Source organism: Micromonospora sp. WMMD987 (genome assembly GCF_029581435.1).
Lineage (GTDB): Bacteria > Actinomycetota > Actinomycetes > Mycobacteriales > Micromonosporaceae > Micromonospora > Micromonospora rifamycinica.
Genome location: NZ_CP120861.1, coordinates 2,990,092 through 3,220,777 on the forward strand (window position 1 = coordinate 2,990,092; position 230,686 = coordinate 3,220,777).

A 230,686-nucleotide genomic window follows, 5' to 3' on the forward strand; every position below is an offset into this window, starting at 1 on the left:
CGCACCGGACGGGCGGCCGGAGCTGCCGTTCGGGCAGGCCGGACTGGCGCAGGTCCTGCTGGCCGTGCCGGACGAGCGGCTGCGCTGGTTCGTGCACCGGCACCTGGGGCCGATCGCGCACCGGGACGACCTGCTGCGCACCCTGGACTGCTGGTTGGCGACCGGGGGCAGCCGGCAGGCGGTCAGCGAACGGCTGCACCTGCACCGCAACTCGGTGGGTTACCGGGTGGGCCTGATCAAGCGGTTGCTGGGGGTCGACCCGCTCGATCCGCAGACGGTCGCGGTGCTGCGTACGGCGCTGGCTGCCCGGGAGCTGCTGGCCGCGTCCGAGGCCGGTTGATCCCCTGCTGGGCGGCCTGTGAACGGCCTGGACGACCGGCTTCGTTAACCGTTCCGCCTCTTTTGCGGCAAGCCGTTGACACGCCGCCGCCCCGCAGGCAGAGTACGTCGCTAAGCAGCGAGAATCACAATGCAAGACGCCATATTGACTGGTAGAGCATGGGGGAGGTTGCGATGCGCGCGATGGTCCAGACCGGTTTCGGGGGCCCCGAGGTGCTGCGCCTGCGCCACCTGCCCGACCCCGAGCCCGGCGCGACCGACGTGGTCGTCCGGGTGCACACCGCCGCCCTCAACCGCCTCGACCTGCTCCAGCGGCGGACCGCCCTGCTCCCCGGCTTCGCCCTGCCCCACGTCGGCGGCATGGACGTCGCCGGGCAGGTCACCGCCGTCGGGCCGCAGGTCACCACGGTACGCCCCGGCGACCGGGTGCTGATCGACCCGACGATCGGCTGCGGAGCCTGTGCCACCTGCAAGAACGGTCAACCGGGCTACTGCCCGACACTGGCCGTGGTCGGCGGCAACCGGCCCGGCGGGTTCGCCGAGTACGTCACCGTCCCGGCCACCGTGGCGCACCGGGTGCCCGCCCACGTCGACCTCGCCGACGCCGCCGCGCTGCCCACCGCCTGGAGCCTCGGCTGGCACGCCGTGCACCGCGTCGGCGCGGTCCGCCCCGGCGAGTGGGTGCTGGTGCAGGCCGCCACGAGCGCGGTCAGCATCGCCGCCATCCAGCTCGCCCACCGGGCCGGTGCCCGGGTGCTCGCGGTGGCGCGTACCGAAGCCAAGCGGGCGGTCGCCGCGGACCTCGGCGCGGACGTGCTCGACCTCGACGACCGGACCGTCGAGCAGGTGCGCGAGCGCACCGACGGGCACGGCGTCGACCTGGTCGTCGACCACGTCGGCAGCGCCACCTGGGCCACCTCGCTGGCCAGCCTGCGTACCGGCGGCCGGATCGTGCTGCTCGGCAACACCACCGGCGACCAGGTCAGCTTCTCGCTCTCCGACGTCTACCGGCGCGGGCTGCGGCTGCTCGGGGCGGGGGCGTACTCCCCGGCCGACTTCGCCGACATGCTCGACGCCTTCTTCGCCGGTGGCCTGCGGGTGGTCCGGGGAGCGGAGTACCCGCTGGCCGAGCTGGCGCAGGCGTACGCCCGGCAGGAGTCCGGCGACCTCATCGGCAAGATCCTCGTCCGGCCATGACCACCGTCCCGACGGCGGGCACCGCCGACCCCCGCCCGGCCGACCTGCTGGTCGTCGACGCCGACATCGTCACCATGGCGGCCGACCGGGCGGTCGTGGCCGGCGGCACGATCGCCGTGGTCGACGGCCGGATCGCCGCCATCGGCCCGGCAGCGGCCCTGCGCGCGGCGTACCCGGGCAGCCCGGAACTCGACGCCACCGGCTGCCTCGTCGTCCCCGGCCTGGTCAACGCCCACCAGCACACCACCGCCGACCCGCTGGTCCGCAGCAGCATCGCCGACGACGTGCCGGCCCAGCAGGCGATCTTCGACTGGATCGTGCCGCTGCACGGCGCGGTCACCGGCGACGACGACGAGCTGTCGGCCACCCTCACCGCCGTCGAGTCGCTCAGCTACGGGGTCACCACCCTGCTGGAACCCGGCACGGTGGCGCACCCGCTGCGGGTCGCCCGGGGGCTGCGCGCCGCCGGCATCCGGGGCCGGGTCGGCGGCTGGGGCTGGGACGCCCCCGGCGTGCCGTACGCCATGCCGGCCGCCGACACCCTCGCCGCGCAGGAAGAGACCGTCGCCGCCCTGGCCGGCGACCCGCTGGTCACCGGCTGGGTCACCCTGGTCGGGCACGACCTGGTCAGCGACGAGCTGTTCACCGGCGCGGCGGAGCTGGCCGACCGGCTCGACGTGGGAATGACCTGGCACCTGTCGCCCGGCCCGGAGGACGCCGCCGCCTACGCCGCCGCCGGCCGGTCCCGGCCGGTGCGGCACCTGCGTGACCTCGGGGTGCTCGGCCCCCGGCTGCTGCTCGGCCACGCGGTGTGGCTCGACGACGCCGAGGTCGACGCGCTCGTCGAGACCGGCACCGCCGTCGCCTCCTGCCCGGGGGCCTACCTGCGGCTCGGGCAGGGCTTCAGCCGGGCCGGCCGGCACACCGCGCTGCGCCGGACCGGTGGCCGGCTCGCGCTGGGCTGCGACTCGCACAACGCCGGGGACACCCCGGACCTGTGGCGGGCCGCCCGACTCTTCGCCGGCCTGGAGCGGGACCGGGGCGTACCCGACCCGCTGCGCGCCGACGAGGTCTTCGCCCTGGCCACCGTCGACGGCGCGGCCGCCGTCGGGCTCGGGGCGCTGACCGGCTCGATCGAGGTCGGCAAGGCCGCCGACCTGGTGCTCCTGGACACCCGGACCATCCCCTGGATCCCCCGCGGTGACCTGCCCACCCAGCTCGTCTGGGGCGCGGCCGGGCACACCGTCAGAGACGTCCTGGTCGACGGCCGGCTGGTGGTCCGCGACGGGCGGATCACCACCGTGGACGTCGACGCCCTGCGCGAGGAGGCCGCCCAGCGTCGGGCCGCCCTGCTGCGCCGGGCCGGCATCGACATCCCCCCTCGCTGGCCCACCGTGCCAGCGACCGAGTACTCCGCGCGCCGGTCCGTGCCGGGCCGCGCGCCGACCCCACGTGAAGGGACAGCACCATGACAATGAGGATTGGGCGGGGTCCGGCGGCGTTGCTCGCCGGGGCGCTGGGATTCGCCCTGGTCGGTTGCGCCAGCAACGACGCGACCGCACCGTCGGCGGGCGGATCGGCCAGCAACGGTACGGCCCCCGCCGGGCAGCCCGACGCCAACGGTGACGGCAAGGTCGTCATCGGGGTGCTCAGCCCCGGCGACATCAACGACAACGGCTACTACGAGAGCTTCGTCGTCGGTGCCGAGAAGTTCGCCACCGAGAAGGGCTGGCAGGTCATCAAGCGCGGCAACGTGCCGCCGACCGAGGCGCTCAGCGCCGCCCGCGCACTGTGCCAGCAGGGCGTGGACATGGTCGCGCTCGGAGCCTCCGAGCTGAAGGACGCCATCCCGGCCTCCGAGGAGCCGGTCTGCGCCAAGACCTCCTGGTACGTGCCGTCGTCGGAGAACATCCCGCAGACGCCCCGGGTCACCCTGTCCAGCGACGACCCCAACCAGAGCATGCTCGCCGCCGGGTACGCCACCGGCCTGGTCATGCAGCAGAAGAACGCCACCAAGGCCGGCTTCGTCACCGGCATGGAGGCCGACTTCTCGGTCAACGCCGCCAAGGCGTACAAGGCGGGCATCCGGATGGTGGTGCCGGACGCGACCCTGGTGACCACCTACACCGGTGACTTCAACGACTCGGCGAAGGCCCGGGAGGCCGTCCAGGCGCAGATCAGCCAGGGCGTCAAGGTCGTCTACCCGTACCTGGGCGGGGCCACCGACGCCGCCGCCAAGCTGGCCAACACCGGCGGCGCGCTCACCCTGACCCCGGGCACCGACCGGTGCGACTCGACCGACCCGCGCTTCGACATCTCGGTCATCTTCGATCCGGGCGCGTACTTCGCCGCCGCGCTGGAGCTGTTCGCCAAGGGCGAGATGACCCTCGGCACCACCAAGAAGTGGGAGCTGGGCAAGGACCCGTACCCGGCCGTCAAGATCTGCAAGGCGACCCCGGAGCAGACCCAGAAGATGGACGCCTTCGTGGCTGACGTGGCCAGCGGCAAGACCGACACCGCCGCGACGGTCGCCAAGCTCGGCTCCTGACCCCCGCTGCCCGACGACCAACGAGGTGAAACGGACTGTGGACGTTGACGACCAGCTGACGCCGGCTCTCACCCTGCGCGGAGTCAGCAAGCGTTACGGTCCGGTCGTCGCCTGCGACGCCGTGGATCTCGCCGTACGACCCGGCGAGATCCACGGCCTGCTCGGCGAGAACGGGGCCGGAAAGTCGACCCTGATGAAGATCCTGCTCGGGTTGGTGCACCGCGACGCCGGCACCATCACGCGCGGCACCGAACCGGTCGAGATCGACAGTCCGCAGGTCGCCGCCGACCTCGGCCTGGGCATGGTGCACCAGCACTTCAGCCTGATCGAACCGCTCACCGTCTGGGAGAACGTCATCCTCGGCGACACCGGGCGGATCGACCGGGCGGCGGCCTGCGCCCAGGTCGAGGAGGTGTCCCGCCGGTACGGGCTGCCCATCGACCCGAACGTGCGGGTGGACCGGCTCTCGGCCGGGGAACGGCAGCGGGTCGAGCTGATCAAGTGCCTGCGCCGGGATCCGTCCATCCTGATCCTGGACGAGCCGACCTCGGTGCTCACCCAGGCCGAGTCGGCGGAGCTGTTCACCGTGCTGCGCCGGGTGGTGCAGGCGGAACGGCGGGCGGTCATCCTGATCAGCCACAAGCTCGCCGAGATCATGGCGGCCACCGACCGGGTGACCGTGCTGCGGCGCGGCGCGGTGGCGTTCCACGGCGCGACCCGGGACACCACCGCCCAGGAACTCGCCCGGCAGATGGTCGGCCGGGAGGTGTCGTTGCAGACCGAGAGCGCGGCGCTGGGCCTGCTGCCCGTCGAGCGTCCCGAACCGGTCGAGGAGGTCACCGCCACCGGTGCCACCCCGGCGGCCGGCGACCCGGCACCGTCGGAGCAGCCGGCGGCGTTGCGGCTGCGCGAGGTGACCCTGCTCATCGGCGGCCTGCCGGTGCTGGACAAGCTCAGCCTCGACGTCGCCCCCGGCGAGATCGTCGGCCTGTACGGGGTCGAGGGCAACGGCCAGGCCACCGTCGGTGAGCTGCTGTCCGGGCTCCTCGTCCCCGACTCCGGCACCGTCGAACTCGACGGCCGGCCGGTCGACCTGGTCCGCCCCGGCGCGCTGCACACCGCCGGCCTCGGCATCGTGCCCGAGGACCGGCACCACTCCGGCGTGGTGCTGGACATGAGCGTCGCCGAGAACCTGGTGATGAAGTCCCTGGCCGGGGTCACCACCCGGGGGGTGCTCAGCCGGCGACGGATGCACCGGATCGCCCAGCGGCAGATGACCGAGTTCAACATCGTCGCCCCCTCGCCGGACACCCCGCTGCGCAGCCTCTCCGGCGGCAACCAGCAGCGGGTGGTGCTCGCCCGCGAGCTGTCCGCCGGGCCGAAGGCGCTGGTCGCCGCCCAGCCCACCCACGGGCTGGACGTCGGCGCGATCGAAGACATGTACGTGCGGCTGCGGCAGGCCGCCGCGGAAGGGGTGGCGGTGTTGCTGATCTCCACGGAACTGGAGGAGGTGATGGCCCTGGCCAACCGGATCGCGGTGATCTCCTCCGGCCGGATCGTCGGGGTGCTCCCCACCGCCGAGGCCACCGCCGAACGGCTCGGCATGCTGGTCGGCGGGGTGAGTCACTGATGGCCACCCTCGGTATCGACGGCACCGGCCAGCGGCTGCTGCGCCGGCTCAACCCCGGACCCGGCGGCTGGCAGGTCGGCCTCGCCACGGTCGCCACGGTGGGCGTCGCGCTCGGCCTGTCCGCCCTGCTGATCGCGGTCACCGGCGGCTCGCCGACAGCCTCCACCAAGGCGCTCTACCAGGGCAGCATGGCCTCCCCGGCGGCCTGGTCCACCTCCCTGCTGTACGTCGCGCCGCTGCTGCTGGTCGCCGTCGGGGCCTGCGTCAGCGCCCGCTCCGGCTTCTTCAACATCGGCCAGGAGGGGCAGGTGCTGATCGGCGCGCTCGCCGGCGCGTGGGTCGGCCTGCGGCTGGCCGTACCCGGACCGCTGCTGCTGGTCCTGGTGCTGCTCGCCTCGGTGGTCGGTGCCGGCGTCTGGGCCGGGCTCAGCGCGTTGATGTACCGGTTCCGGGGCGTCAACATCGTGGTGAGCACGATGCTGATGACCTTCCTGGCCCAGCAGCTCATCTCGTTCGCGGTGAACACGCCGTGGCTGCTCCAGGAGTCCCGGCTGGGCCGGGGCACGCTGTCCCCGCAGTCCAACCCGGTGCCGGAGAACGCCCGGCTCACCTCCCTCGGCGACTACCCGAACCTCCAGCTCAACGGCGGTCTGGTGCTGGCCGTCGTGGTGGCGGTGGTGCTGGCGCTGGTGATGGCCCGTACCCGCTGGGGTTTCCGGTTGAAGATGGTCGGTCTCAACCCGGCGGCGGCCCGGCACGCCGGCGTGCGGGTCGGCGCCCTCGGCGGCATCGCCCTGGCGATCTCCGGGGCGCTGGCCGGTCTGGCCGGGGCGCTGCTGCTGACCAGCCCGGTCGGCACCAACCGGTTGCAGCCGGGGATGTCGCTCAACATCGGCTGGGACGGCCTGCTGGTCGCCCTGGTCGCCCGGAACAATCCGCTGCTCGCCATCCCGGTGGCGGTGCTGTTCGGCGTGCTGCGGGCCGGCGGCAGCTTCCTGGCCGCCACCGGTGTGCCGTCGTTCCTGGTCGACGTGGTCAAGGCGCTGCTGGTGCTGGCGTTCGTCGCACCCCCGGTGGTGATCGGCATGCTGCGCCGACGTCGCCTGGCCGACCAGCCGGCGGCCCCCACCGCCACCCCGCCGACGCCGACCGCTCCGACGGCTGTTCCGGCGCCGACGGCCCCGGCCGACGGCTCGGCCCCGGCCGGATCGACGGCCCCGGTGCCCGGCCCCCGGAGCACCGCGCCGCCACCGGCGGACCCCGGCGACGCCGGGACCGCCAGCGACAAGGACGCCATGGAAGGCAGGTTGGCATGAGCGCCGCCGACAACATCGCCACCATCCTCTCCAGCGGGGCCCGGCTCACCGTGCCGCTGGCCTTCGCCGCCTGCGGGGAGTACGTCGCCCAGCGCGCCGGCACCCTGAACATCTCCGTCGAGGCGATGATGCTCGGCGCGGCGTTCGGGTCGATCGCGGTCGCCAGCGCCACCGGCAGCGCCACCGTCGGCCTGGTGGCCGGGGCGCTGGTCGGCGTGGCGGTGGCGTTCGTGCACGGCATCCTGTCGCACCGGGTGCAGATCAACACGTTCGTCGTCGGCCTGGTGCTCAACGCCCTGGTGCTCGGCCTGACCAGCTACCTGATCACGGTGAGCACCTTCACCGGCCACCAGGTCTGGCAGGTCGACATCCCGGTGCTGCGGGACATCCCGATCGTCGGCCCGATGCTGTTCGTCCAACGCTGGCCGGTGTACCTGCTGCTGGCGGTGGTCCCGCTGACTTGGTGGCTGGTGGAACGCAGCCGGTGGGGGCTGGAACTGCGGGCGGTGGGGGAGAACCCGCAGGCCGCCGACGTCAGCGGGATCGAGGTCAACAAGCGACGGCGGCAGGCACTGCTCTGGTGCGGGCTGCTCGCCGGGCTCGGCGGGGCGTACCTGGCCGTGGGCGAGGTCGGATCGTTCAACCAGAACATGACCGCCGGCCGGGGCTACCTGGTCATCGCTGCGGTCATCTTCGGGGCCTGGCGGCTCGGCCGGACCCTGATCGGCTGCGTCGTGTTCGGCCTGGCCGACGCGATGCGGCTGGCGCTGCCGGCGTTGGGGGTCACCATGAACTCGCAGCTGCTGATCGCCGCGCCCTACCTGCTGGCGCTGCTGGCGATGCTGGTGTTCGCCACCTCGCACCGCGAGCCCCGGGCACTGGCCCAACCCTTCCAACGCGGCACCACCTGACCGGAAGCTCCGGTCCGCCACGACGGCGCGGCGGCCACCCCCGGCCCGGGGGGTGGCCGCCGCGCCGTCGGTGGTCGTGGGTCGCAACCGCCCCCGGCGGTCGGGCCGACCGGTCCCGGCGGTCGGGAGAGCCGGCGAGCTCGGACAGGGCGGCGGGTCGGGGTCGGCACCTGCGCGCGGCACACCATGACTTTTTGTCACGACCGGTCGTGACAGCCGGACACTTACCCCGCCCCTCGCGCGGTTGATTGGCTGGTTACGCACCACCGGAGCGATCCGGACGCACCGCCGATCCGAAATGAGAACCCCATGCGTAGACCCGTGCGAGTCGTGCTCACCACCGTCGGTGTCCTGGTCGCCCTGCCAGTGCTCCTGCTCGCGACCACCGCCGTGGTGAACGTCGTGGCGACGAAGTCGGAAGCCTCCTCGATCAGCCGGTACGGGCAACTCGTGCCGGTGGACGGCAGGCGGATGAACGTGGTGGTCGCGGGTAGCGGTGCCGAGACGATCGTGCTCCTGCCCGGCCTCGGCACCGCCGCCCCCGCGCTCGACTTCCAGCCGCTGATCGCGCAGTTGGAGAGCACCTACCGGGTCGTCGCGGTCGAACCGTTCGGCACCGGCCTGAGCGACCCCGCCGACACCGACCGCACCGCCGCGAACATCACCCGGGAGGTGCACGGGGCGCTCCGCCACCTCGGCATCGACCGGTACGTGCTGATGGGCCACTCGATCGCCGGGATCTACGCGCTGACCTACGCCGCCAGCTACGCCGACGAACTCGTCGCCTTCGTCGGCATCGACAGCAGCGTCCCCGACCAACCCGGCTGGGACGACCCGATCCCGACCGGGGTGATCGTCGGCCTCAGCCGGCTGGGCGTCACCCGCGCGCTCGCCGCGATCGCCGACGACCCCTACGCGGGCCTGCCCTACGACGAGCGGACCCGGGAACAGCTGAGGCTGCTCACCGCGCGGAACGCGGCGGCCCCGACGATGGTGAACGAGATGGAGTACGCCTCGGCGAACTTCGCCGCTGTCAGCGGGAAGACCTTCCCCAGGGAGCTGCCGGTGCTGCTGTTCGTCCGCTCAGACGATCATGACGTGCCGGGTTGGGTCGCCCTGCACGAGCGGCAGGCGGCGAGCGTCGAGAACGGCCGGGTCGTCCTCCTGGCGGGCGACCACTACCTGCACCACACCCGGTCGGCGGAGATCGCGCAGCAGACCAGGGCCTTCCTGACGCCGCTGTGGCTACGCTGAGCCGGTGACGGACGCCGGCCAGGGTGCCCCACGGGTGACCGCCGACCTCCGGGCGATGCGCCTGTTCACGGTGTTCTCCCTGGGGCTGGGGATGCTCATCGGCGGCCTGGTGCAGGTGCTGCTCGGCGTGGGCACGGTCACCGGGGCGCGGGCGGTCACCCTCCTGGTCACGACGGTCGCCGCCGTCCTGGTCGGCCTGGCCACGATCCCCCTGCTGCTGCACGGCCCCGACGAGGTGTCGCCCCGCCATCCGCTCGTCCCGGTGCTGCTGGCGTTGTCCGGCGCGGTCTGGGTGCTGGCCGTCGTGCCCCCGTTCGCCGGCTGGGGGTGGGCGTTCACCCTGGCGATGGCGGGCGGGGTGCTCAGTTGCCTGGTCCGGGGCCGGTGGCGGGCGGCGGTGATCCTCGGCTGCTGGGCGGTGATCGGCCTCGGCGGGCTGACCGGCGGGCTGACCCCGTCGCGCGTCGGGCCGCCGCCCGACACGGCCGCCGACGCCATCGTGCTCAGCACCCTCGCGGTGTTCACGCTGCTGCCGCTGAGCGCGGTCTGGGTGCTCCAGGTGGTGCTGCGCCTGGAACACGCCCGCCGGCTCGCGTCCGACCTGGCGGTGGCGCGGGAACGGCTCCGGTTCGCCACCGACCTGCACGACATCCAGGGCCACAACCTCCAGGTGATCGCGTTGAAGAGTGAACTGGCGGAACGCCTGCTGCCCGGCCAGCCCGAGCGGGCCGGCCGGGAGATCGCCGAGATCCGCCGGATCGCACGGGTGGCCCTCGACGACACCCGCGCCGTGGTGAACGACTACCGCACCGTCACCGTCGCGGCGGAGGCGCGCAACGCGGCGGCGGTGCTGCGCTCCGCCGGCATCCGATGCACGGCGCGCATCGGGACACCGGACCTGCCGGTGGCCCTCGGCGCGGTGTTCGCCGTCGCGATCAGGGAGGCGGTGACGAACGTGCTGCGGCACAGCCAAGCGACCGAGGCCACCATCGACCTCGTCCACGTCGCGGCGGAGTACCGGCTGACCGTCACCAACAACGCCGCAGCCGCGCCGCGCCGGGGCGGAACGGGCCTGGCCGGTCTCGTCGGGCGGGTCGCGGCCCAGCGCGGGACGGTCGAGACCACCCGCGAGGGGGACACCTTCACGCTGGTCGTCCGCATTCCCGCGCCGGACACCGACCCGCCCGGAGCACAGGAGCCTGCCTCCCCGAGGAGACGACGGAGGACCCGACGGTGATCCGGATCGTGATCGCCGACGACGAGGAACTCATCCGGGGCGCGCTCGTGGCGCTGCTCTCCCTGGAGGCCGACATCGAGGTCGTCGCGGACGTCGCCGACGGCGAGGCCGCGGTCGCGGCGGCCGTCGCCCACCGCCCCGACCTGACCCTGCTCGACCTTGAGATGCCCGGACTCGACGGGGTCGACGCGGCCCGCCGCCTGCTGCGGCTCGTCCCGACGCGGGTCGTCATCGTCACCCGACACGCCCGACCGGGGACGTTGAAGCGGGCGCTGAGCGCCGGGGTACACGGCTTCGTGCCGAAGTCCACCCCGGCGTCGGAGCTGGCCAGGATCATCCGGTCGGTCGCCGCCGGGGAGCGCTACATCGACGCCCGCCTCGCCGCGTCGGCGCTCACCGAGCAGGAGAGCCCGCTGACGGCCCGGGAGACCGACGTGCTGCGACTGACCCGGGACGGCCTGCCCACCAAGGAGATCGCACGGCAGCTCGGCCTGGCCCACGGCACCGCCCGCAACCACATCTCGTCCGCGATGACCAAACTGGACGTCGATTCGCGTACGGCCGCCGCCACGATCGCCTGGGAACAGGGCTGGATCTGAGCACCCGTCGCCCGATCCCTGCCGGTCCATCGAGACAGGGCGGTGCGATGGCGCTCGGGAAGGGCCGCCATACAATCACGGTAAGGCGGAGCGCCAGGCCGAGACTCCGACACCGGTGTGAGGGAGGGGTCAGGATGTTCGGCAGGATGTTTGGCGCGATGATCGGCAGGATCATCGGTTAGACGAACAACCTCAGCGGTCAGGTGGACCAGCTCAGGCCCGACCTGAGTCGGGAATCGCTGGGGGTCGGGCCTGACTTCCCCGGGATCGCCCCGAACCCGCTGATGAGCAGCGAGGCGCGGAAGCGCAACGCGGAACTGCGTACGGGGGTGCTCGCGCTCGGCGTTCTCGTCGACTGGCGGGAGGTGAACAGCAACCCTCGCGTGGTCCTCATGTTCGACGTGGAGACCGCCGACGGCATCTCGTTCCGCGGTGTCGCAGACGAAGGCCTCACGATCACCGAGCTCACCCGACTCGCCCCGGGGCAGACGTTGCCCGTGCGCTACCGGCCGGCCGTCATGGACCACTACGTCGCCCTTGCCCGGGACGTGGACCCCGCCCGGGTGCGGCAGCTCGCTGACGAGATCGCGCGCCGCAAGCGGACCTGATCCGAAGCCACTGGGCGTTCTTCAGCTGGCTTTGTGCTGGTGGGGGCGGGTTCAGGTGCCCCGACAGATCTTCTCCGCAGCGGACACCTTGTCACGGAGAACGTGGCCAGAACCGAGTTACCGGAGCTGCCAGCGTCTTCCGGAATCGCTGCACCCGGACATGCTGAAGTCGTTGTCGAGGCTGTCCGGCTCTGGGCCAGACTCATGTCCATCCGGGGCCACTTGACGTGGTGAAGTTGCCGCTGGTATGCCCCCGCTGGGCAGCACCAACCCGAGATTTCGTCGCTTCCCTGTTCCTGTTGACCTCACCCCGGTCTACACAGTCACCAGAAGAGGGGTTATGCGGTGGCGGAACGGTCGGTAGCGTTCACGTGACGGCGGCCGGTGGGCCGGTGGGCCGGTGGTGCATCCCGTACTGACGAGGAGGTCGGGGTGGATTCCTTGCCGGAGTTGACGTTCGGGCAGCGGCTAAAGGTCTACCGGGAGCGTTCCGGGAAGACCCGCGCGGTGCTGGGTGGACTGGTCGGCCGCAGCGCCGAGTGGGTCAAGGCGGTGGAGACCGATCGCATCCTGCCGCCACGCATCCACATGTTGGACCGGATCGCGCGTGCCCTCAAGGTCGACGTCTCCGTCCTCGCTGGCGAGCTGGGCAACCGGTCGGCGGTGGTCAACGGTCCCGAGCACCCGGCGCTGGCGTCGGTGCGGGACGCGGTCAACCGCTTCGCGATCCCCCGGGATGCTCCGCCCGAATCGTTGTCCAGCCTCTGTGAGCGGCTTGCGGCGGCGTGGCGGGCGCGTCACCAGGCATCGGACCACCGGACGGTGCTGGGGACGTTGCTGCCCGGGCTGCTGCGGGATGTGCAGCACGCCGCGTTGGCGTACGAGGGCACGGAGCGGCGACAGGCCCAGGCGTTGTTGGCCGAGACACTCGGGGCGGTGCAGATGTTCCTGGCCTACCAGCCCGCCGCCGAGCTGATCTGGCGGGTTGCGGATCGGGCGATGGTGGCGGCACAGGAGTCGGGCGACCCCGAGGCCATCGCCCGCGCGGGGTGGTTCCTGGGGCAGGTGCACCGCGACACCGGCGACTGGGACACCGCGATGGCGGTGACGTTGGACGTGCTGTCGGCTCTGGAGTCCCGGGCGACCGAGGGAGGAGCGGGTCTGCTGGCGTTGTGGGGGGCACTGAACTTCGAGGCCGCGTACACCGCCGCCCGGGCGGGAGAGGAGGGCCGGGCGTGGCGGTACTGGGACCGTGCGGACCGGGCCGCGCAAAGACTGCCGTCGGGCTTCTACCAGCCACAGACGTCGTTCTCCCGGGTCATCATGGGCGCTCATGCGGTGACCGTGGCGGTGGAGTTGCAGAAGTCCGGCGAAGCGGTGCGACAGGCGCGTCGCCACGAGGCGGCGGCGATTCCGTCGAGGCCACGCCGGGCGCGGCATCTGATCGAGGTGGCGCGGGCGCACTACGGAAAGGGCGACAAGGAGGCTGTCGTAGCGAGGCTCCGGCAGGCGTACGAGTCGGCCCCGGAGACGATCCGTTTCAACGGGTACGCCCGACAGATCACCCTGGATCTGCTCGACGGTCCACGGTCCACCCGCGACGAGGCCCGCGACCTCGCGGTGAAGGTCGGCCTCGTCCCGTGAACCGGGGGTAGAAACCCTACCCATTCCTCGTGGTCACCGTACGTAACGTCTTCCGCACGGGATGCGGCGGGCGGTGCGACGTCGCCTGGTCGCCGCGTCCCCCTCAGCACGGGGTCGAACGATGCCCCGTGATCCGGCGCGGCGGGACCTTCCGAGCACACCGTCGCGCCCTTTTCCGAAGGGGACGCAGGTGGATAGCACGGACAGGGGTCGGGGTGGAAGCCGGGGTGAGGAGATCCAGGCGGCGGAGCGGGAGGCGGCGCGGCAGCGGCTTCTCGCGCAGGCCGAGGCGGAGCGGATACCGGTGGAGGAGACGACCCGGGCGCTGCCGGATCGGCGGTGGCGTGGTGGACGGTAGCGAGATGCTGCCGGTGGGGCGGCGGGTGGCGTACTGGCGGGGGCGGCGCAGGTTGTCGCAGCAGGTGTTCGCCGACCGGTTGGGCAAGTCGAAGAGCTGGGTGGACAAGGTGGAGCGGGGTGTCCGCACCCTGGACAAGGTGTCCACCCTCCAGGACATCGCCGGAGTGTTGCGGATCGACACGAGCGTGCTGCTCGGTCGGGACGTCCCGCCGGCCGAGGTTACCGGGCAGGTCGAGGGGGTGGGGCGGGTCCGGGAGGCGCTCTCGACGTACGACGTCGTGGTGGGTCGGCCGACAGCGCCGGGTAAGGCATTGTCGGCGGACCGGCTGGCGCGGGAGGTCAGCCTCGCCTGGTCCACGTTCCAGCACGCCCGGTATCCGCCGCTGACCGGGATGCTCCCGGGCCTGGTGGTCGCCGCGCAGCGGGTCCACGCGGACGATCCCGTGGCGGGGCGGTCGGTGCTGGTGCAGGCGTACCGGCTCACCGCGTCGTTGCTGGTCAAGCTCGGTGAGCTGGATCTGGCGTGGTTGGCCGCCGACCGGGCGATGTCGACCGCTACCGGTGACGCGGTGTTGGTGGCCACCGTCACCGTGCAACTCGGCCAGGTGCTGCGTGCCTCGGGGCGGGCTCGGATGGCCAGGTCGACGGCGCTTGCTGCCGCGTACCGGATAGCCCCGCCCGACCTCGACGACGCGCCGGCTGCGGAGCTGTCGCTGTGCGGGACGCTGGTGGTGCAGGCGGCATTGGCCGCCGCCCGGGACGGCGACGACCACACCACGGCCGAGTTGCTCGACGAGGCCGCCGGCATGGCCGCCCGGGTCGGTGACGGCCATGACCACCACCGGACCGCGTTCGGGCCGGTCGCGGTGGACCTGGCGCGGGTCGCCGCCGCCCTCGACCTGGGCGACGCCGGTACGGCGGTGGTGTGGCACGAGAAGACAGTCGCCCGTGACGGCTGGCGGTGGCTACCCGCCGAACATCGCGCCGCGCACCTGCTCGACGCCGCCCGCGCCTACCTGCACGTCGGCGACCCGGGCAACGCCGCCCGCGCCCTGCTCGCCGCCGAGCGCACCGCCCCCGACGAGGTACGCTACCGGCCCGCCGCCCGTGCGGTCCTCACCCAGGTGGCCCACGACCCACACGCCCCCGCCACGATCGTCCAACTCGCCGCCGCCCTCACGGTGAGTTGAGCATGACCGCGCCGTTCCTGTCCCTGGCCCAGATCCGCAACCGCCTCACCCTCCAGGCCCGCCACGCCCTCCGCGACCACCGCGACAGCCCACATCCCGCTACTCGCGATCCGCTCCCCGCCTCCGCTCCCCGCACCCCGCGCGCTGCCTCCGCAACCCGCACCCCGCGCGCTGCCTCCGCTCCCCGCACCCCACTCCGCGCCGCCACTCCCGGCGACCCACTCACCGCCTCCGACACCCGCTGCCCGCTCTGCGGTGCCGTCGCCGGCCGGCAAGATCGTGCTACTTCCTGGTTGTAGTGGCCTCCGGGCGCAGCGAGGCCACTACAACCATGTTCGAGTGTGATCTTGCGAGGTGGACCGCGCCGGACGTCCGCCGGAAGCCGCCGGTACCGGCACGGGCGACGGCACCGGCGACGCGACCGGGATCGGCGGCGTCAGGGGGCGGCGGTGTCAGGGGCGGCGGCGCGCAGGGTGGGGGCGGTGGCGTCAGGGGCGGCGGCGCAGGGTGGGGTCGGTCAGGGCGGGCACCCGGTAGCCGGCGTCGGCCGGGTTGACGTCGTGGCCCGGCTGGACCAACGCGTCGATCCGGTCCAGCACGTCGGCCGGCAGCCCGGCCGGCTCCCCGGCGGGTAGCTGGCTGCGGAGCTGGGCGAGGGTGCGCGGCCCGATGATGGCGCTGGTCACCGCCGGGTGGCTCAGCACGAAACCGAGCGCCAGCTCGATCAGCGTCAGGCCGCTCTCGTCGGCGAGCGTGGCCAGCTCGTCGACCAGGGCGAGCTTGCGGTCCCGGGCGGCGGCGTCGCGGAAGTCGAAGTGGTCGCCGTTGCGCCCGGCGCGGGAGTCGGCGGGTACGGCCGTCGACCGGTACTTGCCGGTCAGCCAGCCGCCGTTGAGCGGGCTGAACACCAGCACGCCGAGCCGGTACCGCTCGCTGGTGGGCAGGACGGCGGCCTCGACGCCCCGGGTCAGGATCGAGTAGCCGAGCTGTTCGGTGGTGAAGCGTTCCCGGTGCCGGCGTTCGGCCGTCCACTGCGCCTCGACGATCTGCTCGGCGGGAAACGCCGAGGTGCCGATCATCCGGACCTTGCCCTCCCGGACCAGGTCGGTCAGCGCGCCGAGGGTCTCGTCGACGTCGGTCAGCGGGTCGGGGCGGTGCACCTGGTAGAGGTCGATCCAGTCGGTGCCCAGCCGGCGCAGGCTGCCCTCCACCGCCTGCCGGATCCAGCGACGGGAGTTGCCCCGCCGGTTGCGGTCGTCCCCCATCGGCTCGTGGAACTTGGTGGCCAGCACCACGTCGTCGCGCCGGCCACGCAGCGCCCGGCCGAGGATCTCCTCGGATTCGCCGTGGGCGTACACGTCGGCGGTGTCGACCAGGTTGATCCCGGCGTCGAGCGCCTCGCCGACGATCCGGTGGCACTCCTGCTCGTCGGTGTTGCCCCAGGCGCCGAACATCATCGTGCCCAGGCAGAGGGTGCTGACCTCGACCCCGGTCCCGCCCAGTCTGCGGTACTGCATGATCCGATCGTCCTCCCGTACGCGGTGTGTCCCCACGCTGACACGGCGACCGGCCGCCGACACCGTCCCGGCGCGTCGAACCCGGCGTGCCGGCTTTGTGTCCCCGGCACATCGACCCGGCCGCCGAACAGTGAATAGGCTGGTGGACGCGATAGCGATGGACATTTCGGTACGGTGGAGGTAACAGTGGCGACCGGTCTGACCCAAGCCCGATGGACGCACGTGGCGTTGCCCACCGGCGACCTCGACAAGGCGATCTCCTTCTACACCACGCTCACCCCGCTGGTGGTCGTGGAGCGGTTCGCCGACGCCGACGGGGAGAGTGTGTGGCTCTCCAACGACAAGCAGGTCGAGACCCCGTTCGTGCTGGTGCTCGTCTCCTTCAACAAGGACAAGGGCGGCCAGCTCGGTCTGCTGCACCCGTTCGCGCACATCGGCATCGAGGTGCCGCAGCGGTCGGACGTCGACGAGATCGCCGGGCGGGCCCGCGAGCTGGGCTGCCTGCACTGGGAGCCGCGGCAGATGCCGCCGCCGGTCGGCTACATCTGCGCGCTGAAGGACCCCGACGGCAACGTCATCGAGATCTCCCACGACCAGCAGGTCTTCGACACCGTGCGGCGTCGGTGGGGGAGCTGACCGCAGCGTCCACCCGCGCCGCCGTCCAGCGGTACCTGGCGGCGTTGAACGCCCACGACGCCGTCGCCGTCGCCGGCTGCGTCAGCGCCGACTTCGTCAACGAGCACACCGCCGCCCTCGGCCGGACGGTGGTCGGCCGGTCCCGGTACCGGGCCCGGCTCGACGGTTTCCTGGCCGAGTTCGTCGACCTGCGGTACGAGGTGGAGGAGCTGCTCGCCGACGGTGACCGGGCGGCGGTGGCGTACCGGATGTCGTTCCGGTTGGCCTCCGCCGGTCGGGCACCGGTACGTATCCGCGGCGTGTTCCGGTTCCGGGTCGACGCCGACGGCCTGATCGCCCACCGGGTCGACTACTGGGACAGCGGCGAGGTCCACCGTCAGCTCGCCGACGCCACCGGTCCGCCGCCCGTCCCCGGTTCGGGGGCGGGCGGCCCGGCGTGACCCGGCCCGCGCCGCCGGGCTCCCGGGATCCCGGCGGTGAACGGCCCCGCTGAGGCCCGTTTCCCACCGGGATCCCCCGGGGTGTCCGACGTCGGTGGTGTCCGTGTCGCCGGATGCGCTCCGTGCTCGGTAGAGTTCGCCTTCCGGTGGACGGCGGCGAGTGCGAGGTGACGTGGTGACGGGCGGAGTCGATGAGCCGGCCGGTGACGCGCCGGCGATCCAGACCGTGCAGCGGGCCGCCACCATCCTCCAGGCGTTCTCCGTCGAGCGGCCCCGGCTCACCCTGGCCGAGCTGACCGCCGACCTGGCCATCAGCCGGGCCACCGCGCACCGGTACGCCCGCGCGCTGCGCGCGGCCAACCTGCTGCGCTTCGACGTGGCCACCGCCACCTACACGCTGGGTCCGCAGATCCTGGCCATGGAGGCCGCCGCCCGCGCGGCGCTGCCCATCGTCACCGCCGCCGAGCCGCACCTCGACCGGCTCACCCGGTTGACCAACCAGACCTCGGTGCTCAGCGTGTGGAACGGCGAGGCCCCGACGGTGGTCCGCTGCATGGACAACACCAGCGGTGACGTGCGGTTGAGTGTGCGCACCGGGTCGCCGTTGGATCTGCTGCGCTCGGCGCAGGGCCGGGTGTTCTGCGCCTACCTGTCGCCCGCCGAGGCGCCCGCGGTGGCCCGCCAGTTGCGGCTGTCGGCGGGGTTGCGGGCGGTCGTCGAGCAGGTCCGCCGGGACGGTTTCGCGGTCAACTCCCCGGAGGACTTCGGGGTACGGGTGCTCGCCGCGCCGGTGTTCGAGCGTACCCAGGTGGTGGCCGCGCTGGCGGTGCTGGGGACCAGCACGGCGCTGTCCGGCGCGGTGGAGGCCGCTGCGGCGGACAGCCTGCGGCTGGTGGCCCGGGAGCTGTCCGAGGCGCTCGGCGCGAGCTGACGCGGGCGGGGCACACCGGGCCGGCTACCCGGCCGGCGCGGGGTAGGGCCGCTGCGGCAGGTCAGCGGCTGCCGTTGCCGCCGGCCGGCGGGTGCTGGCCGTTGCCGTGCGGGTGGTGGCCGTTGCTGCTGCCCAGCTCGGCGGTCACCACGGCGGCGGCGCGTTGCAGGGCGATGGCGAGCGTGCTGTCGGTGCCCTCGGGGACCGAGGTGGTGGTGCCGACGATGGCCATGGCGGCGATCAGGGTGCTGCCCCGGAAGATCGGCGCGGCGATGCTGCGGACCCCGTTGGCCGAGGGCGTGTTGGCCGAGATGCCGGTACGTCGGATCTTGTCGACCTCCCGGCGCAGCTCGGCGGAGGCCGCGATCTCGTCGGCCAGCCCCGGCACGTCGGCTTCGGGGAGGAAGGCGCAGAACACCCGGCCCTGGGCGGACTCGGTGCGCGACAGCCGGGAGCCGGTGCGAACACTGACCCGGATGACCCGGTCGGTGTTGTCGTCGGCGCGGACCACCACGGCGGTGTCGCCGTCCCAGACGCTGAGCACGACGGTCTCGTCGATCTCGCGGACGAGCTGCTGCATGCGCGGGCCGGCGATGCTGATCACCGGCATCGCCGCGCGGGCGGCGGCGGAGAGGGTGAGGATCTGCGGACCGAGGGAGTAGAGTCCCTCCCGCTCGTCGTAGCGCAGCAGGTTGCTCTCCCGCAGCGCCTTGGTGTAGCGGTGCGCGGTGGCCTTGCTGGTGCCGAGGCTGGCGGTGAGTTCGTTGAGGCTCAGGCGCGGACGGGCCGCGGTGAACGCGTTCAGGATGACCGCCGCGCGCTGCACGGTCTGGATCGCCGGTGAGCTGGGGTCAGCGCTCTTGACCGGCGAAGGGGCATCGTCCGCCATCTGGATTCCTTTGTGCGCAGAGTGAGACAGTATCATGGCATATGACACCTCAGCCTGTCGATGCCTGCTGGTGCCGCAGGGCGATGTCCGCGTACAGTCGGGCGAAACGCACCAGTTCCGCCATCGCGTACCGCTCCCGGCGGGGGTCGGCCGGGTCGGGTGGCAACGCCGGGGGGCCGAGCCGGACGGTGGGCACCCCCCGGCCGCGGAGCACCACCCCGTCGGTCGACCCGGTCCAGCCGCGTAGCGGGGTAGGCGGTCGCCCGTGGGCGGTGCGCCACGCGGCGTCGGCGTGCCGGCAGATCGCGGCGTCGGGCGCGGTGGCGGCCGACGGGTGGACCGGGTGACCGGCGACGGCCAGCCCGCAGCCGGCCAGCGGCGTGTCCCGCAGCCGCCGGGCCAGTGTCGCCCGTAGCGCGTCGGTGATCTCCGCCGGGTCGTCGCCGGGTACGGTGGTCAGGTAGAGGTGGAGGTCCACCGCCCCGGGCAGCAGGTCGGGTTTGCCCGGCTGGCCGGCGCGGACCGCCCCGAGGCCCAGCTCGGGGCCGACCAGGGCGTCCGGGTCGGTGCGGCGGGCCAGGTGGGCGCGGCGGAAGTCCTCCAGCGCCTCGACGACCACCCCGAGGTGGGCGAGCAGCCCGCCGGGGGGCGTGGCGGTGTCCCGGAACAGCGCCGGATGGAAGCCGCTGGACAGCCGTACCCGCAGGAACATCGCCCCGGGCTCGGCGGTGAGGATGCCCGGCGGGCTGGTCTTGGCCACGATCGCGGCGGCCGGCGGCGGCCGGTCGCGCAGGTGGTGGAGTACGCCGCCGGTGGTGGGGGCCGGCGCGACGCCGTCGTCCGGCCCGGCGTCGGGGTCGTGCCGGTGGGTGCCGGTGGCGGCGAGCAGCAGGGTCAGCCGGTGCGGGCGGCCGGCGGCCCGGCAGGCCTCGGCCGCGGCGGCGTAGCCAACCAGGGCGGCGGCCGCCGCCGCCCGCGCCACCCCGAGGCCGGAGCCGCTGACCACCTCCCCGTCGGGTCCGGGCAGGTCCAGCGCCGGGGCGGGGGTACGCCGGCCGGTGATCGGGGCGTCGAAGTCCGCCGCGTCGGTCAGCGAGGTGTCCAGGTGTGAGTAGATCAGCAGCTCGGGGTGCTCGCCCCGGCTGGATCCGCCGACGAGGTTGGCGCTGTCCGGCGTGGCCGCCGTGCGCGGGAGTGGGTCGACCCGCCAGGACAGCGCCGGCCACCGGGCGGCGGCCCAGTCGGCGACCCGGTGCGCGGTGGCCCGCTCGCGGCCGTACGGGCTCGGCTGCGCGGCGAGCGCCGCCAGGGCGTCGAGCAGGGTCGCCGGGTCGATCGCCTGGTCGGCGGCGTGGCGCAGCGTCGCCGGTACCTCGTCGGCCATCCCCGCTCCTCGGTCGGCATGACTTCATTCAAGATGACGTCTCGTATGTTGACATACTCTGCGCCAAGTCTCTAGCGTGGCCTCACACCAACGACACCGCCCCGTATCCGGCGACGTCGCGGAACGGGCCCGGCACACCGCACCGGCCACGCCCGCCCGTACCTGCCGCGTCGCACCGGAGACGGCTGGCCGACCGAACCGCAGGAGGACCGATGACCTACGTGGTCACCGACGAATGTGTGGACGTACAGGATCGGTCCTGCGTCGAGGAATGCCCGGTGGACTGCATCTACGAGGGCGACCGGATGATGTACATCAACCCGGACGAGTGCGTCGACTGCGGGCGCTGCGAGCCGGTCTGCCCGGTCACCTCGATCTTCCACCTCGACGACCTGCCCGCCGACCGGGCGCGCTTCGGGCCGATCAACGCGGAGTTCTTCACCGAGATCGGCACCCCGGGCGGCGCCCGCAAGATCGGCCGGGTCGGCCACGACCACCCGGCCATCGCGGAAAGCGCCGGCTGATGGCCGAACGGCACGAGGTCGACCTCGCGATCATCGGCGCCGGCCCGGCCGGGCTCTACGCCACCTACTATGCCGGCTTCCGCGGGATGAGCGTGGCGGTGATCGACTCGCTGCCCGAGGCGGGCGGGCAGATCGCCGCCCTCTACCCCGAGAAGGCGATCTACGACATCGCCGGGCTGCCCGCCGTCCGGGGCCAGGAACTCGTCGACGCCCTGCTCACCCAGGCGGCCACCGCCAAGCCGACGTTCCTGCTCGGGCAGAGCGCCGTCGAGCTGACCTGCGCCGAGGACCACGTGCTGATCGGCACCGACACCGGCACCCAGGTCCGGGCGGCGGCGGTACTGCTGACCGCCGGCATCGGCACCTTCACCCCCCGGGAACTCCCCGTCGGCAACGACCACCTCGGCCGGGGGCTGCGCTACTTCGTGCCCCGGCTGGAGGAGCTCGCCGGCCAGGAGGTCGTCGTGGTCGGCGGCGGCGACTCGGCCGTCGACTGGGCGCTGGCCCTGGAGCCGTACGCCCGCAGCGTCACCCTGGTGCACCGCCGGCCGCAGTTCCGCGCCCACGAGCACAGCGTCAGCCAACTGCACGACTCCACCGTGCGGGTGCTCACCCCGTACGAGGTCTGCGGGATCGACGGGGAGCAGACCGTCGAGGCGGTGCACCTGGCCGAGGTGCGCGGCGAGGGCCGGGAGACACTGCCCGCCCAGGCGGTGGTGGCCGCGCTCGGGTTCATCGCCGACCTCAGCGCGATGGAACGGTGGGGACTGGAGATGCGCCGCCGGCACGTCGCCGTGGACCGGTCGATGCGGACCAACCTGCCCCGGGTCTTCGCCGCCGGCGACATCACCGACTACGACGGCAAGGTCCGGCTGATCTCGGTCGGCTTCGGCGAGGCCGCCGCCGCCGTCAACAACCTGGCCCCGCTGGTCAACCCGGCGCTCGGCACCGTCCCCGGTCACTCCTCGGACGCGGCATGACCGCCCCCGCGCCCGCCGACGTGCACCTGGTCGCCACCCGGTACGGGCTGGGCCGGATCACCGGCGACGACGTCGAGCTGCTCGACCTGCCCTACCCGGACGTGGCGGCCCTGCTGCGCGCCGGCCTCGGGCTCGCCCCGGCCGCCGAGGCCCGGGTCCGCCGCCGGCTGCCGCTGGCGACCCTGGTCGACGACCTGCGTCCACCGCTGGCCGGCACCCGCGCCGTGTGGGGGGTCGGGCTGAACTACCACTGCAAGGCCCGGACCACCGGCCGCGCCCTGCCCACCCAGCCGGTGCTCTATCTCAAGTCGCCCAGCGCCGGTTCCGGCCCGGGACAGACCGTGCCGCTGCCCGGCTCGGTCAGCAGCCAGCCCGACTACGAGGGCGAGGTCGCCCTCGTCGTCGGTGCGCGGATGCACCACACCCCGGCCGGGCAGGTCTGGGCGCACCTCGCCGCCGTCACCGCGGCCAACGACCTGACCGCCCGGGACGTGATGGTCGCCACCGGCAATCCCACCCTGGCCAAGAGCTTCCCCGGCTTCGGCGCGCTGGGGGCCTCGGTGCTCGGCCTGGGCGCGGTTGCCGACCGCGAGGCCATCGGGGTGCGCACCACCGTCAACGGCGAGCTGCGCCAGCAGGCCAGCACCGCCGATCTGATCTTCCCGGTGCCCGACCTGCTCGCCTGGATCTCCCGGTACGTGGTGCTGGAGCCCGGTGACGTGGTGCTCACCGGCACCCCGACCGGCACCGGCCAGGACCGGGGCTGCTTCCTGAGCCCCGGCGACCTGGTGGAGGTCACCGTCGCGGGGGTGCTGCCCCTGCGTACCCGGTTCCGTGCCGAGGGCCCGGACCACGCCGCGCCGGCCGCCCCCGGGGCGACCACGGTCAGCGCGTCGACCCACCCGCTTCGCACAGAGAGCCCGATGTCATGAGTGAGAATTCCGACCGGTACGACCTGGTGCTCGCCGGTGGTCAGGTGTTCGACGGCGAGACCGGCGCGAGCCGGGTCGCCGACGTCGCGGTCAGCGGCGACCGGGTGGCCCGGATCGCGCCCGGCCTCGCCGCCGCCGCCGACCGGGTGGTCGACTGCACCGGCCAGTACGTGCTGCCCGGCCTGGTCGAGGCGCACACCCACATCTTCGCCGAGGTCTCCAAGGTGGGTGCCCCGCCGGACGAGGCGCACCTGCACCGGGGCGTGGTGGCGGCCTGTGACGCCGGCACCGTCGGCGCGTCCACCTTCGCCGCGTTCGAGAAGTACGTCGCCGAGCCGGCCCGGATGCGGCTGGTGAACTTCCTCAACGTCTCGGTGCTCGGCCTGATCGACTTCCGGTTCGGTGAGCTGATCAACCCGGGGACGCTGGTTCCCGAGGACGCGCTGGCGGTGGCCGAGGCGAACCCGCACCGGGTACGCGGCTTCAAGATCCGGCTCTCCGAGGACGTCGTCGGCCTGGACTGGCGTCCGCTGCTCAAGCGGTCCCTGGCGTTGGCCGCCGAGGCGGGCCTGCCGCTCATGATCCACATCGGCGAGACGCCGGAGCCGCTGCCGGTGATCCTGCCCCTGCTGCGCCCCGGCGACGTCGTGGCGCACTGCTACACCGGCAAGCCGTACGGCATCCTCGACGACGGCACCGTGCTGCCCGAGGTCTACGCCGCCCGGGAGCGCGGGGTGCTGTTCGAGTCCGCCCACGGCAAGAGCAACCTCAGCTTCGCCGTCGCCCGGCCGGCGATCGAGCAGGGCTTCCTGCCCGACGTGGTCACCTCCGACACCAGCGCCCGCAACTGGCGCGGCCCGGTCTTCGACCTGGTCACCAGCATGGCCAAGCTGCGGGCGATGGGGATGACCCTGGAGCAGCTGGTGCCCCGGGTGACCTCCGCGTCGGCCCGGCTGACCGGCCTGGACGCCGAGGGTTACGGCACCCTGGTCGAGGGCGGCCCGGCCCACGTCACCGTGCTGGCCGAGGCCGAGGAGGCGGTGCTGCCCGACGCCGCCGGCAACCGGATCACCGCGCCCCGGCTGGAGCCGAGCGTGGTGCTGCTCGCCGGCGAGCAGGTGCCGACCGTGCCGTGGCGCGGCCTGCCCGCCACCGGGGCGTGACCCGCTGATGTCCGCCGTGGAGCCGCCCCCGCCGGGGCGTGCGCCGCAGCTGTCCGCCGGGTCGACACCACCGGTGTCCGCCGGGCCGCCGGCAGCGGGGGCGGCGTGCGCCGACCCGACGCCGAGCACCGGCGTGCACGCCGACCCGACGCCGTCCACCGGCGTGCACGCCGCCCGGGCCCGGCTGCGGGGCACGTTGCGCGACGGCGGGCAGCTCGTCGGCACCTTCGTCAAGCTGCCCGGGGCCGACGTGATCGCGTTGGCCGCCCGCTCCGGCCTCGACTTCGTGGTGATCGACCTGGAGCACTCCGGGCTGGACGAGCGGACCGCCACCGACCAGCTCCGGTTCGCCGCACTGGCCGGGCTGCCGGCGCTGGTCCGGGTGCCGGCGGTGGACCCCGGCCAGGTCAACCGACTGTTGGAGGCCGGAGCCGTCGGGGTGCAGCTGTCGACCGTCCGCCGCCGGGCCGACGTCGAGGAGCTGCGCGCGGCCAGCCGGTACGCCCCGCACGGGCGGCGCAGCATCAGCCTGGCCCACCCGTCCGCCGGCTACGGCGCCGACGGGCTCGACCGGTACCTGGCGGCGGAGGCCGGGCACCCGCCCGTCCTGGTGGCGCAGATCGAGACGGCGACCACCGACGACCCGCTGCCCGCCCTGCTGACCGGGGTGGACGTGGGCTTCGTCGGCACCACCGACCTGGCGGTGAGCCTGGGCCTGTCGACCACCGACGACCCGGGGCCGCTGCTGCGACGCACCGGGGACGTGGCCGACGCGGCCCGCACCACCGGTGCCGTCCTCGGCGGCTGGGTCGCCGAGCGCTCCGCCGGGGCGCTGGGTCGGTACGGCCTGACCGACGCGCGGTACCTGGTCGTCGGCTCGGACCTGCACCTGCTCGGCACCGGCCTGCGTCGGCTCGCCGCACCCGCCTGATCCGCCTGAGAAGGGACGCGTTCACATGCTCAATCCGCAGCTGTACGGCATCTCGGTCAACTGGGACGACATTCCGGCCACCGACGTCCGGCCCGGGGTGCGCCGCAAGGTCTACGCCACCGACGAGGTCCTCTTCGCCTGGCACGAACTCAGCGTCGGGATGGACCTCAACCCGCACCACCACGACGACTTCGACCAGCTCGTGCTGATCCTCGGCGGCCGGTGCAACTACTACGTCGACGGGGTGCCGCACCCGATGGGACCGGGGTCGTTGCTGCTGGTGCCGCGCGGCGCGGAGCACTACATCGAACCGACCGAGGGTCCGTGCATCAACGTGGACGTCTTCGCCCCGCCCCGGGCGGACTTCCTGCCGCACGCCTGGCGTCCCGGGCAGGGCTGACCCGATGACCGACATCGTCGTGGTGGGCAGCCTCAACGTGGACGTGGTGGTGCCGCTGCACGAGCTGCCCGCCGCCGGTCAGACGGTGCTCGGTTCGGCCGACCACCGGCGGACCGGCGGCGGCAAGGGCGCCAACCAGGCGGTCGCCGCAGCCCGGCTGGGCCGCCGGGTGGCGATGGTCGGCGCGGTCGGCATCGACGCCGACGGGGACTGGCTGCTCGGGCTGCTCGCCGCCGAGGGGGTGGTCACCGACGCGGTGCTGCGCGCCCCGCGCCCCACCGGGCAGGCGATCGTGCTGGTCACCGACGACGGCGACAGCACCATCGCGGTGAGTTCGGGGGCGAACATGTGGCTCGCCGCCGAACACCTGACCCCGCTGCGGCAGCTGATCGGGTCGGCGCGGGCGGTGCTGCTGCAACAGGAGGTCGACGCCGCGGTGGTGGCCGAGGCGGTCCGGGCCGCGGAGGGCCTGGTGGTGCTCAACCCCGCCCCGGCCCGTCCGGTCGACCCGGCGACCCTGGCCCGGGTCGACGTGCTGGTGCCCAACCGGGGTGAGCTGGCGGCCCTGGCCGGCGTCCGGCTCCCGGTCGGCGCTGCCGGCACCGACGACCTGGTCGCGATGGCCCGCACCCTGGGTACCCGGGGGCCGGTGGTGGTGACCCTCGGCGGCGACGGCGCGCTGGTGGTGACCACCGACCGGCAGTGGTTGGTGCCGGCCGAGCAGGTCGACGCGGTGGACGCCACCGGGGCCGGGGACACCTTCTGCGCCGCCCTGGCCGACGCGCTGCTCGACGGCGCGGCGATCGACGAGGCGGCCCGCTGGGCGAGCCGGGCGGCGGCGGTCACCGTCACCCGGCCGGGGGCGATGGCCGCCGCGCCGCGTCGCGCCGAGGTGCCCACCGCAGCCTGACCTGTCCGCCTCTTCTCCCGATCCTGCCGCCCGTCGTGCCGTCTGCGACGACGGGGCGGCCCGGCTCCGGCCGGCCGCGCGTCGCCCCCGGTCTGTCCCGGCCGGGGGCGGCGGCGTGGCCCCGGTGCCGGGCGGACCGGGGCTGAGTTCGCCGCGCGTCCGGGGCGGAGGCCGCCGGGTGTCCGGGGCGGTAGCGGGTCCGCCGGTGACCTTCCGGCCCGGCCGGTGGCGCGGTGCCACCGGCCGGGTGAGTGCCGTCGGTCAGAAGTGGGCCGGGAAGTCGGCCTTGCGGATCAGGCAGTGGATGCCCTTCACCCCGTCGACGACCTGGCTGACCTCGAAGTCGGCGGCGGCGCTCAGGTAGGCCAGGGCGGTCTGCGGGGGCATGCCCTGGGTGCGGACGAGGAAGTCGACGGCGGCCCGGACGGCCCGCCGCATCGCCTCGTCGAGGTCGGCGTGCAGGCCGACCGGCAGCCAGTGGGTGGCGGTCTCGCCGAACGGCCCGTCGACGGCCCCGAGCAGGCCACCGGCCTGTGCCTGGGGGATCACCGACAGCCGCAGGGTGGCCCGCAACGGTGCCTCCAGGGCGGTCAGCGCCACCTCGCCGTCGCCCTGGGCGTAGTGCGGGTCACCGGCGTAGAAGCCGGCCCCGGGCAGTTGCACCGGCAGGTAGAGGGTCGAGCCGACCTGCAACTCGTTGATGTCGAGGTTGCCGCCGAACGCGCCGGGCGGCACCGAGTGGACCGGCTCGTCGGTGTCCACGGCGACCCCCATCAGGCCCAGGAAGGGGGCCAGCGGGAAGCGGGCCGCCCGGCCGTCGCCGTACGGCAGGGTGCCGAACAGCCGGCCGCCGTGGTGGATCACCTCGGTGAAGTGGCTGACGGTGCCGTACTCCCGGGGGCCGTCGCCGTCCGGGCCGGTGTCGGTGGGGGTGAGCGGGTACTCCCCGGGCAGTGCGCCGTAGCCGTGCCGGCTGCTGATGAAGCCGTAGGGGGCGCGGACGAGCAGGTCGACGACCTCGACCCGGAGCAGGTCGCCGGGCTCGGCCCCGGCCACGGTGATCGGTCCGGTGACCACGTGCGGGCCGTCGGCGTCGTAGTCGTGCGCGACGTCGGAGGCGGCCAGGTCGCGGGCGTCGGTGAGCACCCGGTCGCTGGGGACGTCGAACTGCTTGAGGTAGCCGACGGGGTCGCGCCCCTGGTCCTCCAGGATCCCCTCGTGGCTGAGCGTGTCGATGGTCACGGTCTCGCCGGAGCCGACCCGCAGCACGGGCTCGTGCCGCCGGTTGGGCAGCCGGCCCCACAGGCAGGTGTCCGGGGTGCTCGGCAGGTAGTGGGTTCCACCGATCGGGCCATCGTGCGGCTGGAGCATGACATCCTCCGGGAGGGGTGACACCGGCTGGCGGTGCGACGGGACGGCGCTGCCCGGTGCGGGTGGCCGGCGGCCGGTGACGGGGTGCGCGGGCCGCGTCCGAGGGCCGGTGATCGCCGTCGGGCGGATCGGCCGGGCCGCGTCGGATGTGGGGCATCGTGGCCGGCGAATCAGCAGGTACGTGTTGCGTTCGTATTAACAGCGAGTAACCCGGTGCCGGAGTCTGCCCTGCTCTTGACAGTTGCCATGGCGGAGTAGCAGCATCGGGTGGCGAGATGCTGTCTCGCATGACGTAGAAGGCGGTGAGGTGATGGCGCAGCAGACGCCGGTACGTCCGCTCGGTGCAGCCGGCGCGATGATCGACGAGGACTGGGAGGCGCTGCGGTTCCGCGTGCACCGCTCGGCCTACCGCGATCCGGAGGTCTTCCGGACCGAGGTCGACCGGATCTGGAACCACACCTGGCTCTATCTCGGCCACGAGACCGAGATCCCGAAGCCGGGCGACTTCAAGACCCGGACCCTCGGCGGTCGACCGCTGATCTTCTGCCGGGACGCCGGGGGCCAGGTGCGGGCCTTCTTCAACGCCTGCACCCACCGGGGCACCGTGCTGTGCCGGCACAGCGAGGGCAACACGAAGTTCTTCCAGTGCTTCTACCACGCCTGGGCGTTCAGCAACTCCGGGGACCTGGCCGCGCTGCCGGGCGACGACGCGTACCCCGACGACCCCGCCTTCCGGGCCTCGATGGCCCTGCGGCAGGTGCCCCGGCTCCAGATCCACGAGGGCTTCGTCTTCGTCGCCTTCGACCCGGACGTGCCGGACCTGCTGACCCACCTCGGCCCGGCGGCGCACTACATGTCGCTGACCGCCAAGATCGGCGAGCACGGCATGACCACCCTGCCGGGCGTGCAGCTCTACAGCGTGAAGGGCAACTGGAAGCTGGCCGTCGAGAACGCGATGGACGGCTACCACTTCGCCCCCACCCACAACACCTTCGTCGGCTACCTGCGGGAGACCGGCTTCGCCGTCACCGACGACGACCAGTACGCCTACGACCTCGGCGGCGGCCACGGGCTGCTGGTGCTCACCGGGCACAACGGCCGGATCGGCATGGTCTGGGAACCCCGCTTCGGCGACGAGGAGAAGACCCGTACCGTCGCCAAGCGCCGCGAGCTGGAGGCCCGGCTCGGCCCCGAACTCGCCGCCGAGGTCGCCGACGCCAGCCGGATCCTCTTCGTCTTCCCCAACCTGCTGCTGTTCGACCTGGAGGCGCTGACCATCCGGCAGCTCGAACCGGTCGCCGCCGACCGCACCGACGTGCGGGCCTGGCAGTTCGTCGAGGTCGGCGAGCCGGAGTCGGTCCGCGCGCTGCGGATCAAGACGATGGTCAGCTTCGTCGGGCCGGGCGGCCTGGCCACCCCCGACGACATCGAGGCGTACGAGGCGGTGCAGCGCGGCATCACCGCGACCGCCGACGCGGTCGACCCCGCGCACGACTGGAGCGACATGTCCCGGGGCATGGCCAACGAGAAGCAGGGCAACCAGGGCCGTTCGATCGACGAGGGCGCGATGCGCAGCTTCTGGCGGCGCTGGGCCGAGGTGGTCGGGGCGAGCACCAGCGTGGCCGGCGACCCGCCGGCCGGTACGCCCGCCGCCGGACCCGCCGCGGGGGGTGCGGGCAAGTGAGCGTGATGTCAACGACGGCCGGTAGCCGCAGGGGAGTGGTCAAGGTGGAGTCGCGCGAGGTGACCCGGGCCGAGGTGGAGGACTTCCTCTACCGGGAGGCCCAACTGCTCGACGAGTGGCGACTCGACGAGTGGCTCACCCTCATCGAGCCGGGCGGCCGGCTGGAGGTGCCGACCACCGACTGGGCCGGCTGGGACGCCACCACCGCCGGGTACTTCGTCGCCGACGACTACGAGCTGATCCAGGCCCGGGTCAAGCGGCTCAAGAGCCGCAAGGCGCACGCCGAGAACCCGCACTCGCGCACCCACCGGATGATCTCCAACGTGCTGCTGCTGGAGGCCGGCGCGGAGACCGTCTGGATCAGCGCCAACTTCCTCATCCACCGGTACCGCGACAACGGCGCCTACACCTACGTGGGCCGGTACGAGCACGTGCTCAAGGTCGACCCGGACGGGCTGCGGTTCCGGCTGCGCCGGGCCGTGCCGGTGATGGAGTCGATGGACCCCGGCGCCCGACTCAGCTTCATCCTCTGAGCCGGTCATGATCACCCACATCCTGGTCTTCCGGTTCCGCGACGACCTGCCGCCCGGCGCGGCCGAGTCCGTCCTGGCCGAGCTGGAGACCTTCCCGAGCCGCTATCCCGCGATGCGCAACTGGCGCAGCGGGGTCAACGTCAGCACCCGGGACACCACCATGACCCACGGCTTCGTCGTGGAGTTCCCCACCGAGCAGGACCTGCTCGACTACCTGCACAGCGACTCGCACGAGCGGTTCGTCCGGGAACGCTGGCGGCCGGTCATCGAGCGTCAGGCCATCGTCAGTCTCCCCACCGCCGGGGACGCCCAGCCCATCGAGAGGGGTCACAGATGACCACCGAGGCCACCGCCCGCCGCCGTGGGCCCTACGGCATGGAGTACGCCCGGATCGAGGTGCCCGACCTGGCCGCCTCCATCGAGTTCCTCCAGTACCACGTCGGGCTGCAACTGGAGCAGCACGACGACGAGTACGCGTTCCTGCGCGCCGACCTCGAGCACCACAGCATCGAGCTGGTCGCCGCGCCGCAGCGCACCGAGTCGTGGACCACGGCGGTCGGGTTCAGCGTCGAGAACGACGCCGTCCTCGACGACCTGCGCGAGCGGGTGACCGCCGCCGGGCACGAGGTGTTCGAGCTGGCCGACCGGGTCAAGGGCCTGGTCCAGCGGGGCTTCGCCGTTCGCGACCCCAACGGGCTGATCGTCGAGCTGTTCACCGAGTTCCAGGAGTATGCCGAGCCGCCGCTGATCGAGCTGCGCCCGCTGGACCTGGTGCACCCCTTCCTCGCCACCGACAAGTATGACGAGACGCTGGCGTTCTACACCAAGGTGCTCGGCTTCCTGGAGTCCGACCACGTCGGCGACGTCACGGTCTTCCTGCGCAGCGAGGACCGCTACCACCACAGCCTGGCGATCCAGCGCAACAACGAGTTCTACGTCGCGCACCTGTGCTTCATGATGAAGAGCTTCGACCACGTGATGCGTGGCCGGGCGCGGGCCCAGTACAAGCAGGTGCCGATCGCGTCCGACCTGGTCAACCACTCGGCGTCGACGTCGATCGCCTTCTACATGCACGACACCCGGCACGGGCCGCGTTACGAGCTGTGCGACCGGCACCGGGTGTTCACCCCCGAGGAGCACGAGACCCACCGGGCCCGCCGGATGGCGGTGGACCCGCGCAACATCGACGTGTGGCGGCCGGCCGCCGACGACTGGGCGCGCTTCTGAGCCGTACCCCGCCAGGACCGGCCGGCGGACTGTCGTACCCGCCCGCTGGTGAGGGGTGCGAACGCGGGGTGGCCCGGTCAGGGGGCCACCCCGCGTTCGTCTGCCCGCGACGTCCGGTCCCGCCGCGCACGCGATGACCTGACCCTGGCCCCGGTGTCAGGGTTCCGGCATCGCCGGGTGTGGAAGGGGACCAGCGACATGCGGATCGCGATTCCGCCCCGAGCGGGTCAGGCCCGCCCCTGCGGCCGCTCGGTGGAGCGGCCCCGCCCGGCGTTGCCGGGTCGTGCGGGGCGGTGCCCGTCGCCTCACGGCAGCGGGACGACGTAGGAGTCCACCCGGGCGACCAGCCCGTCGCGGAAGGTGAACAGGTCGCTGAAGGCGAAGCGGAACGGTCCGTGGTCGACGCTGACGCCCCGGCCCTCACCCGTGACGACGACGACCGGGCCGTCCTCGTGGACGCGGTGGACGTCGAGCGCCGGGCTGCCGGTGAACGCCGGGTTCTCGATCTCGCCGTCGAACTCCGCCCTGCCGTGGGTGGTCCGGTGCCCGTGGATGACCCACTCGACATCCTCGGTGAGGGTCGCGAGGATGCGCGGGTGGTCGCTCGTCCGGAACCCGGCGAAGTACTCCGCGACGAGGTCGCGCTGGGTCTGCGGCGTCATGGTCGCTCCGTCACGTGGTCGGGTGCGGGCTTCGGGCAGGTCTGGCCCAGGTGTGCGGCCAGGGCGTCGAGGATCGCGGCGAGCCCGTCGGCCGCCCGGGTGGTGCGGAGTTCGGGGGGAAGCCGTCGCTGGTGGACGGTGAGGTCCGTACCGTCGGCGGTGGGGCGCAGGGTGACGGTCGTGCGTAGGCCGGTGACCGGTTCGTCGAAGACGAGCTCGTGTGGTGCGGTGAGGTGCACGTAGACGAACCGGAGCCGACGGGTGCGGCCGTCCGGCGCGCGGGTGTCGAGCGCGAACTCTCCGCCGGGGCGCAGGTCGACGGTCACCGACCCGGGTGGCACGGTGGCGTGCGAGCCGCCCCAGAAGGCGGTGATGCCGGTCGGCGAGGTGAACGCGGCCCAGACCCGCTCGGGTGACGCGGCGAGATGCCGTCGGGCGATCAGGTCGTCGCCACGCAGGTGCGCCCCGGTCACCGGGCCGCCCCGTCGTCGGTGAGGTGTCGCTCCAGGGCGTCGAGCCGGTCGTTCCAGGTGCGCCGTTGCTCGTCGATCCAGGCGCCGAGCAGCGCGAGCTGATCCGTCCTGAGCCGGCAGGGGCGTCGGGTGCCCTCGCGCCGCTGCTCGACCAGGCCGCACCGGCGCAGCACCCCGACGTGGTGCGAGATCGCCTGCGGGGTCAGGTCGAACGGCGCGGCGAGCTGCCCCACCGTGGCGTCCCCGCGGGCGAGGCGGGCCACCAGGGCACGCCGGACCGGGTCGCCGAGCGCGAGGAAGGCCGCGTCGAGATCCGGGCCGGGGGCGAGGGGTGCGGGGGCGGTGGACATGGCTCCACAATAACGCAAATGACGGCTTGCACAAACGATCACTTGCGTATGGTCACCCGGGAGCAGCAGCGGGCACCCGGCGTCGTACCGGCCGGGCGAGCAGCAGCACCACCGTGAGGACGGCCGCCGCCACGGGCAGCCCCCAGGGCCGCCGGGCCGCCGCCACGGTGAACGCGAGCGGCCGACCGTCCACCGCGATCCGGCCGTCCACCTCGTACCGGCCGAACGGGGCCGCGTCGGTGGGCACCGGTACGTGGTACTCCCGGGTCTGCCCGGCGGCGATGGTGCCCAGCGCCGGGGCGGCCACGATGGTCCGGGCCCGGCCGGGCGGCCCGACGGTCAGCTGGAACGCGGGGTCGGTGATCTCCTGCGGGCCGGGGTTGTGCAGGGTGATCCGGACCGCGAGTTCGCCCGGCAGGCCGAACCAGCCGCGCGGCCCGGACCGGTCGACGGCCCGCACCGCCACCAGGGTCAGCTCGGGCGGGGTGGTCGGCGCGACGGCCGGGGCGGTCACCCCGGCCAGCGTCAGGTCGGCCACGGCGGTGGCCGTGCCGGTCGGCGTCCGGACCCGTAGTACGCACGGGCAGGCCACCGGCGGGGCACCCAACAGCACCGGCAGGGTGGCCCGACCGGCCGGCGGCACCTGACCGTGGGTGGCGGCCCCGGTCGCGCAGTCGAGCGCTCCGCGCCGGGCGGCATTGCCGCAGACCTCGATCTGGACGGTGCCGGCGGGCCAGCCGTCGAGACCGACCAGCACCCGCTGCCCGACCCGCAGCGCTCCGGCGGGCAGGGTGACGCCGGGTCCGGCGACTGACGCGCCACCGGACCCGCCCGCCGGGGCGGCCACCCCGGGAGCCGGCACCGCGGCGACGGCTGCGGTCAGCAGGGCGACCGCACACCACTGTCGGGTCATGAGGCGTCGGTGCGTCGGCCGACACCCGGAGCCGGTCGGTCGGCCGTGTCGCCCGGTCTGTCGGCCGCGTCGCCCGGCGCGGGAGCGGTCGTGGCCGGTCGGGGTGCGGCCGACCCGGTGGCGGAGCCCTGGCCGGGTCGCTGACCGGCGGCGGGGGCGTCGGCGGAGGGCGGGGCGAGTGGCCCGTCGGCGGCCGTTCCCCGTCGTCGCCACCACCGCCACCCGGCCCAGCCGACGGCGACGGCGAGCAGGGCCAGCAGCAGCCAGGGCGGAGCCCACACCCCAGCGGTACGGACCACCGGCGGCAGCGCGGTGTCCGTGGTGGTCGCCGCGATGTCGACCTCGGCGGTCAGCCGCAGCAGCGGGGGTACGCCGGTGATCCGTTCGGTGACGGTGAACGTGGCCCCGGGCAGCAGTTCCGGCAGGTCGGTGGGGGCGGTGCGGGCCTGTTCCCGGCCGAAGGGGGCGGTGACGGTCACCGTGCCGCTGCCGCCGACCCGGACGTTGCCGTCGTTGCGCAGCCGGTAGCGGACCACCAGATCGCCGCCGCCGAACGGGTTGACCGGGTTGTCGTAGGAGACGTCGACCGCCTCCACGGTGACGGCCGGCCGGACCGGGCCGGTGACCCGCAGGTATACCCGGGCGGCCAACCGCTGGTCGACCAGGACCCGCTGGCCGTCGGCGGTGGTCCTGACCCGGGCCACCGCGCCGATCACCCCGCCGGTGTGGTCGCCCGGGGTGGCGTTGGCCGGCACGGAGAGCCGGAACGGGATGTCGACCCGCTTGCCCGCCGGGATCGTCCACTCGCGCCGGTCGACCCGGATCCAGGCGCCCACGTCGGTGGCCGGCCGGTCCGCCGGCAGCAGGGCGAATGCGCCGTCGGCGGCGCTGTACGCGTCGGTGCCGTACACGTCGAAGGTGACCGGGCGGTCGCCGAGGTTGGTGATGCCGACGTGGTCGGTCAGGGTGCTGCCCGGGGCCAGGTCGTAGATGAAGTAGTTGCGCCCGGTCGGGCCCTTGGCGCTGGATGGTTGGACCGCCCAGCGGGCCGCCCCGGTCTCCCCGGCGGCGGCCGTCGGGCCGGGCGACGGGGCGGGCGCGGCGCGGGCCGGTGCGGGCTGGACCGTGGCCACGAGCAGCGCGGCGGCGAGCGCGGCGCCGCTGCGGGACAGGGCGGTAGACAGGGACATGCCGGGCTCCGGGGAGTGGTCGGGCCGGTGGGACGGGCACGGGGCCCGTCCCACCGGTGTGGTGCCTGATCAGGAGAGGGTGAGGGTGAGCACCGCGCTGTACTCGCCCGCCGGGGCGGACGCCGGAACCCCCAGGTTGAGCTGGGCGCCGCAGGTGAAGGTGCCGTTGCTCGCGCCGGTGGCCGAGGTGCACAGCGCACGCGCCGTGCCCAGGCCGGCCCCGGGCGCGGCGGCCGCGCCCGGGGTGACCACGCCGGGGGTGCCGGCGAGCGGGTCGGTGCCGACGGTGGCGCTCGGCACCCAGCCCAGGTTGTCCGCCGCGATGGTGCCGCCGCTGGCCGAGGCGAAGTCGGAGGCCTGCCCGACCAGGCTCCAGCCGGCGTTGGTGCCGCGCAGGTCGGCGACCGTGGCGGCGTTCAGCGCCCCGGTGGTGACCTGCCCGTTGCTGACCGCAGGCAGGGCGACCGTGGAGCCGGCCACGCCGAGGGTCAGCGCACCACCGGTGACCGTGGTGGTGATCTGCTGGTCGGCGTCGCCGCCGCCCACCGGGGTGCGGGCGAACGTCACCGGGGTGAAGGTGTCCTGGCTACGGTCGGCCGCGCCGCGGGCGGCGAAGGTGACGACGTAACACTGCACCTTCGTGCAGTCGACCTGCGCGCCGGTGCGGTCGGTGTAGACCGCGCTGATCGGCAGGGTGGTGCGGAACGTGCCGTCGGCGTTGAGGCGGTCGCGGGCCTCGGTCGGCTCGTTCGTCTTGTTGACCCACTTGGTGACCTGGAGGACACCGGCGTTCGTCCAGTGCTGGTCGACCTTGGGACCGAAGGAGACGTAGATCCCCGCCGCCCCGTTGGCCTCCGGGTCGAAACCGCTGCCGGTGACCGTGATCGTCGCCCCGGACGGGTCGAGCCCGGTGGCCGGGGTGACCCCGACCGCCGGTCCGGCCGGTCCGCTGCCGCCACCGGTGGAGGCGGTGAACGACAGGGGGTCGAGCGCGGAGCCGGCGCTGTAGAAGCCGTTGAACGCCGAGGCGCCCTCGGCGGTCAGGGTCGCCGCCAGGTCGGTCGCGGTCACCGTGCCGCCGCTGCCACCGGGGTTGCCGTCGGTGACGGCGATGGTGGCGATGGTGGCCTGGCGGACCGAGACCGGCTCGGCCGCGGTGGTCAGCAGGTCGACGTCCGCCGTGACGGCGGCGGTCCCACCGCTGACGACGATCGTCGGGTTGGCCAACGAGATGGTGAAGAAGTGCGCCGGGTACGAGAAGACGATCTTCCCGCCGTACCGGGCGTCGAGGGCGCCGGTGTCCGCGTCGTACGTGCCGCCCTTCACGGGGAAGGTGAACGTGCCGTCGCCGTTGATGCTGGCGCCCTCGCTGGCCGCGATCGGCGGGTTGCCGTTCCCGGTGTTCAGGTAGGCGCGGAACGACGCCTTGAAGCCCCAGGTGAGGCTGCCGGAGCGGAGGTCCGCCCCGGCGGCCTGGGCGGGGGCGACACCGACGAGCGCAGCCGACGCGCCGAGCAGGGCGACCGCCGCCCAGCGCGCCGCCCGCCACCGCCCGGTGCCGGTTCTGGATCTGACCATGCTGTTTCCTCTCTCCTGCCCAACACGGACAGTGGTTGAGGTTAGGCATGCCTAACTCCGGAGCACAGTAGGCGACGGGGCGAAGATCTTGATCCGAAGAACCCCTTGTGAACAGTGGATTAGTCGCTTAGGTTAGGCAAACCTAAACTACGGTCGGTGTGTCAACCGGCCCGATCCGTCATGGGGAGAGCCTGATGCGAGCACGGCGTCGCGCCGTCCTGACCGCCATCCTGATCACTGTCGGTGTCGGCGTGCTGCCGACGCCGGCCCACGCCGGCACCGGGCGGGGCGCGGCCGGACAGACCCTCACCGTCACCCCCAGCACCGGGGTCGGCCGCAACGGTGCGAAGGTGTCGGTCACCGGCAGCGGGTACGACGTCACCAAGGGCATCTACGTCGCCTTCTGCGTGGACAACGGGGCCGGCGCCGCGCCCAGTCCGTGCGGCGGTGGAGCCGACACCACCGGCAGCACCGGCGCCTCGCACTGGATCTCGTCCGACCCACCCTCCTACGGGGAGGGACTGGCCGTCCCCTACGGCGCCGGCGGCACGTTCCGGGTCAGCCTCACCGTGACCACCCGTATCGGCGACGTGGACTGCACGGTCCGCCGGTGCGTGGTCGCGTCCCGCGCCGACCACACCCGCACCGCCGACCGCTCCCAGGACGTCCGGGTGCCGATCACCTTCGCCGCGGCAGCTCCGACCCGTACCGGTGCCGCCGCCCCGGCCACCACCGGTGCCGCCGGCAGCGGCGGTGCGGGCCGGACCACCCCACCGGTGGTGGCCCCGACCGGCGGGGCCGCCGCCCCCACCGGCAGCGGCGCGGCACCGGCCACCGTCGGCCCCGCCGCGACCCCACCGGCCGGCACCGACGGCGGGGCCGGTCAGCCGGACCGGGTCGACCAGGCGCAGGTGACCCGGGTCAGCGCCGCCTCCGACACCGGTCGCTGGTGGCTCGTCGTGCTGGTCGTACCCGTGCTCGGCGCGGTGCTGCTCGCCGGTCTGCGCCGCCGTCGCCACCGCCGGAGCACCTCGTGACCCGGCGTGCGCTGCCGCTCGTCCTGATGCTGCTCGCCGGCACCCTGGTCGGCTGCACCGATCCGGCGGCCGAGGCACGGTCGGCCCCGACCTCCTGCGGCCCGGTCACCGCCACCCTGCCCGACACCGACGTGACCCCGCTGGAGCCGGCCCCCACCCCGACCCTGCCGGCCGCCGTCACCTCCACCGACGGCGTCGTCACCACCGTCACCGACACCACGCGGATCCTGCCGGTGAACCTCTACGGCTCGATCGCCGAGATCGTGTTCAGCCTCGGCCTCGGCGGCAACGTCGTCGGCCGGGACACCTCCACCACCTTCCCGGCCGCCGCCCACCTGCCCGTGGTCACCCCGGCCGGGCACGACCTGTCCGCCGAGGCGGTGCTCGCCCTCGCCCCCACGGTGATCCTCGCCGACGACAGCATCGGTCCACCCGGGACACTGCGCCAACTACGCGCGGCCGGCATCCCGGTGGTCCTGGTCGCCGCCGAGCAGAGCCTCGCCGCCGTCCCCGGGCACGTCCGGGCCGTCGCGGCGGCGCTCGGCGTCGGTCCGGCCGGCGAGCGGCTGGTCACCCGGATCGAGGGGGAGACCGCCGCGGCCCGCGCCGGGGTGCCCGACGGCCCGCCCCCCCGCGTCGCCTTCCTCTACCTGCGCGGCACCGCCGGGGTCTACCTGATCGGCGGGCGGGGAGCCGGTTCCGACGCGATGATCGAGGCGGCCGGCGGGGTGGACGCCGGCAGCGCGATCGGCCTGGCGAAGTTCCGCCCGCTGACCAGCGAGGGCCTGATCAACGCGGCCCCGGACGTGCTGCTGGTGATGAGCGGTGGGCTGGAGTCCGTCGGCGGCGTCGACGGCCTGCTCAGGCTCCCCGGAGTGGGGCAGACCCCGGCCGGTGCCGCCCGCCGGGTCGTCGACATGGACGACGGCGTCCTGCTCACCTTCGGCACCCGTTCCGGGCGGGTGGTGCGGGCGCTGGCCGACGCGCTGCACTGCCGGAGCCCGCGATGACCGCCACCGACATCCGACCGGCCACCGGGGACACCGGAGCGGGCCGCGCCGGTCGTCGTCGGGTCCGGCGTGGACCGGTCCTGCTCGCCGGGCTCTCCGCCGGTCTGCTGCTGGTCGCCCTGGTCGCCGCCGGGCGGGGGCAGGTGGCCGTCACGCCGGCCGAGGTGCTCGGCTCGGTGCTGCACCGCCTCGGCCTGGACCTCGGTCCCCGGCCCGCCGCCCCGCACGGCGAGAGCGCGCTGTGGCTGGTCCGCTTCCCCCGGGTCGCGCTCGCCGCGGTGGTCGGCGCCGCGCTCGGCTGCGCCGGTGCGGTGATGCAGGGGGTGTTCGGCAATCCGTTGGCCGAGCCGGGCGTCATCGGCGTCTCGGCGGGCGCGGCGGTGGGCGCGGCACTGGCCATCGTCACCGGCGTCACCGTCCTCGGTGGCTGGACGGTGCCCGCCGCCGCGTTCGCCGGTGGCCTCGCCACCACCTGGCTGGTCTACCTGCTGGCCCGCTCCGGCGGCCGGACCGAGGTGGTCACCCTGGTCCTGACCGGGGTCGCGGTCAACGCCGTCGCCGGGGCCGCCATCGGGCTGCTGATGTTCGTCGCCGACGAATCGGGTGTGCAGGCCATCGCCTTCTGGAACCTCGGCAGCCTGGCCCAGGCGAACTGGTCGGCGGTGGCGCTGGCCGCGCCCTGCCTCGCGGTGGGGTTGCTCGCCACCCTCGCCGACGCCCGCCGGCTCGACCTGCTCGCCCTGGGCGAACGCTCCGCGCGCCACCTCGGGGTGGACGTGGAACGGCTGCGGGTCCGGATGATCGTGGTCACCGCGCTGCTCGGCGCGGCGGCGGTCGCCTTCACCGGCATCATCAGCTTCGTCGGCCTGGTCGTGCCCCACCTGGTCCGGATGGTCGCCGGCCCGGGACACCGGCTGCTGCTGCCGGCCAGCGCCCTCGGTGGCGCGATCGTCGTCGTCGCCGCCGACCTCGCGGCCCGGACCCTGGTGGACTACCAGGAGCTGCCGCTGGGGGTGCTCTCCGCACTCGTCGGCGGTCCCGCCTTCTTCTGGCTGCTGCGCCGCACGCGGGACCGTGCCGGCGGTTGGGCGTGAGCGGATTCGGCGACCTGACCCGCAGACCCGGAGGTGGATCGTGATGAACGTACGGCAACGTCGGCGACGGGGACCGCTGCGGCTGCTCGGCCGCCGGTCGGCACCCCGGGTGCCGACCGCCACGGTGCCCGGCGGCACCCGGGTCCGGGTCACCGGCATCCGGGTCGAGCGTGCCGGCCGACCGGTGCTCGACCGCGTCGACCTCGCGGTCCGTGCCGGTGAACTGCACGCCCTGGTGGGGCCGAACGGTGCCGGCAAGTCCACTCTGCTGGCCGCCGTCAGCGGTGACCTGCCGCTCGCCGCCGGGACGGTCGAGGTCGACGGTCGTCCGTTGGCCGAGTGGTCGGCCGTGGAGCTGGCGATGCGTCGGGCGGTGCTGACCCAGCGCAGTGTCCTGAGCTTCCCCTTCGCGGTGGTCGAGGTGGTCCGGATGGGTCGTTCCCCCTGGGCCGGTCGCCCGGAGGAGGCCCGCGACGATGCGGTGGTCGCCGAGACCATGCGACGCTGTGACGTGATCCGGTTCGCCGCCCGGTCCTTCCCGTCGCTCTCCGGCGGCGAGCAGGCCCGGGTGGCACTGGCCCGGGTGCTGGCCCAGCAGACCGGGGTACTGCTGCTCGACGAACCGACCGCCGCCCTCGACCTGCACCACCAGGAGTTGGTTATGCGTATCGCCCGGGAGCGGGCCGAGGCCGGCGACGCCGTCGTGGTGGTGCTGCACGACCTCGCCCTGGCCGGGGCGTACGCGGACCGGATCACCCTGCTCGCCGAGGGGCGGGTACGGGCCGCCGGACCCCCCGGCACGGTGCTGACCGCGCCCCTGCTCAGCGAGGTCTACCGGCACGACATCGAGGTCGTGCCGCACCCGGACACCCACCTGCCGCTGGTCGCCCCCCGCCGCCGGGGTCCGGCCCGGAACACCCCCGTCACGGAGGAATAGATGGACACCCCACCCATGCCGTTCTCGGCCCGGCTCCGGGCCGCCAGCCAGGAGGTCCACGCCGCCGCCGAGAGCCAGCGCTACGTGACCGCGCTGGTGGCCGGCGAGCTGGACCTGGCCGGCTACCTCGACCTGGTGGTGCAGCACCACGCCCTGTACCAGGCGTTGGAGTCGGCCGCCGAGGCGATGCGCGACGATCCCGTCGCCGGTGGGTTCGTCGACGACGCGTTGACCCGGCTGCCCGCCCTGGAGGCGGACCTGACCCACCTGGCCGGACCGGACTGGGCGCTGCGCACCACGCCGCACCCGACGACGGTGGCCTACGCCGACCGGATCCGGGCCGTGGGCGGCACCTCCCCGGTGCGTTTCATCGCCCACCACTACACCCGCTACCTGGGCGACCTCTCCGGAGGGCTGCACATCGGGCGGGCGGTGGCCCGGCGGTACGGGCTGACCGGGCAGACGGGGGTGGCCTTCTACACCTTCGACCGGATCCCCCGACCCACGGCGTACAAGGACGCGTACCGGGCGCGGTTGGACGCCCTGCCGCTGAGCCCGGCCGACGAGGCGGCGCTGCTGGACGAGGTGCTGGTGGCGTACCGGCACAACATGGCGGTCTTCACCGCCCTGGCCGGGCACGTGCCGGACGGCCCGGGGATGCCGGAGGCGGTGGCGTGACCGGGCAGCCGTTCGACGCCGACGTCGTCCACGCGGTCAGCCGGCACATGAACGACGACCACGCCGGGGACTCGCTGCTGATCTGCCGTGCCCTCGGCGGCTGCCCGGCGGCGACCCGGGCGCGGGTGACCGGCCTGGACGCCGACGGGATGGACTTCGCCGTCACCCTCGACGACATCGAGGTGCCGGTGCGGATCCCGTTCGCCCACCGGCTCACCGAGCGGGCCGAGATCCGCCGCGAGGTGGTCCGGATGTACGAGCAGGCGTGCGCCGCGCTCGGCGTGCCGCCGCGCCCCGCCGACTGAGCGGCCCGGCCCGGCCGCTGGCACCGTCGGGTTCGGATAGCCGGCAGGACGGTCAGCGGCTGGCCGGGCGACCCTACGCTCGGTATCGGGCGACCGGGTGACGTTCCCGGGTGGAGCGCCCGTGCGGCGGGGAGGCCGGTGTTGAGATCGTCCCGACGGGTGGTGCCGCTGGCCGCGGTGCTGGCGAACCTGAGCGGCCACCTGTGGCGGCTGAACCGACGCGCCGAGGCGCTCCGGACGCATGCCGAGGCCGAGCGGATCTTCACCCGTTGGGGCGGTGCCGACCCGGAGGTCTTCTCGCCGCACCTGCGGGAGGTCCGACAGAACCTCGCCCGGATGGTGGCCGAGCAGACCCCGGTGTACCTGTACCGCTGGGAACCGGGGGCCGGGTCCTTCGGATCCTGACCCCGGTGGGCCGCCGACCGTCCGGCGTCAGCGGGTCTTCCTGGTGGCCCGTTTGCGGGGCGGGGTCAACAGGTCGGCGATCGCGCTGATCGCGGCGGGCACCGTCCGGTAGTACGCCCAGACGCCGCGCTTCTCGCGTTCGATCAGCCCGGCCTCGGTGAGGATCCGCAGGTGATGGCTTACCGTCGGCTGGGACAGGCCGAGCGGCGCGGTGAGGTCGGTGACGGACGCCTCGCCCTCCGGGGCCGACTGGATGAGGCTGAGCAGCCGCAGCCGGGCCGGGTCGGCGAAGGCCTTCAGCACCCCCGCGAGCCGTTCCGCGTCGGCGCGTTTGATCGGCTCGCCGGCCAGCGGCGAGATGACAGGCGTATTGGTTTTCGCAGCTCCCACGTCCGCCATCATGGCAGCAAGAGTCATGTCTGGCCGCTGGATCGCCGATCGGCCACGACGAATTCGCGGATCGGGTGACCGGCGGGGGCGGATCGGCCGACCCGGGGGCGGCGGTGCCGGGGGCCGGTGGACGGGAGTCGACTCCCCTCCACCGGCCCCCGGGGCGTTGCCGGTGCTCTCGCGGTGGACTGTCGGTCAGCGTGCGGTGCAGGTGGGCGTCAGCCCGGACCCGCTGCCGTTGCCCTGGAAGCCGAATTCCGCGACCTGGCCGGGGGCGAGCCGGCCGTTGTAGTCGACGTTGGTGAAGCGCACCGTTCCGGTGCTGCCGCTGGCGGTGGCGCTCCAGGTGTTGGTGACGCTGGCCCCGCCGGGCAGGGTGGCGCTGACCGTCCAGCCGGTGGTGCCGGCGGAGCCGGCGGTGACCCGTACCGAGGCGGTGAAGCCACCGGTCCACTGGTTCACCGTCACCGTGGCGGTGCAGCCGCTACCGCCGGGCGGTGGGGTGGTCGGGGTCGCCGGTGGAGTGGTCGGGGTGGCCGGTGGGGTGGTCGGGGTCGCCGGTGGAGTGGTGGGCGGCGTGGTGCCGTCGAACTGGCTGAAGAAGTTCCACACCACCGGCCGGGTCCAGGACTTCTCGCCGGGTGCGTAGGGGTCGGCGGTGCCGTCCACGGCGTTGGGGGCGTGCCCGCCGTCGAACGGCGCCCAGGCGACCGGGTACCCGGCCCGGCAGCCCGCGTAGTAGGTCACGGTGTGCGTCAGGCTGCCCTGTGCCGGCTCCGGCGGGTTCTGTGGGGTGCAGCCGTTGTTGCGGACGAACCGGTCGCGCAGCGACCGGCCGGTCGCGATGGGGAGCACGTTGTCCCGCAGCCCGTGGATGCCGATGTACGCGATCGGCTGGGTGCCGCCGTTGCAGCCGCTGAGCTGGCCGCCGGCGTAGACGGCGACGGCGCGGAAGACCGTGGCGCGGGCGCAGGCGATGGCGTAGCTCATGCCGCCGCCGTAGCTGAAGCCCATGGCGAACCGCTGCGTCGTCTCGACGCACAGGGCCGACTCGATCTGGCGCATCATGTCGTCGACGAAGGTCAGGTCGCGGTCACCGCTGTTGGCCCAGCCGTTGCCGATGCCCTGCGGCGCGACGAAGATCGCGCTGTTGTTCGACAGCGCCCGGATGCCGTAGTAGGACCACGGGTAGCCGCTCGTCCCGCCCGAGTCGACGTCGTTGGCGGTGCCACCGTTCCAGTGGAAGCCGAAGATCAGCTTGTACGGGTGGTTGCGGTCGTAGTTCTCCGGGATCCGCAGGATGTACGAGCGGTTCTGACCGCCGCTGGAGATGGTGCGGTTGCCGCTGGTCAGGGTGGGTGCCTTGCCGCAGCCGGCGGTGGCCGCGAGCGGCGCGGCGTCGTTCGCGTAGGCCGGCGGGCTGGCTCCGGCGGTGACCGCGGCGCCGCCCATGGCGAGGGCGAGCGCCGCGATCCCCGCGACAGCGCCGGCTACCAGGCGGTGTCTCGACATCAGGAGGGCTCCTTCGGGGGCAGGGGACAGGCGATCGACCGCCCGGGGGAGGAGGTGCGGTGGCCGGGGAACCGGCGGCGACGGCCCTCGACCACCGACAGCAGATGATCAAATTAATCGATGATTACGAACGTAATCCGTATGACGTATGATGTCAACAGGGGGCAGCGAATCGTCCGGAGCAGGAGAAACGGGTTCGGCCGGATGGCCGGACCGCCCGGTGAGCGCCCGCGCGACGACCGGTGCGGGGGTCGGCGGCGTCCCGGACGCCGCCGACCCCCGCACCGTCGTTCCTCCCCTCGGCGGGGAGCGGGCCGGCCCCCGCCGTCAGCCGGCGGGACGGTTCACCAGTTCAACGGCAGGGTGTTGACGAACCGGGTGAGCGCACCGGCGAGGAGCTGGTCGTCGCGGCGGGACGGGTGCCAGTCGCAACCGAGCTTGTCCAGCCCCAGCGCGTTGTCGTCGTAGTACAGCGAGCGGATCCGGGTGTCGCCCCGGCTGGTGCGGGTCTGGACGACCTGCTGGACGGAGCTGGCCAGCGCGGTCGTGGGGGACAGGTCGGGGTAGGTGAGCACGATGAACGTGTCGGGGCCGTACCGGCTGCGCAGCTTGTCGATGAAGGCCAGGTAGGCGCTCCGGTAGTCGGCGGCGAGCTGGTCGACGGTGGTCCACCGCTCACCGGGGTTGAGGGCGGTGGAGAAGTCGTTGATGCCCAGCCCGACCACCACCAGCTGCGGCTTCCAGGTGCCCGGGTTCTGCCACACCGTGCTGTTCCACAGGGCCTGGAGGTCGGTCTCGTAGTAGGTGCGGAAGTTGTCCGTGCCCCCACCGTTGTAGTTGCGCACCATGCCGAGGCCGGACCAGGCGATGAGCTGGTAGTCGGCGTTCAGGCTCTGCGCGGTGAGCGCGCCGAAGGTGACGTCGGCGTTGGAGTTGCGGGTGACCCCGCCGTTGCCGGAGCAGTCGCGGGTGGTCGACATGTTGCCGTAGCCGGCCGTCCAGGAGTCACCGATGAACTCGATCTGCCGACTGCGGGCGGCGGGTCTGGCCAGGATGGCACCTCCGGCGGCGGGGACCAGGCCGCCGAACTCGCCCGCGCTCCACGGGCTCTCGGTGCGCTTGACCAGACGTACGGTGTGCTCGCCGTTGGCCAGGTTGCGGACCCAGTAGGTGGTCCTGCCCGGCGTCACCAGGGTGGCGACCGTCGTCCCGTCGACCTGCACGACGTAGTCGTTCTGGGCGTCGTTGAGGACGATCCCGACCCCGGTCCCGCGGAACCGGCCCTCGAAGTAGATGCCGGGCCAGGTGAACTGGGCGCTGTCGCCCACCGCCTTGACCCGACCCATGGTCGAGGTCTGGTCCAGCGCGCCGGATGCCGGTGGCGGTGTGGTCGGTGGCGGTGTGGTGGTCGGCGGTGGCGTGGTGGGTGGCGGTGTGGTCGGCGGTGGCGTGGGGGAGTTGGTACGGCCGGTGCACGGCACCCCGTTGAGCGCGAAGTCGACCGGGACCGGGTTCGACGAGTTGTTCCACGAGGCGCCGAAGCCGAGCTGGGTGCCGGCCCCGGTGCCGAGACTGCCGTTCCAGCTGGCGTTGGTGACCGTGACCCGGGCCGCGGACTGGGTCACCGTGCCGTTCCACCCCTGGCTGATCACCTGTCCTCCGGTGAACGACCAGGTCAACCGCCAACTGGTGAGCGGGTCGCCGAGGTTGGTGAGGTCGATGTTCGCGCTGAAGCCGCTCGGCCACTGGCTGGCCACCGTGTAGGTGACCCGGCAGCCGGCGGCGGCCTGCGCGGGAACGGTGGCGGAGAGCGCGGCGGTGCCGGCGACGACGACGGTGCCGAGCACCGACACCGCCAGCCGGGCACGGGAACGCATGGGGGGCATGGGGATCCTTCCGGGAATGGAGGTGGCGACGGATGCCGGCCGTCGACGGGCGGCCACCGGTGGGTCGGCCCGGTCGACGGCGCTGAGGTCGCGGACGTGCTGAGGCGGTGCACCGGGTGCTGGCGTCGACGTGCGACCGTCGGCCGTGGTGAACCCCTCGGTCCGCTCCGTCGGTCCGTGTCGTGCCCTGTCCCTCGGCCCGCAGTCAGCCCGGCTCCGCAGGGATTATCCCGCCCGGCTTCGACGTCCGTCAATCGATCTGGTCGGTCGGCCGGGGTGCCGGTCCGATGCGGTCGGACCACATCCCGAACCGCACTTTAGTGAGGACTTAAATATTGACGTCGGCAGATGGCGACGGCAGGATCGCGGCCACCACCCCCGCGATCCCTTCTGGGAGGCGTCATGCCCCGTCCCCGCCTGCCGCTGCTGAGGGCAGTCACCCGGACGGCCGCGCTCGTCGCGGCCACCGCCGGCGTGCTGTCCACCGTCGCCGTGCCCGCCCACGCCGCCGTCCCCACCGGACGGTACGTGGCGCTCGGCGACTCGTACACCTCCGGTCCGCTGATCCCCACCCAGGTCGACCGGAACTGCCTGCGCTCCAACCGCAACTACCCCTCCCTGGTCGCCGCGTCCGCCGGCTCGTCGTCGTTCGTCGACGTGAGCTGTTCCGGAGCCACCACCGACGACATCCTGTCCGCCGGCAGCCGCTCCTCGGGTGCCGCGCTCCCGCCGCAGCTCAGCGCCGTCACCGCCGACACGGCGCTGGTGACGGTGCAGATCGGCGGCAACGACATCGGCTTCTCCAGCATCATCGGTGACTGCGCGCAGGAGAGCTTCAGCAGTCCGCTCGGTTCGCCCTGCAAGAACCTGTACACCGCCGGTGGCACCGACCAGTTGCGGGCCAGGATCACCGCCACCGCGCCGAAGGTGGCCGCCGTGCTCCAGGCGGTCCGGCAGGCCGCGCCCACGGCGCGGATCGTGGTGCTCGGCTACCCGGCGATCGTGCCGGACAGCGGGTACGGCTGCTGGCCGGTGGTCCCGATCGCCTACCAGGACGTGCCGTACCTGCGGGGGGTCGCCACCTCGCTCAACGCGATGCTGGCCGGTGCCGCGGCCGCGAACGGGGCGGGCTACGCCGACGTCTACACCCCGTCGATCGGACGGGACACCTGCAAGAGCAGCGGCACCCGCTGGGTCGAGGGCCTGCTGCCGGAGAACCCGGCCGCGCCCTTCCACCCGAACGCCCGGGGTGAGCAGGGCATGGCCACCGCCCTGCTGGACACGCTGCGCGGCTGAACCCGGGCGGACCCCCTGCCACGGGCCGCCCGGACACCGGGCGACGTCGTGACAGGGGGTTCCGCACGTCGGGTGCGGCGCACGTGGGGTCAGGCCACGCTGCACTCCTGGCCGTTGAGGGTGAAGGCGGTCGGTGCGGTGTTACCTCCGGACCAGGTGGAGATGAATCCGAAGTTCACGCTGGCACCGGCGGCGATGGTGCCGTTCCAGCCCGCGTTGGTGACGGTGACCTGCGCGCCGCTCTGGGTGTACGTGCCGCCCCATGCCTGGTTCACCTTCTGGCCGTTGGCGAACGACCACTGCAGGTTCCAGCCGCTGATCGCCGAGGTGCCGGTGTTGCGGATCGTCACCTCGGCCTGGAACCCGTCCGGCCACTGGCTGCTGACCGCGTACGTGACCTGACACGGGCCGGCCGAAGGCGGCGGGGTGGTCGGCGCGGGGGTGGTCGGCGCGGGCGTGGTCGGGGTGGGCGTCGGCGTGGTCGGGGTCGGGGTCGGGGTGCTGGTCGTGCCGCTGACCCGGTAGACGACCGTGCCGTGGCCCGGGACGCTGGCGGAGATGGCCCCGGTGCTGGTGCTGGTGGTGTTGGTCCACGCGTCGCGCAGGGTGAACGAGTTGCCCGACAGCCCGAGGGCGGACGCGCTGGTGCTGATGGTGGTGGCGGCGGTGCCCTGGTTGAACAGGGCGACGGCGACGTCGCCGTTGGCCAGTCGTTTGGCCAGGACCCGACGGGTGCCGTCGAAGGAGACCTGGCTGGCCTGGAGCGCGAGCGGGTCCTGGCTGATGCCGATGAGGTTGGCGTTCTTCAGGATCGTCTGGGTCGCCGCGTTCATGTTGCGCAGGTCGTTGCCGGCGATGAGGGGCGAGGCCAGGATGGCCCAGAGGGCGAAGTGGCTGCGCATCTCGGTGTCGGTCATGCCGCCCCGGCCGACCTCCATCATGTCCATGTCGTTGAACGCCCCGGGCTTGGCCCGCGCCGCGAGCGGGACGGTGACGTCGACGATGTTCTGGATGCCCATCGGGTAGCCGTTGGTCTGGCCGCTGTTCCAGGTGTTGGTGATGTCCTCGGTGGTGCGCCACATGTTCGACACGTCGCCCCAGTCACGCTGCGGGCCGGTCTTGGAGTGGATGCTGTTGGAGTTGATGCTCAGGACGATGGGTCGGCCGGCGGCGGCGAGGCCGTCACGCATCTTGGCGAAGGCGCGCACCTGGTCGTCGATGCTGCCGCTGGGGGAGCACCAGTCGTACTTGAGGTAGTCGACGCCCCAGGCGGCGAACTGCCGGGCGTCCTGCGCTTCGCGTCCCTGGGAGCCGGTGGCACCGGGGTAGCTGTTGAAGTACTGGGCGCAGGTCTTGTCGAGGGGCGCCTGGTAGATGCCGAACTTCAGCCCCCGGGCGTGGATGTAGTCGCCGAGCGCCTTCATGCCCGAGGGGAAGCGGGTCGGGTCACCCTGGAGGTTGCCGGCGGAGTCACGGTTGGGGTTCATCCAGCAGTCGTCGACGACGACGTACTGGTAACCGGCGTCCTTCATGCCGGAGCTGACCATCGCGTCGGTCATCTGCCGGATCAGCGTCTCGTTGATGTTGCACCCGAAGGTGTTCCAGCTGTTCCACCCCATCGGGGGCGTCCGGGCCACCCCGTTGTTCAGGGCCAGTGCCGGGGAGGTCCGCAGCACCACGGCCGGGCCTGCCACCAGCAGGAGCCCGGTCGCCAGGGCGGTCAGCAGGCGACGCCTGCGTGTGGGTCGTCTCATGTTCTTCCGTCCGTTCCACAGTGATGGGTTCGTGCGTTCCGGGAGGGGCCGGACGCGCGTCGTCGCCCCGACCGGCCCGTGGGCGGGTCCGACGACGGCGCGCGTCCCCCGTCCGCTCAGGTCGTCGTGCAGGTGAGGTTCGTCGGTGCGTTGTTGGTGCCGTTCACGGTGCCGATGAAGCCGAAGGTGGTGGACGCGCCGGCCGCCAACGTGCCGTTGTAGTCGACGTTGCGCACCGTCACGTTGGCTCCGCTCTGGGTGTGCGAGCCGCCCCAGATCTGGCTGATCGACTGCCCGTTGGGGAACGACCAGGAGACCGTCCACCCCCGGATCGCGGTGGCGCCGGCGGTGACGGTGACCTCGGCCTGGAAGCCGCCCGACCACGAGCCGGTCACCGCGTACGTCGCCCGGGCGCCCGAGGGGGCGGGCGGGCTGGTGGTCGGGGCCGGGGTGGTCGGCGTGGGCGTCGGCGTGGTGGGGACCGGGGTGGGGGTGTCGGTGGGCGTCGGGGTGGCGGTGGGCGTGGCGGTCGGGGTCGGGGTCACGCCGGGCCGGGCCGCCCGGTAGGTACGACCGGCGCGGACGGCGAACTGGACGACGTCGGTCTCCGGGCGGGTGGTGGTCGGCGTGCTGCCGTCGGCGACGTCGACCAGGGTGAAGCTGCCGGTGAACAGCCGGGACCGCAGCCGGAGCGTGCCGTCCCGGTCGGCCCGTACGCCGATCTCGTCGACCTGACCGCTGGTCCAGCGCAGGCCGACGGTGTATCCGCCGCGACCCCGCAGGCCGGCGACCTGACCGGTGGCCCACGCGCTCGGCAGCGCGGGCAGCACGTTCAGCTCGCCGGTGTGGCTGTGCAACAGCATCTCGGCTATGCCGGAGGTGGCGCCGAAGTTGCCGTCGATCTGGAAGGGCGGGTGCAGGTCGAACATGTTCGGTGCGAGCCGGTCGGTGCGGACCAGGTCCTTCAGCAGCTTGTGGGCGCGGGCGCCGTCCTCCAGCCGGGCCCAGAAATTGATCTTCCAGGCGAGGGACCAGCCGGTCCCGTCGTCGCCCCGCAGTTCCAGGGTCCTGCGGGCGGCCTCGTACAGCGACGGGGTGCCCCGCTTGGTGATCTGGTTGCTGGGGTGCAGGCCGTACAGGTGGGAGACGTGCCGGTGGTTCCGCTCGGTCTCCACCCAGTCGGCCAGCCACTCCTGGACGTTGCCCCGGGAGCCGACCCGGGTCGGGGGGAGCCGGTCCTTGGCCGTGCGCACCTGTGACCGGAAGGTGGTGTCCACCCCGAGCGTCTCGCTGGCGCGGGCCGCGGCGTCGAACAGGTCCCGCAGGATCTGGTTGTCCATCGTCGGGCCGGCGCAGACGCTGGCGTTCGAGTGGTGCGGCAGCTCCGGCGAGTTCGACGGGTTGGTCACCAGGTAGCCCAGCGTCGGGTGGGCGACCAGGGTGTCGAGGAAGAACTGGGCGGCACCCTTGAGCGCCGGGTAGTTCGCCTGGAGGAAGCCCAGGTCGCCGGTGAACAGGTAGTGGTCCCAGATCAGCGTGCCCAGCCAGGCCCCACCGGTCTGCCACATGCCCCACAGCGCCCCGTCGACCACCGACGCGCCCCGCCAGGCGTCGGTGTTGTGGTGGGTGACCCAGCCGCCCGCGCCGTACTGTGCCTGGGCGACCCGCGCCCCGGTCACCGTCAGGTCCTTCACCATGTCGAAGACCGGCAGGAAACATTCGGACAGGTTGGTGGTGTCGGCCGGCCAGTAGTTCATCGGCAGGTTGGCGTTGATGGTGTACTTCGAGTCCCAGGACGGTGTCAGCGAGTCGTTCCAGATGCCCTGGAGGTTCGCCGGCTGGGTGCCCGGCCGCGAGGAGGAGATCAGCAGGTACCGGCCGAACTGGAACAGCAGCGCGGCGAACTGCGGGTCGTTGCTGCTCGCGTGCTGCGCGATCCGCACGTCCGTGGTCTGGTCGGCCGCGGCGGTACGCCCCAGGTTGATGCTCACCCGGTTGAACAGCGCCTGGTAGTCGGCCAGGTGCCGGCTGCGCAACTGCTCGATCGCCACGCCCTTGGCGGCGTTGAGCCGGGTGCGGGCGATGCCCTGGTAGTCGCCGTTGACGGTGCGGTAGTTGACGTAGCTGGACCCGATCGAGATCAGGATGGTCACGCTGGTGGCCCCGGAGACCCGCAGGGTGCCACCGGAGCTGCTGACCGTGCCCCCGGTGGCGGCGGCGTTGGCCAGGGCCAGGAACCGTACCGAGCCGGTGACCCCCTCCTGGCTGCCGGAGATGCCGTCCAGTCCGATGGTGGCGGAGTCCGGGCTCGACACGCTGGTGCGCTGCGGGCTGTCGAAGGTGGCGGAGAAGGTGATCGCGTTGGCCCGGTCGGCGGTCAACCGCACCACGATCACCTGGTCGGGTGCGCTGGCGAACACCTCCCGCTGGTGCCGTACGCCGTTGAGTACGTAGGTCGTGGTGACCGTGGCGGTGGTGAGGTCGAGGGTGCGGACGTACTGGCTGGCCCCGCTGGCCGACCCGAACGCCAGCCGCAGGTTGCCCACGGTCTGGTACGCGAGCTGACCACCCGGGTTGCCCATCATCGTCTGGTTGATCAGGTCCTGCGCCGAGGTCCACTGGTCGGCGAAGACCCGTCGCCGGATCTCGGCCAGGTTGGCCGCGCCCCGGGTGTTGGCCGAGTCGTACGGTCCACCGGCCCAGACGGTGTCCTCGTTGAGCTGGAGCCGTTCGGTGTCGACGTTGCCGAACACCATCGCGCCGAGCCGTCCGTTGCCGATCGGCAACGCGCGGAGCCAGTCGGTGCCGGCTCCCTCGTCGTACCACAGGGCCAGGTCGTTCGCGGCCAGCACCCGCGGTGGCGCTGCCGAGTCGGCGCGGGCCGTGGCGGTCCAGGCGACCGGGACCAGCGCGGCACCGGCCCCCGCCGCCCCGGCCTTGAGGACGTTCCTTCGGGTCACTTCAGACATGGTCTCTCCCAGCGGTACGGATCGGTGGCGGGTGCGGGTGGGCCGAACGTCGTGGGCGTGCCGGCGGCCAGGGTGCCGTGCCATGCCTCCTGTCGGTGGTACGGGCTGGCGGGGTGGGCCGACATCGGGGCGGGACGGGGTGACCGGCGTCGTGGGCCGGCCCGCGATCGGGGACACCACCGGTCGCCGCCCGGCCCGGTCGGGTGGGTCGTCGCCCGGCCGGCGACCGGAACGTCGCTGTTAGCGTTAACAGACGCGGCCCCGCGCACCCTGACGCCGGCACCCGGGGACGCCGCGACGGCGCGTCGGGCTCCCGGCGGCGCACCATCTCGCCTTATATGGACTCTCGTGGATTCCTGGGGTTCCCGTCAAGATATGACGCTCATGTTGCGCGAATGTTCCTCGCCGGATCCGGGCGGTCCCGCCGGCCTCCCAAGCCCGCTCCGGGGTGCGGGCCTTGAACCCGTCCGGCGACTTCCGTAGCATCCGGCGGACAGGCCGTGAACGTGAACATTTCCGGTCGAGGGCGTCGTCCCCGACCGACGTGGCGCCGTCCGGTGTGGTCGACGACCGCCGAAGGGGAGGTGACGCCCGGTGCCCGCCGGACCGTCCTACCGCAATCCGGTCGTCCCCGGCTTCTACCCCGACCCGAGTGTCTGCCGGGTGGGCGCGGACTACTACCTCGTCTGCTCCAGCTTCGAGTACGTTCCCGGCGTACCGCTGCTGCACAGCCGTGACCTGGTCAACTGGCGGCAGATCGGCAACATCCTCGACCGGCCCGGCCAGCTGGAGCTGCCCCCGGACACCACGGCTTCCGGGGGTGTCTTCGCGCCGACCCTGCGTCACCACGACGGTCGGTTCTGGCTGGTCACCACCAATGTCAGCCGGGGCCGGCACCTCATCGTCACCGCGTCCGAGGTCACCGGCCCGTGGTCGGAACCGGTCTACCTCGACCTGCCACACGTCGACCCGTCGCTGGCCTGGGACGACGACGGCAACTGCTGGCTGACCACCTCCGGGGTGGACGCCTACCGGATCGACCCGGAGCGGGGCGAGGTGCTGGAGGGGCCGATCCGGCTGTGGTCGGGCACCGGCGGCCAGTACCCCGAGGCGCCGCACCTCTACCGGATCGACGGCTGGTGGTACCTGCTGCTCTCCGAGGGCGGCACGCACACCGGCCACGCGGTCTCCGTGGCCCGCTCGCGCAGCCCGCGCGGCCCGTTCACCCCCGCCCCGGCCAACCCGATCCTCACCCACCGGAGCACCGACCTGCCCGTGCAGGCCACCGGGCACGCCGACCTGGTCGAGGCGGTCGACGGCAGCTGGTGGCTGGTGCTGCTCGGCATCCGGGCCAGGGGCCAGTGGCCGCCTTACCACGTCCTCGGCCGCGAGACCTTCCTCGCCCCGGTGCGCTGGGTCGACGGCTGGCCGGTCGTCGACCCGGTCCGGGAACTCACCGCCGCCCCGCCGGGCAGCGCCCCGGCCGGTGCCGCCCCGGCCGACCCGGGGGCCTACCGCGACGACTTCGACGCGACCGTCCTGGCACCCGAGTGGATCTCGCCGCGCCACCGGCCCGACGGTTCCTGGTCGCTGACCGCCCGGCCGGGCTGGCTCACCCTGTACGCCACGGGCGCGACCCTCGACCGTGCCGGGGCGACGATCGTGGCGGTGCGGCAGCGGCACCACGACTGCCGGGTCAGCGTCCGGGTCGACCCGGGTGACGGCACCGCCGGGCTGACCGTCCGGATCGACGAGGCGCACCACTACGACCTGGAGGTGGCGGCCGGCACCGTCCGGGTGGTCGGCCGGGTCGGCCCGTTCCGGCAGGTCTTCGCCTCCCGCGCCGTGCCGGACGGCCCGCTGGTCCTGACGGTGGCCACCCGTACCCACGACGTCTACCCGCCGACCGTGACCTCCGCCGCCGAGCTGACGGCCGGGACGGCCCCCTGGGGGGTACGCGCCGCCGGCTGCGACATGATCACGTTCGAGGTGGCGGAACCGGACGGCGACGCCGTGCTGGCCGAACTCGACGGGCGGTACCTGTCGACCGAGGTCGCCGCCGGCTTCACCGGCCGGGTCGTCGGCATGTACGTCACCGCGGGCAGCGCCGCGTTCGACTGGTTCGCCTACCACCCGGCGGGCTGACCCGCTCCCGCCGCCGGTCCACCGGGGCGGCGACGCGCCGGTGGCTAAACTTGATTTGCTCCAGAACAGCGGGCTAGGGTCGTGCCATGGCGACCGACCTCGAGGCACAGTTGCGGGCGGCCTCGCTGCGCGTCACGCGGCCCCGACTGGCCGTGCTCGCCGCGCTGCGTGACCACCCGCACGTCGACACCGACACGGTGATCGCGCTGGTCCGGTCGGACCTGCCCACGGTCTCCCACCAGGCGGTCTACGACGTGCTGCGGGCGCTCACCGAGGCCGGTCTGGTGCGGCGCATCCAGCCGGACCGGTCGCCCGCCCGCTACGAGGCGCGGGTGGGGGACAACCACCACCACGTCATGTGCCGTTCCTGCGGTGCGATCGCCGACGTCGACTGCGCCGTCGGTCACGTGCCCTGCCTCACCCCCTCGGACGACCACGGTTTCGTGATCGACGAGGCGGAGGTCGTCTACTGGGGCACCTGCCCCGACTGCGCGACCGACCGCACCTCCCAGTGATCCACCAGTTCGGAAGGAAGTTCATGAGCGACACCCAGGACAACGTCCCCGCCAGCGCGCAGGGCGTGGACCAGAAGGCGGCGGCCGGCTGCCCGGTCGCGCACGACTCGGTGACCGCGCAGGGTAGCGAGAGCGAGAACCCGGCGATCGATTCCCCGAAGCCGAAGACCGGAGGGCGTCCGCGTACCAACCGGGACTGGTGGCCCAACCAGCTCGACCTGTCGGTCCTACACGCCCACTCGGCCAAGGGCAACCCGCTGGGCGAGGACTTCAGCTACGCAGCGGAGTTCGCCAAGCTCGACGTCGAGGCGCTCAAGCGGGACATCACCGAGGTGCTCACCACCTCGCAGGACTGGTGGCCGGCCGACTTCGGCCACTACGGCGGCCTGATGATCCGGATGAGCTGGCACGCCGCCGGCACCTACCGGATCGAGGACGGCCGCGGTGGCGCCGGTGACGGCGGGCAGCGGTTCGCGCCGCTGAACAGCTGGCCGGACAACGCCAACCTGGACAAGGCCCGCCGGCTGCTCTGGCCGGTCAAGCAGAAGTACGGCCAGCAGATCTCCTGGGCCGACCTGCTGGTGCTCGCCGGCAACGTGGCCCTGGAGTCGATGGGCTTCACGACCTTCGGCTTCGGCTTCGGCCGGCCGGACGTGTGGGAGCCCGAGGAGATCTTCTGGGGTCCGGAGGACACCTGGCTCGGCGACGAGCGTTACGCCTCGGAGACCGAGATGGCGGCCGGCGTCGGGGCGACCGAGATGGGCCTCATCTACGTCAACCCGGAGGGTCCGCGCGGCAACGCCGACCCGCTCGCGGCGGCGCACTTCATCCGGGAGACCTTCCGCCGGATGGCGATGAACGACGAGGAGACCGTCGCGCTGATCGCCGGCGGGCACACCTTCGGCAAGACCCACGGCGCGGGCGTCGCCGACGACCACGTCGGGGCCGAGCCCGAGGGCGCCCCGCTGGAGGCCCAGGGCCTGGGCTGGCTGAGCACCCACGGCAGCGGCAAGGGCGGCGACACCATCACCAGCGGTCTGGAGGTCACCTGGACCGACCGGCCGACGCAGTGGAGCAACCGCTTCTTCGAGATCCTCTTCGGCTACGAGTGGGAGCTGACCACCAGCCCCGGCGGGGCCAAGCAGTGGGTCGCCAAGGACGCCGAGGCGATCATCCCGGACGCCCACGACCCGGCCAGGAAGCACCGGCCGACGATGCTCACCACCGACCTGTCGCTGCGCGTCGACCCGGCGTACGAGAAGATCTCGCGGCGCTTCCTGGAGCACCCCGACGAGTTCGCGCTGGCGTTCGCCAAGGCCTGGTACAAGCTGCTGCACCGCGACATGGGTCCGGTCAGCCGCTTCCTCGGCCCCTGGGTCGCCGAGCCGCAGCTCTGGCAGGACCCGGTGCCGGCCGTCGACCACGAGCTGGTCTCCGACGCCGACGTCGCGGCCCTCAAGGCGAAGGTGCTCGACTCCGGCCTGACCACCGCGCAGCTGGTCAGCACCGCCTGGGCCTCCGCGGCGAGCTTCCGGCACACCGACAAGCGCGGTGGCGCCAACGGCGCGCGGATCCGGCTCGAGCCGCAGCGCAGCTGGGAGGTCAACCAGCCCGAGCAGCTCGCGACGGTGCTGGCGACCCTGGAGGGGATCCAGCGGGAGTTCAACGCCGCCGGTGGCGCGAAGATCTCCCTCGCTGACCTGATCGTGCTGGCCGGCTCGGCCGCCGTCGAGCAGGCCGCGCGTGCCGCGGGTGTCGAGGTGACCGTGCCGTTCCGGCCGGGCCGCACCGACGCCAGCCAGGAGCAGACCGACGTCGAGTCGTTCGCCGTGCTGGAGCCGCGTGCCGACGGGTTCCGCAACTACCTGCGTCCGGGTGAGAAGACCCAGCCGGAGGTGCTGCTCGTCGACCGGGCGTACATGCTCAACCTGACCGCGCCGGAGATGACCGTCCTCGTCGGCGGCCTGCGGGCGCTCGGCAACAACGTGGGCGGCACGGCGCACGGCGTGCTCACCGACCGGCCGGGGGTGCTCAGCAACGACTTCTTCGCCAACCTGCTCTCCCCGGGCACCCGGTGGAAGGCGTCGGAGTCCGACGAGCACGTCTACGAGATCCGGGACCTGGCCACCGACGAGGTGAAGTGGACCGCCACCGCGGTCGACCTCATCTTCGGGTCCAACTCCCAGCTGCGCGCCCTCGCCGAGGTCTACGCCAGCCAGGACGCGGGCACCAAGTTCGTGACCGACTTCGTGGCGGCCTGGACGAAGGTCATGGAGCTGGACCGGTTCGACCTGTCCTGACCCGACCTTGCTGTGCGTGCCCCGGCCGATCGGCCGGGGCACGCCCTGTTCCGGGGGCGGATAGTGGGGTGAGCGGCACTTCATATTGGACAAAAGACCAAAAAACACCCTATAGTGCTGTCTGTGCATCTCCTGGCAGCCCTGGTCAGCCCGTTGTTGCTCGTGGGTGGTGTCGCACCGCCCGGCGCGGCACCCGTTCCCCGCGTGTGGGCGATGGCGCTGGTGGTCGGTCTGGACATCACCGTGCCCCCCGCGGCCAGCCTCGGTGCCGGCGTGCCCGGGACCACCCTCAGCCGCTCGCTGGGGACCGTCACCGTGAACGACACCCGGACGACCAACCCGAACACCTGGCTGGCCACCGTGTCCACCACGGTGTTCATCACCGCCGGCGGTGGCGCGGGCAAGACCATCGCCGCCACCCAGGTCTCCTACTGGTCGGGTCCGGTGACCAAGCAGTCGGGTGGCGGCACCAAGGTGCCCGGTCAGGCCACCGCCGCGCAGGCGGTGACGTTGTCCGTGCCGCGGGTCGCGTTCACCAAGACCTCGGGCAACCAGCGCAACAGCGTGAGCTGGGCGCCCACCCTCCGGGTGGCGATCCCCGCCGCGGCGGTGGGGGGCGTGTACACCGGCACCATCACCCACTCTGTCGCCTAATGAGTGATTCGCGATGAATGCGCCTTATGGGGGCGTTCAGTCATTAGCGTGGTGGTCATGAAGAAGCCATTGCTCGCCCTGGCCGCCGGGGCAGCGGTGCTCGCCGTAGCATCGCCCGCCGCCGCCGCCCCGTCGGGCGACACCATCGTCACCTTCACCGTGTCGACCGCCAACCTGGACATCACCGTGCCGGCCTCGGTGAACCTGGGCGCGGCCTTCGCCGGCTCCACCATCACCGGCTCGCTCGGCAACGTCACGGTCACCGACAGCCGGGCGGCGCTCTCGGCGACCTGGACCGCGTCGGTGACCAGCACCGCGTTCACCACCGGCGGCGGCTCGGGTGAGGAGACCATCCTGCCCAACCTGGTGGAGTACTGGTCCGGCCCGGCGCTCTCCACCACCGGCACCGGCACCTTCGTGCCCGGCCAGCCCACCTCGGCCGACGCGGTGACACTGAACCTGCCCCGGACGGCCTTCTCCAAGACCTCCGGCAGCGGCAACAACTCGGCCACCTGGAACCCCAGCCTCCGGATCACCCTCCCGCCGTCGGCCGTCGGCGGCCTCTACACGGGGGTGATCACCCATTCGGTGGCCTGACCGACTCCGTGCCGTCGTCCTGGCCGTCACCGTCCTGGTGACCGCCGGGACGCCGGCCTCTGCCGCGTCGCCGTCACCCCCGCCGAGCCCGAGTTTCAGCGGCCCGGCCGCGGCGGTCGGCATCCGGCTGCTCGACGCCCCGGTCAACCGGCGCGACGACAGCCGCGCGCACAAGTACATCGTCGACCATGTGCACCCCGGGACGACCATCAAGCGGCGGATCGTGGTGGAGAACGTCTCGGAGATCGAGCGGAAGATCGCCGTCTACCCGGCCGCCGCCGAGGTCGACCGGACCGGCTTCGTCTTCGCGCCCGACCGGACGCCGAACGAGCTGAGCAGCTGGATCACGATCGACAGCGACGAGGTGGAGCTGGAGCCCGACGACGAGTCGGTGCTCACCGTCACCATCACGGTGCCGGAGAAGGCCTCCGCCGGGGAACGGTACGCGGTCATCTGGGCCGAGGTGTCCACCGTCGACGGGCAGAACGTGCGCAACATCGGCCGGGCCGGCATCCGGGTGTACCTGTCGGTCGGGCCGGGTGGCGAACCGCCGTCGGGCTTCGAGGTGACGGGGCTCGCCGGTGACCGCGACGGCGACGGTGCGCCGGTGGTCACCGCCGAGGTGCGCAACACCGGCCGACGGGCGCTGGACCTCGCCGGCCAGCTACGCCTCACCGACGGCCCGGGCGGGCTGTCGGTCGGACCGGTGCGCGCCGAGGCCGACACGCTCGCCCTCGGGGCCACCACCACCGTCCGGGTGCTGCTGGATCCCCGGCTGCCGGACGGCCCGTGGAACGCCCGCCTCGACCTCGCCAGCGGCTGGACCCGGCGTACCGCGACGGGCACGGTCTCCTTCAGCGGGCACCCGGCCACCGCCGCGACCGGTGCGGACCACTCCGGCCTGGTGCTCACCGGTGGTCTCGTCACGTCGGCGGTGGTGCTGCTCCTCTTCACCGGTTACGCCTTCCGCCGCCGGGGCCGGGCGAGTCCGGCGGTGACTGCCTGAGCGGAAAAAGTGCGCGGCACGTAATATTGCGTGCCGCGCACCTTTCTGTATGCTGATGTCGTGAGCGGACTACGCGAGCGCAAGAAGAACGCGACCAGGGCGGCGCTGAGCTGGGCCGCCATCCGTCTGACCGTGGCCCGTGGCTTCGACAACGTCCTGGTGGAGGACATTGCCCAGGCCGCAGGCGTATCCCCGCGCACGTTCAACAACTACTTCTCCAGCAAGGCCGAGGCGATCGCCGCACGGCACCTCGACCGCAGCCGACGCACGGCACAGGCGCTGCGCCGACGGCCGACCGGGGAACCTCTCTGGACGGCATTGATCGCGGCGGCGATGGCCCAGTTCACCCCCGGGCCGGAGGTCGGGCAGTGGCCACCGGACTCGCCCACCGAGTGGGCGGACGGTCTGCGGGTGATGCTGGCCGAGCCGGCGCTCCAGGGCGAGATGCTGCGGGCGGGCGCGCTCGCCGAGGCCGAACTGGCCGCGGCCGTCGCCGAGCGCACCGGCACCGACCTGGGGCGTGACCTCTATCCACACCTGGTCGCGGCCAGCGTGAGCGCCGCCGTCAACGCGGCGACACGACACTTCGTCCGCGCCGACCCACCGGTCCCGGTGCAACGGCTGCTCTCCGACGCACTGACCCAGCTCGCGGCCGGCCTCCCGCCGCCCGCGCCGCGCTGACGCGCCGGCACCTTCCGGACGTCCCACCGAAGCGCTCCACCCTGCCCTGCCCACGGCCCCGCCGACGGGTGGGTCGACCGTGCCCGTGGAAAGGGAACCTGTCATGCATGACGTCGTGATCGTCGGGGCCGGCCCGAACGGCCTCCTGCTCGCCACCGAACTGGCCCTGGCCGGGATCCGGCCGGTGGTGTGTGAACGGTTGGCGACGCCCACCACCGAACAACGGGCCAACGGCCTGGTCGGTCAGGTGGTCCGGATGCTCGACCGACGTGGCCTGTACCAGCGCCTCGGCGACGACCCGGGTCCACCCCGACCGCAGCCGGAGTTCGTCTTCGGGGCGCTGCCGCTGGACCTCAGGGCGGTGACGGACAACCCGCTGCACCTGCTCCCGGTGCCGCAGCGCGACCTGGAACGGGTGCTCGCCACCCGGGCGGCCGAACTCGACGTGCCGGTCCGGCGCGGGTGCGAGGTGACCGGGCTGGCCCAGGAGGCCGACGCCGTGCGGGTCACCCTCTCCGACGGCACCGTCCTGCGCTGCCGGTACCTCGTCGGCGCCGACGGCGGGCACAGCGTCGTGCGCCGGCTGGCCGGGATCGCCTTCCCCGGGGTGTCCACCGACCGCACGGTCTCCCGGACCGCCCAGGTCGGCCCGCCCCCGGAGCTGGTCGACCCGTCGACCGGTGGGCTGGTGGTCCCCGGGTACGGCACCGTCGCGCCGTTCCGGCACACCCGCACCGAACACGGCCTGATCGTGTGGGCACCCTTCCCCGGCCGCCCACCGAGCCTGACCACGATCGAATGGCCCGCCTCGACCGCGTTCGACGGCCCGCTGACCCTCGCCGAGATGCGGGCCAGTGTGGCCCGGGTGCTGGGCGTGGAGGTCCCGGTCGACCCGCCGCCCGGTGCCGGCCCGCACCTGCTGCGACGCCTGGTGGGCGGCAACACCCGGATCGCGCAACGGTACCGTGCCGGCCGGGTGCTGCTGCTCGGCGACGCCGCCCACGTGCATTCCTCGATCGGTGGTCCCGGGCTGAACCTCGGGTTGCAGGACGCGGTGAACCTCGGCTGGAAGCTGGCGGCAGAGCTGCACGGCTGGGCCCCGGACGGGCTGCTGGACTCGTACGAGGAGGAACGCCGCCCGGTCGCCCTGCGGGTCACCATGTCGACCCAGGCCCAGTCGGCGCTGATCGCCCCGGGCAGTGAGGTCACCGCGCTGCGGGTGCTCCTCGGTGAACTGCTCGCCGAACCGGCGAACGCCGCCCACGTCGCCGCCCTGCTGGCCGGGGCGGACGTCCGCTACGCGATGGGGGGAGCGGACGGGCCGCTGGTCGGCCGCTGGGCACCCGACCTGGTGCTGCGTACCGACGCCGGACCGGTCCGGCTGGCCGAGCTGACCCGCTCCGCCCGGGCACTGCTGCTCGACCCCACCGGCGTCCTCGCCCCGTCGGCCGAGCCGTGGCGGGACCGGGTCGAGGTGCTCACCGGCCGGTTCGAGCCCGACCCGGGGCGGACCGCCCTGCCCGCCGGGGTGGCCGACGGCGGGGCGTCGACCGCCCTGCTGCTGCGTCCCGACTGCTACGTGGCCTGGCAGTCGACCGGGACCGGGACGGACGGGGACGGGCTGCCCGCCGCCCTCACCCGCTGGTTCGGGCCACCGCGCCCCGACCGGCCCTGACGGTCGACGCCGGTCGGCCCGGCGGGTCGGCCCTGACCGTCGGGGCCGGTCTGCCTGACGGCCGGTCCTGGTCGGCCCTGACGGTCGGCCCGGCGGTGGGAGCCGCCGGGCCGACCCGCAGGTGGCGGGGGTCAGTCCCGCTGGATGACCATGCCGGCGCCGACGGTGCGGTTGGTGGCCTCGTCGATGATGATGAAGCCGCCGGTGGTGCGGTTGCGGTGGTAGTCGTCCACCAGCAGCGGCACGGTGGTGCGCAGCCGGATCCGGCCGATCTCGTTGAGTTTCAGCTCACCGGCCGCCTCGTCGCGGTGCAGGGTGTTGATGTCGAGGCGGTAGTGCAGGTCGCGGACGATGGCGCGGGCGGAACGGGTGGTGTGCTTGATGGTGTACCTGCCGCCGACCTGGAGCGGTCGGGTCTCGTCCATCCAGCAGACCATCGCCTCGATGTCCTGGGTCGGGGTGGGGGCGTTGTGGGGTCGGCAGATCATGTCGCCGCGGGAGATGTCGATCTCGTCGGTGAGGCGGACGGTGACCGACATCGGGGGGAACGCCTCGTCGACCGGTCCGTCGGCGGTCTCCACGGCGCTGATCCGGCTGGTGAACCCGGACGGCAGGACCATCACCTCGTCGCCGGGCTTGAGGACGCCGGAGGCGACCTGACCGGCGTAGCCGCGGTAGTCGGTGACCGTGGTCGACTGCGGGCGGATCACGTACTGCACGGGGAACCGGACGTCGACCAGGTTACGGTCCGAGGCGATGTGCACCCGTTCCAGGTGGTGCAGCAGCGACGGGCCTTCGTACCAGGGCATGTTCTCCGAGCGGGTGGCGATGTTGTCGCCCTGCAACGCCGACACCGGCACCACGGTCAGGTCCGGCACGTCGAGTTTCGCCGCGAACGCGGTGAACTCGTCGGCGATCTGCTCGAAGACCTCCTGCGAGAAGTCGACCAGGTCCATCTTGTTGACACACAGCACCAGGTGCGGAACCCGCAGCAGCGAGCACAGGAACGCGTGCCGCCGCGACTGCTCCACCAGCCCCTTCCGCGCGTCCACCAGCACCAGGGTGAGGTCGGCGGTGGAGGCACCGGTGACCATGTTGCGGGTGTACTGGGTGTGCCCCGGGGTGTCGGCGATGATGAACTTGCGGCGGGGCGTGGCGAAGTAGCGGTACGCCACGTCGATCGTGATGCCCTGCTCCCGCTCGGCCCGCAGACCGTCGGTCAGCAACGCCAGGTTGGTGTACTCGTCACCCCGGGCCGCGCTGACCGCCTCCACCGCCGCCAACTGATCGGTGAACAACGACTTCGTGTCGTAGAGCAGCCGCCCGATCAGGGTCGACTTGCCGTCGTCGACACTGCCCGCGGTGGCGAACCGCAGCAGGTCCATCGGCCGGGCCTCGGTCGGGGAGCCGGCCGGTGCCAGCATGTCGGTGCTCATCAGAAGTAGCCCTCCCGCTTGCGGTCCTCCATGGCGGCCTCGCTGACCCGGTCGTCGCCCCGGGTCGCGCCCCGCTCGGTGATCCGGGTCGACGCGACCTCCTCGATCACCTTCTCCACCGTGTCCGCGTCCGAGCGGACGGCGGCGGTGCAGGAGGCGTCCCCGACGGTGCGGTACCGGACCCGGGCCGTGAACGGCTCCTCACCGGCCCGGGGGGTGAAGAACTCGTTGACGGCGTAGAACATGCCGTCGCGCTCGACGACCTCCCGGTCGTGCGCGTAGTAGATCGACGGCAACGGCACCCGCTCCCGCGCGATGTAGTGCCAGATGTCCAACTCGGTCCAGTTCGACAACGGGAACACCCGGATCGACTCACCCGGATGGTGCCGACCGTTGTACAACGACCACAACTCCGGCCGCTGGTTCTTCGGATCCCACTGCCCGAACTCGTCCCGGAACGAGAACACCCGCTCCTTCGCCCGCGCCTTCTCCTCGTCCCGCCGCGCCCCACCGAACAACGCGTCGAACCGGTGCTTCTCCACCGCGTCCAACAACACCGGCGTCTGGATCCGGTTCCGCATCCCGTCACCGGACTCCCTGACCAGGCCCCGGGTCAGCGCCTCCGGCACGCTCGCCACGATCAGGTGCAGGTCCAACTCGGTGACCCGCTGGTCGCGGTAGTCGAGCACCTCGGGGAAGTTATGCCCGGTGTCGACGTGCATCACCGGGAACGGGATGTTCGCCGGCGCGAACGCCTTCTGCGCCAACCGGAGCATCACGATCGAGTCCTTGCCACCCGAGAAGAGCAGCACCGGCCGCTCCATCTCGGCGACCACCTCACGCATCACGAAGATGCTCTCCGCCTCCAGCTCGTCGAGCTGGGAGACCTGGTACGCAGCCGGTTCGCTGCTCATCGCGGGTCCTTTCCGGGATGGGGGACGGGGGAGCCGGACGGGACCGCCGTGCCGGCCAGTTGCCGCCGCAGCGCGGCGAGCAGCGGGGTGGCCAGCTCGCCGCGACAGACCAGCAGGTCCGGCAGGCGCGGATCCGCCTCGTTGTACGTCAGGGCCGAGCCGTCGATGCGGGACGCGTGCAGCCCGGCCGCCGTGGCCACCGCCACCGGGGCGGCGGAGTCCCACTCGTACTGGCCGCCCGCGTGGATGTAGGCGTCCACCTCACCGGTCACCACCGCCGCGATCTTCGCCCCCGCCGAACCCATCGGCACCAGCTCGGCACCCACCTCCCCGGCCAGCTCGGCCAGGAAGGCGGGGGGACGGCTGCGGCTGGCCGCCAGGCGGATCACCGGGCCGGGCTCGCCCGGTGGTGGTGCCGGCACGTCGGTGGCCAGCACCCGGCCCTGCGCCGGCAACCCGACCGCCCCGGCCACCAGCCCGTGCGGCGTCCGCGCGTCCCGTGCCCAGAGCGCCACGTGCACCGCCCAGTCGGACCGCCCCGACTCGGAGAACTCCCGGGTGCCGTCCAACGGGTCGATGATCCACACCCGGTCGGCGGTGCGCCGGGAGACCCCGTCGCCGGTGTCGACCAGCCGGGAGTCCTCGTCCTCCTCGGACAGCACCGCGTCGGCCGGCCGCCACCGGGCCAGCTCGGCCCGGAGGAAGTCGTGCGACGCCCGGTCGCCGGCCGCCTTCAACGCGGCGGGATCGGCGTGACCGTGGCTGGCGCGTACCCGCAGCAGCAGCTCTCCGGCGAGCAGGGCGAGCCGGCGGGCGAGCGCCGCGTCGGATTCGGCGGGGGTCGGGTCTGCCATGGCAACTCCTGGGCCGGTCGGGTACGGGGGTGGAACCGGGACGGGCGTGGTCACTGGATCGCCCGGCGGTTGAAGCAGCGGACACTGACCCAGGTCAGCACGACGGCCACCCCGGTCAGCACGGTCAGGCACACCCACGCCGGCAGGTGCGGCACGCCGGGCAGCAGCGCCCCGCGCACCCCTTCCGAGACGTACGTCATCGGGTTGAGGGCGGTGACCACCTGGTACCAGGGCACCGACGACAGCCGGGGCCACGGGTAGTGGATGCAGCCGGTCCAGATGATCGGGGTGAGGATCAGCGAGAAGGTCACGTTGATCCGCTGCACCGGCAGGGTGGTGGCCAGGCTCATCCCGATGGCCCCGCCGATCCAGGCCCCGAGCAGCGCCACCACGAAGGCCAGCGGCAGTCCCGCCGGCCGCCACGGCGCGGAGCCGACCATCAGCGCGCCGAGCGGGTAGATCAGCACGGCCGCGAGCAGCCCTCGGATGGTCGCGATCACCAGCTTGCCGATCGCGACGTACCCGGTGGGCAGCGGCGCCATCAGCCGGTCCTCGATCTCCATGGTGAAGCCGAACTCCTTCACCAGCGGCAGGGCCACGCTCTGCAACGCGGTGGTGAGGGCGGCCAGCGCGATGATGCCCGGCAGGAACACGTCGGCGAAGCCGCGTCCGACGAGGCCCTGGCTGCCGAGGACGGTGTTGAAGACGAAGAGCATGAACAGCGGGGTCAGCCCGACCTGCACCAGGATGATCCAGAGTTCCCGGCCGGTGACCATCAGATCGCGGCGCAGCACCGCGGCGAACACCCGGCCGGTCCCCGGGCGGGAGGATGGTTGGTGCGTCGGGCGCAGCGGGGTGGGGGTGTCGAGAGCGGTCACCGCGGTTGCCTTCCGGTGAGTTCGATGAAGACGTCCTCCAGGCTGGGTTCGCCGATGTCGACCGCGTTGATCGCCGCCGACCGGGCGGCCAGCGCGGTCACCACCGGGCCGAGCAGCGCGGCGGGATCGCCCGCCAGGTGCAGCCGGATGCGCAGCCGGCCGCGACCGCCGTTGCCCGCCGCGGCACCGCCCCGCCCGAGCAGGCCCGCGCCGGCCAGCGCGGCCAGCCGGCCGGCACCGGGACGGCCACCGCCGCCCCCGGCGGCGAGCGCGGCCAGCATGCCGGCGCCACCCGCCCCGACCCCGGCCAGCCCGGCCCCGCCGGCACCCGGCCGCCACCCGGCCGGCACGGTCGGCGTCGCCACCCGTTCCGCCTTGCGGACGCCGGTCAGCTCGCCGAGCGCGGCGCAGAGCGTGTCCGGGTCGTCCCCGCCGGCCGGGGTGACCGTGAGATCGAGCAGCGCGTCCCCGGCCAGGCCCCGGACCAGGTTGGTCGGGGTGTCGAGGGTGAGCAACCGGCCGTGGTCGACGATGCCGACCCGGTCGACCACCCGGGCCGCCTCGTTCATCGCGTGGGTGGTCAGCACGATCGCCACCCCCCGCTGGCGCAGCTCGCGGAGCTGACCCCAGATCAACAGGCGGGTCTGCGGGTCGAGGGCGTTGGTCGGCTCGTCGAGGAAGAGCACCACCGGTTCGTGGGCCAGCGCGCGGGCGATCATCAACCGTTGCGCCATCCCGCCCGAGTACGCCTCGATCTTCCGGTCGGCCCGGTCGGTGAGGCCGAACCGTTCCAGCAGCTCCGCGGCGCGCTCCTGCGCGTCCCGCCGTTTCACCCCGTGGTAGGTGGCGTGGTAGACGAGGTTCTGCCGGGGGGTCAGCGCCCGGTCCAGGTTGTTGTGCTGGGGGACCACGGCCAGTTGGGCGCGGGCGGCGGCCGGATCCCGGCCGACGTCGACCCCGCCGACCACCGCCCGGCCGCCGGTGGCCCGCAGCCGGGTGGTCAGGATGCCGACGGTGGTGGACTTGCCGGCCCCGTTCGGCCCGAACAGCCCGAAGATCTCGCCCGGCGCGACGGTGAACGACAGCCCGTCGACCGCGTTGGTGTCGGCCCGGGGGTATCGCTTGACGAGATCGTCGACCTCGACCACTGCCGGCCCGTCTCTGCTGGGCATCTCAACTCCTGTCCTGGGGTGCGGGTGCGGCGGTGCTGGCGGCGGGCGACGGTGCCGGTCAGCCGCCGGTGGGCTGGGGGTGGGCGGCGAAGAACCGCCAGATCGTGTCGGTGGCGTTCAGCGCGGTGGAGGGGGGATCGAGGTTGAGCAGCTTCTCCGCCCGGGGCGGGTTGGGCCGTCCGCCGGGCCACTGGTGTCCCGCGTCGGCGACGGTGATCAGCTCGACGGCGCGACCCTGGGCACAGCTCGCCGTGGCCCGGGTGACCGGCCCGTCGGTGGTCACCGTCGGGGCGCCACAGGAGTCGACGGACCGCCAGCGGGCCGCCAGCTCGGGGGTGGGTGGGCCGTCGATCTTCACCGGGTTGCGGCCGGTGCCGCCGTTGTCGCGTCGGCCGGGGCCGCCGCCGTAGGGCATGGTCTGGTCCTGGCGGCCGTGGATGTGCAGCACCGAGACCGGTTTCGGGGCGGGGCACTGCCCGGTCAGGGTGCTGGCCACCGCGCCGATCGCGGCGAACGTCGTGGTGTCGCAGACCAGCTTGTACGCCAGCAGCCCGCCGTTGGAGATCCCGGTGACGTACCGGCGGGCCGGGTCGACCGGTAGTTCCCGGCCGACGGTGGCGACCAGTTCGGTGATGAAGGCGACGTCGTCGACGCCGTCCCGGGCGGGTGCGCCGCAGCACTGCGGGCCGACCGCCCAGGCCCGGTTCAGCCCGTCCGGGAACAGCACCAGGAAACCACCCCGGTCGGCCTGCCCCGTCCAGCCGTACGCCTGCTCGGCCTGCTCGCCGGTGCCGGCCGCGCCGTGCAGCATCACCACCAGGGGGACCGGCCTGGTGAGGTCGGCCGAGGCGGGCCGGTACAGCCGGTAGGTACGCTTCCGACCGTCCACCGTGAGGTCGTGGGTGGAGCTGCCGACGGGCATGTCCGGTGCCGGCCGGGCGTCGCCGGTGGCCGGGGCGCTGGCCGTCGGGTCGGATCCCGTGCCGACGGGCGCGGCGTCCCGGCGGTCGGGACTGCACCCGGCGGGTGCGGTCAGGGCGACGAGCAGGGCGAGCGTCCCCACGAGCCGGACCGCCGGCTGGCGACGACTCCGCCCGGCTTCATCACGAAATGCGGTAAAAGGCATCATAAATGTACTTTCGCCCGGGAATGTTCGAGGAACGTCAGGGACGCGCCAGGATTCGGCAAACGGGCACGGAGCACCCCGCCGGCAGGCCACGCGTCACGCCGGTCCCACGGGGAGGAGGTCGCCGGCCCGGCGACGGCGCTGTCACCGGGCCGACGACCCGAATCTCAGTAGCCGCCCCGGAGCCGGATCAGCTCCCAGCCGCCCTCGGGAACGTCGTCGTTCGGGTTGGCCCGCAGGTTCATCGGGTTGGCCATGCCCAGGTAGAGGGTGGCCCCCTCGGCGACCATGTTCCGGATGCCGTAGTTCAGGTAGTTGCCCAACCCGGTGTTGTCCACCGTCGTCGCCGGCTTCGTCGGCGACGGGAACGCGTACAGGTCACCGCCGTAGACCGCCTCGGGCAGGGCACTGGACCGCGACCCGGCCGCGTCCATCGGCGCCCGGGCCAGGTCGTCGGCCAGCGCCGGTGACAGGCCCAGCTCGGCGGCGGTCTCCTTGCCCAGCTGCTTGGCCAGGTAGCTCCAGTCCATCGTGCCGACGTAGAGCTTCCCGCCGGCCACCACCATCTTCCAGGTGTAGTTGTTGTACGGGTTGCCGAAACCGGGCGGCCCGAACTTCGGCGTCTGGTGCGTCGACTGCAACGCCCACGCCCCGGCCCCGCCGTTGGCCGCCGGGTCGAACGCGGGCAGCTCGGACGCGCCGTACAGCAGCTCGACCTTCTCGAAGTGGGAGCCGAAGTTACGTCCCCGGTAGATGCTGATCGACCGCTGGGTGTTCTGGATGGTGGCCTGGGCCGCCGTGTCGTCCGCCGGCGGGTACGTCGTCATGTGCAGGGTGGTCGCCTTCATCGGCACGTGCATGGTGCCCCAGTAGAGGAACCCGCCGTAGGAGGCCAGACCGCCCAGGGCGTAGGCGCGGGCGATCACCGGGTCCGGCTCGTAGGACGACGCGCTCCACACCTGCTGCCAGCCGTCGGCGTCCTCCGGGTTGAGCCCCGGCGCACCCGACGCCAGCGGCGGGCTCATCCAGACCGCGGCGATGCTCGTGGTCGGCGCGGCGGCACCGGCGGTCGGCCCGGCCAGTTCGGCGTCCGAACCCGGCCAGGTGGTGACGAAGAGCCGTCCCTGGTGGACGGTGAGGTCGGCGGCCTGCGCCGGCAGGTTCGCCACCACCGTGAAGGCGAACGGGTCGGACTTGCTCCCCGTCCACCGCAGCACGTTGCCGCGCTCACCGCCGTTGGCCCCGACGCCCACCCCGGCGTACAGCGCGTCACCGGCCACCGTGAAGTGCCGGATGTTGCCGTACATGGGGAAGTTGCGCGACCCGAGGAAGGCCCCGGTGTCGGTGTCGAAGGCGAACAGGTTGACGCTGGTGCCCAGCGCCGGGCCGCCCAGCAGCGCCACCCCGCCGAAGTTGCCGGCCGCCCGGATGCCGGCCGTGGTCTGCAACCGGTTGGCGTCGTCGGTGGAGGCCGCCTTCACCAGGTCGGTCTTCTCGGTCAGCTTGTTGGCGCGGGTGTCGTAGGTGTAGAGGCGCGGCTGGCGGTGGTCACCGAGGATCGCCGGCAGCTGCGGGTTGCGCTTGGCGACCTGGCTCTCGCCGTACTCGCAGACCCAGTCGTCGTTGACCGTCGGCGTGGTGTTACGCAACGCCCGGCCGCTGGTCAGACAGTTGACGTTCGCTCCGGTGCCGAACCACAGCGTCTTGCCGACCCGGGTCATCCCCCACAGGTACGCCTGGTTGACCTTGGCCTGGCCGGTGGCGCACGGCGGGCCGGCCGGATACGGCAGGCCGATCCCGGCGAAACACTCGTCCGGCTGGGCCTTGGCGAGCAGTTGCGGGCTGCCCTGGTGCGTGCCGGCCACGCTGGCCGCGTCGGCGGCGTCGAGCGGCACGCCGAGCGCCGCCGAGGGAACCGCCAACACCGACCCGAGTCCGAGTACGGCGACGACGGTCGACAACCGTCGCGCGGAGATCCGGAGTGGATTCACCAACTATCTCTCTTTCCGAAGGAAGGCGGACACCCGTCCCGGGCCCCGCCGATGGCCGGACCCGGGACGGGTAGGGACACACAGGGACCGTTCAGACGGCGGCGGGCAGCTTCCGGGGCGCCGGGGCGACCACCCGCGGCGCCATCCGCTCGGCCCATCCGGACGGATCGGGAAAGTCCAGGAACGTGCCGAGACCGGTCAACTCGGCCACCGGGTCGGCGACCAGGTCCTCGTACGACATCCGCAGCAGGTGCGTCGGGGGCACGTCCCGCAGTGCCTGGTCGGCCTGGCTGCTCATGAACGCGCACAGCCCGAGGTAGCGGCGCAGGTCCTGGCCGCGCTCGCGCAGCGCGTCGGGGGTCAGCCGGTCCGGCAGGTACGGCTGGAGGGCCTCCGGCACCGCCTGGTCGTCCTCGATCCGGAACGGGTCCAGGCCGCACTTGCCGAGGAACTCCACCCGCAACTGCAGGAGCTGGAACGACGAGTGCCGGCTCATCGACCGGGCGGTGTCCTCCCAGCTGCGGGTCAGGTAGACGATCTTGCAGTCCGGAAAGCCCCGCAGCAGGTAGGGCGCCACGTGGCTGGAGCCGCCCGACCGTTCCACCCACCGGGTCTTGCCGGTCAGCACGGCGAGCAGGTCGAGGAAGTCGCGGTGGTGCCGGGACACGGACTGGTCGGGGAACTGCGGAACCCGCTCGGCGAGCTGGTCGAACAGCGCGTCCGGATCGGCGGTGAGCTTCGACAGGGTGATCGCCAGGATCCGGGGCAGCTCGGTCAGCCGGTCGGCCCAGCGGCCCGTCGCCGGGTAGCGGACCTCCTTCGGCGGCAACCCGATCCGGAACAGGGTGGCCAGTTCCGCCTTGGGGCTGGCCAGCACCCCCCAGTACTCGGCGCCGCTGATCACCTCGGCGCTGCGGGCCCACGGCGCCACCGACATGAAGAACTCCTGGGCACTCAGGGTGCCCGGCTCCTCGTGGATCAGGTCGGACAACAGCGTGGATCCGCACCGGCCGTTGCTGATGATGATCGACCGGCCGGTGATCGGGGTGTCCATCGGAAGACCTCCTGCGTGTCGCGTCGTCATGCGGTGGTGGGTTGGGAGACGTCGAGCGAGCAGTCCTCGGCGAGCCAGGTGAAGACCAACCGGCGGATCTCCTCCGGACGGTCGATCAGCACCGAGTGTTTCTGGTCGGGCAGGACCGCGACCCGGGTCTGCGGCAGCAGCCCGCGTACCGCCGGGGCCAGCTCCACCACCGCCGAGTCGCCGCCGTAGAGGCAGAGCACCGGGCAGCCGATCGCGGCCAACGCCTCGGTGGTCGGCAGCGGACTCGCCGGCAGCTCCTGCGCCAGGCTGGTGTCGGTCAGCATACGACCGGTGTCGGCGGCCCGTTGGGCTGCGACGCGCCCTCGGCGGGCACCGATCTCGGTGACCGTCTCCGCCCGGGGCAGCCGGGCGGCGACCCGGGCGAGGCGCTGACGCACCCGGCCCATCCACTCCGGCGTCGGCGGGGCGGACTCCACGGTCACGATGCCGGCCACCCGGTCCGGGTGCCGGGCGGCGAAACCGAACGCGATGGTCCCGCCGAACGAGTTGCCCAGCAGCAGCAGCGGGCCGCTGACGTCCAGCGCCGCCAGCAGCGCCGCCAGGTCGTCGACGAAGTCGTCCAGGGCGTACCCGGTGGCCGGGCGCTCGCTGCGCCCGTGACCGCGCAGGTCGTACAGGACGGTCGGGAAACCGGCCCGGGACAGCGGCTCGGCCAGGGTGAAGTACCAGCTCGCCATGGTGTCCGAGGCCATCCCGTGGATCAGCACGGCGGTCGGCGTCGGCCCGGTCCGGCCGTCGACGGCCGGACCGGGGGGATCGAGCCGCTGCGTGTGCAGGGTGATCCCGTTCGCCCGGACCATGGTCACCGGCTGCCCGCCCCGACCTCGTCGGCCTGCTCCAGCGACTCGGCGATGTGCGCCACGAGCTGCCCGACCTTGAGCTCGCGGACGGTCTCCAGGTCCAGCTTGGCGACGAAGTGGGCGAAGTTGACCGTGTCGCCGTAGCGGGACTGGAGCCGCCCGGCGAGCGCGATCACGTCGATGCTCTCCATCCCCAGGTCGGCGGAGAACGAGGTGTCCATCGTGACCACCTGGTCGTCCGCGAAGTCACCCAGCACGGCGTGGATCATCTCGGTGAGTTCGGCGAGGATGGTGTCCTGGGCCGCAGGCATGGTCGTTGCTCCTTCTGTTGCTGCTGATCGGATGGGCGGGAGTGCGGTGTGCGCCGGGTGCCGGTTCACGGCCGGGAGACCCCGGGCGGAGTGCTGGGCGTCGGCTCCGGCCCCCAGGTCCAGGCGACCACGTACCGGCGCGGCGGCAGGTCCTCGGGGTTGGCCACGTCCCGGCAGCCGACCCGGTACGTCCGTCCACCGACCTCGACGGTCAACCCGGCCTCGGTGGCCGAGGAGACCCGGAACCGGCGGGGCGAGCCGTCGAGCCCGGTGCCCTCGGCCTTGGCGACCGCCTCCTTCGCGGCCCAGAACCGGGTGAACCACAGCCGCCGGGCGTCGGCGTCCTGACCGGCCAGGGAGGACAGCAGGGTCAGCTCGGTGGGGGTGAGCGCGAACGTGAAGGTGCTCTCCGGGTGGTCGGTGACCTCCGCGACGTCGATGCCGACGCCGGGGCTGCCGGCCGTCACACCGGCCGGCCGCCGCCGGGCGATCGCCACGCCGATCTCCGCGCAGTGCGCCAGCGAGACGTCGCAGTCACCGAGTCCACGGCCGGGCCGCCCGCGTACCCACGGCCGCCCGTCCGGGTCGTTGCCGACGGTCAGCTCGATCGGGTAGATGTCGGTGTGGCCGTCCTCCCACAGCCGGGCGCGTACCGCGTCCTTCGCCGCGATCCGGCCCAGCATCCACTGCTTGCGGGTCTTCGCCGGCTGCCGTTCGAACTCCGCGTAGCCGGCGCCGCCGAGGATGCCCCGGGCCGCCATGCCCCGGGTGACCAGGTCGGTCCAGCAGTCGAAGGCCATCGTCCAGCCCTCGGGCTGCAACAGCGACATCGGGTGCCGTTCCGGGAACCGCTCCGCCACCCGGGCCTGGGGGTGACTGTCGAACCGGCGGTCCACCGCCCCCTCGATCTCCGACCACACCCGACCCTGGTAGCTGAGCTGGGTGTCGGCGACGAGCTTGCCGTCGTCGATGAGGCGGACCCGGGCGACGCACTCGAACGCCCGGCCGGCCGGGGGCGGCGGCCCGTAGAACCGCACCTGACCGAGCCCCACCGGCAACGCCACCGTCCGGAACGGCTGGGTGGTGATCAACCAGTTGCCGATGAGCTGGAGCGCGTTGTCCAGCAGCGCCCCGGGCGGCACCGGCGCGGTGACCACGCCACGGACGTGCATGTCGCCCAGGGCGTGCACCTCGGTGACGCCCTGGAACTGCGGGCCGTGGAACATCAGCCGCTCCGCGTACATCTCGGCGGCGCCGAGGGTGGGCGGTCGCTCGGTGGCCGGGTCGTGGGTCCAGACCGGCGGCGGCGTCGGGTACCCGGTGCCGACCTCGATGGTCGCCCGCGCGTACCCGGCGAAGACGACCGCGTACCTGTTCGGGCCGGCGGTCCGGACCACGATCTCCACGTCGGTGGCCGGTTCGGCGATCAGCCACTTGTTGAACTTGGCGTCGTGCACGGCCACCACCGGGACGCCGGGCACCAGCTGCTCCACCGCCTCCATCATGTGCGCGACCAGTGCCGTCGCCGGCACCACCGGCCACCGGTCCTCCGGGTCCGGCCAGTCGTCGGGCTGGACGAAGAAGCAGTGGTCCAGCAGGTACGGCATGGTCTCCAGGGAGATCCGCCGGGTGATCCGCCCGACCTCCGTACCGGCCCCGGCGGCCACCGGGCGGGTCGCGGCCGGCGTCACGGGCCGCTGCGTCACCGGCGCGGCGGTCGCGACGGCGGGCGGCCGTGCGGCCGGCGTGACGGGCGGTCCCGCGACGGTGGGGGGTGCGGTCCGGGTCGGCGTCGCGGTGCCGTTGCCACCGGTCGCCAGCGGCGCGGCCGGCGGACGGTTGCGGGTGTTCTCCCGCAGCAGGGCGGCGAACTCCGCCGCCGCGCTGGACTCGCCCGCGAGGCCCTGCAACGCGTCCAGCGCGGTGCCGGGCCGGGCCGGGTCGCCCTGCCCACCAGGCCGTCCGGCCGCCTGCACGACCGGCACCGGCCGGGCGGCAGGTGGCGGCGCGGCGGGTGGCGGCGGCGCGGCGGGTGGCGGCGGCGCGGCGGCCGGTCGGGTGGCGGCCGGTCGGGTGGCGGCCGGTGGCGCGGCGGCCGGCGGCGGCGGCGGGGCCGCTCCGTTCGTCGTCGTCCCGTTCGTCGGTGCCGTCCCGGTCGACCGGGCCGCTCCGTTCGTCGGGGCCGTCCCGTTCGTCGGCGCTCCGTTCGGCGGCGGCGTTCCGTCCGTCGTCGTGGTCACGCCGAGCAGTCCGGCCGCGTCCGCACCGAGGCGGACCAGCGGCCCGCCGAGGTCGAGCTTGATGCGGGGGCCACGCCGGCCGGTGCCGGGCTTCGCCGGGCCGGTGGCGGTGGGCGTTGCCGGGGCCGGGGCGCCGGTCGTGGCCGTCACCGGGGGACGAGCCGTGGTGTCCAGCGCCGACAGGTCCGGCGTGCCGCCCTCCACCCACAGCGCGGTGGCGACCCGGCGGAGCTGGTTCAGCCCGCTGCGGTGCGCGGTGTTCACCGGCATCGCGAGGTGGTCACGCCCGCGCAGGTTGTCGCCGATCAGCGAGGCGAGCTGCCCGGCACCGACCTGGAGGAACACCCGGAACCCGGCGTCGTACATCGCCTCGACGGTCTGCCGGAACCAGACCGGCTCCATCATGTGCCGGACGAAGATCCGGTTGACCGACTCCTCGTCGGCGGGGAACGGCGCGTGCAGGGTCGCCGACCAGACCGGCATCCGGGTCGGGTGCACCTCCCAGCGACCCAGGGCGGCACCGATCGAGGTGAGCCCGTCGGCGAAGGCGGGGGTGTGGAACGCCGACCGGAACGGCAGCTTCTGGCACAGGATGTTGCGGGTGCGCAACGCCTCCACCAGCAGGTCCACCTGCGACTCCGGGCCGTTGACCACCGACTGCGCCGGGGCGTTGTCGTGCGAGAGGACCACCCCGGGGTAGTCGCCGAGCAGCGGCGTCACCCGGTCCGCGCCGGCCCCGACGGCGGCGAAGACGTAGCCGGAGACCTCCACCGAGTCGGCGTTGAACAGGTCGAGGAACTCGTCCATCGCGGCGGTGCTGACCTGGCCGCTGACCGCGGCGGCGGTCCACTCGCCGATGCTGTGCCCGGCGACCGCGTCGGGGCGTACCCGGATCCGGGCCAGTGCCTCGTCGAGCAGCTTGCCCACCTCGATCAGACCGGCGCCGTGCCGGCCCAGGTCGGTGGCGGACCACTCCCGGTCGGGCAGTCCGAAGTGGGCGGCCAGGTCGGCGGTACGCGGGGAGAACTCCGCCTCCAGGCCGGGGAAGACGAAGGCGAGCTTGCCCGCCCCCGGGCCGAGCAGCGGCCGGGGGCTGAACCAGATGTCCCGCCCACCCCGCCACGCCTGCCCCCGCTCGACCGACTTGCGGGCCACCGCGAGCAGCTTGTCCGTGGGGTTGACGATGCCCAGCCGGGCCGACCCGGGGGAGTCCCCGCCGGAACGGGCGGCCAGCTCGACGCCGAGCCGGCGTACCTCGTGGTCGTCGCGGGCCAGCAGGCCGGCGAGCCCGGTCGGGTCCGCCGCGGCCAGCCAGAGCACCTGGTCCGGCTCGTCGACCACGACGCGGCCGGCGGCCGGGGCGGTCGGCGCGACCACCGGCTCGCCCACCGACACGGGGGCCTGCTCGATGATCAGGTGGGCGTTGATCCCGCCGAAGCCGAACGCGTTGACCCCGGCCCGGCGCGGACCGTCGCTCTCCCACGGCTGAGCGGTGGCGATCGGGGCGAACCGGGTCGCCGCCATCTCCTTGCGCGGCGTCTCGCAGTGCAGGGTGGGCGGGAGCACCCCCCGGTGCACCGCGAGCGCGGCCTTGATCAGGCCGGCCACCCCGGCCGCCGGCATGGTGTGCCCGATCATCGACTTCACCGAGCCGATCACCGGGCGGGGGCCACCGGCGTACGGGCCGAACACCTCGGCCACCGTGGTCAGCTCGGCGGCGTCCCCGGTCGGGGTGCCGGTGCCGTGCGCCTCCAGCAGCCCCAGCGCGTCGGGTGCGGTCGGGTCGAGCCCGGCGGACTCCCAGGCCCGCCGGATCGCCAGCACCTGGCCGGAGACCGCCGGGTTGAACATGCTGGCCGACTTGCCGTCGCTGGACACCCCGCTGCCCCGGATCACCGCGTAGACCCGGTCGCCGTCGCGCACCGCGTCGGCGTACCGCTTGAGCACCACCACGCCGGTGCCCTCGCCGATCAGCAGCCCGTCGGCGGCGGCGTCGAACGGTCGGATCTCGCCCTGCCGGGACAGCGCCCGGAGCTGGTTGAACACCGACCAGAAGCTGATGTCGTGCACGTGGTGCACGCCACCGGCGAGCACCGCGTCCAAGCGTCCGCTGACCAGCTCGGTGATGCCCTGGTCCACGGCGATCAACGAGGAGGCGCAGGCGGCGTCGATGGTGTACGCCGGACCGCGCAGGTCGAGCCGGTTGGCCACCCGGGAGGCGGCCAGGTTGGGCACCAGGCCGATCGTCCCCTCCGGCTGGTACGGCCCGAGCCGCTCGTCGAACTTCTTGCGTAGCAGCTCCAGCCGGGCCGGGTCGACGTCGGGGATCAGCTCCCGCAGGATGCTGACGACCTGGCTGGACATCCGTACCCGCTGGGCGTAACGGGCCTGGGCGGGGCTGAGGATGCCGCCCCGGCCGAGGATCACGCCGATCCGGTCGCGGGCCGGCAGCCGGTCGCCGCCGCCCGCGTCCTCGATGGCCGCGGCGGCCACCTCCAGCGTGATCAGCTGGTCCGGTTCGATGTCCCCGACGGAGGCGGGCATCACCCCGAAGCGCAGCGGCTCGAAGGTGGCGTACTCGTCGACGAACCCGCCGCGCCGGCAGTACATCCGGTCCGCCCGGTGGGACTGCTCCGGGTCGTAGAACTCCTCGTCCCAGCGGTGCGCGGGGACGTCGGTGATCGCGTCGACCCCGCCGATCAGGTTGCGCCAGTAGCTTTCCAGGTCACCGGCGGAGGGCATCAGGGCGGCCATCCCGACGATCGCGATCTGGCCGGGCGCAGCGGCGCCGTTGTTCATCGGTTCCTCCGACGGACGGGGCGGGTGGGAGCGGGGCGGCACATCGACGCGCTCACCAGCCCGAGGCGGTGTAGACGACCGAGGTGACCGAGGCGTCGGCCCAGGCCAGCTCGCGCAGCAGGGCCAGCGCGCCCTCCTCCGGGTCGATCAGGCCGATGCCGCGCCGGGCGTACTCCCGGCTCAACTCGGCGGTGACCATGCCGCCGTGGCCGACACCCGGAGCCCACGGCCCCCAGTGCACGGTCACGCAGCGCACCCCGGTCCGGGCCGCGTAGCGGGTGCCGATGGCGTCCAGGGCGTCGTTGGCCGCCGCGTAGTCGGCCTGGCCCCGGTTGCCGTAGGCGGCGGCGATGCTGCCGAAGAAGACCAGGAAGCGCGGCGTGGTGGGCAGCGCGTCGAGACCGGCCAGCAGCCCCCGCGCGCCGTCGACCTTGGTGTCGAAGACCCGGGTGAACGAGGCCGGGTCCTTCTCGGCGATCAGCTTGTCCTCGATGATCCCGGCCGCGTAGACCACCCCGTCGAGGCGGCCGTACTCGGCGTGGATGTCGGCCAGCAACCGCCGGGTCGCCTCCGCGTCCCGGACGTCCAGGGTGTGGTAGCGGACCTCGCCGCCCAGCTCGGTCAGCTCGGCGATGGTCGCGGTCACCTCCCGGGCCGCCAGGATGCGCTGCGCGGTCCGGGAGATCTCGGCCGGCGAGGACGCGCCGCGGCGGGCCAGCACACCGACCAGCGCGGCGCGGTCACCGGCGGCCGCCAGCTCCGGGTCCTCCGGGGCGGTCGGCAACGGGGTACGGCCGACCAGCTCGATGCGGCATCCGGTGGCCGAGGCGAGCGCCCGGGCGAACCACGGGGTGATGCCCCGCGCCCCGCCGACGAGCACCACCACGGAGTCGCGTTCCAGGCCGATCGCGGCCGCCTCGGACACCCCGTCGCCGGCCGGGCCGGCACCTCCGGCGGCCAGCGCGCCCAGCTCGACCGGGATCAGGTCGGCGACGTACCGGTCGGTGCCGCGCCGGGTGACCACCGGGGCGTCGGAGGCGGTGAGCAGTTCGTCGAGGAGCTGCCGGGCGAGCACCTCGGGCGTCGCCGTCGGGTCCACCGCCACGAAGCGCGCGGTCAGCTCCGGGTACTCGCGGGCGATGGTGCGGAACAGGCCGGGCATGCCGTCGGCCGCCCCGGTGACGTCCCGCGCCCCGGCGGCGAACAGCCAGCGCGGCCCGGTGGCCAGCGCCCGCTGCAACAGCGGGAACACGTCGGGCAGCAGCGGCTCGTCGAGGTTGGTCAGCCCGTCGAGCACCAGCACCCCGTCGAAGCCCTGGTCGGCCTGCTCGCTGTCGAGCACGCCGAGCTGGCCGCCGGCGCCGTGCGCGCCGAGCAGCTCGGCCAGGTACGCCCCGACCGGGCCACCTCCGGTGATCAGGAAACGCATGCCGGCGAGCGCGGTCGGCGGGGTGCTCTGCCCGGCGTCGACGCTCTCCTGGGCGACCAGCCGCTTCGGTGCGATCCCCACCCCGACCCCGGCGGGCGCCGGGGCCGGAGCGGGGGCCGGGGCGGGGGTGGTGGGGACGGCGGCCGGCGCGGCGACGGCCGCCGTCGTGGTGAGGGTGGCGGTGACCGTGCCGCTCATCTTCTGGTCGAGCCAGGTGACCATGGCGCGGACGGTGCGGGCCTTGACGAGGTCTTCGAGTTCGCTCTCGTCGCCTTCGACGCTGAGGGAGAGGCGTTGGGCGACCTCGCCGGCGACCTCGGCGCGTTTGATGGAGTCGATGGAGAGGTCGGCTTCGAGGTCGAGGTCGAGTTCGATGAGGTCGACCGGGTAGCCGGTGCGCTCGCTGAGCACGGTGAGGATCGACTGCTGGAACTCCGCCAGGCTGGTGCCGGCGGGCGCGGTCGCCACCGCGGAGACGGCTGCGGCCGGCGCTGCGGCGGGGGCGGCGGGCGCTGCGGCGGGCGCGGCGGGCGCTGCGGCGGGCGCGGCCGGGAGCGCCGGGGCGGCCGTGGCGGCCGACACGTGGACGCTGCCGCTCATCTTCTGGTCGAGCCAGGTGACCATGGCGCGGACGGTGCGGGCCTTGACGAGGTCTTCGAGTTCGCTCTCGTCGCCTTCGACGCTGAGGGAGAGGCGTTGGGCGACCTCGCCGGCGACCTCGGCGCGTTTGATGGAGTCGATGGAGAGGTCGGCTTCGAGGTCGAGGTCGGGCTCGATGAGGTCGACGGGGTAGCCGGTGCGCTCGCTGAGGACGGCGAGGATCGCCTGCTGGAAGTCGGCGGCGGTCACGTCGACCTGGTCGCCGGAGGGGAGCGCGGCGGTGAGGGTGGCGGTCGCGGTGACCGTGCCGCTCATCTTCTGGTCGAGCCAGGTGACCATGGCGCGGACGGTGCGGGCCTTGACGAGGTCTTCGAGTTCGCTCTCGTCGCCTTCGACGCTGAGGGAGAGGCGTTGGGCGACCTCGCCGGCGACCTCGGCGCGTTTGATGGAGTCGATGGAGAGGTCGGCTTCGAGGTCGAGGTCGAGTTCGATGAGGTCGACCGGGTAGCCGGTGCGCTCGCTGAGCACTGCGAGGATCGCCTGCTGGAAGTCGGCGAGCCCCGGCCCGGCCGGAGCGGGCGCGGCCACCGGGGAGGCGACGGCGATCGGGGCGGGGGCCGCGACGACGGTGGCGACCGCAGAGGAGACCGGCCGGACCTCCGGGGCGACCGGCGTCGGCCGGGTGACCGGCGGCGCCGGTGCGGTGGCCACCGCCGTGCCGCCGTTCGTCGCCGCCATGGTGGGCATCGACGTCGGGGCCGGCGGCGGGGCGACGGCGGGCCGCGCGGGCGGGGCGACGGCGGGCCGGGGGGCGGGCGCGGCGACCGGGGTGGGGGTCGGCGCCGGACCGGTGGGCAGTGCCGCGTAGCCCTCGACCCGGTGGGACTCGGTCGGCTGCGGGGGTGGCGGGTTCCCGGGGCCGCCCGGGTCGCCGAGGAAGGCGAGCATCACGTCCCGCTGGGTGGCGATCATCTCCCGGGTCGTGCGCAGGTACTCGCTGAGCAGCTCGCTCCGGATGTCCCGGACGGCCGCCGGCTCGCTGACGGTGACGGTCCGGACCTCCCGGACGGTCACCGTTTCGGGGACGCTGACGGTGCCGGTGGCGGTGCCGGGGGTGGTGGCGGTGCCGTTGGCGGGGGTCATCGACAACTCCTTGATCCGTCGGGGTGGGGTCATGCCACCGGGAAGACAGTTGCCGTGCTGGTCCCGGACGAGTTGGCCGTCGACCGTCCAGAGCGGACGACGGGTCGGTGCGGTGGTGTCGGCGTCGTCAGTCGTGCGGCCGTGGAACAGCCAGTCGGGGCGGACCGGGACGCCGGCGCAGGCGAGTTCGGCGACCGAGATCAGGAAGCCGCGCAGCCCGTCGGCGGGGCCGCGTTCGCAGGTGACCGTCTGGTGCGGCCGGTCACCGAGGACCGCCTGCACCAGTCGGCTCAACACCTGACCGGGGCCGACCTCGACGAAGAGGCGGGCACCGGCGGCGTACATCGCCTCGACCTGCTCGACGAAGCGCACCGGTGCGCCGATCTGCTCGGCGAGGTGGTGGCGGACCTGGTCGGCGTCACCGGAGTACGGTGCGGCGGTCAGGTTCGACCAGACCGGGATGCGCGGTTCGGCGATTGACCGGGCGGCGAGCACCTCGGCGAAGGTCTCCACCGCGCCGGCCACCACCGGGCTGTGGAAGGCGCAGGCCACCGGGATGGCCCGGGCGGACAGGCCGGCCTCCTTGAGCGCGACCACCGCCGCCCGCACCTTGCCGGTCGGGCCGGAGACCACCACCTGCTGCGGCGCGTTGCGGTTGGCCAGCACCACCTCGCTGGTCAGGCCGGCGGCGGCGAGCACCTGGGCGACCTGTTCGGCGGTGGCGTTGACCGCCGCCATGGTGCCCGGGTCCTCGCCGCAGGCGCCGAGGATGGCCGCCGCCCGTTCCCGGCTCAGGTCGAGCAGGGTGGCCGCGTCGAACGCCCCGGCCACGCAGAGACCGACGAGTTCGCCGTAGCTGTGGCCGGCGGTCATGTCGGGTCGGACCCCGAGCCGGCGCAGCAGGTGGTCCATGGCGAGGCCGCCGATGCCGAGCACCGGCTGGGCGATCCGGGTGTCGCGTACCCGGTCCTCCTGGGCGCGTCGGGAGTCCTGGTCGAAGGCGGTCGGCGGGAAGAGCAACTCCGCCGCCGACCGGTCGAGTTCGAGATAGTGCCGCAGCTCGGGGAAGGCGACGAAGAGCTCGCCCAGGGCACCGGGACGCTGACTGCCCTGCCCGGGGAAGAGGAAGGCCACCTGACCGGGGCCGACCGGCTCCCCCTCGGCCGGCTGGACCAGCCCGCGCGCCGGGTCGTGTTCGCCGGCCAGGGCACGGCGCAGCAGGATCTCCAGTTCGGCCAGGTCCCGGGCGACCACCGCGACCTGGGTCGGGCCGGGCCGGCTGGCGGCCTTGGCGGCGACCGACGCGGCGAGCGCGGCGAGCCGCCCCGGCCGGTCCCGACCCGGGTCGCCGGCCAGGCTCTCCAGCAGCTGCCGGATCGGCTGGTGGGCGGCGGCCCGGTCGGTTCCCCGGAAGCAGAACAGCTCCGCCGGCCAGATCCGTTGCGCGTGCCGGGGTTCCGGCGCGTTCGGGTAGGCGCTGAGCACGACGTGGAAGTTGGTGCCGCCGAAGCCGAAGGCGCTGACCCCGGCGATCCGCTCACCGGCCGGCGCCGGCCAGGGGCGGGCCTCGGTGAAGAACGCGAACGGGCTCTGCTGCGGGTGCCAGGCCGGGTTGGGCCGCTCCAGGTGGATGGTGGGCGGCCGGACGCCGTGGTAGAGGGCGAGCGTCGCCTTGATCAGCCCGGCCAGCCCGGCGGCGCACTTGGTGTGCCCGATCTGGGACTTCACCGAGCCCAGTGCGCAGCCGCCCGGTTCGGCGCCGGCCTCGACGAACATCCGGGTCAGCGTCTCCAGTTCGGTGCGGTCACCGACGACGGTGCCGGTGCCGTGCGCCTCCACCAGGCCCACCTCACGCGGCGAGATGCCGCTGCGGTGGTAGGCCCGGTCCAGCGCCCGCCGCTGGCCGTCGGGGCGCGGCGCGGTCAGGCCGAGGGCCCGCCCGTCGCTGGCCCCGCCGAGCCCCTTGATCACGCCGTAGATCCGGTCGCCGTCGCGTTCGGCGTCGGCCAACCGCTTGAGGACGACGCACGCGACGCCCTCGCCGAGGGCGATCCCGTCACCGGTGCTGTCGAAGGGGCGGGACCGGCCGGTGGGGGAGAGCGCGTGCGCCGAGGTGAACATCAGGTAGTCGTTGACCCCGTTGTGCAGGTCGGCACCGCCGCAGATCATCAGGTCGCTGTCGCCGCTGACCAGTTCCTTGCAGGCGGCGTCCATCGCGGCCAGGGAGGAGGCGCAGGCCGCGTCGATGGTGTAGTTGGGTCCGCCCAGGTCGAGCCGGTTGGCGACCCGGCCGGCGATCACGTTGGCCAGCACGCCGGGGAAGCTGTCCTCGGTGACCGTGGGCAGCAGCTCCTGCATCTGGTCGGGCACTTCGCCGAGGTAGGCCGGCAGCATGGTGCGCAGGGTCTGGGCGTGCCCCATGTCGCTGCCCGCCTCCGCGCCGAACACCACCCCGGTGCGGGCGTGGTCGGCACCCGGGGCGTCGTAGGCGTAGCCGGCGTCGACCAACGCCCGGTGGGAGACCTCCAGGGCGAGCAGCTGGGTGGGGTCGATGCTGCTCAGCGCGGCCGGCGGGATGCCGTAGCCGATGGCGTCGAAGGGCACCGGCTCGATGAACCCGCCCCACTTGGAGACGCTGATCCGGCCGGTCTGCCCCGGCCCGACCTCGGGGGCGTAGTAGTGGTCGGTGTCCCACCGGTCGGCGGGGACCTCGGTGACGGTGTCCGTGCCGCTGAGCACGGTACGCCAGAAGCTGTCCAGATCGGGGGAGCCGGGCAGCATGCAGGCCATCCCGACGATGGCGATGTCCAGTGGCGCGACCGGTTGTTCGACCTCGCCGGCCGACGGCGCGAGCCGCTCCCGCAGCGCGTCGAGCCGGCCGGCGTGGAACCCCCGTACCTCGGTGGTGACCGTGTCGTGCAGCTCGGCGACGGTGGTGGCGGCGTTGCGCAGCACCGCGACCTGGCCGGCCATGAACAGCCCCTCGCTGGCCTGGACGCTCTCGTCCACGGCCTCGACGACGTCGCCGGAGCGGCGCAGCCCCTTGCTGGCGATCCGGAGCCGGCCGACGTTGAGCAGTTCCAGCTGCTCCCACACCTCGCGGTTCTCCGCCCCGGCGTTCTCCAGCTGGGTGCGCAGCCGGTGGAAGTCGTCGACGAAGGGGGTGTGCAGGCAGCGGGTGGCGTGGCCGGGGGCGGTCTCCAGCAGCGCGGTGTGCTCGGCGGTGAGGGCCTCACGCTGGAACAGCGGCTGGACCGCGCCGTGCGCCACCGCCTCGGCGGTGAACAGGTAGGCGGTGCCCATCAGCACGCCGATCCGGGCGCCCCGACGGGCCAGTGGCGCGGCCATCGTGGCGACCATCGCCGCCGACCGGGCGTCGTGCACCCCGCCGGCGAAGAAGACCTGGAGCTGCGCTCCGGCGGCGGGATCGGTGTCCAGGTACTCGTCGAGCACCGCCAGTTGGGCCTCCCACAGCGGGAAGCTCGCCCGGGGGCCGACGTGTCCGCCGCACTCGGCGCCCTCGAAGATGAACTTGCGGGCACCGGAGCGGAGGAACTGCCGCAGCAGGCCGGGGGAGGGCACGTGCAGGAACGTGCTGATCCCCTGCTCCTCCAGGGCACGGGCCTGCGGTGGCCGGCCTCCGGCGATGATGGCGCAGGCGGGGCGGATCTCCCGGATCACGTCGAGCTGTGCGGCCCGCAGCTCCTCGGGGGCGAAGCCGAGCACCCCGACCCCCCAGGGGCGGTCACCGAGCCGGGTGGCGGTCTCGGTCATGATCCGGCGGCACTGGTCGGCCGAGTTGAGCGCGAGCGCGATGAACGGCAGCGCGCCGCCGTCGGCGACGGCGGCGGCGAAGGACGCCTCGTCACTGACCCGGGTCATCGGACCCTGGGCCACCGGCACCCGCACCCCGAGGGCCGCCGCGAGGGCGGCGCCGGGCTGGAGCAGTTCGGCGGCGTCCGCGTCGTCGACGACGTCGAGCATCGCCGCGCGCATGCCCCGGACGGCGGTGGCGGTGTCCGGCCAACGGTCGGCGAAGGCGGCCGCCAGCCAGCCGTCCTGGCCGACGGGCAGCAGCTCGACGTCGGCCTGGTGCGGGCCGCCCCGACGGATGCCCCGCGTCCCGTCGCGCAGCACGGTCTCCGAGCCGTCCATCCGTCGGATCACCGCCTGCACGTCCGCCGGCAGCTCCGACTCGGGCATCAGGGCGAGCTGGGTGTCCAGGACGACGCCGGCCGCGCCGCCGACCAGGCAGGCGCCGGCGGTACGCGGGCCGATCCCGCCGGCCACCCAGACCGGCAGGTCGAGGGTCTCGTCGGCGACGAGCTGCTGGAGCAGGACGAACGAGCTGAGTTCGCCGACCCGGCCGCCGGCCTCCATGCCGCGGGCGATCAGCCCGTGTGCCCCGGCTGCCGCGGCGGCCCGCGCCTCGTCCCGGCTGGTCACCTCGACCAGCACCCGGTGGTGCGCGGTGATCTCGGCCAGTGGCCAGGGGCTGGTCGGTTCGACCACGACCAGCTCCAGGGGGCCGGCCGCCGCGTGCCGCACCTCGGCGAGGGTGGCCCGGCAGCCCGCCGGCACCCGTACCCCGACCGGGGTCGGGGACCACTGCGCGGCTCGGGTGAGCGCCCGCAACGCCCAGTCGTCGCCGGTGGCCAGGTCGATGACGCCGACCCCGCCGCCGGTGGCGGCGGCCGCGGTGATCCGTGGGCCGGGTTCCAGGATGCCGACGGGATTGACGACAAGGATCAGGTCACGCGTGTACGGTGCGCTACTCATCGGGCTCCCACTTCGGTCGCGAAGGATCGCGTGGTGACGGGGGGGATTTGCCGGTGGGGCACCGGCGATGCGGTGGTGATTTGCGGCAGTCAATGTCGCGGTGAGTCACAATCTAGCGTCGCCCAGTTACGCCCCGGTTAAATCCAACGATCTTCGCGGTTCGGCTGAAGATTTCCTACCAAGGCTAGCGGATATGCCGCCGGGGTTACCAGGCGAAATGGTCGTCGATGCGCCCACGGTGTCACCGAATCGTGCCACCGTGGGTTGTCGGTCCATTTGCAGATTTATTTCCAAACTGTTTTCTGGCGACCGGAGAGTCCCTGGTGGCAGAGATCAACTCGTCTCGCGTCCCAGTATGTGGAACAGGTCTTGCCATAGATTGCGGTGAACATCAAAGATCCGTATCGGCATTGATGCCGGCATTCCCTATCGATTAGATATGGCATTCGTGAGGCGAGGTGGATTGACTTCGATCATCAAGTTGCCTGGTAGGTCGGGGGTCGGTCGCTCGCTCCGTCCTTGCCTCACCCACCGTCACTGACCACGACGGCCGGTCTCGGGCGGGGCGAACCTTCCCTTGGTGCTGTGCTGAGCTGCGTGCTGGGCTGGTCGGACGCCGCTGTCGTCGACGGCCGACACCCGCACTTAACGAACGTTTCATGCACTGTCTGTCGCGCTGTCGAACGAGTCGGCCCGAGCGATCTGCGTGCTGATTTCCCCGGCAGTGCCCACCCCTGCACCGCCCCGACCAGCCGGAATGTCCATCACTGCCACGGTGGTGCGACCCGGCGCGGGGCCACCTTCCCCATTCACCTTCCGGATCGGCGGTTATTGTGCGTAGCCTGCTTCTTCTCGCCCTCGTCGGCCTCGGTGCACAACTGGTCGATGGCAGTCTCGGGATGGCGTACGGTGTGACATCCACAACACTTTTGTTGGCCCTGAACACGGGGGCCGCGAGCGCTTCGGCAACAGTTCACCTGGCTGAGATCGGCACCACCCTGGTGTCGGGCGCCGCGCACTGGCGGTTCGGCAACGTCGACTGGACGGTGGTCCGCCGGGTCGGTGTACCGGGGGCCGTGGGCGCGTTCGCCGGGGCGACCTTCCTGTCCCGCCTCTCCACCGAGACCGCAGCCCCGATCATGTCGCTGATCCTGCTCACCCTCGGGCTGTACGTGCTCATCCGGTTCACCGTCGCGGGGCTGCCCCGCGAGCGCGTCGGGCTGCCCCTGCGCAAGCGCTTCCTCGGCCCGCTGGGCCTGGTCGCCGGCTTCGTCGACGCCACCGGCGGAGGCGGTTGGGGGCCGGTCGGCACCCCCGCGATCCTGGCCAGCGGCCGGTTGGAACCCCGCCGGGTGATCGGTTCCATCGACACCAGCGAGTTCCTGGTGGCGGTCGCGGCCAGCCTGGGGTTCCTGGTCGGCATCGGCTCGGCGAACATCAACTTCGGTTGGGTGGGCGCGTTGCTGCTCGGCGGCATGATCGCCGCGCCGATCGCCGCCTGGCTGGTGAGGCTGCTCCCGCCCCGGGTGCTCGGCTCCGCCGTCGGTGGGGTCATCGTGCTGACCAACGTCCGGACCCTGCTGCGCAGCGACTGGATCGACGCCCCGGACGCCGTCCGCTATGCCTGCTACCTGATCCTCGCGGTGCTCTGGGTGGCGGCGGTGACCTGGTCGGTGCGTCAGCACCTGGCCGATCGGCAGGCCGCGCCGGTCGCCGTCGGACCGGAGACCGGCGCCGGGGAACCCGCCACCACGTCGAGCTGACCGGGCTGCCGGCGGCTCCCGGACCCCCGGGCACCCGACCCCGGGCAGGTCGCGGAGCCGCCGGTCGCCGTCCCACCCCCGCCGGGTACGGACTGCCGGGTGCCGGGTGCCGGGTGCTCTACGATCCTTCCCGGCGGCGACGCGGCGCCGCAGCGGGGAGGGGCCGACGGATGAAGCTGATGCGGGTGGGTCCGCCCGGCGCGGAACGGCCGGTGCTGCACGCGGACGGCAGGCACTACGACCTGTCCGCGCTCACCCCGGACATCGACGGCGACTTCTTCGCCTCCGGCGGCCCGGACCGGGTCCGGGCCGCGCGGAACCTGCCGGAGGTGGACATCACCGGCCTGCGGATCGGCCCGCCGGTGGCCCGGCCCGGCGTGGTCCTCTGCGTGGGGCAGAACTACGCCGCGCACGCCGCCGAGTCCGGGGTCGCCCCGCCCGAAACCCCGATCGTCTTCTACAAGGCCCCCAACACCGTCGTCGGCCCGTACGACGAGGTGCTGGTGCCGCGGGGCGCGACCGCCACCGACTGGGAGGTCGAGCTGGCCGTGGTCATCGGCCGGCGGGCCCGCTACCTGGAGTCGCCGGCACAGAGCCCGGCCCACGTCGCCGGCTACCTGACCGCCAACGACGTGTCCGAGCGCGACTTCCAGTTGCGTGACTCCGGCGGTCAGTGGTCCAAGGGGAAGTCCTGCGAGACCTTCCAGCCGCTCGGCCCGTGGCTGGTCACCCCGGACGAGATCGCCGACGTGCAGGACCTCGGGCTGCGCTCCTGGGTCAACGGCGAGCCGCGGCAGGACTCGCGGACCGGGGACATGGTCTTCGACGTGGCGTACCTGATCTGGCACCTGTCGCAGTACATGGTGCTCGACCCCGGCGACGTGATCAACACCGGTACGCCGCAGGGGGTCGCCCTCTCCGGCCGGTTCCCCTACCTGCGGCCCGGTGACGTGGTGGAGGTCGAGGTGGACGGTCTGGGCCGGCAGCGGGTCACCATGGCGGCGGCCTGACCGGCGGCGGGAGGACCGCCGTCGGTGTCGCGGGCGGCCCGGTACCGTCCGGCCGGACGGCGATCGCGGCCCGCCGGCCGGGCGGCACCGCCGTCGGGGCGGATCAGCGCACCAGCCGGAGGCCGGACATGCCGCCGTCGACAGCCAGCGCGGTGCCGGTGGTCGCCCCGGACGACGGGGAGGCGAGGAACGCGACCGCTTGGGCGACCTCGTCGGCGGTGACCAGCCGGCCGGTGGGCTGGCGGGCGGCGAGCCGACGCTTCTCCGCGGCCGGATCCGCGGCCCCGGCGAGCAGCCGGGTCACCCACGGGGTGTCCACCGTGCCCGGTGCCACCGTGCACACCCGGATGCCGTCGGCCACCAGGTCGGCGGCCATGGCCAGGCTGAGCGCGTGCACTGCGCCCTTGGTGGCGGAGTAGACCGCCCGGTCGACCAGGCCCGCCGTCGCCGCGATCGAGGTGATGCTGACGATGGCCGCGCTGGCCGAGCGGCGCAGGTGGGGCAGGGCGGCCCGGCAGGCCCGCGCCACCCCGACGACGTTGACGTCCAGGCAGCGGTGCCACTCGGCGTCGTCGGCGGTCTGCACCGTCCCGACGGCGCTGACCGCCGCGCAGTTCACCAGCACGTCGAGACCGCCCAGGGTCGCGGCGACCCGGTCCATGGTCTCCTCCAGGGGACCGGTGACGTCGGCGGTCAGCCGCAGGTGCGGCCCGCCGGCACCCGGGTCGCGGTCGAGCACGGCGACCCGCGCCCCGCGCCCGGCCAGCAGGTCGGCGACCGCCGCGCCGATGCCCGAGCCACCACCGGTGACCGCGGCCACCAGACCGTGGAAGTCCGTCATCTCGACACCTCGTACCCGCGGGCGGCGGGGAGCGGAGGACGTCGCACCCGCGTCGAGCGCCCACCGGTGCCGGTACGCCGCGCCGATCGGCGGGCCGGCGACCCGACCGGTCGGCCGGACCGCGGGACGTCGTGCCCCGCACCGAACTCCATAGATCCTATACGATTCGTCAATCACGGCCGGCGACCGACGAGGAGGCCCGGTGCGCATCGCCCTGTTCGTCACCTGCCTCAACGACGCGTTCTTCCCGCGGGTCGGCATCGCCACCGTGACGGTGCTGGAGCGGCTGGGCCACACCGTGACCTTCCCCGCCGGGCAGAGCTGCTGCGGCCAGTTGCACGCCAACACCGGGTACCCGGCCCCGGCCCGTGCCCTGGAGCGGGACACCGAGGCGGTGTTCGCCGGCCACGACGTCGTGGTCTCCCCGTCCGGCTCCTGCGTGGCCCACCTGCGGGCGCACACCGGGCTGCCGGTGTACGAGCTGTCCGAGCTGCTGGTGGACGTGCTCGCGGTGACCGACGTGGGGGCGCGCTTCCCGTACCGGGTCACCTACCATCCGACCTGCCACGGGCTGCGGATGCTGCGGCTGGGCGACCGGCCGCTGCGGCTGCTCGGCGCGGTGCGCGACCTGGAGCTGCGGGACCTGCCCGAGCCGGAGCAGTGCTGCGGCTTCGGCGGCACCTTCGCCCTGAAGAACCCCGCCGTCTCCGGCGCGATGCTCGCCGACAAGTGCGCCCACGCGCTGGCCACCGGCGCCGACTACCTGGCCGCCGCCGACAGCTCCTGCCTGGCCCACATCGGGGGCGGTCTGGCCCGCCGGCCCGCCGCGCCGCGCCCCGTCCACTACGCCGAGATCCTCGCCGCCACCGGGCCGACCGGGTGACGCCCGGTGAGCAGCCGGCGGTGGGCCGGCAGCTGCCCATCGTGGCGGTCACCGCCTTCCCCCGGGCGGCGGCCGGCGCGCTGCGCGACGCCCAGCTGCGGACGAACCTGGGCCGCGCCACCCGCACCATCCGGGAGAAACGGGCCGCGGTGGTGGCCGAGGTGCCCGACTGGGAACAGCTGCGCGACCGGGCGGCCCGGGTCAAGGACGACGTGCTCGACCGGCTGCCCGAGCTGGTGGACCGGTTCGCGCGGGCGGCCACCGCCGCCGGGGCGACCGTGCACCACGCGGCGGACGCCGCTGCCGCCAACGCGGTGGTCACGGAGCTGGTCCGGGCGCAGGGCGTCGACCGGGTGGTGAAGGTCAAGTCGATGGCGACCCAGGAGATCGGCCTCAACGAGGCGCTCGCGGCGGCCGGGGTGACGGCCGTGGAGACCGACCTGGCCGAGCTGATCGTGCAACTGGCCGACGACACCCCGTCGCACATCCTGGTACCGGCGATCCACTACAACCGGCGGCAGATCCGCGAACTGTTCGCCCGCCGGATGCCCGGCTTCACCGCCGACTCGGACGACCCCCCGGTGCTCGCCGCCGCCGCCCGGGAGTACCTGCGGCGTACCTTCCTGGCGGCCCGGGTCGCGGTCTGCGGGGCCAACTTCGCGGTGGCCGAGACCGGCTCGCTGGTGGTCGTGGAGTCCGAGGGCAACGGCCGGATGTGCCTGACCCTGCCGGACACCCTGATCGCCGTGGTCGGGGTGGAGAAGCTGCTGCCCCGCTTCGCCGACCTCGGCGACTTCCTGCGCCTGCTGCCGCGCTCGTCGACCGGTGAACGGATGAACCCGTACACGTCGATCGTCACCGGGGTGACCCCCGGTGACGGGCCGCGTCGGCTGCACGTCGTGCTGCTCGACAACGGCCGCCACCGGGTGGCGGCGGACCCGGTGGGCCGGGCGGCGCTGCGCTGCATCCGATGCTCGGCCTGCCTGAACGTGTGCCCGGTCTACGAGCGGGTGGGCGGCCACGCCTACGGTTCGGTCTATCCCGGCCCGATCGGGGCGATCCTGTCGCCCCAGCTCACCGGGCAGGACGCCGGCCGCAACTCCACCCTGCCGTACGCCTCGACGCTCTGCGGGGCCTGCTACGACGTCTGTCCTGTCAAGATCGACATTCCGGCGATCCTGGTCCACCTGCGCCAGGCGGGGCCGAAACCGCCGGCCGAACGCGCGGCGATGGCGGTGCTGGCCTGGACGATGCGCGACCGTCGCCGGTGGCGGGCGGCGCTGCGGACGGCCCGCTCCGGCGGTCGGCCGCTGCGGGTGCTGGCCCGGCGGCACGGCGGCCGGCTGCGCCGGGCACCCTGGCCGCTGTCGGCGTGGACGGCACACCGCGACGCCCCACTGCCGGCCGACGAGTCCTTCCGCGACTGGTGGAGCCGCACCCGTGACGCCTGACCTGTCCGCCCTCTTCGTCGCCCGGGCCGGGGACTACCGCGCCGGCGTGCACCGGTGCGCCCCGGCGGAACTGCCCGACCTGCTCGCCGGCCTGCTCGCCGGGGCCTGCGGGGTGGTGCTGCCGGCCGGCGTCCCGGCGGACTGGACCGTCGGGCTGGGTCCGCCCGTGCTCTCCGGCGACACCCTCACCGCGGCCGAGCTGGACGCCCCGGGGCTGGCCGTGCTCACCGGTTGCGCGCTCGCCGTCGCCGAAACCGGCACCCTGGTGCTCGACGGGGGCGCGGCGCAGGGCCGGCGGCTGCTGACCCTGCTCCCCGACCACCACGTCTGCGTGGTGCGCGCCGAACAGATCGTGGCCGACGTTCCCGACCTGATCCGGGCGCTGCCCGACCCCACCCGTCCCGTCACGATGATCTCCGGACCCTCCGCGACCAGCGACATCGAGCTGAACCGGGTGGAGGGTGTGCACGGTCCCCGCCGCCTGGACATCGTCTGTCTCCCGCCGCCCGGGTAGCCGGGCCGTACCCGGTCCGGTCGGCGAGCACGGCCCGGCTACCCTCGCCGCCGTGGACGCTGTGGAGATCGAAGCACCCGTGGTCGCGGTCACCGTCTATCCGGACCGGGCCCGGGTCACCCGCCGGGGTGTCACCCGGCTGGCCGCCGGGGAGCACCGGATCCGGATCGCGCCCCTGCCGGTACGCCTGCGGCGGGACTCGCTGCGGGTCGCCGGCGGCGGCGCGGCCACCGTCCTCGGCGTGGAGGTGAGCACCTGGCGGCAGCCGCGCAGCACCGACGGGCAGGTCGAGGCGCTGGCGCGGCGGGTGCGGGAGCTGACCGACGAGCTGGCCGAGGTCGACGACGACGCCGAGGTCGAGACGCAGCGGCGGCAGTTCCTCACCCGGCTGGCCGACCGGGCCGGCGGCACGTACGCCCGCACGCTGGCCACCGGCGACGCCGGCCCGGGCGACGTGACCGGCTTCGCCGACTCGGTGGCCGCCCAGCTCGCCGAGTCGCACCGCCGCCGACGCGGGCTGGCCAGGCGGCGCACCGGGCTGACCGAGGAGCTGGCGGCCGTCGAGCGGGAGCTGGCCGCGGCGGGGGGCAAGCGGGAACCGGACCGGCTGGCCGCCGAGGTGACGGTGGCGGTGGACGCCGACGACACCGACCTGGACCTGGAGCTGAGCTACCTGGTCGACGGGGCACGCTGGCAGTCCTCCTACGACCTGCGACTGGTCGGGGAGAGCATGACGGCCACCTGGTTCGGCCTGGTCACCCAGGACACCGGCGAGGACTGGCCGGAGTGCGTGCTCCGGCTCTCCACCGCCCGTCCGGCGGCGGCGGCCGGCGTACCCGAGTTGTCGCCCTGGTATCTCGACCGGCTCCGGCCGGCGCCGGTGGCGCTGGCGGCGGCGAGCTTCGGCGCACCGCCACCGCCCGCGCCCGCCGCGGCCCCGGCCGGCGGCGGTGGCGCGGCCCGTTCCGCCGCGCCGCGCCCGGTGGTCCGCCAGAGCGTGGCCGAGGTCGCCCAGGGGGTCACCGCGGCGACCTACCGGCCGGCCCGCCCGGTGGCGGTGCCCGCCGACGGCAGCGCCTACCGGGCCGTCATCGCGGTGCTGGACCTGCCGGTCCGCCTCGACCACGTGACCGTGCCGGTCCTGGCGGCCGAGGCGCACCTGCGGGCGACGGTCCGCAACACCTCGGCACACACCCTGCTGCCCGGCCCGGCGGCGGTGTTCCACGACGCCGACTTCGTCGCCGCCACCCGACTGCCGACCTGGGCGCCCGGCGAGGAGACCGAGCTGGCCCTCGGGGTGGACGACCGGGTCCGGGTGGAACGCGAGCTGACCCGCCGGGCCGACACCCGGGCCACCCTCGGCTCCACCCGGCGACGGGACGCGGAGTACCGGATCAGCGTGGCCAACCACACCCCCCGACCGGTCACGGTGGAGGTCCGCGACCAGCTCCCGGTCTCCCGCGACGAGGCGGTGGTGGTCCGGGAGTCCGCCGTCGTCCCGCCGCCGGACGAGCGCACCGACCTGGGCGAGCTGACCTGGCGGCTGCGGCTCGGCCCGGGGGAGGGCGGCGACATCACCCTCGGGTTCCGGGTCGAACTCGGCAAGGGCGTCGAGCTGGCCGGCTGGCGGGAGTGACCGCCGCTCACCCGGCGGCGGTCACCGCCAGGGTGCCGACCGACGGGTGGGCACGCCCCTCGGTGTCGTCGATCGCCACGGCGAGCCCACCGGTGGCCTCCGGCCCCGCGGGGGTGACCACCCGCAGGTCCGGGCCGCCGTCGACCCGGGCCACCGTCGCGCCGTCGCGCACGGTGACGGTGACCCGGTGGGTGGCCGCCGGGTCGAGCGCCGCCTCGGCGACCACCCGGCCGTCGCGGAGCAGCGCCACCCGGCCGTACGTGACCCGCACCGAGACCGTGGCGTCGCCGTCCACCCCGACCAGCAGGGTGACCGTGCCGCCGTCGGCCCGCAGACCACGCAGCGTCGCGTCGACCGTGTAGCCGGTCCAGTCCGCGCTGGCATAGGCGAGCAGGGTGCCGTAGGCGCGGCGCGGACTGTTGGCGGTGAACCGGCCGGCGGTCAGCGGGGACAGCTCGGTCATCGGCTCGCCGTGCTGGTCACGCCAGTCCCAGGGGCGGGCGAACGGGTCGGACACCACGGCGGGCACGGCCGTCCGCTCGACGACCGCGCTGACCAGTTCGGCGGCCCCGGTCGTGGCGTACACCTCGGCCCGCTCGACCTGGCCGCCGGCCGCCGACCGGCGGCTGCTCGGCTCCGGGGCGAGCGACTTGTTGGTCAGTGCCCCGACGAACCGCGCGGCGATCAGGTCGCGGCTGAACGCGGCGGCCTCCGGGTCGGTCGTCGCGTCGCCGATCTCGGAGAACGGGTACGCGAACAGCCGCGGACGGGGCAGCCCGTGGTCGGTGAACGCGGCGAACATCGCGTCGAAGTCGGCGGTCAACCGCTGCCGGTAGTCGGCCAGGCTCTCCTGCGCGCCGGTCGCCGGCTCCCACCGCCGGTGGGTCAGCGGGGAACCGAGCCGCCCCGGCGCGGTCCGTACCCGGGTGTGCAGGTCATGGGTGTGCGCCTGGAAGTCCCACCGGCCGGATCGGCTCATCCGGTCGATCTCCGCCCAGCTCAGGTAGTACGGCCGGTGGGTGTCCACCTGCCCGGTGATCAGGTAGGAGGCGGCCACCATGCGGTGCCGTTTGAGGATCGGGTCGGCGTACGACCAGAGACCCCGGGTGCCGTCGTCGAAGGTCAGGTAGACCGAGCGGGCCGGCACCGTGCCACCCCGCAGGTAGTCGACGTACTGGGCCGAGGAGATCGTCCGGTAGCCGGCGGCCCGCAATGCGGTGAGCTGGGCGTCGAACGCCTCCGGGGTGACCACGTAGTGCTCCCGACCGCCCGGTGCGGTCTGCGCCGGATCGTCGCCGTGCGGCCGGATGTCGTGGTAGGCCACCACCACCGGCGCGGCCCGCTCCGGCAGCCGTCCGGCCGTCTCGGCGAAGCGGCGCAGGTCGGCGGGGTCGACCCGGGTGACCGGGGTGTCGTGCTGCCCGCTGACGTGGCGGCGCAGGTCGTCGAGGTACCAGGACACCCCGAAGGGTGCCGCCACCACCAGCAGGGTGACCAGCGACAGCAGCCCGCCGAGCGCGCGGGGCCAGAGCCGGCTCACCGGAGCACCCCGCCCCGGCTGAACACCACCGCGTAGAGCAGCACCAGCACCGCCACCCCGGCCAGGGTGAGCGTCACCCGGGTCAGCCGGGTGAGCAGCCGGCGGCCGGCGTTCACACCGTGCTCCGGGACCACACACCACGGCGGATCGTCCCCACCGACCAGGGCAGCAACCAGGACAGCACGGTCGCGGAGAGCACGCTCATCAACGGCCGGTACGCCCACCGCGGGTCACCCGGGTTGTCCAACCGGTAGGCCAGCCCCCAGGCGGTGCCCTTGAGCAGCACCCCGCACAGGTAGAGCAGCGGAACCGCCCACCAGCCGCGCAGCGGCGCCCACACCAGGTGGGAGAAGGCCATCGCCGGGGCCAGCGCCACCCACAGGGCGTGTCCGTAGTAGAGCGCGGCCGGGCCGGCACCCCGCCGCCACATGAACGTGCCGGTGAAGAAGAGGTTCCGCACGTAGCTCTTCTTCCAGCGGGTCTGCTGCCGCAGGAACGGCCGCAACCGGGCCGGCACCGTGGTCCACACCCGGGCCGACCGCACGTAGCCGACCCGCCAGGCGCGTGCCGGATGGTCCTCGTCGCGGACGAACGGCGAGTCGGCGAAGCGCCGCTTGAGCCGGTCGCCGATCCAGCGCTGCCCCAGCACGTAGCCGGTGAGCTGCCGGTCGGTGGCGAAGCGGAACTCACCGCCGAGGAACCGGTCGGCCGCCCAGGCGGGCAGGTAGTTGAGCACCGCCTCCCGGCGGAACACCGCCAGCGGCCCGGAGACGCAGGTGACCGTCCCGAACGAGGCCTCGGCCGCCTTGGAGACCCGGAACTGGCCCTCGTACCAGACGTCCTGCACCCGGCTGAGCAGTGACTCGTCCGGGTTGAGCGCGCGGGCGTGACCGCTGACCGCGCCGAGGTCCGGTTGCCGCAGCAGGGCCTCGACGCAGCGGCCCAGCGCGTCCGGGGCGAGCACGCAGTCGGAGTCGGTGAAGGCGAGCACGTCGCCGGTGGCGTGCCGGGCGGCGTGCACCAGAGCCCGCTTCTTGCCCACGTTGCGGGGCAGGTGCAGCACGGTGACCGGGAGTTCGGCGGCCAGCCGGTCGAGCACCTCGGCGGTGCCGTCGGTGGAGCCGTCGTCGACCACGATCACCTGCAACGGCCGGTGGTCGCTGGCGGTCATCGAGCGGACGCACGCCTCGATGCCGTCCACCTCGTCCTTGACCGCCACCAGCAGGCTGACCCGTGGGGTCGGCGGCAGCGGCGGAAAGGTGGCGGTGTGCCGGGGCTGGGCCGGTGCCTCGCTCGGGTCCACGTACCGGGCGTAGGCCAGGTAGAACACGGCGACGGTGGCGGTGAGCACGGCGAAGCCGTAGAACGCCAGCAGCGGGGCGTACGGCAGCTGGGGCAGTTGCCGGGCCAGCAGGACGATCAGCGGGAGCAGCGCGAGCACGGTGAGTAGCCGTCGCAGGCCGCGCCGCACGGGGGCGGTCACCGGCATCTCAGACGACCTCCCGCCGGGGCAGCCCGGCCAGCCGGTAGGTGGCGTCGAGCACCATCGGCTGCCCGCTCAGCCACGCCTCGTCCAGGCCGGCCTGGCGGGTGTGCACGACCACCAGGTCCCACTCCCGGTCGGCCGGGTCGGCGACCCGGTGCAGGATGCCGCCGTCGGGGGTGCGGACCGTGTCGACCAGGTCGTCGACGAAACCGACCTCCGCGCCGGCCCGGACCAGCTCACCGATGATCTCCAGGGCCGGTGACTCCCGGACGTCGGCGACCCCCGGCTTGTACGTCACCCCGGCGACCAGCACCCGGGCGCCGAGCAGGGGACGACCCGCCCCGGCGAGCAGCTCCCGGATCCGGTCGACCACCCGGCGGGGGCGGGCGGCGATCCCGCGCATCGCGGTCTCGATCAGGGGAGCCTCGCGGCGCTGCCCGCGGACCTGCCAGAGCAGGTAGTGCGGGTCGCAGGGGATGCAGTGCCCGCCCACCCCGGGGCCGGGCTGGAAGGCCATGAACCCGTACGGCTTGGTGTCCGCCCCGTCGATCACCTCGGTGACGTCCAGGTGCAGGTCCCGGCAGAGGTCGGCGAACTCGTTGGCCAGGGCGATGTTGACCGCCCGGAAGGTGTTCTCCAGCAGCTTCGTCATCTCGGCGGCCTCGGGTGAGCCGAGCCGGTGCACCAGGGGGGTGATCCGGGCCAGCGCGGCGGCGGCCCGCGCGGTGCAGTCCGGGGTGGTGCCCCCGACGACCCGGGGGGTGAGTTCCTGGCGGTGCCGGTCGTTGCCGGGGTCGACCCGCTCCGGCGCGAAGGCCACCCACACCTCCTGCCCCACCCGCAGGCCCCGGGCGGCCAGCGGGGCGACCAGCAGTTCGCGGGTGGTGCCGACATAGCTGGTGGAGGTGAGCACGATGGTCTGGCCGGGGCGGGCATGGGCGACCACCGCCGCGCAGGCGGCCCGCAGCGCGGTGAGGTCCGGGGCGAGGTGCCGGTCCACCGGCGTCGGCACGCAGATCAGCACCGTGTCGGCGTCGGCGATCTCGCTGATCGCGGTGGTGAGGCGCAGGGCGGGGTCGGCGGCCCGGAGCGTCTCGCGCAGCCGTTCCTGGTCGGCGTCGAGCAGGTCGGCCCGACCGGCCCGGATGTCGTCGAGCCGGGTCGCGGCGATGTCCACGCCGATCACCCGGGATCCGCTGGCGACCAGGGCCAGGCTGGTCGGCAGGCCCACGTACCCGAGGCCCACCACGGCGGTGCGCGTCCCGGTCTCGGCGACGACGGCGGGGGCGGCGGCCGGATCCGGGGCGGCCGTCGGAACACCGACGACGACCGGGACGTCGGACCGGGCGGCGGGCAGCAGCTGCGACATGGTCGGAACCCTCACGGACGGTGAACGGGGATGTCCCAAGAGTGCCGATCCGGCGATCCGGTGGCTGTCCGTCGAACAGTCGTCCGGCAGCGGAAAGGCTACGGTCGGTGACTGTCCGTTCGGTCAGTTTTCCACCGGCGAAACGCCCGTCGGCGCCGTCTCGGCAGCAAAGCGGCGATCTCGGCCGGTCCCGGCGGCCACACCGGTCCCTGCCGTCCCACCGTTCCCGCGGTCCGGGGCGGAGTAAGAATCATCACTGGCGGTGAGCTGGTCGGCCGGGGTTTGATCCCCCTCCGCCGCTCCGGCTCGACAGCCGGCTCCGGATCGTCGGGGCGGGTGCCTCGGCAGGTGGACCGGTTGTGGGGGAAGCGGTTCCCGGCCGTCGGCGGCGGCCGTCGGCGGTGCCCGGGGAGGGCCGCCCTCCGTCGGGCCTCACTGACAGTGAGGAATCCTGCCGGTCCAGGGCCGGCGGCCGCAGGTCGGGACGGCGGACGGTTTTGTCGTCCGGGTGGGCTAGCCTCCGGTGTCTTGATCCACCGAGGAGGGGATGTCCACATGGGATGGTCGGCGGTGCCGGGTGGCTACCAGGTCGCTCTCCGTGACGGTGATGTCGTGGCGCGGAACGCCAAGGGTCGGGAACTCCGCTCCGTACCGGCGTCCTTACGCGACGATCCGACCGTGCTCGGGCTGCGTCAGCTCACCGAGTGGCTGACCCGGCACGAGGCCCAGTGCCGCACGGACATCGAACGCTGGATGGTGCGCTCGCTGCCGGTGCCGGTGTCGGTGCTGACCGAGGTGTGGCCGGACGAGGCGTGGCGCACCGCGCTGACCGACCTCGTCGTCGCGGTGCTCGACGACGACGGCCACCGGGATCCGGACGGGGTGGGTCTGCTCCGCGACGCGGGCGACGGCCAGGTCGGGCTGGTCGACCTCGACGGCGACACCGTCCGGCGGACCGCCCGACGGATCGTCATCCCCCACCCGGTCACCCTCGACGACCTCGACGACCTGCGGGAGTTCGCCGCCGAACTCCAGGTCCGCCAGTCCGTCGACCAGCTCTTCCGGCAGACCTGGGTCCGGGGACCGGACGTCGACCCGACGGCCACCCGGTGCGGCGAGTACTCCGGCGGCCGGTACGACCAGCTCCGCCACCTGACGGCCCGCGCGACGAAGCTCGGCTACCCGGTGCGCGGCGGCAACGCGGTGTGCCGGATCGTCGAGGACGGCCGCACCGTCGAGGCCCGGTCGTGGGTCGGCGCCGATGACCCGTACTTCGAGACCGAGACCGGTGACCTCGTCTTCACCGACCGGCACGGCACCGCCCTGCCGCTGGGCGCGGTCGGCCCGGTGGCCTGGTCGGAAGGAACCCGGATGGCCGCCGCGCTGTACGCCGGCCGGGTCGTGGCAGCACAAGAGGAGGATGGCCAGTGAGCGCCGACACGATGGACCTGCTGGAGGCGGGAGCGGTGCTGCCCGCCGGCACGGTGGTGGCCAAGGACGACACCGCCGCCACCCTGACCGCCCGCCGCTACGACCACCCGGCCCTCGCCGGCCGGACGGTGGTCCGGCTGGTCATCGACACCCTGGGCGAGGCCGAGGACCTGTCCATGGAGTTCCTGGGCTTCGCCCGGCCGGACCGGGTGACCCCGGTCGGCGTGGTCCGCCAGCAGGCGCTCGGCTTCCCGGCGTGGGCGCTGGTCCACGACCCGGCCAACGGGCACCACGCCCTGGCCCTGGTCAAGGAGATCGAGCGGCTGGCCCGGACGGCGAAGTCCCGGATCGGCCCGGCGAAGGACGGCTTCAACGCCCTCGGCGAGCGGCTCGCCCGCTCGGTGCCGCACTTCCTGCCGACGTTCTACGAGGAGGCCGGGCGGGCGTTCCTCGCCGCCGACAGCGTGACGTACGCGGCGAGCATGTTCGGCAAGGCCCGGGACGCCGAACGCGCCTATGGGCTCACCATCGACGAGGACCGCCAGCACGCCGTCTTCCTCGAGTTCGCGCTGGCCGGGGCGCTGACCGCGAAGGCGCTCTCCGGCCACGCCCGGGACCTGGCGACCCGACGCGCACCGGCCGACGCGTACGCGATGTTCCTGCGGCTGTGCGTGGAACGCACGCTGGGCGGCCTGCCCCCGTACGCGGCGATGCACACCGACCTGCGCCGGCTGGCCCGCGCCGCCGGCCTCGACCCGGCCGCCGAGGACGAGCGGGTGCTCGGCGAACTGCTGGCCGCACCGGCGCTCAACCGCGCGCCGGAGGCGTTCTGGAACGCCTACCGGGCACCGCTGGCCCGGCTCGCCGCCACCGACCCCGCCCTGCGCGGCCGGTTGCTCGGGCTGACCCCGCAGCACTGCGGCGACGACGTCTGGCTGGGCGTGCTGGAGGACGCCGGCGCCACCCTGGCGCTGACCGGGCCGGCGGACGGCGTACCCGCCGAGGCCGCCGCGCCGGACGGACCGGCCGGCTGGCTGAGCCGCTTCGACGCGCACCGGGAGCGCCGCTCGTGGCACGTCCGCAAGCGACACCCCGGGCTGCTGGCGCTGGTCGCACGGATGGCGGGGCGGCTGAAGGCCGACGGGGTGCCGGTCGTGCTCTGCCGCTCCCACGACACCGTGGACCTCGACCTGCTCGACACCTGCCTGGCCCTGGGGGTGCCCGTCGCGGATCCGGGCGACAGTGTCCGGCACCGGCTGGACTCGTGGCTGGCCGACGAGACCGACGGGCGGCGCGATCTGGTCGCCGTCGCCGCCGACCGGCGTTTCCTGGCGATCCTGGTCGAGGGGGTCGAGCGGCGGCTGAGCTCCGGCTCGCGCGACCGGCACGACCCGACGCCACGGGTGACGGAGATCGTCGCGGTGCCCGGCCTGCGGACCGCCCTGCGGCGCTGGCTGGACACCCTCGCCGACGGTGTCGGACGGCAGGGGTTGCCCACCCTCGACCACCACCTCGACCGGGTCGGCACCGTCGCCTGCCCGACCGGTTTCGCCGTCAACCCCGAGGCGGTACGCCGGATCGTCGACCACGACCTCGGCCCGGTCCTCGGCCGCACGCTGCGCTCCGGCCTGCTCGACGAGTACGGCTGGCCGGCCCTGGACACCGCCACCGGACGGCTCGCCGAGTCCACGGTGGACGTGCAGCTCACCGGGCAGTGGCCGTACCTGCTGCTGGTCACCGGCGACCTGGTCTCGGTGGCCGGGCCGGACGGGGTGGAACACGAGCACCTGATGCGGATCCCGGCCGGGGAGAACCGCTACCGCTGGCGGCTGGTCCTGCGGTACGTCGACGGGCAACTGCTGGTCTGCTGGGACCGGGGCCGCGACCGGGCCGCCTACTGGAGCGGCACCCCGGACGACGTCTTCACCCTCGCCGACGACGCCTTCACCACGTACCCCCGGCTGTCGCTGCCGCTGCCCGGCGGGGGGCGCACCCTGGGGCGGCGTCCGCTGCGGGTCGGTGACCGGGCCGAGCGGACCGGCGGCCGGGTGGTCAGCGACGGCGACACCTACTGGGTACGGGCCGCCGACCACCCGCTGGGCTGGCGCGAGTACGACCCGGCGACGGGGGAGCCGGGCCGGTTCTCCCGGCCGACGTTCTTCGAGGACGGCACGGTCGACGGGCGACCCCTGGACGCCGAGGCGTCCTGGCTGCGCCCCGTCGTGTCGTCCGACAGCCCGCTGGGCCGCGCGGACGGGCTGGCCGGCTGGCGGGTCCGGCGCGGCGCGGACGGCGGTTGGGCCGGCGAGGCGGTCGACGGTCGCTCCTTCGCCCTGCCGGCGGGCGCGGCTCCCGGCGGGAAGCTGGCGGCGGCGGTGCGGTTCCCCGGCGCGGACACCACCTTCGGGGTGCTGCACCACGGTCGGGGCTCCGGTGGTGAGCTGCTGGTCTGCGCTGAGGACGGCTTCCTGCTCGGCCGCTACCAGCTCGGCGCCGAGCGGTCGGCCTTCGCCGCCGGCACCCGGCTGGTGCCGCCCCTGGAGTACTGGCACTTCCTGCGGCCCCGCGACGAGGCCGGTTCGGCGGCGCTGCGGGACGTCACCGACGCGCAGGCCGGCGCGTTGCTCGCCGAGGCGGCCGGTCTCGACGCCGGCCAGGTGCCCGCCCTGGTCGGCCGGCACCTTCCGCAGCTCACCGCGCCCGCCCTCGTCGCCGGGGTCGCCGGGCTCGTCACCCGGGCCGCCGAGCAGGTGACGCGCCTGCGGACGCTGGCCGCCGTGCTCGACGGCGAACAGGCCACCGCGCTGCCGGCGCAGGAGCCGGCCCCGGCCGGGGCGCCGGCGGTCGACCGGCTGCTCTCCGAGGGGCTCGCCGGGCTGATCCAGTACTGCTACAGCGCGGAGGACAGCTCGCTGCGGCTGATCTCCCGGGCGGGGGCCGCACTCACCGGCACCGACCCGACGCCGGACGCCCGGGGTCGACTGGACGGTGACCTCGACTGGTTCGACCTGCTGGGGGTGCTGCCGGCCGCGATGTACCGGGCGGTGGCCCCGATCTGCCTGTCCGAGGTACGCGAGGCGCTGCTGACCCTGCTGGAGGTGTGCGCCCGCTCCGGGCTCCTCGCCGCGGGCAGCCGGCTGCGCCGGCTCACCCTGGTCGCCGACAGCGGCACGCCCGTCGACCAGGTCCGGGGACAGGTGCTGACCGGGGGCGGCCGGCGGTCGCTGGTGCTCGCCGTCGACACCGACGACCGGGAGGTCGACGTGCTCGACTGGGCGCCGACGGGGCAGTTCTCGGCGGTGCCGGGTTTCCGGATCACCGAGGAGGAGATCCTGCCGACCGGAGACGTCACGCCGCAGCGGCTCGACGAGTTCGTCCGGCTCGTCCGGGCCAACGGGCCGCTGGAGTGGCACCCCGAGTGGGCACGCAGCCTGTCCGAGGCGGCGGGCATGAGCCACGCCGAGGCGGTGCTGCTGCTGGCGGGCCTGCCCCGGCTGGTGTGGGAGAAGACCCCGGCCGAGCTGCGGGCCATCCTGGAGTTGCCCGACGCGGCGACCGCCGCCGCGGCGGCCCGGTTCTGGGGCACCGGCGGTCGCGGTCGCCAGGCCTTCGCCGGGCTGCTCGGGCGGCTGCTGCCGGAGGACCCGGCGACGCTGTGGGTCGACGGCCCCCGGCAGGATCTGATCGTCGAGGAGTGGATCCGGCGGCACGGGCGACGTCGACCCGTCTCCGACGCGTTGATCGTTCAGCTCGACCGGGCCGAGGTGACCAGCCCGCTGCCGGCCTCGACGGTGGTCCACTGGGTGGCCAACGCGGCCACCTGCCCCTGGCCGGCCGGTCCCGACTCCGGTGTGGACGACGACGACGCGCTGATCGCGCTGACCAGGACCCTGCCCTGGCTGGCCTACCACCTGGCCGTCGACGACCCGGTCCGCTCGGCGTTGCCGGTGGCCGCCCGCCTGGCCCGGCAGCGGCTGGCCGATCCCGGGTTCACCGTCGCGGTCGGCCATCTCGACGGCAACAAGCTCCCGGCGTTCACCGCCGCGTTCGGCCTTCCGGTGACGACCGGCCCGGCGGGCACCGAGGTCGGCCCGGTGCTGGTTCCGCCGACGGCCCGCTGGCACCAGGTCCGGTTGTATCCGTCCCGGCTGTCCGGGATGGACGACCCGGCGCTGGCCGTGCTGCGGGCCCGCCTCGACCAGGTCAACGAGCCGTTGCTGGCGGCGCTGCGCGCTCTGCTCGGTGACCAGCTCAGCGCGGTGGTGTCGCACGTCGTCCCGGCGATGGACGACGGCTTCGCGCAGGACCCGACCCGGTCCGACCCCGAACTGGTCGCGACGGTCGCCTCGACGCTCGGGCTGGGCGCCGACGCCGCGGCGCTCTACCTGCAACTGCTCGCCCTGCCCGACCCGACCGACCGCAACGTCGCCCGGTGGACCGGCTGGAAGCCGGCCCGGCTCAAGGCGGCCCGCGCCGAGTTGGCCGCGACCGGGCACGTCGTCGTGGCGAAGCGGCCCCGGGCCGGCCGGTCGCTGTTCCTGCCCGGCGGCTGGCTGGCGTTGAAGGCACCGCTGCTGCCCCTGGAACGGTGGAAGCTCCCGCTGCTGATCGGGGGTGAGGGCGGCGTGACCGCGCTGGGCATCGTCTCCCCGGTGGCCCCTGCGCCCCGGCTGTTCGCGCTCGCCTGGGCACGGCTGGGCGACGGCGACGCACCCCGCTTCGACGATCTTGTTACGGAAGGACGCCGATGACCACCGCGACCGGCCCGGCGGCCCGCCAGGTCCAGCCGGCCGAGCACGCCCATGCCACCGAGCTGGCGTTCCTCGCCGCGTACGACGACGGACCCCGTCCGCCGGGCTGGCGGCTGACCCCCCGGGCGGTCGTCACCTTCATCGTCGGCAGCGCCGGTGCCCCGCTGGAACTGCCCCGGCAGGCCCGCCGCGACGACCTGCCCCGCACGCTGACCGTCACCGCGAAGTTCGTCGGGGAACGGGCGCTTGTCGAACGCTGCGTCGTCACCCTCGCCGGGGAACGTGGCCTGCTGCTCGTCGGCGAACCGGGCACCGCGAAGTCGATGCTGTCGGAGCTGCTGTCCGCCGCGATCTGCGGCAGCAGCGAACTGGTCGTGCAGGGCACCGCCGGCACCACCGAGGACCAGCTCCGCTACGGCTGGAACTACGCGCTGCTGCTTGCGCACGGGCCGAGCGCCGCCGCGCTGGTGCCGTCGCCGATCCTGTCCGCGATGCGCACCGGTGCGGTGGCCCGGGTGGAGGAGATCACCCGCTGCCTGCCGGAGGTCCAGGACGCGCTGGTGTCCATCCTGTCCGACCGGCGGATCGCGGTGCCCGAGCTGTCCGGCACCGCCGAGGCCACCGTGCCGGCCGCCCCCGGTTTCACGCTGATCGCGACCGCCAACCTGCGCGACCGGGGGGTGTCGGAGATGTCGGCGGCGCTCAAGCGCCGGTTCAACTTCGAGACGGTCGGCCCGATCGGCGACCTCGCCCAGGAGGTCGCCCTGGTGCAGCGGCAGGCCCGCGCCACGCTGGACCGGGTGCACGCTCCGTTCGCGGTCGACGACGCCGTGTTGGAGGCCCTGGTCACCGCGTTCCGGGACCTACGGGCGGGACGGTCGGTCGAGGGCTGGGAGGTGGAGCGGCCCTCCACGGTGATGAGCACCGCCGAGGCGGTGGCGGTCGCGTCGTCGCTGGCGCTGGCGGCCGCCTACTTCCCGGGTGACCGGGACGTGCTGTCGCTGCTGCCGGGGCACCTGCTCGGGGTGGTCCGCAAGGACGACCCCGCCGACGGGGCCAAGCTGCTCGGCTACTGGGACGGCGCGGTCCGGCGTCGGGCCGAGGACGGCGCGCGGCTGTGGCGGCGACTCTGGGAACTGCGCGATGTCCTCGCCGACTGACCCGTCACCGTCGGCCGGGGTGGGGCTGGTCGATCCCGCGGTCGCGGTCACCGCGTTGGCCGGGCACCGCCGGCCGTACCTGATCGGGGTACGGCACCACTCGCCCGCGCTGGCGGTGGCCCTGCCCCGGCTGCTGGACGGTTTCCGCCCCGAGGTGCTGCTCCTCGAACTCCCGCCGGAGCTGGGCGAGTGGCTGCCGTGGCTCGCCGACCCGGCCACCGCCGCCCCGGTGGCGCTGGCCGGGGTCCTCGGCGACGGCGGGGGACCGGCGTTCTATCCGTTCGCCGACTTCTCCCCGGAGCTGGTCGCGGTGCGTTGGGCCGCCCGCAACGGCGTGCCGGTCGTCCCGTGTGACCTGCCGCTGGCCGATCCGACCTGGCGGGAGCGCGAGCCGGGCGGTGCCCCGCCGCCGGGCCGGTCGTTCGCCGACGCGCTGCGGGCGGCCGGCACCGGCCGTACCGACGACGACCTGTGGGACCGGTCGGTCGAGGCCCGTGCCCCCGGCGCGGACCCGGAGGCGGTACGCCGGGCGGCGCTCGCGGTCGGCTGGGCGTTGCGTGCCGACGCCGAGCGGGGGCCGGGGGCGTCCCCCCTGGACCTGCGGCGGGAGGCGTGGATGCGGCGGTGCCTGGCCGAGGCGGGGCGGGGCCGGGTCGCCGCCCTGGTCGGCGCGTTCCACGCCCCGGCGCTGCTGACCGGCGTATCGACCCCGCCACCGGCCGGCCCGTCCGGTGCGTCGTCGGTGGTGACCTCGCTGGTGCCGTACACGTTCGGGCTGCTGGACGCCCGGTCGGGCTACCCGGCGGGCATCCGCGATCCGCAGTGGCAGCAGTCGGTCCTCGCCGCCGACGGTGACCCCGCGTCCGTCGAGTCGGCGACGACCGACGCCGTGGTGGCCGTCTGCGCGGCGATCCGCCGGGCCGGTCACCCGGCCGGTCCGGGCGAGGCCCGGGAGGCGGTCCGGCTCGCGCTCGACCTGGCCCGGCTGCGCGGCCTGCCGGCACCGGGCCGGGGTGAACTGGTCGAGGCGATCCAGAGCGTGCTCGCCCACGGCGAGGTCCTGGGCCGGGGCCGGGCGGTGGCCCGGGCGATGGAACAGGTGCTGGTCGGGGACCGGCGGGGTGTGTTGGCCCCCGGCACCCCCCGCTCCGGACTGGCCCCGGCGGTGCGGGAGCTGCTGACCGGGTTGCGCCTGCCCGGGGCCGGTGACCCGGCCAGGGAACTGCGGCTGGACCCGCTCCGGTCCGCCCTGGACCGGCGGCGGGAGATCGCGCTGCACCGGCTCGCGGTGTGCGGCGTCGACTACGCCACGCCGGCCGGCGGCGTGGGGGTGGGCGGGGTGGACCCGGTCACCAGCCGCTGGCGGGTGCAGTGGTCCCCCCGGACCGAGGCGACGATCGAGGTGGCCGGGCTGCGCGGGGTGACCCTGGGGCAGGCCACCGAGGGTGCCCTGGTGGAGCGGCGACGGCGGGAACGGGCCGACGGGGGGCCGACCGTCGCCGCCATGATCACCGGGCTGGCGGACGCCGCGCGGTGCGACCTGACCGGGTTGGCCGCGCGCCGGCTCGCCGAGCTGTCGGTGACCGCCCCGGCGGAGGGCAGCCTCGGTGAGCTGGTCGCCGCGTTGGCGCTGCTCGACCGGCTGCGCCTCGGCCACCTGCCCGGTGGGTCCGGGATGTCGCCGGGTGAGCTGGGACGGGCCGTCGAGGCGCTGGAGAGCGCGGCGATCCGGCAGGTCGACGGGCTGGCCGGCGCGGAGGACGTGGCCAGTGCCGAGGCGGTGGCCACGCTCGCCCAGCGGGCCGACGCCGCCGGGGCGGGGCTGCGCCTGGCCGACTGTCTGGCCCGGCTCGCCGCCGGGGGCACCCCGCTGATGGCCGCCGCCGGGGCAGCGGTCCAGGTCCTGCTCGGCCTGCGGGAACCGGCCTCCTTCGGACGGCTCGTCGCGTCCTGGTGGGACACCGCGACCACGCCCACCGGGCGGCAGCAGCTCCAGGGGCGGCTGACCGGACTGCTGGTCGTCGCCGAACCGCTGCTGCGGGCCAGCGGTGCGGTGCTGGACGGGTTTCTCGACCGGATCGAGACGGTGCCCGACGAGGAGTTCCTCGCCCGGCTACCGGCGCTGCGCGCCGGCTTCCACGTGGTCAGCCCGGCGGGCCGGGACCGGCTGCTCGAGGTGGTCCGGGAACGGCTCGACGAGACCGGCGAGGCGGCCGACGTCGGGGTGCTCGATGATCCGGACGCCCTGCTGGTCCGGCTGCGCGCCGACCGGGCCGGTCGGGAGGCGCTGCTGCGGGAGGGCCTGCCGGCCACCGCTGCGGTGGTGCCGTCACCGGAGCCGCCGGCGGTCGCCGCCGGGGCGCGGCCGGCGTCCCGGCGGACGGCCGCCGGGGCGCTCTCGACGGTGGACCGGTGGCGGCTCGTGCTCGGCCGGGAATCCACCCGGGTCGGGCCGCGCGCCCGCCGCTACGCCACCGCGCTCGACGAACTGTACGGCGCTGGCCGGGGCGAAGGGGCCGGTGCCGAGGCGGCCGGTCGGGCCGGTCGGGAGGCGTCGTTTCCCGGCGTACGGGAGTGGTCGGAGGAACTGTCCGTCCTGTTCGGTCCCGGGGTGCGCGAGGAGGTGTTGGCGCGGGCCGTCGAGGCGGGCCGGCTGGACGCGGTCGCCGAACTCGACCCGGCAGCGGTGCGCCCGTCCGTCGAGTTGCTCCGGGACGTGCTCACCCTCGCGGGCGGACTGCCGGAGTCCACGGTGGCGCGGCTGCGACCGCTGGTCGCCCGCCTGGTGGCGGAGCTGACCAGGCAGTTGGCCGCCCGGCTGCGCCCGGCGCTGAGCGGGTTGACCACCCCCCGTCCCACCCCCCGGCCGGGCGGACCGCTGGACCTGCCCCGCACGCTGCGGGCCAACCTGGCCACGATCCGCCGCGACGCGCAGGGGCGGGTCGTGCTGGTGCCGGACCGGCCGGTGTTCCGGACCCGGGCCCGTCGGGGGGTGGACTGGCGGCTGGTGCTCGTCGTCGACGTCTCCGGTTCGATGGAGGAGTCGGTGATCTGGTCGGCGCTGACCGCCAGCGTGCTGGCCGGCGTCCCGGCGCTCAGCACCCACTTCGTCGCCTTCTCCACCGAGGTCGTCGACCTCTCCGACCGGGTGGACGACCCGCTGGCCCTGCTGCTGGAGGTCAGCGTGGGCGGTGGCACCCACATCGCGGCCGGGTTGCGGTACGCCCGGTCGTTGGTCACCGTGCCGCAGCGGACGATGGTGGTCGTGATCAGCGACTTCGAGGAGGGCTTCCCGATGGGGGGACTGCTGGCGGAGACCCGGGCGTTGGTCGAGGCGGGCTGCCAGGTGCTGGGTTGCGCCAGCCTGGACGACGCCGGTCGGCCCCGCTACTCGGTGTCGGCGGCGGGCCAGCTGGTGGCGGCGGGGATGCCGGTCGCCGCGTTGAGCCCGCTGGAGCTGGCCCGGTGGGTCGGCGAGCAGGTGCGCCGATGACCGCTCTTCCGGCGGTGACCGCGCCGGTGCTGGCCGAGGCGTTGGACGCGCTGCCGGCGAGGCTGCGCCGGAAGGTGGACGACGCGGTCGTCCGCGCCCGTGGCTGGCCGGTCACCGGCACGGCCGACGGGGTGAGCGTCCGGGTCGACGAGTCGACGACGGTGACCCTGGTGGCGGTCGACGGGGTGGTGCGCGGCGCCGCCGACGCCCGGTGCAGTTGCCTGCTCGCGCCGAACTGCCTGCACCGGATGGCGGTGCTCGCCCTGGCCCCGGTGGACGACGCGGTCCCGGCCGGGCCGCCGACGTCACCCGACGAGCCGGCCACCGACGGGCCGGCCACCGACCGACCCGGCGGCGCGGCCACCGACCGGCAGGTCGAGCCGGCGTCCGGCCGTCCGGTCGACCCGGTGGCCGGTCCGGTGCCCGGCGTGCCGGCCGCCGCCGCCCCGCCCGCCGGTGCGGCGGCGGTGGCCGGTGGCACCACGGCTGCGGTGGCGGCCGGTGCGGCGTCGGACGGCGGGCTCACCGACCGTCAGCGGGTCGCCGCCGAGGGGCTGTGGCGGGTGGCGGTGGAGGTGCTGTCGGCGGGGGTGGTCGGCTGCGGGGTGGTGCTGCGGACCGCCCTGTTGCGGGCCGTGCACGAGGCCAGGGCCAACGGTCTGTACCGTGCCGCCGCGTCCGGCACCCGGGTCGCGGCGGGACTGCGGGCCGCCCGGGAGGCCGAGCCGCACCACCGGCTCGCCGAGCTGACCGACGATCTGCGCGAGCTGCTGGCGGTGTCACGTCGGCTGCGCGGGGCCGCGCCCCCGGCCGGTGACCTGGGGCCGTTGCTGGGGGTCGCCCGACGGGCCTACGACCCGCAGGCCGGCCTGCGACTGTACGGGCTCTGCACGGTGCCGGTGGTGACGGATTCCGGGTACGCCGGCGTGGTCACCTATCTGGCGGACCGCACCGGTCGGCTGTGGACGGTCGCCGATCTCGCCCCGGGGGACGCGGGACGGGCCGTCGGCGCGGGCGACGCGACGGTGGCGGTGGGCGAGTCGGGGCTCAGCCACCGGCAGCTCACCCGGGCCGGACTGGTGGTGTCCGGTGGCACCGCGTCGGAGTCGGGGCAGCTCGGGGCCGGCCGGGCGGTACGTGCGGTGCGGGCCACCGGTGCCGGTTGGGCCGACGAACCGCTGGCCGGGTTGTGGACGCAGCCCCTGCCCGAGCAGGTGCGGCGGGCCTTCGACGCGGTGACCCTGCCGGTGCCGGAGCGTCCGGCCGGGGCGGACCTGCTCTTCCTGACCGTGCGGGTGCTGGGCGGTCACCAGCACGCCGTCCTCGTCGAGACCGGCGACGGGACGGTGCTGACGCTGACCGCCGCCGACGAGCACGCCGTCCTGCCGTACCGGGACAACCTGCGGCTGCTGGCCGGCGCGGTGGGGGCGGAGCTGCGGCTGGTGGGTCGGCTCGATCCGACCCGGCGGGCGACGGTCCAGGCGCTCTCGGTGGGGTCGACCTCCACCGACGGGCCGGGGTTCGACCTGCCGGAGAGCTGGGCGGGGCACGCCGACCTCGGCTACGACCGGCTGCACTCCAGCCAGCTCAGGGCGGGCGACCCGGGGACGGTGGGCGGTGGGTCCGCCGGCCTCGCCGGGTCCGCGTCGCGTCCGCGTGTCGGTGATCCCGCGGCGGAGCTGTTGCGGCGGCAGGTGGAGCGGGTCGTCTCGGGCGGTCGGGCGGTCCAGGCGCTGGCCGACCCGGTGGCGCGGCGCGTGCGGCTGGCCCGGCTGGATCTCGGCGCGCAACTGCTCACGACGATGGGCGACGCCGCACGGGCCCGTCCCCGGGACGCCTTCGGGCGGCTCACCGACGACGACGGGCAGGCGTTCGCGCAGTCCTGGCTGGCGCTGGCGGTCTACGAGGCGGCGGCGTCGCGGGCACTGGCCGAGGCCTCCTGGCTGCCCTGACCGGCCGCGGCCGACCGGCGACGGGGGGCGTACGAGGCCGACCGGCGTCGAGGTGGCGTCGCGGCCGGCCGGGTGGTCGGGGCGTTCGCGGTGGACCGGTGGTGGGGGCGTCGCGGAAGACCGCTCCGCGACGCCCCGACCGGTCAGGCCGGGCTACCGGTGACCGAGCTTCCGGACTTCGTGATGCGGTACGTGATCTGCGTGCCGCTCCAGAAGTGGAAGGTCAGGGTGACCGGGCCGTCGTTGACCTCGGCGAAGAACTCGGGCTTCAGCAGGATCGTGTTGGCGCTGTAGTCCGGTTGGAAGTGCGTCCAGAACTCCTTGTAGGAGGTCCAGTTGGCCGGACCGGCACCGCTGCCGTCGGCGTACTTGGCCTCCATGGTGGCGAGCTGGTCACCACGGAACTGGGTGGGGATGGCGAACGAGGCGGTGGTGCCGGTGGCCGCCGACTGGGTGGGCTTGTCGGCGGAGATGATGCTGATCTGCCACGGCACGCCCTGCGAGAAGCGGGCCTCGATGGTGGCGTTGACCCCCGGGGAGCGGTTGCCGGCCAGGCGGGTCAGCGCCGACGCCGTGAGGGTGAGGGTGGTGCCGGAGACGGTGTAGTCGGTGCCGTTGACCAGGTTGGTGCTGCCCTGCCGCAGACCCTGGAACGAGGTGCCGTTGAGGTTCAGGGTGAGTGACCTGGCGGTGATGGTGCCGGTGCGGGGCAGGTAGACCTGATCCGTGGATGCGGTGGCCGAGCGGGTGGTCCAGCTCGCCTTCATCAGGTCGAAGATGCCCTGGTCCCGCCATTGCAGGGTGTTGCGGTTGAGGAAGGATCCGGCGTCCCAGAGCATCGTGGTGAGGTTGCGCAGCCGGGCGTGGTAGCCGACGGCCTCGAAGAACTTCAGCAGTTCGCCGCGTTCGATGATGCCGGGCCGGGTGTAGTCGTAGCTGAGCAGCGCCCACTCACCGATGATCACGGGGATGCCCCGGGCGACGAACGAGGTACGGGCGCGGTCGAAGGTGCCGACGAGGTCCTGTTCGACGTTGCTGTCGTAGCGGGTGCCGCCGGCGATGTTCACGCTGAATGGCCAGTACCCGTAGAAGTGGATGGTCGCCGCGATGTTGGGGTCGCGGAGCTGGCTGATCGTGGTGTTGAGCGCGTCCATCCGGGCCTGCTCGCCGCTGGTGTGCAGGGTGGGCAGCACCAGCAGCCGGGTGGCGTTGGTCCCGCCGGACTGGCGGACCAGGCGGACGAACGCCAGGTGGAGTTCGCGCAGCACCTCGTCGCTCTGGGCGTCGTCGGAGGTGCCGTTGAACTGCGGCTCGTTGATGTTCTCGAACACCAGCTTGGCCGAGTGGTCGCGGAAGGTGGTGGCGAGCTGGGTCCACAGCGCCGTGTACCGGTTCAGCACGGTGGTGCGGTCACCCGGGTACGCATTGATCCACTGCCAGGAGTCGTGGTGCAGGTTGATCATCACGTAGAAGCCCTCGGCCAGCGACCAGTCGACCACCTGGCGCACCCGGTTCAACCAGACCGGGTCGATGGTGTACGCCGGAGCCGGTCCGGTGTGGTCGGTCCAGGTCACCGGAATCCGGATGCTGCGGTAGCCCTGCGAGCGCACCTGGCGCAGCAGCGTCTGGGTGGTCAGCGGATTGCCCCACGCCGTCTCGTCGGGGATGGCATCGAGGGTATTGCCCAGGTTCCAGCCGGGCTGCATCGCGGCCACTGTGGCCATCGCGTCGCCCCCGGGGGACGGCGACGGGGACGGGGAGGTGGTCGGGGTCGGCGACGGGGGAGCGGTGGTGGCGGTCGGTGTCGGGGTGCCACCCACGTCGCCGGTGCAGGTGACACCGTTGAGGGAGAACGAGGTCGGTGCCGGGTTGCTGCCCGACCACGATCCGTTGAAGCCGAACGAGACCGTGCCGTTGGTGGCGATCGACGCGTTGTAGCTCAGGTTCTTGGCGGTGGCCTGGTCGCCGGTGGCGGCGACGGTCGCGTTCCAGGCCTGGGTGACCCGCTGGCCGGCCGGGAAGGTCCAGGCCAGGGTCCACCCGGCGAGCGGGTCGCCGAGGTTGGTGATCTTGACGTCGGCGGTGAAGCCGCCCTGCCACTGCGAGGGCACGGCGTACGTCACCCGGCAGCCGGCGGCGGCCTGCGCGTTGCCGGCGACCATCAGGCCCGCCAGCAGCAGCGCGGCGAGCGTGCCGGCGAGCAGGCCGGCCCGCTGTCGCATTCTTCGGATGTTGTGCGAAGTCATCAGGGAACTCCTCGCCATGGTGGTGCCGGTGGGTGGGGGTCGTCGCACGTCTCACCGACCGGGCCGCCCTGGCGGGTGCGGCGCCGACTGATCAGGTCGGGCCACCGCCGCGCTGTCGGTGCAGCCCGGACGGGCTGCGCGGACGGGTGCGGACGGTTGGCGGCCCGGTCGGGGACGTGGCGGGTGCGGACGCTGCCCAGGGCGTCCGCGATGCGGGGCGAGGCTCCGGCTTGGAAACGATCGGGGTTTAGACCCGGAAAGTTTCCGTCGCCGACCCTACAAGTTTCGGTCGACCAGCGTCAATGGAGGTGCTTCTCGCCGTCGGGTCACCTCCGCTGGTGTCGATCCAGCGCTGATCCTGGCGTGGCTGACGGGATTCTCAGCGGCGATGCCCGGCCGGCATCGACATGGTGTCGGAAAATTTCCGGGATCCGCGGCGTTCGGCCGGGACCGGAGCCGGCGGCGGCCGGGGTTATCCTGGGATTCCTGAACGGTGCCGGCGGCCCGGTCGCGTGGCGGAGCCGGCGCGGCCGTCGGCCGCCGCCACAGTGGAGGAGGCCGGGTTGAGGCACGTCGACACGGGCAAGCCGGGTGGTGACCTGGCCTCGCTCGCCGACCCCAGCAGGCCGGTGACGATCGCGGCGATCGCCGCGTCGGCCGGCGTGTCGATTCCCACCGTGTCGAAGGTGATCAACGGCCGGTCCGGCGTCGCCGCGGACACCCGGGCGAGGGTCGAGGCCGCCATCAACCACCACGGCTACCGCAGGACCGCACCGGTCACCCGCAGCAACATGATGGAGCTGGTCTTCGACCGGATCGCGGACATGTGGGGCCTGGAGATCATCCGGGGCGTCGAGCGGGCGGCCCGGCAACAACGGGTCGGCGTCGTGCTGACGGAGTTTGGGCCGCAGCGCAACGCGATCCGGTACTGGATCGAGGACACCCTCGCCCGCCGGCCGGACTGCCTGGTCATGGTGGCCCAACTGGATACCGAGCAGCGCCAACAGCTCCGCGCCCGGGGCATCCCGGTCGTGGTCTTCGACCCCACCGTCGAGCTGCCCGAGGACGTGCCGTTCGTCGGCGCGACGAACTGGGCCGGCGGTCGTTCGGCCACCCGGCACCTGATCGAGCTCGGCCACCGGCGGATCGCGATGATCGGCGGCCCCGAACACGTCCTGTGCTGCCGCGCCCGGCTGGACGGGCACCGGTCCGCCCTCGACGCGGCCGGTCTGCCGGTGGAGTCCGATCTGGTCGTGCACACCGGCCTCAACCACGCCGACGGCCGGGCGGCGGCGCTGGGCCTGCTGCGCCGCCCGGACCCTCCGACGGCGATCTTCGCCTGCAACGACCTCCAGGCCCTCGGGGTCTACCAGGCGGCCCGCGAGGTGGGACTGCGGATTCCCACCGACCTCAGCGTGGTGGGCTTCGACGATCTGCCGATGGCCACCCTGGTGGATCCCGCGCTGACCACCGTGCACCAGCCGTTGATGGAGATGGCGTCCACCGCCACCGAGCTGGCCCTCGCCCTCGGGCGGGGGGAACGCACCAGCCAGGTCCGCCTGGAGCTGGCGACCACCCTCACCGTCCGGGAGAGCACCGCGCCGCCGGCGCGGTGACGGGGCGGGCCGCGCACCGGCCCACCCGCCGTACCCCCGCGCGACCGGTGGGTCGCCGCACCGTGGCGCGACCGGTGGGTCGCTGCATCACTGCGCGACCGGTGGGTCGCCGAGCCCTCGCGCGCCGGCTCACAGGCCGGCGCAGGGGCGTTCGTCGACCGTGCAGCCCGCCGGGGCCTTGGTGACAGGATCGGCGGTACGGACGTCGAACCGGATGACCTGCGATCCGCCCGCCGGCACGGCCGGCCCGGTGAAGGTGACCGTCTGGCCGTCCTGCCGCCAGTCGGCCCCGCTCACCTCGGCGGCCGAACTGCCCCGGGGCAGGGTGACCCGCACCGTCCAGTCGGAGGTCGGGGTTCCGTCCGGATTGGCCACCACCACCTCGGCGGTGTAGCCGAACAGCCGGGTCGACACGGTCTCGTAGCGGGCGTCCGGTGTCCCGGGGGCGGTGGGGGTCGGGGAGGGGGTACGACGCGACGGCGTCGCCGACGGGGTCCGGCTCGGCCGGGCGCTGCCGCTCGGCGTCGGGGTCGGCGTCGGGCGCACCGTCGCGGTGGACCGGGCGGGACCGGGTGGGGCGGTGGATCCGGGCACCGGGTTCACCGGGGCCGCCCCCCGGTCGGCGGGCGGTTCTCCCCGTGACAGGACCCACCCGGCCAGCCCGAGGGCCAGGGTGACCACGCCCAGCCCGACGACCGTCGCGGTGGTCCGGCGGCGACGGTAGGGCGGTCGGCTGACGTCGGCCATCAGGACCACCGGCAGCACGGCGGTCGGCGCGGCGCTGTCCCGCCGCAGGTCGACCTCCCGGAAGGCCAGCCAGTCGAGCAGTGCCGGCAGGCGTCCGGCCAGCGCCTGCCGGTAGCACTCCTCGCGGCGGGTGCCCTGCTCGGCGGGCCAGTCGCCATGCTCCACGGTCTCCCGGACCAGGATCCGGCAGCCCGCCTCGGTGGGGGTGACGGCGCAGGTCAGCAGGCTGTCCCGGGCACCCTCGCGGCACCGTACGACGAGCAGTTCCGGCACCCGCCGGTCGACGCCCTCGATATCGGTGTCGGTGTCGAAACCGGAAAGCCCGGCCGTCCGTAGCCGCCACCGGTCCGGTCCGCCGGGGAGCGCCTCGGCGTCGGCGAACCACCGGCCGAGCAGTCCCGGGTCGGTTACCGCACGCCAGACCCGGTCTGCGGGGTGGAGCAGGTCGATCTGTGTGCCGATCTCGATCACGGCGAGAGACTCTACGGCCCGGACGCCGTACCGACGCCGGTGGTGCACCGGATCGGTCTGCCGCACTTCGTTACGACTTGACGAATGACATGTTATCGCTCACAGTCGATGTCGAGGACAACAGCACCTGTGGCTCACCGGGCGAGCCGTGCTGGTCGAACCTCGGATCACGACGTCCCCCCAGGGCATGCGGGACGTCGGGTCAGGATTCCCATCAGCAGATGCCGGTGACGGTGTGGCCGACCCCGTACGCGTGGGGTCGGACAGCTTCGTCGAGGGCCGGCCCGGTTTCCTCGGTGAAGGAGGATCATGGCTCCCTTCTCGGGCGGCGCTCCGTTGTCCCCCCGGTCGGGCGATCCTCTCGTCGACCCGGGTACCGACCCCGGTGTCGAGGTGACCGGCGTCGCCGGCTCCGATGGACCGCGGCGACGCCTTCGCCGACCTCTCCGGTCGTCGGCCGCGCGGCGAGCCGCGTCGGCCGGTGCGGCCCACCGCCGGAAGCGGAATCAGGTACCCCACCACCGCTGCACCCACATTGCAAAGGATGCGACATGAGACCCAAGAGAGCCCTGCTAGCGACGGCGACCCTCGCCGTCGCCGGCGCACTCACCGTCGGGATGACGTTGGCGCTGGCCCCCGCCGCCAGCGCCGGCACGACCCTGCGGGCGGCGGCGGCCGAGAAGGGCCGCTACTTCGGCGCGGCGGTCGCGACCGGCAAGCTGTCCAACAGCACCTACACGACCATTCTCAACCGCGAGTTCAACTCGATCGTGGCCGAGAACGAGATGAAGTGGGACGCCACCGAGCCGCAGCAGGGTCGGTTCAGCTACACCGGCGGCGACCGTATCGTCAGCCACGCCCAGGCCAACGGCATGAGCGTGCGCGGGCACGCCCTGCTCTGGCACCAGCAGGAGCCGGGCTGGGCGCAGGGCATGTCGGGCAGCGCGCTGCGCAGCGCGATGATCAACCACGTCACGCAGGTGGCGACCCACTTCCGGGGCAAGATCTATGCCTGGGACGTGGTGAACGAGGCGTTCGCCGATGGCGGTAGTGGTGGGCGTCGTGACTCCAACCTGCAGCGCACGGGCAACGACTGGATCGAGGCGGCGTTCCGGGCCGCCCGCGCCGCCGACCCGGGTGCGAAGCTGTGCTACAACGACTACAACACCGACGGTGTGAACGCGAAGTCGACCGGTGTCTACAACATGGTGCGGGACTTCAAGTCCCGGGGTGTGCCGATCGACTGCGTCGGTTTCCAGTCGCACCTGGGTACCACGATCCCGGGTGACTACCAGGCCAACCTGAAGCGCTTCGCCGACCTCGGCGTGGACGTCCAGATCACCGAGCTGGACGTGATGACCGGCGGTAACCAGGCCAACATCTTCGGCACGGTCACCCGGTCCTGCATGGCCATCTCGCGGTGCACCGGCATCACCGTGTGGGGGGTGCGGGACTGCGACTCGTGGCGTGGCTCCGACAACGCCCTGCTGTTCGACTGCAACGGCAACAAGAAGGCGGCGTACAACTCCGTCCTCGACGCCCTCAACGCGGGCACCGGCATCCCGAACCCGACGACGACGCCGCCGAACCCGACGACCACGCCGCCCAACCCGACCACCACGCCGCCGAACCCGACGACCACGCCGCCTCCGGGTGGGGCCGGGTGTTCGGCGTCGGTGTCGTTGAACTCGTGGACGGGTGGTTTCGTGGCCACGGTGAAGGTGACCGCTGGTTCGGCGGGTACGCGGGGTTGGACGGTGGGTGTGACGTTGCCCGGTGGGGCGAGTGTGACCGGGACGTGGTCGGCGACGGCCAGTGGTAGTTCCGGGACGGTGCGGTTCACGAATGTGGACTACAACGGTCAGCTCGGTGCCGGTCAGTCCACCGAGTTCGGTTTCCAGGGCAGTGGCAGTGGTGCGGGGATGACCCCGACCTGCACCGCCAGCTGAGTTCCGCCGTCGGCCCGACCCGGTTGTCCCCGGGTCGGGCCGACGGTCCATACGGCCATCCGACCGGCTCGACGTTCATCGGCCGGACCATCGTCGGCCGGACCGGGACCGCTGTCGGCGGGGTCGGGCCGGGTCCGGCACCGTCGGCCGCCGACCACGACTCCCGACAGAGGAACCGTCGATGAGATCACGAATGACCCTGCTGGCCGCCGCGCTGGCGACCGCCCTGGCGACGATGACGGCCGTGGTCACGGTCGCTCCGCCGGCCTCGGCTGCGTCGCTCACCCAGGTGACCAACTTCGGCACCAACCCCACCAACCTTCAGATGCACCTGTACGTCCCGGACCGGGTGGCCGCCCGGCCGGCGCTGCTCCTCGCCCTGCACTACTGCACCGGCAGCGGCCCGGCGCTGCACTCCGGCTACGGGCTCAGCTCGCTCGCCGACCGCTACGGCTACATCGTGATCTACCCGTCGGTGACCCGGAGCAGCAAGTGCTGGGACGTCTCCTCGCCGCAGGCGCTGCGGCGCGGCGGCGGCAGTGACCCGGTCGGCCTCAAGTCCATGATCGATTACGTCCGGGGCCGCTACCCGGTCGACGCGGGCCGGATCGGGGTCATCGGATTCTCGTCCGGGGCCATGATGACCAACGTGATGGCCGGCCTCTACCCGGACGTGTTCAACGCCGGGGTGAGCTCGTCCGGCGTGCCGTTCGCCTGCTTCGCCACCACGAACGGCTCGGAGTGGAACAGCGACTGCTCCGGCGGTCGGATCGTCAGGACCCCGCAGCAGTGGGGCGACCTGGTGCGCAACGCCTACCCCGGCTACACCGGCCAGCGCCCCCGGATGCAGATCTGGCACGGCACCACGGACACCACGCTGAGCTACGTCAACTTCGGCGAGCAGATCAAGCAGTGGACCAACGTGCTCGGTGTGTCGCAGACCCCCAGCTCCACCGACTACCCGCAGACCAGCGCCACCCGGACCCGGTACGGCGGAACCGGTGGCACGCCGCCGGTGGAGGCGATCAGCTTCCAGGGCTACGGCCACTCCATCCCGTTCGACGCCGCCCAGGCCGTCCGCTTCTTCGGCTTCGACGGCGCGAGCCCCACCACCCCGCCGCCGAACCCGACCACGACCCCGCCGAACCCGACCACCCCGCCGCCGACGACTCCGCCGAACCCGACCACGCCGCCGCCGACGACTCCGCCCGCCACCGGTGGGTGTTCGGCGTCGGTGTCGTTGAACTCGTGGACGGGTGGTTTCGTGGCCACGGTGAAGGTGACCGCTGGTTCGGCGGGTACGCGGGGTTGGACGGTGGGTGTGACGTTGCCCGGTGGGGCGAGTGTGACCGGGACGTGGTCGGCGACGGCCAGTGGTAGTTCCGGGACGGTGCGGTTCACGAATGTGGACTACAACGGTCAGCTCGGTGCCGGTCAGTCCACCGAGTTCGGTTTCCAGGGCAGTGGCAGTGGTGCGGGGATGACCCCGACCTGCACCGCCAGCTGAACGACCTGCTCCAGCCGGCTTCCGGGTGACCCGACGGCACCGGGAGCGACCAGGGCGCAGGGCCGGGGAGTGAACCCGGCCCTGCGCCCCATCCTTTCTGCGGACACCGCCGCGCCGTGTCACACCGGGGTACGCCGCCACTGCTGGTTCGTGCCGGTTCCGCAGGTCCACTGCACCGCCTGCACCCCGTCGGTCAGCCCGGCGTTGAGCACGGCGAGGCACTTGCCGCTGTGCCGGGCGACCAGTTGCACCTGCCCGTCCCCGATGTCCTGGAGCCGCCACTGCTGGTTGGTGCCCCCGTTGCAGGTCCACTGGACCACCCGGGCGCCGTCCGTGGTCGTGCCGGCGCCGCCGTAGACGTCGAGGCACTTTCCACTGTTGACACTCACCACCGTGGACCAGCCGCCACCGACCTCGGCGAACCGCCACCGCTGGTTGGCCTGACCGTTGGCGGCCCACTGCACGACGTTCGCGCCGTCGGTCGTGGCGGCGTTGCTGACGTCCAGCAGCTTGGCGCTGTGCCGGGCGGTCAGCGTGGCGGTCGTCGGGGTCGGGGTGGTGGTCTGTGGCGTCAGCCGGTAGAGCCCGGCGCCGTGGGCGGGCAGTGAGCGGCTGAACGTCCCGGTCGAGGTGCCCAGGGCCGCGCCGGACCAGAGGTCCGTCGCGGTGGCCGAGCCGATGCCCAGGTCGGCGAGGTTCACCGACACGGTGGCCGCCGCACCCTCGCGGTTGAACAGCGCGACGTACCGGTCCGTGCTGTCCGGCACGTCGGCTACCCACACCTGCCGGGTGCCGCCGGTGAGTTGCCGGTTGTTGGCGCTGTGCTGGTCGACCGCCAGCACCGCGCTGTTGGTCATCAACGCCAGCTCCGCCGCCCGGTTCTCCACCAGGTTGCCGCCCCACATCAGCGGCGCCCGGTTGATCACCCACAGCGACATCAGGGTGCGCTGCTCGTCCGCGCTGAGGTTGGAGTACCGCGGCGAGCCGACCGGGCCGTACTTCGACAGCCGGCCGATCGGGATCATGTCCGGATCGGGCCAGGCGCCCGCCCTGCGGTACGGCGTCCAGTTGCGCAACTGGTCGAACAGGGCGTCCACCGACGACCAGTTGTCCCACAGGTCGTTGACGATCCGCCACATGTGCGCGTTGGTCTGCACGTGCGGCCCGGCGGACAGCGGCGTGGCACCCGGCGACAGGCTCAACACCATCGGCCGTCCGCTGCGCTGGATCGCCGTGCGGTACCCGTCGACCTCCGCCTGGCGGTACGTCGGCGCGGCGATGTCGTCGACCTTCACGAAGTCGACGCCCCACGAGGCCAGCAGCTGGAACACCGAGTCGAGGTACGCCTGCGCACAGGGGTTGGTCATGTCCAGGCCCCACATCAGGTTGAGCCAGGCCGCGCTGTTGCCGGCGTCGATCTGGTTGGCCCGGCAGGAGGTGCCCAGGATCGGCACGTTGTCCGCGACCGCCTGCCGGGGGATGCCCCGCATCAGGTGGACGCCGAACTTCAGCCCCTGGGCGTGCACGTGGTCGGCCAGCGGCTTGAACCCGTTGTCGCCGGCCGCCGACGGGAAGCGGGTGGTGTCGGGCAGCAGTCGCCCGTTGGCGTCCATCCGGAGCCGGGGTTGCAGGTTGGCGTCCTGGTTGGGGCTTCCGTTGTGCCGTCCGGGGAAGTACCAGGCCCAGTCGACGACGATGTACTGCCAGCCGTACTGGCGCAGGTTCGCGCCCATGTAGTCGGCGTTGGCCCGGACGTCGGCCTCGGTGACACTCCAGTTGAACGAGTCGTAGCTGTTCCAGCCCATCGGCGGGGTGTCGGCGACGCCGTTGTCCCACGCCTGCGCCGGTTGCGGGGCCGGGGTGCCGACCAGGCCCGTCATGAGCAGGAGGACGGCGGCGAGCAGGACGGCCGCCCGTCGGGTCGCGGGGTGGATGACACGGTGGTGCATGTGGCCTCCTCGGTCATCGGGTCAGCGGTAGCCGGCGGCGGTGATGTTCGCCTGGACCGCGTTCTCGGTCGCGTCCGACGGGTAGCCGGCGACCATCGCGCCCTCGTAGAACGTGCCGACGCTCTGGTTGGTGTTGTCGATGCAGCAGTCCCCGCCGCTGCCCAGGATGATCGCGCCCTGCTTGCGCATCGGGCTGTACCCGCGCGGCAGCGACCCGTCGTAGAGGGTGTAGAGGCTGCCGGACTGGGCGTTGCTGCCCTTGATGGCGAAGCGGGAGGTGCCGTTGTTCTTCAGGGTGGCGGTGACGAACTTGTGCGGGAACGCCCGCTGGTTGGGGTTCCACGAGCTGCTGCCGCCGGGGTAGAGGCCATACTCCAGGTCGGCCTGCACCCATGGGCCGGAGCCGGAGCAGCCGCCGAACCAGCAACTGGTGCCGAAGTAGATCGCGTCCATCGCGCCCGCGCCGTCGGCCCGGCGGGTGGTCTCGCTGTTGCCGTAGTCGAAGCAGCAGCCGCTGTTGACGTGGGTGCCGCTGGTGACCATGTACATGCCCTCGGGGGCGGCCCCGGTCGGCACCCCGGTCAGGTGACCGTCGCGCCAGTAGCTGCTCCGGCCGGGGATGTAGAGCGAGTAGACCCGGTCGCCGCCGACGGTGACCGACTCCTTGTTCGCGGCCGCCGGTTGGACGGCGCCCCCGACGCCGCCGGGCCCCTGGTAGCCCAGGTTGTTGCCGCGTCCGGACTGGTCGAAGATGATCGTGATGACGCAGTTCGTGTTCGCGCAGAAGCTGTCCTGGCTGGCGGCGTTGGCCCGCCCGCCGGGCGACAGCACCCCGATGTTGCGGGTGGTGTTGTCCGAGGACCGCCGCACCTGGTAAAGCGGGCCGTTGTAGGCGGCGTAGAGCGCCCGGGTGGTGCTGTGCGCCGCGATGCAGGCGGTCCCTCCGGCGGCGTAGATGTCGCACGGCTGGCTGGTTCCGGGCGGCGGCGTGGTCGGCGGCGGCGTGGTGGGTGGTGGGGTGGTGGGTGGCGGTGTGGTGGGCGGTGGTCCGGTGGTGGGGTTCACCCCGCCGGTGCAGGTGGTGCCGTTCAGGCTGAACGACGTGGGGGCGGGGTTGCTGCCGGTCCAGGAGCCGTTGAAGCCGAAGCTGGTGGTGCCGTTGGTGGGGATCACCCCGTTGTAGCTGGCATTGGTGACGGTGACCTGGGCACCGGCCTGGGTGTAGCTGCCGTTCCACAGTTGGGTGACGGTCTGGCCGGCGGAGTAGTTCCAGGTCAGTCGCCAGCCGCTCACCGGGTCGCCGAGGTTGGTGATGGTGACGGTGGCGCCGAAGCCACCCTGCCAGGACGAGCTGACGGCGTAGTCGACCTGGCATCCGGCGGCGGCCGCGGACGCTCCGGTCTGGACGGTGGCGGCGCTGACGAGCAGCAGGGTGGTGGCGGTGGCGACCAGCACTGGTCGCCGCCGTAGGAGTCGGGTCGGTCGCACGGGTTCTCCTGGGGGTGTGGTCGGTGCGACGGGTTCCCGGACGGCGGGTTCCCGCTGCGTGGTGGACCTGCCGGGGAACGGGGAGCGCGGTGGTCGCCGGTGGCCCGTGCCGGCCCGGTGCCACCGGCCCGGCCCCGCCGGGAGACGGCGGCGGCCGGGTGGTGCCGAGCCGGTGGCCGGGCGGTCCCGAACGGTGGGGGCGGGGCGTCTCGCGGCCGGCTGGTAGTGCAGGAATTGACAGTCGTCAGTTACGTTAACGTTAACACTGATTGATGTCTATAGAGGTACGCCGATGCCGGACCGGTGGTGGAGAAGCCCGGATCCGGAGGCCCGGTCAGGCGGACGTGGTCAACGGACCGCACCCGGCGGCGGGGCGACACTGTCCCGGGTGACCAGGGTGGGGGAGACGGTCCGCCGTAACGTGTGGTCCACGCCCGCGTCGATCTGCGCCAGCAGCAGTCCGAGGCTGGCCTCCGCCACCGTGTTGAAGTCCGGGCGCACCGTGGTCAGCGGCGGGATGAAGTACGCGGCGTCCGGGACGTCGTCGAAGCCCACCACGCTGACGTCCTGCGGCACCCGCCGGCCGTGCTCGTGCAGCGCGTGCAGCACGCCCAGGGCCAGGTCGTCGTTGGCGGTGAAGACCGCCGTCACCTCCGGGCTGCGGGCCAGCATCTGCCCGCAGCGGTACCCGGAGGCGGCGGACCAGTCCGCCTGGAGCACCGGGGGGACCTCCGCCCCCGCCGCCTGCAACGTCTCCCGCCAACCGGCGATCCGCCCGGCGCTGTCGAACCAGTCGATCGGACCGGAGACGTGCCAGACCGTCCGGTGGCCCGCGTCGAGCAGGTGCCGGGTGGCCAGTCGTCCGCCCTCCACCTGGTCGATGGTGACCAGCGGCACCGGTCGTCGAGGATCACCGTCCACAGTGACCAGGGGGATGTCGGTGGGCAGGCACTCCAGCGCCTCACCGGCGGACTCCACCGGGGCGATCACCACGATGCCGGCCACCCGGTGCGCCAGGTGCCGTTCGACGACGGCGGTGATGGAGGTGCGGTCCAGGTTGCGGACGCTGCCCACGCTGACGGCGAACCCGGCCTCGGCCGCCGCGAGTTCGAAGGCGGAGAGTAGCGACGCCGGGCCGTAGAGGGTGGTGTTCAGGGCGACCACCCCGAGCACCTGCGACCGTCCGGTGACCAGCGTGCGCGCTGCCCGGTTCGGTCGGTAGCCGAGTTCGGTGATCGCCGCCTGGACCCGCAGGCGGGTCTGTTCCCGTACGTGCGGGTGCCCGTTGAGGACCCGGGAGACGGTCTGGTGGGAAACTCCGGCGAGGCGGGCCACGTCTCTCATCGCAGGAGCGCGCACAGTCATCCCACACCTCTCCGTCCGGCCCCGCAGCCGTCGTCGACGGCGTGGCCCTGGCAGAGGTCCGGAAGGGAACTCCGGAAACAAGGCATGGGCGCACACGCCGTGGACAACGCTGGATCAGCGAGAGTCTACGCGGCGTGTCGCCCCGGATGAGTCGACGGCGCGGCCGTAAGTCGTCCACGTACCGTGATTTTCGTCATCACGGATCGCAGGCGACGTGCGGACCAACAGTGACGAGTGGCCTCTTCTCCTCCTTCGACCTTCGTGGAAGCCTGGCCCGGTACCCGTGGCGGGTCGGTGCGCTCCCGGCGGATCGACCGGGTCGGCCGGTCTCCCGACCCGGCCCGGCCGCCGGACCCGGGGGTGACGGTCGCGGCCGGCGGTCCCGGCGTCCACGTCACGACGACGTGTCATATCGATCGGATCGGATGCTACTCGAAACGGTTCGGCGACGACAAGGACAGGTTTCCGGAGCCGGCCCCGGCGACCCCGGTGGCCGGAGCGCCGGCTCCGGGCGGGTCAGGTGCCCGGCGCGACGGCGGTGCTGTCCCGCACCACCAGCGTGGTCGCCAGCTCCACCCGGGTCTGGGCGAGGCTCAGGTTGGCCGCCAGGGTCAGCACCATCCGGGCGGCGACGTCCCCCATCTCGGTCAGCGGCTGCCGCACCGAGGTCATCGGTGGTCCGCACAACGTGGTGTGCGGGATGTCGTCGAAACCGACCACGCTCAGGTCCGCGGGAATCCGCAGGCCGGCCAACCGGGCCGCCTCGTAGACCCCCAGGGCCTGGAGGTCGTTGCCGCACAGGATCGCCGTCGGCGCGGGGTTCTGCCGCAGGAGCTCCCGGCCGAGGTGCAGCCCGTCGTCGAAGGAGAACCAGTGGCCGACGCGGAGCCGACGCGCCGGCAACCCGACACCCTGCGCCTCCAGGGCCGCCCGCGCGCCGTCCAGGCGGGCCCGGGCGCACAGCCGGTCGGTCGGGCCGGAGATCACGGCGATCCGTCGGTGACCGAGGTCGAGCACGTGCCGGGCGGCCTCGAACCCACCGCTCCAGTTGGTCGCCGTCACCGAGGGGACGGCGTGCAGCGGCGGTTCCCCGGTGGGGTCGAGGACCACCAGCGGGATGGCGCTCGCCGCTAGCAGGGCGTGCTGCTCGGAGGTGAAGCCCAGGTGGACCGCGATCACCCCGGTCGGGCGGCGGGCCAGCAGGTCGCGCGCCCAGAACCGTCCCTCGGAGACCTGCCGGCGGGCGTCGGTGAAACCCACGGCGAGCCGGTGCGCCCCGGCGACCTGCTGCACCCCCTGCATGATGGTGACCGCCAGGTTGCTCTGCATCCCGTAGAAGACCACCTCCACGCTGGCGCTCGGGGTGCCCAGCTCCGGCCGGCGGTAGCCGTGTTCGCGCAGCAGCGCCTCCACCCGGGACCGGGTCTGTGCCGCGACCCCCGAGCGGCCGTTGAGGACCTTCGACACCGTGGGCGCGGAGACCTCCGCCAACGCGGCGATGGTGGTCAGGGTCGGCTCGCCCCGCCGCCGGCTGCGCCGTCGTGCCCCGGCCGCCCCGCCGATCGGCGGGACCGCGGTGGGCGCCGGGGCATGTGCGGTGGTCGACGTCCCGGCGGGGGAGGGGGGCGGCCCGCCGGTCAGGGCGGTCGGGCGGCGGTGCTGCCGGCGGACCGTGTCGAGCAGCAGGGTGCGGACGGTCTCGGCGTCGCGGGCCGCGAGTGGCCCGGCGGGCACCGTCTCGGTGAGGTAGCGCCGCCGCTTCGACACGGGATCGATGCCGGCGTACACCCGCACCCGCAGGGAACCGCTGGGCAGCCGCTCGATCTCGCCGCGGGCACGTCGACCGGGCGTGGAGCCAGAGCTCATGGAGTCATGATATTCGATGTGGGTGGGTCGGAATAGCTCCAGGACGGCTCCACGGCCGGTGGCCGGGTCGCCGACGCAGGAGTCGGCCCTGCCGGGCCGGTCCGCCGACGCCGAGGGGTGGGCGGGCCGGTCGGAAGCGCGGGAAATATATGGAAGCAGTTGAATACCTCGAAATGCTTCCGTAACATGGGGAACCATTGTTAGCGCTCACACCGAGCGTCGTGAGTCGACGGCCCTCTCGCCTGCCCGGTCGGCGGACGCCGACCGGGCGGCACTGATTGGAGACTTCGTGAAGCGATTCGTGCGAGGCCGGAACTGGGGGCGGGCGGCCGCGGCCGGTCTGCTCCTGGCCGGCATCCTGGTGGGCGTCCACGCCCCGGTGGCGCAGGCGCTGGACAACGGGGTGGCCCGGACGCCGCCGATGGGCTGGAACAGCTGGAACAGCTTCGGCTGCAACATCAACGAGACGTTGATCCGGCAGACGGCGGACGCCCTCGTCAGCAGCGGGATGCGGGACCTGGGTTACGAGTACGTCGTGGTCGACGACTGCTGGTTCAACCCGAACCGGGACTCGGCCGGCAACCTCCAGGGTGACCCGACCCGGTTCCCCAGCGGGATGAAGGCGCTCGGCGACTACATCCACGCCCGGGGGCTGAAGTTCGGCATCTACCAGGTGCCGGTGGACAAGACCTGCGCCCAGTACTTCAACTCCTACCCCGGCGCGACCGGCTCGCAGGGCCACGAGGCGCAGGACGCCCGGCAGTTCGCCGCCTGGGGCGTCGACTACCTCAAGTACGACTGGTGCTCGCCGAACGGAACCATCGACGACCAGGTGCGCACGTTCGCCAAGATGCGTGACGCCCTGGCGGCCACCGGACGGCCGATCGTCTACAGCATCAACCCCAACAGCATCCACGCCAAGACCGGCCCGCAGCGCAACTGGGGCGACGTGGCGAACATGTGGCGTACCACCGAGGACATCACCAACACCTGGAACAGCGGGCAGACCAACGGCTACCCGATGGGCATCCAGAACATCATCAACGTGAACGTGCCGCTGGCCCCGTACGCGAAGCCCGGCGCGTTCACCGACCCCGACATGATGGAGGTGGGCCGGGGTGGCATGACCGACACCGAGATGCGCAGCCACTTCGCGATGTGGGCGATCATGGCCTCGCCGCTGATCGCCGGCAACGACGTGCGGTCGATGAACTCCGCCACCCAGACCATCCTCAAGAACGCGAACCTGATCGCCATCAACCAGGACCCCCTGGCCCTGCAGGGCGCCCAGGTGTCGTTCGACGGCACCCGGCGGGTGCTGGCCAAGCGGCTGGCCAACGGCGACGTCGCGGTGGCGTTGTTCAACCAGGGCTCCTCGACGACGACGATCTCCACCACCGCTGCGGCGATCGGCAAGTCCGGCTCCTCCTTCACCCTGGTGGACGCCTGGACCAACGCCAGCACCACCAGCACCGGCACCATCTCGGCCAGCGTGCCGTCGCACGGCACGGTGGTCTACCGGGTCAGCGGCGGTGGGACGGCCCCGCCGCCGACGACGCCGCCGGCCACCGGGAGCGCGCTGTCCAGCGTCGCCTCCGGCCGCTGCCTGGACGTCCCGCAGAGCAACACCGCCAACGGCACCCAGCCGGTGATCTGGGACTGCAACGGGGCCGCCAACCAGCGCTGGACGGCCAACGGCCAGACCCTCCAGTCGCTCGGCAAGTGCCTGGACGCGCCGACCAACGCCACCGCCGGCACCAAGGCCCAGCTCTGGGACTGCAACGGTGGCACCAACCAGCAGTGGACGTTCAACGCCAACGGCACGATCAGCAACGTCCAGAACGGCCTCTGCCTCGACGTGAACAACAACGGCACCGCCAACGGCACCACCGTGCTCCTCTGGTCGTGCACCGCGGCGGCCAACCAGCGCTGGAACCGGGTCTAGTCCGGACCGGGCACGGCCGTCCTCCTGGCACCGGATCCGGTGCCAGGAGGACGACCGGGGGTGGTGGCCGGGACGCTCTCAGCCGGTCGCGGTGGTGACCGCTGCGGTCACGGTCAGGCCGGTCGACGTGCGGTAGCGGACCGGGATCGGGTCGCTCAGCGCGCCGACGAACTCCCCGTCCACGTGGTCGAGGAATCCGATCAGGGACCAGTCCCCGGCCGGGCCGGCGACCAGCCGGGGCGCGTACAGGTGCGGGTGCGGGAACGGTCGGGCCGCGCCGATGTCCCACGGACCGCGCACGTCGTGACCCGGCGCCACCCAGATCCGGTGACCGTCGGGTCGGGTACCGGCGGCGTCGGTGGAGAACAGCAGCAGGGGCTGGCCGTCGACGACGGCGACCTGGGGCACCTCCAGGTGTCCGAAACCGGCCGGCGTGGACAACGGGGGCCGGACGGTCCAGTTCACCAGGTCGGGTGAGGTGGCGTGGCCGACGACACCACGGGATCCGGCCGGCCCGGTGTTGGCCCGTGCGGTGACCAGCATGTGCCAGCCGGCACCCCCGGGGTCGGGGAACACCCACGGATCCCGCCAGGCCTGCTCGTACCAGAGCGTCCGGTCGAGCAGCTCGTACCAGGTGGGGTCGGCTTCGACGAGGGGGCCGGTGCCGTGCCGGTGCCAGGTGGTCAGGTCGTCGGAGACGGCGAGGCCGATCCGTTGGACCAGCCCGTCCTCGGCCCGGCCGACGCCGGTGTAGAACAGGTACCACCGTCCGTCCGGGCCGCGCACCGTGCAGCCCGTCCAGGTCGCGAGGTCGTCCCAGCCCGGCGTGTCGGCGGGGACGAGCGCGTCGGGAACCAACCGCCACGTGCGCAGGTCGGTCGAGACGGCGTGGCCGATCGTGGCGCGGCGGTGCCGGCGGTGCGGGTCGTGCAGGGCGCGGGAGGCGCGCAGGAAGAACGCGTGCCACCGGTCGTTGTCGTCCCGGGCGTACCAGCTGTCCCACACCCAGTGGTCGGGTAGACGTAGCATGGCGGGAAGTTAGCACTAAATCGTTTTAGCTACCAGGTCGAGGGGCGTCTCTCCGGTCCGGCGGCAGGTTGCCGCCCGGGGTGTGGCGGGCTATCCGGCCGGAGTGGCCACCGACCTGCGTCGCCGCAGCGGCATCGGCACCGGCGCGGGCTCGGCGTCGCCGCCGTCGAGCAGGATCTCGACCGCCCGTCGCCCCATCTGCTCGTGCGGCAGCGCGGTGGTGGTCAGGCCGGGACGCAGCCAGGCGGCGATCGGGTCGTCGTCGAACGACACCACCGAGATGTCGTCCGGAACGGTCAGTCCGGCCTCGGCGAGCGCCTGGTAGGCGCCGAAGGCCAGCCGGTCGTTCATGCAGATGATCGCCGTGGGCCGGACCGTCCGGCCCAGCAGGGTGCGCATCGCGGCGTAGCCGTGCTCGGGCAGCCACTCGGCGCAGAAGCACTCGGTCAGCAGCTCGACCCCGGCGTCGTCGAGCGCCTCATGGACGCCGCGCAGCCGGGCCAGCGCGGCGAGGGAGACCTCGGCGTCGCCCTCCTTGAGCCGGTTGCGGCCGATCAGCGCGATCCGCTCCCGGTGGCCGTGGTCGAGCAGGGCGGCGGTGACGGTACGACCGGCCCGCTCGTCGTCGGGCAGCACCGCGGGCAGGCTCTCCGGGCTGGTCGCGTTGAGCAGCACCACCGGTCCGCCGAGGATGGCCGGGGGGACGGTCAACCGGCGGGTCGCCATCGCCGCGTAGATCACCCCGTCGACCTGCCGGTCGAGCATCGCCTCGATGGCGTACCGCTCGAAGGTGGCGTCGCCCTGTGTCTCGGTGATGAGCAGCACATGGTCCCGCTCCCGGGCCGCGTCGAGCGCGCCCCGGATGAGGCCGCCGGCGAACCGGGTGGTGGCGACGATGTCGGAGACGAACGCGATGGTGGCCGTCTTGCGGGTACGCAGACTGCGGGCCGCCAGGTTGGGCCGGTAGCCCAGCTCCTCGGCGGCGGCGAAGACGCGTTGGTGCGCCTCGGCGGACAGCCGGGTGCCCTCCCGGCCGTTGAGAACCATCGACGCGGCGGTCTTGGACAGTCCGGCACGCCGTGCCACGTCGGCCAGGGTCGCTCTGTTGCGGGCCATCGGTCCTCCGAATCAGGGTGCCGTCACCGGCACCGCTTCCGCCCATCATGATGCGTCGGTCCACCCGGCCCGGTGCCGGCCGGTCGAGCGGCGTCTGCCGGGAGCGCCCGGTCCGTGCCCGGGTGTCCACCGGCGGCGGGGCGGACAGCGGGTCCGGCCGTGCCCGACGGGGTGTCGGTGCTCACTCCGCGGTGCACCGGGCGTCGCCTGCGGAACCCGGGCTCCCGAGGTGAAGCAGGTGTTTCCGGACCGTTGCCATTTGCTCCTTGACAGCTCAACCGACCACGCGCATGCTCTGCTAAATCAGTTTAGCGGCTACTCTTGGCAGGCCGGTCGACACCCTCGGTCGCTCCGGCACGGTCAGCGGCGGTGGCATCGCGTGCCGCGGCGACACGCCGGTCACGACGTACCGTTGTGGCTGGTCAACCCGCCGTGACGAGTTCGGTGACCGGCGCGGCCGGTGGTCGCGGGACACTCGGAAGAGTCAAGGAGTCCTCAATTGGCTACATCATTGACACAGTTCTCCCGCCGGACGGCGCTGCTGGCCCCGGTCCTGGCGCTGGGGTTGGCCGTGACGGCGTGCAGCGCACCCGGAGCGGAGAAGTCGACGACGACCGGCTCCGACGCCGCCGTCAGCACCGAACTCGGCTCCGACCCGATCACCCTGGAGATGTACGCCGAGACCGGCTTCCCGCTGGCCAAGGCGCTGGCCGACGAGTTCACCAAGCAGCACCCGAACGTCACGTTCAATATCCGCGAGGACCAGTTCACGGTCATCGTGGAGAACGCGCCCCGGGTGATGGCCTCGGACAACGCGCCCGACATCATCCGGCTCCCCACCATGGTCGACCTGGTCAAGGACGACCTGCTCAAGAACCTGGACCCGTACTTCGACGCGTACGGCTGGGACAAGTTCCCCGCCTCCCAGCTCGTGCAGCTGCGGGTCGGTGACGGCGGTACCACCCGGGGGACCGGCTCGCTGTGGGGGATGGGGCTCGGCTACAGCGTCACCGGCGTGTTCTACAACAAGAAGCTGGCCGAGCGGGTCGGGATGACCCAGCCGCCGACCACCATCGCCGAGTTCGAGGAACTGCTGGCCAAGGCCAAGACCGCCGGCGTCCAGCCGATCATGCAGTTCAACAAGAACACCGCGGGCATCAACTTCCCGCACCAGGCGTTGCAGAACCAGTTCGGTGACCCGGCCCAGGTGGCGGACTGGATCTTCCAGAAGCCGGGCGCGACCTTCGACACCCCGGCCGCGCTGAAGGCCACCCAGACCATCCAGAAGTGGGCCCAGGCCGGCTACTTCCCGAAGGACGCCAACGCCCTGGACTACGCCAGCATGGTGGGCGAGTTCCAGAAGAGCAATGGCCTGTTCATGTTCAACGGGGACTGGGAGTCGGCCAACCTCGACAAGTCGATGCCGGGCAACGTGGGCTTCTTCCTGTTCCCGAGCGAGTCGGCCGGTGGCAAGCACGTGGCGATGTCGGCCCCCAACACCTTCGGCATCAGCGCCAAGGCCAAGAACCCCGACGCCGCCGCGTTCTTCCTGAACTGGGTGCACACCAACGCCACCGCCCGGGAGATCGCCGTCAAGATCGGCGGCTCCAGCCCGGGTGGCCCGAGTGACCTGGCCGTGCCGGCCGCCGCGCCGAACACCGTGCTGGCCGAGACGCTCAAGGCGTCGCAGCAGCTCGGGGAGGAGAACGGCGCGGTGGACTTCACCGCGAATGCCACCGGCGGCATCTTCGCCGCCGCGATCACGCCGGAGATGCAGAAGCTGATCGCCGGTCAGCAGACGCCCGAGGGGTACGTGAAGGCGGTCCAGGCCGAATACGCGAAGGAACTGTCCCGATGACGTCTGCCCTCGGCAGCGCACCGACCGGGCGGGACGGCACGGGCACCTCGCCGGGTCGTGCCACCCGCCCGTCCTCCGCGCGGGCCCACCGACCCCGGTGGGCCCGCGCGGGCGGGACGGGCTGGCTCTTCGTCCTGCCCGCCGTGCTGATGTACGCCGTGTTCGTCCTGCGTCCACTCGCACTGACCATCCAGTACTCGTTCTACAACTGGAACGGGATCGGGGTGGCCCGCTGGGCCGGACTGGACAACTACGTCACGGTGTTCACCGACAGCGACCTGCTGAAGATCATCGGCAACGCGCTCGTCCTGATCGTCTTCTTCAGCTTCGTCCCGGTCGCGCTCGGCCTGCTGGTGGCCAGCCTGGTCCGCCGGATCACCACCGGCGCGTTCGGCACCGTGGTCCGGACGGTGCTGTTCCTGCCCCAGGTCATCCCCCTGGTGGCGGCGGGCATCGCGTGGAGCTGGCTGCTGTCGTCGAACGGCCTGGTCAACCAGGTGCTCCGCGCGGTCGGTCTGGGCGGGGTGGCCCGCGCCTGGCTCGGTGACTTCGACACCGCGCTGCCCGCCGTCGGCGTCATCGGTGCCTGGGTCCTGCTCGGTCTCTGCACGATCCTGCTGGTCACCGGGATGAGCAAGATCGACCCCGCGCTGTACGAGGCGGCCCGCCTCGACGGCGCCGGTCCGGTCCGGGAGTTCTTCGCCGTGACCCTGCCCAGCCTGCGCCAGGAGATCGGGGTCTGCCTGACGGTGACCATCATCGCCGCCCTGGCCAGCTTCGACATCGTCTACATCTCGACCAGCGGCGGCCCCGGTCTGCAGACCACCGTGCCGGGCCTGGAGATCTACCGGCTGGCCTTCTCGCAGCGGCAGGTCGGGCTCGCCTCGGCCCTGGCCGTGGTGCTGATGCTGCTGGTGCTGCTCTGCGTGCTGCCGATCCAGCGACTGACCCGGGGGGACAAGCCATGAACCTGAGCCGGCGCGAGAACCTGACCGGCCGGGTCTTCCTGATCGTCCTGATCCTGGTCACCCTGCTGCCGTTCGTCAGCATGCTCTCCGCGGCGCTGCAACCGCGCGGCACCGTGCCCAGCGGTCTGACCTGGCCGTCGGACCCGCAGTGGGGTAACTTCGCCGACGCCTTCACGGTGTCGAACATGGGCGCGCTGCTGCGTTCCAGCCTGCTCATCGTGGCCGGCGTCGTGCCGGTGTCGGTGCTGATCGCCACCATGGCCGGGTTCGGGCTGGGCCAGCTGCGGGTGCCCGGTGGCCGGATCGTGTTCGGCCTGCTCCTGCTGGGCCTGACCCTGCCGTTCGAGGCGGTGGTGACCCCGCTCTACTACCAGATGCAGGATCTCGGCCTGCTCAACACCCGGTGGGCGATCATCCTGCCGTTGATCGGGCTCTACATGCCGTTCGCGGTGTTCTGGATGCGGGCGCACTTCAGCAACGTGCCGGTGGAACTGTCCGAGGCGGCCCGGGTGGACGGCAGCACCACCTGGCAGCTCTTCTGGCGGGTCCAGGTGCCGCTCGCCCGGCCGGCCATCGCGTCGCTGACCATCCTGATGTTCCTCTGGACGTGGAACCAGTTCCTGCTGGCCATCGTCCTGGTCGACGACCCGGCCAAGCGCACCATGGCCGGCGCGCTCGGGGCGTTCCAGGGCCAGTGGGGTACCGACCTGGTGCTGCTGTGCGCCGGATCGCTGCTGATCCTCACCCCGACCCTGATCGTCTTCCTGATCTTCCAGCGTCAGTTCATCAAGGCCCTGATCCAGGGCTCACTGAAGGGATAGCAGTGGCCACGCAGCCGCAGATCCACGGCCACGCCGACGAGCGCTACGGCCGGCTGGCCGACGTCTTCCGCGACAACTTCACCGCCCGGGGGGAGGTCGGCGCGGCGCTCACCGTCTACGTGCGGGGTCGCCGGGTCGTCGACCTGTACGGCGGGACGGCCGACCCCCGCACCGGCCGGCCCTGGACGGCGGACACCCCGGTCGTCGTCTTCTCCTGCACCAAGGGCATCCTGGCGGTCTGCGCCTACCTGCTGGTGCAACAGGGGCGGCTCGACCTGGACGCGCCGGTCACCCGCTACTGGCCCGAGTTCGGCCAGCACGGCAAGGCCGACATCCCGGTGCGCTGGCTGCTCACCCACCAGTCCGGCCTGCCCGCGCTCGACCGCCCGCTGACCCTCGACGAGGTGCTCGCCTGGGATCCGGTCGTCAAGGCGATCGAGGCGCAGACCCCGCTGTGGCGGCCGGGCACGGCGCACAGCTACCACGCGATGACGTACGGCTGGCTGATCGGTGAGGTGATCCGACGGATCACCGGCCAGCTCCCCGGCGCGTTCTTCCGCGACGCCCTGGCCACGCCGCTGGGCCTGCGGACCTGGCTCGGTCTGCCGGCGGCCGAACGCGACGCGGTCGCCTGGAACGTCGCTCCGGCCCCCGACCCGGAGCCGTTCGTCGACCCGGTGGCCGACCGGGGGATCACCATGGGGGGCGCGTTCGCGTTCCCGGCCGACGACGCCGGCCTGGTCAGCTTCAACGACCCGGCCATCCAGGCGGCCGGCGTCCCGGGTGCGGGCGCGGTGAGCACGGCCGACGGCCTGGCCCGGCTCTATGCCGCGTGCGTCTCGCCGGTGGCGGGACCACCCCTGCTCGACCCGGCGTCGGTGGACGACGCGACAGTGGTGCGGGTCCGGGGCCAGCAACGGCACGGCCCGCCGGACACCGGGCAGCGCTGGGGTAGCGGCTTCCTGCTGCACTCCCCGCCGGCCCGGCCACTGCTGGGCGAGCGCAGCTTCGGGCACGACGGCGCGGGCGGGAACCTCGCTTTCGGCGACGACGCACACCAGGTCGGCTTCGGGTACGTGGTGAACCAGATGCAGGGCATGGGCGACGAGCGGGCCAACCTGCTGACCGCCGCCCTGCGGTCCTGCCTGGACGGCTGACCGCCGTCCGCCGGGACCGCCCCGCCGCCGGGACCGCCCGTCCGCCAGGACCGCCCCGCCGTAACGGCTCGCCCGCCGTAACGGCTCGCCCGCCGTAACGGCTCGCCCGCCGTAACGGCTCGCCCGTAACGGCCCGGCCGCCGCGTCACCCGCGGGGCCGGGCCGTTACGGCGTGACGCGGCGACGGGCCCGCCGGCTGCTCAGCCGGCGGACGTCGCCGGCCTGCGCTGGGCCAGCAGCCAGCGCAGGATGCGACCGTCCTCGTAGGTCGGTCCGAACGCCGCGTGGTAGTCCGGCAGGGTGAACGCCGAGTCGGCGTACTCGGTGTAGTGGACCAGGTCGGCGATCTGCGCCGGGGTCCGGCCCCGGTCCCGGTGGGCCTGCCGCAGGGCCGCGGCGGAGTTGCGCGCGCCGGTGACGTCGAGCAGGTGGTCGTGCTCGCCGTGGGTGATCCAGATCGGGATCCCGGCCGCCGTGATCGGGGCGACCTGGCCGGCACTGACCGGGAAGCCCCCGGTGACCAGCCCACCGGCGAACAGGTCCGGGCGCTTGGCGAACGCCTCCCACAGCAGTTGCGCGCCGTAGGACACGGTGGTCGCGTACACCCGGCGGGGGTCCACGGCGACGGTGTCGACGAAGCTGTCGAGCAGCCGGACCAGCAGGTCGGCCTCGGCGACCGCGCCGACCCGCTGGTGCTGCGGGGCGAGGACGATCACGTCCTCCCGGCTGCCGGTCCACCCCGGCTGCGACCAGGCGGTGGCCGGGATGTCCGCGGCGAGCTGTACGCCGAGGTTGTCGCCGTCCCAGCCCATCCCGTGTCCGGGCAGGACGACCACCAGCGGGTACGCGCGGCCCGGCCGGTAGTCGCGCGGCAGCCGGTAGTGGTACGGCAGCACCGTGCCGGCGTGCAGGAACGAGCCGTAGCGGAACTGGTCGACCTGCGGGTCGACCGGCGCCTCGGTGAGCGGGCGGGACTGTCGCGGGGCCGCCCTGGCCAGCACCGGGCCCTTGCCGGCCCCGCGGCCGGGGGCGGCGTGCACGTCCTTGCGCTGCACCACCCGGGTGGGCAGCTCGGGGTTGACCTTCACCGAGCAGAGGAAGGTCGGGCACTTGCTGACGATCACGGTCCAGCCGCCCGGGTCGGCCGGATCCAGCTCGACGATGACGTACCGGCCGGGTGCCGAGCGGTGGTCGGCCCGGGTGGCCGGCGCGCTGTTGGTGTAGGTGCGGGTGACCGTGCGGTCGGCGAGTTTCGGCAGGTCCTCGATCGGGTTGAAGCGGAAGTTGTAGATCGTGTCGGCCACCGTGAAGGTGTCGTCGTCCAGCGTCCGGGGGTTGACCGTCGCGCCGTACTCGACGGCCACCGCGGAGACCTTCTGGCCGTAGGTGTAGACGGTGGTGATCGGGGTGATGCTGCGGATCCCCTCCCGGGCGCCGCCGGGTGCGCCGTACGCGGTGCCGGAGGAGGCGACCAGCGCGACCGTGGCGACGAGCGGCAGCAGTCCTCTGCGCAGTCTCATCCGGGTCCTTTCCTCGGGGTGCGGCCCCGGCCCTCCCGGCTCGCGTCGTGCCGGGCCGGGTGGCGGACGAGGCCGAACGCTAAATGGATTTAGCAGAGCATGCGGGGATGATTGCCCAGTGTCAATGGCAACCGCGTAACAAGCCTGAAACCGGTGCGACGCCGACACCGGCCCCGTCGCCGTTCGCAGCGGTGGTCCGGGGAGGGTGCGGTGGGGCGAAACCGGCGTGGTGGCAACGGAAGTCACCCTGTGTCAGGCCCGTGGAGCAGGTGGTCGGCCGGGCGACAAGTCGGAGACGCCCGTTACGAGACCGTGACGTCCGGATTTCCAAGGGGGTGTTGACGGGGGCGATGTGAGCGCTAACACTACCCCGAAAGGTGACAGGTGGTCCCCGCAGTCGGCGGGAGTTCCGGAGAGGAGAAACCTGTGCGCAGGAAATTCCTGGTCGCGCTCGGCGGCGCGGCACTGGCGTTCAGCCTTGCCGCGTGCAGCGGCGGGGGAGCGGGTAGCGGCGGCGACACCAGCGACAAGAAGCCCGCCGATCTGACCATCGGCGTCTCCATGCCGACGCAGACCTCGGAGCGGTGGATCGCCGACGGCAAGGCGGTGAAGGAGAAGCTGGAGGCCAAGGGCTACAAGGTCGACCTCCAGTACGCCGGTGACGACATCCCCACCCAGTCCCAGCAGGTCGACCAGATGATCACCCAGGGCGCGGACGTCCTGATCCTCGCGGCGATCGACGGCACCGCGCTCAGCGGTCAGTTGGACGCCGCCGCGGCGGCGAAGATCCCGGTCATCTCCTACGACCGGCTGCTGCTGGGCAACAAGAACGTCGACTTCTACGTCAGCTTCGACAACTACAAGGTCGGCGTGGCCCAGGCGACCGCCCTGCTGGTCGGCCTCGGCCTGCAGACCAAGGACGGCGGTAAGGGCACCGCCACCGGCCCGTTCAACGTCGAGCTGTTCGCCGGCTCGCTGGACGACAACAACACCCAGTACTTCTGGGGCGGGGCGATGGACACCCTCAAGCCGTTCATGGACAACGGCACGCTGAAGGTCAAGTCCGGCCAGACCCGCATCGAGCAGGCGGCGATCCTGCGCTGGCAGCAGGAGACCGCGCAGAAGCGGATGGAGGACCTGCTCACCTCCGGCTACAACGACGGCACCGTGCTCAACGGGGTGCTGTCGCCGTACGACGGGATCTCCCGGGGCATCATCACCGCCCTGCAGAACGCCGGCTACGGCAAGGGCGCCAAGAAGCTGCCCGTGGTGACCGGTCAGGACGCCGAGATCGCCTCGGTCAAGCTGATCAACGACGGGGTGCAGAGCTCCACCGTCTTCAAGGACACCCGGCTGCTCGCCGAGCAGGCCGTCATCGCGGCGGAGGCGTTCCTGCAGGACAAGGAGCCGCAGGCCAACGACACCAAGACCTACAACAACAAGGTCAAGGTCGTCCCGTCGTTCCTGCTGCCGATCGAGACCGTCTACAAGGACGACATCACCAAGGTGCTGGTGGACTCCGGTTACTGGTCGGCCGAAGAGGTCGCCGCCGGTCAGGCCAAGAAGTAAGCCGGTCGTCGGGCGCGGCGGTGACCGGCCGCCGCGCCCGACGCATCGCCAGCCCGCCTCAGGCTTCGACGATCAGGACGCTGACCATGGACGACACCATCCTCGAGATGCGACGCATCACGAAGACCTTTCCCGGGGTGACCGCGCTGGCGGACGTCTCCCTCTCCGTACGCCGGGGGGAGATCCACGCCATCTGCGGCGAGAACGGCGCCGGCAAGTCCACCCTGATGAAGGTGCTCTCCGGGGTGCACCCGACCGGCTCCTACGACGGCGAGATCGTGCTGGACGGCAGGCCGGTGAACTTCCGGGGCATCCGCGACAGCGAGTCCCAGGGCGTCGTCATCATCCACCAGGAACTCGCGCTGGTGCCGCACCTGTCGATCGCCGAGAACATCTTCCTCGGCAACGAGCGGCGCGGTCCGGGCGGCCTGATCGACTGGAACCGGGCCAACGCCGACGCCGCCGAGCTGCTGGCCTCGGTGGGCCTGCACGAGAACCCGGTGACCCCGGTCATCCAGCTCGGCGTCGGCAAGCAGCAACTGGTCGAGATCGCCAAGGCGCTGTCCAAGAAGGTCCGGCTGCTCATCCTGGACGAGCCGACCGCCGCCCTCAACGACATCGACTCGGCGCACCTGCTCGACCTGCTGCGCCGGCTGCGTGACCAGGGCATCACCTGCATCCTGATCTCCCACAAGCTCAACGAGGTCACCGCGATCGCCGACGCGACCACGGTCATCCGGGACGGGCGCACCGTGGAGACGCTCTCCCTCGCCTCCGGCGAGGTCACCCAGGAGCGGATCATCCGGGGCATGGTCGGGCGGGATCTGGACAGCTTCTACCCCGACCGGGTCTCGTCACCGGGGGAGGAGGTGCTGCGCATCGAGAACTGGAGCGTGCGGCACCCCACCCAGGACCGGCTCGTGGTCGACGACGCCAGCCTGGACGTCCGTGCCGGCGAGGTCGTCGGCATCGCCGGGCTGATGGGTGCCGGCCGCACCGAACTGGCGATGAGCGTCTTCGGCCGGTCGTACGGCCGGGACGTCCGGGGTCGACTGTTCGTGCGGGGCCGGGAGGTCCGGGCGCACAGTGTCTCCGACGCCATCGAGCACGGCATCGCCTACGTCACCGAGGACCGCAAGCGGTTCGGCCTCAATCTCATCGACGACGTACGGCGCAACGTCTCCGCCGCCGCGCTGGGCCGGCTCGCCCGTTTCGGCTGGGTCAACGGCAACGAGGAGATCAAGGTCGCCGAGCAGAGCCGGCGCGACATGAACATCAAGACGACCAGCGTGATGGCCGTGGTGGGCAAGCTCTCCGGCGGCAACCAGCAGAAGGTCGTCCTGTCGAAGTGGCTGTTCACCAACCCGGACGTGCTGATCCTCGACGAGCCGACCCGGGGCATCGACGTCGGGGCGAAGTTCGAGATCTACACGATCGTCAACCGGCTCGTCGCCGAGGGCAAGGCGGTGATCCTGATCTCCTCGGAGCTGCCGGAGCTGCTCGGCATGTGCGACCGCATCTACACCCTCTCCGCCGGCCGGATCACCGGCCAGGTGCCGGTGGCCGAGGCGACCCAGGAGAACCTCATGGATCTGATGACGAAGGACAAGGAGCGCGTGGGATGACCAGCGTCAAGACCTCATCGCCGCCGTCCCCGCCGCCGGCCGGGAAGAGTCCGGGCGTCGCTCTGCACGCCGGCACCAGCGACCTGCGGGCGCTGGTGATGAACAACCTGCGGCAGAGCGGCATCTACGTCGCGCTGGTCGTCATCGTCGGGCTCTTCGCCGTCCTCACCGACGGGGTGTCGCTGAGCCCCGGCAACATCACCAACATCGTGCTCCAGTACTCCTACATCCTGGTGCTGGCGATCGGCATGGTCATCATCATCATCGGCGGGCACATCGACCTGTCGGTGGGCTCGGTGGTCGCCCTCACCGGCGCGGTCTCCGCCGTGCTGGTCATCCGGGAGGGCTTCCCCTGGTGGGTCGGCATCCTGGCGGCGTTGGCGGTGGGGGTCGCGGTCGGCGCGTGGCACGGCTTCTGGGTGGCGTACGCCGGCATCCCGGCCTTCATCGTGACGCTCGCCGGCATGCTGCTGTTCCGCGGCCTCACCCTGCGGGTGCTGGACAACATCTCGCTGTCCCCGTTCCCGGCCGACTACCAGCAGGTCGCCGCCGGCTTCCTCAACGGCCTGCTCGGCGGGGACGGCTTCGACGCCTTCACCCTGCTGATCGGCGCGATCGCGGTGGCCGGGTACGCGGTGAGCGGCTTCCGGACCCGGGTGGCCCGGGTCCGCTACCAGCAGCCGGTCGAGTCGTTCCCGCTGTTCGTCACGCGGGTGGTGCTGGTGGGCGCGGTCATCATGTACTTCGCCTGGCAGCTGGCGCACGCCCGGGGCCTGCCGATCGTGCTGATCATCCTGGCCGCGCTGGTGCTGGTCTACGGCCTGCTCACCCGACGCACCGTCTTCGGCCGGCAGGTCTACGCGATCGGCGGCAACCTGTCGGCGGCGATGCTGTCCGGCGTGAAGGTGCGGACGGTCAACTTCTGGATGTTCGTCAACATGGGCTTCCTGGCGGCGGTGGCCGGGGTGATCTACTCCTCGCGCTCCAACGGCGCCCAGCCCGCAGCGGGCAACATGTTCGAACTTGACGCGATCGCGGCCGCGTTCATCGGCGGCGCGGCGGTCACCGGTGGGGTCGGCACCGTGGTCGGCGCGATGGTCGGCGGCCTGATCATGGCGGTGATGAGCAACGGCATGCAGCTCATGGGCGTCGACCAGTCCATCCAGTCGGTGGTGAAGGGCCTGGTGCTGCTCGTCGCGGTGGCCTTCGACGTCTACAACAAGCGTCGCGCCGGCGCCTCCCGCTGACCGGCGACGCGGCACCCGCCCGCGTCGCAACCCCGCACCGGACACCCCGGGCCGCGTCGGACGATTCCGACCCGGCCCGGGGTGTCGGCATCTACGCCTGTCGATCGTGTCCGGGTCGTTTCGGCTTGACGAGGATCATGTTATCGCTCACAGTCTATGAATAGCTGAAGCCGTTCCCGTAGCGGCTGGTCGGCAGGCCCGACCTGTCGCTGCGCCGCGTCGTGCGCCATCGCGGACGCACCGCCGAGTGAACGTTGACATCGGCAGGCTTCGAACAGTGCGACGACGGTGGCCCGCGTTCCCGGCGCGACCGTCGATCGACCGTTCCCGAAGGAGGGTCATGGTAGCCATGGGTGAGGTCCCGGTCGTGGTCCGGCGACGACGCGGCTGGTGGTCGCGGATCGTCGCCGCCCTGTTGACGATGCTGGTCGGCGGTGGGGTCGTCGTGGTCGAGGCGACCGGGGCGGCGGCGGCGACGGTCGACACCAACGCCTGGTACGTGTTGGTCAACCGCAACAGCGGCAAGGTGCTGGACGTGTACAACCGGGCCACCAACGACGGCGCGCGGATCACCCAGTGGACCCGCGGCGACGGCACCAACCAGCAGTGGCAGTTCGTCGACTCCGGCGGCGGCTACTACCGGCTGAAGTCGCGGCTGTCCGGGAAGGTCCTCGACGTCTACAACTTCTCCACCGCCGACGGCGCGTCGATCGTGCAGTGGACCGACGGCAACGGCACCAACCAGCAGTTCCGGCTCGCCGACTCGGCCGACGGCTACGTCCGGCTGCTCAACCGCAACAGCGGCAAGGCGGTGGAGGTGCAGAACGCCTCGACCGCCGACGGCGGGAACATCGTCCAGTACGCCGACTGGGGCGGCACCAACCAGCAGTGGCAGCTCGTCCGGGTCGACGGCGGCACCACCCCCACCACGCCGCCACCCACCACCCCACCGGCGGGCGGCTCGTTCACCAACCCGGTGGTGTGGCAGGACTTCGCCGACGTCGACATCATCCGGGTCGGCGACGCGTTCTACCTGTCCGCCTCGACCATGCACTACTCGCCGGGCGCCCCGATCCTGCGCTCGTACGACCTGGTGAACTGGGAGTTCGCCGGACACTCGGTGCCCAAGCTCGACTTCGGCGCGAAGTACGACATGTCCGGCGGGCGGGCGTACGTCAACGGCATCTGGGCGTCCACGCTGAACTACCGCCCGAGCAACCGCACCTACTACTGGGCCGGCTGCATCGACTTCGCCAAGACCTACATCTACACCGCCGCCGCCGTGGACGGGGCCTGGAACCAGCACGCCACCATCAACAAGTGCTACTACGACGCCGGGATGCTGGTCGACGACAACGACACCATGTACGTCGCCTACGGCAACACCCAGATCAGCGTGGCGCAGCTGTCCGCCGACGGCAAGAGCGAGGTCCGCAGCCAGCAGGTCTTCTCCACCCCGTCGAGCGTGGGCACCCTGGAGGGGGCGCGCTTCTACAAGCGCAACGGCAGCTACTACATCTGGCTCACCCGGCCGGCGAACGGGCAGTACGTGCTGAAGTCGTCGAGCCCGTTCGGCCCGTACGAGATGCGCCAGGTGCTGCTCAACATGCCCGGCCCGATCTCCGGCGGCGGCGTGCCGCACCAGGGCGGCCTGGTACAGACCCCGGGCGGCCAGTGGTACTACATGTCCTTCGTGGACGCCTACCCCGGTGGGCGGGTGCCCGCTCTGGCCCCGATCACCTGGACCGCCGACGGCTGGCCGCAGATCCAGACGGTCAACGGCGGCTGGGGAACGTCGTACCCGAACCCGCTGCCGACCCGGCCGGTCAAGCCGCTGACCGGCACCGACACCTTCTCGGGCAGCACCCTCGGCCCGCAGTGGGAGTGGAACCACAACCCGGACAACAGCAAGTGGTCGGTGAACGACGGCCTGCGCCTGCAGACCGCCACCGTCACCAACGACCTCTACAGCGCCCGGAACACGGTCACCCACCGGATCCAGGGGCCGACCTCCACCGCCACCGTCGAACTCGACTACTCGGCGCTGCGCGACGGGGACCGGACCGGGCTGGCGGTGCTGCGCAACTCGTCGGCCTGGATCGGCGTCCGGCGGGAGAACGGGGCCACCCGGGTGTCGATGACCAACAACCTCACCATGGACGGTAGCTGGCGGACCACCAACACCGGCACGGAGATCGCCTCGGCCCCGGTCAGCGGAGGGCGGATCTGGTTGCGGGCCACCGCCGACATCCGTCCCGGATCCGGCCGGCAGGCCCGCTTCTCCTACAGTACCGACGGCACCACGTTCACGGCGTTGGGCAACGCGCTCACCCTCGACAGCAACTGGCAGTTCTTCATGGGCTACCGGTTCGCCCTGTTCAACCACGCCACCCAGGCCCTCGGTGGCACCAGCACGATCCGCCAGTTCCAGCTCAGCACGCCCTGACCTGTCCGGCCACGGGCGCGTGACACCCGGGTCGTCCGTACCGTCGGCACCGCTCGCGGGCCGCCCGGTGCGGGCGACCCGGCCCGCGTCCGCCGCCGGTGACGTCGCGGTCCGCCCACCCCGCAGCGGGGCCGCCCGCGCCACGGGCCGCCCCGGCCGGCACGCACGCGACGGGGCCGCCGACAACACAGGGCCGTCCCGGCCGGCACGCACGCGACGGGGCCGCCCGCGCGAAGGGCCACCCCACCCGGCACACGCGGAACGGGGACGCCCCCGCAAAGGGCGGCCCCGTCCGTGGCACCGCCGGTCCCGCACCGTCTCGCCGCGGTGCGGGACCGACAGTGGGCCTCTAGGGGTTGGCGACGAGCCGCCACCGGTTGTCCGCGCTGCCGTTGTCGGAGTCCTGGACGGCCTGCGCGCCCTGGGCGGTCGAGCCGTTGAGGATGCCGAGCAGCTTTCCGCTGTTGACGTTGCGGATCTTGTAGGTGCCGTCGCCCTGGCTCAGCAGGGTCCACCGGTGGTCGGCGGTGCCGTTGTCCGCCCACTGCAGGACCCGGGCGTTGTCGGCGGTGGACATGTTCTCCACACCGAGGACCTTGCCGCTGTGGACGTTCCGGAACCGGACGGCGTTGCCGTCGGTCACCACCTGCCAGTTGTGGTCGGCGGTGCCGGTGTCGCCCCACTGCAGGGCCAGCCCACCGTCGGCGGTGGACATGTTCTGGATGCCCAGGACCAGCCCGCTGCCCACGTTGACGATGCGCGTGCTGCCGCCGGTGCTGCCACCGCTGGTGTTCCAGTAGACCGTGTAGTTGAAGCCGTGCGCGTCGTAGAACGGCCCGAGGTTGACCGTGGAGCCGTTCGCGGTGGCGGTGAACGCCAGGGTGCTGCTGTTGGTCCGGGTGACCGACGAGACGTTGAGCGACGGCAGGGAACTCAGCGCGGTGTTGCCGTAGTTGCCGGCCAGCACCGCCGGCCCGTACGTGAGGGCGCCGACGTTGGCGTTGTCGTTGGCCGGCTGCACCACCACCTTCATCGGCAGCCGGACGGTGACGGTGTCGCCGGCCGCCCAGGTACGGGTGACCGTGGCGTAGCTGCCGGGGTTGGTGGCGACGCCCTGGGTCTCGCCGTTGACGGCGATCGTCGCGCCGGTGGCCCAGGCCGGGATCCGGACCCGGATGCTCCACGAGCCGCTCATCGACCCGGAGAGGGTGAGCGTGCTGGTGTCGCTGGCCGGGTAGCTGGTGCTCTGGGTGACCGTGATGCCGCGCTGCGACCAGGTGAGCACCGACGGCACGAACAGGTTCACCGTCAACGTGGTGTCGTTGTAGAAGTAGATCGAGTCCATCAGCTTGGTGTTCGCCTCGATGCCGGTGCCCTGACAGCACCAGAACGAGTTGTAGTCGGTGCTCCAGGTGCCGCCACCCCAGGCCGGGCCCACGCCCCGGCGTCCACCCGGCTTGAGCGGGGTGAAGTAGGTGACGTGGCCGTGCCCGTCGGCCGGGTTCTGCGCGCCGACGACGTGGTTGAGCAGTGCCCGCTCGTAGAAGTCGAAGTACGCGACCCGGTTCGGGTCGAGCAGCCACAGCTCCCGGGTCAGCTTGAGCATGTTGTGGGTGTTGCAGTGCTCGCAGGTGTCGTTGGTCAGGTACCCGGCTATCGCGTTCGGCGGGCGGAAGTGCTCGGCCTGGCTGTTGCCGCCGATGACGTAGGTGTGCGCGTTGACGGTCATGTTCCACGCGTTGCTGGCGATGTCCCGGTACCGGGTGGTGCCGGTCGCCTTGAACTCCCGCGCCGCGCCGATCCACTTGGGCACCTGGGTGTTGGCGTGCTTGCCGTTGAGCTGGTCGGAGTTGCTGGCGAGCGGGTTGAACACGCCCGCGTGGTCGAAACGCTGGGCGACGGTCAGCCAACGTCCGTCCCCGGTGTGCTGGTAGATGTCGGTCAGCGCCTCGTTCATGCCACCGAACTCGGTCTCCAGCATCGCCTGCATCTGGTTGTAGCTCAGCCGCGCGGTTCGGGTGTCGACCCAGCCGGCCAGCGCCAGCAGCACCGAGCGGGCCTGCGTGTTGCCGATGTAGCGCCACACGTCGAGCAGCCCGATCAGGGTCTTGTGGATGCAGTAGTAGGGCACGTTGCCGTTGGACAGCGTCCGGGCCTCCAGCGCCGAGAAGTCCGACTCGGGGAAGCCGGACAGGTAGCCGGCGGTGAACCCGGCCGCGCCGTTGTTGGCCTGGCACTTGGCCAGCTCGGCGACCATGTAGTTCGCCTTGTCCCGGCAGGTGGTGTCACCGAGCACCGCGTACGCCTGCGCCCACGCGGTGAGGAAGTGCCCCTGCATGTGGCTGCGGAACGGGAAGGACGGCGCGTCCCAGCCCCCGTTGGTCGCGGCCCCGTTGGTGCCCAGCCGGTGGTTGGCCCGGAAGTTGTAGAGCATCCGGTCGACGTCGACGAACCGCAGGTAGCTCAGCGTCCGGTTCTGGTTGTCCAGCAGCCGGCCGGCGGTCAGCCGGACCTGGCCCAGCTCGAACGGGTAGGCGGAGACGCCCAGGTCCGGCCGGGCCGGAGGGACCACCAGCGCCGCGGCGGCCGGCCCGGACCCGAGCAGGGTGCCACCCGCGGCGGAGGCGAGCGCGGTCGCGCCGGCGGCCTGGAGAAGTTGGCGTCGGTTGAGGGACGGGAAGGACATGGGAACCTCCAGCGGACCGGAACACGGGCGAGCGCCCGTCCGGGTGGGTCTTGCGGACGGTGGTGTCGGTGGTGGGGTGCCGGCCCGCCCCGGTGGGCGGAGCGGGCCGGCGTGCCTATCAGCCGCGCGACAGGGTCAGACGGGGGTGCAGGTCAGGTCGGTCGGTGGCTGATTGCTGCCGGTGGTCGAGCTGATGTAGCCCACGGTGGTGGAGCCACCGGCCGCGAGCTGCCCGTTGTAGGCGGCGTTGGTGACGGTCACCTGGTTGCCCTGCTGGGTCAGGGTGCCGTTCCACGCCTGGGCCACCGTCTGCCCACTCGGGAGGGTGAAGCTCACCCGCCAGCCGGTGATCGGGGTGGACCCGTTGGTGATGGTCAGCTTGCCCTCGAAGCCGCCCTGCCAGGTGTTGACCACGGTGTTGGTGGCCGCGCAGGAGCGTCCGCCGGGCGTGGTCGGAGCCGGGGTCGTCGGGGCCGGGGTCGTCGGGGTGGGGGTGGGGGTGACGGTGGGCGTCGGGGTGGGCGTAGCGGTCGGGGTGGGCGTCGGGTTGGTGCCACTGCTGAACTGCCACCAGTTGACGTTGAACAGGGTGCCGCTGCCGCCGGTGAACCGCAGGTACATGTCGTGGGTGCCGGTCGCGCCGGAGACCGGGCAGGAGACGGTCTGCCAGTTCTGCCAGCCGCCGGTGACCGGCACCGCGCAGCTGGCGACCCGGGTGCCGGTGGCGCTGTCCAGCCGCACCTCGATGGTTCCGCCGCTGCCGGCCGAGGCCACCCGGGCGTTGAAGGAGGTCGCGCCGGCGCCGAAGCCGACCCCCTTGACCTTGATGTAGTCGCCGTTCTCGATGAAGCCGACGTTCATCCCGCCCTCGCTGGAGGCCTCCGTCTCGATCCCGGAGCCCCAGGCGATGGTCTCGGCCTCCTGCCGCACGTACGGGTTGAGCGTGCCGATCTGCGGTGCGCCGGTGCTGGTCATGTTGATCGTCGGGATGGTGCCGTTGGTGCCGTAGGTGAACTTCTCCACCGCGACCGACCGGGTGTAGCCGCCGCCGCCGGGCAGCGCGCCGTTGTGGTAGAAGAAGTACGACCCGCCGTTGAAGTCGACGATCCCGGCGTGGTTGGTGAAGCTGCCGCCCTGCCGGGGCATGATCGTGCCCCGGTACGTCCACGGCCCGAGCGGCCCCGGTGCCGTCGAGTAGGCGATGAACTCCGAGCAGCACTCGGCGGCGAAGACGTTGTAGTAGGTCCCGTTGCGCTTGAAGACCCAGGGGCCTTCCTCGTAGAGGGTGGGACGGGTGGCGTTGCCGTTGCGGGTGCCGAACCCGGCGGTGGTCAGCGGGATCTTGGTGACACTGCCGGAGTACGAGATCATGTCGGGGTTCAGCTTGACGTACCACAGGTTGGGGTTGCCCCAGTAGAGGTATGCCTGCCCGTCGTCGTCGATGAAGACGGTCGGGTCGATCTCGCCGTTGGCCGCCAGCGGCCGGCCGATGGCGTCCCGGAACGGGCCGGTGGGGCTGTCGCTCACCGCCACCCCGATGGCCATCGAGTTGGTCGACTTCGCGGTCACCGGCACGTACCAGTAGAACTTGCCGTTGCGGGCGATGACCTGGCCGGCCCAGGCGTCCGCCTTCGCCCAGCTGAAGGTGCCGACGTTGAGTGGCGAGCCGTGGTCGGTCCAGTTGACCATGTCGGCGGAGGACCAGACCCGCCACTCCTTCATGGTGAACCAGGTCGAGCCGTCCTCGTCGTGGCCGGTGTAGAGGTACACCCGGCCGTCGTGCACCAGTGGTGCCGGGTCGGCGGTGTAGATGTGCTGGACGATGGGGTTGTCGGCCTTCGCGGCGCTGGTCGGGAACAGCGTCGAGACCAGGAGCAGGGCCGCGAGCCAGGCGAAGGAGCGCCGCAGGCGGGTCAGTGGTGGCGGTGCGGGTCTCACCAGTACCTCCCAGGTGGGCGATGGGTGTCACGGGTGGCGTCGGCGCTCGGTGACGGACCGGACGGTCGGCCCGGTGGCGCGATGCTGGTGCCGGGCTGGTCCGGGGTGTCGCCGTGCGGGTACGCGGTGCGGGGTCGCGGTCCCGATCGCGCGCTGACCGGTGGGCACGGCACTGTGGTCAGCGCGCGATCGGGTCGGATCCTCACGGAGGCCATGGGCGATGCGCGCCGGGGCTCCCGGGTGAGTCGAAGGATCGACGACCCGGCGGCGTGCAGCGTCCACACGAGTGCCCGGAGGTGTCCGACCGGCGTTGCCCGCGCCCCACTCCGTGCCGCCGACGGGTGCCGGTGGACGGAGTGCGGAAGCGTGCCCTTCGCTTCTGGGGCCGACGTTAGCTTGTTATCGTTAACACTGGCAAGCCATTGATGTCCGTTGGTTGAGCTACCCGCGACCGGTGCCGGTCGGTCGATGTCCGCCGGGGTCGCCCGGGAGGCTCCCAGGTGACCGTCGTCGGTCGGGGCCGGGCCTCAGCGCACCAGGCGCGCGGTGTCCGGGCCGCTGCGGCGGACCAGCCAGGCCTCGGTGATGTGGGTGACCATCGCCTCGGCGGCACCGTCCGGATCGTGCGCCGCGATGCGCTCGTAGATGCGCCGGTGCCCCTGGTTGGACGCCACGCAGAGGGCCCGTTCCGAGCGCCCCATGTAACGGGCCGTGTTGACCACCTGGCTCTCCAACGACCGCACCACGCCCCGGGCGATCCGGTTACCGGACGCCTGCATGATCACGTCGTGGAAGGCCCGGTCGTGTTCGTGGTAGGCGACCTGGTCGTCGACCAGCTCGTCCATCCGGTCGACCAGGGTGCGCAGCCGGTCGACCGTCGTCCGGTCGGCGAGCCGGGCGGCGACGTTGGCCATGTCGGACTCCAGCACCCGCCGGGTGGCCACCAGGTCGTCGAGGATGGTCAGGCTGTCGTCCTCGGCGATGCTCGCCGCGAGGACCAGCTCGTCGAGCATGTCCCACATCGACGGCGGGGTGACGATGGTGCCGCTGCCCTGTCGGACCTGCACCAGCCCCTTCTCCTGGAGGATCTTGACGGCCTCCCGGACGACCGTGCGACTGACCGAGAACGTCTCGCAGAGCGCCGGCTCGGGGGGCAGGGGGGAGCCGGGCGGGTGTACGCCGCGCACGATGCGCTCCACCAGTTCCGCGGTGACCGCCGTGGCGAGGTTGGTGGGCCGCCGGGCCCAGGTCGGGGGTGTCGACGCGTCCAGGGTGCTCTCTCGTGCCGTCATGTCCCCTCCACTGCCTTCCGCGGACCGCGCCACGACCTGCTGCCTGCCGCGAATTCTACGGGGCACTGTTGACGTCATACGTCATACGAGTTACCTTTCCGTCAAATTCATGCCTCCCGATCAGTGTGGCAGGCGGAGTCGAAGGTGGGCAGCCGATGAAGCAGCGGACAGTGGTCTCGGCCGTACTCGTCGCGGCGCTGGCGCTGGCCGGGTGCGGGAGCGCGACGGGGAAACGCTCCTCCCCGGGAGGTTCAGCCGGGAAACTGGTGGTCTGGGACTGGAAGTCCGGTGAGCCGACCGCCGCCGCCTACCTGCAGAAGGCCAAGGCCGACTTCGCCCGCAAGCACCCCGACGTCACCGTCGAGTTCGTCGCCCAGCCCTTCGAGCAGTACTACACCCTGCTCGGCACCGCGATCCAGGCCGGCAAGGGACCTGACGTGATGCTGTTCAACGGCGGCGGGCAGCTCCGGGACCGCACCGACGCGCTGCTGCCGCTGGACGAGTACGTGACCGAGGACCGGCAGCGGCTCACCGGCTGGGAGGCGTTCACCAAGGACGGCAAGACCTACGCCGGCCCGGTCACCCTCCAGGGCCACCCGATCTACTACAACCGGACGCTCTACGACAAGGCCGGCCTCGACCCCGCCAAGCCGGCCACCACCTGGCCGGAGTTCGTCGCCAACTGCGCCACCCTCACCCAGCGGACCGGCGCGAAGTGCCTCGCCCTCGGCAACAAGGAGGGCTTCGGCATCCAGTTCTTCCTCTCCGCCTTCGGCACCGGCGTGCTCACCCCGCAGGAGCAGGACAACTGGATCGCCGGCAAGCGGGACTGGACCTCCCCCCACGTGAAGCGGATCTTCGCGCTCTGGAAGGAGACCCAGGACGCGAAGCTGAACAGCGACGGGGCGAACTCGACGGCCATGTTCAACGACGCCTTCGCGGTCTTCCAGTCCGCGAAGGCGGCCCACGTCATCGGGCTGATGTCGGACGTGGGGCACTGGAAGGACTTCAGCGAGTTCGTCCCGGCCGAGAAGCTGGGCGTGATGCGCGCCCCGGTCGTGGTGCCCGGGGCCACCCCGAACCTGCCCTTCGACGGCGGCATCGGCTACGGGGTCGCCAAGTGGACGAAGGACCCGAAGATCGCCGCCGACCTGGTGCGCTCACTGACCTCCACCGACGCGCTGAAGTCCTTCTACGCCGACGCCGGCGCGATCGCCGCCGACACCACCATCGACGTGTCCCAGGGCGGTCCGGCGGTGGCCACCATCGTCGCCGACCTCGCCGGCGGCAAGCCCGCCCTGCACGTGGCGCTCTCCTCCAAGACGCTCGACCTGATGGGCCGGCTCTCCCAGCAGCTGCTCAGTGGCTCGATCACCGTCGACGAGGCGGTGAAGCAGCTGGCCGCCTCCGATCAGGCCGGCTGACCGGTGCCGATCCCCGAGGCGACGTCGCCGGTCCGGCCGGCGCCCACCGGACGGACCGACGCGACGGCGACACCGCGACGGGCGTCCCGTGCCCGGGCACCGCGTGGCGGCCGGCGCGCGGAACGCCTCGCCCCCTACGTGCTGCTGGCACCGGCCCTGCTGGTCCTGCTGCTGCTGCGGTTCTGGCCGCTGGTGCTCGGGGTCAACTTCTCCTTCACCGGCGACGGCGACCGCGACGGGCTGACCGTCGGCCTCGACAACTACCGGGAGCTGTTCGGGGATCCGCTGTTCCGGGGCGCGCTGCGCAACGTCGGCCTGCTCGTCCTGCTGCTGCCGGTGGCGGTGGCGATCCCCGGTCTCCTGGCGACCTTCATCTACCTGCGGGTACCCGGGCACCGGCTGTACCGCAGCGTCTACTTCTTCCCGGCCGTGCTGTCCCCGGTCATCGTCGGGGCGATCTTCAACCTCCTGCTCGCCTTCGACGGCCCGCTCAACGCCCTGCTCGGGGGCATCGGCATCGGGCCGGTCGACTGGCTCGGCGACCCGGACGTGGCGATGTTCGTGGTGGTCGGGGTGCACGTCTGGGCGACCTTCGGGATGGCGCTGGTGGTGTTCCTCGCCGGCTTCGCCACCCTGGACGCCGCACTGCTCGACGCGGCCCGGGTGGACGGCGCGTCGCTGCCCCAGACCATCCGGCACGTGATCGTCCCCAGCCTCTCCCGGACCATCCAGTTCGTCGTCGTCACCACGATGATCGGGATGCTGACCTCCATGTTCGGCCTGCTGTACGTGATGACCAGTGGTGGACCGGAGGGCTCGACGTACCTGCCGGAGTACTACATCTGGATCCAGCAGGGACAGATGAACCGGCCGGCGCTCGCCTCGGCCGCCTCGACGGTGCTCTTCCTCATCATGCTCGTGGTGGGGCTGTTGCAGATCAGTCTGCTCCGGCGGGCGGTGAGGGAGGCGTGATGTCCCACGTGCGGTGGGGTCGGTGGCTGTTCGCCGTCCCGATGGCCGTGCTGGCCCTGGCGACCGTCTACCCCCTGGTCTTCACGGTCAACGTGGCCATGAAGACCCGGCGGGACTACGTCCTCGACCGGTTCTCGCTGGCCGACGCCCTGCGTTGGGAGAACATCGCCACCGCGTGGAACAGCGTGGGGATGGCCCGGTACCTGGTCAACTCGACGGTCGTGGTGACGGCCTCGGTGCTCCTGCTGCTGCTGTTCGGGTCGATGGCCGGCTTCGCGTTGAGCCAACTGCGCTTCCGGGGCTCGTCGGTACTCTTCCTGTGCTGCCTCGCGGCGCTGTTCGTGCCGTTCCAGGTGATCATGGTGCCGCTGGCCCGGATCATGTCCGACGCCGGCCTCGTCGACACCTACCCGGGGCTGGTGCTCGCCTACGTGGCGCAGTTCCTGCCCTTCACGATCTTCCTGATGACCAGCTACTACCGGACCATCCCGACCGAGATCGTCGACGCGGCCCGGATCGACGGCAACAACGTCTACGGCGTCTACCGGCGGATCATGGTGCCGCTGGGTACCCCGGCACTGCTGTCGGTCGGCATCCTCGACGCCCTGTTCTGCTGGAACGACGTGCTGATCTCGTTGCTGCTGATGCCCTCGGCCGACCATCGCACCCTGATGGTCGGGGTGACCTCGCTGCGCGGGCAGTACTCCGACGACATCCCCACCTTCGCCTCGGGGGTGCTGATCGCCGCGATACCCGTCCTGGTGGTCTACCTCTTCCTCCAGCGCCAGATCGCCGACGGTGTCGCCGCCGGCGCCACGAAGGGCTGACATGCGGATCACCGGATACCGGACCCTGACCACCGTGCAGGAGTGGGGACGCCCCGTCGGCGACGCCAACGGCGTCTTCACCGACGGGGTGACCACGGTGCCGATCATCGTGGTCGAGACCGACGAGGGCATCACCGGAGTCGGACTCGGGCCGTACGCGGACGTCGAACGGATCTTCGCGGCGATCGACGGCGAGGATCCCCGCGCCGTGACCACCCTCTACGACCGGATGCTGCGGCAGACCTTCAAGGCGGGCCACGCCGGCTCGGTGTTCGGCACCATCGGGGCGCTGGACACCGCGCTGTGGGACATCAAGGCCCAGGCGGCGGGTCAACCGCTCTGGCGGCTGCTCGGCGGGCGCGACCGGCGGGTGCCCGCCTACGCCTCCGGCCTGGACATCGGCCTGGACGACGACGCGCTCGCCGCCGCCTACGAGGTCTACGCCCGGCACGGGCTGCGGGCCGCCAAGCTCAAGGGCGGCCTCGACATCGAGCGGGACCGGCACCGGCTGCACCTGGTCCGGGACGTGCTGACCGAGGCCGGGCGGGGCCAGCGCCCCGGCCTGATGCTGGACGTGAACGAGGCCTGGACCCGCAAGCAGGCCGTCCGGCACGTCGCCGAGCTGGAGCGCACCCTGGACCTCGTCTGGATCGAGGAACCCGTGCGGCGGTGGGACGCCGAGGGCCTGGCCGTCGTCGGGCGCGGGATCCGGGCGTCGGTCGCCACCGGAGAGAACCTGACCGGCCTCGAACAGTACCGGCCGCTGATCGCCGCGACGGCGGTCGACGTCGTGCAGATGGCCGCGGTGTGGGGGGTGACCCATTTCCTCCGGGTGGCCGCCCTGGCGCACGCCTACGACCTGCCGGTCAGTCCCATCGGCAACAGCCCCTTCGGTCTGCTGCACGCCGCCACGTCGGTGCCGAACCACCTGGTCAGCGAGCTACAGGACCTTCGGCCGCCGGTCGGCGTCGCCGTCGACCTACGCGTGGAGGACGGTGCGTTCGTCCTCGGCGACGCACCGGGGCTGGGTGTCACGCTCGCCGAGGACGAGATCCGGCGGTATCCGCGCCGTTCCGACGTACCCACCCCGGAGGGGCCTAACGTCCGGCCGGAACGCGCTGGCCACCGGTTGCTGGCGGTGGCCGAGCCGGCTCCCGCCGCGCCGGGCCGGTACGCGACCCCGATGACCGGCGCCGCGGCGCACCACCACGACGGCCTGCCGTCCGCCGTGCGGCACTGACCCCGACCCACGAGGAGCACGCATGAAGGCAGTGGTCTACCGAAGCGCGCGGCAGTTGGAGGTCGAGCGGCGTGCCCCGGAGCCGCCGGGGCCCGGCCAGCTGCGCATCGCGGTGGCCTACACCGGGATCTGCGGCACCGACCTGCACGTCTACCACGGCGACATGGACGCCCGGGTGGGCGCCGCGGCGGTGATCGGGCACGAGATGTCCGGGCGGGTCGCGGAGGTCGGCCCGGACGTCACCGGCTTCGCCGTGGACCAGCCGGTCACCGTGCTGCCCACCCGCTTCTGCGGCCGGTGCGTCGCCTGCCGGCGCGGGGACGCGCACATCTGCCATGCGATGAACTTCCTCGGGGTGGACTCGCCGGGTGCCATGCAGTCGTCCTGGACGGTCCCGGCCGACCTGGTGGTGCCGCTGCCCGACGAACTGCCCCTGGACGAGGCCGCCCTGGTGGAACCGGTCGCGGTCGCCGTGCACGACGTAGGGCGGGGCCGGGTGACCGCCACCGACCAGGTCGTCGTGGTCGGTGGCGGGCCGGTCGGCGTCCTCATCGCCACGGTCGCCCGGCACCGTGGCGCGCGGGTCCTGCTGGTGGAACCGGACCCGTTCCGTCGGTCGGTGGCCGCCGAGCTCGGGATCGACGCCGTGGATCCGGGGGACACCGACGTGACGGCGCTGGTCGACGAGCGCACCGACGGCGCGGGGGCGGACGTGGCCTTCGAGGTCTCCGGCTCCGCCGCCGGTGTCGGCACCGCGGTCGACGTGCTGACCACCCGGGGGCGGCTGGTCATGGTGGCGATCCACCCGCAGCCCCGACCGGTGAACCTGCACCGGGTCTTCTGGCGCGAGCTGGAACTGCTCGGCGCCCGGCTCTACCGGCGTGCGGACATGGAGGAGGCGGTCGGGCTGGTCGCCTCCGGCGTGGTCCCGGCCCGGCAGCTCATCTCCCGGGTGGTGCCCGTGGACGAGGCGGCCTCGGCCTTCACCGCTCTCGAGGAGGGCGGCGGCGTGATGAAGGTACTGCTCGACCTGCGGGAGGCCGACCGATGAGCGCCCTGTTCGACCTGTCCGGCCGGACCGCCGTGGTGACCGGCGCCCGCCGGGGCATCGGGCTGGCCATGGCCGAGGCGCTGGCCGTCGCCGGTGCCGACGTCGTCGGCGTGTCGGCCCGGTTGGAGGCCACCGGGAGCGAGGTGGAGCGGCGGGTGCGCGCGGCGGGTCGCCGCTTCACCGCGCTGCGGGCCGACCTGGCCGACCGGGTCGCGGTGCGCCGGCTCGTCGCGGACCTGCGTGACCTCGGCCCGATCGACATCCTGGTCAACAACGGCGGCACCATCGCCCGCGCCCCGGCGGCGGAGCACTCCGACGAGATGTGGGACCACGTCATCGAGGTCAACCTGACCAGCCAGTTCGTGCTGAGCCGGGAGATCGGCCGGGACATGGTGGCCCGGGGGAGCGGCAAGATCATCTTCACCGCGTCGCTGCTCAGCTTCCAGGGCGGCGTCACCGTCCCTGGGTACAGCGCCGCCAAGTCCGGCCTCGCCGGGCTCACCAGGGCGCTGGCCAACGAGTGGGCGGCGCACGGGGTCAACGTCAACGCCATCGCCCCCGGCTACATCGCCACCGACAACACCCGGGCGCTGCGCGAGGATCCGGAACGCGAACCGGCCATCCTCGCCCGGATCCCGACCGGCCGGTGGGGACGTCCGGACGACCTGGCCGGCGTCACGGTGTTCCTGGCCGCGCCGGCATCGGACTACGTCAACGGCATCGTGCTGCCCGTCGACGGCGGGTGGCTGGGTCGATGACCACGCCCGGACGCGCCGACGTCATCGACGCCCACCACCACCTCTGGACCCGGTCCCGGCACCCGCAACCCTGGATCGACCCGACCACCATGGCGACGATCGACGCCGACTTCACCCCCGCCGACCTCGCCCCGGTGGCCCGCGCCGCCGGAGTGACCCGGACCGTGGTGGTGCAGGCCAACTCCACCGAAGCGGAGACGGCCGACCTGCTGGGCGTCGCCGCCGACGACACCCTGGTCAGCGGGGTCGTCGGCTGGCTGGACGTGACGGCCGCCGACGTCGTCGACCGGCTGGCCCGGCTGCGGGCCGCCCGGGGCGGCGAGCTGCTGGTCGGCATCCGGTACTCCGTCCAGGACGAACCCGACCCGAGGTTCCTCGACCGGGCCGACGTGCGCCGCGGGATCGCGGCGGTGGGCGCCGCCGGGCTCGCCTTCGACCTGCTGGTCCGGCAGCACCAGCTCGGCGCGGCCGGTCGGGTGGCGCGCGACCTGCCCGAGGTACGGTTCGTCCTCGACCACCTCGGCAAGCCCGCACTGGGCGGGACCGACCTCACCGACTGGGCACGCGACCTGCACGCCCTCGCCGCGCCGGCCAACACCGTGGCGAAGCTCTCCGGACTGGTCACCGAGGTGCACCGGTCATCCTGGACGTCGGACGACCTCCGACCGGCCGTCGACCACGCCCTCGACGCCTTCGGCCCGGACCGGCTGATGTTCGGCTCCGACTGGCCGGTCTGCCTGCTCGCCAGCTCCTACCGCCGCTGGATCGACACCCTGTCGGCGCTGCTGGCCCCGCTCGGCCCCGACGAACAGGCGGCGATCTGGCGGCGTACCGCGCGGCGGGCGTACCGGCTGGCGGCGTCGTGAGAGCGCACGCGCTACCCCGCCGGCCGACGGTACGCCTCACCGAGCTGGGGTTCGGCGGGGCACAGGGCGGCAACCTCTACCGGGCCACCACCGACGAGGAGTTCGCCGCCGCGATCGACACCGCGTGGGAGGGCGGCCTGCGCTACTACGACACCGCGCCGCACTACGGGCTCGGGCTGTCCGAGCGGCGGATCGGGGCGGCCCTGCGGTCCCGGCCGCGCGACGAGTACGTGGTGTCGACGAAGGTCGGCCGGCTGCTCGTCCCGTCGCCACCGGACGCGCACCGACGCGACCCGGAGGGGTTCGACGTCGCCGCGGACCACCGTCGGGTCTGGGACTTCAGCCGGGACGGGGTGCTGCGCTCGTTGGAGTCCAGCCTGGCCCGCACCGGCCTGGACCGGGTGGACGTGGTCTACCTGCACGACCCCGACGACCACTGGGAGCAGGCCGCGACCGAGGCGGTGCCCGCCCTGGTGGAGCTGCGCGAGCAGGGCGTGGTGGGGGCCATCGGCGCCGGCATGAACCAGTCCCACCTGCTCACCCGGTTCGTCCGGGAGACCGACGTCGACGTGGTGATGTGCGCCGGCCGGTACACCCTGCTCGAACAGGGGGCGCTGGCCGACCTGCTGCCCGCCGCGCAGGAGCGGGGCGTCGGCGTGGTGGTCGCCGGGGTCTACAACTCCGGTCTGCTGTCCCGGGACCGGCCACCGGCCGACGCGACCTACAACTACCAGCAGGCCCCGCCGGAGCTGATCGACCGGGCGCGGCGGATCGCCGACGTCTGCGGGTCGTACGGCGTCACCCTGCCCCAGGCGGCGCTCGCCTTCGTCCGGCAACACCCCGCGGTCGTCTCGACGGTCGTCGGGCTGCGTACCGGCGTCCAGGTGACGCAGAGCCTGGCCCGGTCGGACGCCGACGTCCCGGCGGCGCTGTGGCCGGCGCTGCGCGCCGCCGGTCTGCTCGCCCCGGTGGCGGCATGATTCCACCGCGACCGGGGGCACCCCACCACACCCCACCCCGATAGGAGTCCCACCGTGTCCGTCCCGACATCCCCCAGAGGGCGCCGGCAGGCGCTGGCCGGGCTGGCCGCCACGGCGCTCGCCGCCACGGCCGCCGTGCTCGCCCCGCCCACCCCCGCCCTCGCCGCCACCACCACGCTCTACGCCGCACCCTCCGGTAGCGGCACCACCTGTGCCGCCAGCCAGCCGTGCACCCTGACCGAGGCGCAGAACGCGGTCCGGTCCCGCACCGCCGGGATGTCCGGCGACATCGTGGTCGAACTGGCCGACGGCGTCTACCGGCTGGCCGCGCCGCTGCGGTTCACCGCCGCCGACTCCGGCACCAACGGCTACACGGTCACCTGGCGGGCCGCCGCCTCCGCCCGCCCGCAGATCAGCGGGGCCCGCGCGGTCACCGGCTGGACGCAGGTCGACGCGGGGAAGAACATCTGGCGGGCGAGCGTGCCCGCGGGGCTGGACAGCCGGCAGCTCTACGTCGACGGCGCGGTCGCCACCCGGGCGCGGACCGCCGTGAACCGGGCCGACTTCACCTTCACCACCAGCGGCATGCGGTTCAGCAACGGCGCGTTGAGCTACCTCAACAACCTGGGCAACCAGAACCGGGTCGAGGTGGAGAGCGTCGGCTCGTTCACCGACCGCTACTCCCCGGTGCAGAGCATCAGCGGCAATTTCCTGACCATGCAGCAGCCGGCCTGGAACAACAACACCTTCGGCTTCGACACCCTGTCCAAGCCGCACCGCGCCGGCCCGTTCTACCTGGCCAACGCATACGAGTTCCTGGACAGCCCGGGGGAGTGGTACCTGAACCCGGGCAGTGGGCAGCTCAACTACATCCCGCTGGCCGGGCAGAACATGAACAGCGTCAGCGTGGAGCTGCCCCAGTTGCCGTCCCTGGTCAACGTCGGTGGCAGCTACGACGCGCCGGCGCACCACATCGCGTTCAGCGGGATCACCTTCACCGGCACCAGCTGGCTCGGCCCGAGCAGCAGCAACGGCTTCGCCGACCAGCAGACCGGTGCGCACATCACCGGCACCTGGGCGCGTCCGGCCGACGCGCTGACCTCCTGCCAGGAGGGTTGCCCGCTGTTCGAGGCGACCCGGCCGAACTGGAACCAGATGCCGGCCGCCGTGCAGGTCTCCGCCGCCAACACCATCACCTTCAGCGACTCCCAGTTCGTCAACCTCGGGCAGACCGCGATCGGCATCGGCAACGACGCCAACGCGCACGCCAGCGGCGTCGGCCTGGGGGCCAGCAACATCACCGTCACCCGCTCCGAGATCGCCCGCAACTCGGCCGGCGGGGTGGTGGTCGGCGGGGTGCGCGCCGACGCCCACCACCCGAGCGACCAGCGGATGGTCAACCGGAACATCACCATCAGCAACAACCGGGTGCACGACCTCGGCCTGGAGTACCGGGGCGTGGTGTCCATCCTGACCACCTACGTCAACACCTCGCTGGTGTCGCACAACGAGGTGTACAACATGCCGTACACCGGGCTGTCGGTCGGCTACGGCTGGGGCGCCAACGACGCGGGCGGCAGCAACCACTACGCCAACCGGGGGCTCTACAACTACCAGCCGCGCTACTCCACGGCGACCACGGCGGCCAACAACCAGGTCATCGGCAACTACATCCACGACGTGATGCAGCAGATGACCGACGGCGGCTGCCTCTACACGCTGTCGGCCAACCCGGGCGGGCTCATCAGCGAGAACCACTGCCTGCGCACCAACGGCTGGTTCGGGCTCTACTTCGACGAGGGCTCCCGCTACTACACCGCCCGCACCAACGTGTTCGCCAACACCGGCACCTGGGCCACCGCCAACTACTGGTACGCCGAGAACATGGGCAACTTCACCGTCACCAACAACTGGTCCACCAACAACAGCACCAACGTGACCAACGGCGACCGGGGCAACGTCGTCAACAACAACACCGTGGTCAGCAACAACAACTGGCCCTCGGGGGCGCAGACGGTGATCGCCAACGCCGGTGTGCAGGGCACCACCAACCCGCCCCAGACGCAGGCCGGGCAACTCGTCGGGGCGCAGTCCGGCCGGTGCGCCGAGGTCACCGGCTCCAGCACCACCAACGGCACCCAGGCCCAGCTCTGGGACTGCACCGGCGCGACCAACCAGCGGTGGACCCGGACCGCCAGCCGGCAGCTCATGGTCTACGGCAACAAGTGCCTGGACGCCTCCGGGCAGGGCACCAGCAACGGCACCAAGGTGATCATCTGGGACTGCACCGGCGGCACCAACCAGCAGTGGAACGTCAACGCCAACGGCACGGTCACCGGGGTGCAGTCCGGGCTCTGCCTGGACGCCAACGGCGCGGCGACGGCCAACGGCACCAAGTTGATCCTCTGGGCCTGCAACGGCGGCACCAACCAGCAGTGGAGCCTGCGGAGCTGACCGGTCGCGCCCGCCCGTGGCCGACGGGTGGGCGCGGGGCCGGGCCGCCGGCGCGCACGTGGCGGCGCGGCTGAGCGGACCGGGTGCGGGGCGGGCGACGACCGGGTCGCCCGCCCTGACCCGTGTGGTGCCGCACCGGTGACGCCCCACCGGCGGCAGCCGGCGGTCGGCCGCGTGCGCCACTACGATCGGTGTGGAGGTGGCGAGGGATGAGACTCGGACTGCACTACTGGAACTACTCGACCCCGGCCGATCCGGCGGCGATCGCGCCCACGCTGGTCGAGACAGCCACGGTCGCCGAGGAGGCCGGCTTCGCGTCGTTCACCGTGATGGACCACTACTTCCAGATGGAGGCCATGGCCCCGGCCGAGGAGCCGATGCTGGAGGCGTACACGACGCTGGGTTTCGTCGCGGCGCGGACCTCGCGGATGACGCTCGGCGTGCTGGTCACCGGCGTGATGTACCGCTACCCGGGGCTGCTCGCCAAGATCGTGACCACCCTGGACGTGCTCTCCGGCGGCCGGGCCCGGCTCGGCATCGGCGCGTCCTGGTACGAGCGCGAACAGCACGGCCTCGGGGTGCCGGTGGTGCCGGTGGCCGAGCGGTTCGAGCGGCTGGAGGAGACGCTGCGGATCTGCCGGCAGATGTGGAGCGACGACAACGGGCCGTTCGAGGGCCGGCACTACCGGCTGGCCGAGACGCTCAACTCGCCGCAGCCGCTGCAACGGCCCCACCCGCCGGTCATGATCGGTGGCAGTGGCGAGAAGAAGACCCTGCTGCTGGTGGCCCGGTACGCCGACGCCTGCAACCTGTTCGGCAGCAGTCCCGCCGAGGTGGCGCACAAACTGGACGTGCTGCGCGGGCACTGCGCCGCCGAGGGCCGGGACTACGACGCCATCGACAAGACGGTGATCATGATGCGGCCGCCGCTGGCCGACGCGGACGGGTTCCTCGCCGAGGTGGCCGAGTACGCCGCGCTCGGGGTTTGCGAGGTGCAGGTCACCCCGGACCGGCACCCGGTGGAGTTCACCCGGCGGATCGCCACCGAGGTACTGCCGAAGCTGACTGCCATCGGCTGACGGTGGGCCGACCCGACCCACCGGGTGCCGCCGCCGGCGATCCGGCCGGGATGCGCTGCCGGCGGCACCTCCGCCCGCCGGCTGTGGTCCGCCGCCGGGTGCCGTCCGCCGCCGGGTGCCGTCCGCCCGCCGGCTCACCGGCGGGCGGACGGCCTGACGGTCACTGGCTGAGCCGGGCGACCTCCTCGGCGGTGAGCCGCAGACCGGCCGGGGCCGCGCCGCGTGCCGTCGCCGGGGTGGCCGGCGGGTCGGCCGGCCGCCGCAGGTGCCAGTCGGTGACGGCCTGGTAGGCGGCGACCACCGACAGCAGCCGGTCCTCGCCGTACGGCAGGCCACCGAGGATGGTGCCGATCGGCAGTCCCGCGGCGGTGAACCCGATCGGGAAGCCGATCTCGGGCAGGCCGAGGATGTCGAACGGCACCGGACCGGTCTGCACCACCACGTCGCAGCCGGCGAAGAGCTGGTCGAGCACCCGCTCCATCAGCAGCAGCTTGGCCCGCTGGCCGGTGATGAACTCGCCGCCGCCCAGCAGCGCGCCCTGCAACCAGCCGGTCACCGACACCCCGAAACCGCGCAGGTCGGTGCGCAGGTAGGGCAGGAACGGCTCGGTACGCTCCGGCAGCCGTACGTTGTTGAACGCGCTGCCGGTGAGCAGGTCCCACTCGTCGGGCAGTGGCACGTCGACGATCGTCGCGCCGGTGATCGCGGCGAGCTTCGCCAGGTACGCCTGCCGGGCCAGTGCGGTCTCCGAGGTGCCGGCGGTGAAGCCGGGCAGCACCCCGATCCGGGTCTTCCACCGCAGCTTGAGCTTGCCGCCCTGGTAGGTGGGGGTGGCCGCGTCGATCAGCTTGGGCACCTCGGGCAGGCCCTGGCTGCGCGGGTCGGCCGGGTCCTCACCGGCCATCGCGGTGAGCATGATGGCGGCGTCCTTGGCGTCGCGGGCCAGCGGGCCGGGGTGGTCGCGGGTGTAGCTGAGCGGGATGATCCCGTGCAGCGACACCCGACCCATGGTCGGCTTGAGCCCGGTGAGGTTCTGCGCGTTGGACGGCGCGGTGATCGAGCCGCCGGTCTGGGTGCCGGTGCCGGAGGTGGCGAGCCGACCCGCGACCGCGGTGGCGGTGCCGGTGGACGATCCGCCGGGGTCGGTGCCCGGATTGGTGGGCGTCCAGGCGTTGACCGTGGTGACCACCCCGCTGGGGGTGGTGGCCCGGGTGGTGGCCAGCGGACCCATCTGGGTCTTGCCCAGCGCGATCGCCCCACCGCCGGTGACCAGCCGGGTCACCGCCGTGGCGTCGTACGGCGGCCGGAAGTCGGCGAACAGGTAGGAACTGGCGGTGGTCGGTACCCCGGCGGTGTAGTAGTTGTCCTTGATGGCCAGGGGGATGCCGTGCAGCGCGCCCCGGTGCGGCTTGCGGGCCATCGCGCGGGCCGCCTTGACCGCCTGCTCGGCGAGCACCAGGTTGAACGCCTGGTAGGTCGTCTCGTAGCGGGAGATCCGGGCCAGGTACGCCTCGACCAGCTTCTCCGGGGTGAGCTTGCCGGCCCGGATCAGCCAGGCGGCCTCGGCGATGGTCAGTTCGGTCGGGTCGGCCACCGCCTCCGGACGCGGCTTGACGTAGGCGTTGGGCACGGCCAGTGCCGGGTTGTAGCGACCGGCCGGCACGGCCGATGTTCGGGTGCTGCCGGCCGCCGAGGCGACGGCGGGCAGGCCGACGACGCCGCCGACCGCCGAGGCGGTGGCCAGCGCGGCGGTCCGGGCGAGGAAGGCGCGACGGTCGACGCTGTGGTCGGCAGGTGCTGTGCTCATCACTTCCGCCATTCCGTGCTGATCGAGGGGTAGAGCATCGGCGCGGGCTGCTGGGACAACGCCCGGGCCACGGCCGGGTCGGTGCCCGCCGGGGCGGGCGGCTGGTAGGCGGCGAGGGTGCCGACCGTGCCGCGGACGAACGAGCGCAGCGAGGCCAGTACGGTGTCCCGCCCGGGGGAGCCGGTCTGCGGGTCGGCGGTGGTGCCGGCGGGCAACTGGTCGAGGTCGATGCCGAGCGACGCGAGCCGGGCGCGGATGAGGACGTCCAGTTCCGCGTCGGTCGGTGGGGTGGGGGCCATGACGCTCCTTGAGGGGTGGGCGACGATGACCCACTGTCGAGCCGGATCGTGTCACCAACGTGACAAGTTGATCTCGGCGTCGTGAAGCCACGCAGGTCAATGCCGTGGTGGGGCACCTCCCGACGTGCGCCCATCGCGCTCCACCGTCGACGGAGGGGGGCGCGGTGCCGCCGTCCGGCGTCGCGTCCGTCGGGTGCGGGCGATCTGAAGTAATAGAAATTGTTGCTTCTGGCGGCCCGCTCGGTGAGACTGTCCGGGTGGCGGCGAACAGCAGGGTGACGATCGCGGCCCACGCCCTGGCCTGGCTGGAGCTGGCCAGGCGTCGAGGTCGGCTGGTGCTCACCTCCGAGGAGGTGGCGGCGAGCATCAACACGAACGCCGTCATCGTCCGGCGCAGCCTCGGCGACCTGCACCGGGCCGGCCTGGTGACGGCCCGTCGTGGCAACGGCGCGGGCTTCTCCCTCGGGCGGCCGGCAGCGGAGATCACGCTGTCGGACGTTTGGCTCGCCGTCTCGCCGGAGCCGCTGCTCGCCCTGCATCCCGGCGTACCCAACCTGGAGTGCCCGGTGGGACTGGGGATTCGTCCCGTCCTCGCCGACCTGTACGGCGAGGCGACCGACTCGTTCCGGGCCTCGCTGGCGCGCTGGACCGTCGCCGACGTGCTGGAGAGGATCCTGTCGTGATCGTCGAACTGCGCTGTTACACGCTGCGGGCGGGACGCCGTGACGAGTTGGTCGAGCTGTTCGACCGCGAGTTCGTGGAGACCCAGGAGGAGCGGGGAATGGCCGTGCTGGGCCAGTTCCGTGACCTCGACCGGCCCGACCGGTTCGTGTGGCTGCGGGGCTTCACCGACATGTCCGCGCGCCGCAGGGGCCTGACGGCCTTCTACTCCGGACCGGTGTGGGCCCGGCACGGGCCGGCCGCGAACGCGACCATGCTCGACTCGGACGACGTGCTGCTGCTCCGGGAGATCGTCGCGGTGCCGACGTACGACCGCGACGCCGCCGACCCCGAATCCGTGCTGTACGTGACGATCTGGCACGGGGCGGAGCCGCTCCCCGTGCCCGCCCACATCCCGCCGGATGTCCTGGCCGTGCTGCGGACCGAGTACGCTCCGAACGACTATCCCCGGCTCCCGGTCCGCGAGAACGTGCACGTGCTGGTGTGGCTGACCCGCGCACCGCTGCGGAGGGATGTTCCCGCCGGGGTGACGCGGACCGAGCAGCACCGCCTGCGTCCCACCCGCCGTTCCCGTCTGTACTGAGCAGGTCAACGGCGACGATCGATACCGCGTCACCTGTTCCGTCGGTGCCGCTGTCCTGATCCACGCAGGTCAGCGGCCCTGTCGGGCGACAAGTCCTTGACCCTCGTGGGGGGTGAAAACTAGAGTCCGGTCGGTTAACGTTAACAATGACGTAAATCGATCGAGATTTGCGTGTCGGTGTCGGGTCATGATCAAACCCCCTCCGACGAGCAGTAGGCCGGTGCCGTCCGGGCTCAGGTAACCGGGGAAGTGCGTACCACCACCATCAGCCCAGGAGGACGAGACATGACGCACGAGCAGAACGAACCGGAGAGCGGCCGACGGCGGCTGAGCCGCAGAGCCGTCCTGACCACGATCGGAGCCGTGCCCGTCGCGGCGGCCACGGCGGCCCTGGGGGCCACGGAGGCCTCGGCCGCGCCGGCCAGCATCAACCCGTCGGCGCAGCGGCAGACGATCAAGGGTTTCGGCGCGATGGTCCACGCGGCCTGGATCGGCGACCTGACCGCCGCCCAGCGGGAGACGGCGTTCGGCACCGGTGAGGGCCGGCTGGGCTTCTCCGTGTTGCGGATCCCGGTCGGCGAGAGCCAGGCGGACTTCAGCCGTGACCTGGCGACGGCGAAGCGCGCGGTCGAGCTCGGAGTGACCGTCTTCGCGTCGCCGTGGAACCCGCCGGCCAGCATGATCGAGACGTTCACCCGGGGCAGCCAGACCAACGCCAAGCGGCTGCGGGCCAGCTCGTACGGCGCCTACGCCCAGCACCTGAACGACTTCACCGTCTACATGCGCAACAACGGGGTGCCGCTCTACGCCATCTCCGTGCAGAACGAGCCCGACTACGCGCACGACTGGACGTGGTGGACCTCCGGCGAGATCATCAAGTTCCTCAAGGAGAACTCCGGGGTGATCAGCACCCGGGTGATGGCGCCGGAATCGTTCCAGTACGTCAAGTCGATGTCCGACCCGATCCTCAACGACGCCACCGCGCTGGCCAACGTGGACATCATCGGGGCGCACCTCTACGGCACCTCCTACTCCAACTTCCCGTACCCGCTGTTCAAGCAGAAGGGCGCGGGCAAGGAACTGTGGATGACGGAGGTCTACTACCCGAACAGCAACGCGAACTCGGGTGACGCCTGGCCGGAGGCGCTCGACGTCGGTGAGCACATCCACCGCTCGATGGTGGACGCCGAGTTCCAGACGTACGTCTGGTGGTACCTGCGGCGCAGCTACGGCCCCATGCGCGAGGACGGCCAGATCAGCAAGCGCGGTGCGATGATGGCGCACTTCGCCAGGTTCGTCCGCCCGGGCTACGTACGGATCGACGCCACCGCGAACCCGGCGTCGAACGTCTACGTCTCGGCGTACCGCAACGGCAACAACATCGTCATTGTCGCGGTCAACAAGAACACCTCGTCGGTCAGCCAGCAGTTCAACCTGTCCGGCGTCACCGGGTCCAGCAGCGTCTCGAACTGGCTCACCGACGGGAGCCGGAACGTCGCACCGCAGGGCGCGCTCACCATGACGAACGGCTCGCTGACCGTCACGCTCCCCGCCCGGAGCGTGATGACCTTCGTGACCAGCATGAGCGGCACCACGCCGACCCCCACCCCCACCAACACGCCCACGCCGACCCCCACGCCCACCCCGACCCCGACGCCGACCCCCACCCCGACCTCCGGTGGGACCGGTCCCCGGGTCGGGTACACGATGAACACCTGGGACTCCGGCTTCACCGCCAGCATCAGCATCACCAACACCGGCAGCTCGACGATCGACGGCTGGACGCTGGCCTTCACGCTGCCGTCGGGCCAGTCCGTCACGTCGGCCTGGAGCGCCACCATCTCGCCCAGCAGCGGCCAGGTGAGCGCCCGCAACGTCAGCTACAACGGCACGATCGCCCCCGGAGCCACCGTCGAGATCGGTTTCCAGGGCAGTCACACCGGCAACACCGCCGAGCCGACCGCCTTCACCCTCAACGGCATCCCCTGCACGGTCGTCTGACCGGTCGACCGGAGCGATCCCCGTACGGCCGCCGCGGACACCGCGGCGGCCGTACCCGTCGCGGGTGCCCGCTCCGCACGCGGCGTGAGGGCAGAGTCGGTGCCGTGGGCGAACACCCGACCGTCAGACGGGTGGCGGAACGGACGCGCCGGGCCGGTCAAGGTCCCGGGGGACCGCGCCGACGGGACTGACCGGGCCGGGTCAGCCCTGGCGGGTCGGTCGGATGGTCAGGTCGCCGATCTCGACGTCGTCGGGCTGGTCGATGGCGAAGGCGATCGCGCGGGCGACCGCGCCGGGGTCGAGGCCGATCTCGGCCATGGTCTGCCGCACCTCCTCGCGTACCGCGGGGTCGTCGATGGCCCGGTCGACGAACTCGGTACGCACGTAACCGGGGGAGATCGAGGTGGTCCGCAGCGCTCCGGTGGTGCTCTCCTGCCGCAGGCCCTCCAGTAGGGTCCGCACCGCGTTCTTCGTCCCGGCGTACACCGCCTGGGTGGGAGTGATCTTCAGGCCGGAGGTCGAGACGACCGTGACGAGGTGACCGCTGCCCTGGCGGGTGAAGACGGGCAGGGCGGCGGCGATCCCGTGCAGGACGCCCTTGACGTTCACGTCGACCATCGCCGACCAGCCCTCGACGTCCAGCTCGGCCAGGGTGCTGAGTCGGCTGATCCCGGCGTTGCCCACCAGGACGTCCAGCCGACCGAAACGCTCCACCGCGAGGGCGACCAGGGAGCGCAGGTCGTCCGGGGCGGTGACGTCCACCCGGGCGGCGACCGCCGTGCCGCCGGCGGCCCCGATCTCGGCGACCAACCGGTCGAGCCGGTCGGTGCGCCGGGCGCCGAGGACGACGGATGCGCCGAGCGCGGCGAGGTGGCGGGCGGTGGCCGCGCCGATGCCGCTGCTGGCGCCGGTGATCGCGACGACCTTTCCGGGGATGGTCATGATGCTCCTCGGGGTATAGTGGACACATGTCCGGTTACTCCGACCAGCCTAGCGGACACGTGTCCGCTTCTGTCAAGGGTGCGGCGGCGTCTGCTGCCAGGGGCGCGGCGGCGTCCCGTGTCGACGCGCGGCGCAACCGCGAACGCATCCTCCAGGTGGCCCGGGACCTGGTGCGCGAACCGGGCGAGCTGAAGCTCAACGCGGTGGCGAAGGCCTGCGGCATCGGGCAGGGCACCCTGTACCGGCACTTCCCCACCCGGGAGGACCTGCTCGTCGAGGTGTACCGCCACGAAGTCGACGACCTGGTCGCCGCGGCCCCGCGCCTGCTGGCCAGCCACCCGCCGGTGGCGGCGTTGGCCGCCTGGTTCGACCGGGTGGCCGCCTACGCCCGGATCAAGCGGGACGTCTTCGCGGCCGTCGAGGCGGCGACCTGGCGTGATCTCGCCGCGCACAGTCTCGGCCCGATCGGCGAAGCCGTGGAGTTGCTGCTCGCCGCCGGTCGTTCGGCCGGCAGCCTTCGCGCCGACGTCGAGGCCCGGGACGTCATCGTCCTGATCGGTTGGCTTTCCCGACTGGACGACACCGAGCTGGACAGCCGGGGGCCGCGCCTGCTGGCCATCCTCGTCGACGGTCTCCGCGTGCCCGGCCGGTGACCGGACCGACCGGCCGGCGTTCCGGCAGCCGGCCCGGTGCGGCGCGGGTGGGAGGCGGCGTCGGGGCGGCCGACGAGGCACCGACCCGGGCGGGAATGTCACCGGTGGCGGCTAGCCTGCCGGCATGGTGAGCGCCGAGCTGGATGAGTTGATCGTCGCCGACGCGGACGCGCTGCGCGCGTGGCTGTCGGCCCACCACGACACCTCGCCCGGCGTCTGGCTCGCCCTGACCAGGAAGGGCGGCACGGTCACGACGCTGACCTGGCAGCAGGCGGTCGACGAGGCGCTGTGCTTCGGCTGGATCGACGGGCAGGCCCGCAAGCGGGACCAGGAGAGTTCCTGGATCAGGTTCACCCCCCGCCGGCCGCGCAGTTCCTGGTCGCAACGCAACGTCGCGAACGTGGCCCGGCTCGAGGAGCAGGGTCGGATGCGGCCCGCCGGCCGTGCCGCGGTGGCCGCCGCCCGGGCCGACGGGCGGTGGGACGCCGCCTACGCCCCGCCGTCGGAGTCCGAGGTGCCCGCCGACCTGCTCGCCGCGATCGCCGCCGACCCCGCCGCCCAGGCCATGTTCGACGTGCTGACCAGCGCCAACCGGTTCGCGCTCACCCACCGCCTCAACGCCGTCAAACGGGCGCAGACCCGGGAGCGGAAGATCGGCGAGTTCGTCGCGATGCTGGCCCGTCAGGAGACGGTCCACCCGCAGAAGGCCCGGCCGCCGCACCCGCCGTGAAGGGTCAGCGGGGGGCCGTCCGGTGCCAGGAGTCGACGTCCAGCGCGTAGGTGTAGCCGTCCACCCAGCCCCGTTCGGCGTGCCAGGAGTCACCGACGCCGTGCTGCTCCCGACGCATCCCGACCTTCTCCAGCACCCGCACCGAGGCGAGGTTGTCGGCGAAGCACCCGGCGGTGATCCGGCGGACACCCGGCCCGGTGAAAGCGTGGGCCACCATCGCGGCGACCGCCTCGGTCGCGTACCCGTGGCCCCGGTGGGCCGGGTCGAAGACGTAGCCGAGTGAGGCCTCCGTGCGGGTCGGCATGCCGGGCTGCCCCATCCCGTCCAGCACCTCGAGCGAGACGGTGCCGATCACCAGGCCGTCCAGGGTGACCGCCCGGCTGTGGTCGTCGGGGTTCTCCGCCGCCCGCCGCCAGGCCGCCCGGAACGCCGCCGGCTCCACCTCGGTACTCAGCAGCCAGTAGGTGACCTCGGGGAGGCTGCGGTACTCGAGGATCCGGTCGATGTCGCCGTCGCGTACCGGGCGCAGGTGAAGGCGGGGGGTGCGGAGCGTGACGCCGTCCATGCGGCGGGACTCTAGCCCACCCACCGTCGAGACCGGTGGGCATTTCCGCCGATGCCCCGGGTACCGTACGCCCCGGCGGGCGTTCGTCGCTGCTCGCCCGGCCGGCGTGTTTGGATGGTCCGGTGGAGTTGACTGTGACAGACGCGCCGGACCGGGAGCGGTTCGAGGCGCGTGACGAGACCGGTGCGCTGGCCGGGCTGGTCACCTACCAGCTGACCGGCGCCATCATCGCCTACACGCACACCGAGGTCGATCCAGCCTTCGAGGGTCGGGGGGTCGGCTCGACGCTGGCCCGCGCGGTCATGGACGACGCCCGCGCCCGGGGGCGGACGGTGGTGCCGATCTGCCCGTTCCTCAGTGACTGGTTGGGCCGGCACCCGGAGTACGCCGACATCGTGGTCCGGTCCACCCGCAGGATCAGGTAGCCCGCCGGGACGGTTCCGGTCGCTCGACGGGGACCGGGGCGGGTGTCGGGTGGTCGGGCGGTGAGCGGGCGTGAGCGCAGCGCAGCGGCGGGGTTCGTCTCCTTGACGGGGTCTGTTTGTTGCGCTGACAATTCCAGCCTGTTAACGCTCACATGACACCGAGGAATCCCCCCATGCGCTCAGCAGTTCCCCGGGACCACCACACCACCCCCGCCCCCCGCCGCACCCGTACCCTCGCCACCGCCACCCTGCTCACCCTCCTCGCCGCGCTGACCCCCGCCGTGGCGACACCGGCCGACGCGGCAGCCGCCGACGTCACCGCCGGGCTGCTGCTGCGCTACGACCTCGACCAGCGCACCGGCACCACGATCACCGACACCTCCGGACACGGCAACGACGGCACCCTGGTCGGCGGCGGCACCTGGACCGGCCCGGACGGGCTGCTGCTCGACGGCGTCGACGACCACGTCAAGCTGCCGGACAACATCCTCGCCGGCCGGTCGTCGCTCACCGTCGCGGTCGACGTCATGGTCGACCCGACCCAGCAGACCCCGTACTTCCTCTGGGGTCTGGGCAACCCGGCCACCTCCGCCGCCGGCACCGGCTACCTGTTCGCCAGCGGCGACGCGTTCCGCGCCGGTATCACCACCACCAACTGGGCCGGCGAGAAAGTCACCGGCACCGGCGGCAACCTGACCCGGGGGGTGTGGAAGTCGGTCACCTACACCCAGACCGGCACCACCGGCACCCTCTACGCCGACGGCGTGCAGGTGGCCCGCAACACCGCCGTCACCGTGCCACCCAGCGCCGTCGGCAACGGCGTCACCACCAGCAACCACCTCGGTCGGTCCACCTACGCCACCGACCGGCTCCTCAAGGGACGGGTGGCCAACTTCCGGATCTACGACCGGGCGCTCACCGCCGCCGAGGTCGCCGCGATCGTGCGGCCCGAGGAGTCCGACCAGACCCGGGCCGAGTCCGCCGCCGCCGCGCTGTCCCTGGTGCACGCCGACGACGTCCGCGGCAACCTGACCATGCCCACCACCGGCCGGCACGACGCGACCGTCCGCTGGCGCTCGGCCCGACCGGAGGTGGTCACCGCCGACGGCCTGGTGCGTCGTCCCGCGCACGGCACCGGCGACACGACGGTGCCGGTGACCGCCACGGTCACCGTCGGCAGCGCCACCGTCGAGCGGACCATCGCGCTGACCGTGCGGGAGCTGCCGGCCCCCGCGCCGTACGCCGGATACGCGTTCAGCTACTTCACCGGCAACTCGATCGCCGGGGAGAAGATCTACTTCGCCGCCAGCCGGGGCAACAACGCCCTCCAGTGGACCGAGGTCAACGGCGGGCAGCCGAAACTGGAGTCGACCCACGGCACCCGGGGGCTGCGCGACCCGTTCCTGATCCGCAGCCCGGAGGGGGACCGGTTCTTCCTGATCGCCACCGACCTGTCGATCGGCCGCAACGGCGACTGGGACGCCGCCCAGCGCCGGGGCAGCCGCTATCTGGAGGTGTGGGAGTCCACCGACCTGGTCAACTGGTCGGCGCAGCGGCACGTCGAGGTCTCCCCGCCCACCGCCGGCAACACCTGGGCACCCGAGGCGTACTGGGACGCCGAGCGCGGCGAGTACCTGGTCTTCTGGGCCTCCAAGCTGTTCGCCGAGAACGACCCGGACCACACCGGCAACACGTACAACCGGATGCTGGCCGCCACCACCCGCGACTTCGTCACGTTCAGCCCCGCGACGATCTGGCAGGACCGGGGCGAGTCGCGGATCGACTCCACGATGATCCGCGAAGGCGACACCTACTACCGGTTCACCAAGGACGAGGGCGGCGGCGGCACCGGCTGCTCCGACATCATCCAGGAGAGGTCCCCCTCGCTGACCGCCGTCGACCTGCCCGGCCGACCGGCCTGGACGATGCTCGACTCGTGCATCGGCCGCGACGCCGGCACCTCCGCCGTGGAGGGGCCCACCGTCTTCAAGGCCAACCCCGGCGACACCTCCGGCTCGCGGTACTACCTGTTCGTCGACGAGTACGGCGGCCGGGGCTACATCCCGCTCGGCACCGACGACCTGGCCAGGCCGAACTGGAAGGTGCCCGCCTCCTACCGGCTGCCGGCCAGCCCGCGGCACGGCACCGTCATCCCGGTCACCCGCGCCGAACTCGACGCGCTGACCGACGCGCCGCCGCCGGTCAGCGCGAACGCCGACGGGGTGGTGGCCCACTACCGGCTCGACCAGGCCAGCGGCGGCACGGTCACCGACGACTCCGGCAACGGCCACCACGCCACCCTGGCCGGCGACGCCCGGTGGGACGCCGGCAGCCTCACCCTCGGCGGCACCGACGGCCACGTCGACCTGCCCGACAACATCATGTCCGGGCTGGATGAGATCACCGTCTCGATGGACGTGAACATCGCCGCCGACCAGGCCACCCCGTACTTCGTCTGGGGGCTCGGCAACACCGACGCCGCCGGCGTCGGCAACGGCTACCTGTTCACCACCGGCAACGACTACCGCACCTCGATCAGCCTCGGCAACTGGACCGGCGAGCAGACCGTCACCGGCGGCCGGGCGCTGCCCCGGGCAGCGTGGAAGACGCTGACGTACACCCTGAACCGGGCCGGCACCGCGCGGCTCTACCTGGACGGGGTACGGGTGGCCGAGAAGACCGGGTTGACCCTCACCCCCGGCGACATCGGCGGCGGTCGGACCACCGCCAACTACCTGGGCCGTTCCCAGTACGCCAGCGACCGCTACCTCAAGGGCCGGATCCGCGACTTCTCCCTCTACAACCGGGCGCTCAGCGACGCCGAGGTCGCCGCGCTCGGCAGCAACGGCACCAGCGTGGTCGCCGTCGAACTCGACAGCCTCAAGGTCCCGGCCGTGGTGGACGCCGCCGCCGGCACCATCACCCTGCCGGTCCGGCCGGGCACCGACCTGACCAGACTCGCCCCGCGCTACCTGGTCGCGCCGACCTCCACCGTCAAGCCCGCCGGGCCGCGCAACTACACCCGGCCGGTGGCGGTCACCGTCACCAGCGCCGCCGGGGCCAGCCGGGTCTGGACGGTCCGGGCGGTGCCGATGAACACCCCGGTGCTGCCCGGCTTCAACGCCGACCCGAACATCGTCCGGTTCGGCGACACCTACTACATCTACGGCACCACCGACGGCTTCCCCGGCTGGGGCAGCTCGACGTTCACCGTCTGGTCCAGCCGCAACCTGGTCGACTGGACCGCCCACGACACCATCCTCGACCTCGGACCCGACGTCAGCTGGGCGGACACCAACGCCTGGGCGCCGGCCGCGATCGAGAAGAACGGGAAGTACTACCTGTACTTCTCGGCCCAGCAGAACATCGGCGTCGCCGTGGCCGACTCGCCGCTCGGGCCGTTCGTCGACCCGCTCGGCCGGCCCCTGGTGAGCAAGGCCGACTACGGCAACGCCCAGCAGATCGACCCGGCGGTCTTCACCGACGACGACGGGAAGAGCTACCTGTACTGGGGCAACGGCACGCCGTACGTGGTGCCGCTCAACGACGACATGATCTCGTACGACGTCGCCCGGCGGGTCCGGCTGACCGGGCTCACCGGCTTCCGCGAGGGCCTGTTCCTGAACAAGCGCAACGGCGTGTACTACCTGTCCTGGTCGATCGACGACACCGGCAGCGAGAACTACCGGGTCGGCTACGGGACGGGCAGCAGCCCGCTCGGGCCGTTCACCAGCCGGGGGGAGATCCTCAGCAAGGACCCGGGCCAGGGCATCCTCGGCACCGGGCACCACTCGATCATCCAGGTGCCGGGCACCGACGACTGGTACGTGGCGTACCACCGGTTCGCCGTCCCGGGCGGCGACGGCACCCACCGGGAGACCACCATCGACCGGCTGTACTTCGCCGACGACGGCACCGTCATCCCGGTGGTGCCGACGTTGAGCGGTGTCGAGCCGCTGCGGTACCGGGGCGGGCAGCCACGGCTGCGGATCACCGACCCGGGCACCGACGGGTGGTACGGCGCGAACGCCGCCCTCACCCTCGCCCACGGCGAGCTGATCCGGCTGGTGGAGTACCAGATCGACGGGGAAGGCTGGTTCCCGTACCGGGAGCCGGTGGCCCTGCCGGCGGGCCGGCACACGGTGCGGTACCGGGCACAGGGGGTCAACCTGTTCTGGAGCGAGCCGTGGTCGGTGCCGGTCCGGGTGGACCGGGTCGCGCCGACCGCCGGGGCGGCCCTGGTCGACCGCAGCCTGGTCGTCACCGGCCGGGACACCGATTCCGGGGTGGCCCGGGTCGAGTACCGGCTCGACGGCGGGGAGTGGACCACCTGGACCGGGCCGGTGCCGCTGGACGAGCGGGCCCACGGGGTGCGCTACCGCGCGGTCGACGTGGCCGGCAACGTCAGCGAGGTGGGCGTCCTGCGGATCCCCGCGGTCCGCTAGCCGCCACCGGAGACGCGCCGCCCGACCGGAACCCCGGTCGGGCGGCGCGTCCACGTGTCCGGGCCACCGTCGACGTCGCCGGCCGCCCCCACGTGAGCGTCCCCTCAGGACATGATGGGGCGGTGACGTGCGACGACACGTCGTCGTGTGCGCCGACACCCCTCGCGAGGAGAGCCCGGATGACCGCGCAGTTCCCGTTCGTCCCCACCGACCACCCGACCCCGCCACGGACCCGGGAGGAGATCCTGGCCGACCCCGGCTTCGGCCGGTACTTCACCGACCACATGGCGACCGCCGTGTGGTCGGCGGACGCCGGTTGGCACGACCACCGGGTGGGTGCGCTGGAACCGTTCACCCTCCATCCCGGCGCGGCGGTCCTGCACTACGCGCAGGAGATCCTCGAAGGGCTCAAGGCGTTCCGGCACGCCGACGGCAGCATCTGGCTGTTCCGCCCGGAACTCAACGCGCGCCGGTTCGCCGCGTCGGCCCGTCGGCTGGTCCTGCCCGAGCTGGACGAGGAGACCTTCGTCGAGAGCGTGGCCGCGCTGGTCCGCGCGGACGAGGCCTGGGTGCCGCCGTACGGGGGTGAGCAGAGCCTCTACCTGCGTCCGTTCATGTTCGCCGCGGAGGCGTTCCTCGGGGTGCGCCCGGCCCGCCAGGCCACCTACTGCGTGCTGGCCTGCCCGGCGGGGTCGTACTTCCCAGACGGGGTCACCGGCGTCACGCTCTGGGTCAGCACCACCTACAGCCGGGCGTCGATCGGGGGCACCGGCGCGGCCAAGTGCGGCGGCAACTACGCGGCGAGTCTGGCCCCGCAGCGGGAGGCCCTGGACCACGGCTGCGAGCAGGTGCTGTACCTGGGAGGCGAGGACCGGCGCAGCATCGACGAGTCGGGCACCATGAACGTCTTCTTCGTGACCCGCGACCACCGGCTGCTCACCCCCGGCCTGGGCACCATCCTCGACGGGGTGACCCGGGACAGCGTGCTGACCCTCGCCGCCGAGCACGGGCTGGAGCCGGTGCAGCGCACGATCGACCTGGACGAGCTGCGCGCCGGGTTCGCCGACGGCTCGCTGACCGAGGCCTTCGCGGCGGGCACGGCGGCCGTGATCACCCCGATCGTCGGCCTGAAGAACCAGGACTTCACCCTGACCGTCGGTGACGGGACGCCGGGCAGGCACACCCGGGAGTTCCGGCGGCACCTGCTCGACATCCAGTCCGGTCGGGCCGAGGACCGGTACGGCTGGATGCGCCGGGTCCGGTAGCGGCCGTCCCGGTGGCTCGCGGGGCTCCGGCGTCCGCCACCCCGTCGGGCCGGGCCGGGTGCCCGGCCCGACGGGAAACGGCTCACTCCAGCACGAAGGTGGCCTCGGCGTTGCCGGTGGCGTCGGCGACGGTCCGCAGGTAGAGCAGGCCGCCGCTGTGCCGCAGGTACTGGCCGGGGTAGTTGACCGCCTCGAACGACACCCCGGCGGAGTTCGACAGGCCGGTCCGCTGCGTGAAGCTGGCGTCGGCGCGGTACGTCGACGAGCCGTCGTCCCGCTCGACCCACACCTCCCAGTTGCGGTGCCGCAGGTGGTAGCCCGGGAAGTTGGTGGACTCCAGGGACACCGTGTTGCCGCCGGCCAGCCCGGGCACCAGGCGGAACTGCGAGTCGGCGAGGTTCGTCACGTTCGCCTCCAGCCGGGCCCGGTACTCCCAGTGCCGGACGAACCGGTCGGGCAGGTTGTCCGACCGCAGCCGGACCGGGGTGGCCCCGTCGGGCACCGGGATGCCGAAGTTCGGGGTGCCGTCGGCGTTCCAGTAGACCTTCTGGATCCGGGTGCGCCGGTTGGGGTCGCGCAGCGGGTCACCGCTGATGTCCCGGTAGTTGCGGTCGTGGTAGACGAGGATGTCGCTGAGCCCGTCCTCGGAGACGGTGAACGAGTTGTGCCCCGGCCCCCACTGGCCGGTGGCGGAGTTGCTGGTGAACACCGGCTGCGGCGACTTCACCCAGGACGACGCCCGGAGCAGGTCGCTGCCCGCCGAGGCGGTCAGCAGGCCGAGGCAGTAGTTGGCGTCGGTGGCGCTGGCCGAGTAGGTGAGGAAGATCCGGCCGTTGCGTTGCAGCACCGTCGGCCCCTCGTTGACCTTCACCCCGCCGCGCATCTCCCAGTCCAGGGTGGGCACGGCGATCCGGGTCGGTGCGCCGCTGAGCGTCCACGGGTTCGCCATCCGGGCGATGTAGAGGTTGGAGTTGGTGGCGATGCCCGGTTCGGCCTGCGCCCAGATCAGGTAGCGCACCCCGTTGGTGACGAAGGTCGAGGCGTCCAGGGCGAAGGTCTCCCAGGGGGTACGGATCTGCCCCTTCTCCGCCCAGCTCGCGGTCAACGGGTTCGCCCCGGTGCCCTCCAGGACGTACATCCGGATCGCCCAGACGTTGTCGGTGGCGCCGGCGGCGAAGTAGACGTACCACCGGCCGTCGATGAAGTGGATCTCCGGCGCCCAGATGTGCGCGCCCATGATCCCGCTGGTGTGCCGCCGCCAGATGACGGTCTCCGGGGCGCTGGACAGGCCCTGGAGGGTGGTGGCCCGGCGGAGCACGATCCGGTCGTACTCGGGGGCGGTGGCGGTCAGGTAGTAGTAGCCGTCGGTGTGCCGGACGATGTGCGGGTCGGCGCGCTGCGCGACCAGCGGGTTGGTGACCCGCACGGCGGGGGCCGCCCCGGCCGGGGCGGCGGCGGTCAGCAGACCGGCCAGCAGGGCCAGCACGAGCAGCGCCGCCGTCCGGGTCCGGCCGGGACGGCGGCCGGGCGGCGGGGCGGTGCGGGGTGTGGTGGTGCGGGGTGTGGTGGTGGACGGGACCGCCGACCGGGGGTCGGGTGAGGCGGACATGCGGTGCTCCTGTCGGGGGTGGGGGATACGCCTCGCCGGCCGACCACGGGGGCGGTCGGCCGGCGAGGGGGTACGGGTCCTACGACTTGGCCAGGTCGAACTTCCGGACGGTCACCGCGCCACCGAGGGAGCTGGTGGCGTAGTTGAACATGGCGAACCGGTAGCCCATGAAGAACTGCCAGGCGTTGTTGAGGGTGAACGCGGGGCCGAGCGAGGTGAAGTTCACCCCGTCGGTGCTGTAGGAGAAGCGGGCCTGCCGGCCGGAGCCGGGACTGATGTCCGCGTTGATCCGCAGCCAGATCTTCCCGCCGGAGATTCCGGCCCCGGCGACCTCGGTGCCGGTGTTGGTGGTGTTCCAGTTGCTGTCCATGGTCAGGTTGTTGACCACGGCGACCCGGGTCGCGCCGTTGTCGCGGCGGACGCCGATCCAGGCCGACTGGTCGCGCAGCATCGCCAGGCCGCTGCGGTCACCGTCGCGCATGGTGGAGTAGTCCAGCTCGATGGTCGCCGTGGACCGTGGCCCCTGGATCCGGTGGGTCAACGTGTTCCGGGCGTTGTACAGGTCGTTGGTCACCGTGGCGGTCTGTAGCCGCAGACCGTTGTTGACCGACCACCTGGTGTTGTCCGGGTTGTGGTTCCACTCGTACTGCGGGCCGAGGGTGGTGCCGGCGAACGTGTCGGTGCCGATCATCGGTTTGACGGTCCTCGGTGGCCGTGGCACGTTCGGGTACGGGTAGGACGCGCCCCAGGTGTTGTTGACCAGCTGGAGGACGGGCCAGCCACTGGAGTTCCAGGTGACCGGGGCGAGCACGGGCACCCGGCCGCCGGGGTAGGCGTCCACGAACCCCATGTAGTACCAGTCCCCGTTCTGCGTCTGCACCATGCCGCCCTGGTGCGGCACGCCACCGCCGGCGATGGGCCCCGGCAGGTTCAGCAGCACCTGTTGCATGGTGTACGGCCCGAACGGGTTCGACGCCTTGAGGATGTACTGACCGTTGGCCGGTCGGGTGAGGAAGATGTAGTAGCTGCCGTTGCGCTTGTAGAACCGGGCTCCCTCCAGGGTGCCCACGCTCGACGGGGTGGTGAACACCTGCTGGGAGCGGACCTGGGTCTTCCCGTCGGCGGAGAGCTGCGCGACGCTGATGTTCGTGTTGCCGTACGCGACGTACATGGTGTCGTTGTCGTCGACGAGGAGCCCCGCGTCGTAGTAGCAGCTGTTGAGGGTGGTGTGCCGGGTCCACGGCCCCTCGGCCGACGGCGCGGTGTAGATGTAGGTCTTGCTGAAGTCGACGCAACCGCCCCAGTAGAACGTCTTGTTGCTCTTACGGTAGCCCAGGAACGACGCCCAGATCCCGTCGACGTACGCCCGGCCGCCGGACATGTCGTACTTCTGGCCGAAGTCCAGCTTGGGTACCGAGTGGCCGGCGAACTCCCAGTTGACCAGGTCGTAGGAGCGCAGCACGGGGGCGCCGGGGGAGTAGTGCATGGTCGACGCGGAGTAGTAGTAGGTGTCGTCCACCCGCAGGATGTCGATGTCCGCGAAGTCCTGCCAGAGCACCGGGTTGGCGAAGGTCGACGAGGGCGGCCACTGCCCCGGCGGCGGGGTGGTGGGCGGTGGCGTGGTCGGGGGCGGCGTGGTCGGCGGTGGCGTGGTGGGCGGTGGCGTGGTCGGCGGGGGTGTGGTCGGCGGTGGGGTGGTGGGGTTCGTGCCGCCGGTGCACACGGTGCCGTTGAGGGTGAAGCTCGTCGGCTTCGGGTTGCTGCCGTTCCACGAACCGTTGAATCCGAACGACACGTTGGCGCCGGTGGCGATGGCCGCGTTGTAGCTGACGTTGCGGGCGGTCACCTGCGCTCCCGACTGGGTGACGGTGGCGTTCCACGCCTGGGTGACCTGCTGCCCGGCCCCGTACGACCAGGTCAAGGTCCAGCCGTCGATCGGGTCGCCGAGGTTGGTGACGGCCACGTTCGCGCCGAAGCCGCCGCCCCACTCGGACGAGACGGTGTAGTCGACGGCGCAGCCGGCCGCCGCGGCCTCGGCGGGCAGGGCGACGGCTGTTCCGGCGGCTATCAGGCCGGCGGCCAGGAACAGCCGCGCGGGCATCGTTCTGGTGAGTCGCATGCGGTACTCCTACTGGGGGTGGTGGGAGCCGGTGGTGGAGGAACGTCGGGCACCGGTGCCCGGCACCGGTGCCCGACGGTGGATCAGGCGACCGTGCAGGCGGTGCCGTTGAGGGTGAACGAGGACGGTCGGCCGGCGTTGCCGGTGTGGTCTGCCTGGAAGCCGACGTCGACCGAGGTGTTCGGCGCGATGGTGCCGTTGTAGGAGACGTTGCGGGCGGTCACCGCCCCGCTGGCCGGCGAGTAGGTGGCGTTCCACCCGGCGGTGATGGTCTGCCCGCCCGGCAGGGTGAACGCCAGCGCCCAGCCGTTGACCGTCGTGCTGCTGGTGTTGGTGACGCTGATCGAGGCGGTGAGCCCCGAGTTCCAGGCGTTGACCGTGTACGCGACCCGGCAGCCCGCCGCGGGCGGCGGCGTGGTGGGCGGTGGGGTGGTCGGCGGCGGCGTGGTGGGTGGCGGCGTGGTCGGCGGGGCGGTGGTCGGCGGGGTGGTCGGGGTGTTGCCGCCGAGGCTGCCCGGCACCGCCCGCAGCGCGTTGTACCAGGTGGTGGCCATCTTGCGGTAGCCGGTGGCGTTCGGGTGGATGCCGTCGGCCAGGTCGCCGGTGCCCACCGCGCTGAACATGTCCACCAGGTGCACCCGCTTGCCGGCGCTGACCTTGCTCTGCACGATCCCGGGGATCGCCGCGTTGAAGGTGCGGACCGCCGACTCGGTGCCGTTGCGCGGGATGATGGTGGCGACGAAGACGTCCGCGTTCGGGGCGGTGTTGGTGATCTTGTCGATCAGGGTGGAGAGCCGGGCCGGGGCGCCGGAGGCGTTGTACATGTCGTTGGTGCCGATGTGCAGCAGCACCGTGCGCGGGGTGGTGTTGCGCAGCCAGTTCACCACGTTGGCGTCGATCTGCGCGATGGTCCAGCCGGAGTGGCCCTCGTGGTCGTGGTCGCCCAGGTTGGACGGACCGTTGAACATCGAGCCGACGAAGTCGACCCGGTAGCCGTCGGCGACCAGCCGCTGCCACAGCTCGATCCGGTAGCCCCCGGGGACGTTGAAGCCGTCGGTGATCGAGTCACCGAGGGGCATCACCCGTACCCCGCCGTTGGACTCGGCGCTCGCGGGGGCGGTCACCACCGAGCCGGTGGCGACCACGGCCACCAGGGCGGCGGTGGCCAGACCCAGCAGGCGCAGACCGCGCCGCAGGGGGGTCAGCCGGGGGCCGACGACGGTGGCCCGGTCGGTGCCGGGCGGGCCGGCGGTCGGGAAACGGCGGCGGACGGACGGGGGCGGGCCGGATGGCGGGCAGCTCGTGCTGCTCATGGAGACTCCCTGTGGTGGCGTGCGGGTGCGCGGTGCGGGCGGTGCGGCACGGCGGCCGTCCCGGAACGGTGCCGTCTCGCCCGGCTCGTGGACGACGGGAGTGCCTCGGCTGCCGGCTCACCAGGGCGGGCCGACCGCGGTGTCCCGGCGGCTCTCCTGGGGTGATGACGGGCGAGGTGCGCCGCGCGCAACGACCAGGAACCCGGACCCGTGGCCGGTCGTGGACGCCGTGTGCCGACGGTCACCGACTCCCCGGAGGGGACTGACCGGTGAGGCACGGCGGGAACGTGCCCTGCGCTACCGCCGGGTGCACCATATCGTGTTATCGCTAACAACGGCAACCGATCGGTACGCGACGATGTCCGGGTGGGTGGTCAGGGTCGTCGGGTGCCGACCCGCGGCGCAGGCCGGGCCGCGGGTCGGTCAGCCCGTCGGCGGGTGCCCGGTGGGCCGCAGCAGCGCGTCGAGCCACCGCACCTGCCGCCCGACGTGCAGCGCCTCGCCGCCCTCGTGACCGTTGAACGGGTAGGCGTGCAACTGGACGGCGGGCCGCTCGGCCCGGCCGTTCGCCGCTCCGTACTGGTTGTGGGCGGCGAAGCCGGTGCTCGGCGGGCAGACGTTGTCCCGCAGCCCGATGCCGAAGTGCGCCGGGGCGGTGGCCCGCCGGGCGAAGGTGACCCCGTCGACGTAGGACAGCGTGTGTCGGACCGCCTCCTCCGCCTGCCGGTGCACCGCCAGGTACCGGGCGATCTCCCCGTACGGGGCGGCGTCGGTGAGTTCGATCCCGCGCTGGACGTCGCAGAGGAACGGCGCGGTGGCCAGCAGCGCCGCGAGGTCGTCGCGCAGCCCGGCGACAGCCAGGGCGAGCCCGCCACCCTGGCTGTTGCCGGCTGCCACGACCCGGGCGGCGTCCACTCCGGGCAGCGCGCGGACGGCCTCGACCGCGCGTACCGCGTCGGTGATCAGCCGCCGGTAGTGGTAGTCGTGCGGGGTGAGGATTCCCCAGGTGGCGGGCCACGGTCCGCCGGGTGCGCCGTGCGGGTCGGCGGTGTCGCCCGCGCCGTGCAGCCCGGACTGGCCCCGGTTGTCCATCAGCAGGTGCGCGTACCCGGCCACCGGCCAGGTCAACCGTTCGTGCGGCAGGCCCCGGCCACGCCCGTAGCCGGCGAACTCGACCACGGCGGGCAGCGGGGTGTCCACCCCGGCCGGACGGGTGTACCAGGCCCGCACCGGGTCACCGCCGAACCCGGCGAAGGTGACGTCCCAGGTGTCGACCAGGCGCAGGCCGGTCGGGTGCGGGCGGACGTCGACGAGCACCGGCCGGGTGCGCGCCTCGTCGAGGGTGGTCCGCCAGAACGCGTCGAAGTCGGCGGGTTCGACGACGTCCGGCGCGTACCGTCGCAGCTCGTCGTGGGTGGTCATGGGCTCCTCGTCGGGTCAGTGGCGGCCGGTGGCCGGCGGCGCGGTGCTCTCCCGGACGACCAGTTCGGTCACCAGGTCGATCCGGCTGGTCGCCACCGCGTTGCCCCGGGCCAGTTCCAGCAGCATCTGGGTGGCGGTGCCGGCCATGTCGCGCAGGGGCTGGTGCACGGTGGTCAGCGGCGGGTCGGTCCAGCCGGCGACCGGCAGGTCGTCGTACCCGATCACCGACAGGTCGACGGGCACCCGCAGGCCGAGCTGGCGGGCGGCCCGGAGCACGCCGATCGCCTGGAGGTCCGACCCGGCGAAGATCGCGGTGGGCCGGTCCGGTCCGGCCAGCAGCTCCAGCCCGTGGGTGTGCCCGCCGTCGACGTAGAAGCTGCCGTAGCGCACCAGGTCGGCGTCCAGGGGCAGGCCGACCTCGTCGTGGGCGGAGCGGAAGCCGGCGGCGCGGGCCTGGCTGCACAGCACGTCGCGCGGCCCGGAGATGACCGCGATCCGCCGGTGTCCCAGCTCCATCAGGTGCCGGGTGGCCAGCAGGCCCCCGTTCCAGTTGTTGGAGCCGACGGTCGGCACCGAGGCCGAGGTGGCGCTGTCGGTGTCGACGACCACGAACGGGATGCGGTGCTCGGTGAGCAGGAGCTGTTGCGGCGGGGTCGGGTGGCAGAGCACGAAGAGCAGGCCCAGTGGACGCCGGGCGACCAGGGCGTCCAGCCGGCGCGGTGGGGGCCGGTGTGCCCCGTCGAGTTGGGAGATGGCGATCCCGAGCCCGGCGGCCGAGGCCACCGCCTCCACCCCGCTCATGATCTCCATGGCCCAGCCCGAGTTGAACTCGTGGAAGACCAGGTCGATCTGGTCGATGCCGAGCGACCGTCGGCGGATACGGCGGCGGTACCGGTGCCGTTCGAGGCTCTCCTCGACCCGGGCCCGGGTCTCGGCGGCGACGTCGGCGCGTCCGTTGAGCACCTTCGAGACGGTCGCCACCGAGACGCCGACCTCTTCGGCGATGGTGGCGATGGTGGCCGAGGCCTGGGGGGTGAGCGGGTGGGACGCGGTCATCGAAGCCTCACCGGGCGCTTCCGAAAGTTTCGACGGACTCTAGCATGTCCACCCGGAAAAGCGAGCCCGATATCGATGGAGCATTTCGACAGGGGTGAATGCCCCTTCCGAGGGGAACGCTGACACATATCCGTTTTGAGACCCTTGACATGCCCCGTCGATGCCTCCTAAGTTGCCGAAAAAGGTAACGCGCTGTTTACGAAATTTTCGAGCCCTCCCCCGGTGCAGCCTGCCTTCCGACGCGGCGCGGGACGGGGGAGCGGTCGAAGGTGAGGGGTGTGGCATGAGAAGTCAGGTGCCCGTCGACGAGGGCCCGGCACGACGCGACACCCTGCCCTGGCGCGACCGTCGGCGCTCCCCCGCGGAACGGGCCGACGCCCTGGTCCCGCTGATGTCGGTGGAGGAGAAGATCGCCCAGCTCGTCGGCGTCTGGGTCGGTGCGGAAGCCTCCGGTGAGGGGGTCGCCCCGCACCAGGCCGACATGATCGCCGACGGCCCGCCCTGGAGCACCCTGATCCGGCACGGCCTCGGCCAGCTCACCCGTCCCTTCGGCACCGCGCCCGTCGACCCGGTCGTCGGGGCGCGCTCGCTGGCCGCCTCCCAGGCGCAGATCGCCGCCGCGAGCCGGTTCGGTATCCCGGCGCAGGTGCACGAGGAGTGCCTCACCGGTTTCGCCGCCTGGCGGGCCACGGTCTACCCGGCCCCGCTGGGCTGGGGCGCCTCCTTCGACCCGGAACTCGTCGAGGAGATGGCCGGCCAGATCGGCCGGTCGATGCGGTCCGTCGGAGTCCACCAGGGCCTGGCCCCGGTGCTCGACGTCACCCGGGACTACCGCTGGGGGCGCACCGAGGAGACCATCGGCGAGGACCCCTACCTGGTCGGAACGACCGGAGCGGCGTACGTGCGGGGCCTGGAACGGGCCGGGATCGTCGCCACCCTCAAGCACTTCGCCGGCTACTCCGCCTCCCGGGGCGGCCGCAACCTCGCCCCGGTCTCGATGGGCCGCCGGGAGCTGACCGAGGTCATCCTCCCGCCGTTCGAGATGGCCCTGCGCCTCGGTGGCGCCCGCTCCGTGATGAACTCGTACGCCGAGATCGACGGCGTGCCCGCCGCCGCCGACGAGGGGCTGCTGACCGGGCTGCTGCGCGACGAGTGGGGCTTCACCGGCACCGTCGTCGCCGACTACTTTGCGGTGCGCTTCCTGCAGACCCTGCACGGGGTGGCGGCCGACGCCGCCGACGCCGCCCGGCTCGCCCTGCGGGCCGGCATCGACGTGGAACTGCCCACCGTGGACGCCTTCGGTGAGCCGCTGGTGGCGGCGGTCCGGGCCGGCGAGATCGACGAGGCGCTGATCGACCGCGCGCTGCGCCGGGTGCTGATCCAGAAGATCGAACTCGGGTTGCTCGACGAGGACTGGCGGGAGCTGCCCGACGACCTGGCGGAGGTACGGCTCGACGACGAGAGCAGCCGGGACATCGCGGTGCGGCTGGCCCGCGAATCGGTGGTGCTGCTGCGCAACGACGGCGTGCTGCCGCTGGCCACCGACGTCCGGGTCGCCCTGGTCGGGCCGGTCGCCGACGACCCGATGGCCCTGCTCGGCTGCTACTCCTTCCCCAACCACGTCGGCGTCCGGCACCCCGACCACGGGCTGGGCCTGGAGCTGCCCTCGCTGCACGACGAACTCGCCCAGCTGGTGCCGGGTCTGGTGCACGAGCCGGGCTGCGCCATCACCGGCGACGACACCACGGGCATCGCCGCGGCGGTCGCCGCCGCCACGGCGGCCGACGTCTGCGTCCTCGCCGTCGGTGACCGCGCCGGCATGTTCGGCCGGGGCACCTCCGGTGAGGGCTGCGACGCGCCCGACCTGCGGCTGCCCGGCGTCCAGGCGGAACTGGTCCGGGCCGTGCTCGACACCGGCACCCCGGTGGTCCTGGTGCTGATGACCGGCCGGCCCTACGCGCTGGGCCCCGAGTACGACCGGGCCGCGGCCGTCGTCCAGGCGTTCTTCCTCGGCCAACGCGGCGGGCAGGCGCTCGCCGAGGTGCTCACCGGTGCGGTGAACCCGTCCGGGCGGCTGCCGGTCAGCGTCCCCCGCGACGCCGGTGGCCTGCCGGGCACCTACCTGACACCGCCGCTGGGCCGGCGCTCCGAGGTGTCCTCGATCGACCCCACCCCGGCCTACCCGTTCGGCCACGGGCTGAGCTACACCACCTTCGAGTGGTCCGACCCGGTGGCGTCGGGCGGCACCGCAGCCGGTGGACCGCCGGCCTGGCCGGTGGACGGCGAGACGACGGTCCGGATCACCGTGCGCAACACCGGTGACCGGGCCGGCACCGAGGTGGTCCAGCTCTACCTGCACGACCCGGTCGCGCAGACCACCCGACCCGTGGTCCGGCTGGTCGGCTACGCCCGGGTGCCGCTGGACCCCGGCGCGGCGGCGCAGGTCAGTTTCGTGGTACCCGCCGATGTCGCGTCGTTCGTCGGACGCGACGGCCGGCGCGTCGTCGAACCCGGCGACGTGGAGCTGCGGTTCGGCCGCTCCAGTGGTGAGCCGGCGGCGGTCGTGCCGCTGCGGCTGACCGGCGTCGAGCGGGAGGTCGGCTTCCGGCGGCAACTGCTCACCTCGGTGCGGGTCGAGCCCGCCACGACCGGCCGGCACGCCGGATAGGAGGCCCGGCATGACATCCGAGACGCTACGGCCGACGCCGCCGGCCCCGGCCCCGGCGGTCCCCGCCCCGCCGGCGCGGCGGCGGCGCCGCCAACCCTGGCGGCGGGCACTGCGCCGGGACTGGCAGCTCTACTCGCTGGCCGTCCTGCCGCTGGTGTTCTTCCTGGTCTTCCGGTACCTGCCGATGATCGGCAACGTGATCGCCTTCCGCCGGTTCACCCCCGGCGGCAGCGTGTTCGGCGAGTACTGGGTGGGCCTGCGGTACTTCCGGCTCTTCCTCGCCGACCCGACCTTCTGGCAGGTGTTCACCAACACCCTGGTGCTGGGCATGCTGACCCTGCTGTTCTGCTTCCCGCTGCCGATCGTGCTGGCGCTGATGCTCAACGAGGTCCGCACCCGTCGGCTCAAGCGGTTCGTCCAGTCGGTGTCCTACCTGCCGCACTTCCTGTCCATCGTGATCGTGGCGGCGATGGTGATGCAGCTGCTGTCGATCGACGGCTCGGTCAACCAGGTGGTCCGGGGGGTCGGCGGGGACGCCGTGCCGTTCCTGCAACAGCCGGGCTGGTTCCGGACCATCTACGTCTCCTCGGAGGTCTGGCAGACCGTCGGCTGGGGGACGATCCTCTACCTGGCGGCGCTCACCACCATCGACGAGAATCTGTACGAGGCGGCCCGGATCGACGGGGCGAACCGCTGGCGGCAGACCTGGCACGTCACGCTGCCGGGGATCCGGCCGACGATGGTGACCCTGCTGATCCTCAACATCGGGACCTTCATGGCGGTCGGGTTCGAGAAGATCCTCCTGCTGTACAACCCGTTGACGTACCCGACCGCCGACGTGATCTCCACGTACCTGTTCCGGTTGGGCTTCGAGTCCAGCAACTTCAGCTACGCCGCCGCCATCGGCCTGTTCGAGGCGGTGATCGGGCTGATCCTGGTGCTGGGCGCCAACACCATCTCCCGGCGCACGGTGGGGACGAGCCTGTGGTGACCGTGGCACCCGGCACGGCCGGACCGAAGACCCCGGCCGCCCGGCGTCCCCGCCGCCGCCGGGGGATCCGCCCGACCCGGGGCTACCGGGTGTTCCAGGCGGTCAACGGGATCGTGCTGACCCTCGTGGTGATCGTGACGCTCTACCCGTTCGTCAACATCGTGGCCCGCTCGCTCAGCGACGAGGCACCGATCATCGCGGGCAAGGTCAACCTCGTCCCGCAGGGCTTCAACCTCACCTCCTACCGGCTGGTGATGTCCGACCCGATGTTCTGGACCAACTACCGCAACACGGTGGTCTACACGGTCGTGGCCACCGCCATCTCGATCGTGCTGACCACCTGCTACGCCTACGTGTTGTCCAAGCACCACCTCCGGGGACGCGGGGTGCTCATCGGCATCGCCGTGTTCACCATGTTCTTCTCCGGCGGGCTGATCCCCAACTACGTGCTGATCACCAGCCTGGGGATGAAGAACAGCATCTGGGCGGTGGTGCTGCCCAACGCGATCAACGTGTTCAACCTGCTGGTGATGAAGGCGTTCTTCGAGAGCCTGCCGGTCGAGCTGGAGGAGGCCGCCGCCGTCGACGGGCTGAGCACGTACGGCACCCTGCTGCGGATCGTGCTGCCGCTGTCCAAGGCGATCATCGCGACGATGCTGCTGTTCTACGCGGTGTCCTTCTGGAACTCCTGGTTCACCGCCTTCCTCTACCTGGACCAGCAGGATCTGCTCCCGGTCACGGTCTATCTGCGCAACCTCATCGCCGGGGCGACCGGGGCGCAGTCGGCCGGCGGCGTCGCCGAGTCCGACGCGGTGCAGGCGGCGGCCACCATCCAGTCCGTGACCATCGTGCTCACCACCCTGCCGATCCTCGCGGTCTACCCCTTCATCCAGCGGTTCTTCGTGTCCGGCGTGATGCTCGGCGCGGTCAAGGGGTAGCCCGGCCCAGCTCCATCCCCGCACCACACACACCCTCGAAAGGACGAGCCGTGTTCCACAGAACGTGGCGCCGGATGGCGATAGCCACTGCCGGGCTGCTCACCCTCACCCTCCTCGGGGCCTGCTCCGAGGACGCCGCGGAGGGCAAGGACCTCGACGGCAACCGCGTCGGCGCGATGGCCGACTTCGGCTCCGGCAAGCAGTTCAAGGCCACCGAGCCGCTCTCCTTCTCCATCCTCTACAACAACCACCCGAACTACCCGCTCAAGGAAGACTGGCTGTTCTGGTCGGAGCTGACCAAGCGGACCAACGTCAAGCTCGATCCGGTGGCCGTTCCGCTGAGCGACTACGAGCAGAAGCGCAGTCTGCTGATCGGCGCCGGGGACGCCCCGCTGATCATCCCGAAGACCTACCACCCGGCCGAGAACGCCTTCGTCTCCTCCGGCGCGATCCTCCCGGTGAGCGACTACCTCGACCTGATGCCCAACCTCAAGGACAAGATCGCCAAGTGGAACCTCCAGCCGGAGTTCGACACGCTGCGACAGTCCGACGGCAAGTTCTACCTCCTCCCCGGCCTGCACGAGAAGCCGTGGGCGGAATACTCGATCGCGATGCGCACCGACATCCTCCAGCAGCTCAACCTCCAGATCCCCAAGACCTGGGACGAGCTGTACACCGTGCTGAAGGCGATGAAGGCGCGCTACCCGGACTCCTACCCCTTCTCGGACCGGTGGAACAAGCCCAATCCGGGCGGGGCGCTGCTGAGCATCGTCGGCGCCGCGCACGGCATCCGGACGGGCTGGAGTTACAACCCCGCCACCTGGGATCCGGCGGCCGGCAAGTTCGTCTACACCGGTGCCACCGAGCAGTACAAGCAGGTCATCCAGTACCTCAACAAGCTGGTGGCCGAGAAGCTGCTCGACCCGGAGAGCTTCACCCAGACCGATGAGCAGGCCCGGCAGAAGCTCGCCAACGGCAAGTCCTTCGTCATCGGCAGCAACGCCCAGACGCTGGTCAACGACTACCGTCCCGACCTGGCCAAGACCCAGCCGAACGCCAAGCTGGTCAAGATCCCGCAGCTGATCGGCCCGGCCGGCGAGATCAACCCGTCCAGCCGGCTGGAGAACGGCATCATGATCTCCAGGAAGGCCCGGGACAGCAAGAACTTCGTGGCGATGATGCAGTTCATCGACTGGCTGTACTACTCCGAGGCCGGCGAGGAGTTCGCCAAGTGGGGCGTCGAGGGCACCACCTTCACCAAGGACGCCGCCGGCAAGTACACCCTGGCCCCCGACGTCGACATGATCGGGCTCAACCCCAAGGGCACCAAGCACCTGCAGAAGGACTTCGGCTTCGGCAACGGGGTGTTCGCCTACGGCGGCAAGCTCGACCTGGTGCAGTCCTTCTTCTCCCCGGAGGAGATGGAGTTCCAGAAGGTGATGAACGCCCGCAAGCCGCTGCCGGTGGACCCGCCGGCCCCGCTCACCGACGAGGAACGGGAACAGGTGTCGCTGTGGGAGACCCCGCTGAAGGACCACGTCGTCCAGAACTCGCTGAAGTTCATCCTCGGCCAGCGGCCCCTCACCGAGTGGGACGCCTACGTCGGTGAGCTGAAGGCCAAGAACTCCGAGCAGTACATCGGGGTGGTCAACAAAGCGTACGAGCGGTTCAAGAAGGACAACGGCTGACCGTCCCGGTCCGGCCGGGGCGACCGCCCCGGCCGGACCGGTCACCGACCCGGCGACTCCCGAAGGACGACGACGATGCGGACCACCGTTCCCGCCCACCCCGTGGGGCGGCTCACCGACGCCTGGCGGCAGTGCGTCGGCACCGGTCGCTTCGAGCTGGCCCTGCGCCGCGACTACCAGGACTCGCTGGCCCTGATCCAACAGGACATCGGCTTCCGGCACATCCGCGGGCACGGACTGCTCAGCGACGGGGTGGGGGTCCACCGCCCCTACCAGTACGGGGGCGAACGCCGGGTGCACCACTCCTTCACCTACGTCGACCAGGTCGTCGACGCCTACCTCGGGCTGGGCATCCGGCCCTTCGTGGAGCTGGGCTTCATGCCCGAGGCGCTGGCCTCCGGCGAGCAGACGGTGTTCTGGTGGCGGGGCAACGTCACCCCGCCCCGCAACTGGTCGGAGTGGGGCGACCTGGTCCGCGCCACGGTGGCCCACCTGGTCGACCGGTACGGCCTGGACGAGGTACGCGGCTGGCCGATCGAGGTGTGGAACGAGCCGAACCTGACCGACTTCTGGCAGGGCGCGGACCGGGACGCCTACCACCGCCTCTACGAGGTCACCGCGCACGCGGTCAAGGACGTCGACGCCGGGTTGCAGGTCGGCGGCCCGGCCATCTCGCCCGGCGCGGACGACTGGTGGGAGCCGTTCGCCGAGTTCGTCACCGCGCGCGACGTGCCGGTCGACTTCGTCAGCCGGCACGCCTACACCTCCGGCCCGGCCCAGCACGTGCCCTTCGGCACCCACCAGACCCTGACCCCGGCGTCGTCGCTGCTGGAGCAGTTCGCCGCGCCCCGCCGGCACCTGTACGGCACCGCCCTGGCCGACCTGCCGGTGCACATCACCGAGTTCAACTCCTCCTACCGGCCGGACAACCCGATCCACGACACGGCCTTCCACGCGGCCTACCTCGCCCCGGTGCTGGCGGCCGGCGGTGACCTGGTCGACTCCTTCTCGTACTGGACGTTCAGCGACATGTTCGAGGAGACCGGGGTGCCGACCGCGCTGTTCCACGGCGGGTTCGGGCTGCTCACCCACCGCCAGATCAAGAAGCCCGCCTACCACCTGTACGCCTTCGTGGCCCGGCTCGGTGACGAGGTGCTGGCACGCGGGACGGACCACCTGGTGACCCGGCACCCCGACGGTCGGATCGCCATCCTGGCCTGGGCGCCGGTGGACGTGACCGGCCGCGCGCCGGTGCCCGAGCGGCACCCACTGGCCCTGTCGGTGCCGGTGGACCCCACCCCGGCGGCGACCGCGCCGGAGGTCACCTCGGCCTTCCTGCTCCGTTCGTCGGTCAGCGAGGAGGCCGGCAACGCCTGGGCCGCCTGGTCCGAGATGGGCCGTCCCCGGTCGCCGCGTCCCGGTCAGCTCGACGCCCTGCGGGAGGCCGCCGAGCCGGTGCGCTCGCACCGTGCCCTGCCGGTGGTCGCGGGCCGGGTAGATCTCGACCTGACCCTGACCCGGCACGAGGTCACCCTGGTCGAGGTGGCCGCGGTACGCGACGAGACCCCGCCGTGGTGGGACGACGCCCGCCTGCTCGGCGAGCCGCCCCCGACCACCGCGCCGACCGGACCGGACGCGCGGTCGTGAGCGCGCAGACCTGGCGGGAGGTCGGCGACGGGCCGTTGTCCCGGGCCGCCGCCCGGGTGTACACGGTGCTCGTCGTCGGGCTGCTGCTGATCCTCGCCGTCCTGCCCGGCCTGGTTCCGCTGCTCCTGCTCGGCCGGGACGCCAGCAACCTGCCCCTGGCCGCGCTCTGCCTGCTCCCGGTCGGCCCGGCGCTCTCCGCCGCCCTGTACGCCCTGCACCACCAGCGACCCGACCTGACCGACCTGCGCCCCGCCGGGTGGTTCCGGCAGGGCTACCGGGCCAATCTGCCGCAGGCGCTGTGGATCTGGGGGCCGGTGCTGCTCTGGCTGACGGTCATCGCGGTCAATCTCAGCTACCTGTCCGCCGCGGCCGTCCCGACCGGCTGGGCGGTGCCGCTGGTCGGCGTCGGCGTCGGCGTGACGCTGGTCGGCGGGAACGCCCTGGTGATCGCCTCGCTGTTCGCCTTCCGCACGCGGGACGTGCTGCGGCTGGCGCGGTACTTCCTGGTCCGTACCCCCGGCGTCACCGTCGGCACCCTGCTGTTGCTGGCCGCCGCCGGGGCGCTCACCGTCGGTGTCTCCGAGGTGTTGCCGGTGCTGCTGGCCGGGCCGTTCGCCCTGGCCTACCTGCGGATCGCCACCCCGATGATCGAGATCGTGCGGAAGGAATTCACCGGATGAGCCTGCCCGTCACCGCCCAGCACGCCGCTGCGGGTGGACCGGCTGACGAGACCGCGCCGACGACCGGCGCGGACCCGACGCCGCACGCCGCCTGGCTGCCACCGGAGGCGTTCCGGGCCCTCGGGACACGCCGGGTCCTGGTGCACGGCGAGGGTCTGCTCGTCGACACGGCCTTCGCCGAGGTGGCGCGGGCCTGCGCGGAGCACGGCGGGTGGGTGGGCCGGTCCGACACCGGTCCGCCGGCCACCGCGGAGCACGGCACCCCCGGGCCGAGCCAGGCCGGCATCCCCGGGCCGCGCCCGGCCGGCACCCCCGGGTCGCGCGCCGGGGAGCCGGCGGCCCGTTCCGTCGACCTGGTGCTCGCCCTGCGCGGTCCGCACCCGCTGCCACCGGCGGTGCCGGCCGGCGCGACGGCGGCCCCGGCCGGCGACGACGGGCCGCTCGGCGACGAGGGGTTCCTGTGGACCCGGGTCGACGGGGTGACGGTGGTGCTGGCGGACGCGCCGGCCGGACTGCTGTACGGGCTGTTCCACCTGGTCCGGCTCGGCGAGGCCGCGTTCACCGGGGACCAGCCGGCGCGGGCGCACCGGCCGGCGCTGCGCCGCCGGATGCTCGACCACTGGGACAACGTGGCGGTCCACCCGGACATGGGGCAGGTGGAGCGGGGCTACGCGGGTGGTTCGATCTTCTGGCAGGATGGCGGCCCGCGCGGTGACCGGGACCGGCTGCGGGCGTACGGGCGGCTGCTGGCCGCGACCGGGGTCAACGCGATCTCGGTGAACAACGTCAACGTGCACGCCACCGAGGCGCGGCTGCTGACCGACCGGCTCGACGACGTGGCCGACCTCGCCGACCTGCTGCGACCGTACGGCATCCGGGTGCACCTGTCGGTGACCTTCGCCGCCCCCGTGGTCCTCGGTGGCCTGCCCACCGCCGACCCTCTCGACGACCGGGTGCGGGACTGGTGGGACGAGACGACCCGGCGGGTCTACGCCCGGATCCCCGACTTCGGCGGATACCTGGTGAAGGCCGACTCCGAGGGGCAGCCCGGTCCGGCCACCTACGGGCGGGACCACGCCGACGGGGCGAACCTGCTCGCCGGTGCGCTGGCCCGGCACGGGGGAGTGGTGCACTGGCGGGCGTTCGTCTACGACCACCGGCGGGACTGGCGGGACCGCACCATCGACCGGGCCCGCGCCGCGTACGACCACTTCGCCCCGCTGGACGGGCGGTTCGCCGACAACGTGATCCTCCAGGTGAAGTACGGCCCGGTGGACTTCCAGCCCCGGGAACCGGTGTCGCCGGTCATCGCGGCCATGCCGGCCACCCGGTTGGCGGTGGAGTTGCAGGTGACCCAGGAGTACACCGGCCAGCAGTGGCACGCCTGCTACCTCGCCCCGTTGTGGAGCGAGGTGCTGAACTTCCGGCCGTGGGGGCCACCGGAGCGGACCGTCGCCGACGTGCTGGCGGGCGCCCCCGGTCCGGAGCCCCGCCGCGACGGCGACCTGGTGGCGGTCGCCAACGTGGGCGACGACCCGTTCTGGTGCGGGCACCCGCTGGCCCAGGCCAACCTGTACGCCTTCGGGCGGCTGGCCTGGGATCCGTCCCTCGATCCCGGCGCCGTCCTCGACGAGTGGATCGACCTGACCTTTCCCGCGTCGACGGTCGGTGACCCGGCCCTGGTGCGGGAGACGCTGCACGCGGTGCTGGACGACTCCTGGCTCACCTACGAGCGGTACACCGCCCCGTTGGGGGTCGGCTTCATGGTGGATCCGGACGGCCACTACGGCCCCGGTGTGGACGGCTACGAGTACAGCCGGTGGGGCACCTACCACTACGCCGACCGGGACGGCGTGGGGGTGGACCGGACCCGGACGACCGGCACCGGTTTCACCGGCCAGTACCCGCCGCCCTGGTCGCAGGTGTACGAGTCGCCCGAGCGCTGCCCGGACGAGCTGCTGCTCTTCTTCCACCACGTCCCGTACGGCCATGTCCTGCACAGCGGCGTCACGGTGATCCAGCACATCTACGACACCCACTTCGCCGGGGTGGAGCAGGTGGGGGCGATGCGGGACCGCTGGGGGCGACTGGCCGGGCTGGTCGACCAGGGGGTGCACGACCGGGTCGCCGAGCGCCTCGACGAGCAGCTGCGCTGCGCGATCGAGTGGCGGGACCAGATCAACACGTACTTCTTCCGCAAGTCGGGTGTGCCCGATGCCCGGGGCCGCCGCATCTACTGACCGCCGGCCGCCCGGACCGGGGCGGGTCGTGCCGGCGGTGTCGTCGGGACGTGGCACGATCGCGGGGTGACCAGCAGACCGGCGGCCGAGCAGCGGTTGCGTGACCTGGCCCGGTTGCGCCGGGTCCGGGACCGGATCGACCGGGAGTACGCCCTGCCGCTGGACGTCGAGGCGCTCGCCCGGGGAGCGCACATGTCGGCCGGACACCTGAGCCGTCAGTTCCGCCGCGCCTACGGGGAGTCACCGTACTCCTATCTGATGACCCGGCGCATCGAGCGGGCGATGGCGTTGCTGCGCCAGGGTGACCTGAGTGTCACCGAGGTCTGTCTCGCGGTCGGCTGCGCGTCGCTGGGCACCTTCAGCACCCGGTTCACCGAGCTGGTGGGCATGCCGCCGAGCAGCTACCGGGCGCTGGCCGCGCAGCGGCCGGCGCACCTTCCGCCGTGCCTGGGCAGACAGGTGGCCCGTCCGGTCAGGAATCGAGAAGCACCGGCGGTGATTCTCACCTAGCGTGACGACATGGATCTCACCATCGACACCTGTGTCCTGCCGCACGACGACCCGGACGCCTCGCTGGCCTTCTACCGCGACATCCTCGGCTTCGAGGTCCGCAACGACGTCGGCGCGGGGAGGATGCGCTGGATCACCGTCGGGCCGCCCGGCCAGCCCGGCACGTCCATCCTGCTGGCCCCGCCGGCCGTCGACCCGGGCGTCACCGACGAGGAGCGTCGCACCATCGCCGAGATGATGGCCAAGGGCACCTACGGCTGGCTCATGCTGGCCACCCCCGACCTCGACGGCACCTTCGACAAGGTGCAGGCGGGCGCGGCCGAGGTCGTCCAGGAGCCGATCGACCAGCCGTACGGGGTGCGCGACTGCGCGTTCCGCGACCCGGCCGGCAACCTGATCCGCGTCAAGGAGCTGCGCCGACCCTCGACGATCCGGTGACGCCCCGGCTCACCAGGGGTGGACGGTGCCGTCCTCCAGCCGGTTGACCGGCAGGTACGCCGGGGCGTACGGGTAGCGGGCCGCCGCCTGTTCGTCGATGTCCACCCCGAGGCCGGGCGTCTCCGCCGGATGCAGGTAACCGTCGGCGTAGTGGTAGCCGTGCGGGAAGACCTCGTCGGTGGCGTCGGTGTGCCGCATGTACTCCTGGAGGCCGAAGTTGGGGATGGCGAGGTCGAGGTGCAGGGCGGCGGCCATGCACACGGGGGAGAGGTCGGTGGCCCCGTGCGAGCCGCTGCGCACGTGGTGCAGCGCCGCGAGGTCGAAGATGCGCCGCAGGTGGGTGATCCCGCCGGCGTGCACCACCGTGGTCCGGATGTAGTCGATGAGCTGTTCCCGGATGAGCTGGGCGGCGTCCCAGACGGTGTTGAACACCTCGCCGACGGCGACCGGGGTGGTGGTGTGCTGCCGGATCAGCCGGAAGCCCTCCGGCAGCTCGGCGGGGACCGGGTCCTCCATCCAGGTCAGCGCGTACGGTTCGAGGCTCTTGCCGAGCCGGGCCGCCTCGATCGGACTGAGCCGGTGGTGCACGTCGTGCAGCAGTCGCAGGGTGGGGCCGAACTCGTCGCGTACCCGGGCGAAGACGGTCGGCACGTGGGCCAGGTACCGCGGGGTGGACCAGGTCGCCTCGCTGGGCAGGGCGGCGTCGGCCGGCTCGTAGAACAGCTTGTCGGCGCTGACCCCGTAGGTCTTCGGCAGGCCGGGCACGCCGCACTGCACCCGCACCGCCCGGTAGCCGAGGTCGACGTAGCGGGCCACCTCGACCAGCACGTCCTCGACGGTCTCGCCGTTGGCGTGCCCGTAGACGGTGACCCCGTCCCGGGACCGGCCGCCGAGCAGCTGGTAGACGGGCAGGCCGGCGACCTTGCCCTTGATGTCCCACAGCGCGGTGTCCACGGCGGCGATCGCGCTCATCGTCACCGGTCCGCGTCGCCAGTAGGCCCCCTGGTAGAGGTACTGCCAGGTGTCCTCGATCCGGGCCGGATCCCGCCCGATGAGCAGCGGCACCACGTGGTCGCGCAGGTAGGACGCGACGGCCAGCTCCCGACCGTTGAGGGTGGCGTCGCCGACCCCGGTGACCCCCTCGTCGGTGACGATCTTCAGGGTCACGAAGTTGCGACCCGGGCAGGTCACGATGACCCGGGCGTCGACGATCCGCACACGGCCTCCCTCGGATGGCGACGAAGGCCGTCCGGTCCGCCTCGGGCGGACGAAGGCCGTGGTCCGTCCCGCGCTGGCGGGCGGTGGGCGGCGACGCCGGTGGCACCCGCCGTCGACCGTCCGGCCCGTCGCGCGGTCGCCCCGAAGTTTGGAACCGTCCGCCGAGGCGTGTCAAGGGTCTGCCGGGCCGAACGGATGTGACCGCTCACCTGTTCGACGTATGCCGATCGTTCGACGGCTGGTCGGGGCGGTGTGCGCGGACCCGGTGGCAGCGCTGCCGGAGATGGTTACGGCAGTGTTACACGGATGCGCCTTGACGGATTCCATGTGAGCGCTAACACTTGCCCCCAACGATTGAACGGAGAACGGCATGGATGCAGGCGCGAAGTCGCAGGACCGGTACGTCGTCGGCGTCGACTACGGCACGCTGTCGGGTCGGGCGCTGGTGGTGCGGGTCGGCGACGGCGCCGAGCTGGGCACGGCGGTGCACGAGTACCGCCACGGGGTGATGGACACGACGCTCGCCGTCGACGGCCGGCCCCTGCCGGCCGACTGGGCCCTGCAGGACCCGGACGACTACCGCGAGGTGCTGCGGCAGGCGGTGCCCGCCGCGCTGGCCGCGAGCGGCGTCGACCCCGCCCAGGTGGTGGCCGTCGGCATCGACTTCACCGCCTGCACCGTGCTGCCCACCCTGGCCGACGGCACCCCGCTGTGCGAGCTGCCCGACCTGCGTACCCGCCCGCACGCCTGGGTGAAGCTGTGGAAGCACCACGCCGCCCAGCCGCAGGCCGACCGGATCAACGCGCTGGCCCACGCCCGGGGCGAGTCCTGGATCGGCCGCTACGGCGGCAAGATCTCCGCCGAGTGGCAGTACGCCAAGGGTCTGCAACTGCTGGAGGAGGACCCGGAGGTCTACGCCCGCGCCGAACGCTGGATCGAGGCCGCCGACTGGATCGTCTGGCAGCTCTGCGGCGTCGAGACCCGTAACGTCTGCACCGCCGGCTACAAGGGACAGCTCCAGGACGGTCACTACCCGTCCCCGTCCTACCTGGCCGCGCTGAACCCGGGCTTCGCCGATTTCGTCGCCAAGATCGACGGGCCGCTGGCGCAGCTGGGCGCGCGGGCCGGCGGCCTGACCGCGCAGGCCGCGGCCTGGACCGGGCTGCCCGAGGGGATCGCGGTCGCCGCCGGCAACGTCGACGCCCACGTCACCGCCGCCGCCGCGCAGGCGCTGACCCCCGGCCGGCTGGTCGCCATCATGGGCACCTCCACCTGCCACGTGGTCAACGGTACCGAGCGGGCCGAGGTGGCCGGCATGTGCGGCGTGGTCGACGGCGGGATCAGCGCCGGCTCCTGGGGCTACGAGGCCGGCCAGAGCGGCGTCGGCGACATCTTCGGCTGGTACGTCAAGCACGCCGCCCCCGCCGGCTTCGACTCCCACGAGGCGTTGACCGAGGCCGCCGCGGCGCAGCCGGTCGGCGCGCACGGCCTGGTGGCGCTGGACTGGTGGAACGGCAACCGGTCGCTGCTGGTCAACCACGACCTCAGCGGGGTACTCGTCGGGCTCACCCTGGCCACCCGGCCGCCGGACGTCTACCGCGCGCTGCTGGAGTCCACCGCCTACGGCACCCGCATGATCATCGAGGCGTTCGCCGAGGCCGGCGTCCCGGTCGACGAGCTGATCGTGGCCGGCGGGCTGACCGGCAACAGCCTGCTGATGCAGATCTACGCCGACGTGACCCGACGTCCGCTGGGCATCATCGGTTCGGCGCAGGGCCCCGCCCTGGGCTCGGCGATCCACGCGGCGGTCGCGGCCGGGGCGTACCCCGACGTGCCGACCGCCTCGGCGGCGATGGGTCGGGTCGACCGCGAGGTCTACCGGCCCGACCCGGAGCGCGCCGACGCCTACGACGCGCTCTACGCCGAGTACCGCCGGCTGCACGACCACTTCGGCCGGGGCGGCGACGACGTGCTGCTGCGGCTGCGGGCGATCCGTAACGCCGCCCGCCGTTCGGCCGTCGCACCGTCGGCCGAGACCACCACCGACCCTCTGGAGGTGCCGGCATGACCCTCGACCTCGACGCCGAGGTGACCCGGCTGCGCGAGCAGGTGGCCACCCTGCACGGCGAGCTGGTGCGCTACAACCTGGTGGCCTGGACGGCCGGTAACGTCTCGGCCCGGGTGCCCGGTCGGGAGCTGATGGTGATCAAGCCGAGCGGGGTCTCCTACGACGACCTGCGGCCCGACAACATGATCGTCTGCGACCTGGACGGGGTGGTGGTGGAGGGCGACCTCTCGCCGTCCAGCGACACCGCCGCCCACGCCTACGTCTACCGGGCGATGCCCGAGGTCGGTGGGGTGGTGCACACCCACAGCGGGTACGCCACCGCCTGGGCCGCCTGTGGCGAGGCGATCCCCTGTCACCTCACCGCCCAGGCCGACGAGTTCGGCGGCGAGATCCCGGTCGGTCCGTTCGCGCTCATCGGCGGGGACGACATCGGCAAGGGCATCGTGGCCACCCTGTCCGGGCACCGCTCGCCGGCCGTGCTGATGCGCAACCACGGCGTCTTCACCATCGGGCGGGACGCCCGCGCGGCGGTGAAGGCCGCCGTGATGTGCGAGGACGTGGCCCGTACCGCCCACCTGGCCCGGACGCTCGGCACCCCGGTGCCGATGGCCCAGGCGGACATCGACTCCCTCTACGACCGCTACCAGAACGTCTACGGGCAGCCGGGGAGGTAACACCCCGACCCGTACCCGCCACCGGCCCGCCCCCGCGGTCCGGTTGATCCACCGCAACCCGAAGCACCACCCCTGGAAGGTCCGGCCTGTCCGGCGTGCCGCGCCGGCCGGTCCTCCCCGTAGTAGCACCATCCCCCACCTCATCCCCGTCAAGGAGTCTTCAACATGGCGAAGACCGGCATCACCCTCACTCGACGTGGCCTCGGCGCGATGCTCGCCGTCGGCCTGCTGGCCGGCGGACTCGCCGGCTGCGGCAACAGCGACACCGGCGGCGACGGCGACAGCGGCAGCAGCGGCGGCGGCAACAGCAAGCTGGTCATCGGCTTCTCGCAGGTCGGCGCGGAGAGCGGCTGGCGCACGGCGAACACCAACTCGATCAAGGAGTCGGCCGCCGAGGCCGGCTACGAGCTGAAGTTCGACGACGCCCAGGGCAAGCAGGAGAACCAGATCAAGGCGATCCGCAACTTCATCCAGCAGAAGGTCGACGTGATCGCCTTCTCGCCGGTGGTGGAGTCGGGTTGGGACACCGTGCTCAAGGAGGCCAAGGACGCCAAGATCCCGGTCATCCTGACCGACCGGGCGGTGGACTCCGCGGACAAGAGCCTCTACAAGACCTTCATCGGCTCGGACTTCGTCAAGGAGGGCCGGCTCGCCGGTGAGTGGCTGGTCAAGGAGAAGTCGGCCGCGACCGGTCCGGTGAACATCGTGGAGCTGCAGGGCACCACCGGTTCGGCCCCGGCCAACGACCGCAAGAAGGGCTTCGCCGAGGCGATCGCCGCCAACCCCAACCTGAAGGTCGTCGCCTCGCAGAGCGGTGACTTCACCCGGGCCGGCGGCAAGCAGGTCATGGAGCAGTTCCTCAAGGCCAACCCGAAGATCGACGTGCTCTTCGCGCACAACGACGACATGGGCCTCGGCGCGCTGGAGGCGATCACCGCGGCGGGCAAGACGCCCGGCAAGGACATCACCATCATCACCATCGACGCGGTCAAGGACGGCATGCAGGCGCTGGCCGACGGGAAGTTCAACTTCATCGCGGAGTGCAGCCCGCTGCTCGGCCCGCAGCTGATGGACCTGGCCAAGAAGGTCAAGGCCGGCGAGGAGGTCCCGGCCCGGGTCGAGACCGAGGAGACCACCTTCACCCAGGAGCAGGCCAAGGCCGCGCTGCCCAACCGGAAGTACTGACCGACCGGGAGGCCGCCGCGTTCGGCGCGGCGGCCTCCGCTTCCGAGGAAAGGTTCGGTGGGATGTCGGAGAGGCATCCGGTCCTGACGATGACCGCGATCAGCAAGATCTTCCCCGGGGTCCGCGCCCTCGACGGCGTCGACCTCCGGCTCTTCCCCGGTGAGGTGCACGCCCTGATGGGCGAGAACGGCGCCGGGAAGTCCACCCTCATCAAAGTGCTGACCGGCGTCTACGGCACCGATTCCGGCACCATCACCCTCGACGGCGACGAGGTGTCCTTCCCCGGTCCGATGCAGGCCACCGCCGCCGGGGTGAGCACCGTCTACCAGGAGGTCAACCTCCTGCCCAACCTGTCGGTGGCGGAGAACATCTACATCGGCCGGGAGCCGCGCCGGCTCGGCGCGGTCAACTGGCGCGAGATGCGTCGGCGGGCCCAGGAACTGCTGGCCCGCATCGACCTGCACATCGACGTCACCGAGCTGCTCGGCAACTACTCGCTGGCCGTCCAGCAGATGGTGGCCATCGCCCGCGCCGTCGACATCCGCGCCCGGGTGCTGATCCTCGACGAGCCCACCTCCAGCCTGGACGCCGACGAGGTGGCCCAGCTGATGCGGATCATGCGGCAGCTGCGCGACGACGGTATCGCGATCATCTTCGTCACCCACTTCCTCGACCAGGTGTACGCGATCGCCGACCGGATCACCGTGCTGCGCAACGGCCGGCTCGTCGGCGAGTACCTGACCAGCGAGCTGCCGCAGATCGCGCTGGTGGAGAAGATGATCGGCAAGGAACTGGACGCGCTGGAGCGCCTCGACGAGGCCACCAGCGGCGAGGACCGGGCGGCCATCGAGTCGGGCACCCCGCTGGTGGCGGCCGACGGCCTCGGCCGGTCCGGTTCCGTCGCGCCGTTCAGCCTCACCATCCATAAGGGTGAGGTGGTCGGCCTGGCCGGGCTGCTCGGCTCGGGGCGTACCGAGGTGGCCCGGTTGTTCTTCGGCGCGGACCGCGCCGACGCCGGTCGGCTCGCCGTGGACGGCAGCCCGGTGACGATCCGCAACCCGGTGGCCGCCATCGACCGGGACATCGCGTTCTGCTCCGAGAACCGCCGCACCGAGGGTCTGGTCGGCGAGCTGTCGGTGCGGGAGAACATCATCCTGGCCATGCAGGCGGCCCGGGGCTGGCTGCGGCCGGTGCCCCGCCGCCGGCAGGACGAACTGGTCCAGCACTGGATCAAGGCGTTGAGCATCCGGCCGGCCGATCCGGAGATGCCGGTGCGCAACCTGTCCGGCGGCAACCAGCAGAAGGTGCTGCTGGCCCGGTGGCTGATCACCGAACCGCGGCTGCTGATCCTCGACGAACCGACCCGGGGCATCGACATCGGCGCCAAGACCGAGATCCAGCGCCTGGTGGCGCAGCTCTCCGACGGCGGGATGGCGGTGCTGTTCATCTCCGCCGAGCTGGAGGAGGTGCTCCGGCTCAGCCACAAGGTCGCCGTGATGCGCGACCGGCACCTGGTCACCGAACTCACCAACGACGACACCCTCGATGCCGCCCGCGTCATGCAGGTCATCGCCAGCGGCAGTTCCCAGGAAGGGTCGGTGCCGGCATGAGCACCGTACGGGCCCGCGTCGCGGGCGTCACCAGCCACCGGCTGTTCTGGCCGCTCGTGGTGCTGGTGCTGCTGCTGGTGGCGAACGCCGTCTACCGGCCGAGCTTCCTGTCGGTCGAGCTGAAGAACGGCCACCTGTACGGCAGCCTGGTCGACATCGTCCGGCTCAGCGCCCCGCTGATCCTGGTCGCCCTGGGGATGTCCCTGGTGATCGCCACCGGCGGCATCGACCTGTCGGTGGGCGCGGTGGCGGCGGTCGCCGGTGCGGTGGCCTGCCTCTACATCAGCGAGCAGCCCGACCAGAACAGCCTGGGCGTGGTGCTCACCGCGGTGGCACTCGGCTTCGGGGTCGCCCTGGTGCTCGGCGCGTGGAACGGCATCCTCGTCGCCGGGATCGGCATCCAACCGATCATCGCCACGCTGATCCTGATGGTGGCCGGTCGCGGGCTGGCCCAGCTGATCGCCGAGGGGCAGATCATCACCATCAACAGCGGGCCGTACAAGGTGATCGGGGTGGGCCACCTGCTGACCCTGCCGTTCGCCATCGTCATCGCGCTCGCGGTGACCGTCCTGGTGGCGGTGCTGACCCGGCGTACCGCGCTCGGCATGATCATCGAGTCGGTCGGCGGGAACGCCGAGGCCAGCCGGCTGGCCGGCATCCGCTCCCGGCGGATCACCTTCCTGGTGTACGTGGTGAGCGCCGCCTGCGCGGCCATCGCCGGGTTCATGATGACGGCCAACGTCTCCAGCGCCGACGGCAACGCGGTCGGCCTCTGGGTCGAGCTGGACGCCATCCTGGCCGTGGTGATCGGCGGCACCGCGCTGGCCGGCGGCCGGTTCTACCTCGGCGGCACCGTGGTCGGCGCGTTGCTCATCCAGACCCTGACCACCTCGGTGTACGCCATGAACATCGACCCGCAGACCTCACTGCTGTTCAAGGCGGTCGTGGTGATCGTGGTCTGCCTCATCCAGGCCCCGGCCTTCCGGGCTCGGTTCCGCCGTCGGCGCAGCGCCCCGGTGACTCCGGTGGAGCCGGTCGGCACAGAGAAGGAGCAGGTTCCGGCATGACCACGACCCCGTTGGCCGCCCGTGGGGGCCGTGCCTGGTGGCGGGTGCCACCCCGGCACGTGCCGGTGCTCGCCACCGCGGCGCTGCTGCTGGTGATGTACTCCATCGGCGTCTCCCAGTACCGCGCCTTCTCCAACATCCAGGTCGTCTTCAACGTCTTCATCGACAACGGCTTCCTGCTGGTCGTCGCGGTCGGGATGACCTTCGTGATCCTCACCGGCGGCATCGACCTGTCGGTCGGGTCGGTGGTGGCGATGACCGCGATGGTGTCCGCCTCGTTGCTGGGCGACGGCCTGCACCCCGCCCTGGTGCTGGTGATCGCGCTGTTGCTCGGTCCGGCCCTCGGGTTCGCGATGGGCTGCGTGATCCATTTCTTCGACATCCAACCCTTCATCGTCACGCTGGCCGGGATGTTCTTCGCCCGGGGCGTGTGCACCTGGATCAGCACCACCTCGATCCCGATCACCGACGGGTTCTGGACCAGCGCCGCCCAGCACCGCATCCACCTGGGCGAGAACTTCGTCTCGGTCGGCGCGTTGATCGCCGTCGCGGTGGTGGCCGTGGCGGCCGCCGTGCTGGCGTACACCCGGCTGGGCCGCAACGTGTACGCCATCGGCGGCAACCAGCAGTCCGCGCTGCTGATGGGTCTGCCGGTGGGGCGTACGAAGATCGCGGTCTACACCATCAGCGGGCTCTGCTCGGCGATCGGTGGGATCCTGCTCTCCTTCTACACCCTGTCCGGTGCCCCGCTGATCGCGGTGGGCATGGAGTTGGACGTGATCGCGGCGGTCGTCATCGGCGGCACCCTGCTCACCGGCGGTTCCGGTTACGTCTTCGGCACCCTGCTCGGGGTGCTGGTGCTCAGCATCATCCAGACGTTGATCACCTTCGACGGCACCCTCAACTCGTGGTGGACCAAGATCGTCATCGGTGGCCTGCTGTTCGTGTTCATCCTGCTCCAACGCCTCGTCGGCATCCGCACCAAGTGACCCTCGCCAGTCCCACCGGAAGGCAACGCCCATGACCAACCCATCACCGGTCGCCGAGGTCTGGTTCCTCACCGGCAGTCAGGGCCTGTACGGCCCGGAGACCCTGCGCCAGGTGGCCGAACAGTCCCGGCGGATCGCCGAACGGCTCGACGCCGACCCGGCCGTCCCGGCCCGGGTGGTCTGGAAGCCGGTACTCACCTCCAGCGCCGAGATCCTGGCCGTCTGCCGCGACGCCGCCGTGCAGGGCGCGGTCGGGGTGATCGCCTGGATGCACACGTTCTCCCCGGCCAAGATGTGGATCTCCGGACTGGACGCGCTGCGGACCCCGCTGCTGCACCTGCACACCCAGGCCAACGTGGAACTGCCCTGGTCCGAGATCGACATGGACTTCATGAACCTCAACCAGGCCGCCCACGGCGACCGGGAGTTCGGGTACGTCCAGACCCGGCTCGGCGTCGCCCGCAAGACCGTCGCCGGCCACGTGAGCGACCCCCGGGTCGCCGCCCGGATCGGCGCCTGGACCCGGGCCGCGATCGGCCACGCGGAGATGCGGTCGCTGCGGCTGGCCCGGTTCGGCGACAACATGCGCGACGTCGCGGTGACCGAGGGTGACAAGGTGGAGGCCGAGCTGCGGTTCGGTGTCTCGGTGAACACCTACGGCGTCAACGACCTGGTCGAGGCCGTCGACGCCGTCGCCGACGCCCGCATCGACGAGCTGGTCAAGGAGTACGACGACAGCTACCGCCTGGTCGCCGCGCTGCGCTCCGGGGGCGACCGGCACGACTCGCTGCGCTACGCCGCCCGGATCGAGGCGGGTCTGCGCGACTTCCTCGACGCCGGGGGCTTCCGCGCCTTCACCACCAACTTCGAGGACCTGGGCGGGCTGCGGCAGCTGCCCGGTCTCGCGGTGCAGCGGCTGATGGCCGACGGGTACGGCTTCGGCGGCGAGGGCGACTGGAAGACCTCGGTGCTGGTCCGCACGCTCAAGTCGATGTCCGTCGGCACCACCGGCGGCACCTCCTTCATGGAGGACTACACCTACGACCTCACCCCCGGCCGGGAACTGGTGCTCGGGGCGCACATGCTGGAGGTCTGCCCGACCATCGCGGCCGCCACCCCCAACGTCGAGATCCACCCGCTGGGCATCGGCGGGCGGGAGGACCCGGTCCGGATGGTCTTCGACGCCCAGCCCGGCCCGGCGGTGGTGCTCGGCCTGGCCGACATGGGGGAGCGGTTCCGGCTGGTCGCCAACGAGATCGACGTGGTGGCCCCGCCGTACCCGCTGCCGAAGCTGCCGGTGGCGCGGGCGGTGTGGCGGCCCCGGCCCGACCTGGCCGCCTCGGCGGAGGCCTGGCTCACCGCCGGTGCCCCGCACCACACGGTGCTGTCCCAGGCCGTCGGGGTCGAGGAGCTGCACGACCTCGCCGAGATGGTCAGCACCGAACTGGTCGTCATCGACGCCGACACGACCCCCCGGCGGTTGGCCGACGAACTCCGTTGGAACCAGGCCTACTACCGCCTGGCCCGGGGTTTCTGAGCTGCCATGGGCCAGCAGCGGCGCGACCGCGCCGCGGTGATGAGCGACGTCGCGCAACTCGCCGGGGTGTCGCACCAGACCGTGTCCCGGGTGCTCAACAACCATCCGAGCGTCCGGCCGGAAACCCGGGAGCGGGTGCTGCGTGCCGTGCACCAGCTCAACTACCGGCCCAACGCCCTGGCCCGGGGGTTGGCCGGCCGGCGCTCCCGGGTCATCGGTGTGGTCAGCTTCGACACCATCCTGTTCGGTCCGGCGGCCACCCTGCTGGGCATCGAACGGGCCGCCCGCGCCGCCGGGTACGGCATCAGCATCGTCACGCTGGAACAGTTGGACCGCAGCGGCATGCGGTCCGCCATCGACGCGTTGACCGAGCAGTCGGTGGCCGGCGTCGTCGCCATCACCCCGATGATGACGGCGTCGGTCGCCGTGCACGGCCTGCCCACCGGCGTACCGGCGGTGGTGGTGGAGGCCAGCGGGGAGCGCGGTGAACTGCCCAGCATCTCCGTCGACCAGGTGGCCGGTGCCCGGCTGGCGGTCCGGCACCTGCTCGACCTGGGGCACGAGACGGTGTGGCACATCGCCGGCCCCCGGGACTGGCTGGAGGCCCGGGACCGGGTCGACGGGTGGCGGCAGACCCTGGAGCAGGCGGGTCGCCGGGTTCCACCGGTCATCGTGGGCGACTGGAGTCCCCGAGCCGGCTACGAGCTGGGCCAGGCGCTCGCCGCCCGCCCGGACGTGACCGCGGTGTTCTGTGCCAACGACCACCAGGCACTCGGCCTGCTGCGCGCCCTGCACCAGCGGGGCGCCCGGATTCCCGAGGACGTCAGCGTGGTCGGGTTCGACGACATCCCCGAGGCCGAGTACCTCTCCCCGCCGCTGACCACGGTGCGGCAGGATTTCGACGAGGTCGGCCGCCGGTGCGTGGCCGCGCTGCTGGAACTCCTCGACGGCACCGGCGCGAGCACGCCCCGGCCGCAGGTCGAGCCCGTCCTCGTCGTCCGCGCGAGCAGCGGTAACCGCCGCCCCTGAGCCGCGTCCGGGCAGCCGCAGCCGCTGAGCCGTCCAGGCAGCGGCAGTCGTCGCCCCTGAGCCCTCCAGGCCACGGTATCCGCCGCCCCTGAGCCGTCCAGGCGGCGGTTTCCGCCCCTGAGCCGCCCAGGCGGCGGCTTCCGCCGCCCTGTGCCGCCTGGCCGGACGGGCCGTCGTGGCGGCGTCAACGCGGGGTGCTCCGGCGAAGCCCGCCGGTGACGGCGCGGTGACGCGCACTGCGACAGGGTCGAACGACGACGCGCCGGGTGCCGGCGGTCGGACCCCCGTCACGGGCAGGCCGTCAAGGGAGACCCCATGATCAGGACGATGCTCCGGATCCGTGCGCGTCCCGGCGCGGAACAGGAGGTCCGGTCGGTCTGGCGGACGGCCGCGGAGCAGATCGGCGCGCTCCCCGGCAACCTGCGGCGGGACCTGTTCCTGGACGCGAACGACCCGCGTACCTTCGTCGTCGCCACCGAGTGGGCCGACGACGACGCCCTGCTCGACTACGAGAACGGCCCGGTGGCCGCCCGCCTCGCCGACGCCCTGGGTGCCCGGTGCCTGCCACCCACCGCCGACGACCTGCGGGTGATGCGCGACGAGCCGGGCGGGCACCCGACGCTCCTGGTGGACGTGGAGGTCACCGTGCCGGCCACCCGGCTCGCCGAGTTCCGGCGGGGCCACGCCGAGGTGACCGCCCGGATGGCCGGGGTGCCCGGCTACCTGCGCGAGGACCTGCTCCGGGAGCCCGGGACCGACGTCCACCACATCTTCGCCGAGTGGCGTACCGCGACGGAGTTCCACCGCTGGGTCGCCAACCCGGCCCACGCGCGGGAGGAGGCCGGGCCGATCGCGCCGTTCCTGCTCGACTTCCGCCGCCGACTGTTCCACCTCACGGCTCATCCCGGCACCGACCGGGCGGCCAGTACCGGTAGGGAGACCGACGTGCACACGACAACGGACGTACTCATCGTCGGGGCGGGGCCGACCGGGCTGACCGCCGCCGTCGAGCTGGCCCGGCGGGGCATCGACTGCCGGGTGGTGGAGAAGCTGGCCGTGCCGCCCGGCCAGGCGGACAAGGCGATCGGGGTGCACTGCCGCACCATGGAGATCTGGGCGGAGCAGGGCATCGTGCGGGAGGCGATGGACGCCGGGATCTGGCTCACCGGCAACGTGGTGTTCGTCAACGGCACGCAGACCCACCGGATGAGCTGGGAGCTGCCGGGACTGCCGTACGCGCACCTCGGCCTGCCCCAGTACGAGACCGAACGCCTGCTCACCGAGCGGCTGGCCACCCTCGGCGTCCGGCCGCAACGCGGCGCGGAGCTGACCGGGTTCACCCAGGGCGTGGACGGCGTGCTGGCCACCCTCGGCTGCGCGGACGGCAGTACGCAGACGATCCGGGCGCAGTACCTGATCGGCGCGGACGGGGCGCACAGCCGGGTCCGGGAGCTGCTCGGACTGACGTTCTCGGGGGGACTGGGCCGCTTCCCGCAGTTGTTCATGCTCGCCGACGTCGACGTGGACTGGGACATGCCGGACGGGCACCTGCTGCGCTTCCTGCACGAGACCGACGGCCGGATGGACGGCATGCTGGTCTGCGTACCCCTGCGCGGGCAGGGTCGGTACCGGATCGCGACCCTCGCCCCGCCGCGGTTCTTCGCCCAGACCGGCGGCCGGGACGCCCCACCCGGGTTCAGCGAGGAGTTGGCCGAACCGACCCTCGACGACGTGCAGACCGCCCTGGACCGGCTCGCCCCACCGGGCACCCGGGCGGCGAACCTGCGCTGGTCGTCGGTGTTCCGGATCAGCCACGGCATCGTCGACCGGTACGGCCACGGCCGGGTCTTCGTGGCCGGTGACGCCGCGCACCTGCACCCGCCCGCCGGCGGGCAGGGGATGAACACCGGCATCCAGGACGCCTGGAACCTGGCCTGGAAGGTGGCGCTGGCGGTCCGGGGGCTCGCCGCCCCCGGGCTGCTGGACAGCTACGAGGCCGAACGCCGCCCGGAGGGGGAGGAGATCGTCGGCCGGGCGGTACGGCTGGCGTTCACCGACGAGCTGGACCGCGCCGACCTGGAACGGCAGTTCCTCCAGGAGATGTCCCTGCTGCTCAACTACGCCGACAGCCCGTTGGTCGGCGAGTGCGTGACCGATCCCGACGCGCTGCGCGACGGCCCGCGCCCCGGTGACCGCGCACCCGACCTGGGCGGCCTGGCCCGGCGGGGGGTCGGGCACCCGCTGCGGCTGCGCGACCTGACCGGGGGCACCCGGCACACCCTGCTGGTCTACGCGGACGCCTCGGCCGAGCCGGCGGTGGTGGCCGCCGTGCCGGGGCTCTGTGCCGACGTCCGCGCCGTGACCCGGGGCGAGGTCGACGTCTATCTGCTGCTCAGCCCGGACGCCGGGGAACCGGGGCTGCCCGCGCCACCGGTGGTCCGCGACGCGGGGGGCGAGTTCCGGGTCCGCTACGGGGTGGCCGGCACCGCGCTGTACCTGATCCGCCCGGACGGCCACGTCGGCTTCCGCAGCCAGCCGGTCGACGCCGACGCGCTGCGCAAGAACCTGAACCTGGTCTTCGGCGGCGCGCGATGACGGCGGTGCGCACGGTGCTCGCCATGCGTACCCGGGAGGGCTGCGCGGAACGGTTCGAGGCGGAGTGGCTCTCGGCGGCGGAGCAGATCCGGCTGCTAGACGGGTGCCTGCGGCAGGATCTGGTCCGCGACGCCGACGACCCGCGCAGCTATCTGATCATCAGTGACTGGGCGGACCGGGAACGGTTGGACGCCTTCGGGCGCAGCGAACACCGCGACCGGCTGCTGCGGGTGGTGCGGGAGCTGCGCGAGTCCGCCGAACGGCACACCTACCAGGTGCTGCACAGCATGTCCCGGGTGCCCGAGGAGGCGAGATGACCGAGCCGCTGCCCGCGTCGCAGCTCTACACCGACCAGTTCGCCACCGACCCCTACCCCTGCCTCGCCCGGCTCCGCGCCGACGCGCCGGTCTGCCCGGTCAGCTCGCCCCGCTTCGACTCGTACCTGCTCACCCGGTTCGACGACGCGCGGGCGGCGCTGACCGACCCCCGGCTCTCCAAGGACCTCTACGGCCCCGGTCAGCACTACCTGCAGATCTTCGGCCCGAACTCGGAGGCGTTGAACCGGAACATGCTCAACGCCGACCCGCCGGAGCACACCCGGCTGCGCCGGATGGTGTCGCAGGCGTTCGCGCCGCGCCGGATCGAGGAGCTGCGGCCCCGGGTACGGCAGATCGTCGACGACCTGGTCGACGGGTTCGTCGGGCAGGGGCGGGCCGAGCTGATGCACGACTTCGCGATCCCGCTGCCGATGGTGGTGATCTGCGAACTGCTCGGGGTGCCCCGGGCCGACCAGGACCGGGTGCTGGACTGGACCCAGGTGATCCGTACCTCCGGGTCGTCGCGGCGACCACCGGCCGAGGAACGGGCGGCGGTCGGCGAGGCGCAGGTGCGGCTGCACCACTACCTGGCGGACCTGGTGGCCGCGAAGCGGATCACCCCGGCCGACGACCTGGTCAGCGCCCTGATCGACGCCGGTGACCAGGACGGCGGGCTGTCCGAGGCGGAACTGGTCGCCACCACCTTCCTGCTGCTGTTCGCCGGGCACCAGACCACCGCCGACTTCCTGGGCAACGCGACGGTGGCCCTGCTGACCCATCCCGACCAGCTCGACCTGCTGCGGGACACCCCCGAGCTGCTGCCCTCGGCGATCGAGGAACTGCTGCGCTTCGACGGTCCCCTGCCGGTGGCCAGCCCCCGGGTCGCCACCGAGGACGTCGAGTACCGGGGGGTGCGCATCCCGGCGGGGTCGATCGTGGGGGTGGCGCTCAACGCGGCCAACCACGACCCGGCGCACTTCGTCGACCCGGACCGGTTGGACCTGCGCCGGGTCCGGGGGCCGCACCTGGGCTTCGGCCACGGCGTGCACTACTGCCTCGGGGTCTCGCTGGCCCGGATGGAGGCCCAGATCGGGCTGGCGGTGCTGCTGCGCCGGCTCCCCGGGCTGCGCCTCGCGGTGCCGGCCGCCGAGCTGCGCCGGCTGCCGGCGGCGTCACCGTTCCGTGGCCTGCTGGAGCTGCCGGTCCGGTTCGTCGCCTCGGCCCCGCCGGTGTCCTACCCGCCGGCCCGTCGCCCCCGCCCCACCGAGCCGACCCCTACCGCCTGATCTCCGAGGAGCTTCGATGACCTTCCGCAACGTGATCGTCTGTCGCATGGTGCCGGGCAGTGAGCAGACCGTCGCCGACGTGTTCGGGTACTACGACCGGACCACCCGGCCGCAGGACCTGGGCGTGGTCGGGCGGACCCTGCTCTCCTTCCACGGCCTCTACATCCACCTGATCGAACGCGACGCCGACCCGAAGGTGACCGGGCAGACCCGGGGCCTGCCCGCCTTCCAGCAGATCGCCGAACAGATCGCCCCGTACGTGACGCCCTACCCGAAAGACTGGCGGAACCCGTCGGACTCGGTGGCGAAGGAGTTCTACCGGTGGACACCCGCCGAGCCGCCGGCCGGCACGGGTGAGCCGAGCCGGACGGTCATCGTCGCCCGGATCAAGCCCGGGGCGGAACCCACCGTCGCGCAGATCTTCACCGAGTCCGACGCCGGACCGCTGCCCGCCATGATGGGGGTCACCGGGCGGTGGCTCTACTCGATCGACGACGTCTACCTGCACGTGCTGGAGCGGGTCGGCGAGGAGTTCGACGGCGCCGTCGCCGAGCGCCACGACCAGCCCGCCTTCGCCAAGATCATGGACGATCTCAGCCCGTACATCAGCCCGTACGATCCGGACACCTGGGGCAGTCCGGTGGACGCGGTGGCCACCGAGTTCTACCGGTGGCGGGCCGAGGACTGAACCGGTCGGCCAGCGGGGGTCCGGCGGCGCGGACCCCCGCTGGCATGCGTACCCCGGACCTCAGCCGGTGGGCAGGGTCGCCCAGCCCCGGTTGAACGTCCTGCTGCCGTCGTCGTCCGGCCGGTAGTTGCGCTCGATGTTGCCGGCGGCGTCCACCGAGAACCACTGGACTCTGGTGCCGACCGGCACGGTCAGCGTCTCGGCCCCCTCCCGGATGCCCGCCGAGGCGTACAGGGTGGACCCGAACGTCGGCTTGCTGCCGTCGAGGGTGTAGAACACCGCCGCCGGCTCGCTGACGTCGAACCGGACGCTGACCGTGCCCTCGGTCGGGCTCGGGGCGACCGCCAGGGTGCTGGTCGGGCGCTTGCGGTCCTTGTCGTAGTCCCGGGCCACCCGCAACAGCTCGACCAGGCCGTTGCTGAACTCCATGGTCTCCTGGTGCGCCTCCTCCCAGGTGGGCTGGAAGCTGGTGCCGACCTCGAAGTTCCAGGCGTAGATGCCGTACCGGTACCAGAGCATGTCCCCGGAGTTGCCGGCCGCCGAGTACAGCACGTCGGAGATCGGGCCGGTCCGGGCCGGGGTGACGGCCATGTTGCGGTGCCGCTTGATCGCGGTGAGGATCCGCGAGGACGCACCCCAGAAGAACGACTCCTCGGCCAGCGTCGGCCGGGGCGCGGAGATCCGCCCCGGGGTGGCGTACGCGCCCGGCGACCACATGAAGTAGTTGCCGGAGGAGTGCAGGTTCATCGAGAACTTTATGTTCGGCCGCTGGGCCAGCCAGTCGACGTTGCGGTTCTCCGGCTCGGACAGCTCACCCGGCCCGGCGTACGTGTCGCTGGTGCAGCTCGGCGACGCCCCCGAGTAGCCGTCGAAGAGGCTGTACTCGGTGTAGTTGCGGTTGTTGTCCACCCCCCACGAGTTGCGGGCCAGCGCGTCGGTGGCGCCGCCCGGGGCACAGTGGTTGGTCATGTTGCGCCGCTGGGAGGCGTAGTCGTAGAACGAGTAGTGCCCGCCGTCCGGGTTGATCGACGGCACGATCCAGATGTCCAGGGTGCGCAGCAGCTGCTTGGTGTTCTCGTCGGTGGCGTGGTTGCGCAGCAGCCGCTCGGCGGTCTCGATGGTCACCAGCGGGGGTACCCACTCCCGGGCGTGCTCTTGAGCGTAGGCCAGCACCCCGGTGCGGGAGCCGTCGCGGTACTTGCCGATCCGGATGGCGTACACCGGGTGCGGGTCGCGGGAGACCCCGGCCGGGGCCTTCAGGTTGTCCGTCAGCGGCGTCGACGCGACCGGCGCGACCACCCCGGCCCCGGCGTCACCCCGGTAGGTGTACGCCCTGAGCAGCGTCCCCGCCTCGGCGGTCAGTGCTGCGGCGACCTGGGCGGCGGTGCTGGTCACCGCCCCGGCGGCGTCGGTGGCCAGGCTGACCCGGACGGCCTTGCCGGTCACCGTGACCGCGAGCGGCCGGTCGGCCGCACCCGGGTCGGCCAGCTCGACGGTGATGTCGTTGCCGCCCTCGTGCCCCCAGGCGAGCGAGTCGACCGCGACCCGGGTGGCTGCGGTCCCGCCGAGCACCACCTGTGCCTTACGCCGGTACCCGTTGGTCTGGTACGGCAGCTTCACCACCTCGGCGAGCTGCGGGTAGGCGTCCGCCAGCCGCTTGATCCGGTCGTACAGCTCGGTCGGGGTGAGGTAGCTGGTGACGAAGTCCTTCTGGTAGCCGGTGCCCTCCGGGCTGTCGGCCGGGATCGGCAGCCACTCCTTCACCTCGGCGACCGCCACGTCACCGGTGGGGCTGGTGATCTGGATGCGCTGCGGCCGGGCGGTGACGGCGGCGGCGCCCCGGTGGTAGAGGTAGACCCCGGCGTCGACGAACCGGGTGATGCTCTGGGTGCCGCCGGAGCCGATCTCGGTGCCGGGGCCGCTGTCCCGGGCCACGGTCAGCGTGCTGGTGGAGGTCTGCCCCTGGGCCCACTTGGCCTCGACCGAGAGCACCTGGTTGGTGCCGGAGGTGTAGTAGTCGGCCCGGATGATCTTCACGTCGGAGGTGGCGGCGCTGCGCTCCAGGGTCGCCGTGTACGCCCGGTTCTCGGCCCGGTGGGCGGCGATGGTGGCCTCCCGCTCGCTGATCCGACGCGCGGAGTCGTCGGCGTCGTGCAGCACGGCACCGACCCGGTAGCCCATCCGCTTCAGGGCGGCGACCTCGGTGGGGGTGACCACGGCGTGCACCACGATGCCCGCCTCGGTGGGCGTGACGTGGTGGTCGAGGTCGACACCGGTGGCGACCAGCGCGTCGAGCTGGGCGGTGCCGTCGACCGTCACCTCCACCACGTCGGCCTGCTCGTCGGCGGAGCGTTCGAGCACCGCCGGGGCGTCGGCCTCCCGGTCGGCCGGGGCGGCGGTGCCGGCGGTCGCCGGGCCGGCGAGCAGCAGCAACGCCACGCCGGCGGCCGTCGCGGCGGGTAACCGCCGCCACCGGCGGGGGAGCGCGGAACGGGACATCTCGGGCCACCTTTCCTCAGGAACGGGACGGTTCGACGGCACGCGGGAGCGCCCGCCGTCGGGCGGGATGCGAAACGGGAGGGTCGGACGCCGGCAGTCGGGCGACGGTGGGCGGCCGATCGCGACGGCCACCTGCGGCAGGACGGAGACCCGGGGGTCTCGGCGTTCGCGCGCAGCCGGCCGACCGGCGCCGATCCGGTCTGCGTGACGGGCGGGGGACGTACCTGGTTACGGTCGGTCGTGGGGGCCTTGCCGATCGGTGCGCCCATCCTGGCCGGACCCGCTCGGGTCTGTCAATGATCTGTCCGGCCGGACACGGGCTGTCACAGCGTGGCAGCGTCGGTGTCCTCTCCCGACGGTCGGCGGGCGTCCGGCGCGGTCAGGACGGGGCGCGGTAGTGGCCGGTGAGCCGGCCCAGCTTCATCGCCAGGTGCAGGCACAACCGCTCGTTGCCGTCCTTGAGGTCGGTGTCGGCGAGCTGCTCGACCCGTTGCAACCGGTAGTAGAGCGTGGTCCGGTGCAGGCGCAGCTTCTCGGCGGTGGCGTGGGCGTTCCCGGCCAGGTCGAGGTAGGCCTCCAGGGTCTCCAACAGCACCTGGTGGGCGTCGTCGCGCAGCAGCCGCTCCAACCCCGGGTGCACCCCGGCGACGTCGAGGTGCCGGTCGTCCAGTTGGGACAGCACCCGGTAGATGCCCAGCCCGGCCCAGGAGACCACCCGGCCCAGCGCCGGCAACTGGAGACCGACCCGGGCCGCCTGCACCGCCTCCCGGTACGACTGCACCGCGTCGGCCAGCCCCGGGCGGGACTGACCGATGCCGGTCACCGTCCGCTCCACCGAGGGCAGGCCCCGGGTCGCGTTGCGCAGCGCCTCGTCCAGGTGCTCGGCGACGCTCTGCGGGGTGGGGCGGCCGGCGATCCGGCCGCCGCAGATCAGCAGCACCCCGTGGTCGGGCCAGACCATGTGCAGCGACTCGCGGACGCCGAGCCACCGGCGGGTGGCCACCAGCGCCTGCTCCAGGGCGATCCGGGCCACCTCGTCGGGGTGCCGCCCGGCGGCCGGGGTGAGCTGCGCCACCACGGCGGTGGTGGTGCCGTCACCGGCGACGGTGCCCTCCTCCAGCAGCGCCCGGACGGCGTGCGCGCGGGCCTGCGGGCTCTCCACCAGCAGGGTCCGGGTGGCCTCCGCCTCCCGTTGGGAGGCCAGCTCGCCGAGCAGGTTCTCCCGGTAGAGCGCCAGCGACAGGTCGGTGAAGGCGCCCGTGGCGGTGGCGATGTCGGCGTCGGTCATCGACCCGTCGTCGTCGATGAACCAGACGAAGCCGAGCAGCAGGTCGTCGTGCCAGATCGGCACGCAGACCCGGGGGAGCAGGTCGAGGTCGACGTCGGCCGGGGTACGCACCGGCTCGCGTGCGGTGAGCACGCCCATCCGGCGGAACCAGGCGATCACCTCCGGGGTGGTCTGCCGCCGCAGGATCGACATCCGACGTACCTCGTCCATCGGACCGTCGTGTTCGCTGTAGACGACCACCCGTTGCCGGCGGTCCTCGATGAGAGCGGGTCGCCCCACCCGGGCGGCGACGGCGTCGACGATGCGCTGAAGCTCACCATGCATGGATCTCCCCTGGCTGGCTGCGCGATCGGGGTGCCCGGCAGCCAGTGCCTACCCTGTGCGGCCGGTGGGCCTGTGCGCAAGGTCCCTCCGGGATCTACCGACAAAAGGACGGCCCCGGTGGCGACTGTTCCGGCAATTGTCCGAAGAGCCACGGTGATCGACGATCGTAAGGTTCCGGTGCGGTGGGCAGCGGGCCGCCGGCGTGCAGGAGGGAAGGCCCGAGTGACAGCTGGTAGGCCCTGGCGGGGGGTGCTGGTCGCCATCCCCACCCCGTTCCGGGACGATCTCGGGGTCGATCTCGACCGGCTCCAGGAGCACGTGCGCTGGCTGGCCGACGCGGGTTGCCACGGGGTGATCCCGTGCGCTCCGGTGGGGGAGTACCGGGCGCTGTCCGACGACGAGCGGGCCGACGTGGTGCGGGCGACGGTGCAGGCCGCGCCGCCGGGCTGCGCGGTGCTGCCCGGGGTCGGCGGCTACGGCAGCCGGCAGTCCCGCCGCTGGGCGGAGCAGGCCGCCGCCGCCGGTGCCGACGCGGTGCTCGCCCCACCCCCCGACGGCTACCCGGCCGGCGACGCCGAGGTGGTCGCCCACTACCGGGAGGTGACCGCCGTGGGCCTGCCCGTGGTCGCCCACAACGACCCGCACGACACCCGGGTGGACCTGACCCCGGAACTGCTCGCCCGGGTCGCCGAGACGGACGGGATCGTGGCGGTCGAGGAGTTCTCCGGCGACGTCCGGCGGCTGCACCGGATCCGGGACCTCTGCCCGCACCTGGACGTGCTCGCCGGGGCGGACGACGTGCTGCTCGAACTGGTGCTCTGCGGCGCCCGTGGCTGGGTCGCCGGCCTGTCCAACGCGCTGCCCCACCAGGCGCTCCGGCTCTACGACCTCTGCGTCGCCGGTGACCTGGCCCGGGCGCTGCCGCTCTACGCCGAGCTGCACCCGGCCCTCGGCTGGGACTCCCGACCGGAGTCCGTCCAGGCCATCAAGCTGGCGATGGAGTGCGCCGGGCGGTTCGGTGGCCGGTGCCGGCCGCCACGGGGACCACTGGCCACGCCGGCCGCCGCCCGGCTGCGCCGGGACCTGGGCCGGGCGTTGGCGGCCACCGTCGACCCGGTCGCCGACTGCCGTCCGCGGTGAGCGAGCCGACCGCCGTCCGTGCCGGGCGGCCGGGTCGCCACCGACTGCCGTCCACGCCGAGCCGCCCGGCCGCCCACCGCCGTCCACACCGAGCGCCGGATCCGGCCGGTCGACGGGCCGGCCCGGGCACCCGGCCTGCGACGACCCGGTGCCGGTCCTTCAGGTGTCGGAAGCCGCCGGTCCACCTGCCGACATCTGCACGGTGACCGGCCCCGGCCCGTCCTCCTAGATTCGCTGCGCGGCCCGGCGACAGGTGCCTCGGCAGCCACCCCCGGGACACCACCGGAGACCGGACGCCGTGTCCCTCCCGACGAGAGGTGAACCTGTGCACCGTGCTACCCCCCAACGACCCCGACTGAGGCGTTCCGTGCTGGCCGCTGTCCTGGCCGGCACGCTCGTGGTGACCGGCGCGGCGCAGGCCGCCGCGGCCCCGGGCAACCCGGCCGGCGGCACCGCGCCGTTCCAGGTCCTCGACCCGCAGGCCTGGCAGAACCCGGACACCATGACCTGGGACGACTACCAGGCGGTGCCGGGCAGGAACTGGGCCGACCCGAGCGTGCGGGGCGCGATCCGCAACTTCAAGATCGCCCTGGTCGCGCTCGACTATCCGGACCAGACGTTCGCGGTCTCCCAGCGGGCCCGCTCGACGGTCTTCGGCAACCCCCAGTCGGTCGCGGCCAACATCCCCCGCGCCGACGTGCCGAAGTTCTACCAGGACTTCCTCAACACCCCGAACACCCTGAACAAGGGGCACACCCTGCACGAGTACTGGATGCAGGACTCCAACGGGCGCTACGGCGTGGACCTGGCCGGCTTCGGGCCGTACCAGCTGCCGGCGAAGTCGTACCAGTACGGGTTGGACAACAGCTTCAACCCGGGGGCCTGTCCGAGCGGGGACACCTGCAACAAGAACATCCGTACCGACGGCCTCGGCGCCTGGCGGGCGGCGGTCGGTGACGAGGTCGCCAACCAGTACGAGCTGGTCTTCATCCTCAGCGCCGGCCAGGACGAGTCGTCCACCTGGCAGGAGTTCGGGCAGATGATCTTCCAGAACAAGGAGGACGTGCCGGACTCCTGGGGCCCGCCGGACCCCAACCTGCCGAACTGGGCGAAGACCCGGTACGTGGAGTGGACCTCCTGGAAGGCGGCGGCGACGCTGTGGCCCAACGCCGGTGGCGGCTCCTCCACCCAGGGGGAGAGCTCCGGGATGGGGGTGTACGCCCACGAGCTGACCCACCTGCTCGGCATCGGCGACAACTACAACAACCCGTACGGCGAGCCGTTACGCCGGGCGTACACCGGCATCTGGAGCATGATGTCGCGCGGGTCGTTCAACGGCCCCGGCGGCCCGCACACCCGCTGGCAGATCCCGCCGACCAACGGCGGCTCCATGGGATCGCTGCACACCGTGCGGGACAAGCTCAAGATCGGTCTGCTCGGTGAGGAGCACGTGCTGCGGCTGTCCCGGGAGGCGCTGGCCTCGTCCGGCCTGGTCGTCGCCGAGGTGACCGCCCGCGCGGTCGACGCCGGCCCGAAGGGGCTGACCGGCGTGAACATCGCCCTGAACAAGGACCTCTCGCCGGCCTGCGCGGTCGCCACGAATCCCCTGTGCGACGGCGGCGGCTTCAACAACTACACCGTCGAGGTCGTCGACCGGATGGGGGCCGACTCGTTCACCCCGGACCGGGGTGTGCTGCTGAGCAAGACCAAGAACGCCGACAGCGCGCCGTTCCAGTGGGTGGTGGACGCGAACCCGCAGGACATCGACATGATCGACTTCTACCGGCCGGACGGCACCCCGCAGAAGATCACCATGGGTGACTACCGGCAGCTCTCCGACGCGCTGTTCCACGCCGGGGCGGACACCGGCAGCCAGTACGAGTACGTCGACCAGGCCAACCGGCTGCACTTCTACGTCATCGACCTCAAGCGGGACGCGGCCGGCTCGCTGTCGTACACGGTGGCGGTGCGGTCGCTGGACGGCACCGGGGGCCCGAGCAGCCACGGCGTGACCCTGGGCAAGGGCGAGGTGACCAGCGGCGGCAAGCCGACGAACCGGGGCGTGACCTGCTCGTTCGAGCTGACCAACAGCGGCACGTACTCGGCCGGCGGGCAGCAGCACCCGGAGAACGTGTCCGGGTACCTCAAGTCGGACGTCTACCGCCTCTCGGCGGAGGTGGCCGGCCGGGGCTGGCGGACCTGGTTGCCCAACCCGCTGGCCACCGCGCAGTTCGGCAAGTCGACCACGGTCCGGGTGTCGGTGGGCGCCACCGCCGCCGCCGCGGACACCGGCTTCGTCAAGCTCACCGCGACCTCGGAGAGCGACCCGTCGAAGACGGTGACCAGGCAGTGCCGGGTGGAGAAGTCCTGACCGGGATCGATCGCCACGTCGGGTCCGGGGCGGCACGCGTCGCCCCGGACCCGACGTGCGGCGGGGAGGAGACGACGTGCGGTTGTCCACGAGCGCCCGGCGCGGCGTCGGCGTGCTGCTGACCCTGCTGCTGGCCGGGGCGGGGGGATGCGGCGGTGCCGCCGACGAGGCGGAGGCGGTCACCCCGACCACCGTCCGGGTCCTGGTCCGCGACATCAACATCCGGGCCGAGGGGGTGGACTGCGCCGGCACCGGGCCTTACCAGTACTTCCACCACCGGGCGGCGTTCCGGCTGCTCGACCCGGACGGCGCGGCCCTGGTGACCGGAACGCTGCCGGCGGGCACGGCGGTGGCCGCCTTCGCCGAGGACCTGGCGGTGGAGCGGGTACCGACCTACTGCGCTTTCGCGGTGCCGGTGCGGGTGCCGCAGCGCGACGGGTACCGGCTGGAGGTCGCCGGCCGGGCCCCACTCGACCTGACCCCGGACAGCAGCGAGGGGCCGGCACTGGTGGCGGTGGTGCCGGCATGAGGCGGCTGCTCGCGCCGCTGCTGGCGGTGCTGGTGCTGGCCGGCTGCACCGCCGGGCCGGCCGCGGAACCCGGGCCGGCGCTGGCCGGAGGCGCCGCGGCGTTGCCCGGTCCGGTCCCGGTGGACCTGGCGCTGCGCCCGACGCCCGGCACCGCGCCGGCCGCGCCGGCGTTCACCGGCGCGCTCACCGACGGCACCCCGCTGACCGCCGCCCGGCTCTGGGCGGACCGGCCGGTGGTGTTCACCTTCTTCAGTTCCTGGTGCACCACCTGTGCGGCCCGGCAGGACGCGCTGAGCGACCTCGCCCGCCGCTACCGGGACCGGGTGGTCTTCGTCGGGGTGGCCGGTGCCGACCAGCCCGACGAGTTGCAGGACTACCTGCGCACCCACCGGGTGGAGTATCCCGTGGTGGTGGACGGGGACCAGACCGTCTGGCGGTCGTACGCGGTGCGGGAACCACCGGCCGTCGTGCTGGTCGCCAAGGGCGGGGCGCTGCTGCGGGGCTGGCCGGGGGGCCTCGACGCCGCCGCGCTGGACCAGCGGCTCGGGGAACTGGTGGTGGCCGCCTCCGGCTAGTCGACCCGTCCGGTGCGGGTGGAGACGGCGACGCGTCGGGCGTGGTGTCGATTCGATGGCGGACCGACCCCGCGCCCCGCGTCGCGTCCGGCTGCCCGCGTCCCGGGCGGTGTCGATGTTCGTGCTGGTGAGGACCGGGGGAGCCGGGGAGAGCGGGGCGTGCACGACCGTCCGGCCATCGGCTGCGAGTATCGGGAACTTTTGTTCGTGCGAACAAAAGTTTCTCCGTTTGAGGTCTATCTTTAGCCGTCAGCCACCGTTAGTGTCCGGTTCACGGACGTAACACGGTTGACACACCCCCTTGATTGACCAGTCATCCACCGGGCCACGCGTATTCGGCGGCGCAGGTCCTCCGACCCTCCAAGCAGGACTCGCAGTCCCCGCGGCCCGTCGGGCCGCCCTCGAAAGGTGGAACATCGTGAACGAGGAACAGCGCCGCATGGCCGCCGACCCCCAGTACCGCGCCCAGGTCACCCGTCGCCGGCTCCTGGCCGCGTCGGCCGGTGCCGCCGCCGTGCTCGGCGCGGCCGGGCTCCCGGTGCTCCAGACCAAGGGGCCGGCCCGCGCCGACGGCAAGTGGCGGGTCGACCCGCTCATCCCGACGCAGAACCGGGGCATCATCCTCTACAGCGTCCGGGACCGGATCGCCGCCGCGCCGGACGACAGCGGCGTGCCCTACGGCTTCGAGCGGGTGCTCGCCAGCCTGGCCGAGATGGGCTACAAGGAGATCGAGTTCGCCGGCTACAACCAGCACACCTCGATCCTCGGCCGGCAGATCACCCCGACCGAGATCCGCAAGATCCTGGACGACAACGGCCTGGTCGCCAACGGCACCCACACGTCGATCAACGCGGCGACCTTCCAGCAGCAGCTCGACATCGCCGAGGAACTCGGCATGAAGAACATCGGCACCGGAAGCGACCCGACCAACAGCGCCTACCAGGCCGACTGGGACGCCGCCGCCGACCTGTGGAACGAGCTGGGCCGGCAGGCCAAGGAGCGCAAGATGCGCCTCTACACCCACAACCACGACGTGGCCTACTCGTTCCTGCTCGACAGCGGCCCGCTGGACGCCAACGGCAAGCCGACCCGCTCGTCGGGCGTCCGCCGGCTGGAGTACTTCTTCGCCAAGACCGACCCGAAGTACGTCTTCTTCGAGTGCGACATCTACTGGGCCTACGTGGCCCGGCACAAGCACCGCACGTACACCAACTCGGCCGGTCAGCAGAAGACCTCGCTGTTCGACCCGATCCTGAACGTGGCCCGGCGTACCAAGCGGTTCCCGCTGTTCCACGCCAAGGACGGCAACCGCAACACCGCGCTGCCCAACGGCTACGAGATGATCCCGCTGGGTGAGGGCGACATCAACTTCCAGCAGTTCTTCCAGACCATCGGCGAGAGCGACTTCCACCACGCCAACTGGGAGATGGACACCGCCCCGGGTGGCACCGCCAACCCCGGCCAGTCGCTGGACTTCGCCCGGCTCAGCTACGCCAACATGGCCGACCTGACCATCTACCGCAACGACTGACCGCTCCGACGGCCGGACCACGGCCGCAGCTGGGCACCGCCGGTGGTCCGCACCACCGCCGGCGGCACCCGGGTGGCGGTCGCGTCAGCTGACGCGACCGCCACCATTCCCCCACCGACCGGCCCGGTCCCGGCCCGGCGGACCCGGACCCGACCGGCCGTCACCCCCGCCCGGCGTCGGCTGACCGCCCCCGACCGGCCGCGCCGGAACCGACCGGCCGCGCCGGTCCGGGCGGGCCACCCCCTCCACACCGCACCACCTCTTCCGACCCGTACCCCGGGCCGCGTCGTCGCGCGCCCGCAGCACGGGCCGCACGGCCCCACGGCCGTACGGCAGCTCCCCGGTCGGCGAACCGCACCGGGGGCGGGACGGCGTCGTCCCGCCCCCTAACCGGAGAGCGAGGCGCAGCACGCACCACCCCGGGCGGCCCCGGCACCCGCCCGGCGCAGGTAGCACATCGTCCCCCACCGGAGGAACCAGATGGCAAGATCGGTATACCGATGGCTCGCCGCGATCGCAGGGGTCGGGATCGTCATCCCGCTCGCCGCGACCGCCCCGGCGTTGGCCCAGCCGGCCCAGGACCAGACCAGCGTCCTGGTGTTCACCAAGACCGACGGTGAGCGACACGCCTCGATTGACAAGGGCGTCAACGCGATCCGCACCCTGGGTAAGGGCAACGGCTTCACCGTCGACGTCACCCAGAACTCCACCGCCTTCTCCGACCAGAACCTGGCCAGCTACGGCGCGGTCGTCTTCCTCAACACCACCGGCGACGTGCTCGACAGCGGCCAGGAGGCGGCGTTCGAGCGGTACATCCGCAACGGTGGCGGCTACCTCGGCGTGCACGCCGCGGTCGAGGCCGAGCCGTCGTGGACCTTCTACCGCGACATCGTCGGCACCACGGCGGCCGGCACGGCGTCGAGCGGGGCGGCGAGCGTCGACGTGGCCGACCGGGTCCACCCGGCGAGCAAGCCGCTGGCCCGGCAGTTCAGCCTGAACGACCAGTGGTACAACTTCACCACCAACGTCCGGGGCACCGCGCACGTGCTGGCCACGGTGGACGAGAAGACCTTCACCGGCGGCACCATGGGCTTCGACCACCCGATCTCCTGGTGCAAGGACTTCCAGGGCGGCCGGTCGTTCTACACCGGACTCGGCGACTCCGCCGACACGTACGCCAACGGCACGTTCCGCAAGCACCTGCTCGGCGCGATCCAGTGGTCGGCCGGCATGGTGCAGGGCGACTGCGGCGCGACGGTCAAGGCCAACTACGAGAAGGTCATCCTCAACGACGAGCCGGGCGAGCCGATGACCCTGTCGGTGCTGCCCGACGGTCGGGTGCTGCACAACACCCGGGCCGGCGAGATCCGCCTCTACGACCCGAAGACCGGCGCGAGCCCGGTCATCACCACGATCCCGGTGTACCAGCACGACGAGGACGGCCTCCAGTCGGTCACCGTCGGCCCGGACTTCGCCACCGACAAGTGGGTGTACGTCTACTACGCGCCCAAGCTCGACACCCCGATCACCGACGCACCGGTGACCAGCACCGACCCGAACGCGTGGGACGTCTACAAGGGGCACAACCAGCTCTCCCGGTTCAAGTGGGTCGAGGAGCCGACGCCGCACCTGGACCTGGCCAGCGAGCAGAAGATCATGAAGGTCGACACCGACCGGGGTGTCTGCTGCCACGTCGCCGGTGAGATCAAGTTCGACGGTAAGGGGCTGCTCTACCTGGTCACCGGTGACGACACCAACGCCGGTGGCTCGGACGGCTTCACCCCGATCAACGAGTCGCCGACCCAGGGGCCGGGCTACGACGCCCAGCGTTCCGCCGGCAACACCAACGACCTGCGGGGTAAGGTGCTGCGGATCAAGGTCAAGGCGGACGGGTCGTACAGCATCCCGGCCGGCAACCTGTTCCCCGAGGCCGAGGACCGGGACGACAAGACCCGCCCGGAGATCTTCCTGATGGGTCTGCGCAACCCGTTCCGCTTCGACGTGGACTCCCGGGGCTTCGTCTACATCGGTGACTACTCGCCGGACTCGCAGGTGCCGAACGCGGCCCGGGGACCGGAGGGCACCGGCCGGTGGATCGCCGCCAACAAGGCCGGCAACTACGGCTGGCCGTACTGCTACTCGCCGACCCTGCCGTACATCGACTACGACTTCGTCACCAAGCAGTCGAAGGGGGCGTTCAACTGCGCCGCGCCGGTGAACGACTCGCCGCGCAACACCGGCCGTCGGGTCCTCCCGCCGGTGCAGGACCCGCAGCTCAACTACACCTTCCGGGCCACCACCACCTGCGCCGAGGCGTACCTGAGCACCCCGCCCGGCACGTGTGAGTTCCAGTGGCCGGTGCTCGGCACCGGTGGTGTCGGCCCGATGGGCGGCCCGGTCTACAAGTACGACGCCGCGCTGGACTCCGCGACCAAGTTCCCGGAGTACTACCACGACGCGGTGGTCTTCGGGGAGTTCACCCGGGACAAGATCTTCATGATGCGCACCAACGGCAGCGGCAAGCTGGTCGGGGTGGAGCAGTTCCTGCCGGGCTTCGTCTTCGACAACCCGATGGACATGGAGTTCGGCCCGGACGGCAACCTCTACCTGCTGGAGTACGGCGACGGCTTCTTCCGGGCCAACCCGGACGCCGCGCTGTCGGTGATCCGGTACGCCAAGGGCACCCGGGCACCGGTGGCGGAGCTGAAGGCCAGCCCCACCTCCGGCCAGGCGCCGTTGACCGTGCAGTTCTCCGCCGAGGGCTCCTACGACGCGGACCCGGGCGAGACCATCACCTACGCCTGGGACTTCGACGGCAACGGCACCACCGACTCGACCCAGCGGGACGCGTCGCACACCTACACCAGCAACGGGGTGTTCACCGCCAAGCTGACGGTCACCGACTCCAGCGGCAAGACGGCGGTGCTCACCCGTGAGATCACCGTGGGCAACACCGCGCCCACCGTGAAGGTCACCTCGCCGCTGTCCGGCACCTTCTTCAACTGGGGTGACACCGTGCCGTGGACGGTCACCGTGACCGACCCCGAGGACGGCCCGATCGACTGCAGCCGGGTCACCGTCTCCTTCGTGCTGGGTCACGACACCCACGGCCACGGCATGAGCGACGCCAACGGCTGCTCCGGCTCGTTCGAGACCCCGGCCGACGGCGCCGACCACGCCGGTGGCTACCTGTACGGCGCGATCAGCGCCACCTACACCGACAAGGGCGCCAACGGCCAGCCGGCGCTGTCCTCGCTCGACCAGATCGTCCTGCAGACCTTCCGGCAGCAGGCCGAGTTCGCCCAGGTCCAGCAGGGCGTCACCCTGGCCAACACCACCGACACCGGGGGCGGCCAGCACGTGGCCGGCATCGACAACGGTGACCACATCGCGCTCGACCCGATCAACCTGGGCGGGATCGACAAGATCACCTTCCGGTACGCCGGTGGCTCCACGGCCACCGCCGGAACCCCGCGCGGCATCGTCGAGCTGCGGCTCGACTCGCCGACCGGTGAGCTGGTGACCAGCGCGACGCTCAACGCGACCACCGGCACCAGCGCCTGGGCCAGCCAGACCTTCCCGGTCAGCCAGGCCGCCGGCACGCACGCGCTCTACCTGGTCTTCAAGCCCGTCAGCGGCGGACCGACGACCAGTCTGTTCAACCTCAACTGGGTGGAGTTCGGCGGCCCGACCTCCTGACGTCACCCTCCGGTCGCCGGGAGGACGGAGACTCCGTCCTCCCGGCGCCGTACCGGTACCGGCTGACCACCGTCGGTCGGCCGGTCGGCACCGTCGGTGGCCGGTCAGGACGGTCACCGTCGGTAACCGGTCAGGTCTGACTGACCGGCCAGTGGCCGACCGATCGTCGATGATCTAGCGTCCCGTGCGCCGGGGAGTGCGCCACCGCTCCGGTGACGAGCAGAAACAAGGGGGGACAGTGCCGTTCCGTGAGGATGCCGCCGACCGGGGAGAGCACCTGAGCCCCGACCGTTCGGGGCCGACCGTGACCTGTCCACCCGGGTGGCGTCCGCTGCGGGTGGCGATGATCGGCCAGAAGGGCGTGCCGGCCACCTACGGGGGGATCGAGCGGCACGTGGAGGAGATGGCCAGCCGACTGGCCGGGCTGGGCCACGAGGTCACCGTCTACTGCCGGGACAGCTACGGCGCGGTGGAGGCCCAGCAGCACCGGGGCATCCGGTTGCGGCGGGCCCGCACGGTGCCCAGCAAGCACCTCGACGCCATCGTGCACTCGGCCACCTCCACCGTGGCGGCGCTGACCGAGCGCCCCGACATCGTGCACTACCACGGGCTCGGCCCGGTGCTGACCGCGCCGCTGGCCCGCTACGCCTCCCGGGCCCGGGTGGTGCTCACCGTGCACGGGCTGGACAACCAGCGCGACAAGTGGGGCCGGGCGGCGCGGGCCGTGCTCGGCACCGCGTACCGGCTCAGCGGTCACCTGCCGGACGCCCGGGTGACCGTGTCGCAGGGCCTGGCGGCGCACTACACCAGCCGGTTCGGCCGCCCGGCCCGCTACATCCCCAACGGGGTGGCCACCCCCACCCACCGGCCGCCCCGGGAACTGTCCCGGTTCGGCCTGCACCCCGGCGGATACCTGCTGCTGGTCGGCCGGCTGGTCCCGGAGAAGGCCGCCGACCTGCTCGTCCGGGCGTTCCGCCGGCTGCCGACCGACCTTCGGCTGGCCATCGTCGGCGGCTCCGCCTTCACCGACGGGTACGTCGCCCGGCTCCGCGAGGCCGCCGGCGACGACCCGCGCATCGTGTTCACCGACTTCGTCTACGGCGACCTGCTGGCCGAGCTGTACTCGCACGCGGCGGCCTTCGTGCAGCCGTCCCGGCTGGAAGGGCTGCCGCTGACCCTGCTGGAGGCCGCCTCGTACGGCCTGCCGGTGGTCGCCAGCGACATCGAACCGCACCGGGAGGTGCTGGACCACGACGGCCCGGGACAGCGGCTGTTCCGCGACGGCGACGTCGACGACCTGCTCCGGGCGCTGACCACGGTGACCGCCGACGTGCCGGCCGAGCGGGCCGGGGCCGCGCTGCTGCGCGACCGGGTGCTCGCCGAGTACAGCTGGGACGCGGCCGCCCGCGAGCTGGAGCGGCTCTACTTCTCGCTGGCCCTGCGGGTGCCCCGCCCGGTTCGGGACGTAAAGTCGCCCACGGTCGGCGTAACGGCCCATGCCCCGGCCCGGCGGCGACCGTTAGATTAGGCCGTTCTCCCGGCCGTCGGCGGCGACCGGCAACACCTCCTGTGGAAACGAGTGGTCGGCGAGCGGTGGACGGACAGCGACACGGCACGGAGGGCGACCGCGCCCTGCCCCCGGCGGAACCCGTCCGGTGGTCCGCCGGTGACCGGGCCACCCGCCTGCTGACCGGCGGCGCGGCGCTGCTCTGCGCCGTGGTGGCGGTCGGCGTCGGGCTGGCCGCGACCGGTGGCGGCCGGATCGGCGTGGTGCTGCCCCTGGTGCTCCTCGCCGGGCTGGCCGTCGGGGCGCTCGCGCTGACCCGGTTCTCGGCGTACGTGCTGCTGATGCTGGCCGTCCGGTCCTGCGTCGACCTGTTCAAGCTCAGCGGCCCGACCGCGGGCCGGGCCGACGGCGCGGCGGCCACCCGGGCGATGGATCCGTCGACGATCCTGGCGGTGCTGTTCCTGCTCGCCGCCGGCCTCTGGCTCGCCGCCCAGCTGCGGCAGCGGGGCCGGCTGCGCGGCTCCCGGCTCGGTGTGGCGATGCTGCTGGTCGGGGCGACCTCGCTGGTCAGCGCGGCGGGCGCGGCCCAGCCGGTACCCAGCGCCCTGGAGGCGCTGCGGATCGGCACCGTGGTGGTGATGTTCGTGGTGCTGGAGCAGTTGATGCCGGACCTGCCGGCGGTCCGCCGGGTGCTGCTCGCCGCGTACGTCTCACTGGCGCTGGCGGTCGGCTACACCGCCGTGCTGACCCTGCTCGGCCACCCACCGGCCGAGGTGAAAGGGAACTTCACCCGGATCAGCGGACCGTTCAGCCAGTCCACCACGTTCGGCCGTTACCTGATGTTCATGGTGATCTTCGGGTTCGGTATCTACCGCTACCTGGACCGCCGGCTGCGGCTCGGCCTCGGTGCGCTGCTCGCCGCGTCGCTGGTGTTCCTGCTGCTCACCAACACCCGCAGCGCCATCCTCGGGGCGGGGCTGGGCCTGCTGGTGGTCGCGGTACTGCACCGCAGCCGACGGATGCTGGTGGCGCTCTGCCTGGTCACCGTGGCCGGGCTGGCCCTGCTGCCCAGCGTGGCGCACCGCTTCGGGCAGCTCGCCGACAGCAGCGCCGTGGGCGGCGGACCGACCGGCAACACCCTCGCCTGGCGGGTCGACTACTGGTCGGAGATCGTGTCGCTGGCCAACCGTAACCCGGTCACCGGGATCGGCCCCAACATGACCAAGTTCGAGGCCGACGAGGCGAAGAAGCCGCACAACGACTTCCTGCGCGCGTACGTCGAGACCGGCCTGGCCGGGCTGCTGGCGTACCTGGCGATGATGGTGCTGTGCCTGCGCACCGGCCTGGACGCGCTGCGGCGGGCACCCCCGGGCACCCTCGGCCGGGGCATCGCGGTCGGCTTCCTGGGCTGCGCGGTCGCCTTCGTCGCGGTCAGCGCGGCGTCCAACGTGATCTCCAACGTGGTCACCCTGTGGTACTTCGCGGCGTTCGCCGCGGCGGCCGGCGCGGTCGCCCACGGGATACCGGACGGCTCGTCCCGGGCGGCGACGCCCCGACCGGTGACCACCGGGTGGCACAACCGATGAACGATCGAACAGTGGGGAGCGGCAGGGTGGAGATCGTCGACTATCTGCGGGTCGCGCGGCGTCGACTCTGGCTGCTGGTGGGCATTCCGCTGGTGGCCGGGGTGGCGGCGGCGCTGGTCGTCCTGCTCGGCCCGCAGCAGTACGCCGCCACCTCGTACGTCGCCGCACCCGCCCTGGTCGGCGGCAGCGCGGCCCAGCAGTACACCGGCACCCAGGCGGCCAACCAGTTCGCGGCGGCCTTCGCCGCGGCGGTCACCTCTCCGCAGGTGGTCGACCAGGTCTCCACCGACACCGGGGTGCCGGCCGACACGCTGCGCGACGGACTGGCGGTCAAGCAGGTCGGCGCGAGCAGTCAGCTCACCCTGACCTACACCGCCGCCGACCGGTCCACCGTCGCCCCGGTGCTCGCGGCCACCGGCAAGCGTGCCCTGGCGTTCCTGTTCACCAGCCAGGTCAACATCGCCACCGACGAGGTGAAGGCGGCCACCGACGAGCTGACCACCGCCACCCGGGCGATCAACGACTGGGAGAAGACCAACAAGGTCAGCCAGCCGGACAAGCTCTACCAGTCGACCCTCCAGGAGATCGCCAGCCTGCGGCAGCAGCGGTTGCAGATGCAGGCCGTCGGCAACAGCCGGGGTGCCGACGCCGCCGCCGACTCGATCAGCGCCGGCCAGAAGCGGCTCGACGAACTCGGCCCGAAGCTGCCCGACTACCAGGCGCTGATCGCCCAGCGGGACAGCGCCACCAGCGCGCTGGCCTCGGCCCGGCAGGGTCTGCAGCAGGCCCGCGCGCAGGCCCAGGCGGCCGACCCGGACAAGGTCACCAGCGTCGGCGAGGCGCAGCCGGTGTCCCGGACGAAGGCGCTGGTCGCGCTGGTGCTCCCGGTGTCCGGCGCCGGGCTGCTGCTGGCCGTCCTGCTGGTCGCGGTGCTGGAGTGGCTGGCGCGCAGCCGCCGGGCCGGGCAGCCGGCGGCGGTCGGCCGGGCCACCCCGGCGTCGGGCGGCGGCCGGCGCGGCGGTGACGACACGGTGGTGTTGCCGGCGGTCCGCACGACCGTGCCCGACCAGCACTCCCGGCACCGGTAGGTGGGGGTGCCCGCAGCGTCCACCCGGGACGACCGGCACGCCGGGGACACGGCGCGGGGCGACCAGCATGTCCGGGGGATGGCCCGGGGCGGTGGTCTCAACCTGATCGGCGCCCTGCTCAGCCAGGCGGCCGTCTTCCTGATCATGCTGCTGCTGGCCCGGGTGCTGGGCATCCGGGAGGTCGGCCGGTACGCCCAGTGCTACGCGGTGCTGTCGCTGGCCGGGCTGCTGTCGCTGTCCGGGTTCCGGGCCGGGCTGACCCGGTTCGTGGCGGTGCACCTGGCCGACGACGACGCCCCGGCGCTGCGCGGCACCGTCCGGCTGGGGCTGGTCGTGTCGGCCGGCTCGTCGGTCGCCCTCGCCGGGGCGCTGGCCTGGGGCGCACCCTGGCTGGCCGACCGGCTGCACGACCCGGGACTGGTCACCGGGCTACGCCTGGTCGCGCTGACCCTGCCCGCGTCGACGATCTGCGAGGCGGCCCTGGCGGCGACCCGGGGCTGGCGTACCCAGCGGCCGTTCACCTTCATCGGCCAGCTCTACGAGCCGGGCACCCGGCTGCTGCTCACCGTGCTCGCTTTGGCCACCGGAGTCGGGCTGACCGGCGCCTTCTGGGCGCTGGTGGCGGCCGGCTGGTCGGCCGCCCTGCTCGCCCTGGTGGCGCTGGCCCGGCTGCTGCGCCGGGTGCCGCCGGCCCGCCCGGTGCACCGGCCCGGGGAGCTGTTCCGCTTCTCCACGGTCAGCTGGGTGTCGTCGCTGTCGTCGACCGGGCTGATCTGGGTCGACACCCTGCTGCTCGGGTTCTTCGCCAACCCGGAGATCGGCGTCTACAACGTGGCCACCCGGCTGGTCACCGTGGCCATCTTCGTCCTCGCGCCGGTCAACGCGGCGTTCGGCCCGTACCTGGCACACCTGCACCACCGCGGCGACCTCGACGACGTCCGCCGGGTCTACGCGGTGGCCACCGGCTGGGTGGTCCGGCTGTCGCTGCCGGCGTTCGTGGCGTTGCTGGTCCTCCCCGGCGACCTGCTGCGCGTCTTTGGCGGCGAGGTCGCCACCGGCGCGGCGGTGACCGTGATCCTGGCCCTCGGGCAGCTCGTCAACGCGGCGACCGGCCCGTGCGGCACGGTGCTGAACATGTCCGGCCGGGTGGCGCTCAACATGGCCGACAACCTGGTCGCCCTGGTGCTCAACGTGCTGCTCAACCTGTGGCTCATCCCCGCGTACGGGATCGTCGGCGCGGCGGCGGCGTGGAGCGCCTCGCTGATCGTGGTCAACATCGCCCGGGTCGTGCAGGTCCGTCACCTGACCGGCGCGTTGCCGTTCACCGTCGGGATGGCCAAGGGGCTGGTCGCCGGGGTGGCCGCGCTGCTCGCCGGGCTGCTGGTGAGCGGCCTGGTGCCGGGCTGGCCGTGGCGACCGGTCGCCGGGCTGACCGTGATCGTCGTGGTCTACCTGGGCACGGTTCTCGCGCTCGGGCTCAGCCGGGAGGACGTGATGGTGCTCCGCACCCTGGCCCGCCGACGCCGTCGCGGCGACCCGCCCGGATCCGTTGCGCCCGGGTCCGTTGCGCCTGGGTCCGTTGCGCCGGGGTCTGTTCCGCCTGGGTCTGTTGCGCCCGGGGGTGACCGGGGTACCGCCGGCCGGGCGGTGTCGCGGTGAGCGCGGGGCCGCGCCGGGCCACCGTGGACCGGCTGCGTCGGGTGGTACGCGGCACCCGCGCCTGGGGGCGGGCGGCGCTGCCCGGCCGGGTCGGCGCGCTGCCCGACTTCCTGATCATCGGCGGGCAGCGGTGCGGCACCACCTCGCTGCACCACTATCTCGCCGAACACCCGGACGTGCGGGCCGCCACCGGTAAGGAACTCCAGTTCTTCAGCCTGCACTTTGGCCGGGGAACCCGCTGGTACCGGGCGCACTTCCCGCCGGCCGTCCCCGGCCGGCGCAGCTTCGAGGCCAGCCCCTACTACCTGTTCCATCCCAGCGTCCCGGCCCGGGTGGCGGCGACGCTGCCCGAGGCCCGGTTCGTGGCCCTGCTGCGCGATCCGGTCGAGCGGGCCTACTCGCACTACCTGCACACCCGTTCGTACGGGGTGGAGCCGCTGGGCTTCGCCGAGGCGCTGGCCGCCGAGCCGGGGCGGCTGGCCGAGGCGCTGGCCGACGGGCCGGACACCCCGGCGGCGCACCACGCGTTGCGGAACTTCTCCTACGCCGCCCGGGGCCGCTACGCCGAACAGCTCGACCGCTGGTACGCCCACCTGCCCGCCGAACGGCTGCACGTGATCCGCAGCGAGGACCTGTACGCCGACCCGACCGCCAGCTACGCGGGTGTGCTGCGGTTCCTCGGGCTG

The 230,686-nt window shown here is 72.7% G+C and carries 172 protein-coding genes (2 of these 172 running past the window's edge); 117 read left to right on the forward strand and 55 right to left on the reverse strand.

The features are described from left to right. The 14 genes from O7612_RS12595 to O7612_RS12660 form a co-directional block, all read left to right on the forward strand. Positions 1 to 340: the final stretch of a helix-turn-helix domain-containing protein gene (locus O7612_RS12595; RefSeq protein WP_282273320.1), read on the forward strand. The gene continues 926 nt to the left of window position 1, outside the view; the window shows 340 of its 1,266 coding nt (coding positions 927-1,266); the start codon falls outside the window, past its left edge; it ends in the stop codon at positions 338 to 340. 173 nt (positions 341 to 513) lie between these two features. Beyond that, positions 514 to 1,536, forward strand: coding sequence for a zinc-binding dehydrogenase (locus O7612_RS12600; protein WP_282273322.1), 1,023 nt, complete (start codon positions 514 to 516; stop codon positions 1,534 to 1,536). Continuing rightward, positions 1,533 to 3,008, forward strand: coding sequence for an amidohydrolase family protein (locus tag O7612_RS12605; RefSeq protein ID WP_282273325.1), 1,476 nt, complete (start codon positions 1,533 to 1,535; stop codon positions 3,006 to 3,008). Before O7612_RS12600 ends, O7612_RS12605 begins: the two co-directional genes overlap by 4 nt. Next, the gene (locus tag O7612_RS12610) at positions 3,005 to 4,084 is read left to right on the forward strand and encodes a BMP family ABC transporter substrate-binding protein (RefSeq protein WP_282273327.1); all 1,080 of its coding nucleotides are present in this window, start codon (positions 3,005 to 3,007) and stop codon (positions 4,082 to 4,084) included. The genes O7612_RS12605 and O7612_RS12610 overlap by 4 nt, the downstream gene beginning before the upstream one ends. 37 nt (positions 4,085 to 4,121) lie before the next feature. After that, complete coding sequence (locus O7612_RS12615; protein ID WP_282273329.1) at positions 4,122 to 5,714, forward strand: ABC transporter ATP-binding protein; 1,593 nt, start codon at positions 4,122 to 4,124, stop codon at positions 5,712 to 5,714. Then, positions 5,714 to 7,030, forward strand: coding sequence for an ABC transporter permease (locus O7612_RS12620; protein ID WP_282273331.1), 1,317 nt, complete (start codon positions 5,714 to 5,716; stop codon positions 7,028 to 7,030). The genes O7612_RS12615 and O7612_RS12620 overlap by 1 nt, the downstream gene beginning before the upstream one ends. Then, positions 7,027 to 7,941, forward strand: coding sequence for an ABC transporter permease (locus tag O7612_RS12625; protein WP_282273333.1), 915 nt, complete (start codon positions 7,027 to 7,029; stop codon positions 7,939 to 7,941). Before O7612_RS12620 ends, O7612_RS12625 begins: the two co-directional genes overlap by 4 nt. A 309-nt stretch (positions 7,942 to 8,250) precedes the next feature. Beyond that, positions 8,251 to 9,195 (forward strand): alpha/beta hydrolase, encoded by a 945-nt coding sequence (locus O7612_RS12630; protein ID WP_282273334.1) that lies wholly within the window; start codon positions 8,251 to 8,253, stop codon positions 9,193 to 9,195. A gap of 4 nt (positions 9,196 to 9,199) precedes the next feature. Beyond that, positions 9,200 to 10,432, forward strand: a complete 1,233-nt coding sequence (locus O7612_RS12635; RefSeq protein WP_282273336.1) for a histidine kinase — start codon at positions 9,200 to 9,202, stop codon at positions 10,430 to 10,432. Next, positions 10,429 to 11,031: a response regulator transcription factor gene (locus O7612_RS12640; protein ID WP_067315145.1), complete on the forward strand. Its 603-nt coding sequence runs from the start codon at positions 10,429 to 10,431 to the stop codon at positions 11,029 to 11,031. Before O7612_RS12635 ends, O7612_RS12640 begins: the two co-directional genes overlap by 4 nt. A gap of 203 nt (positions 11,032 to 11,234) precedes the next feature. Next, positions 11,235 to 11,639, forward strand: a complete 405-nt coding sequence (locus O7612_RS12645) for a hypothetical protein (RefSeq protein ID WP_282273340.1) — start codon at positions 11,235 to 11,237, stop codon at positions 11,637 to 11,639. A gap of 432 nt (positions 11,640 to 12,071) precedes the next feature. After that, on the forward strand, positions 12,072 to 13,283 hold the full coding sequence (locus O7612_RS12650) for a helix-turn-helix transcriptional regulator (protein WP_282273341.1): 1,212 nt from the start codon (positions 12,072 to 12,074) through the stop codon (positions 13,281 to 13,283). Between the two features lie 190 nt (positions 13,284 to 13,473). After that, positions 13,474 to 13,641, forward strand: coding sequence for a hypothetical protein (locus O7612_RS12655; RefSeq protein ID WP_231932694.1), 168 nt, complete (start codon positions 13,474 to 13,476; stop codon positions 13,639 to 13,641). Then, positions 13,631 to 14,833 (forward strand): helix-turn-helix domain-containing protein, encoded by a 1,203-nt coding sequence (locus O7612_RS12660; protein ID WP_282273342.1) that lies wholly within the window; start codon positions 13,631 to 13,633, stop codon positions 14,831 to 14,833. The genes O7612_RS12655 and O7612_RS12660 overlap by 11 nt, the downstream gene beginning before the upstream one ends. 488 nt (positions 14,834 to 15,321) lie before the next feature. On the opposite strand, the gene O7612_RS12665 is transcribed toward O7612_RS12660, so the two are convergent. After that, positions 15,322 to 16,350, reverse strand: a complete 1,029-nt coding sequence (locus O7612_RS12665) for an aldo/keto reductase (RefSeq protein ID WP_089003944.1) — start codon at positions 16,348 to 16,350, stop codon at positions 15,322 to 15,324. Between the two features lie 186 nt (positions 16,351 to 16,536). Here O7612_RS12665 and O7612_RS12670 point away from each other — a divergent pair, with 186 nt between their 5' ends. The 3 genes from O7612_RS12670 (at position 16,537) to O7612_RS12680 (ending at position 18,357) form a co-directional block, all read left to right on the forward strand. Beyond that, a complete protein-coding gene (locus tag O7612_RS12670) occupies positions 16,537 to 16,986 on the forward strand; it encodes a VOC family protein (RefSeq protein ID WP_168222467.1) in 450 nt (149 codons plus the stop codon). Then, on the forward strand, positions 16,974 to 17,426 hold the full coding sequence (locus tag O7612_RS12675; protein WP_282273347.1) for a nuclear transport factor 2 family protein: 453 nt from the start codon (positions 16,974 to 16,976) through the stop codon (positions 17,424 to 17,426). The genes O7612_RS12670 and O7612_RS12675 overlap by 13 nt, the downstream gene beginning before the upstream one ends. A 175-nt stretch (positions 17,427 to 17,601) precedes the next feature. Further along, entirely contained in the window at positions 17,602 to 18,357 is a 756-nt protein-coding gene (locus tag O7612_RS12680) for an IclR family transcriptional regulator (RefSeq protein WP_282273349.1), read from the forward strand. 61 nt (positions 18,358 to 18,418) lie between these two features. On the opposite strand, the gene O7612_RS12685 is transcribed toward O7612_RS12680, so the two are convergent. Continuing rightward, positions 18,419 to 19,246 (reverse strand): IclR family transcriptional regulator, encoded by an 828-nt coding sequence (locus O7612_RS12685; protein WP_172898369.1) that lies wholly within the window; start codon positions 19,244 to 19,246, stop codon positions 18,419 to 18,421. A 49-nt stretch (positions 19,247 to 19,295) separates the two neighbouring features. Beyond that, complete coding sequence (locus O7612_RS12690) at positions 19,296 to 20,630, reverse strand: hypothetical protein (protein ID WP_282273351.1); 1,335 nt, start codon at positions 20,628 to 20,630, stop codon at positions 19,296 to 19,298. Positions 20,631 to 20,842: 212 nt separating this feature from the next. Between O7612_RS12690 and fdxA the strand changes: the two genes are divergently transcribed. From fdxA to O7612_RS12725, 7 genes are read left to right on the forward strand one after another with little or no spacing between them, the layout of a single operon-like run. Beyond that, a complete protein-coding gene (gene fdxA / locus O7612_RS12695; RefSeq protein ID WP_067309107.1) occupies positions 20,843 to 21,154 on the forward strand; it encodes a ferredoxin in 312 nt (103 codons plus the stop codon). Then, positions 21,154 to 22,134, forward strand: a complete 981-nt coding sequence (locus O7612_RS12700) for an NAD(P)/FAD-dependent oxidoreductase (protein WP_282273358.1) — start codon at positions 21,154 to 21,156, stop codon at positions 22,132 to 22,134. Before fdxA ends, O7612_RS12700 begins: the two co-directional genes overlap by 1 nt. Then, a complete protein-coding gene (locus tag O7612_RS12705; protein ID WP_282273360.1) occupies positions 22,131 to 23,066 on the forward strand; it encodes a fumarylacetoacetate hydrolase family protein in 936 nt (311 codons plus the stop codon). Before O7612_RS12700 ends, O7612_RS12705 begins: the two co-directional genes overlap by 4 nt. Beyond that, positions 23,063 to 24,229 carry a hypothetical protein gene (locus O7612_RS12710; RefSeq protein ID WP_282273362.1) on the forward strand — a complete coding sequence of 389 codons (1,167 nt, stop codon included), beginning with the start codon at positions 23,063 to 23,065 and terminating at the stop codon, positions 24,227 to 24,229. Before O7612_RS12705 ends, O7612_RS12710 begins: the two co-directional genes overlap by 4 nt. A 7-nt stretch (positions 24,230 to 24,236) precedes the next feature. After that, the gene (locus O7612_RS12715) at positions 24,237 to 25,160 is read left to right on the forward strand and encodes an aldolase/citrate lyase family protein (protein ID WP_282273364.1); all 924 of its coding nucleotides are present in this window, start codon (positions 24,237 to 24,239) and stop codon (positions 25,158 to 25,160) included. A 25-nt stretch (positions 25,161 to 25,185) separates the two neighbouring features. Continuing rightward, entirely contained in the window at positions 25,186 to 25,560 is a 375-nt protein-coding gene (locus O7612_RS12720; protein WP_282273366.1) for a cupin domain-containing protein, read from the forward strand. Between the two features lie 4 nt (positions 25,561 to 25,564). Next, the gene (locus O7612_RS12725; RefSeq protein ID WP_282273368.1) at positions 25,565 to 26,470 is read left to right on the forward strand and encodes a ribokinase; all 906 of its coding nucleotides are present in this window, start codon (positions 25,565 to 25,567) and stop codon (positions 26,468 to 26,470) included. A 261-nt stretch (positions 26,471 to 26,731) separates the two neighbouring features. On the opposite strand, the gene O7612_RS12730 is transcribed toward O7612_RS12725, so the two are convergent. Next, the gene (locus O7612_RS12730; RefSeq protein ID WP_282273370.1) at positions 26,732 to 27,841 is read right to left on the reverse strand and encodes an acetamidase/formamidase family protein; all 1,110 of its coding nucleotides are present in this window, start codon (positions 27,839 to 27,841) and stop codon (positions 26,732 to 26,734) included. A 310-nt stretch (positions 27,842 to 28,151) separates the two neighbouring features. Between O7612_RS12730 and O7612_RS12735 the strand changes: the two genes are divergently transcribed. Genes O7612_RS12735 through O7612_RS12750 form a run of 4 tightly spaced genes read left to right on the forward strand, consistent with a single transcriptional unit; the run spans position 28,152 to position 31,285 of the window. Then, positions 28,152 to 29,525, forward strand: coding sequence for an aromatic ring-hydroxylating dioxygenase subunit alpha (locus tag O7612_RS12735; protein WP_282273372.1), 1,374 nt, complete (start codon positions 28,152 to 28,154; stop codon positions 29,523 to 29,525). A 5-nt stretch (positions 29,526 to 29,530) separates the two neighbouring features. Further along, on the forward strand, positions 29,531 to 30,058 hold the full coding sequence (locus O7612_RS12740) for an aromatic-ring-hydroxylating dioxygenase subunit beta (protein ID WP_282273890.1): 528 nt from the start codon (positions 29,531 to 29,533) through the stop codon (positions 30,056 to 30,058). Between the two features lie 7 nt (positions 30,059 to 30,065). Continuing rightward, complete coding sequence (locus O7612_RS12745) at positions 30,066 to 30,395, forward strand: Dabb family protein (protein WP_282273374.1); 330 nt, start codon at positions 30,066 to 30,068, stop codon at positions 30,393 to 30,395. Beyond that, positions 30,392 to 31,285 (forward strand): VOC family protein, encoded by an 894-nt coding sequence (locus tag O7612_RS12750; protein ID WP_088647651.1) that lies wholly within the window; start codon positions 30,392 to 30,394, stop codon positions 31,283 to 31,285. The genes O7612_RS12745 and O7612_RS12750 overlap by 4 nt, the downstream gene beginning before the upstream one ends. 305 nt (positions 31,286 to 31,590) lie before the next feature. Here the strand turns inward: O7612_RS12750 and O7612_RS12755 are convergent, their stop codons facing one another. From O7612_RS12755 to O7612_RS12780, 6 genes are all read right to left on the reverse strand, one after another. Continuing rightward, positions 31,591 to 31,947 carry a nuclear transport factor 2 family protein gene (locus O7612_RS12755; protein ID WP_282273376.1) on the reverse strand — a complete coding sequence of 119 codons (357 nt, stop codon included), beginning with the start codon at positions 31,945 to 31,947 and terminating at the stop codon, positions 31,591 to 31,593. After that, positions 31,944 to 32,420 (reverse strand): SRPBCC domain-containing protein, encoded by a 477-nt coding sequence (locus O7612_RS12760; RefSeq protein WP_282273378.1) that lies wholly within the window; start codon positions 32,418 to 32,420, stop codon positions 31,944 to 31,946. The genes O7612_RS12755 and O7612_RS12760 overlap by 4 nt, the downstream gene beginning before the upstream one ends. After that, entirely contained in the window at positions 32,417 to 32,770 is a 354-nt protein-coding gene (locus O7612_RS12765) for a metalloregulator ArsR/SmtB family transcription factor (protein ID WP_282273380.1), read from the reverse strand. Before O7612_RS12765 ends, O7612_RS12760 begins: the two co-directional genes overlap by 4 nt. A gap of 52 nt (positions 32,771 to 32,822) precedes the next feature. Beyond that, a complete protein-coding gene (locus O7612_RS12770; protein ID WP_282273382.1) occupies positions 32,823 to 33,683 on the reverse strand; it encodes a hypothetical protein in 861 nt (286 codons plus the stop codon). Next, positions 33,680 to 34,873, reverse strand: coding sequence for a DUF916 domain-containing protein (locus O7612_RS12775; RefSeq protein WP_282273383.1), 1,194 nt, complete (start codon positions 34,871 to 34,873; stop codon positions 33,680 to 33,682). Before O7612_RS12775 ends, O7612_RS12770 begins: the two co-directional genes overlap by 4 nt. A gap of 69 nt (positions 34,874 to 34,942) precedes the next feature. Further along, positions 34,943 to 36,451, reverse strand: a complete 1,509-nt coding sequence (locus O7612_RS12780) for an HtaA domain-containing protein (RefSeq protein WP_282273384.1) — start codon at positions 36,449 to 36,451, stop codon at positions 34,943 to 34,945. A gap of 194 nt (positions 36,452 to 36,645) precedes the next feature. Here O7612_RS12780 and O7612_RS12785 point away from each other — a divergent pair, with 194 nt between their 5' ends. The 7 genes from O7612_RS12785 (at position 36,646) to O7612_RS12815 (ending at position 41,917) form a co-directional block, all read left to right on the forward strand. Next, a complete protein-coding gene (locus O7612_RS12785; protein ID WP_282273386.1) occupies positions 36,646 to 37,488 on the forward strand; it encodes a hypothetical protein in 843 nt (280 codons plus the stop codon). Next, positions 37,485 to 38,498, forward strand: coding sequence for an ABC transporter substrate-binding protein (locus tag O7612_RS12790; RefSeq protein ID WP_282273388.1), 1,014 nt, complete (start codon positions 37,485 to 37,487; stop codon positions 38,496 to 38,498). The genes O7612_RS12785 and O7612_RS12790 overlap by 4 nt, the downstream gene beginning before the upstream one ends. After that, on the forward strand, positions 38,495 to 39,592 hold the full coding sequence (locus O7612_RS12795; protein ID WP_282273390.1) for an iron ABC transporter permease: 1,098 nt from the start codon (positions 38,495 to 38,497) through the stop codon (positions 39,590 to 39,592). Before O7612_RS12790 ends, O7612_RS12795 begins: the two co-directional genes overlap by 4 nt. Before the next feature lie 43 nt (positions 39,593 to 39,635). Continuing rightward, the gene (locus O7612_RS12800; protein WP_282273392.1) at positions 39,636 to 40,529 is read left to right on the forward strand and encodes a heme ABC transporter ATP-binding protein; all 894 of its coding nucleotides are present in this window, start codon (positions 39,636 to 39,638) and stop codon (positions 40,527 to 40,529) included. Further along, complete coding sequence (locus O7612_RS12805; protein WP_282273394.1) at positions 40,530 to 41,207, forward strand: biliverdin-producing heme oxygenase; 678 nt, start codon at positions 40,530 to 40,532, stop codon at positions 41,205 to 41,207. Beyond that, positions 41,204 to 41,512, forward strand: coding sequence for a DUF2470 domain-containing protein (locus O7612_RS12810; RefSeq protein WP_282273396.1), 309 nt, complete (start codon positions 41,204 to 41,206; stop codon positions 41,510 to 41,512). Before O7612_RS12805 ends, O7612_RS12810 begins: the two co-directional genes overlap by 4 nt. A gap of 141 nt (positions 41,513 to 41,653) precedes the next feature. Continuing rightward, entirely contained in the window at positions 41,654 to 41,917 is a 264-nt protein-coding gene (locus O7612_RS12815; protein ID WP_282273398.1) for a hypothetical protein, read from the forward strand. 27 nt (positions 41,918 to 41,944) lie between these two features. Here the strand turns inward: O7612_RS12815 and O7612_RS12820 are convergent, their stop codons facing one another. From O7612_RS12820 to O7612_RS12830, 3 genes are all read right to left on the reverse strand, one after another. After that, the gene (locus O7612_RS12820) at positions 41,945 to 42,316 is read right to left on the reverse strand and encodes a metalloregulator ArsR/SmtB family transcription factor (RefSeq protein WP_282273891.1); all 372 of its coding nucleotides are present in this window, start codon (positions 42,314 to 42,316) and stop codon (positions 41,945 to 41,947) included. Positions 42,317 to 42,502: 186 nt separating this feature from the next. Further along, positions 42,503 to 43,819, reverse strand: coding sequence for a cellulose binding domain-containing protein (locus O7612_RS12825; protein ID WP_282273400.1), 1,317 nt, complete (start codon positions 43,817 to 43,819; stop codon positions 42,503 to 42,505). 344 nt (positions 43,820 to 44,163) lie between these two features. Next, positions 44,164 to 45,696, reverse strand: coding sequence for a cellulose binding domain-containing protein (locus tag O7612_RS12830; protein WP_282273892.1), 1,533 nt, complete (start codon positions 45,694 to 45,696; stop codon positions 44,164 to 44,166). A 411-nt stretch (positions 45,697 to 46,107) separates the two neighbouring features. Between O7612_RS12830 and O7612_RS12835 the strand changes: the two genes are divergently transcribed. Then, the gene (locus tag O7612_RS12835; protein ID WP_282273402.1) at positions 46,108 to 47,001 is read left to right on the forward strand and encodes an SGNH/GDSL hydrolase family protein; all 894 of its coding nucleotides are present in this window, start codon (positions 46,108 to 46,110) and stop codon (positions 46,999 to 47,001) included. Positions 47,002 to 47,090: 89 nt separating this feature from the next. On the opposite strand, the gene O7612_RS12840 is transcribed toward O7612_RS12835, so the two are convergent. Further along, positions 47,091 to 48,755, reverse strand: coding sequence for a cellulose binding domain-containing protein (locus O7612_RS12840; RefSeq protein WP_282273404.1), 1,665 nt, complete (start codon positions 48,753 to 48,755; stop codon positions 47,091 to 47,093). Between the two features lie 116 nt (positions 48,756 to 48,871). Next, positions 48,872 to 51,724: a glycoside hydrolase N-terminal domain-containing protein gene (locus O7612_RS12845; protein WP_282273405.1), complete on the reverse strand. Its 2,853-nt coding sequence runs from the start codon at positions 51,722 to 51,724 to the stop codon at positions 48,872 to 48,874. A gap of 594 nt (positions 51,725 to 52,318) precedes the next feature. On the opposite strand from O7612_RS12845, the gene O7612_RS12850 reads away from it, so the two are divergent. The 8 genes from O7612_RS12850 (at position 52,319) to O7612_RS12885 (ending at position 61,297) form a co-directional block, all read left to right on the forward strand. Then, on the forward strand, positions 52,319 to 53,869 hold the full coding sequence (locus tag O7612_RS12850) for a glycoside hydrolase family 43 protein (protein WP_282273407.1): 1,551 nt from the start codon (positions 52,319 to 52,321) through the stop codon (positions 53,867 to 53,869). An 86-nt stretch (positions 53,870 to 53,955) separates the two neighbouring features. Then, on the forward strand, positions 53,956 to 54,384 hold the full coding sequence (locus O7612_RS12855; RefSeq protein WP_282273409.1) for a Fur family transcriptional regulator: 429 nt from the start codon (positions 53,956 to 53,958) through the stop codon (positions 54,382 to 54,384). 23 nt (positions 54,385 to 54,407) lie between these two features. Further along, positions 54,408 to 56,684, forward strand: a complete 2,277-nt coding sequence (gene katG / locus O7612_RS12860) for a catalase/peroxidase HPI (protein ID WP_282273411.1) — start codon at positions 54,408 to 54,410, stop codon at positions 56,682 to 56,684. Between the two features lie 123 nt (positions 56,685 to 56,807). Beyond that, complete coding sequence (locus O7612_RS12865; RefSeq protein ID WP_282273413.1) at positions 56,808 to 57,338, forward strand: hypothetical protein; 531 nt, start codon at positions 56,808 to 56,810, stop codon at positions 57,336 to 57,338. Between the two features lie 57 nt (positions 57,339 to 57,395). Beyond that, entirely contained in the window at positions 57,396 to 57,935 is a 540-nt protein-coding gene (locus O7612_RS12870) for a hypothetical protein (RefSeq protein ID WP_282273415.1), read from the forward strand. A gap of 37 nt (positions 57,936 to 57,972) precedes the next feature. After that, on the forward strand, positions 57,973 to 58,941 hold the full coding sequence (locus O7612_RS12875; protein WP_282273417.1) for a hypothetical protein: 969 nt from the start codon (positions 57,973 to 57,975) through the stop codon (positions 58,939 to 58,941). 60 nt (positions 58,942 to 59,001) lie between these two features. Beyond that, the gene (locus tag O7612_RS12880) at positions 59,002 to 59,622 is read left to right on the forward strand and encodes a TetR family transcriptional regulator (RefSeq protein WP_282273419.1); all 621 of its coding nucleotides are present in this window, start codon (positions 59,002 to 59,004) and stop codon (positions 59,620 to 59,622) included. A 103-nt stretch (positions 59,623 to 59,725) separates the two neighbouring features. Then, on the forward strand, positions 59,726 to 61,297 hold the full coding sequence (locus O7612_RS12885) for an FAD-dependent monooxygenase (protein ID WP_282273421.1): 1,572 nt from the start codon (positions 59,726 to 59,728) through the stop codon (positions 61,295 to 61,297). Between the two features lie 131 nt (positions 61,298 to 61,428). Here O7612_RS12885 and O7612_RS12890 read toward each other — a convergent pair whose 3' ends face one another. The 12 genes from O7612_RS12890 to O7612_RS12945 all read right to left on the reverse strand — a co-directional run bounded on the left by O7612_RS12890 (position 61,429) and on the right by O7612_RS12945 (position 84,874). Further along, the gene (locus O7612_RS12890) at positions 61,429 to 62,733 is read right to left on the reverse strand and encodes a GTP-binding protein (protein WP_282273423.1); all 1,305 of its coding nucleotides are present in this window, start codon (positions 62,731 to 62,733) and stop codon (positions 61,429 to 61,431) included. Then, complete coding sequence (cysD, locus tag O7612_RS12895) at positions 62,733 to 63,647, reverse strand: sulfate adenylyltransferase subunit CysD (protein ID WP_282273425.1); 915 nt, start codon at positions 63,645 to 63,647, stop codon at positions 62,733 to 62,735. Before cysD ends, O7612_RS12890 begins: the two co-directional genes overlap by 1 nt. Then, on the reverse strand, positions 63,644 to 64,501 hold the full coding sequence (locus O7612_RS12900; protein ID WP_282273427.1) for an inositol monophosphatase family protein: 858 nt from the start codon (positions 64,499 to 64,501) through the stop codon (positions 63,644 to 63,646). The genes cysD and O7612_RS12900 overlap by 4 nt, the downstream gene beginning before the upstream one ends. 50 nt (positions 64,502 to 64,551) lie before the next feature. Continuing rightward, positions 64,552 to 65,379, reverse strand: coding sequence for an ABC transporter permease (locus tag O7612_RS12905; RefSeq protein WP_282273429.1), 828 nt, complete (start codon positions 65,377 to 65,379; stop codon positions 64,552 to 64,554). Continuing rightward, positions 65,376 to 66,551 carry an ABC transporter ATP-binding protein gene (locus O7612_RS12910; protein ID WP_282273431.1) on the reverse strand — a complete coding sequence of 392 codons (1,176 nt, stop codon included), beginning with the start codon at positions 66,549 to 66,551 and terminating at the stop codon, positions 65,376 to 65,378. The genes O7612_RS12905 and O7612_RS12910 overlap by 4 nt, the downstream gene beginning before the upstream one ends. Before the next feature lie 58 nt (positions 66,552 to 66,609). Further along, the gene (locus O7612_RS12915; RefSeq protein ID WP_282273433.1) at positions 66,610 to 67,614 is read right to left on the reverse strand and encodes a PHB depolymerase family esterase; all 1,005 of its coding nucleotides are present in this window, start codon (positions 67,612 to 67,614) and stop codon (positions 66,610 to 66,612) included. Between the two features lie 230 nt (positions 67,615 to 67,844). Then, positions 67,845 to 69,668, reverse strand: a complete 1,824-nt coding sequence (locus O7612_RS12920) for a hypothetical protein (protein WP_282273893.1) — start codon at positions 69,666 to 69,668, stop codon at positions 67,845 to 67,847. A 91-nt stretch (positions 69,669 to 69,759) separates the two neighbouring features. After that, positions 69,760 to 70,722 (reverse strand): sulfotransferase domain-containing protein, encoded by a 963-nt coding sequence (locus O7612_RS12925; RefSeq protein WP_282273435.1) that lies wholly within the window; start codon positions 70,720 to 70,722, stop codon positions 69,760 to 69,762. A 26-nt stretch (positions 70,723 to 70,748) separates the two neighbouring features. Then, positions 70,749 to 71,573: an alpha/beta hydrolase gene (locus O7612_RS12930; protein WP_282273894.1), complete on the reverse strand. Its 825-nt coding sequence runs from the start codon at positions 71,571 to 71,573 to the stop codon at positions 70,749 to 70,751. A 2-nt stretch (positions 71,574 to 71,575) separates the two neighbouring features. Continuing rightward, positions 71,576 to 71,884, reverse strand: coding sequence for an acyl carrier protein (locus O7612_RS12935; RefSeq protein WP_282273436.1), 309 nt, complete (start codon positions 71,882 to 71,884; stop codon positions 71,576 to 71,578). A 65-nt stretch (positions 71,885 to 71,949) separates the two neighbouring features. After that, the gene (locus O7612_RS12940) at positions 71,950 to 76,923 is read right to left on the reverse strand and encodes a type I polyketide synthase (protein ID WP_282273438.1); all 4,974 of its coding nucleotides are present in this window, start codon (positions 76,921 to 76,923) and stop codon (positions 71,950 to 71,952) included. Positions 76,924 to 76,975: 52 nt separating this feature from the next. Further along, a complete protein-coding gene (locus O7612_RS12945; RefSeq protein ID WP_282273441.1) occupies positions 76,976 to 84,874 on the reverse strand; it encodes a type I polyketide synthase in 7,899 nt (2,632 codons plus the stop codon). Between the two features lie 833 nt (positions 84,875 to 85,707). Between O7612_RS12945 and O7612_RS12950 the strand changes: the two genes are divergently transcribed. Continuing rightward, positions 85,708 to 86,637, forward strand: coding sequence for a sulfite exporter TauE/SafE family protein (locus O7612_RS12950; protein WP_282273442.1), 930 nt, complete (start codon positions 85,708 to 85,710; stop codon positions 86,635 to 86,637). Between the two features lie 170 nt (positions 86,638 to 86,807). After that, a complete protein-coding gene (locus O7612_RS12955) occupies positions 86,808 to 87,647 on the forward strand; it encodes a fumarylacetoacetate hydrolase family protein (protein ID WP_282273443.1) in 840 nt (279 codons plus the stop codon). Positions 87,648 to 87,750: 103 nt separating this feature from the next. Here the strand turns inward: O7612_RS12955 and O7612_RS12960 are convergent, their stop codons facing one another. Further along, entirely contained in the window at positions 87,751 to 88,488 is a 738-nt protein-coding gene (locus tag O7612_RS12960) for an SDR family oxidoreductase (protein WP_282273445.1), read from the reverse strand. Between the two features lie 202 nt (positions 88,489 to 88,690). On the opposite strand from O7612_RS12960, the gene O7612_RS12965 reads away from it, so the two are divergent. The 4 genes from O7612_RS12965 to O7612_RS12980 are packed head-to-tail and all read left to right on the forward strand — an operon-like array spanning position 88,691 to position 92,972. Then, positions 88,691 to 89,371 (forward strand): (Fe-S)-binding protein, encoded by a 681-nt coding sequence (locus O7612_RS12965; RefSeq protein WP_282273447.1) that lies wholly within the window; start codon positions 88,691 to 88,693, stop codon positions 89,369 to 89,371. Positions 89,372 to 89,391: 20 nt separating this feature from the next. Next, on the forward strand, positions 89,392 to 90,822 hold the full coding sequence (locus O7612_RS12970; protein WP_282273449.1) for a lactate utilization protein B: 1,431 nt from the start codon (positions 89,392 to 89,394) through the stop codon (positions 90,820 to 90,822). Next, positions 90,812 to 91,336 carry an LUD domain-containing protein gene (locus tag O7612_RS12975; protein WP_282273451.1) on the forward strand — a complete coding sequence of 175 codons (525 nt, stop codon included), beginning with the start codon at positions 90,812 to 90,814 and terminating at the stop codon, positions 91,334 to 91,336. Before O7612_RS12970 ends, O7612_RS12975 begins: the two co-directional genes overlap by 11 nt. A 52-nt stretch (positions 91,337 to 91,388) precedes the next feature. Next, positions 91,389 to 92,972, forward strand: coding sequence for a DUF4139 domain-containing protein (locus tag O7612_RS12980; RefSeq protein WP_282273453.1), 1,584 nt, complete (start codon positions 91,389 to 91,391; stop codon positions 92,970 to 92,972). Between the two features lie 7 nt (positions 92,973 to 92,979). Here O7612_RS12980 and O7612_RS12985 read toward each other — a convergent pair whose 3' ends face one another. From O7612_RS12985 to O7612_RS12995, 3 genes are all read right to left on the reverse strand, one after another. Continuing rightward, positions 92,980 to 94,512, reverse strand: coding sequence for a polysaccharide deacetylase family protein (locus O7612_RS12985; RefSeq protein WP_282273454.1), 1,533 nt, complete (start codon positions 94,510 to 94,512; stop codon positions 92,980 to 92,982). 112 nt (positions 94,513 to 94,624) lie between these two features. Continuing rightward, the gene (locus O7612_RS12990) at positions 94,625 to 96,001 is read right to left on the reverse strand and encodes a glycosyltransferase (protein WP_282273456.1); all 1,377 of its coding nucleotides are present in this window, start codon (positions 95,999 to 96,001) and stop codon (positions 94,625 to 94,627) included. Between the two features lies 1 nt (position 96,002). Continuing rightward, complete coding sequence (locus tag O7612_RS12995; RefSeq protein WP_282273458.1) at positions 96,003 to 97,367, reverse strand: nucleotide sugar dehydrogenase; 1,365 nt, start codon at positions 97,365 to 97,367, stop codon at positions 96,003 to 96,005. 555 nt (positions 97,368 to 97,922) lie between these two features. On the opposite strand from O7612_RS12995, the gene O7612_RS13000 reads away from it, so the two are divergent. From O7612_RS13000 to O7612_RS13020, 5 genes are read left to right on the forward strand one after another with little or no spacing between them, the layout of a single operon-like run. After that, positions 97,923 to 98,798: a DUF4132 domain-containing protein gene (locus tag O7612_RS13000; RefSeq protein ID WP_282273460.1), complete on the forward strand. Its 876-nt coding sequence runs from the start codon at positions 97,923 to 97,925 to the stop codon at positions 98,796 to 98,798. After that, positions 98,795 to 103,549 (forward strand): hypothetical protein, encoded by a 4,755-nt coding sequence (locus tag O7612_RS13005; RefSeq protein ID WP_282273462.1) that lies wholly within the window; start codon positions 98,795 to 98,797, stop codon positions 103,547 to 103,549. Before O7612_RS13000 ends, O7612_RS13005 begins: the two co-directional genes overlap by 4 nt. Beyond that, the gene (locus O7612_RS13010) at positions 103,546 to 104,709 is read left to right on the forward strand and encodes an AAA family ATPase (RefSeq protein WP_282273464.1); all 1,164 of its coding nucleotides are present in this window, start codon (positions 103,546 to 103,548) and stop codon (positions 104,707 to 104,709) included. Before O7612_RS13005 ends, O7612_RS13010 begins: the two co-directional genes overlap by 4 nt. After that, complete coding sequence (locus O7612_RS13015; protein ID WP_282273465.1) at positions 104,693 to 108,202, forward strand: DUF5682 family protein; 3,510 nt, start codon at positions 104,693 to 104,695, stop codon at positions 108,200 to 108,202. Before O7612_RS13010 ends, O7612_RS13015 begins: the two co-directional genes overlap by 17 nt. Beyond that, on the forward strand, positions 108,199 to 110,154 hold the full coding sequence (locus O7612_RS13020; protein ID WP_282273467.1) for a hypothetical protein: 1,956 nt from the start codon (positions 108,199 to 108,201) through the stop codon (positions 110,152 to 110,154). The genes O7612_RS13015 and O7612_RS13020 overlap by 4 nt, the downstream gene beginning before the upstream one ends. 143 nt (positions 110,155 to 110,297) lie before the next feature. On the opposite strand, the gene O7612_RS13025 is transcribed toward O7612_RS13020, so the two are convergent. Beyond that, positions 110,298 to 112,376 (reverse strand): cellulase family glycosylhydrolase, encoded by a 2,079-nt coding sequence (locus O7612_RS13025; RefSeq protein ID WP_282273469.1) that lies wholly within the window; start codon positions 112,374 to 112,376, stop codon positions 110,298 to 110,300. Between the two features lie 587 nt (positions 112,377 to 112,963). On the opposite strand from O7612_RS13025, the gene O7612_RS13030 reads away from it, so the two are divergent. Continuing rightward, positions 112,964 to 114,016, forward strand: a complete 1,053-nt coding sequence (locus tag O7612_RS13030; RefSeq protein WP_282273471.1) for a LacI family DNA-binding transcriptional regulator — start codon at positions 112,964 to 112,966, stop codon at positions 114,014 to 114,016. A gap of 129 nt (positions 114,017 to 114,145) precedes the next feature. Here O7612_RS13030 and O7612_RS13035 read toward each other — a convergent pair whose 3' ends face one another. After that, on the reverse strand, positions 114,146 to 115,234 hold the full coding sequence (locus O7612_RS13035; RefSeq protein WP_282273473.1) for an SRPBCC family protein: 1,089 nt from the start codon (positions 115,232 to 115,234) through the stop codon (positions 114,146 to 114,148). Between the two features lie 551 nt (positions 115,235 to 115,785). Here O7612_RS13035 and O7612_RS13040 point away from each other — a divergent pair. Beyond that, on the forward strand, positions 115,786 to 117,183 hold the full coding sequence (locus O7612_RS13040; RefSeq protein WP_282273476.1) for an endo-1,4-beta-xylanase: 1,398 nt from the start codon (positions 115,786 to 115,788) through the stop codon (positions 117,181 to 117,183). A 181-nt stretch (positions 117,184 to 117,364) separates the two neighbouring features. Continuing rightward, positions 117,365 to 118,690 (forward strand): PHB depolymerase family esterase, encoded by a 1,326-nt coding sequence (locus O7612_RS13045; RefSeq protein ID WP_282273477.1) that lies wholly within the window; start codon positions 117,365 to 117,367, stop codon positions 118,688 to 118,690. Positions 118,691 to 118,809: 119 nt separating this feature from the next. On the opposite strand, the gene O7612_RS13050 is transcribed toward O7612_RS13045, so the two are convergent. The 4 genes from O7612_RS13050 to O7612_RS13065 form a co-directional block, all read right to left on the reverse strand. Continuing rightward, positions 118,810 to 120,639: an alpha-galactosidase gene (locus O7612_RS13050; protein WP_282273479.1), complete on the reverse strand. Its 1,830-nt coding sequence runs from the start codon at positions 120,637 to 120,639 to the stop codon at positions 118,810 to 118,812. 21 nt (positions 120,640 to 120,660) lie between these two features. After that, positions 120,661 to 122,127, reverse strand: coding sequence for an arabinofuranosidase catalytic domain-containing protein (locus O7612_RS13055; protein ID WP_282273481.1), 1,467 nt, complete (start codon positions 122,125 to 122,127; stop codon positions 120,661 to 120,663). Between the two features lie 348 nt (positions 122,128 to 122,475). Further along, positions 122,476 to 123,471 (reverse strand): LacI family DNA-binding transcriptional regulator, encoded by a 996-nt coding sequence (locus O7612_RS13060; protein WP_282273483.1) that lies wholly within the window; start codon positions 123,469 to 123,471, stop codon positions 122,476 to 122,478. 537 nt (positions 123,472 to 124,008) lie between these two features. Beyond that, on the reverse strand, positions 124,009 to 125,358 hold the full coding sequence (locus O7612_RS13065) for a LacI family DNA-binding transcriptional regulator (protein WP_282273485.1): 1,350 nt from the start codon (positions 125,356 to 125,358) through the stop codon (positions 124,009 to 124,011). A 421-nt stretch (positions 125,359 to 125,779) separates the two neighbouring features. On the opposite strand from O7612_RS13065, the gene O7612_RS13070 reads away from it, so the two are divergent. Continuing rightward, positions 125,780 to 127,303 (forward strand): ricin-type beta-trefoil lectin domain protein, encoded by a 1,524-nt coding sequence (locus O7612_RS13070; RefSeq protein WP_282273895.1) that lies wholly within the window; start codon positions 125,780 to 125,782, stop codon positions 127,301 to 127,303. 78 nt (positions 127,304 to 127,381) lie between these two features. On the opposite strand, the gene O7612_RS13075 is transcribed toward O7612_RS13070, so the two are convergent. Together O7612_RS13075 and O7612_RS13080 are read right to left on the reverse strand one after the other, a co-directional pair. Then, positions 127,382 to 128,332: a family 43 glycosylhydrolase gene (locus O7612_RS13075; RefSeq protein ID WP_282273486.1), complete on the reverse strand. Its 951-nt coding sequence runs from the start codon at positions 128,330 to 128,332 to the stop codon at positions 127,382 to 127,384. A gap of 90 nt (positions 128,333 to 128,422) precedes the next feature. After that, complete coding sequence (locus O7612_RS13080; protein WP_282273489.1) at positions 128,423 to 129,448, reverse strand: LacI family DNA-binding transcriptional regulator; 1,026 nt, start codon at positions 129,446 to 129,448, stop codon at positions 128,423 to 128,425. Positions 129,449 to 129,947: 499 nt separating this feature from the next. On the opposite strand from O7612_RS13080, the gene O7612_RS13085 reads away from it, so the two are divergent. From O7612_RS13085 to O7612_RS13100, 4 genes are read left to right on the forward strand one after another with little or no spacing between them, the layout of a single operon-like run. Continuing rightward, positions 129,948 to 131,306 carry an extracellular solute-binding protein gene (locus O7612_RS13085; RefSeq protein ID WP_282273490.1) on the forward strand — a complete coding sequence of 453 codons (1,359 nt, stop codon included), beginning with the start codon at positions 129,948 to 129,950 and terminating at the stop codon, positions 131,304 to 131,306. Beyond that, positions 131,303 to 132,274: a sugar ABC transporter permease gene (locus O7612_RS13090; RefSeq protein ID WP_282273492.1), complete on the forward strand. Its 972-nt coding sequence runs from the start codon at positions 131,303 to 131,305 to the stop codon at positions 132,272 to 132,274. Before O7612_RS13085 ends, O7612_RS13090 begins: the two co-directional genes overlap by 4 nt. Next, entirely contained in the window at positions 132,271 to 133,095 is an 825-nt protein-coding gene (locus tag O7612_RS13095; RefSeq protein ID WP_067313807.1) for a carbohydrate ABC transporter permease, read from the forward strand. The genes O7612_RS13090 and O7612_RS13095 overlap by 4 nt, the downstream gene beginning before the upstream one ends. Positions 133,096 to 133,097: 2 nt before the next feature. Then, positions 133,098 to 134,252, forward strand: coding sequence for a serine hydrolase domain-containing protein (locus O7612_RS13100; protein WP_282273496.1), 1,155 nt, complete (start codon positions 133,098 to 133,100; stop codon positions 134,250 to 134,252). Positions 134,253 to 134,452: 200 nt separating this feature from the next. On the opposite strand, the gene O7612_RS13105 is transcribed toward O7612_RS13100, so the two are convergent. Further along, complete coding sequence (locus O7612_RS13105) at positions 134,453 to 135,772, reverse strand: hypothetical protein (protein WP_282273498.1); 1,320 nt, start codon at positions 135,770 to 135,772, stop codon at positions 134,453 to 134,455. 426 nt (positions 135,773 to 136,198) lie between these two features. Here O7612_RS13105 and chvE point away from each other — a divergent pair, with 426 nt between their 5' ends. From chvE to O7612_RS13125, 4 genes are all read left to right on the forward strand, one after another. After that, positions 136,199 to 137,341 carry a multiple monosaccharide ABC transporter substrate-binding protein gene (gene chvE, locus O7612_RS13110; RefSeq protein ID WP_282273500.1) on the forward strand — a complete coding sequence of 381 codons (1,143 nt, stop codon included), beginning with the start codon at positions 136,199 to 136,201 and terminating at the stop codon, positions 137,339 to 137,341. An 86-nt stretch (positions 137,342 to 137,427) separates the two neighbouring features. Then, on the forward strand, positions 137,428 to 138,966 hold the full coding sequence (mmsA, locus tag O7612_RS13115) for a multiple monosaccharide ABC transporter ATP-binding protein (RefSeq protein WP_282273502.1): 1,539 nt from the start codon (positions 137,428 to 137,430) through the stop codon (positions 138,964 to 138,966). After that, the gene (gene mmsB / locus O7612_RS13120) at positions 138,963 to 140,213 is read left to right on the forward strand and encodes a multiple monosaccharide ABC transporter permease (RefSeq protein ID WP_282273504.1); all 1,251 of its coding nucleotides are present in this window, start codon (positions 138,963 to 138,965) and stop codon (positions 140,211 to 140,213) included. The genes mmsA and mmsB overlap by 4 nt, the downstream gene beginning before the upstream one ends. A gap of 340 nt (positions 140,214 to 140,553) precedes the next feature. Continuing rightward, positions 140,554 to 142,659, forward strand: coding sequence for a family 43 glycosylhydrolase (locus O7612_RS13125; protein WP_282273506.1), 2,106 nt, complete (start codon positions 140,554 to 140,556; stop codon positions 142,657 to 142,659). A gap of 349 nt (positions 142,660 to 143,008) precedes the next feature. Here O7612_RS13125 and O7612_RS13130 read toward each other — a convergent pair whose 3' ends face one another. The 3 genes from O7612_RS13130 to O7612_RS13140 all read right to left on the reverse strand — a co-directional run bounded on the left by O7612_RS13130 (position 143,009) and on the right by O7612_RS13140 (position 148,575). Next, positions 143,009 to 145,345: a beta-L-arabinofuranosidase domain-containing protein gene (locus O7612_RS13130; RefSeq protein ID WP_282273507.1), complete on the reverse strand. Its 2,337-nt coding sequence runs from the start codon at positions 145,343 to 145,345 to the stop codon at positions 143,009 to 143,011. Positions 145,346 to 145,480: 135 nt separating this feature from the next. Then, on the reverse strand, positions 145,481 to 147,283 hold the full coding sequence (locus O7612_RS13135; RefSeq protein ID WP_282273508.1) for a family 43 glycosylhydrolase: 1,803 nt from the start codon (positions 147,281 to 147,283) through the stop codon (positions 145,481 to 145,483). Between the two features lie 527 nt (positions 147,284 to 147,810). Then, positions 147,811 to 148,575: an FCD domain-containing protein gene (locus O7612_RS13140; RefSeq protein WP_282273510.1), complete on the reverse strand. Its 765-nt coding sequence runs from the start codon at positions 148,573 to 148,575 to the stop codon at positions 147,811 to 147,813. Positions 148,576 to 148,730: 155 nt separating this feature from the next. On the opposite strand from O7612_RS13140, the gene O7612_RS13145 reads away from it, so the two are divergent. The 10 genes from O7612_RS13145 to O7612_RS13190 all read left to right on the forward strand — a co-directional run bounded on the left by O7612_RS13145 (position 148,731) and on the right by O7612_RS13190 (position 160,226). Further along, entirely contained in the window at positions 148,731 to 149,999 is a 1,269-nt protein-coding gene (locus O7612_RS13145; protein WP_282273511.1) for an extracellular solute-binding protein, read from the forward strand. A 3-nt stretch (positions 150,000 to 150,002) separates the two neighbouring features. Further along, positions 150,003 to 150,971: a sugar ABC transporter permease gene (locus O7612_RS13150; RefSeq protein ID WP_282273512.1), complete on the forward strand. Its 969-nt coding sequence runs from the start codon at positions 150,003 to 150,005 to the stop codon at positions 150,969 to 150,971. Beyond that, positions 150,971 to 151,798 (forward strand): carbohydrate ABC transporter permease, encoded by an 828-nt coding sequence (locus O7612_RS13155; protein WP_282273513.1) that lies wholly within the window; start codon positions 150,971 to 150,973, stop codon positions 151,796 to 151,798. Before O7612_RS13150 ends, O7612_RS13155 begins: the two co-directional genes overlap by 1 nt. Before the next feature lies 1 nt (position 151,799). Then, entirely contained in the window at positions 151,800 to 153,038 is a 1,239-nt protein-coding gene (locus O7612_RS13160) for a mandelate racemase/muconate lactonizing enzyme family protein (protein WP_282273514.1), read from the forward strand. A gap of 22 nt (positions 153,039 to 153,060) precedes the next feature. Continuing rightward, positions 153,061 to 154,089 (forward strand): alcohol dehydrogenase catalytic domain-containing protein, encoded by a 1,029-nt coding sequence (locus O7612_RS13165; RefSeq protein ID WP_282273515.1) that lies wholly within the window; start codon positions 153,061 to 153,063, stop codon positions 154,087 to 154,089. Continuing rightward, positions 154,086 to 154,847, forward strand: coding sequence for an SDR family NAD(P)-dependent oxidoreductase (locus tag O7612_RS13170; protein WP_282273516.1), 762 nt, complete (start codon positions 154,086 to 154,088; stop codon positions 154,845 to 154,847). The genes O7612_RS13165 and O7612_RS13170 overlap by 4 nt, the downstream gene beginning before the upstream one ends. After that, a complete protein-coding gene (locus tag O7612_RS13175; RefSeq protein WP_282273517.1) occupies positions 154,844 to 155,713 on the forward strand; it encodes an amidohydrolase family protein in 870 nt (289 codons plus the stop codon). Before O7612_RS13170 ends, O7612_RS13175 begins: the two co-directional genes overlap by 4 nt. Beyond that, on the forward strand, positions 155,710 to 156,693 hold the full coding sequence (locus O7612_RS13180; protein ID WP_282273518.1) for an aldo/keto reductase: 984 nt from the start codon (positions 155,710 to 155,712) through the stop codon (positions 156,691 to 156,693). Before O7612_RS13175 ends, O7612_RS13180 begins: the two co-directional genes overlap by 4 nt. A gap of 54 nt (positions 156,694 to 156,747) precedes the next feature. Further along, positions 156,748 to 159,147 (forward strand): RICIN domain-containing protein, encoded by a 2,400-nt coding sequence (locus O7612_RS13185; RefSeq protein ID WP_282273519.1) that lies wholly within the window; start codon positions 156,748 to 156,750, stop codon positions 159,145 to 159,147. Positions 159,148 to 159,356: 209 nt separating this feature from the next. Continuing rightward, on the forward strand, positions 159,357 to 160,226 hold the full coding sequence (locus tag O7612_RS13190; RefSeq protein WP_282273520.1) for an LLM class F420-dependent oxidoreductase: 870 nt from the start codon (positions 159,357 to 159,359) through the stop codon (positions 160,224 to 160,226). 160 nt (positions 160,227 to 160,386) lie between these two features. Here the strand turns inward: O7612_RS13190 and O7612_RS13195 are convergent, their stop codons facing one another. Both O7612_RS13195 and O7612_RS13200 read right to left on the reverse strand, forming a co-directional pair. Then, entirely contained in the window at positions 160,387 to 162,033 is a 1,647-nt protein-coding gene (locus tag O7612_RS13195; protein WP_282273521.1) for an amidase, read from the reverse strand. Then, positions 162,033 to 162,332 (reverse strand): hypothetical protein, encoded by a 300-nt coding sequence (locus O7612_RS13200; protein ID WP_282273522.1) that lies wholly within the window; start codon positions 162,330 to 162,332, stop codon positions 162,033 to 162,035. The genes O7612_RS13195 and O7612_RS13200 overlap by 1 nt, the downstream gene beginning before the upstream one ends. Before the next feature lie 257 nt (positions 162,333 to 162,589). On the opposite strand from O7612_RS13200, the gene O7612_RS13205 reads away from it, so the two are divergent. From O7612_RS13205 to O7612_RS13215, 3 genes are all read left to right on the forward strand, one after another. Then, positions 162,590 to 163,015 carry an Rrf2 family transcriptional regulator gene (locus tag O7612_RS13205; protein WP_282273523.1) on the forward strand — a complete coding sequence of 142 codons (426 nt, stop codon included), beginning with the start codon at positions 162,590 to 162,592 and terminating at the stop codon, positions 163,013 to 163,015. Next, complete coding sequence (locus O7612_RS13210; protein WP_282273524.1) at positions 163,012 to 163,596, forward strand: NIPSNAP family protein; 585 nt, start codon at positions 163,012 to 163,014, stop codon at positions 163,594 to 163,596. Before O7612_RS13205 ends, O7612_RS13210 begins: the two co-directional genes overlap by 4 nt. A gap of 285 nt (positions 163,597 to 163,881) precedes the next feature. Further along, positions 163,882 to 165,597: a cellulose binding domain-containing protein gene (locus O7612_RS13215; RefSeq protein WP_282273525.1), complete on the forward strand. Its 1,716-nt coding sequence runs from the start codon at positions 163,882 to 163,884 to the stop codon at positions 165,595 to 165,597. Positions 165,598 to 165,798: 201 nt separating this feature from the next. On the opposite strand, the gene O7612_RS13220 is transcribed toward O7612_RS13215, so the two are convergent. Then, on the reverse strand, positions 165,799 to 166,539 hold the full coding sequence (locus O7612_RS13220) for an SDR family oxidoreductase (protein WP_282273526.1): 741 nt from the start codon (positions 166,537 to 166,539) through the stop codon (positions 165,799 to 165,801). Positions 166,540 to 166,598: 59 nt separating this feature from the next. Between O7612_RS13220 and O7612_RS13225 the strand changes: the two genes are divergently transcribed. Together O7612_RS13225 and O7612_RS13230 are read left to right on the forward strand one after the other, a co-directional pair. Beyond that, on the forward strand, positions 166,599 to 167,192 hold the full coding sequence (locus O7612_RS13225) for a TetR/AcrR family transcriptional regulator (RefSeq protein WP_282273527.1): 594 nt from the start codon (positions 166,599 to 166,601) through the stop codon (positions 167,190 to 167,192). Between the two features lie 124 nt (positions 167,193 to 167,316). Beyond that, the gene (locus O7612_RS13230) at positions 167,317 to 167,922 is read left to right on the forward strand and encodes a YdeI/OmpD-associated family protein (protein ID WP_282273528.1); all 606 of its coding nucleotides are present in this window, start codon (positions 167,317 to 167,319) and stop codon (positions 167,920 to 167,922) included. Between the two features lie 4 nt (positions 167,923 to 167,926). On the opposite strand, the gene O7612_RS13235 is transcribed toward O7612_RS13230, so the two are convergent. Further along, entirely contained in the window at positions 167,927 to 168,487 is a 561-nt protein-coding gene (locus tag O7612_RS13235) for a GNAT family protein (RefSeq protein ID WP_282273529.1), read from the reverse strand. Positions 168,488 to 168,621: 134 nt separating this feature from the next. Between O7612_RS13235 and O7612_RS13240 the strand changes: the two genes are divergently transcribed. From O7612_RS13240 to O7612_RS13250, 3 genes are all read left to right on the forward strand, one after another. Next, positions 168,622 to 168,912 (forward strand): GNAT family N-acetyltransferase, encoded by a 291-nt coding sequence (locus O7612_RS13240; RefSeq protein ID WP_282273530.1) that lies wholly within the window; start codon positions 168,622 to 168,624, stop codon positions 168,910 to 168,912. 173 nt (positions 168,913 to 169,085) lie between these two features. Next, entirely contained in the window at positions 169,086 to 173,357 is a 4,272-nt protein-coding gene (locus tag O7612_RS13245; RefSeq protein WP_282273531.1) for a family 43 glycosylhydrolase, read from the forward strand. A 179-nt stretch (positions 173,358 to 173,536) separates the two neighbouring features. After that, a complete protein-coding gene (locus O7612_RS13250; protein ID WP_282273532.1) occupies positions 173,537 to 174,622 on the forward strand; it encodes a branched-chain amino acid aminotransferase in 1,086 nt (361 codons plus the stop codon). Positions 174,623 to 174,704: 82 nt separating this feature from the next. On the opposite strand, the gene O7612_RS13255 is transcribed toward O7612_RS13250, so the two are convergent. From O7612_RS13255 to O7612_RS13275, 5 genes are all read right to left on the reverse strand, one after another. Beyond that, entirely contained in the window at positions 174,705 to 176,231 is a 1,527-nt protein-coding gene (locus tag O7612_RS13255) for a family 43 glycosylhydrolase (RefSeq protein WP_282273533.1), read from the reverse strand. Between the two features lie 79 nt (positions 176,232 to 176,310). Continuing rightward, positions 176,311 to 178,350, reverse strand: a complete 2,040-nt coding sequence (locus O7612_RS13260; protein WP_282273534.1) for a family 43 glycosylhydrolase — start codon at positions 178,348 to 178,350, stop codon at positions 176,311 to 176,313. Positions 178,351 to 178,433: 83 nt separating this feature from the next. Further along, positions 178,434 to 179,663, reverse strand: a complete 1,230-nt coding sequence (locus O7612_RS13265) for a cellulose binding domain-containing protein (RefSeq protein WP_282273535.1) — start codon at positions 179,661 to 179,663, stop codon at positions 178,434 to 178,436. A 423-nt stretch (positions 179,664 to 180,086) separates the two neighbouring features. Beyond that, on the reverse strand, positions 180,087 to 181,085 hold the full coding sequence (locus O7612_RS13270; protein ID WP_282273536.1) for an acetylxylan esterase: 999 nt from the start codon (positions 181,083 to 181,085) through the stop codon (positions 180,087 to 180,089). Between the two features lie 15 nt (positions 181,086 to 181,100). Next, positions 181,101 to 182,141: a LacI family DNA-binding transcriptional regulator gene (locus tag O7612_RS13275; protein WP_282273537.1), complete on the reverse strand. Its 1,041-nt coding sequence runs from the start codon at positions 182,139 to 182,141 to the stop codon at positions 181,101 to 181,103. A gap of 283 nt (positions 182,142 to 182,424) precedes the next feature. Here O7612_RS13275 and O7612_RS13280 point away from each other — a divergent pair, with 283 nt between their 5' ends. The 9 genes from O7612_RS13280 (at position 182,425) to O7612_RS13320 (ending at position 193,941) form a co-directional block, all read left to right on the forward strand. Continuing rightward, the gene (locus O7612_RS13280) at positions 182,425 to 184,809 is read left to right on the forward strand and encodes a glycoside hydrolase family 3 N-terminal domain-containing protein (RefSeq protein WP_282273538.1); all 2,385 of its coding nucleotides are present in this window, start codon (positions 182,425 to 182,427) and stop codon (positions 184,807 to 184,809) included. A 10-nt stretch (positions 184,810 to 184,819) separates the two neighbouring features. Next, complete coding sequence (locus O7612_RS13285) at positions 184,820 to 185,800, forward strand: ABC transporter permease subunit (protein ID WP_282273539.1); 981 nt, start codon at positions 184,820 to 184,822, stop codon at positions 185,798 to 185,800. Then, entirely contained in the window at positions 185,797 to 186,738 is a 942-nt protein-coding gene (locus O7612_RS13290; RefSeq protein ID WP_282273540.1) for a carbohydrate ABC transporter permease, read from the forward strand. The genes O7612_RS13285 and O7612_RS13290 overlap by 4 nt, the downstream gene beginning before the upstream one ends. Positions 186,739 to 186,812: 74 nt before the next feature. Next, the gene (locus O7612_RS13295) at positions 186,813 to 188,426 is read left to right on the forward strand and encodes an extracellular solute-binding protein (RefSeq protein ID WP_282273541.1); all 1,614 of its coding nucleotides are present in this window, start codon (positions 186,813 to 186,815) and stop codon (positions 188,424 to 188,426) included. Between the two features lie 75 nt (positions 188,427 to 188,501). Next, positions 188,502 to 190,073, forward strand: coding sequence for a xylan 1,4-beta-xylosidase (locus O7612_RS13300; RefSeq protein ID WP_282273542.1), 1,572 nt, complete (start codon positions 188,502 to 188,504; stop codon positions 190,071 to 190,073). Next, positions 190,070 to 190,753: a DUF624 domain-containing protein gene (locus tag O7612_RS13305; protein WP_282273543.1), complete on the forward strand. Its 684-nt coding sequence runs from the start codon at positions 190,070 to 190,072 to the stop codon at positions 190,751 to 190,753. The genes O7612_RS13300 and O7612_RS13305 overlap by 4 nt, the downstream gene beginning before the upstream one ends. Then, complete coding sequence (locus tag O7612_RS13310; RefSeq protein WP_282273544.1) at positions 190,750 to 192,993, forward strand: alpha-glucuronidase; 2,244 nt, start codon at positions 190,750 to 190,752, stop codon at positions 192,991 to 192,993. Before O7612_RS13305 ends, O7612_RS13310 begins: the two co-directional genes overlap by 4 nt. 66 nt (positions 192,994 to 193,059) lie before the next feature. Then, positions 193,060 to 193,503 (forward strand): helix-turn-helix transcriptional regulator, encoded by a 444-nt coding sequence (locus tag O7612_RS13315; protein ID WP_282273545.1) that lies wholly within the window; start codon positions 193,060 to 193,062, stop codon positions 193,501 to 193,503. A 9-nt stretch (positions 193,504 to 193,512) separates the two neighbouring features. After that, positions 193,513 to 193,941 carry a VOC family protein gene (locus tag O7612_RS13320; RefSeq protein ID WP_282273546.1) on the forward strand — a complete coding sequence of 143 codons (429 nt, stop codon included), beginning with the start codon at positions 193,513 to 193,515 and terminating at the stop codon, positions 193,939 to 193,941. A gap of 9 nt (positions 193,942 to 193,950) precedes the next feature. Here the strand turns inward: O7612_RS13320 and manD are convergent, their stop codons facing one another. Beyond that, complete coding sequence (gene manD / locus O7612_RS13325; protein ID WP_282273547.1) at positions 193,951 to 195,159, reverse strand: D-mannonate dehydratase ManD; 1,209 nt, start codon at positions 195,157 to 195,159, stop codon at positions 193,951 to 193,953. A 370-nt stretch (positions 195,160 to 195,529) separates the two neighbouring features. Here manD and araB point away from each other — a divergent pair, with 370 nt between their 5' ends. The 12 genes from araB (at position 195,530) to O7612_RS13385 (ending at position 210,204) form a co-directional block, all read left to right on the forward strand. Further along, entirely contained in the window at positions 195,530 to 197,227 is a 1,698-nt protein-coding gene (gene araB, locus O7612_RS13330) for a ribulokinase (protein ID WP_282273548.1), read from the forward strand. Further along, a complete protein-coding gene (locus tag O7612_RS13335; RefSeq protein WP_282273549.1) occupies positions 197,224 to 197,901 on the forward strand; it encodes an L-ribulose-5-phosphate 4-epimerase in 678 nt (225 codons plus the stop codon). Before araB ends, O7612_RS13335 begins: the two co-directional genes overlap by 4 nt. Before the next feature lie 165 nt (positions 197,902 to 198,066). Then, complete coding sequence (locus tag O7612_RS13340) at positions 198,067 to 199,086, forward strand: ABC transporter substrate-binding protein (RefSeq protein WP_282273550.1); 1,020 nt, start codon at positions 198,067 to 198,069, stop codon at positions 199,084 to 199,086. A 62-nt stretch (positions 199,087 to 199,148) separates the two neighbouring features. Continuing rightward, the gene (locus O7612_RS13345) at positions 199,149 to 200,696 is read left to right on the forward strand and encodes a sugar ABC transporter ATP-binding protein (RefSeq protein ID WP_282273551.1); all 1,548 of its coding nucleotides are present in this window, start codon (positions 199,149 to 199,151) and stop codon (positions 200,694 to 200,696) included. Next, positions 200,693 to 201,763 carry an ABC transporter permease gene (locus O7612_RS13350; RefSeq protein WP_282273552.1) on the forward strand — a complete coding sequence of 357 codons (1,071 nt, stop codon included), beginning with the start codon at positions 200,693 to 200,695 and terminating at the stop codon, positions 201,761 to 201,763. The genes O7612_RS13345 and O7612_RS13350 overlap by 4 nt, the downstream gene beginning before the upstream one ends. Further along, on the forward strand, positions 201,760 to 202,752 hold the full coding sequence (gene yjfF, locus O7612_RS13355; RefSeq protein ID WP_282273553.1) for a galactofuranose ABC transporter, permease protein YjfF: 993 nt from the start codon (positions 201,760 to 201,762) through the stop codon (positions 202,750 to 202,752). The genes O7612_RS13350 and yjfF overlap by 4 nt, the downstream gene beginning before the upstream one ends. Before the next feature lie 31 nt (positions 202,753 to 202,783). Beyond that, the gene (gene araA / locus O7612_RS13360; RefSeq protein WP_282273554.1) at positions 202,784 to 204,289 is read left to right on the forward strand and encodes an L-arabinose isomerase; all 1,506 of its coding nucleotides are present in this window, start codon (positions 202,784 to 202,786) and stop codon (positions 204,287 to 204,289) included. A 6-nt stretch (positions 204,290 to 204,295) separates the two neighbouring features. Further along, complete coding sequence (locus O7612_RS13365) at positions 204,296 to 205,318, forward strand: LacI family DNA-binding transcriptional regulator (protein ID WP_282273555.1); 1,023 nt, start codon at positions 204,296 to 204,298, stop codon at positions 205,316 to 205,318. A gap of 315 nt (positions 205,319 to 205,633) precedes the next feature. Further along, positions 205,634 to 207,913, forward strand: coding sequence for an FAD-dependent monooxygenase (locus O7612_RS13370; protein ID WP_282273556.1), 2,280 nt, complete (start codon positions 205,634 to 205,636; stop codon positions 207,911 to 207,913). Further along, positions 207,910 to 208,230 carry an antibiotic biosynthesis monooxygenase family protein gene (locus O7612_RS13375; protein ID WP_282273557.1) on the forward strand — a complete coding sequence of 107 codons (321 nt, stop codon included), beginning with the start codon at positions 207,910 to 207,912 and terminating at the stop codon, positions 208,228 to 208,230. Before O7612_RS13370 ends, O7612_RS13375 begins: the two co-directional genes overlap by 4 nt. Further along, positions 208,227 to 209,516: a cytochrome P450 gene (locus tag O7612_RS13380; RefSeq protein ID WP_282273558.1), complete on the forward strand. Its 1,290-nt coding sequence runs from the start codon at positions 208,227 to 208,229 to the stop codon at positions 209,514 to 209,516. The genes O7612_RS13375 and O7612_RS13380 overlap by 4 nt, the downstream gene beginning before the upstream one ends. Positions 209,517 to 209,532: 16 nt before the next feature. Next, on the forward strand, positions 209,533 to 210,204 hold the full coding sequence (locus O7612_RS13385; protein ID WP_282273559.1) for a TcmI family type II polyketide cyclase: 672 nt from the start codon (positions 209,533 to 209,535) through the stop codon (positions 210,202 to 210,204). Between the two features lie 60 nt (positions 210,205 to 210,264). On the opposite strand, the gene O7612_RS13390 is transcribed toward O7612_RS13385, so the two are convergent. After that, entirely contained in the window at positions 210,265 to 212,703 is a 2,439-nt protein-coding gene (locus O7612_RS13390) for a M14 family metallopeptidase (protein WP_282273560.1), read from the reverse strand. A gap of 379 nt (positions 212,704 to 213,082) precedes the next feature. Continuing rightward, positions 213,083 to 214,315, reverse strand: a complete 1,233-nt coding sequence (locus O7612_RS13395; protein WP_282273561.1) for a PucR family transcriptional regulator — start codon at positions 214,313 to 214,315, stop codon at positions 213,083 to 213,085. 222 nt (positions 214,316 to 214,537) lie between these two features. Between O7612_RS13395 and O7612_RS13400 the strand changes: the two genes are divergently transcribed. The 11 genes from O7612_RS13400 to O7612_RS13450 form a co-directional block, all read left to right on the forward strand. After that, entirely contained in the window at positions 214,538 to 215,455 is a 918-nt protein-coding gene (locus O7612_RS13400) for a dihydrodipicolinate synthase family protein (protein WP_282273562.1), read from the forward strand. A gap of 367 nt (positions 215,456 to 215,822) precedes the next feature. Next, a complete protein-coding gene (locus tag O7612_RS13405; RefSeq protein WP_282273563.1) occupies positions 215,823 to 217,826 on the forward strand; it encodes a M6 family metalloprotease domain-containing protein in 2,004 nt (667 codons plus the stop codon). 76 nt (positions 217,827 to 217,902) lie between these two features. Next, a complete protein-coding gene (locus O7612_RS13410; protein WP_282273564.1) occupies positions 217,903 to 218,355 on the forward strand; it encodes a hypothetical protein in 453 nt (150 codons plus the stop codon). Then, positions 218,352 to 218,930, forward strand: coding sequence for a TlpA disulfide reductase family protein (locus tag O7612_RS13415; RefSeq protein ID WP_282273565.1), 579 nt, complete (start codon positions 218,352 to 218,354; stop codon positions 218,928 to 218,930). The genes O7612_RS13410 and O7612_RS13415 overlap by 4 nt, the downstream gene beginning before the upstream one ends. A gap of 418 nt (positions 218,931 to 219,348) precedes the next feature. Further along, positions 219,349 to 220,461 (forward strand): sugar phosphate isomerase/epimerase, encoded by a 1,113-nt coding sequence (locus O7612_RS13420; RefSeq protein ID WP_282273566.1) that lies wholly within the window; start codon positions 219,349 to 219,351, stop codon positions 220,459 to 220,461. Positions 220,462 to 220,941: 480 nt separating this feature from the next. Next, entirely contained in the window at positions 220,942 to 224,160 is a 3,219-nt protein-coding gene (locus O7612_RS13425; RefSeq protein WP_282273567.1) for a ThuA domain-containing protein, read from the forward strand. Positions 224,161 to 224,398: 238 nt separating this feature from the next. Continuing rightward, positions 224,399 to 225,688: a glycosyltransferase family 4 protein gene (locus O7612_RS13430; RefSeq protein WP_282273568.1), complete on the forward strand. Its 1,290-nt coding sequence runs from the start codon at positions 224,399 to 224,401 to the stop codon at positions 225,686 to 225,688. A 65-nt stretch (positions 225,689 to 225,753) separates the two neighbouring features. After that, positions 225,754 to 227,253 (forward strand): O-antigen ligase family protein, encoded by a 1,500-nt coding sequence (locus O7612_RS13435; RefSeq protein ID WP_282273569.1) that lies wholly within the window; start codon positions 225,754 to 225,756, stop codon positions 227,251 to 227,253. Beyond that, positions 227,250 to 228,341 carry a Wzz/FepE/Etk N-terminal domain-containing protein gene (locus O7612_RS13440; protein ID WP_282273570.1) on the forward strand — a complete coding sequence of 364 codons (1,092 nt, stop codon included), beginning with the start codon at positions 227,250 to 227,252 and terminating at the stop codon, positions 228,339 to 228,341. Before O7612_RS13435 ends, O7612_RS13440 begins: the two co-directional genes overlap by 4 nt. 6 nt (positions 228,342 to 228,347) lie before the next feature. After that, positions 228,348 to 230,000 carry a flippase gene (locus O7612_RS13445; RefSeq protein WP_282273571.1) on the forward strand — a complete coding sequence of 551 codons (1,653 nt, stop codon included), beginning with the start codon at positions 228,348 to 228,350 and terminating at the stop codon, positions 229,998 to 230,000. After that, on the forward strand, positions 229,997 to 230,686 hold the 5' portion of the coding sequence (locus O7612_RS13450) for a sulfotransferase (RefSeq protein WP_282273572.1). It continues 156 nt past the right edge of the window; the window shows 690 of its 846 coding nt (coding positions 1-690); it begins with the start codon at positions 229,997 to 229,999; the stop codon falls past the right edge of the window. The genes O7612_RS13445 and O7612_RS13450 overlap by 4 nt, the downstream gene beginning before the upstream one ends.

What these genes read in the sequence shown, in the direction of transcription:
- fdxA (WP_067309107.1), top strand. Translation starts at nt 20,843, where the DNA reads ATGACCTACGTGGTCACCGACGAATGTGTGGACGTACAGGATCGGTCC.
- O7612_RS12995 (WP_282273458.1), bottom strand. Translation starts at nt 97,367, where the DNA reads ATGTCGCAGCTGCTGCCCGCCGCCCGGTCCGACGTCCCGGTCGTCGTC.
- O7612_RS12710 (WP_282273362.1), top strand. Translation starts at nt 23,063, where the DNA reads ATGAGTGAGAATTCCGACCGGTACGACCTGGTGCTCGCCGGTGGTCAG.
- O7612_RS13395 (WP_282273561.1), bottom strand. Translation starts at nt 214,315, where the DNA reads ATGCATGGTGAGCTTCAGCGCATCGTCGACGCCGTCGCCGCCCGGGTG.
- O7612_RS12935 (WP_282273436.1), bottom strand. Translation starts at nt 71,884, where the DNA reads ATGCCTGCGGCCCAGGACACCATCCTCGCCGAACTCACCGAGATGATC.
- O7612_RS13095 (WP_067313807.1), top strand. Translation starts at nt 132,271, where the DNA reads ATGAACCTGAGCCGGCGCGAGAACCTGACCGGCCGGGTCTTCCTGATC.
- O7612_RS12785 (WP_282273386.1), top strand. Translation starts at nt 36,646, where the DNA reads ATGCGAGCACGGCGTCGCGCCGTCCTGACCGCCATCCTGATCACTGTC.
- O7612_RS12610 (WP_282273327.1), top strand. Translation starts at nt 3,005, where the DNA reads ATGACAATGAGGATTGGGCGGGGTCCGGCGGCGTTGCTCGCCGGGGCG.
- O7612_RS13130 (WP_282273507.1), bottom strand. Translation starts at nt 145,345, where the DNA reads ATGTCCTTCCCGTCCCTCAACCGACGCCAACTTCTCCAGGCCGCCGGC.
- O7612_RS13250 (WP_282273532.1), top strand. Translation starts at nt 173,537, where the DNA reads ATGACCGCGCAGTTCCCGTTCGTCCCCACCGACCACCCGACCCCGCCA.
- O7612_RS12820 (WP_282273891.1), bottom strand. Translation starts at nt 42,316, where the DNA reads ATGGCGGACGTGGGAGCTGCGAAAACCAATACGCCTGTCATCTCGCCG.
- O7612_RS13380 (WP_282273558.1), top strand. Translation starts at nt 208,227, where the DNA reads ATGACCGAGCCGCTGCCCGCGTCGCAGCTCTACACCGACCAGTTCGCC.
- O7612_RS13265 (WP_282273535.1), bottom strand. Translation starts at nt 179,663, where the DNA reads ATGAGCAGCACGAGCTGCCCGCCATCCGGCCCGCCCCCGTCCGTCCGC.
- O7612_RS13070 (WP_282273895.1), top strand. Translation starts at nt 125,780, where the DNA reads ATGGGCTGGAACAGCTGGAACAGCTTCGGCTGCAACATCAACGAGACG.
- O7612_RS12925 (WP_282273435.1), bottom strand. Translation starts at nt 70,722, where the DNA reads ATGGACACCCCGATCACCGGCCGGTCGATCATCATCAGCAACGGCCGG.
- O7612_RS13050 (WP_282273479.1), bottom strand. Translation starts at nt 120,639, where the DNA reads ATGCACCACCGTGTCATCCACCCCGCGACCCGACGGGCGGCCGTCCTG.
- O7612_RS13090 (WP_282273492.1), top strand. Translation starts at nt 131,303, where the DNA reads ATGACGTCTGCCCTCGGCAGCGCACCGACCGGGCGGGACGGCACGGGC.
- O7612_RS13245 (WP_282273531.1), top strand. Translation starts at nt 169,086, where the DNA reads ATGCGCTCAGCAGTTCCCCGGGACCACCACACCACCCCCGCCCCCCGC.
- O7612_RS12830 (WP_282273892.1), bottom strand. Translation starts at nt 45,696, where the DNA reads ATGCGTTCCCGTGCCCGGCTGGCGGTGTCGGTGCTCGGCACCGTCGTC.
- O7612_RS12775 (WP_282273383.1), bottom strand. Translation starts at nt 34,873, where the DNA reads ATGTCCCTGTCTACCGCCCTGTCCCGCAGCGGCGCCGCGCTCGCCGCC.
- O7612_RS13000 (WP_282273460.1), top strand. Translation starts at nt 97,923, where the DNA reads ATGGGATGGTCGGCGGTGCCGGGTGGCTACCAGGTCGCTCTCCGTGAC.
- O7612_RS13025 (WP_282273469.1), bottom strand. Translation starts at nt 112,376, where the DNA reads ATGCGACAGCGGGCCGGCCTGCTCGCCGGCACGCTCGCCGCGCTGCTG.
- O7612_RS13105 (WP_282273498.1), bottom strand. Translation starts at nt 135,772, where the DNA reads ATGAGACTGCGCAGAGGACTGCTGCCGCTCGTCGCCACGGTCGCGCTG.
- O7612_RS12800 (WP_282273392.1), top strand. Translation starts at nt 39,636, where the DNA reads ATGAACGTACGGCAACGTCGGCGACGGGGACCGCTGCGGCTGCTCGGC.
- O7612_RS12960 (WP_282273445.1), bottom strand. Translation starts at nt 88,488, where the DNA reads ATGACGGACTTCCACGGTCTGGTGGCCGCGGTCACCGGTGGTGGCTCG.
- O7612_RS12795 (WP_282273390.1), top strand. Translation starts at nt 38,495, where the DNA reads ATGACCGCCACCGACATCCGACCGGCCACCGGGGACACCGGAGCGGGC.
- O7612_RS12705 (WP_282273360.1), top strand. Translation starts at nt 22,131, where the DNA reads ATGACCGCCCCCGCGCCCGCCGACGTGCACCTGGTCGCCACCCGGTAC.
- O7612_RS13345 (WP_282273551.1), top strand. Translation starts at nt 199,149, where the DNA reads ATGTCGGAGAGGCATCCGGTCCTGACGATGACCGCGATCAGCAAGATC.
- O7612_RS12685 (WP_172898369.1), bottom strand. Translation starts at nt 19,246, where the DNA reads ATGGCGGACGATGCCCCTTCGCCGGTCAAGAGCGCTGACCCCAGCTCA.
- O7612_RS12630 (WP_282273334.1), top strand. Translation starts at nt 8,251, where the DNA reads ATGCGTAGACCCGTGCGAGTCGTGCTCACCACCGTCGGTGTCCTGGTC.
- O7612_RS13385 (WP_282273559.1), top strand. Translation starts at nt 209,533, where the DNA reads ATGACCTTCCGCAACGTGATCGTCTGTCGCATGGTGCCGGGCAGTGAG.
- O7612_RS12930 (WP_282273894.1), bottom strand. Translation starts at nt 71,573, where the DNA reads ATGGTCCGGGCGAACGGGATCACCCTGCACACGCAGCGGCTCGATCCC.
- O7612_RS13200 (WP_282273522.1), bottom strand. Translation starts at nt 162,332, where the DNA reads ATGGCCCCCACCCCACCGACCGACGCGGAACTGGACGTCCTCATCCGC.
- O7612_RS13145 (WP_282273511.1), top strand. Translation starts at nt 148,731, where the DNA reads ATGAAGCAGCGGACAGTGGTCTCGGCCGTACTCGTCGCGGCGCTGGCG.
- O7612_RS13350 (WP_282273552.1), top strand. Translation starts at nt 200,693, where the DNA reads ATGAGCACCGTACGGGCCCGCGTCGCGGGCGTCACCAGCCACCGGCTG.
- O7612_RS13310 (WP_282273544.1), top strand. Translation starts at nt 190,750, where the DNA reads ATGAGCCTGCCCGTCACCGCCCAGCACGCCGCTGCGGGTGGACCGGCT.
- O7612_RS12890 (WP_282273423.1), bottom strand. Translation starts at nt 62,733, where the DNA reads ATGAGCACCGACATGCTGGCACCGGCCGGCTCCCCGACCGAGGCCCGG.
- O7612_RS12770 (WP_282273382.1), bottom strand. Translation starts at nt 33,683, where the DNA reads ATGACCCGACAGTGGTGTGCGGTCGCCCTGCTGACCGCAGCCGTCGCC.
- O7612_RS13175 (WP_282273517.1), top strand. Translation starts at nt 154,844, where the DNA reads ATGACCACGCCCGGACGCGCCGACGTCATCGACGCCCACCACCACCTC.
- O7612_RS12735 (WP_282273372.1), top strand. Translation starts at nt 28,152, where the DNA reads ATGGCGCAGCAGACGCCGGTACGTCCGCTCGGTGCAGCCGGCGCGATG.
- O7612_RS13125 (WP_282273506.1), top strand. Translation starts at nt 140,554, where the DNA reads ATGGTAGCCATGGGTGAGGTCCCGGTCGTGGTCCGGCGACGACGCGGC.
- O7612_RS13320 (WP_282273546.1), top strand. Translation starts at nt 193,513, where the DNA reads ATGGATCTCACCATCGACACCTGTGTCCTGCCGCACGACGACCCGGAC.
- O7612_RS13370 (WP_282273556.1), top strand. Translation starts at nt 205,634, where the DNA reads ATGATCAGGACGATGCTCCGGATCCGTGCGCGTCCCGGCGCGGAACAG.
- O7612_RS12825 (WP_282273400.1), bottom strand. Translation starts at nt 43,819, where the DNA reads ATGTCGAGACACCGCCTGGTAGCCGGCGCTGTCGCGGGGATCGCGGCG.
- O7612_RS13230 (WP_282273528.1), top strand. Translation starts at nt 167,317, where the DNA reads ATGGTGAGCGCCGAGCTGGATGAGTTGATCGTCGCCGACGCGGACGCG.
- O7612_RS13275 (WP_282273537.1), bottom strand. Translation starts at nt 182,141, where the DNA reads ATGACCGCGTCCCACCCGCTCACCCCCCAGGCCTCGGCCACCATCGCC.
- O7612_RS13335 (WP_282273549.1), top strand. Translation starts at nt 197,224, where the DNA reads ATGACCCTCGACCTCGACGCCGAGGTGACCCGGCTGCGCGAGCAGGTG.
- O7612_RS12805 (WP_282273394.1), top strand. Translation starts at nt 40,530, where the DNA reads ATGGACACCCCACCCATGCCGTTCTCGGCCCGGCTCCGGGCCGCCAGC.
- O7612_RS12940 (WP_282273438.1), bottom strand. Translation starts at nt 76,923, where the DNA reads ATGAACAACGGCGCCGCTGCGCCCGGCCAGATCGCGATCGTCGGGATG.
- O7612_RS12600 (WP_282273322.1), top strand. Translation starts at nt 514, where the DNA reads ATGCGCGCGATGGTCCAGACCGGTTTCGGGGGCCCCGAGGTGCTGCGC.
- araA (WP_282273554.1), top strand. Translation starts at nt 202,784, where the DNA reads ATGACCAACCCATCACCGGTCGCCGAGGTCTGGTTCCTCACCGGCAGT.
- O7612_RS12765 (WP_282273380.1), bottom strand. Translation starts at nt 32,770, where the DNA reads ATGTCCACCGCCCCCGCACCCCTCGCCCCCGGCCCGGATCTCGACGCG.
- O7612_RS12835 (WP_282273402.1), top strand. Translation starts at nt 46,108, where the DNA reads ATGCCCCGTCCCCGCCTGCCGCTGCTGAGGGCAGTCACCCGGACGGCC.
- O7612_RS13235 (WP_282273529.1), bottom strand. Translation starts at nt 168,487, where the DNA reads ATGGACGGCGTCACGCTCCGCACCCCCCGCCTTCACCTGCGCCCGGTA.
- O7612_RS12690 (WP_282273351.1), bottom strand. Translation starts at nt 20,630, where the DNA reads ATGGCCGACGAGGTACCGGCGACGCTGCGCCACGCCGCCGACCAGGCG.
- O7612_RS12700 (WP_282273358.1), top strand. Translation starts at nt 21,154, where the DNA reads ATGGCCGAACGGCACGAGGTCGACCTCGCGATCATCGGCGCCGGCCCG.
- O7612_RS12855 (WP_282273409.1), top strand. Translation starts at nt 53,956, where the DNA reads ATGGCGACCGACCTCGAGGCACAGTTGCGGGCGGCCTCGCTGCGCGTC.
- O7612_RS13080 (WP_282273489.1), bottom strand. Translation starts at nt 129,448, where the DNA reads ATGGCCCGCAACAGAGCGACCCTGGCCGACGTGGCACGGCGTGCCGGA.
- O7612_RS13015 (WP_282273465.1), top strand. Translation starts at nt 104,693, where the DNA reads ATGTCCTCGCCGACTGACCCGTCACCGTCGGCCGGGGTGGGGCTGGTC.
- cysD (WP_282273425.1), bottom strand. Translation starts at nt 63,647, where the DNA reads ATGAGCAGCGAACCGGCTGCGTACCAGGTCTCCCAGCTCGACGAGCTG.
- O7612_RS13425 (WP_282273567.1), top strand. Translation starts at nt 220,942, where the DNA reads ATGGCAAGATCGGTATACCGATGGCTCGCCGCGATCGCAGGGGTCGGG.
- mmsB (WP_282273504.1), top strand. Translation starts at nt 138,963, where the DNA reads ATGACCAGCGTCAAGACCTCATCGCCGCCGTCCCCGCCGCCGGCCGGG.
- O7612_RS13390 (WP_282273560.1), bottom strand. Translation starts at nt 212,703, where the DNA reads ATGTCCCGTTCCGCGCTCCCCCGCCGGTGGCGGCGGTTACCCGCCGCG.
- O7612_RS12725 (WP_282273368.1), top strand. Translation starts at nt 25,565, where the DNA reads ATGACCGACATCGTCGTGGTGGGCAGCCTCAACGTGGACGTGGTGGTG.
- O7612_RS13060 (WP_282273483.1), bottom strand. Translation starts at nt 123,471, where the DNA reads ATGAGAGACGTGGCCCGCCTCGCCGGAGTTTCCCACCAGACCGTCTCC.
- O7612_RS12745 (WP_282273374.1), top strand. Translation starts at nt 30,066, where the DNA reads ATGATCACCCACATCCTGGTCTTCCGGTTCCGCGACGACCTGCCGCCC.
- O7612_RS12620 (WP_282273331.1), top strand. Translation starts at nt 5,714, where the DNA reads ATGGCCACCCTCGGTATCGACGGCACCGGCCAGCGGCTGCTGCGCCGG.
- O7612_RS13340 (WP_282273550.1), top strand. Translation starts at nt 198,067, where the DNA reads ATGGCGAAGACCGGCATCACCCTCACTCGACGTGGCCTCGGCGCGATG.
- O7612_RS12750 (WP_088647651.1), top strand. Translation starts at nt 30,392, where the DNA reads ATGACCACCGAGGCCACCGCCCGCCGCCGTGGGCCCTACGGCATGGAG.
- O7612_RS13165 (WP_282273515.1), top strand. Translation starts at nt 153,061, where the DNA reads ATGAAGGCAGTGGTCTACCGAAGCGCGCGGCAGTTGGAGGTCGAGCGG.
- O7612_RS12885 (WP_282273421.1), top strand. Translation starts at nt 59,726, where the DNA reads ATGCATGACGTCGTGATCGTCGGGGCCGGCCCGAACGGCCTCCTGCTC.
- O7612_RS12665 (WP_089003944.1), bottom strand. Translation starts at nt 16,350, where the DNA reads ATGCAGTACCGCAGACTGGGCGGGACCGGGGTCGAGGTCAGCACCCTC.
- araB (WP_282273548.1), top strand. Translation starts at nt 195,530, where the DNA reads ATGGATGCAGGCGCGAAGTCGCAGGACCGGTACGTCGTCGGCGTCGAC.
- O7612_RS13255 (WP_282273533.1), bottom strand. Translation starts at nt 176,231, where the DNA reads ATGTCCGCCTCACCCGACCCCCGGTCGGCGGTCCCGTCCACCACCACA.
- O7612_RS13295 (WP_282273541.1), top strand. Translation starts at nt 186,813, where the DNA reads ATGGCGATAGCCACTGCCGGGCTGCTCACCCTCACCCTCCTCGGGGCC.
- O7612_RS13010 (WP_282273464.1), top strand. Translation starts at nt 103,546, where the DNA reads ATGACCACCGCGACCGGCCCGGCGGCCCGCCAGGTCCAGCCGGCCGAG.
- O7612_RS13045 (WP_282273477.1), top strand. Translation starts at nt 117,365, where the DNA reads ATGAGATCACGAATGACCCTGCTGGCCGCCGCGCTGGCGACCGCCCTG.
- yjfF (WP_282273553.1), top strand. Translation starts at nt 201,760, where the DNA reads ATGACCACGACCCCGTTGGCCGCCCGTGGGGGCCGTGCCTGGTGGCGG.
- O7612_RS12780 (WP_282273384.1), bottom strand. Translation starts at nt 36,451, where the DNA reads ATGGTCAGATCCAGAACCGGCACCGGGCGGTGGCGGGCGGCGCGCTGG.
- O7612_RS13260 (WP_282273534.1), bottom strand. Translation starts at nt 178,350, where the DNA reads ATGCGACTCACCAGAACGATGCCCGCGCGGCTGTTCCTGGCCGCCGGC.
- O7612_RS13140 (WP_282273510.1), bottom strand. Translation starts at nt 148,575, where the DNA reads ATGACGGCACGAGAGAGCACCCTGGACGCGTCGACACCCCCGACCTGG.
- mmsA (WP_282273502.1), top strand. Translation starts at nt 137,428, where the DNA reads ATGGACGACACCATCCTCGAGATGCGACGCATCACGAAGACCTTTCCC.
- O7612_RS13300 (WP_282273542.1), top strand. Translation starts at nt 188,502, where the DNA reads ATGCGGACCACCGTTCCCGCCCACCCCGTGGGGCGGCTCACCGACGCC.
- O7612_RS12715 (WP_282273364.1), top strand. Translation starts at nt 24,237, where the DNA reads ATGTCCGCCGTGGAGCCGCCCCCGCCGGGGCGTGCGCCGCAGCTGTCC.
- O7612_RS12870 (WP_282273415.1), top strand. Translation starts at nt 57,396, where the DNA reads ATGAAGAAGCCATTGCTCGCCCTGGCCGCCGGGGCAGCGGTGCTCGCC.
- O7612_RS13155 (WP_282273513.1), top strand. Translation starts at nt 150,971, where the DNA reads ATGTCCCACGTGCGGTGGGGTCGGTGGCTGTTCGCCGTCCCGATGGCC.
- O7612_RS12910 (WP_282273431.1), bottom strand. Translation starts at nt 66,551, where the DNA reads ATGCCCAGCAGAGACGGGCCGGCAGTGGTCGAGGTCGACGATCTCGTC.
- O7612_RS13040 (WP_282273476.1), top strand. Translation starts at nt 115,786, where the DNA reads ATGAGACCCAAGAGAGCCCTGCTAGCGACGGCGACCCTCGCCGTCGCC.
- O7612_RS13220 (WP_282273526.1), bottom strand. Translation starts at nt 166,539, where the DNA reads ATGACCATCCCCGGAAAGGTCGTCGCGATCACCGGCGCCAGCAGCGGC.
- O7612_RS13065 (WP_282273485.1), bottom strand. Translation starts at nt 125,358, where the DNA reads ATGAGCTCTGGCTCCACGCCCGGTCGACGTGCCCGCGGCGAGATCGAG.
- O7612_RS12945 (WP_282273441.1), bottom strand. Translation starts at nt 84,874, where the DNA reads ATGAGTAGCGCACCGTACACGCGTGACCTGATCCTTGTCGTCAATCCC.
- O7612_RS12900 (WP_282273427.1), bottom strand. Translation starts at nt 64,501, where the DNA reads ATGGCAGACCCGACCCCCGCCGAATCCGACGCGGCGCTCGCCCGCCGG.
- O7612_RS12755 (WP_282273376.1), bottom strand. Translation starts at nt 31,947, where the DNA reads ATGACGCCGCAGACCCAGCGCGACCTCGTCGCGGAGTACTTCGCCGGG.
- katG (WP_282273411.1), top strand. Translation starts at nt 54,408, where the DNA reads ATGAGCGACACCCAGGACAACGTCCCCGCCAGCGCGCAGGGCGTGGAC.
- O7612_RS12625 (WP_282273333.1), top strand. Translation starts at nt 7,027, where the DNA reads ATGAGCGCCGCCGACAACATCGCCACCATCCTCTCCAGCGGGGCCCGG.
- O7612_RS13375 (WP_282273557.1), top strand. Translation starts at nt 207,910, where the DNA reads ATGACGGCGGTGCGCACGGTGCTCGCCATGCGTACCCGGGAGGGCTGC.
- O7612_RS13365 (WP_282273555.1), top strand. Translation starts at nt 204,296, where the DNA reads ATGGGCCAGCAGCGGCGCGACCGCGCCGCGGTGATGAGCGACGTCGCG.
- O7612_RS13415 (WP_282273565.1), top strand. Translation starts at nt 218,352, where the DNA reads ATGAGGCGGCTGCTCGCGCCGCTGCTGGCGGTGCTGGTGCTGGCCGGC.
- O7612_RS13170 (WP_282273516.1), top strand. Translation starts at nt 154,086, where the DNA reads ATGAGCGCCCTGTTCGACCTGTCCGGCCGGACCGCCGTGGTGACCGGC.
- O7612_RS12840 (WP_282273404.1), bottom strand. Translation starts at nt 48,755, where the DNA reads ATGAGACGACCCACACGCAGGCGTCGCCTGCTGACCGCCCTGGCGACC.
- O7612_RS12730 (WP_282273370.1), bottom strand. Translation starts at nt 27,841, where the DNA reads ATGCTCCAGCCGCACGATGGCCCGATCGGTGGAACCCACTACCTGCCG.
- O7612_RS13195 (WP_282273521.1), bottom strand. Translation starts at nt 162,033, where the DNA reads ATGAGCACAGCACCTGCCGACCACAGCGTCGACCGTCGCGCCTTCCTC.
- O7612_RS13075 (WP_282273486.1), bottom strand. Translation starts at nt 128,332, where the DNA reads ATGCTACGTCTACCCGACCACTGGGTGTGGGACAGCTGGTACGCCCGG.
- O7612_RS12845 (WP_282273405.1), bottom strand. Translation starts at nt 51,724, where the DNA reads ATGTCTGAAGTGACCCGAAGGAACGTCCTCAAGGCCGGGGCGGCGGGG.
- O7612_RS12720 (WP_282273366.1), top strand. Translation starts at nt 25,186, where the DNA reads ATGCTCAATCCGCAGCTGTACGGCATCTCGGTCAACTGGGACGACATT.
- O7612_RS13020 (WP_282273467.1), top strand. Translation starts at nt 108,199, where the DNA reads ATGACCGCTCTTCCGGCGGTGACCGCGCCGGTGCTGGCCGAGGCGTTG.
- O7612_RS12990 (WP_282273456.1), bottom strand. Translation starts at nt 96,001, where the DNA reads ATGCCGGTGACCGCCCCCGTGCGGCGCGGCCTGCGACGGCTACTCACC.
- O7612_RS13440 (WP_282273570.1), top strand. Translation starts at nt 227,250, where the DNA reads ATGAACGATCGAACAGTGGGGAGCGGCAGGGTGGAGATCGTCGACTAT.
- O7612_RS13215 (WP_282273525.1), top strand. Translation starts at nt 163,882, where the DNA reads ATGACGCACGAGCAGAACGAACCGGAGAGCGGCCGACGGCGGCTGAGC.
- O7612_RS12955 (WP_282273443.1), top strand. Translation starts at nt 86,808, where the DNA reads ATGAAGCTGATGCGGGTGGGTCCGCCCGGCGCGGAACGGCCGGTGCTG.
- O7612_RS12740 (WP_282273890.1), top strand. Translation starts at nt 29,531, where the DNA reads ATGTCAACGACGGCCGGTAGCCGCAGGGGAGTGGTCAAGGTGGAGTCG.
- O7612_RS12605 (WP_282273325.1), top strand. Translation starts at nt 1,533, where the DNA reads ATGACCACCGTCCCGACGGCGGGCACCGCCGACCCCCGCCCGGCCGAC.
- O7612_RS13270 (WP_282273536.1), bottom strand. Translation starts at nt 181,085, where the DNA reads ATGACCACCCACGACGAGCTGCGACGGTACGCGCCGGACGTCGTCGAA.
- O7612_RS13160 (WP_282273514.1), top strand. Translation starts at nt 151,800, where the DNA reads ATGCGGATCACCGGATACCGGACCCTGACCACCGTGCAGGAGTGGGGA.
- O7612_RS13190 (WP_282273520.1), top strand. Translation starts at nt 159,357, where the DNA reads ATGAGACTCGGACTGCACTACTGGAACTACTCGACCCCGGCCGATCCG.
- O7612_RS13285 (WP_282273539.1), top strand. Translation starts at nt 184,820, where the DNA reads ATGACATCCGAGACGCTACGGCCGACGCCGCCGGCCCCGGCCCCGGCG.
- O7612_RS13280 (WP_282273538.1), top strand. Translation starts at nt 182,425, where the DNA reads ATGAGAAGTCAGGTGCCCGTCGACGAGGGCCCGGCACGACGCGACACC.